Source organism: Variovorax sp. PAMC 28711 (assembly GCF_001577265.1).
Lineage (GTDB): Bacteria > Pseudomonadota > Gammaproteobacteria > Burkholderiales > Burkholderiaceae_C > Variovorax.
This window is the reverse complement of sequence record NZ_CP014517.1, coordinates 1,828,422-2,057,443: the sequence shown is the minus strand read 5'-3', so window position 1 is coordinate 2,057,443 and position 229,022 is coordinate 1,828,422. Positions and strand designations below refer to the sequence as shown.

204 protein-coding genes, 4 pseudogenes and 1 riboswitch (1 of these 209 only partly in view) are annotated in these 229,022 nt (G+C 65.7%); of the genes and pseudogenes, 145 read left to right on the top strand and 63 right to left on the bottom strand.

Annotated features, from left to right (window positions below; genetic code table 11):
- The 3 genes from AX767_RS10160 to AX767_RS10150 all read left to right on the top strand — a co-directional run.
- Positions 1–1,346: the 3' portion of an acetoacetate--CoA ligase gene (locus AX767_RS10160; RefSeq protein WP_068630966.1), read on the top strand. 658 nt of this gene lie to the left of the window's left edge; the window shows 1,346 of its 2,004 coding nt (coding positions 659–2,004); its start codon lies off the left edge, out of view; it ends in the stop codon at positions 1,344–1,346.
- 322 nt (positions 1,347–1,668) lie between these two features.
- Positions 1,669–3,948, top strand: coding sequence for a YadA family autotransporter adhesin (locus AX767_RS10155; protein WP_068630964.1), 2,280 nt, complete (start codon positions 1,669–1,671; stop codon positions 3,946–3,948).
- 22 nt (positions 3,949–3,970) lie between these two features.
- Positions 3,971–4,819: an OmpA family protein gene (locus tag AX767_RS10150; RefSeq protein WP_068630962.1), complete on the top strand. Its 849-nt coding sequence runs from the start codon at positions 3,971–3,973 to the stop codon at positions 4,817–4,819.
- 3 nt (positions 4,820–4,822) lie between these two features.
- Here AX767_RS10150 and AX767_RS10145 read toward each other — a convergent pair whose 3' ends face one another.
- Positions 4,823–5,224 carry a phage holin family protein gene (locus AX767_RS10145; protein WP_068630960.1) on the bottom strand — a complete coding sequence of 134 codons (402 nt, stop codon included), beginning with the start codon at positions 5,222–5,224 and terminating at the stop codon, positions 4,823–4,825.
- Positions 5,225–5,316: 92 nt separating this feature from the next.
- On the opposite strand from AX767_RS10145, the gene AX767_RS10140 reads away from it, so the two are divergent.
- A complete protein-coding gene (locus tag AX767_RS10140; RefSeq protein ID WP_068630958.1) occupies positions 5,317–6,147 on the top strand; it encodes an aldolase/citrate lyase family protein in 831 nt (276 codons plus the stop codon).
- Between the two features lie 17 nt (positions 6,148–6,164).
- Entirely contained in the window at positions 6,165–7,754 is a 1,590-nt protein-coding gene (garD, locus tag AX767_RS10135) for a galactarate dehydratase (protein ID WP_068630956.1), read from the top strand.
- Positions 7,755–7,757: 3 nt separating this feature from the next.
- On the opposite strand, the gene AX767_RS10130 is transcribed toward garD, so the two are convergent.
- Positions 7,758–9,653: a DUF3857 domain-containing transglutaminase family protein gene (locus AX767_RS10130; RefSeq protein WP_082754975.1), complete on the bottom strand. Its 1,896-nt coding sequence runs from the start codon at positions 9,651–9,653 to the stop codon at positions 7,758–7,760.
- A 66-nt stretch (positions 9,654–9,719) separates the two neighbouring features.
- Positions 9,720–10,661, bottom strand: coding sequence for a LysR substrate-binding domain-containing protein (locus AX767_RS10125; protein ID WP_068630953.1), 942 nt, complete (start codon positions 10,659–10,661; stop codon positions 9,720–9,722).
- A gap of 115 nt (positions 10,662–10,776) precedes the next feature.
- On the opposite strand from AX767_RS10125, the gene AX767_RS10120 reads away from it, so the two are divergent.
- Genes AX767_RS10120 through treF form a run of 3 tightly spaced genes read left to right on the top strand, consistent with a single transcriptional unit; the run spans position 10,777 to position 14,842 of the window.
- Positions 10,777–11,976 (top strand): acyl-CoA dehydrogenase, encoded by a 1,200-nt coding sequence (locus AX767_RS10120; protein ID WP_068630951.1) that lies wholly within the window; start codon positions 10,777–10,779, stop codon positions 11,974–11,976.
- 2 nt (positions 11,977–11,978) lie between these two features.
- Positions 11,979–13,211, top strand: a complete 1,233-nt coding sequence (locus AX767_RS10115; protein WP_068630949.1) for a CaiB/BaiF CoA transferase family protein — start codon at positions 11,979–11,981, stop codon at positions 13,209–13,211.
- Positions 13,212–13,258: 47 nt separating this feature from the next.
- Entirely contained in the window at positions 13,259–14,842 is a 1,584-nt protein-coding gene (treF, locus tag AX767_RS10110; RefSeq protein ID WP_156481023.1) for an alpha,alpha-trehalase TreF, read from the top strand.
- 16 nt (positions 14,843–14,858) lie between these two features.
- On the opposite strand, the gene AX767_RS10105 is transcribed toward treF, so the two are convergent.
- Both AX767_RS10105 and AX767_RS10100 read right to left on the bottom strand, forming a co-directional pair.
- Entirely contained in the window at positions 14,859–15,614 is a 756-nt protein-coding gene (locus AX767_RS10105; RefSeq protein ID WP_068630947.1) for an alpha/beta fold hydrolase, read from the bottom strand.
- Complete coding sequence (locus tag AX767_RS10100) at positions 15,611–16,636, bottom strand: M14 family zinc carboxypeptidase (protein ID WP_068630945.1); 1,026 nt, start codon at positions 16,634–16,636, stop codon at positions 15,611–15,613. The genes AX767_RS10105 and AX767_RS10100 overlap by 4 nt, the downstream gene beginning before the upstream one ends.
- A 106-nt stretch (positions 16,637–16,742) precedes the next feature.
- Here AX767_RS10100 and AX767_RS22070 point away from each other — a divergent pair, with 106 nt between their 5' ends.
- A complete protein-coding gene (locus tag AX767_RS22070; RefSeq protein ID WP_257721719.1) occupies positions 16,743–16,868 on the top strand; it encodes a hypothetical protein in 126 nt (41 codons plus the stop codon).
- Here AX767_RS22070 and AX767_RS10095 read toward each other — a convergent pair.
- Positions 16,842–18,311 carry an aminotransferase-like domain-containing protein gene (locus tag AX767_RS10095; RefSeq protein WP_068630943.1) on the bottom strand — a complete coding sequence of 490 codons (1,470 nt, stop codon included), beginning with the start codon at positions 18,309–18,311 and terminating at the stop codon, positions 16,842–16,844. The genes AX767_RS22070 and AX767_RS10095 overlap by 27 nt on opposite strands.
- A gap of 170 nt (positions 18,312–18,481) precedes the next feature.
- On the opposite strand from AX767_RS10095, the gene AX767_RS10090 reads away from it, so the two are divergent.
- Together AX767_RS10090 and AX767_RS10085 are read left to right on the top strand one after the other, a co-directional pair.
- On the top strand, positions 18,482–18,808 hold the full coding sequence (locus AX767_RS10090) for a hypothetical protein (protein WP_068630941.1): 327 nt from the start codon (positions 18,482–18,484) through the stop codon (positions 18,806–18,808).
- 29 nt (positions 18,809–18,837) lie between these two features.
- Positions 18,838–19,281, top strand: coding sequence for a YXWGXW repeat-containing protein (locus AX767_RS10085; protein ID WP_068630939.1), 444 nt, complete (start codon positions 18,838–18,840; stop codon positions 19,279–19,281).
- Between the two features lie 12 nt (positions 19,282–19,293).
- Here AX767_RS10085 and AX767_RS10080 read toward each other — a convergent pair whose 3' ends face one another.
- Positions 19,294–19,803, bottom strand: a complete 510-nt coding sequence (locus tag AX767_RS10080; RefSeq protein WP_068630937.1) for a hypothetical protein — start codon at positions 19,801–19,803, stop codon at positions 19,294–19,296.
- A gap of 41 nt (positions 19,804–19,844) precedes the next feature.
- On the opposite strand from AX767_RS10080, the gene AX767_RS10075 reads away from it, so the two are divergent.
- Positions 19,845–20,399 carry a DUF427 domain-containing protein gene (locus AX767_RS10075; protein ID WP_082754973.1) on the top strand — a complete coding sequence of 185 codons (555 nt, stop codon included), beginning with the start codon at positions 19,845–19,847 and terminating at the stop codon, positions 20,397–20,399.
- An 18-nt stretch (positions 20,400–20,417) separates the two neighbouring features.
- Here the strand turns inward: AX767_RS10075 and AX767_RS10070 are convergent, their stop codons facing one another.
- From AX767_RS10070 to AX767_RS10055, 4 genes are all read right to left on the bottom strand, one after another.
- The gene (locus tag AX767_RS10070; RefSeq protein ID WP_068633561.1) at positions 20,418–21,344 is read right to left on the bottom strand and encodes a glutaminase; all 927 of its coding nucleotides are present in this window, start codon (positions 21,342–21,344) and stop codon (positions 20,418–20,420) included.
- A gap of 10 nt (positions 21,345–21,354) precedes the next feature.
- A complete protein-coding gene (locus AX767_RS10065; RefSeq protein WP_068630934.1) occupies positions 21,355–22,248 on the bottom strand; it encodes a DMT family transporter in 894 nt (297 codons plus the stop codon).
- Positions 22,249–22,319: 71 nt separating this feature from the next.
- On the bottom strand, positions 22,320–22,763 hold the full coding sequence (locus AX767_RS10060) for a flavin reductase family protein (RefSeq protein ID WP_443082779.1): 444 nt from the start codon (positions 22,761–22,763) through the stop codon (positions 22,320–22,322).
- A gap of 148 nt (positions 22,764–22,911) precedes the next feature.
- The gene (locus AX767_RS10055; protein WP_068630932.1) at positions 22,912–24,141 is read right to left on the bottom strand and encodes a nucleoside recognition domain-containing protein; all 1,230 of its coding nucleotides are present in this window, start codon (positions 24,139–24,141) and stop codon (positions 22,912–22,914) included.
- A gap of 50 nt (positions 24,142–24,191) precedes the next feature.
- Here AX767_RS10055 and AX767_RS10050 point away from each other — a divergent pair, with 50 nt between their 5' ends.
- The 8 genes from AX767_RS10050 (at position 24,192) to AX767_RS10010 (ending at position 34,550) form a co-directional block, all read left to right on the top strand.
- Complete coding sequence (locus AX767_RS10050) at positions 24,192–25,781, top strand: phospholipase D-like domain-containing protein (protein ID WP_068630930.1); 1,590 nt, start codon at positions 24,192–24,194, stop codon at positions 25,779–25,781.
- Positions 25,778–27,343 carry a phospholipase D family protein gene (locus AX767_RS10045; RefSeq protein WP_068630928.1) on the top strand — a complete coding sequence of 522 codons (1,566 nt, stop codon included), beginning with the start codon at positions 25,778–25,780 and terminating at the stop codon, positions 27,341–27,343. The genes AX767_RS10050 and AX767_RS10045 overlap by 4 nt, the downstream gene beginning before the upstream one ends.
- A 96-nt stretch (positions 27,344–27,439) precedes the next feature.
- Positions 27,440–28,876 carry a thioredoxin family protein gene (locus AX767_RS10040; protein ID WP_068630926.1) on the top strand — a complete coding sequence of 479 codons (1,437 nt, stop codon included), beginning with the start codon at positions 27,440–27,442 and terminating at the stop codon, positions 28,874–28,876.
- Positions 28,873–29,397, top strand: coding sequence for a UGSC family (seleno)protein (locus AX767_RS22165; RefSeq protein ID WP_335338852.1), 525 nt, complete (start codon positions 28,873–28,875; stop codon positions 29,395–29,397). The genes AX767_RS10040 and AX767_RS22165 overlap by 4 nt, the downstream gene beginning before the upstream one ends.
- Before the next feature lie 18 nt (positions 29,398–29,415).
- Complete coding sequence (gene selB / locus AX767_RS10025) at positions 29,416–31,311, top strand: selenocysteine-specific translation elongation factor (protein WP_068630920.1); 1,896 nt, start codon at positions 29,416–29,418, stop codon at positions 31,309–31,311.
- 35 nt (positions 31,312–31,346) lie between these two features.
- The gene (locus tag AX767_RS10020) at positions 31,347–32,252 is read left to right on the top strand and encodes a YihY/virulence factor BrkB family protein (protein ID WP_068630918.1); all 906 of its coding nucleotides are present in this window, start codon (positions 31,347–31,349) and stop codon (positions 32,250–32,252) included.
- An 11-nt stretch (positions 32,253–32,263) separates the two neighbouring features.
- The gene (locus AX767_RS10015; RefSeq protein WP_237288608.1) at positions 32,264–33,832 is read left to right on the top strand and encodes an alkaline phosphatase D family protein; all 1,569 of its coding nucleotides are present in this window, start codon (positions 32,264–32,266) and stop codon (positions 33,830–33,832) included.
- Between the two features lie 91 nt (positions 33,833–33,923).
- Complete coding sequence (locus tag AX767_RS10010; protein ID WP_068630914.1) at positions 33,924–34,550, top strand: TetR/AcrR family transcriptional regulator; 627 nt, start codon at positions 33,924–33,926, stop codon at positions 34,548–34,550.
- Here AX767_RS10010 and AX767_RS10005 read toward each other — a convergent pair.
- A complete protein-coding gene (locus AX767_RS10005; protein ID WP_068630912.1) occupies positions 34,519–35,343 on the bottom strand; it encodes a metallophosphoesterase in 825 nt (274 codons plus the stop codon). The two genes, AX767_RS10010 and AX767_RS10005, sit on opposite strands and share 32 nt — an antisense overlap.
- Positions 35,344–35,463: 120 nt before the next feature.
- On the opposite strand from AX767_RS10005, the gene AX767_RS21585 reads away from it, so the two are divergent.
- Positions 35,464–35,637, top strand: a complete 174-nt coding sequence (locus tag AX767_RS21585) for a hypothetical protein (RefSeq protein ID WP_168164819.1) — start codon at positions 35,464–35,466, stop codon at positions 35,635–35,637.
- 10 nt (positions 35,638–35,647) lie between these two features.
- Here the strand turns inward: AX767_RS21585 and AX767_RS10000 are convergent, their stop codons facing one another.
- Positions 35,648–36,631, bottom strand: a complete 984-nt coding sequence (locus AX767_RS10000; RefSeq protein ID WP_068630910.1) for a LysR family transcriptional regulator — start codon at positions 36,629–36,631, stop codon at positions 35,648–35,650.
- A gap of 107 nt (positions 36,632–36,738) precedes the next feature.
- Here AX767_RS10000 and AX767_RS09995 point away from each other — a divergent pair, with 107 nt between their 5' ends.
- Positions 36,739–37,263, top strand: coding sequence for a hypothetical protein (locus tag AX767_RS09995; protein ID WP_068630908.1), 525 nt, complete (start codon positions 36,739–36,741; stop codon positions 37,261–37,263).
- A gap of 72 nt (positions 37,264–37,335) precedes the next feature.
- Here AX767_RS09995 and AX767_RS09990 read toward each other — a convergent pair whose 3' ends face one another.
- From AX767_RS09990 to AX767_RS09985, 3 genes are all read right to left on the bottom strand, one after another.
- Entirely contained in the window at positions 37,336–39,207 is a 1,872-nt protein-coding gene (locus AX767_RS09990; RefSeq protein ID WP_068630906.1) for a phosphoenolpyruvate carboxykinase (GTP), read from the bottom strand.
- Between the two features lie 145 nt (positions 39,208–39,352).
- The gene (locus AX767_RS21580) at positions 39,353–39,505 is read right to left on the bottom strand and encodes a hypothetical protein (RefSeq protein WP_168164818.1); all 153 of its coding nucleotides are present in this window, start codon (positions 39,503–39,505) and stop codon (positions 39,353–39,355) included.
- A gap of 101 nt (positions 39,506–39,606) precedes the next feature.
- Complete coding sequence (locus AX767_RS09985; protein WP_210392600.1) at positions 39,607–40,806, bottom strand: threonine ammonia-lyase; 1,200 nt, start codon at positions 40,804–40,806, stop codon at positions 39,607–39,609.
- A 148-nt stretch (positions 40,807–40,954) separates the two neighbouring features.
- On the opposite strand from AX767_RS09985, the gene AX767_RS09980 reads away from it, so the two are divergent.
- Positions 40,955–43,279, top strand: a complete 2,325-nt coding sequence (locus AX767_RS09980) for an ATP-binding protein (protein WP_068630902.1) — start codon at positions 40,955–40,957, stop codon at positions 43,277–43,279.
- Positions 43,280–43,287: 8 nt separating this feature from the next.
- On the opposite strand, the gene recQ is transcribed toward AX767_RS09980, so the two are convergent.
- Positions 43,288–45,225, bottom strand: a complete 1,938-nt coding sequence (gene recQ / locus AX767_RS09975) for a DNA helicase RecQ (protein WP_443082771.1) — start codon at positions 45,223–45,225, stop codon at positions 43,288–43,290.
- 203 nt (positions 45,226–45,428) lie between these two features.
- Between recQ and AX767_RS09970 the strand changes: the two genes are divergently transcribed.
- From AX767_RS09970 to hutG, 10 genes are read left to right on the top strand one after another with little or no spacing between them, the layout of a single operon-like run.
- Entirely contained in the window at positions 45,429–46,388 is a 960-nt protein-coding gene (locus tag AX767_RS09970) for an ABC transporter substrate-binding protein (protein WP_068630900.1), read from the top strand.
- Complete coding sequence (locus AX767_RS09965) at positions 46,385–47,176, top strand: ABC transporter permease (RefSeq protein ID WP_335338851.1); 792 nt, start codon at positions 46,385–46,387, stop codon at positions 47,174–47,176. Before AX767_RS09970 ends, AX767_RS09965 begins: the two co-directional genes overlap by 4 nt.
- Before the next feature lie 2 nt (positions 47,177–47,178).
- Positions 47,179–47,958, top strand: coding sequence for an ABC transporter ATP-binding protein (locus AX767_RS09960; RefSeq protein ID WP_068633555.1), 780 nt, complete (start codon positions 47,179–47,181; stop codon positions 47,956–47,958).
- Between the two features lie 7 nt (positions 47,959–47,965).
- Positions 47,966–48,700 carry a histidine utilization repressor gene (gene hutC / locus AX767_RS09955; RefSeq protein ID WP_068630897.1) on the top strand — a complete coding sequence of 245 codons (735 nt, stop codon included), beginning with the start codon at positions 47,966–47,968 and terminating at the stop codon, positions 48,698–48,700.
- A 12-nt stretch (positions 48,701–48,712) separates the two neighbouring features.
- Positions 48,713–50,257 carry a histidine ammonia-lyase gene (gene hutH / locus AX767_RS09950; protein WP_068630895.1) on the top strand — a complete coding sequence of 515 codons (1,545 nt, stop codon included), beginning with the start codon at positions 48,713–48,715 and terminating at the stop codon, positions 50,255–50,257.
- Positions 50,254–51,978, top strand: coding sequence for a urocanate hydratase (gene hutU / locus AX767_RS09945; protein WP_068630893.1), 1,725 nt, complete (start codon positions 50,254–50,256; stop codon positions 51,976–51,978). The genes hutH and hutU overlap by 4 nt, the downstream gene beginning before the upstream one ends.
- Before the next feature lie 51 nt (positions 51,979–52,029).
- Positions 52,030–52,617: a HutD/Ves family protein gene (locus AX767_RS09940; protein WP_068630891.1), complete on the top strand. Its 588-nt coding sequence runs from the start codon at positions 52,030–52,032 to the stop codon at positions 52,615–52,617.
- Complete coding sequence (gene hutI / locus AX767_RS09935) at positions 52,614–53,834, top strand: imidazolonepropionase (RefSeq protein WP_068630889.1); 1,221 nt, start codon at positions 52,614–52,616, stop codon at positions 53,832–53,834. Before AX767_RS09940 ends, hutI begins: the two co-directional genes overlap by 4 nt.
- On the top strand, positions 53,831–55,219 hold the full coding sequence (locus AX767_RS09930) for a formimidoylglutamate deiminase (protein ID WP_068630887.1): 1,389 nt from the start codon (positions 53,831–53,833) through the stop codon (positions 55,217–55,219). Before hutI ends, AX767_RS09930 begins: the two co-directional genes overlap by 4 nt.
- Positions 55,216–56,094: an N-formylglutamate deformylase gene (gene hutG / locus AX767_RS09925; RefSeq protein ID WP_082754969.1), complete on the top strand. Its 879-nt coding sequence runs from the start codon at positions 55,216–55,218 to the stop codon at positions 56,092–56,094. The genes AX767_RS09930 and hutG overlap by 4 nt, the downstream gene beginning before the upstream one ends.
- A 254-nt stretch (positions 56,095–56,348) precedes the next feature.
- Here the strand turns inward: hutG and AX767_RS21370 are convergent, their stop codons facing one another.
- Together AX767_RS21370 and AX767_RS09920 are read right to left on the bottom strand one after the other, a co-directional pair.
- Positions 56,349–57,101: a hypothetical protein gene (locus tag AX767_RS21370; protein WP_156481020.1), complete on the bottom strand. Its 753-nt coding sequence runs from the start codon at positions 57,099–57,101 to the stop codon at positions 56,349–56,351.
- Complete coding sequence (locus AX767_RS09920) at positions 57,098–59,455, bottom strand: M23 family metallopeptidase (RefSeq protein ID WP_068630885.1); 2,358 nt, start codon at positions 59,453–59,455, stop codon at positions 57,098–57,100. The genes AX767_RS21370 and AX767_RS09920 overlap by 4 nt, the downstream gene beginning before the upstream one ends.
- Before the next feature lie 185 nt (positions 59,456–59,640).
- Between AX767_RS09920 and AX767_RS09915 the strand changes: the two genes are divergently transcribed.
- Complete coding sequence (locus AX767_RS09915; protein WP_068630883.1) at positions 59,641–60,690, top strand: homocysteine S-methyltransferase family protein; 1,050 nt, start codon at positions 59,641–59,643, stop codon at positions 60,688–60,690.
- Here the strand turns inward: AX767_RS09915 and AX767_RS09910 are convergent.
- Positions 60,666–61,595: a LysR family transcriptional regulator gene (locus AX767_RS09910; protein WP_068630882.1), complete on the bottom strand. Its 930-nt coding sequence runs from the start codon at positions 61,593–61,595 to the stop codon at positions 60,666–60,668. The two genes, AX767_RS09915 and AX767_RS09910, sit on opposite strands and share 25 nt — an antisense overlap.
- A gap of 100 nt (positions 61,596–61,695) precedes the next feature.
- On the opposite strand from AX767_RS09910, the gene AX767_RS09905 reads away from it, so the two are divergent.
- The 6 genes from AX767_RS09905 (at position 61,696) to AX767_RS09880 (ending at position 70,808) form a co-directional block, all read left to right on the top strand.
- Positions 61,696–62,142 carry a PACE efflux transporter gene (locus AX767_RS09905; protein WP_068630879.1) on the top strand — a complete coding sequence of 149 codons (447 nt, stop codon included), beginning with the start codon at positions 61,696–61,698 and terminating at the stop codon, positions 62,140–62,142.
- A 47-nt stretch (positions 62,143–62,189) separates the two neighbouring features.
- On the top strand, positions 62,190–64,427 hold the full coding sequence (gene dinG / locus AX767_RS09900; RefSeq protein WP_082754967.1) for an ATP-dependent DNA helicase DinG: 2,238 nt from the start codon (positions 62,190–62,192) through the stop codon (positions 64,425–64,427).
- Between the two features lie 358 nt (positions 64,428–64,785).
- A riboswitch (S-adenosyl-L-homocysteine riboswitch) is annotated at positions 64,786–64,861 on the top strand.
- Positions 64,862–64,926: 65 nt separating this feature from the next.
- Entirely contained in the window at positions 64,927–67,641 is a 2,715-nt protein-coding gene (gene metH, locus AX767_RS09895) for a methionine synthase (protein WP_082754965.1), read from the top strand.
- Between the two features lie 70 nt (positions 67,642–67,711).
- A complete protein-coding gene (locus tag AX767_RS09890) occupies positions 67,712–69,451 on the top strand; it encodes an ArnT family glycosyltransferase (protein WP_237288606.1) in 1,740 nt (579 codons plus the stop codon).
- Positions 69,448–70,413 (top strand): glycosyltransferase family 2 protein, encoded by a 966-nt coding sequence (locus AX767_RS09885; protein ID WP_068630876.1) that lies wholly within the window; start codon positions 69,448–69,450, stop codon positions 70,411–70,413. The genes AX767_RS09890 and AX767_RS09885 overlap by 4 nt, the downstream gene beginning before the upstream one ends.
- Complete coding sequence (locus AX767_RS09880; RefSeq protein ID WP_068630874.1) at positions 70,410–70,808, top strand: GtrA family protein; 399 nt, start codon at positions 70,410–70,412, stop codon at positions 70,806–70,808. Before AX767_RS09885 ends, AX767_RS09880 begins: the two co-directional genes overlap by 4 nt.
- A 3-nt stretch (positions 70,809–70,811) precedes the next feature.
- On the opposite strand, the gene AX767_RS21365 is transcribed toward AX767_RS09880, so the two are convergent.
- Positions 70,812–71,288 carry a hypothetical protein gene (locus AX767_RS21365; RefSeq protein WP_156481019.1) on the bottom strand — a complete coding sequence of 159 codons (477 nt, stop codon included), beginning with the start codon at positions 71,286–71,288 and terminating at the stop codon, positions 70,812–70,814.
- Between the two features lie 24 nt (positions 71,289–71,312).
- Positions 71,313–71,690 carry an ArsR/SmtB family transcription factor gene (locus AX767_RS09875; protein ID WP_156481018.1) on the bottom strand — a complete coding sequence of 126 codons (378 nt, stop codon included), beginning with the start codon at positions 71,688–71,690 and terminating at the stop codon, positions 71,313–71,315.
- A gap of 300 nt (positions 71,691–71,990) precedes the next feature.
- On the opposite strand from AX767_RS09875, the gene AX767_RS09870 reads away from it, so the two are divergent.
- The 14 genes from AX767_RS09870 to AX767_RS09805 all read left to right on the top strand — a co-directional run bounded on the left by AX767_RS09870 (position 71,991) and on the right by AX767_RS09805 (position 83,717).
- The gene (locus tag AX767_RS09870) at positions 71,991–72,740 is read left to right on the top strand and encodes a lytic transglycosylase domain-containing protein (protein WP_210392598.1); all 750 of its coding nucleotides are present in this window, start codon (positions 71,991–71,993) and stop codon (positions 72,738–72,740) included.
- Positions 72,737–73,171: a hypothetical protein gene (locus AX767_RS09865; protein ID WP_068630867.1), complete on the top strand. Its 435-nt coding sequence runs from the start codon at positions 72,737–72,739 to the stop codon at positions 73,169–73,171. Before AX767_RS09870 ends, AX767_RS09865 begins: the two co-directional genes overlap by 4 nt.
- A 77-nt stretch (positions 73,172–73,248) precedes the next feature.
- On the top strand, positions 73,249–73,500 hold the full coding sequence (locus AX767_RS21575; RefSeq protein ID WP_068630866.1) for a Flp family type IVb pilin: 252 nt from the start codon (positions 73,249–73,251) through the stop codon (positions 73,498–73,500).
- A gap of 22 nt (positions 73,501–73,522) precedes the next feature.
- On the top strand, positions 73,523–74,869 hold the full coding sequence (locus tag AX767_RS09855; protein ID WP_068630864.1) for a pilus assembly protein TadG-related protein: 1,347 nt from the start codon (positions 73,523–73,525) through the stop codon (positions 74,867–74,869).
- A 77-nt stretch (positions 74,870–74,946) separates the two neighbouring features.
- Complete coding sequence (locus AX767_RS09850; protein ID WP_068630862.1) at positions 74,947–75,771, top strand: hypothetical protein; 825 nt, start codon at positions 74,947–74,949, stop codon at positions 75,769–75,771.
- Complete coding sequence (locus AX767_RS09845; RefSeq protein WP_068630860.1) at positions 75,768–76,517, top strand: hypothetical protein; 750 nt, start codon at positions 75,768–75,770, stop codon at positions 76,515–76,517. Before AX767_RS09850 ends, AX767_RS09845 begins: the two co-directional genes overlap by 4 nt.
- Before the next feature lie 37 nt (positions 76,518–76,554).
- Positions 76,555–76,782, top strand: coding sequence for a hypothetical protein (locus AX767_RS09840; RefSeq protein WP_068630858.1), 228 nt, complete (start codon positions 76,555–76,557; stop codon positions 76,780–76,782).
- Between the two features lie 33 nt (positions 76,783–76,815).
- Positions 76,816–77,754 carry a Flp pilus assembly protein CpaB gene (gene cpaB / locus AX767_RS09835; protein WP_068630856.1) on the top strand — a complete coding sequence of 313 codons (939 nt, stop codon included), beginning with the start codon at positions 76,816–76,818 and terminating at the stop codon, positions 77,752–77,754.
- 125 nt (positions 77,755–77,879) lie between these two features.
- Positions 77,880–79,169 (top strand): type II and III secretion system protein family protein, encoded by a 1,290-nt coding sequence (locus AX767_RS09830; protein ID WP_168164817.1) that lies wholly within the window; start codon positions 77,880–77,882, stop codon positions 79,167–79,169.
- Positions 79,166–80,962: an ATPase, T2SS/T4P/T4SS family gene (locus AX767_RS09825; protein ID WP_237288605.1), complete on the top strand. Its 1,797-nt coding sequence runs from the start codon at positions 79,166–79,168 to the stop codon at positions 80,960–80,962. Before AX767_RS09830 ends, AX767_RS09825 begins: the two co-directional genes overlap by 4 nt.
- Positions 80,955–81,788, top strand: a complete 834-nt coding sequence (locus AX767_RS09820) for a type II secretion system F family protein (protein ID WP_068630853.1) — start codon at positions 80,955–80,957, stop codon at positions 81,786–81,788. Before AX767_RS09825 ends, AX767_RS09820 begins: the two co-directional genes overlap by 8 nt.
- A complete protein-coding gene (locus AX767_RS09815; RefSeq protein ID WP_068630851.1) occupies positions 81,785–82,657 on the top strand; it encodes a type II secretion system F family protein in 873 nt (290 codons plus the stop codon). The genes AX767_RS09820 and AX767_RS09815 overlap by 4 nt, the downstream gene beginning before the upstream one ends.
- Positions 82,657–83,058 carry a DUF192 domain-containing protein gene (locus AX767_RS09810; RefSeq protein WP_068630849.1) on the top strand — a complete coding sequence of 134 codons (402 nt, stop codon included), beginning with the start codon at positions 82,657–82,659 and terminating at the stop codon, positions 83,056–83,058. The genes AX767_RS09815 and AX767_RS09810 overlap by 1 nt, the downstream gene beginning before the upstream one ends.
- Entirely contained in the window at positions 83,055–83,717 is a 663-nt protein-coding gene (locus AX767_RS09805; RefSeq protein WP_068630847.1) for a TadE/TadG family type IV pilus assembly protein, read from the top strand. The genes AX767_RS09810 and AX767_RS09805 overlap by 4 nt, the downstream gene beginning before the upstream one ends.
- A 44-nt stretch (positions 83,718–83,761) precedes the next feature.
- Here the strand turns inward: AX767_RS09805 and AX767_RS09800 are convergent, their stop codons facing one another.
- From AX767_RS09800 to AX767_RS09790, 3 genes are read right to left on the bottom strand one after another with little or no spacing between them, the layout of a single operon-like run.
- Positions 83,762–84,958 carry an amidohydrolase family protein gene (locus AX767_RS09800; protein WP_068630845.1) on the bottom strand — a complete coding sequence of 399 codons (1,197 nt, stop codon included), beginning with the start codon at positions 84,956–84,958 and terminating at the stop codon, positions 83,762–83,764.
- A 33-nt stretch (positions 84,959–84,991) separates the two neighbouring features.
- A complete protein-coding gene (locus tag AX767_RS09795; RefSeq protein WP_068630843.1) occupies positions 84,992–85,675 on the bottom strand; it encodes a TetR family transcriptional regulator in 684 nt (227 codons plus the stop codon).
- Between the two features lie 3 nt (positions 85,676–85,678).
- Positions 85,679–86,452 carry a ferredoxin--NADP reductase gene (locus AX767_RS09790; protein ID WP_068630841.1) on the bottom strand — a complete coding sequence of 258 codons (774 nt, stop codon included), beginning with the start codon at positions 86,450–86,452 and terminating at the stop codon, positions 85,679–85,681.
- A 189-nt stretch (positions 86,453–86,641) separates the two neighbouring features.
- On the opposite strand from AX767_RS09790, the gene AX767_RS09785 reads away from it, so the two are divergent.
- The 12 genes from AX767_RS09785 to AX767_RS09730 all read left to right on the top strand — a co-directional run bounded on the left by AX767_RS09785 (position 86,642) and on the right by AX767_RS09730 (position 101,334).
- Complete coding sequence (locus AX767_RS09785; RefSeq protein ID WP_068630839.1) at positions 86,642–88,258, top strand: 6-hydroxynicotinate reductase; 1,617 nt, start codon at positions 86,642–86,644, stop codon at positions 88,256–88,258.
- A 4-nt stretch (positions 88,259–88,262) separates the two neighbouring features.
- Entirely contained in the window at positions 88,263–89,171 is a 909-nt protein-coding gene (locus AX767_RS09780; RefSeq protein WP_068630837.1) for a UPF0280 family protein, read from the top strand.
- Positions 89,172–89,181: 10 nt separating this feature from the next.
- Complete coding sequence (locus AX767_RS09775; protein WP_068630834.1) at positions 89,182–89,823, top strand: amino acid synthesis family protein; 642 nt, start codon at positions 89,182–89,184, stop codon at positions 89,821–89,823.
- Positions 89,824–89,851: 28 nt separating this feature from the next.
- Positions 89,852–90,436, top strand: a complete 585-nt coding sequence (locus tag AX767_RS09770) for an amino acid synthesis family protein (RefSeq protein ID WP_068630832.1) — start codon at positions 89,852–89,854, stop codon at positions 90,434–90,436.
- Between the two features lie 56 nt (positions 90,437–90,492).
- A complete protein-coding gene (locus AX767_RS09765; protein ID WP_068630830.1) occupies positions 90,493–91,689 on the top strand; it encodes an ABC transporter substrate-binding protein in 1,197 nt (398 codons plus the stop codon).
- A gap of 27 nt (positions 91,690–91,716) precedes the next feature.
- Positions 91,717–93,612, top strand: a complete 1,896-nt coding sequence (locus tag AX767_RS09760) for an ABC transporter permease (RefSeq protein WP_068630828.1) — start codon at positions 91,717–91,719, stop codon at positions 93,610–93,612.
- Positions 93,609–94,421: an ABC transporter ATP-binding protein gene (locus tag AX767_RS09755; RefSeq protein WP_068630825.1), complete on the top strand. Its 813-nt coding sequence runs from the start codon at positions 93,609–93,611 to the stop codon at positions 94,419–94,421. Before AX767_RS09760 ends, AX767_RS09755 begins: the two co-directional genes overlap by 4 nt.
- A complete protein-coding gene (locus tag AX767_RS09750) occupies positions 94,418–95,152 on the top strand; it encodes an ABC transporter ATP-binding protein (RefSeq protein ID WP_068630824.1) in 735 nt (244 codons plus the stop codon). Before AX767_RS09755 ends, AX767_RS09750 begins: the two co-directional genes overlap by 4 nt.
- Positions 95,153–95,279: 127 nt before the next feature.
- Positions 95,280–95,993: a bifunctional nicotinamidase/pyrazinamidase gene (gene pncA, locus AX767_RS09745; RefSeq protein WP_068630822.1), complete on the top strand. Its 714-nt coding sequence runs from the start codon at positions 95,280–95,282 to the stop codon at positions 95,991–95,993.
- Between the two features lie 6 nt (positions 95,994–95,999).
- Complete coding sequence (locus tag AX767_RS09740) at positions 96,000–96,473, top strand: (2Fe-2S)-binding protein (protein WP_068630820.1); 474 nt, start codon at positions 96,000–96,002, stop codon at positions 96,471–96,473.
- Complete coding sequence (locus AX767_RS09735) at positions 96,470–100,108, top strand: molybdopterin cofactor-binding domain-containing protein (RefSeq protein WP_068630818.1); 3,639 nt, start codon at positions 96,470–96,472, stop codon at positions 100,106–100,108. Before AX767_RS09740 ends, AX767_RS09735 begins: the two co-directional genes overlap by 4 nt.
- 38 nt (positions 100,109–100,146) lie before the next feature.
- Positions 100,147–101,334, top strand: coding sequence for a fumarylacetoacetate hydrolase family protein (locus AX767_RS09730; RefSeq protein WP_068630816.1), 1,188 nt, complete (start codon positions 100,147–100,149; stop codon positions 101,332–101,334).
- Between the two features lie 18 nt (positions 101,335–101,352).
- Here the strand turns inward: AX767_RS09730 and AX767_RS09725 are convergent, their stop codons facing one another.
- Positions 101,353–101,976: a hypothetical protein gene (locus AX767_RS09725; RefSeq protein WP_068630814.1), complete on the bottom strand. Its 624-nt coding sequence runs from the start codon at positions 101,974–101,976 to the stop codon at positions 101,353–101,355.
- Between the two features lie 490 nt (positions 101,977–102,466).
- Between AX767_RS09725 and AX767_RS09720 the strand changes: the two genes are divergently transcribed.
- From AX767_RS09720 to AX767_RS09680, 9 genes are all read left to right on the top strand, one after another.
- Positions 102,467–102,826 (top strand): hypothetical protein, encoded by a 360-nt coding sequence (locus AX767_RS09720; RefSeq protein ID WP_068630812.1) that lies wholly within the window; start codon positions 102,467–102,469, stop codon positions 102,824–102,826.
- An 89-nt stretch (positions 102,827–102,915) separates the two neighbouring features.
- Positions 102,916–106,422, top strand: a complete 3,507-nt coding sequence (locus tag AX767_RS09715) for a beta strand repeat-containing protein (protein ID WP_068630811.1) — start codon at positions 102,916–102,918, stop codon at positions 106,420–106,422.
- A gap of 13 nt (positions 106,423–106,435) precedes the next feature.
- Positions 106,436–106,870: a hypothetical protein gene (locus tag AX767_RS09710; protein WP_068630809.1), complete on the top strand. Its 435-nt coding sequence runs from the start codon at positions 106,436–106,438 to the stop codon at positions 106,868–106,870.
- Positions 106,871–106,935: 65 nt separating this feature from the next.
- Complete coding sequence (locus AX767_RS09705) at positions 106,936–108,111, top strand: hypothetical protein (RefSeq protein WP_068630807.1); 1,176 nt, start codon at positions 106,936–106,938, stop codon at positions 108,109–108,111.
- A gap of 5 nt (positions 108,112–108,116) precedes the next feature.
- Positions 108,117–108,986 (top strand): sel1 repeat family protein, encoded by an 870-nt coding sequence (locus AX767_RS09700; RefSeq protein WP_237288604.1) that lies wholly within the window; start codon positions 108,117–108,119, stop codon positions 108,984–108,986.
- Positions 108,987–108,998: 12 nt separating this feature from the next.
- Positions 108,999–109,361 (top strand): hypothetical protein, encoded by a 363-nt coding sequence (locus AX767_RS09695; protein WP_156481015.1) that lies wholly within the window; start codon positions 108,999–109,001, stop codon positions 109,359–109,361.
- Positions 109,358–109,948: a hypothetical protein gene (locus AX767_RS09690; RefSeq protein WP_068630803.1), complete on the top strand. Its 591-nt coding sequence runs from the start codon at positions 109,358–109,360 to the stop codon at positions 109,946–109,948. The genes AX767_RS09695 and AX767_RS09690 overlap by 4 nt, the downstream gene beginning before the upstream one ends.
- On the top strand, positions 109,945–110,673 hold the full coding sequence (locus tag AX767_RS09685; protein WP_237288603.1) for an OmpA family protein: 729 nt from the start codon (positions 109,945–109,947) through the stop codon (positions 110,671–110,673). Before AX767_RS09690 ends, AX767_RS09685 begins: the two co-directional genes overlap by 4 nt.
- 12 nt (positions 110,674–110,685) lie before the next feature.
- Entirely contained in the window at positions 110,686–110,934 is a 249-nt protein-coding gene (locus AX767_RS09680; RefSeq protein ID WP_068630801.1) for a hypothetical protein, read from the top strand.
- Here AX767_RS09680 and AX767_RS09675 read toward each other — a convergent pair.
- The 5 genes from AX767_RS09675 to AX767_RS21345 all read right to left on the bottom strand — a co-directional run bounded on the left by AX767_RS09675 (position 110,912) and on the right by AX767_RS21345 (position 118,392).
- On the bottom strand, positions 110,912–112,267 hold the full coding sequence (locus AX767_RS09675) for a YifB family Mg chelatase-like AAA ATPase (protein ID WP_082754961.1): 1,356 nt from the start codon (positions 112,265–112,267) through the stop codon (positions 110,912–110,914). The two genes, AX767_RS09680 and AX767_RS09675, sit on opposite strands and share 23 nt — an antisense overlap.
- Positions 112,268–112,447: 180 nt before the next feature.
- Positions 112,448–113,614: a site-specific integrase gene (locus AX767_RS21360; RefSeq protein ID WP_156481014.1), complete on the bottom strand. Its 1,167-nt coding sequence runs from the start codon at positions 113,612–113,614 to the stop codon at positions 112,448–112,450.
- A 1-nt stretch (position 113,615) separates the two neighbouring features.
- A complete protein-coding gene (locus tag AX767_RS21355) occupies positions 113,616–114,215 on the bottom strand; it encodes a hypothetical protein (RefSeq protein ID WP_156481013.1) in 600 nt (199 codons plus the stop codon).
- On the bottom strand, positions 114,212–116,452 hold the full coding sequence (locus AX767_RS21350; RefSeq protein ID WP_156481012.1) for a hypothetical protein: 2,241 nt from the start codon (positions 116,450–116,452) through the stop codon (positions 114,212–114,214). The genes AX767_RS21355 and AX767_RS21350 overlap by 4 nt, the downstream gene beginning before the upstream one ends.
- Positions 116,449–118,392 (bottom strand): hypothetical protein, encoded by a 1,944-nt coding sequence (locus tag AX767_RS21345; RefSeq protein WP_156481011.1) that lies wholly within the window; start codon positions 118,390–118,392, stop codon positions 116,449–116,451. The genes AX767_RS21350 and AX767_RS21345 overlap by 4 nt, the downstream gene beginning before the upstream one ends.
- A gap of 764 nt (positions 118,393–119,156) precedes the next feature.
- Between AX767_RS21345 and AX767_RS09655 the strand changes: the two are divergent.
- Together AX767_RS09655 and flgB are read left to right on the top strand one after the other, a co-directional pair.
- Positions 119,157–119,875 (top strand): annotated as a pseudogene (locus AX767_RS09655) (outer membrane protein assembly factor BamB family protein).
- A gap of 262 nt (positions 119,876–120,137) precedes the next feature.
- The gene (flgB, locus tag AX767_RS21010) at positions 120,138–120,599 is read left to right on the top strand and encodes a flagellar basal body rod protein FlgB (RefSeq protein WP_168164816.1); all 462 of its coding nucleotides are present in this window, start codon (positions 120,138–120,140) and stop codon (positions 120,597–120,599) included.
- Positions 120,600–120,667: 68 nt separating this feature from the next.
- On the opposite strand, the gene AX767_RS09645 is transcribed toward flgB, so the two are convergent.
- Together AX767_RS09645 and cadR are read right to left on the bottom strand one after the other, a co-directional pair.
- The gene (locus AX767_RS09645) at positions 120,668–121,129 is read right to left on the bottom strand and encodes an MgtC/SapB family protein (RefSeq protein ID WP_068630791.1); all 462 of its coding nucleotides are present in this window, start codon (positions 121,127–121,129) and stop codon (positions 120,668–120,670) included.
- Positions 121,130–121,164: 35 nt separating this feature from the next.
- Positions 121,165–121,611: a Cd(II)/Pb(II)-responsive transcriptional regulator gene (gene cadR / locus AX767_RS09640; RefSeq protein WP_068630789.1), complete on the bottom strand. Its 447-nt coding sequence runs from the start codon at positions 121,609–121,611 to the stop codon at positions 121,165–121,167.
- Between the two features lie 61 nt (positions 121,612–121,672).
- Between cadR and AX767_RS09635 the strand changes: the two genes are divergently transcribed.
- The 6 genes from AX767_RS09635 to AX767_RS21340 all read left to right on the top strand — a co-directional run bounded on the left by AX767_RS09635 (position 121,673) and on the right by AX767_RS21340 (position 132,276).
- A complete protein-coding gene (locus AX767_RS09635) occupies positions 121,673–123,934 on the top strand; it encodes a heavy metal translocating P-type ATPase (protein WP_068630787.1) in 2,262 nt (753 codons plus the stop codon).
- 650 nt (positions 123,935–124,584) lie between these two features.
- Entirely contained in the window at positions 124,585–125,883 is a 1,299-nt protein-coding gene (locus tag AX767_RS09630) for a TolC family protein (protein ID WP_068630785.1), read from the top strand.
- Positions 125,884–125,892: 9 nt separating this feature from the next.
- Positions 125,893–127,446 (top strand): efflux RND transporter periplasmic adaptor subunit, encoded by a 1,554-nt coding sequence (locus AX767_RS09625; protein ID WP_068630783.1) that lies wholly within the window; start codon positions 125,893–125,895, stop codon positions 127,444–127,446.
- 15 nt (positions 127,447–127,461) lie between these two features.
- A complete protein-coding gene (locus AX767_RS09620) occupies positions 127,462–130,680 on the top strand; it encodes a CusA/CzcA family heavy metal efflux RND transporter (protein WP_068630781.1) in 3,219 nt (1,072 codons plus the stop codon).
- 65 nt (positions 130,681–130,745) lie between these two features.
- A complete protein-coding gene (locus AX767_RS09615; RefSeq protein ID WP_068630778.1) occupies positions 130,746–131,162 on the top strand; it encodes a hypothetical protein in 417 nt (138 codons plus the stop codon).
- Between the two features lie 751 nt (positions 131,163–131,913).
- The gene (locus AX767_RS21340; RefSeq protein WP_156481010.1) at positions 131,914–132,276 is read left to right on the top strand and encodes a DUF4148 domain-containing protein; all 363 of its coding nucleotides are present in this window, start codon (positions 131,914–131,916) and stop codon (positions 132,274–132,276) included.
- Between the two features lie 81 nt (positions 132,277–132,357).
- Here the strand turns inward: AX767_RS21340 and AX767_RS09610 are convergent, their stop codons facing one another.
- Complete coding sequence (locus tag AX767_RS09610; protein WP_082754957.1) at positions 132,358–133,683, bottom strand: heavy metal sensor histidine kinase; 1,326 nt, start codon at positions 133,681–133,683, stop codon at positions 132,358–132,360.
- Positions 133,684–133,685: 2 nt separating this feature from the next.
- Positions 133,686–134,363: a heavy metal response regulator transcription factor gene (locus tag AX767_RS09605; protein ID WP_068630774.1), complete on the bottom strand. Its 678-nt coding sequence runs from the start codon at positions 134,361–134,363 to the stop codon at positions 133,686–133,688.
- Between the two features lie 237 nt (positions 134,364–134,600).
- Here AX767_RS09605 and AX767_RS09600 point away from each other — a divergent pair, with 237 nt between their 5' ends.
- The 6 genes from AX767_RS09600 (at position 134,601) to AX767_RS09580 (ending at position 142,581) form a co-directional block, all read left to right on the top strand.
- On the top strand, positions 134,601–136,310 hold the full coding sequence (locus tag AX767_RS09600) for a phosphoethanolamine transferase (protein WP_082754955.1): 1,710 nt from the start codon (positions 134,601–134,603) through the stop codon (positions 136,308–136,310).
- Positions 136,311–136,362: 52 nt separating this feature from the next.
- A complete protein-coding gene (locus AX767_RS22270; protein ID WP_082754953.1) occupies positions 136,363–136,656 on the top strand; it encodes a zinc ribbon domain-containing protein in 294 nt (97 codons plus the stop codon).
- 188 nt (positions 136,657–136,844) lie between these two features.
- Positions 136,845–138,368: an IS21 family transposase gene (gene istA, locus AX767_RS09595; protein WP_068633399.1), complete on the top strand. Its 1,524-nt coding sequence runs from the start codon at positions 136,845–136,847 to the stop codon at positions 138,366–138,368.
- Complete coding sequence (gene istB, locus AX767_RS09590; protein WP_068629574.1) at positions 138,361–139,152, top strand: IS21-like element helper ATPase IstB; 792 nt, start codon at positions 138,361–138,363, stop codon at positions 139,150–139,152. The genes istA (AX767_RS09595) and istB (AX767_RS09590) overlap by 8 nt, the downstream gene beginning before the upstream one ends.
- A gap of 573 nt (positions 139,153–139,725) precedes the next feature.
- Complete coding sequence (locus AX767_RS09585) at positions 139,726–140,637, top strand: cation diffusion facilitator family transporter (protein WP_068630770.1); 912 nt, start codon at positions 139,726–139,728, stop codon at positions 140,635–140,637.
- Between the two features lie 354 nt (positions 140,638–140,991).
- The gene (locus AX767_RS09580; RefSeq protein ID WP_068630768.1) at positions 140,992–142,581 is read left to right on the top strand and encodes a phospholipase D family protein; all 1,590 of its coding nucleotides are present in this window, start codon (positions 140,992–140,994) and stop codon (positions 142,579–142,581) included.
- Positions 142,582–142,705: 124 nt separating this feature from the next.
- Here the strand turns inward: AX767_RS09580 and AX767_RS09575 are convergent, their stop codons facing one another.
- The gene (locus AX767_RS09575; protein ID WP_237288602.1) at positions 142,706–143,644 is read right to left on the bottom strand and encodes a GlxA family transcriptional regulator; all 939 of its coding nucleotides are present in this window, start codon (positions 143,642–143,644) and stop codon (positions 142,706–142,708) included.
- Between AX767_RS09575 and istA (AX767_RS09570) the strand changes: the two are divergent.
- The 3 genes and pseudogenes from istA (AX767_RS09570) to AX767_RS21335 form a co-directional block, all read left to right on the top strand.
- A pseudogene (istA, locus tag AX767_RS09570) lies at positions 143,633–144,682 on the top strand (IS21 family transposase); the annotation flags it as partial. The gene AX767_RS09575 and the pseudogene istA (AX767_RS09570) sit on opposite strands and share 12 nt — an antisense overlap.
- The gene (gene istB, locus AX767_RS09565) at positions 144,672–145,478 is read left to right on the top strand and encodes an IS21-like element helper ATPase IstB (RefSeq protein ID WP_068630764.1); all 807 of its coding nucleotides are present in this window, start codon (positions 144,672–144,674) and stop codon (positions 145,476–145,478) included. The pseudogene istA (AX767_RS09570) and the gene istB (AX767_RS09565), both read left to right, overlap by 11 nt.
- Positions 145,475–146,023, top strand: a complete 549-nt coding sequence (locus AX767_RS21335) for a glycerol-3-phosphate dehydrogenase C-terminal domain-containing protein (RefSeq protein WP_156481009.1) — start codon at positions 145,475–145,477, stop codon at positions 146,021–146,023. Before istB (AX767_RS09565) ends, AX767_RS21335 begins: the two co-directional genes overlap by 4 nt.
- 616 nt (positions 146,024–146,639) lie before the next feature.
- On the opposite strand, the gene AX767_RS09555 is transcribed toward AX767_RS21335, so the two are convergent.
- From AX767_RS09555 to AX767_RS21330, 3 genes are all read right to left on the bottom strand, one after another.
- A complete protein-coding gene (locus AX767_RS09555) occupies positions 146,640–146,960 on the bottom strand; it encodes a hypothetical protein (protein WP_068630760.1) in 321 nt (106 codons plus the stop codon).
- A 25-nt stretch (positions 146,961–146,985) separates the two neighbouring features.
- The gene (locus tag AX767_RS09550; RefSeq protein WP_068630758.1) at positions 146,986–147,387 is read right to left on the bottom strand and encodes a hypothetical protein; all 402 of its coding nucleotides are present in this window, start codon (positions 147,385–147,387) and stop codon (positions 146,986–146,988) included.
- A gap of 64 nt (positions 147,388–147,451) precedes the next feature.
- Positions 147,452–147,727: a BPSL0761 family protein gene (locus AX767_RS21330; protein ID WP_156481008.1), complete on the bottom strand. Its 276-nt coding sequence runs from the start codon at positions 147,725–147,727 to the stop codon at positions 147,452–147,454.
- 576 nt (positions 147,728–148,303) lie between these two features.
- Here AX767_RS21330 and AX767_RS20995 point away from each other — a divergent pair.
- Positions 148,304–148,606: a helix-turn-helix domain-containing protein gene (locus AX767_RS20995; RefSeq protein WP_168164815.1), complete on the top strand. Its 303-nt coding sequence runs from the start codon at positions 148,304–148,306 to the stop codon at positions 148,604–148,606.
- Between the two features lie 356 nt (positions 148,607–148,962).
- Here AX767_RS20995 and AX767_RS09540 read toward each other — a convergent pair.
- A pseudogene (locus tag AX767_RS09540) lies at positions 148,963–149,160 on the bottom strand (magnesium chelatase domain-containing protein); the annotation flags it as partial.
- A gap of 219 nt (positions 149,161–149,379) precedes the next feature.
- Here AX767_RS09540 and AX767_RS09535 point away from each other — a divergent pair.
- From AX767_RS09535 to AX767_RS09500, 8 genes are all read left to right on the top strand, one after another.
- A complete protein-coding gene (locus tag AX767_RS09535; protein ID WP_443082778.1) occupies positions 149,380–150,279 on the top strand; it encodes a TorF family putative porin in 900 nt (299 codons plus the stop codon).
- 68 nt (positions 150,280–150,347) lie between these two features.
- On the top strand, positions 150,348–150,686 hold the full coding sequence (gene glnK / locus AX767_RS09530; protein WP_068630752.1) for a P-II family nitrogen regulator: 339 nt from the start codon (positions 150,348–150,350) through the stop codon (positions 150,684–150,686).
- Positions 150,687–150,714: 28 nt separating this feature from the next.
- A complete protein-coding gene (locus AX767_RS09525; RefSeq protein WP_269465560.1) occupies positions 150,715–152,232 on the top strand; it encodes an ammonium transporter in 1,518 nt (505 codons plus the stop codon).
- Between the two features lie 73 nt (positions 152,233–152,305).
- A complete protein-coding gene (locus AX767_RS09520) occupies positions 152,306–153,226 on the top strand; it encodes an SMP-30/gluconolactonase/LRE family protein (protein ID WP_068630751.1) in 921 nt (306 codons plus the stop codon).
- A gap of 32 nt (positions 153,227–153,258) precedes the next feature.
- Positions 153,259–154,401 (top strand): glycolate oxidase subunit GlcE, encoded by a 1,143-nt coding sequence (glcE, locus tag AX767_RS09515; protein WP_068630748.1) that lies wholly within the window; start codon positions 153,259–153,261, stop codon positions 154,399–154,401.
- A gap of 6 nt (positions 154,402–154,407) precedes the next feature.
- Complete coding sequence (gene glcF, locus AX767_RS09510; RefSeq protein WP_068630746.1) at positions 154,408–155,661, top strand: glycolate oxidase subunit GlcF; 1,254 nt, start codon at positions 154,408–154,410, stop codon at positions 155,659–155,661.
- Positions 155,658–156,065, top strand: a complete 408-nt coding sequence (locus AX767_RS09505) for a carboxypeptidase regulatory-like domain-containing protein (protein WP_068630745.1) — start codon at positions 155,658–155,660, stop codon at positions 156,063–156,065. Before glcF ends, AX767_RS09505 begins: the two co-directional genes overlap by 4 nt.
- Before the next feature lie 114 nt (positions 156,066–156,179).
- A complete protein-coding gene (locus AX767_RS09500; RefSeq protein WP_068630743.1) occupies positions 156,180–156,587 on the top strand; it encodes an outer membrane protein assembly factor BamE in 408 nt (135 codons plus the stop codon).
- Here AX767_RS09500 and AX767_RS09495 read toward each other — a convergent pair.
- Together AX767_RS09495 and AX767_RS09490 are read right to left on the bottom strand one after the other, a co-directional pair.
- Positions 156,530–158,980 carry a CHASE2 domain-containing protein gene (locus tag AX767_RS09495; protein WP_068630740.1) on the bottom strand — a complete coding sequence of 817 codons (2,451 nt, stop codon included), beginning with the start codon at positions 158,978–158,980 and terminating at the stop codon, positions 156,530–156,532. The two genes, AX767_RS09500 and AX767_RS09495, sit on opposite strands and share 58 nt — an antisense overlap.
- Entirely contained in the window at positions 158,970–159,737 is a 768-nt protein-coding gene (locus AX767_RS09490; protein WP_068630739.1) for a response regulator transcription factor, read from the bottom strand. Before AX767_RS09490 ends, AX767_RS09495 begins: the two co-directional genes overlap by 11 nt.
- A 289-nt stretch (positions 159,738–160,026) precedes the next feature.
- On the opposite strand from AX767_RS09490, the gene AX767_RS09485 reads away from it, so the two are divergent.
- The 7 genes and pseudogenes from AX767_RS09485 to AX767_RS09455 all read left to right on the top strand — a co-directional run bounded on the left by AX767_RS09485 (position 160,027) and on the right by AX767_RS09455 (position 171,538).
- Complete coding sequence (locus AX767_RS09485; protein WP_068630737.1) at positions 160,027–163,548, top strand: ESPR-type extended signal peptide-containing protein; 3,522 nt, start codon at positions 160,027–160,029, stop codon at positions 163,546–163,548.
- A 23-nt stretch (positions 163,549–163,571) separates the two neighbouring features.
- Entirely contained in the window at positions 163,572–164,426 is an 855-nt protein-coding gene (locus tag AX767_RS09480; protein WP_068630735.1) for an OmpA family protein, read from the top strand.
- The gene (locus AX767_RS09475; protein WP_156481007.1) at positions 164,366–165,196 is read left to right on the top strand and encodes a Crp/Fnr family transcriptional regulator; all 831 of its coding nucleotides are present in this window, start codon (positions 164,366–164,368) and stop codon (positions 165,194–165,196) included. Before AX767_RS09480 ends, AX767_RS09475 begins: the two co-directional genes overlap by 61 nt.
- 259 nt (positions 165,197–165,455) lie before the next feature.
- A pseudogene (locus AX767_RS22265) lies at positions 165,456–165,749 on the top strand (ESPR domain-containing protein); the annotation flags it as partial.
- 447 nt (positions 165,750–166,196) lie between these two features.
- Positions 166,197–169,739 carry a beta strand repeat-containing protein gene (locus tag AX767_RS09465; protein WP_068630728.1) on the top strand — a complete coding sequence of 1,181 codons (3,543 nt, stop codon included), beginning with the start codon at positions 166,197–166,199 and terminating at the stop codon, positions 169,737–169,739.
- Positions 169,740–169,765: 26 nt separating this feature from the next.
- Positions 169,766–170,656: an OmpA family protein gene (locus AX767_RS09460; RefSeq protein ID WP_068633539.1), complete on the top strand. Its 891-nt coding sequence runs from the start codon at positions 169,766–169,768 to the stop codon at positions 170,654–170,656.
- Between the two features lie 36 nt (positions 170,657–170,692).
- Positions 170,693–171,538 carry a DUF1266 domain-containing protein gene (locus tag AX767_RS09455; protein ID WP_068630726.1) on the top strand — a complete coding sequence of 282 codons (846 nt, stop codon included), beginning with the start codon at positions 170,693–170,695 and terminating at the stop codon, positions 171,536–171,538.
- On the opposite strand, the gene AX767_RS09450 is transcribed toward AX767_RS09455, so the two are convergent.
- Both AX767_RS09450 and lplT read right to left on the bottom strand, forming a co-directional pair.
- Positions 171,475–171,960: a glutathione peroxidase gene (locus AX767_RS09450; RefSeq protein ID WP_068630724.1), complete on the bottom strand. Its 486-nt coding sequence runs from the start codon at positions 171,958–171,960 to the stop codon at positions 171,475–171,477. The two genes, AX767_RS09455 and AX767_RS09450, sit on opposite strands and share 64 nt — an antisense overlap.
- A 25-nt stretch (positions 171,961–171,985) precedes the next feature.
- On the bottom strand, positions 171,986–173,290 hold the full coding sequence (gene lplT, locus AX767_RS09445) for a lysophospholipid transporter LplT (protein WP_068630721.1): 1,305 nt from the start codon (positions 173,288–173,290) through the stop codon (positions 171,986–171,988).
- A gap of 159 nt (positions 173,291–173,449) precedes the next feature.
- On the opposite strand from lplT, the gene alr reads away from it, so the two are divergent.
- Positions 173,450–174,538, top strand: a complete 1,089-nt coding sequence (gene alr, locus AX767_RS09440) for an alanine racemase (protein ID WP_068633537.1) — start codon at positions 173,450–173,452, stop codon at positions 174,536–174,538.
- Here alr and AX767_RS09435 read toward each other — a convergent pair whose 3' ends face one another.
- Entirely contained in the window at positions 174,539–175,522 is a 984-nt protein-coding gene (locus AX767_RS09435) for a 2-dehydropantoate 2-reductase (RefSeq protein ID WP_068630719.1), read from the bottom strand.
- 52 nt (positions 175,523–175,574) lie between these two features.
- The gene (locus tag AX767_RS09430; RefSeq protein ID WP_068630717.1) at positions 175,575–176,564 is read right to left on the bottom strand and encodes a Bug family tripartite tricarboxylate transporter substrate binding protein; all 990 of its coding nucleotides are present in this window, start codon (positions 176,562–176,564) and stop codon (positions 175,575–175,577) included.
- A 138-nt stretch (positions 176,565–176,702) separates the two neighbouring features.
- Between AX767_RS09430 and radA the strand changes: the two genes are divergently transcribed.
- Genes radA through AX767_RS09415 form a run of 3 tightly spaced genes read left to right on the top strand, consistent with a single transcriptional unit; the run spans position 176,703 to position 180,097 of the window.
- A complete protein-coding gene (gene radA / locus AX767_RS09425; RefSeq protein ID WP_068630716.1) occupies positions 176,703–178,097 on the top strand; it encodes a DNA repair protein RadA in 1,395 nt (464 codons plus the stop codon).
- 19 nt (positions 178,098–178,116) lie between these two features.
- The gene (locus tag AX767_RS09420; protein ID WP_068630714.1) at positions 178,117–179,634 is read left to right on the top strand and encodes a BCCT family transporter; all 1,518 of its coding nucleotides are present in this window, start codon (positions 178,117–178,119) and stop codon (positions 179,632–179,634) included.
- A gap of 22 nt (positions 179,635–179,656) precedes the next feature.
- Positions 179,657–180,097 (top strand): glycerate kinase, encoded by a 441-nt coding sequence (locus tag AX767_RS09415; protein WP_068630712.1) that lies wholly within the window; start codon positions 179,657–179,659, stop codon positions 180,095–180,097.
- An 18-nt stretch (positions 180,098–180,115) separates the two neighbouring features.
- Here the strand turns inward: AX767_RS09415 and AX767_RS09410 are convergent, their stop codons facing one another.
- Positions 180,116–181,099 (bottom strand): recombination-associated protein RdgC, encoded by a 984-nt coding sequence (locus AX767_RS09410; RefSeq protein ID WP_068630710.1) that lies wholly within the window; start codon positions 181,097–181,099, stop codon positions 180,116–180,118.
- A gap of 144 nt (positions 181,100–181,243) precedes the next feature.
- On the opposite strand from AX767_RS09410, the gene AX767_RS09405 reads away from it, so the two are divergent.
- The 5 genes from AX767_RS09405 to AX767_RS09385 are packed head-to-tail and all read left to right on the top strand — an operon-like array spanning position 181,244 to position 184,873.
- A complete protein-coding gene (locus AX767_RS09405; protein WP_210392593.1) occupies positions 181,244–182,161 on the top strand; it encodes a glycosyltransferase family 2 protein in 918 nt (305 codons plus the stop codon).
- Positions 182,162–182,221: 60 nt separating this feature from the next.
- Complete coding sequence (locus AX767_RS09400) at positions 182,222–183,169, top strand: branched-chain amino acid transaminase (protein WP_068630708.1); 948 nt, start codon at positions 182,222–182,224, stop codon at positions 183,167–183,169.
- A gap of 5 nt (positions 183,170–183,174) precedes the next feature.
- The gene (locus AX767_RS09395) at positions 183,175–183,387 is read left to right on the top strand and encodes a zinc-finger domain-containing protein (protein ID WP_068630706.1); all 213 of its coding nucleotides are present in this window, start codon (positions 183,175–183,177) and stop codon (positions 183,385–183,387) included.
- Positions 183,388–183,419: 32 nt separating this feature from the next.
- Complete coding sequence (locus AX767_RS09390; protein WP_068630702.1) at positions 183,420–183,980, top strand: transferase; 561 nt, start codon at positions 183,420–183,422, stop codon at positions 183,978–183,980.
- Positions 183,977–184,873: a glycosyltransferase family 2 protein gene (locus tag AX767_RS09385; protein ID WP_068630700.1), complete on the top strand. Its 897-nt coding sequence runs from the start codon at positions 183,977–183,979 to the stop codon at positions 184,871–184,873. Before AX767_RS09390 ends, AX767_RS09385 begins: the two co-directional genes overlap by 4 nt.
- On the opposite strand, the gene AX767_RS09380 is transcribed toward AX767_RS09385, so the two are convergent.
- From AX767_RS09380 to AX767_RS09345, 8 genes are all read right to left on the bottom strand, one after another.
- Positions 184,870–186,105, bottom strand: coding sequence for an O-antigen ligase family protein (locus AX767_RS09380; RefSeq protein ID WP_082754943.1), 1,236 nt, complete (start codon positions 186,103–186,105; stop codon positions 184,870–184,872). The genes AX767_RS09385 and AX767_RS09380 overlap by 4 nt on opposite strands.
- Before the next feature lie 50 nt (positions 186,106–186,155).
- Positions 186,156–187,349, bottom strand: a complete 1,194-nt coding sequence (locus AX767_RS09375) for an ATP-binding protein (RefSeq protein WP_068630699.1) — start codon at positions 187,347–187,349, stop codon at positions 186,156–186,158.
- Between the two features lie 10 nt (positions 187,350–187,359).
- Complete coding sequence (locus AX767_RS09370) at positions 187,360–188,082, bottom strand: response regulator transcription factor (RefSeq protein ID WP_068630697.1); 723 nt, start codon at positions 188,080–188,082, stop codon at positions 187,360–187,362.
- Positions 188,083–188,154: 72 nt separating this feature from the next.
- Complete coding sequence (locus AX767_RS09365; RefSeq protein WP_068630694.1) at positions 188,155–189,786, bottom strand: NAD(P)/FAD-dependent oxidoreductase; 1,632 nt, start codon at positions 189,784–189,786, stop codon at positions 188,155–188,157.
- Between the two features lie 5 nt (positions 189,787–189,791).
- Entirely contained in the window at positions 189,792–190,592 is an 801-nt protein-coding gene (locus tag AX767_RS09360; protein ID WP_068630692.1) for a beta-ketoacyl synthase chain length factor, read from the bottom strand.
- The gene (locus AX767_RS09355) at positions 190,589–191,782 is read right to left on the bottom strand and encodes a beta-ketoacyl-[acyl-carrier-protein] synthase family protein (protein ID WP_210392591.1); all 1,194 of its coding nucleotides are present in this window, start codon (positions 191,780–191,782) and stop codon (positions 190,589–190,591) included. The genes AX767_RS09360 and AX767_RS09355 overlap by 4 nt, the downstream gene beginning before the upstream one ends.
- Before the next feature lie 16 nt (positions 191,783–191,798).
- Complete coding sequence (locus tag AX767_RS09350) at positions 191,799–193,178, bottom strand: AmpG family muropeptide MFS transporter (protein WP_156481006.1); 1,380 nt, start codon at positions 193,176–193,178, stop codon at positions 191,799–191,801.
- Between the two features lie 45 nt (positions 193,179–193,223).
- A complete protein-coding gene (locus tag AX767_RS09345) occupies positions 193,224–194,078 on the bottom strand; it encodes a hypothetical protein (RefSeq protein WP_082754941.1) in 855 nt (284 codons plus the stop codon).
- 140 nt (positions 194,079–194,218) lie between these two features.
- Here AX767_RS09345 and atzF point away from each other — a divergent pair, with 140 nt between their 5' ends.
- The 15 genes from atzF to AX767_RS09270 all read left to right on the top strand — a co-directional run bounded on the left by atzF (position 194,219) and on the right by AX767_RS09270 (position 209,168).
- Complete coding sequence (gene atzF / locus AX767_RS09340) at positions 194,219–195,916, top strand: allophanate hydrolase (RefSeq protein ID WP_068630688.1); 1,698 nt, start codon at positions 194,219–194,221, stop codon at positions 195,914–195,916.
- A 47-nt stretch (positions 195,917–195,963) separates the two neighbouring features.
- Complete coding sequence (locus tag AX767_RS09335; RefSeq protein ID WP_068630686.1) at positions 195,964–196,965, top strand: ABC transporter substrate-binding protein; 1,002 nt, start codon at positions 195,964–195,966, stop codon at positions 196,963–196,965.
- Between the two features lie 5 nt (positions 196,966–196,970).
- On the top strand, positions 196,971–197,810 hold the full coding sequence (locus AX767_RS09330; protein ID WP_068630684.1) for an ABC transporter permease: 840 nt from the start codon (positions 196,971–196,973) through the stop codon (positions 197,808–197,810).
- Positions 197,811–197,815: 5 nt separating this feature from the next.
- Positions 197,816–198,637, top strand: coding sequence for an ABC transporter ATP-binding protein (locus AX767_RS09325; protein WP_068630682.1), 822 nt, complete (start codon positions 197,816–197,818; stop codon positions 198,635–198,637).
- Between the two features lie 5 nt (positions 198,638–198,642).
- Entirely contained in the window at positions 198,643–198,849 is a 207-nt protein-coding gene (locus AX767_RS09320; RefSeq protein WP_156481005.1) for a DUF4089 domain-containing protein, read from the top strand.
- Positions 198,846–200,273 carry an AtzE family amidohydrolase gene (locus AX767_RS09315; RefSeq protein ID WP_068630678.1) on the top strand — a complete coding sequence of 476 codons (1,428 nt, stop codon included), beginning with the start codon at positions 198,846–198,848 and terminating at the stop codon, positions 200,271–200,273. Before AX767_RS09320 ends, AX767_RS09315 begins: the two co-directional genes overlap by 4 nt.
- Positions 200,274–200,475: 202 nt before the next feature.
- Positions 200,476–200,856, top strand: coding sequence for an oxalurate catabolism protein HpxZ (gene hpxZ, locus AX767_RS09310; protein ID WP_068630676.1), 381 nt, complete (start codon positions 200,476–200,478; stop codon positions 200,854–200,856).
- Between the two features lie 62 nt (positions 200,857–200,918).
- Positions 200,919–202,034 (top strand): BMP family ABC transporter substrate-binding protein, encoded by a 1,116-nt coding sequence (locus AX767_RS09305; protein WP_068630673.1) that lies wholly within the window; start codon positions 200,919–200,921, stop codon positions 202,032–202,034.
- A 10-nt stretch (positions 202,035–202,044) separates the two neighbouring features.
- Complete coding sequence (locus AX767_RS09300) at positions 202,045–203,124, top strand: ABC transporter permease (protein WP_068630671.1); 1,080 nt, start codon at positions 202,045–202,047, stop codon at positions 203,122–203,124.
- Positions 203,121–204,041, top strand: a complete 921-nt coding sequence (locus AX767_RS09295) for an ABC transporter permease (RefSeq protein WP_068630669.1) — start codon at positions 203,121–203,123, stop codon at positions 204,039–204,041. Before AX767_RS09300 ends, AX767_RS09295 begins: the two co-directional genes overlap by 4 nt.
- 343 nt (positions 204,042–204,384) lie before the next feature.
- Positions 204,385–205,449, top strand: a complete 1,065-nt coding sequence (locus AX767_RS09290) for a formamidase (RefSeq protein WP_068633527.1) — start codon at positions 204,385–204,387, stop codon at positions 205,447–205,449.
- A 7-nt stretch (positions 205,450–205,456) separates the two neighbouring features.
- On the top strand, positions 205,457–206,155 hold the full coding sequence (biuH, locus tag AX767_RS09285) for a biuret amidohydrolase (RefSeq protein WP_068630667.1): 699 nt from the start codon (positions 205,457–205,459) through the stop codon (positions 206,153–206,155).
- On the top strand, positions 206,152–207,726 hold the full coding sequence (locus tag AX767_RS09280; RefSeq protein WP_068630665.1) for an ABC transporter ATP-binding protein: 1,575 nt from the start codon (positions 206,152–206,154) through the stop codon (positions 207,724–207,726). Before biuH ends, AX767_RS09280 begins: the two co-directional genes overlap by 4 nt.
- Positions 207,723–208,409, top strand: coding sequence for a cysteine hydrolase family protein (locus AX767_RS09275; protein ID WP_068630663.1), 687 nt, complete (start codon positions 207,723–207,725; stop codon positions 208,407–208,409). Before AX767_RS09280 ends, AX767_RS09275 begins: the two co-directional genes overlap by 4 nt.
- Before the next feature lie 39 nt (positions 208,410–208,448).
- The gene (locus AX767_RS09270; RefSeq protein WP_068630661.1) at positions 208,449–209,168 is read left to right on the top strand and encodes a GntR family transcriptional regulator; all 720 of its coding nucleotides are present in this window, start codon (positions 208,449–208,451) and stop codon (positions 209,166–209,168) included.
- 177 nt (positions 209,169–209,345) lie between these two features.
- Here the strand turns inward: AX767_RS09270 and AX767_RS09265 are convergent, their stop codons facing one another.
- The 3 genes from AX767_RS09265 to AX767_RS09255 form a co-directional block, all read right to left on the bottom strand.
- The gene (locus AX767_RS09265; protein WP_068630658.1) at positions 209,346–210,113 is read right to left on the bottom strand and encodes a class II aldolase/adducin family protein; all 768 of its coding nucleotides are present in this window, start codon (positions 210,111–210,113) and stop codon (positions 209,346–209,348) included.
- A gap of 191 nt (positions 210,114–210,304) precedes the next feature.
- Positions 210,305–210,841 carry a pyridoxamine 5'-phosphate oxidase family protein gene (locus AX767_RS09260; RefSeq protein ID WP_068630657.1) on the bottom strand — a complete coding sequence of 179 codons (537 nt, stop codon included), beginning with the start codon at positions 210,839–210,841 and terminating at the stop codon, positions 210,305–210,307.
- A gap of 77 nt (positions 210,842–210,918) precedes the next feature.
- Complete coding sequence (locus AX767_RS09255; protein ID WP_068630654.1) at positions 210,919–211,824, bottom strand: LysR family transcriptional regulator; 906 nt, start codon at positions 211,822–211,824, stop codon at positions 210,919–210,921.
- A 117-nt stretch (positions 211,825–211,941) separates the two neighbouring features.
- On the opposite strand from AX767_RS09255, the gene AX767_RS09250 reads away from it, so the two are divergent.
- Genes AX767_RS09250 through AX767_RS09205 form a run of 10 tightly spaced genes read left to right on the top strand, consistent with a single transcriptional unit; the run spans position 211,942 to position 221,910 of the window.
- A complete protein-coding gene (locus tag AX767_RS09250) occupies positions 211,942–212,799 on the top strand; it encodes a cysteine hydrolase family protein (protein WP_210392589.1) in 858 nt (285 codons plus the stop codon).
- 3 nt (positions 212,800–212,802) lie between these two features.
- Positions 212,803–213,822, top strand: a complete 1,020-nt coding sequence (locus tag AX767_RS09245; protein ID WP_068630651.1) for an ABC transporter substrate-binding protein — start codon at positions 212,803–212,805, stop codon at positions 213,820–213,822.
- A 28-nt stretch (positions 213,823–213,850) separates the two neighbouring features.
- Positions 213,851–214,642, top strand: a complete 792-nt coding sequence (locus tag AX767_RS09240; RefSeq protein ID WP_068630649.1) for an SDR family NAD(P)-dependent oxidoreductase — start codon at positions 213,851–213,853, stop codon at positions 214,640–214,642.
- Positions 214,643–214,661: 19 nt separating this feature from the next.
- Positions 214,662–216,122, top strand: coding sequence for a dihydroorotase (locus AX767_RS09235; RefSeq protein ID WP_068630646.1), 1,461 nt, complete (start codon positions 214,662–214,664; stop codon positions 216,120–216,122).
- Positions 216,119–217,237, top strand: coding sequence for a ring-opening amidohydrolase (locus tag AX767_RS09230; protein WP_269465559.1), 1,119 nt, complete (start codon positions 216,119–216,121; stop codon positions 217,235–217,237). Before AX767_RS09235 ends, AX767_RS09230 begins: the two co-directional genes overlap by 4 nt.
- Positions 217,238–217,245: 8 nt before the next feature.
- Entirely contained in the window at positions 217,246–218,124 is an 879-nt protein-coding gene (locus AX767_RS09225; protein ID WP_068630644.1) for an ABC transporter ATP-binding protein, read from the top strand.
- Positions 218,121–218,903 carry an ABC transporter permease gene (locus AX767_RS09220; protein WP_068630642.1) on the top strand — a complete coding sequence of 261 codons (783 nt, stop codon included), beginning with the start codon at positions 218,121–218,123 and terminating at the stop codon, positions 218,901–218,903. The genes AX767_RS09225 and AX767_RS09220 overlap by 4 nt, the downstream gene beginning before the upstream one ends.
- A gap of 40 nt (positions 218,904–218,943) precedes the next feature.
- Positions 218,944–219,996 carry an ABC transporter substrate-binding protein gene (locus tag AX767_RS09215; protein ID WP_156481004.1) on the top strand — a complete coding sequence of 351 codons (1,053 nt, stop codon included), beginning with the start codon at positions 218,944–218,946 and terminating at the stop codon, positions 219,994–219,996.
- On the top strand, positions 219,993–221,468 hold the full coding sequence (locus AX767_RS09210; protein WP_082754937.1) for an amidohydrolase family protein: 1,476 nt from the start codon (positions 219,993–219,995) through the stop codon (positions 221,466–221,468). The genes AX767_RS09215 and AX767_RS09210 overlap by 4 nt, the downstream gene beginning before the upstream one ends.
- Positions 221,469–221,484: 16 nt before the next feature.
- Complete coding sequence (locus AX767_RS09205; protein WP_068630640.1) at positions 221,485–221,910, top strand: DUF3830 family protein; 426 nt, start codon at positions 221,485–221,487, stop codon at positions 221,908–221,910.
- Positions 221,911–221,941: 31 nt separating this feature from the next.
- Here AX767_RS09205 and AX767_RS09200 read toward each other — a convergent pair whose 3' ends face one another.
- Complete coding sequence (locus AX767_RS09200; protein WP_068633519.1) at positions 221,942–222,337, bottom strand: putative quinol monooxygenase; 396 nt, start codon at positions 222,335–222,337, stop codon at positions 221,942–221,944.
- A gap of 143 nt (positions 222,338–222,480) precedes the next feature.
- Between AX767_RS09200 and AX767_RS09195 the strand changes: the two genes are divergently transcribed.
- Positions 222,481–223,395, top strand: coding sequence for an AraC family transcriptional regulator (locus AX767_RS09195; protein WP_068630638.1), 915 nt, complete (start codon positions 222,481–222,483; stop codon positions 223,393–223,395).
- On the opposite strand, the gene AX767_RS09190 is transcribed toward AX767_RS09195, so the two are convergent.
- On the bottom strand, positions 223,385–224,188 hold the full coding sequence (locus AX767_RS09190) for an exodeoxyribonuclease III (protein ID WP_068630636.1): 804 nt from the start codon (positions 224,186–224,188) through the stop codon (positions 223,385–223,387). The two genes, AX767_RS09195 and AX767_RS09190, sit on opposite strands and share 11 nt — an antisense overlap.
- Positions 224,189–224,198: 10 nt before the next feature.
- Between AX767_RS09190 and pyrE the strand changes: the two genes are divergently transcribed.
- Both pyrE and AX767_RS09180 read left to right on the top strand, forming a co-directional pair.
- Positions 224,199–224,882 carry an orotate phosphoribosyltransferase gene (gene pyrE / locus AX767_RS09185; protein ID WP_068630634.1) on the top strand — a complete coding sequence of 228 codons (684 nt, stop codon included), beginning with the start codon at positions 224,199–224,201 and terminating at the stop codon, positions 224,880–224,882.
- A gap of 18 nt (positions 224,883–224,900) precedes the next feature.
- Positions 224,901–225,557 carry a hypothetical protein gene (locus AX767_RS09180; protein ID WP_068630632.1) on the top strand — a complete coding sequence of 219 codons (657 nt, stop codon included), beginning with the start codon at positions 224,901–224,903 and terminating at the stop codon, positions 225,555–225,557.
- A 22-nt stretch (positions 225,558–225,579) separates the two neighbouring features.
- Here the strand turns inward: AX767_RS09180 and gatB are convergent, their stop codons facing one another.
- Genes gatB through gatC form a run of 3 tightly spaced genes read right to left on the bottom strand, consistent with a single transcriptional unit; the run spans position 225,580 to position 228,858 of the window.
- Complete coding sequence (gene gatB, locus AX767_RS09175) at positions 225,580–227,070, bottom strand: Asp-tRNA(Asn)/Glu-tRNA(Gln) amidotransferase subunit GatB (protein WP_068630630.1); 1,491 nt, start codon at positions 227,068–227,070, stop codon at positions 225,580–225,582.
- Position 227,071: 1 nt separating this feature from the next.
- Positions 227,072–228,562 carry an Asp-tRNA(Asn)/Glu-tRNA(Gln) amidotransferase subunit GatA gene (gene gatA / locus AX767_RS09170; protein WP_068630628.1) on the bottom strand — a complete coding sequence of 497 codons (1,491 nt, stop codon included), beginning with the start codon at positions 228,560–228,562 and terminating at the stop codon, positions 227,072–227,074.
- A complete protein-coding gene (gatC, locus tag AX767_RS09165; protein WP_068630626.1) occupies positions 228,559–228,858 on the bottom strand; it encodes an Asp-tRNA(Asn)/Glu-tRNA(Gln) amidotransferase subunit GatC in 300 nt (99 codons plus the stop codon). The genes gatA and gatC overlap by 4 nt, the downstream gene beginning before the upstream one ends.
- Positions 228,859–229,022: the final 164 nt, after the last annotated feature.

Here is a 229,022-nt window from a genome sequence, read left to right as displayed (position 1 = left end):
TCGAGACGCCGTATGCGCTCGCCCCGGTCGAGGCCGACGCCGATTGGCTCGGCGCCATCGCCCGCGACGACGCCGAGGTCGCCGCCTTCGAGCCCGAGTGGCTGCCCTTCGACCACCCGATCTGGATCGTCTATTCGAGCGGCACCACCGGCCTGCCGAAACCCATCGTGCACGGTCAAGGCGGCATCATCATGACGATGTACGCCTGCGGACTGCACAACGATCCGGGCCCGAGCTACAGCGCCAACAACTTCGGCGAACGCTTCCACTGGTACAGCTCGACCGGCTGGGTCATGTGGAACTGCCAGCTTGCAGGGCTCGCCTTCGGCTCGACCATCGTCATCTACGACGGCCATCCGGCCGGCAGCAAGGACAAGCCCGATTGGGGCGTGCTCTGGCGCTTCGTGGCCAGGCACAAGGTCACCTTCTTCGGCGCGGGCGCGGCGTACTTCACCAACTGCATGAAGGCCGGCGTGCGCACCGCCGACTGCGGCGACCTGTCGCACGTGCGGGCGCTCGGCTCGACCGGCTCGCCCTTGTCCGAAGAAGTGCAGCGCTGGGGCACCGCGCAGTTCCAGGCGGCCGGCTCAAAAGACATCTGGTGGTGCAACATTTCGGGCGGCACCGACTTCTGCGGCGCCTTCGTCGGCGGCAACCGGGAACTGCCCGAAGTGCCGGGCCAGATGCAGTGTCGGCAGCTTGGCCACGCGGTCGAGGCGTGGGACGAGAACGGCGAGCCCGTCATCGGCGAAGTCGGCGAGCTCGTGTGCACCAAGCCCATGCCGTCGATGCCGCTCTACTTTTGGGGCGACGAGGGCAATGCGCGTTATCTGTCGAGCTACTTCGACACCTACCCCGGCGTGTGGCGGCACGGCGACTGGCTGAAGATCGGCGAAGACGGCGGCTGCATCATCTACGGCCGCAGCGACGCGACCATCAACCGGCAGGGTTTGCGCATGGGCACCAGCGAGATCTACAGCGCCGTCGAAGGCTTGCCCGAGGTGCTCGACTCGATGGTCGTCGATCTCGAATACCTGGGCCGCGACAGCTACATGCCGCTCTTCGTCGTGCTGCGCCCCGGCCTGGCGCTGGACGACGCGATGCGCGGCAAGCTGAACGCCGCGATCAAGACCTCGCTCTCGCCGCGCTTCCTGCCCAACGACATCTTCCAGGTCGCCGAGATTCCACGCACGCTGTCCGGCAAGAAGCAGGAGCTGCCCATCAAGAAGCTGCTGCTCGGCCAGCCGATCGAGAAGGTGGTCAACAGGGAGGCGATGGCCAACCCGGTGAGCCTCGACTGGTTCGTGGCGTTCGCGGCCGACCGCGCCGCCGTGGCGGCCGTTTGATTCCGGTGAGTGCAGCGCGCAATCGTCCGCTTTGGGCAGGACACATTTCGGGATGGCCTTCGCCCTCAATTTGGATCCGGTCCTGTCAATTCTGATAGGCGAGATCCCGTAAATTGACAATTGGTTGACATTCTTTGAGCGCTTTTGGCCGCGTTTGCAAGCGAAATACCGTGATGCACATCACATGTAATTGACAAATGTGGCTCCGAAACCTGCCGACGTGAATTTGTACCTTCTCCGTTGATATCCCCGCTCTGACACTCGCGCCCACTGCCTTCCGGGCCCCCGGCGAATTTGGCAGCCAATCAACGAGGAGTTTCAATTGAGCCTGTCAACTACGTCCACGCCGCGCGCTTCGCGTGGCCTCCACAGCCCTCGCCTGACGGCCACCGCGCTCGGCGCGGCCGTCTTTGCGGCAAGCCTGCTCGCGGGCCCCGTCAACGCGCAAGTCAAGGTCGGCGACAACCCGACCACCATCAACCCGGGGTCGATGCTGGAGGTCGAGAGTACGAACCGCGGTGTGTCCATGCCCCGAGTCGCCGTCACCGACCGCGTGACTTGGGGCCTGAACGGCAACGTGCCGGTCGAAGGCATGATGGTCTACAACACCACCGCAACCACTGGCGCGAATGGCCTGCAGGAAGGCATGGCCGTCTGGAAGAACGGGCAGTGGATCAGCGTGGATGAAACGCCTTACTTTCACGTCAACTCGACGGTGGTGGGCAACTCGACGCTTGCCAACTCGGGTGCGACCGGCGTGAATTCTCTGGCTGCCGGTCCCAATGCGGTGGCGGCCACCGACCAGAGCGTGGCGCTCGGTATCAATGCCAACGCCAGCAATGGCGGCCTTGTGGCCATCGGGGCCGGCGCCCAATCGCTGGCACAAAACACCATCGCCATTGGCGGCACCGCCTCGGTGCGTCTGGGCATCGCGATCGGTTTTGCATCCAACTCTGCCGGCAACGGCGCGGTGGCCATCGGCGACGCCACGACGTCCAGCAATTTTTCGACGGTGGCACTCGGCCAGTCCGCGGTCGCGACCGGCAGCATGGCCATCGGCATGGGTCGGTTGGCGAATGCCTCCGGCTACCGGTCACAGGCGCTGGGTGCCAATTCCGTTGCTTCGGGTCTGGGTGCCAATGCCGTGGGCAGCGCGGTGACGGCCTCGGCGAACTACTCGACGGCCACGGGTGGCCGTGTCTACTACGTCGGCGGGGTTCCCTACACCGGCACGGACCCCAATTCCGTGACGCTGAGCGGCACCACCGACTCCGTGGCCTCCGGCGTGCTGTCCAGCGTCTACGGCGCGGGCGCCAAGGCTTCGGCCGAGCGCAGCACTGCGCTGGGTGCGTTGAGCAGTTCGTCCGTGGTGGGCGCCGTTGCGCTGGGTGCCGATTCGGTCTCCGATCGCGCCATCGCCGGCACCACCGGCACCCTCCCGGCCGGCAGCTCGCTCATCAACTACAACACCACCGACAAGGCGCTGCTCGGCGCTGTGTCGGTCGGCAATGCGACCGGGTACCGCCAGATCACCAACGTGGCGGACGGCACGCAAGCGCAGGATGCCGTGACGATCCGTCAGCTTTCCAGCGCGCTGCAATCCTTTGCGGTCACGCCGACGCAGTATTTCCACGCCAACTCGAGCGCGCCTGACTCCCTTGCCATTGGCGCCGAGTCCGTGGCCATCGGACCGCAAACGGTTGTGAATGGCAACAACGGCATCGGCATGGGCAACGGCGCCACCGTGCAGGTTTCTGCGCCGGGCGGCATTGCCATCGGCCAGGCGGCCACCAGCGTGTCGGCGGATTCGATCGCGCTCGGCACGCAGGCCAGTGCACTGGGCGTGCAGGGCGTGGCGATCGGCGCAGGCAGCGTCGTGAACACCGCCGGGGGTGTGGCACTGGGCGCAGGCTCGGTGGCCAGCACGGTGGCCGGTGCAGCGGGCTACGTACCGACCGGCGCGAGCACGGCGCAAACCGCCGCCGTCAACGCGACCACCAGCACCCTGGCGGGCGTCTCGGTGGGCGATGCAGCCACCGGCCAGTTCCGCCAGATCAATGGCGTGGCGGCCGGCACGGTCGACAGCGATGCGGTCAATGTGTCGCAACTCAAGGCGGTGCAGACGGCCGTGGTGAACGTCGATGCGAGTGCGGTGAAGTACGGCACCAACCCGGACGGCTCGGTCAACTACAACAGCGTGGCGCTGGGCAACGGCAACGGCCCGACGACCATCAGCAACGTCGCGCCCGGCGTGGCTGGCACCGACGCGGTGAACGTGAACCAGTTGAACAGCGGCATCGCCGGTGCCAATGCGTACACCAACGCGCGTGTGAACGGTCTGCAGAACCAGATCGACAGCAACACCAAGATGCTCTCCGGCGGCATCGCGGCCTCGGCGGCGATGGCGGTGGTGACACCGGTGGAGCCGGGTCGCTATCACGTGAGCGGCGCGGTCGCTGGCTACAACGGCCAGGCCGGCGTCGGCCTGAACATCCTGAAGCGCGCCGACAACGGCCAGACCACGCTGCACGCCGGCGTGGGCTGGGCGACCGGCGGCAGCAAAGCCATCGTGCGCGTGGGCTTCGGCTTCTCGTTCGACTGATCAACCCGCCACTGGAACCCTCATGAAAACCACCCACACCCTCCCGTTCACCCTGGCGGCCTGCGTTCTCGCTCTGGCCGGCTGCGCATCGACCGGCAGCCATGTCGACACCGTCGATCAAGCCTTCGGCGCTTCGGCGCAAAAACAGTCGATCCGTTTCCCGGACGCAGGCAGCGCCTGGCTCAAGGGCGGCACGTTCATCGATGTCGAGCAGCTGCGCCGCATCGGCCGCGGCATGACCAAGAACCAGGTGCGCGAGCTCATCAGCTACCCGCACTTCGGCGAAGGCCTGTTTGGCCCGAAAGAGTGGGACTACCTGTTCAACTTCCGCACCGGCCGCGGCGACGAGTTCGTGACTTGCCAATACAAGGTCGTCTTCAAGGACGGCGTATCCGACGCGATGTACTGGAAAGACCCCGCCTGTGCCGACTACCTGAAGCCGAAGGTCGTCGAGGCCGCGCGTCCCGCGCCGGTCGTGGCGGCAGTGCCCGAGCGCATCCGGCTGGGCGCCGACGCACTCTTCGCCTTCGACAAGTCCGGCCCCGCCGACATTCTTCCGGCCGGCAAGCGCCAGCTCGAAGACCTGGTGGTGAACCTGAAGTCGAAGTACAAGAAGCTCGATGCGATCACCATCGTCGGCCACACCGACCGGCTGGGCAGCGCGAGCTACAACCAGTCGCTGTCGCTGGCCCGCGCGAACACGGTGCGTGACATGCTGGCGCAAGCGGGCATCGACCGCCATGTGATCCGCACCTCCGGCAGCGGCGAGACGCAGCCGGTGGCAGAGTGCGCCGCGAACCTGCCGCGCGCGGCGCTGGTGAGCTGCCTGCAGCCGAACCGGCGCGTCGACCTCGAAGTGCTGGGGCAGTAAGCCTTAGAGCCAGTTGCCGTTGCTCGGCATCTGGATCGTCGTCTCCGGCGTGCCGCTGTCGACCAGCGAGCCGACGGCGACGCTCAGCAGCGAGATGAAGATGCTCGCGAAGAAGGCGGTCCAGAAACCCGACACCTTGAAGCCACGCACGAGGGCCGACACCAGCAGGATCATCAACGCGTTGATGACCAGCAGGAAGAGCCCGAAGGTCACGAGCGTGAGCGGCAGCGTCAGCACGATCAGGAGCGGCTTCACCAGTGCGTTGGCCAGGCCGAGCAGCAAGGCGGAGCCGACCAATGCGCCGCCGCTGTCGAACTTCAGGCCCTTGAAGATCAGGCTGGCGACCCACAGCGACAGCGCCGTGATGGCCCATTGCACGAGAAAAGGCATGAGGTTTTGCATCATCGATCGATGATACGGCGCGGGTCGAGGGTCAAGCGGAGTGGCAGAGAATGGGCGCTGCGGCGCCGTGCCGCGCTCATCCGGCAGAGGCCCTCATGCAAGCAGTTTCGCAAGCAGTTCCCGTCAACACCTTCAAGCGCGCGCTGATCGCCGGCACGCCGCAGATCGGACTCTGGTCCGTGCTGCCCTCGCCCTACATTTCGGAGCTGGTCGCGGGCTGCGGTTTCGACTGGGTGCTGCTCGACACCGAACACACGCCGACCGATGTGCCGCAGATGCTGCAGCAGCTCCAGGCCGTGGCCGGGGCGATTCCTTTTGAAGGCGGTCAAGCCAGCGCAGCTGTGGTCCGGCCCGCGTGGAACGACCTGGTGCTCATCAAGCGCTACCTCGACATCGGCGCGCAAACGCTGCTCCTGCCTTTCGTGCAGAACGCCGACGAAGCCCGTGCCGCCGTGCGTGCGATCCGCTATGCGCCCGAAGGTGTTCGCGGCATGGGTGGCTCGGTGCGGGCCTCGAACTTCGGGCGCATCAAGGACTACATCCAGACCGCCAACGAGGAGCTCTGCCTGCTGGTGCAGGTCGAGACGCGCGACGCGCTCGAGCAGCTCGACGCGATCGCGAACGTCGACGGCATCGACGGCGTCTTCATCGGACCGGCCGACCTGTCGGCCAGCATGGGTCATCCCGGCAACCCGAACCATCCCGAGGTTCGCGCGGCCATCGACCGGGCGATCGACTGCATCCGCGCCTGCGGCAAGGCGGCGGGCATCCTCGTGGTCGACGAGACCTGGGCGCGCGAGTGCATCGATCGCGGTGCGCTGTTCGTCGCGGTCGGCGTCGACCTGCTGATCCTGGCACGCGGCGCCGAGGCGATGGCGGCGCGCTTCAAGTCGACGGCGGCGGCGTCGGTCACGAGCAACTACTGAGACGCACGAGAACAAACATGTCGACCCTTCTGACGATGGCCCCGCTCTGCATCCGCATGGACGACCGCGACAATGTGGCGATCGTCGCCAACGACGGTGGCCTGCCCGCCGGCACGGTGTTTCCCTCCGGGCTCACGCTGGTCGACAAGGTGCCGCAGGCGCACAAGGTCGCGCTCGTCGGCATCCCGGAAGGCGGCGAGGTGCGTCGCTACAACGTGCCGATCGGCTATGCGCTGAAAGCCATTCCGGCCGGCAGCTGGGTGCACGAACGCCTCTTGAAAATGCCCGCCGCGCGCGAGCTCACCGGCCTGCCGATCGCCACCGTCAAGCCCGAGCCGCAGCCGCCGCTCGAGGGCTACACCTTCGAGGGGTACCGCAACCTCGACGGCTCGGTCGGCACGCGCAACATCCTGGCCATCACGCAGACGGTGCAGTGCGTGGCCGGTGTCACCGATTTCGCCGTGCGGCGCATCAAGGCCGAGCTGCTGCCGAGATTTCCCAATGTCGACGATGTGGTCGCGCTCGAACACACCTACGGCTGCGGCGTCGCGATCGATGCGCCCGACGCGATCATCCCGATCCGTACGTTGCGCAACATCAGCCTGAATCCGAACTTCGGCGGCGAGGTGATGGTGGTGAGCCTCGGCTGCGAGAAGCTGCAACCCGAGCGCCTCTTGCCACCCGGCAGCTTCGCGATCGTCGACGAGCGCAACGTCGCCGACGTGGGCGCGAGCGAAGAGGCGAAGCTCGACGTGGTCTGCCTGCAGGACGACGCGCATGTCGGCTTCATGTCGATGGTCGAGTCGATCCTGCGGCAGGCCGAACTGCATCTGGAGCGCCTGAACGCGCGCCGCCGCGAAACCGTGCCGGCCAGTGAACTCGTGGTCGGCGTGCAGTGCGGCGGCAGCGACGCGTTCTCGGGCGTCACCGCCAATCCGGCGGTCGGCTACTGCACCGACTTGCTGGTGCGCGCCGGCGCCACCGTCATGTTCTCGGAAGTGACCGAGGTGCGCGACGGCATCGACCAACTCACCTCGCGCGCCACCACGCCCGAGGTGGCAGAGGCCATGATCCGCGAGATGGCCTGGTACGACGCGTACCTCGACAAGAGCCGTGTCGACCGCAGCGCCAACACCACGCCGGGCAACAAGAAAGGCGGGCTGTCGAACATCGTCGAGAAGGCGATGGGCTCCATCGTCAAGAGCGGCACCTCGCCGATTTCCGGCGTCGTCGCGCCCGGCGAAAAGGCGCGGCAGAAAGGCCTCCTCTACGCCGCCACGCCAGCCAGCGATTTCATCTGCGGCACCTTGCAGCTGGCGGCCGGCATGAACCTGCACGTGTTCACCACCGGCCGCGGCACGCCCTACGGTCTGGCCGAAGTGCCCGTCATCAAGGTCGCGACGCGCGACGACCTCGCGCGCCGCTGGCACGACCTCATGGACATCAACGCCGGCACCATCGCCACCGGCGAGAAGTCGATTGCCGACGTCGGCTGGGAGATGTTCCATCTCATGCTCGACGTGGCGAGCGGCCGCAAGAAGACCTGGGCCGAGCACTGGAAGCTGCACAACGCGCTGGTGCTGTTCAATCCGGCGCCGGTGACCTGAGCGTTACTCGTAGAGGGTCTGCGCCTTCATGTGTCGCTCGACCTGCTCGACGAAAGTTTGCTGTGCCGCGGCCGGTGCCGAGTTACACACCGCTTGGCTCGCCTCGTTGACGATTTCACGTGCCATCTTCAGCACGCGACCGTCTTGCGCGTGGGTGGCGCGGTAGGTCATCTGGCCGCCGCTTGCCTGCAGAACCCGTGTTTCCTCGCCGGGCGTGCGCAGCAGTTTGACGTTGGCGGGCAAGCGCAACTCGATCTCTTCGCGCACCACGCCGACCGGACAGGGAAACGGGAATTTGCGCAACTGGCGCTGACCAGAAACCACCGGACCGATGCTCGGGAACAGTGCCGGTGGCATCCGGACCGCCCCAGGGCCGGGCAAGTCCATGAAGCCGCGCGTGCTGTAGTCAAAACTGAAATCGGCGTCGCGGGTGTCAGCCTTGGTGTCGGGACGGCGCAGCGTGCCGGTGCCGTTCGCGCCCGCCTGCGCGAGGAGGTTGTTGACCAGCTGGGCATCGGGCATGGCTTGAATGCCTGCAAAGTTTGCCCTGAGCATCGACGCTGCCTCGCCTTCACCGCGCGCGATGGCCTGCACGGTTGCGGAGCCATCGTCGGCCACGTCGATCACCTGGCGGCTCAGCAGGGTGCTGCGCGAAGGCAGCGGCGTACGCGCCCATGTACCGGTCGCGACGTGCAAGACACGCTTGCCGGAATCGCCACCCGGTAACGTGTCGAAGCGGTTGTAGCGGCCGGTCGCATCGAGGTACATGTCGAGCGTCGGCACGTACGTGATCATGTGATTGAACGCTTCCACTGCGCCCGGCTCGGGCGCCCAGTAGCTGTTGCCGGCATTGATGAGGACCGGCGTGCTCTCGAGGCCGACCGCACGCAGCAGCGCGCCGAGCAGCACCGCCGAATCCTTGCAGTCGCCATAGCCGTTGGCCAGGATGGTGTCGAGCGGGCGCGGCACGAAGCCGCCACGCGCCAGTACCACGTTGACGTAGCGAATGTTGAGCCGCACCCAGTCATACAGCGCCTTGGCTTGCGCGCGCCGGTCGGTCTGGCCCTGCGTGATGTCGCGTGCCAGCGCGGCGACATGCTCGGTCGGACGCGTCGGGTCGCCGACCAGCGCGCGGTACGTCGCTGCCAGTTCGGCACCCCCGGCCATGCTGCTGACCACCATGCGCGGGCTGTAGTCGAGCCGTGCCACGCTGCCGGGCTCGGGCGGCACCGCCTCGGCGGTTTCACCGCGAAAGGTGTAGCGCACGCGGCCGTCGTCGAGAACCTCACGCGCATGCGGCAGATCGATCGCTTGCACATGCAGGGGCAGCGCGGCCGGCGCCGTCACGGTGAAGACGAAATCACGCCGCGCCGAATGCGGCGAAATGAACTCGACCGCGCTGAAAGCGCCCGGCAGGATCGGCGTGCGCTGCGTCAAACGCGTCTTCAGGTGGATTCGCACGCCCGGCTTGATCTGCGGCATGACGATCGCCTTGACCTTCTGGTCGCTGAACATCGGTGCGTTCTGCGAGGCGTAGGGCTCCTGTTCGAAGATGGCCGAGGCAGGAACTTCGGCCACCTGGCCGTCAGCCGCGATCACGCGCGCGAACAGCACCTCGGCGGTCTGCAGGCTGGCACTGTAGGGAAGCAGTATCTGCGTGACTTCGCGCACGCCGGCGTCGTTGAGCACCCGCCTCAGGCTCTCGGTGTCCTTGACGTAGCGGCCATCGCTGTCCACCGTGTAGTCCACATGCCTTTTCTCGTAGGCGATTCCGGGCTCGAAACCCTGTACCGCGCGGGCGGGTGCCGGCGGGAGGGAAACCGGAAGCGGCGGCGTCTGCGCCCCCGCCAATGCCTGAATACCGAACCACAAGCCGAGTGCCATCCTGAACCGTCGCATGTGCTGTCTCCCTGAACGCGTTGTCGATGGCTGGGCGGGACGTCCGCCGTGGCTGTGGCGGCTACTCTATCTCCGAACTGGCTGTGTGGAAACTTGAGCAGACCGCGAAGTAGTTGCCACCTGCTTTTCCAGCCAACGCGCGAACGTGTCGAGCAGCGGCCGCGCATCGCCACGCTCCGGCGTCACGAGGTAGTAGTTGCGCTCGCCGATGAGCGGCCGCGCGCACGCCACCACGAGGTCGCCCCGCGCGAGTTCGCCTTCGACCAGCATGGTCGGCATCAGCGCGACGCCGAGGCCTTGCGCGGCGGCTTCGGCGAGCATCGAGAAGAGTTCGTAACGTGGGCCGCCGCGTGCGTTGGGCGCATCGACCTGCTGCGCATCGAACCACTGGCGCCAGCCGTCGGGGCGGGTGCTTTGCTGCAAGAGCGGGAGCTTCGCGATGGCGGCAGCGGGGGCGGCTTTCCCGTGCGGCAACAGCGACGGACTGCACACCGGCACCACGTCTTCGTGCAGCAGCAGAAGCGCGCGCGTGCCGGCCCAGTTCGCAACCTGCGCGGGCGTGCCCGCGTAGAGCGCCGCATCGAACTCGGCGTCGGCGAAGAGAAAAGGGCGGGTGCGCGTTTCGATGTGCACGACCACGTCGGGCTGCAGCGCCGCGAAGGCCGGCAGCCGCGGGATGAGCCAGCGCGTCGCGAAGGTCGGCACCGCGGCGAGCGCGAGCGATCCGCCTTCGCCCTGGTGCGCCATCGCATCGAGCGTGTCGCGCTCCATCGCTTCGAGCCGCTTCGTGATCTGGCGCGCGTAGGCCGCGCCGCTCGCGGTGAGCGCGACGCCGTGCCGCGTGCGGCGGAACAGCGCGACGCCGAGAAAAGCCTCCAGCGTCGCGATCTGGCGCGACACGGCGCTTTGCGTCAAGGCGAGCTCCTGTGCAGCACGCGTGTAGCTCTCGTGGCGCGCGGCGGTGTCGAAGCATACGAGGGTCTGGAGGGGCGGGATCTTGCGGCGCATGGCGGTGTCAGGTATTCATCGAGCGCATATCTGGCTGAGTATTGCTCGTTTGCGCCGTCGTGTCCGCATCGCTAGGATCGACCGATTCACTTTTTACTCATTTCGGAGACGCCACATGGCCACCAAAGCGCACTTTCACTGGGACGACCCGCTGTTGCTCGACCAGCAACTCACCGACGAAGAACGCATGATTCGCGACGCGGCCAACGCCTATTGCCAGGAGCGCCTGCTGCCCCGCGTGGTCGAAGGCTTCCGCTCCGGCGTGACCGATCCGGCGATTTTTCGCGAAATGGGTGAACTGGGCCTCCTCGGCCCGACGATCCCCGAGCAGTACGGCGGCCCCGGCCTCAACTACGTGGCCTACGGCCTGATTGCCCGCGAAGTCGAGCGCGTCGACTCCGGCTACCGCTCGATGGCCAGCGTGCAAAGCTCGTTGGTGATGGTGCCGATTTTCGAGTTCGGCACCGAAGCGCAGAAGCAGAAATTCCTGCCCAAGCTCGCCAGCGGTGAATGGATCGGTTGCTTCGGCCTGACCGAACCCGACCACGGCTCCGACCCGGGCAGCATGGTCACGCGCGCCAAGAAGGTGCCGGGCGGCTACGCGATCAGCGGCGCCAAGATGTGGATCAGCAACTCGCCCATCGCCGACGTGTTCGTGGTGTGGGCCAAGGAAGTCAGCGAGAGCGGCACGGTCGGCCCGATCCGCGGCTTCGTGCTCGAGAAGGGCATGAAGGGCCTCAGCGCCCCGGCGATCCACAGCAAGGTGGGCCTGCGCGCCAGCATCACCGGCGAGATCGTGATGGACGGCGTGTTCTGCCCTGAAGAAAACGCATTCCCCGAAGTGCAGGGCCTGAAGGGTCCGTTCACGTGTCTCAACAGCGCGCGTTACGGCATCTCGTGGGGTGCACTCGGTGCGGCGGAAGACTGCATGCACCGCGCCCGCCAGTACACGATGGACCGCAAGCAATTCGGTCGCCCGCTCGCCGCGAACCAGCTGATCCAGAAGAAGCTCGCCGACATGCAGACCGAAATCGCGCTCGGCCTGCAGGGCAGCCTGCGCTTGGGCCGGATGAAGGACGAAGGCACCGCTTCGGTCGAGATCACCTCGATCATGAAGCGCAACAACTGCGGCAAGAGCCTGGACATCGCCCGCATGGCGCGCGACATGATGGGCGGCAACGGCATCAGCGACGAGTTCGGCGTGGCGCGCCATTTGGTGAACCTCGAAGTGGTGAACACGTACGAAGGCACCCACGACATCCACGCCCTCATCTTGGGCCGCGCGATCACCGGCATTGCGGCCTTCGCGAACTGAGCATGACCGACGCAGCATTGGACGGCATCAAGGTCCTCGATCTGTCCCGCGTGCTCGCGGGCCCGTGGTGCACGCAGATCCTCGCGGACCTCGGCGCCGACGTGGTCAAGATCGAGCGCCCCGGCGTCGGCGACGACACGCGCACCTGGGGCCCGCCGTTCCTGAAGGATGCAAAGGGCGAGGACACGAACCAGTCGACCTACTTCACCGCCTGCAACCGCAACAAGCGCTCGGTCACGCTCGACATGGCGACGTCCGAAGGCCAGGCGCTCCTGAAGCAGATGGCCGCTGCGAGCGACATCGTGGTGGAGAACTTCAAGACCGGCGGGCTCGCGCAATACGGCCTCGACTACGACGCACTTCGCGTCGCCAACCCGCGCCTCATCTACTGCAGCGTGACCGGCTTCGGCCACGACGGTCCGCACGCCGCGCGCGCCGGCTACGACCTCATGATCCAGGCCACCAGCGGGATGATGAGCATTACCGGTCGGCCCGACGACGCGCCCGGCGGCGGCCCGTTGCGCGTGGGCGTGGCGCTCACCGACCTGTTCACCGGTGTCTACGCGAGCACCGCGATCCTCGCCGCGCTCGAGGTGCGACACCGCACCGGCGAGGGCCAGCACATCGACATGGCGCTGCTCGATGTCGGCATGGCGATCCTCGCGAACCAGGCGAGCGCGTTCCTCAACACGGGCGTCGCGCCCGAGCGGCAGGGCAACAGCCACCCAAGCCTCGCGCCCTACCAGGACTTCCAGACGCAGGACGGATCGATGCTGCTGGCCATCGGCAACAACGGCCAGTTCGCGCGCTTCTGCGAAGCGGCCGGCCACGCCGAGTGGGCCGTCGACGAACGCTTTGCGACCAACACCTTGCGCGTGAAACACCGCGAGGCGCTGATCCCTGCCATGCAGGAAGTCACGCGCACGCGCAGCACAGCCGACTGGATCGCGCTGCTCGAAGACAAGGCCGTGCCCTGTGGCCCGATCAACGACATCGCCCAGGCCTTCGACGACGAACAGGTGAAGGCGCGCGGCCTCGCTGTCGCGATGCCGCGCGATGCCGGCGACGGCATCGACACCATCGTTGGCGTGGCCAGCCCGCTGCGCCTGTCGGCCACGCCGCCGGTGTTGCGCCATGCGCCGCCAGCGCTCGGGCAGCACACCGACGAGGTGCTGGCCGAACTGGGCGTCGATGCCGCGCAACGCGCTGCGCTGCGGGCCGCGGGGGTGCTCTGAGCGAAGGTCCTGCACGCGACCCCGAACGCGCGCACGACGCGTCGTCCATGCCGGCGCCCGATGCGCTGACGCCGGGCGACCGTTACCTCGAACTCTTCACAGCGGTGCAGGCCGCGCGCGTCTTTCCCGACAGCAAGACCTTCGTCGACTGCGCGCCACGCGGCGAACCCGATGCGATCCTCGCGGCCTACCGCGCCGCGGTGGGGCAACCGGGGTTCGACCTGCCGGCGTTCGTCGACGCGCACTTCGAGGTGCTGCGACCCACGCCGAGCGACTACGTGTCGGTGCCCGGCCAACCGATGTGCGCCCACATCGACGACCTGTGGCGCGTGCTCACGCGCGAGCCCCTCGATCACCGGCCGCGGGGCTCGCTGCTGCCGGTGCCGCATCCCTACGTCGTGCCGGGCGGCCGCTTCGGTGAGCTGTACTACTGGGATTCGTACTTCACCATGCTGGGCTTGGCGGCCAGCGGCAAAACGACGCTGCTGCACGACATGGTCGGCAATTTTGCGCACCTCATCGACACCTTCGGCCATGTGCCGAACGGCACGCGCACCTACTACCTGAGCCGTTCGCAGCCGCCGCTCTTCGCGTTCATGGTGGAGCTGGCCGGCACGCTTGGGGTGCTCGATCCCGTGCAATCCCTGCCGCAACTGCGACGCGAACACGCTTGGTGGATGCGCGGCAGCGAAGACCTTGCGCCCGGCACGGCGGACCTGCGCGTGGTGCGCCTGCCTGACGGCAGCCTGCTCAACCGCTACTGGGACGAGCGCGACTCGCCTCGCGAGGAGGCCTGGCTCGAAGACGTGCAGACGGCCCGGGCCAGCGGGCGCGACGCGTCGCAGGTGTACCGCCATCTGCGCGCCGCGGCCGAATCGGGCTGGGACTTCAGCACGCGCTGGCTCGCCGAGCCGGTGCCGCGCGATGCCACCTCACTCGCCAGCATCTGCACCACCGACATCGTGCCGGTCGATCTCAACGCCTTCCTCTACAAGCTCGAAACCCTGGTGGCATCACTCTCCACGCGCGCAGGCGATGCGACCACTGCGTGCGCATTCGGTGCGGCGGCCGCGGCGCGCAAGGCGGCCGTGATCGCGCACCTGTGGGATGCCGGGCAGGGCGCGTTCTTCGACCACGACTGGCGGCTGGCGAAGCGCCGCGCCGGACTCACTGGCGCCTGCGTCGCGCCGCTGTTCGCGGGGCTGGCCGAAGCCTCGCACGCCCGCGCGCTTGCGCAGACGGTGTCGGCCCGGCTCCTGGCGCCGGGCGGCTTCTCGACCACCGAGCGCACGAGCGACCAGCAGTGGGACCAGCCCAACGGCTGGGCCGCGCTGCAATGGATGGCGATCCGCGGCTTCCACGACCACGGCGAAGAAGCGCTGGCCCGCACCATCGCGCACCGCTGGCTGGCCACCGTCGCCGCGGTCTACGAGCGAGAGGGCAAGCTGGTCGAGAAATACGCGCTGCGACAGGACGACGAGGCCTCGTCGTCGGGCGGCGGCGGCGGCGAGTACCCGCTGCAGGACGGCTTCGGCTGGACCAACGGCGTCACGCGCGCGTTGCTCGCGGCGCATCCCGAGCACACGGCGCACGGCTGCTTCGCGTACTCGGTGGCGCCGACGCACCGCTGAACGCGCGGGCCGCGAATCAACGTGGTGCGGCCTGCGCCACGACCCACTGCGGATCGTCCAGCGCGAGGTCGTGCCCGGCCGACGGATGGACTGCGATCGGCAGGCGCCATCGCCCGGCCAGGCGGTGTGAGCAGAGGGGATTGACCAGCGCGTCGCCCGCGCCGACCAGCACCTTCAAAGGCACGGCGGGCGGCTGCGCCGGGGCGCGGTAGCGGGCCGCGGCGACGAGCTGCCGCAATGCGTTGACCGTCGACACCGGATGCCGCGCGCGCAACGCCACCCAGTCGTCGATGAGGGCGCGCGACGCACGCGCGTCATGGAGGCGGCTCGTGAGCCGCAGCACCGTGGCCTCGCGCGAATGCGCGTTCCGCCAAGGCCAGAGCACGCCGAGCAGCGCCGCATAGTGGCGCGGTCGCAGCCGCTGATGGAATGCGCTGAAAGGCCGCAAGCTGGTGTTGACCAGCACCGCGCTGCCGATCTCTTCGGGATGTCGGTGCGCCCATTCGACGGCGACCATCGCACCGAGCGACATGGCGAGCAGATGGCAACGCGTCACGCCCAACGCGTGCAGTTGCGCGCGGCAATCCTCCATCGCGGTGCGGATCGACAACGGGCTCTGCAGGGCGTGCCGTGCCCCTGCTCCGGGCAGGTCGATCGTGAGCACGCGCACGCCGGGCAGCCGCTCCGAAAGCAGGGTCGGCAACGCGCCCCAGTGTCCGGCCTCGCGCGTGAGGCCGCGCAGCAGCACCCAGGGCAAAGGGTCAGCGCTCATGCGGCGTACCAGCGCGCCAGTGCCTGCGCGTGATGGCGGCGCCGCGCTTCGTCGTGCGGCACCCATTGCGCATGGCTGCTGGCGGCGCGCGTGATGAAGTCCATCCACCAGAGATGCCGGCGCAACACGCGCTGCTGGCGGTGCGCGATCACTGGGTTGAAGATGCCGTGGCGCGAGAAGAGCTGGCGCGGATTCTTCTTCACCCACAGCCACGATCCCATCTCCAGCGTGAGCGGCAGGAAGAGCGCATCGGGCCGCGCGCAGGCGCTTTGGTAGAGGTGGTCCCATAGGTCGCCGTGCGTCATGTACTGGCGGCTCTGCGGTTCAAGCACATACGGGTGATGCTGCAGGTTCATGTCGATGAGCTCGCCCAGTGCATGCATCTCGGGCAGGTGCGTCATCGGTCGCGGTGTGTGCGCGTAAGGAAACCACAGGCGATCGGTGAGGCCGAAGCCGGAGTGGCAGTCGAGCGCGATGCTGAAGGGGCGGCCGAGCAGTTCTTCTTCGACAAGCGCGCACAGGGCCTGGCTCTCGCTTTCCATCGCCTCGCCCGCCACGCCGCGATACCACGGCAACGTGGCGCTGATGCGCTGGCCGCCGAGCAGCCAGGGCACGCGACCCAGCGCGTCGACCGGCGCGTTGCGCATCAGGTCGACGCCGCGGGGATTGGCGCGTGTGCCGAGCCACAGCCCGCCGGGGTTGACGATCGGCAGGAACACGAGGCGCAGCGTTTCCAACTGGTGCTGCAAGGTCACGTCCCACTGCAGCCGCGTCACGATGCTGCGCAGGTAGGCGATCGTCACCTGCGCGCCGATGCGTTCGAGCCCGTGCACGCCGCCGAAGAAGCCGACCGCGGGCACGTCGCGGCGCGTGCTGCCGAGCAGGAAGGCCTGCACCTCGAAGCGCTCGCCGCCGGCCTCCACGTCGCACAGCACACGGCGTTCCATCGCCGGCCCCGCGAGGTCGACGAGGGCTTGCAGTTCCAGCAGTTCGGGCAGTTCGGCGGGGCTCGTGCGGCGCATGGCGATCGGTGGTTTCGGCCACCAAGGATAGCCAGCGACCTGCCATCAAACCGTCATGTTCGGGGCGTACCGTGGCCGATCCGCTGTCACCCTTCGAGGCCTTCCGATGCGCGCTGTTCTCAATCTGCCGATGACGGGCCACGTGGCCCGCGTGATCGCCGGCGCGATCGTGTGGGGCTGTGCCGAATCGATCGCGCTGGCGCGCTCACGCTGGCGCCGCACGCCGCGCTGAATCGACCAGCTGCCCGAGGCGCTTCAAGCCGGCGTCGATCGCGTCGTCGTACGGCCAGCCGCAGTTGATGCGCAGGTAGTGATCGAAGCGCGGCGAGTTCGAGAACAGGAACCCCGGCGCCACCAGGATGCCGTGGGCCAGCGCCGCATCGAACACGCCGGACGACGAGAGCTTGTCCGGCAATTCGACCCACAGCTGCAGCCCGCCGTTCGGCAGGTTGAGCCGCGTGCCCGCAGGGAAGTAGCGCGCGATGCCTTCGGCCGTTTGCTCCCGCTGCACCCGCAGCGCAGAGCGCAGCCGGCGCAAGTGGCGGTCGTAGGCGCCGGTGCCCATGAAGCCGCCGGCACCGAGTTGCGACAGCACCTCGGTGTTGCGCGTCTGCGCGTACTTCAACATCTCGACGCGCGCCTGCCAGCGGCCCGCCGCTATCCAGCCCAGCCGCATGCCGGGCGCGAGGATCTTGTGCATCGACGCGCAATGGATCACGTTGCCGCTGCGGTCCCACGACTTGATCGCGCGCGGCGTGGTCTCGACATCGAGCAGCTCGGTGTAGGTGTCGTCTTCGATCAGCGCGATCTGCTGCTGCTCGCACAGGCGCACCAGCCGCGCCTTGTGCGCGTCGGGCATCACGCTGCCGAGCGGGTTCTGCAGGTGCGGGATCACCACCACGGCGCGGATGTCGTCGTAGGTCTGGAGGGCGAGTTCGAGGGCCTCGATCGACAGGCCGGTTTGCGGACTGGTGGGGATCTCGAGCGCGCGCAGCCCCAGGCTTTCGAGCACCTGCAGCAAGCCGTAGAAAGTCGGCGACTCGACCGCGATGGTGTCGCCCGGCTTCGCGACCGCGCGCAGCGCGAGGTTGAGCGCCTCGATGCAGCCGTTGGTGATGAGCACTTCTTCGGGCGCCAGCGTCATGCCGCCCGCCAGCGAACGCTTGGCCAGCACCTCGCGAAAGTGCGGATCGCCCTGCAGCGGCGGCACGCCGGCGAGCAGTTCCGGGCGCAGGCGCAGCGCGCGCGTCATGCCCGCGCGCAAGGCCTCGGCCGGGTAGAGCGCCGGCGCGGCGCGGGCGATCGAGAAGTTGAGCTTGATGTCGGCCGCGCGCCGCTGCGACACGAAAGCCGACACGCGCGCGTGGATGCCGACGTACTGCGCCGGATCGGGGCGCTGGCCGGCGGGCGGCTCGTCCATCGGCGCCATGCGCAGGCGCTGCGGCTGGCGCACGAAATAGCCCGAGCGGGCACGCGCCTCGGCCCAGCCGTCGGACTCGAGCGTGCGGCACATCTGCAGCGCGGTGGACAGGCTGATGTCGTGCAGCCGCATCAGGCTGCGCAGCGACGGCATGCGTTCGCCGGGCCGCAGCGAGCCGGCCTCGATCGCGCCACGGTAATGCGTGGCGAGCTGGCGGTACAACGGGGGCGGTGCGGTGGAGCGCGTCATGGGCATGCGGCCGATGCTGGCCCGCTCGCGGGGTTGAAAACAGATGCAGATCGGGCGAAAACGACCATAACAGACGGCGCCGCCAGTGCACTGTTCTGGTCGCAAGCGATGGGCCTGTGCCTGTTGTTCAGGCGCCGGGCCGCCGACGATAAAGGCCTTCTTTCAAGGAGTCTTCCATGACCGCCCGCACCGTCACGACCCTCATCCGCCTCGCGCCCGGCGAAGCGCTTCACCTGCCGCTCGACGCGCGCAGCACGCTGCAGGTCGCCGCCGGCACCGTCGTGCTGCGCGAGCCGTTGCGCTGGCTGGCCGACACGGTGGTGGCGCCGGTCGTTGCGTTGTCCGAAAGCGAATGCCACCGGCTCGCGCACGCGGGCTGGGTCGTGGTCGAGGCCGGGGAGGGCGGCGCCGACGTGCGCAGCCTCCGGCGCCCGGCGGCTGTGCGCAGCCTGTGGAAAGCCCTGTTCGCTGACAGACGGGCGCGCGCGACACTGGCAAGCTGACGCCACTGCCACACCTCAGGGTTTTCACAATGAAAAGCGCTCCGTTCGTCTTCGCCGCTCTGCTTGCGGCTGCCGCCATGCCCTCCGCGGCGCAGGTCTCGGTCAACATCAATGTGCCGGGCCTGGTGCAGATGGCGCCTCCGGCGCCGCGCTACGAGCGCGTGCCCCCGCCGCGCGGCGGTCAGGTGTGGGTGCCCGGCCGCTGGCAATGGACGGGCCGCGACTACGCCTGGCGCGGCGGCCGGTGGATGGCCGCCCGGCCGGATTACGCCTATGCGCCGGGCCAATGGGTGCAGGCCGATGGCGGCTGGCGATGGCGCGACGGCGACTGGCGCCGCGCAGAGCGTCGCCAGGAACGACGCGACCGTCGCGACGACCGCGATGACCGTCACGAGCGTCACGACGACCGCCGCGGCGACCGCCATGGCGGTTACCACTGCCCGCCCGGTCAGGCCAAGAAGGGTAACTGCTGAGCCTGGCGCCGCTCAGCGCGGCCTGGCCGGGTAGCCCGCTTCGATCCAGCTCTCGGCGCTGGTGCCGGTGAGCTTGAAGGTCGGCGCCACGCGCGCTTCGCCGACCTGCACGCCCGCCTCGTCGTGCGCGGTGAGCATCGCGTAGGGGTTGTCTTCGTCGGGCACGATCTGCAGTGACACGCGGATGCGTTCCGATCCGGCGCCGACGTTCACATGCTTGTTGAGCTGCGCGTGCAGCTGCTGCTCGTGGCGGCGCAGCACTTCGGAGGCCGTCTTCACCAGCGTGTGGAACGCGGGCGCATCGAGCGGCTTGGGGTTCTTCTTGTCGCGGCCCATGGTCCACGGGCCGGTGAGGGCGGGCTCGGCCTCGCCCTGGCGCGTCATCGAGACGGCCCAGCCGTCGTCGTCTTCGTTCTTGATGACGCGCGCCGTCCAGAGCGCGTCGCGCCAGAGGCGGGGTTCCTGGACCGTCAGGTCGTCGGGGTCTTCCGGGATGTCTGCAAGGGGCAAGGAATCGGTCATGAGGGCATGATGCACTGCTGTTTTTGTTGCGGAGATTGTCGATGCCCACCGATCCTGCCCGCGTCGCCCGCGCCCGTGCCATGTGGCGCTGGGTCGGCGACGAACGACCGCCCTTCGCCATCGCGCTCCGGGCCGGCCAGGAGTCGGTGTGGGACTATCCCCGGCCGCCGCGCCTGGCGCCCGATCCGCGCGAGGTGGTGGTGCGTTTGGGCGACGTGGAAATCGCCCGCACGCGGCGCGCGCTGCGCGTGCTCGAAACGGCCAGTCCGCCAACCTTCTATCTGCCCGTGAGTGACATCCGCATGGAACACCTCGTACCCGCCGATGGCAGCTCGCACTGCGAGTGGAAGGGCGACGCGGGCTATTGGTCGGTCGTCGCCGACGGCCAGCGACTCGACCGCGTTGCGTGGTCGTACCCGGAGCCGTTCGACGAGTTCGCCGCGCTGCGCGACCACATCGCCTTCTACCCGCAGCCGCTCGACTGCCGGGTCGACGACGTGCACGTGCTGCCGCAACCGGGCCGCTTCTATGCGGGCTGGATCACGCCCGAAGTGATCGGGCCGTTCAAGGGCGAGCCGGGCTCGGGCGGCTGGTGAAGGCGCGCTCCGTGGCGGTCAGAAAACCGAGAGCCTGGTCTTCGCCACGAACAGTTCCAGCGCCTTCATGCCGAGCAGCGAATTGCCGGTCGCGTCGAGCGCGGGCGACCACACGGCCAGCGTGAGCTGGTCGGGCACCACGGCCACGATGCCGCCGCCCACGCCGCTCTTGCACGGCAGGCCGATGTTGAAAGCCACGTCGCCCGCTGCGTCGTAGGTGCCGCAGGTCAGCATGAGCGCATTGATGCGGCGCGTCTGGCGTTCGTTGGTCACGTCCGACCGGCCGCCGAACGGATGCGCACCGTCGCGGCAAAGAAACCCCGCGGCGCGCGCCAGCTGCCGGCAATTCATGCGCACCGCGCACTGGTTGAAGTAGGTGTCGAGCACCGGCGCGACGTCGTTGTCGATCTTGCCGAAGCTCTTCATGAAATTGGCGAGCGCGATGTTGCGGTAGCCGGTGGCGGCTTCGGAGGCGGCGACTTCCGCATCGAAGCCGATCGGCTCGCCAGAGAGGCTCGTCATCAGCGCGAGGATGTCGGCCTTGGCGCCTTCGCCGCTGCCCGCGTGCGTGACCAGCCGGTCGGCCACCGCGATCGCACCGGCATTGATGAACGGATTGCGCGGCTTGCCCTGTTCGTTCTCCAGCTGCACCAGCGAATTGAACGGGTTGCCCGAGGGCTCGCGCCCGATGCGCTCCCACAGCGCGTCGCCCACGCGCTGCATGGCGAGCGTGAGCGTGAAGAGCTTCGAGACGCTCTGGATCGAGAAGGGCGTGGCGCTGTCGCCTGCTGCCGCTTCCTCGCCGCGGCAGGTGTGCAGTGCGATGCCGAGTTGCCGCGGGTCCACGCAGGCCAGCGCGGGGATGTAGCTGGCCACGGTGCCGGCCGCGCCGAGCTCGGGTTGCAGCGTGGCAACGATGTCTTCGAGGATCGTTTGGAAGTTCATCGGGAGCACGTTAACGGGTGCGCCGGCTCACCATCACGATGCCGAGCGCGACGCCCATCAGTGCCAGCACCAGCTGCAGCGTGAGCGGCTCGTGCAACAGCACCACGCCGAACACCAGGGCGAAGACCGGCGTCAGAAACGTGAAGGACGACATCTGCGTGGCCGGGTAGTGGCGCAGCATCCACATCCAGGCGAGGTAGCTCGCGAAGGCGCCGATGAAGGTCTGCACCGCGATCGAGCCCCAGGCCCAGGCCGGGTAGTGCCAGGCCCACGATTCGCCGAGCGCCATCGAGATGAACGGGCAAACGGCCGCAGTCACGGCGACTTGGTAGAAAAGCGTCTTCTCCGGTGTCGCGGTGGCCAGGCGACTCGAGCGGATCGTGAGCGTGGTCAGGCCCCACAGCATGCCGGCCGCCAGGCCGAGTGCATCGCCGTACAGTTGCGACGAGGTGGTGTGGCCGAAGCTCTCGCTGAACGCGACGATGACGCCGCCGAACGCGATCGCCAGCCCCGCCCACTGCAGCCCGCGCAGTCGCTCCGACGGCACCCAGCGCGGCAGGATCAGCGCGACCCAGAACGGCGACGTATAGAGAAACACCGTGAGCCGCGAGGCGCTCGTGTGCTGCAGCCCGATGTAGATGCAGACGAACTCGCCGGCAAACAGCAGGCCCGCGAGCAAGCCGGCGGGCAGCGTGCCGTCGCGCGCGAACAGCGGCACCTTGCGCGCCACGCACCAGGCCCACAGCAGCGCCACCGCGCCCGTCATGCGGATCGACGCCTGCCACAGCGGCGGCACCTCGGCGGCGGTCGCCTTGATCAGGATCTGCTGCAGACCCCAGAACGCGCAGCAGGCGACGAGCAGGGTGATGGCGAGGGCGTCGAGATGGGTCTTGCGCGGGGTCATCGGTCGATCGTAGGGGCGGTCTCCGAGTATCGCGGCGCTCGCGAGCGCCGGACGGCCGTCGCGGCGACGCGTCAGAGCGGCAGCTCGGTGTAGAAACGCCCGCCGTGGTACAGCAAGGGCGAGGCGCCCACGTTGTGCGTGCAGCGCTCCACTTCGCCCACGAAGATGACGTGGTCGCCTTCGTCGTAGCGGCTGCGGTTGAAGCACTCGAAGCTGGCGGCGGCGCCGACCAGCACCGGCGCACCGCCGAGCCCTTCGGTGAAGCCGACGTCGCTCCAGCGGTCGATGTGTTTGGTCGCGAAGCGCTGGGCCAGTGCCTTCTGGTTCGCGGCCAGGATGTTGACCGTGTAGTGCGATCCGGCACTGAGCGCCGGCATCGACCCCGCGCCGCGCGCCAGGCTCCACAGCACCAGCGGGGGACTGAGCGACACCGAGTTGAACGAGTTGGCCGTGAGGCCGACGAACGTGCCGTCGGCCGCGCGCGCAGTGACGATGGTGACGCCGGTGGCGAACATGCCGAGCGCATCGCGGAACTCGTCCGTCGAGAAGGAAGGCGCCTGGGCCTGTGCGGGAGCGGTCACGGAGAAAATGGAAGAAAGCGGAGCGCCATTCTGGCCGATCGCTTCCCGGGCCGCTGTCATCCGTGTTCCTGCGTTGGTCCCTTCACCCGAAGAACCAGTAGCAAACCCCGATCGCCGCGACCACGCCGGCCAGCTCGGCCAGCAGGGCGCAGGGCACCGCGTGGCGGGCGCGCTGGAGGTTGACCGCGCCGAAGTAGACGGCGAGCACGTAGAAAGTGGTTTCGGTGCTGCCCTGGATGGTGGCGGCGGCGAGAGCGGGGAAGCTGTCGACGCCCTGGTTCTTCATCGTCTCGATCAGCATCGCGCGCGCTGCGCTGCCGGAAAAGGGCTTGACCAGCGCGGTCGGCAGCGCATCGACGAAGCGGGTGTCCCAGCCGGTCAGCGCCACCAGCCACCGGATGCCGTTGAGCAAGAGGTCGAGTGCGCCCGATGCGCGCAGCACGCCCACGGCACACAGCATCGCGACGAGGTACGGCAGCAGGTTCTTCGCGATGTCGAAGCCTTCCTTCGCGCCTTCGATGAAGGCCTCGTACACCTTCACCCGCCGGACCGCGCCGGCGATCAGGAAGACCAGGAGGATCCCGAACAACGTCACGTTGCCGAGCAGCGACGACAGCGAGGCGATGGCCGCCGCCGACAGCGTGCCGAGCAGCGCCATGAAGCCGCCGAGCAACAGCGCGCCGGGCAGCAGGTAGGCGAGCACCACCGGATCCCACAGCTTCAGGCGCTGCACCAGCGCGACCGACAGCAACCCGACCAGCGTCGATGCGCTGGTCGCCAGCAGGATTGGCAGGAACACCATCGTCGGGTCGGCCGCGCCCTGCTGCGCGCGGTACATGAAGATGGTCACCGGCAGCAGGGTGAGCGACGAGGCGTTCATCACCAGGAACAGGATCTGCGCGTTGCTCGCGGTGGTGCTGCTCGGGTTCAGCGTCTGCAGTTCGCGCATCGCCTTCAGGCCGATCGGCGTGGCTGCGTTGTCCAGGCCGAGCGCATTGGCCGCGAAGTTCATGGTGATCAAACCGAGCGCAGGGTGACCGGCCGGCACCTCCGGCATCAGCCGCCGGAACAGCGGGCCGAGCAGGCGCGCCAGCCAAGCGACCAGCCCGGCGGCCTCTGCGATCTTGAGGAAGCCGAGCCACAGCGTGAGCGTGCCGAACAGCAGCACCATGACCTCGACCGCGAGGCGCGCCATGGCGAAGAGGCTGTCGACCAGCGCCGCGAAAACGGTCGGGTCGCCGCCGATGAGCCAGCGGCCGAAGGCAGCCAGCGCCGCCACCATGAAAAACCCCAGCCACAAGCCGTTGAGCACGCTTTCCCCTCTTTGATGCCGGCCGATGATAGGTGGGTAGAGTGCGGCCCATGACGTCGCTCCGAAGATTCCTCGCCACCGCTGCCGTGCTGCTGGCGACTGCGCTGATGAGCGGCTGCGCGTCGTTGCCGCCGTCGGTGCCCCAGCCGGCCACGCATGCCATTGCCGATGGCGAAGGAACCTTTCTCGGGAAGGCGGCGGCCATGGGCGCCCCGGCCGCCCTGCCCGGCGCCGCGCCGCTGTCAGGCTTTCGGCTCATGCCCGAGGCGGCCTTCGCGTTCGACGCGCGCATCGCGCTGGCCCGCAACGCCGAAAAGTCGCTCGACGTGCAGTACTACCTGATCGAGAAGGACGATGTCGGCCTGCTGCTGCTGAAAGAGCTGCGCGATGCCGCGCTGCGCGGCGTGCGGGTGCGTCTGCTGGTGGACGACCTCTACAGCGGTGGCGAAGACGAACTCTTCGGCGCGTTCTCGGCCTTCCCGAACGTGGAGGTGCGGCTCTTCAACCCGTTGCCATCGCGCGCGAGTTCGTTGCCCGTGCGGCTTGCCTTGTCGCTGCACGAGTTCAAGCGCATCAACCACCGCATGCACAACAAGCTGATGATCGCGGACAACAGCTTCTCCGTTTCGGGTGGCCGCAACATCGCCAACGACTACTTCATGCGCAGCACGGCGGCGAACTTCATCGACATGGACGTGGTGTCGAGCGGGCCGGTCGTGCACGACTTTTCCAGAGCGTTCGACATGTACTGGAACAGCGAGTTCGTGCGGCCGATCGAGAGCATCGCGCCGATCGGCTTGCCGGCCGCCGCCGCGCAGAAGCGCTTTGACGAGATCGCCCGCGACGCCGTGCCCGACGTGCCGCTGCGTCCGCGCGACGTGCTCGCCAACGCGCCTTTCGGCGAGGAGCTGGTCACCGGCAAGCTGGAGCGCCACTGGGCCACTGCGCGCGTCTACGCCGACCCGCCCGCGAAGATCACGCGCAAGCCCGAAGACGCCTACCGCGGCAGCGTGACCGAGGGCGCATTGGCCGCCATTGGCACGGCCACCCGCAAGGTGGTGATCGCCTCGCCTTACTTCATCCCGGGCCCCATCGGCATGGCGATGATGCGCGAGCAGGTCGAGGAGGGTGTGGCCGTCACGGTGGTCACCAATTCGCTCGGATCGACCGATGAGCCGCTGGCTTACGCGGGCTATGAGCGCTACCGCGCCGACATGCTCAAGGCGGGCGTGACGATCTATGAAATCGCGCCGCAATACAGCGCACGCAGCAAGCGCTTCGGCGAGTTCGGCAAGTCGATCAGCCGGCTGCACGCGAAGCTTGCGATCCTGGACGAACACCGCATCTTCGTGGGCTCGATGAACCTCGATCACCGGTCGGCAGCGGTCAACACCGAGCTCGGCCTGCTCATCGACAACCGGCTTCTCGTGGCCGAGTACAACGACTTCGTGCGCGGCGCCGACGGCGTGGACGACATCGGCTACCGGTTGCGCCTGACGCCCGATGGTCGCCGCACCGAATGGCTCGAATACAACGACCAGGGTGGCGAGATCGTGCATGCCGACGTGCCGGGCGAATTTCTGTGGCTTCGCTTCAAAAGCTGGCTGCTGCTGCCGATCGTTGGGGAAGATCTGCTGTGAGGCGCGAGGTCGTCCGGACCGGTCTGCTCCTGCTGGCCGTGGCGGCGGCTGGCTGCGCCAGCCTTGCGCCGCCCGTCGCGAGCGTGCCGACACGGGCGTTGTCGGATGTGGCGCAGACCCCGCTCGCGCGCATTGCCGCGGCCGGTGCGTCCGAACAGGCACCCGGTGCGTCGGGCTTCCGGCTGCTGCCCGAGGCTTCGTTCGCGTTCGATGCGCGCATCGCCCTGGTGCGCAAGGCCGAGCGCTCGCTCGACGTCCAGTACTACCTGATCCAGAACGACGACGTCGGCCTCCAGCTGCTGCGCGAGCTGCGGGACGCGGCTGCTCGCGGCGTGCGCGTGCGCCTGCTGGTCGACGATTTCTACACCGCCGGCGAAGACGAACTGCTCGCGACCCTCGCTGCGTTCCCGAACGTCGAAGTGCGCCTCTTCAATCCGTTGCCGTGGCGCGCGGGCTCGCTCGAGATGCGCGTTCTGTTCTCGCTCAACGAGTTCAGCCGGATCAACCACCGGATGCACAACAAGCTGCTGGTGGCAGACAACAGCTTTGCCGTTTCGGGTGGCCGCAACATCGCCAACGACTACTTCATGCGCAGCACGTCGGCCAATTTCATCGACGTCGACATCCTGTCGAGTGGTCCGATCGTGCCGCGCATGTCCGAGGGTTTCGACCGCTACTGGAACAGCGCGCAGGTCCGGCCGGTCGGCGGCGTGGTGCAGGGCGCGCCGAAAGGGGAGGCCGCGCAGCGCCGCTTCGACCACCTGGCCGCGCGCGCCGCGCCCGACGTGCCGGTGCGCGAGCGCGATGTGCTGGGGCGCACGCCGCTGACCGCGCAACTGGCCGAGGGCGTGGTCGAGCGCGATTGGGGCCACGCGGAACTCTTCGTCGACGACCCGGCCAAGATCACGCGCGCCGCGGACGAGGCGATCAGGGGCAGCGTGACCGAAGGCGCGCTCACCGCATTGAATTCGGCGCGTGCGGGCGTGCTGATCGTGTCGCCTTATTTCATTCCCAATGAACGCGGGCTGGCGATGATGCAGACCGCCGTCGCGCACGGCGGCCACATCAAAATCGTCACCAATTCGCTGGGCTCGACCGACGAGCCGCTCGCCTATGCCGGCTACGCGCGCTCACGCGCCGCGATGCTGCGCGCCGGCATCGAGCTGCGCGAGCTCGGCGCGGGCCTGGCGAGCTGCAGCGGGCGCTTCGGCGACTTCGGCCAGTCGATCAGCCGGATGCACGCCAAGCTCGCGGTGATCGACGACAAGCGGCTCTTCATCGGCTCCATGAACCTCGACCGGCGCTCGGCCGTCGTCAACACCGAAGCCGCCTTGCTGATCGACAGCCCGACGCTGGTGGCGCGTTTCCTGTCGCTCAGCAGCGGGGACCGGTTCAACGCGGCCTACCGGCTGCGCCTGAACCCGGCGACCGGCGCGGTCGAATGGCTGGAGGATGGCGCCGATGGCCAGGATGTGGTCCACACCGACGAGCCTGGTGGCCAGTACGGGACGCGCCTGAAGAACTGGCTGCTGCTGCCGATCGTCGGCACCGACTTGCTCTAGTTGCCAAGGACCGCCTTCGGGCCTGTCTCGCGCGCGACGGCGCACACCCACGGAGGGTGACAGCATCTGCGCCGGCGAATCACCGCCACTCTTTCCATGACATTCCTCCCCGACGGCCTGATCGTTGTTGCCAAGCGCGAGTGCCCGACCTGCACGCTGGTCGAGCCGTTGCTGGCCGAACTGGCCAGCGGTGCGGAGCCCCTGATCGTGTATGTGCAGGACGACCCGCGCTACGCCGCCGGTCTTGCAGGGCAGGTCTACGACGAGACGCTCGAGCACTCTTTCCGGCTCGGCATTGAGTTCGTGCCGACGCTCATCCGCATGAAGGACGGCCTGGAAGTCGCGCGCACCTACGGCTGGCACCGCGGCGATTGGCAAGACATCAGCGGCCGTCCGGACCTCGGCGAATCGCTGCCGCCGATGCGACCGGGCTGCGGCTCGAAGACGCTGGACCCCGGCATCGCCGAAGAGCTGGTCGTGCGCTTCGGCGACACCGGCCTCGTCGCGCGCCAGGTCGACATCGGCGAGGGCGAGGATTTGATGGAAGCCTGCTTCGATCGTGGCTGGACCGACGGACTGCCGGTCGTGCCGCCGACGCCCGCGCGCGTGCTGCGCATGCTGCAGGGCACGACGCGCCGGCCGGACGAATGCATCGGCGAGGTGCCGCCCGACCTCGCACCCTGCACGGTCGAGAAAGTCGCCATCAACGCCGTCATGGCGGGCTGCAAGCCAGAGTACCTGCCGGTGGTGCTGGCCGCCGTGGAGGCCGCGCTGATCGATGAATTCGGCATGCACGGCGTGCTCTGCACCACGATGTTCGCGGGGCCGATGGTGATCGTGAACGGGCCGGTGGTGGCGAGTGTTGGCCTGAACGCCGGTGTCAATGCGCTGGGCCAGGGCAGCCGCGCGAACGCCACGATCGGGCGCGCGCTGCAGCTGGTCATCCGCAACGTCGGCGGCGGACGTCCCGGCGAGGTCGACCGCGCCACGCTCGGCACGCCGGGCAAGTACACCTTCTGCTTCGCCGAGGCCGAAACGCCCGGCTGGGAATCGCTCGCGGTCGAACGCGGCTTCGCGCCCGATGCCTCTGTCGTGACGCTGTTCGCCGCCGAAGGCGTGCAGGGCATCGTCGACCAGAAATCGCGTGAGCCCGAATCGCTCGCCCGCAGCTTCGCGCTGTGCCTGCGCAGCGTCGACCATCCGAAGCTCGCGATGGCGGGCGACGCAGTGCTCGTCGTGTCGCCCGAGCACGCGCGCGTGTTCATCGACGCGGGCTGGTCGAAGGCGCGCCTGCGCGCCGAGCTCGACGCGCTGCTTCTCTCGCCGGCCGACGACATGCTCGCGGGCGTGGGCGGCATCGCCGAAGGGCTGCCAGCATCTCTTGCCGGCACGATGGTGCCCAAGTTCAGGCCCGGCGGCCTTCTCATCGTTCGCGCCGGCGGCACCGCCGGCCTGTTTTCGGCGGTCATCGCCGGTTGGGCCGCCTCGGGCGCCACCGGTTCCACCCCGGTTTCCAAGGAGATCACTTCATGAATCCCACGCACACGCTGCTGGACCCGACGTCGGAGCGCGCCGCTGCCGGGCGCGCCCTGGCGGCGCGACCGGCCAGCTTCGACGGGCTCACCGTCGGCCTGCTCGACATCTCGAAGTCGCGCGGCGATGTCTTCCTTGACCGGCTGCACGAACTGCTGGACGCGCGCGGCATCGAGGTGAAGCGGTACCGCAAGCCCACCTTCACCCGGCCCGCGCCGACCGCGCTGCGTCATCAGATCGCGGCCGAATGCCAGCTGGTCGTCGAAGGCCTGGCCGATTGAGGGTCCTGCACGTCGTGCTGTATGCATGACATCGTGGACCTTGAATCGCGTGGCATTCCCGGTGTGGGCGTGGCGTCCGGCGAGTTCGTGGAGGCGGCGGCCCTGCAGGCGAAAGCCCTCGGGCTGTCGCCGGCGATGGTGTTCGTCGCGCATCCGATCCAGGACCGGCGCAACGATGAGCTGCGTGCCCTCGCCGACGCTGCGTTGCCGGAAATCCTGCAGCGCCTGCTCGCGCCCTGAGCGCGCGGGCGGTGGCCCGTGATCGTCGCGGCAGCGGGCCATGTCGACCACGGCAAGACGAGCCTGGTCAAGGCGCTCACCGACGTTGACACCGACCGGCTCGAAGAAGAGAAGCGCCGCGGCATGTCGATCGACATCGGCTTCGCGTATGCCGATTTCGGCCTTGCGTCGCCCGTCGGCTTCGTCGACGTGCCGGGTCACGAGCGCTTCATCCGCAACATGCTGGCCGGGGTGGCGTGTGTCGACCTCGCGCTGCTGGTCGTCGCCGCCGACGACGGGCCGATGCCGCAGACGCTCGAACACCTGGGCATCCTGCAACTGCTCGGCGTGCCGCGCTGCGTGGTGGCGCTCACCAAGATTGACCGTGTTTCCGCGGCACGCGTGGCAGCAGCGGAACGCGAGATCGCGGCGCTGCTGCACGACGGGCCATTTCAGGGCGCGCCGGTGTTCCGGCTTGCCGCGACCACCGGCGCCGGCGTGCCGGCGCTGCGCCAGCACCTGGCCGAGTTGGCGCAGTCGTGGGCCGCGCGTGCGCCCACCGGCCATTTCCGCATGGCGGTCGACCGCAGCTTCACGCTCACCGGCGCCGGCCGCGTCGTGACCGGCGCGGTGCTCTCGGGCACCGTGCGCGTGGGCGATCTGGTGACCGTGTCGCCGCGCGGCACGCCGGCCCGCGTGCGCGCCCTCCACGCGCAGGACCGCCCCGCGGCCGAGGCCGTCGCAGGCCAGCGCGCATCGCTGAACCTGGCGGGCAGCGATCTCAAGGATGCCGCGCCGGTGCGCGGCGACTGGGTCGTCGCGGCACCCGTGCACGCGCCGACCGATCGGCTCGACGTGCAGCTCGACGTTCTCGGCGGGCCGATTCCCGCACTGCTCCCCGCCGCGCTGCAACGCACGGTGCTGCAGCTGCACATCGGCGCGGCCGCCCTCAACGCGCGGCTCGTGGTGCTCGATGCGCCGGTGCCGACCCGCGGGCCGGTTGTCGCGCAGCTGGTGCTCGACCGACCGATCGCCGCGTTGCACGGCGACCGTTTCATCTTGCGGGAACCCGCGGCGAACCGCACGGTGGCGGGCGGACGCGTCATCGATCCGTTCGCGCCGGCGCGTGGCCGCGCGACGCCGGCCCGTCGCAGCGCACTGGCTGCGCTGGCGCGCCCCGATGCTCCCGCTGCGCTGGCGGCGTTGCTCGACGGCGAGCCGCACGGCATCGACCTGGATCGCTTCCTGCTGGCACGCAACCTGACGGGGCTCGATACCGCGTCCCTCCAAGGCCTGCATGCCGTGGCGTGCGACGGCAAACGCATCGCGCTGTCGCCTGCGCACTGGCGGGCCCTGCGCGATGGCGTGTGCGCGGCACTGGGCCGAAGCCATCTCGCGCAGCCCGACAGCGTCGGCTGCACCGCATCGGAGTTGGCCCAGGCGCTGGGCCTGCGCCGCGCGCCGCATCTGCTGCAGGCCGCGCTGGCCGCCGCGGTGCACGACGGCTCCGTGGCGCGCGAAGGTCTGCGCCACCGGCTGCCCGATCACCGCGCCACGCTGTCCGACGTCGACAGCGCGCTCCTTGCACGCACGTCCGCGTTGTTGCAGCCGGCGGGCTTGCGCCCGCCCATCGTCGGCGAGTTGGCTGCCGCATTGGCGTTGCCGCAGCCCGAACTGCTCGATTTTCTGTTGCGGGCCCATCGCCTCGGCGTGCTCGTGCGCGTGGCGCCGAATCGCTTCTACCTGCCAGAGACGGTGGCAGGGCTCATCGTGCATGCACAGGCGCTGTCTGCGGAATCGGCGTCGGGCTTCGTTGCGGCGGCCTACCGCGATCGCACCGGCATCGGCCGCAACCTGACGGTACAGGTGCTCGAATTCCTCGACCGCGAAGGCGTCACCCGCTTCGACGGCATCGGGCGCCTCGCCGACCGCTGAACGTTCGGCCGTCGTGCTAGGGTGCGCGCCAAATCATGAAGCAACTCCTCGAACGCTGGCATCGCGTGCAACGCGCGGCCTTGAACGCACCGGGCCTCGGCGTGCTGCTGCTGGCCGTCCGCAACTACGTGATGCACCAGAGCGCCAACCAAGCCGGCAGCCTGGCGTTCTCGTCGGTGCTCGCCATGTTTCCGTTGCTGATCCTGATGTCGGCAGCCGCCGCCTACATCGGGCAGCCCGGCGATGCCGCGGCGCTGGCCGGCCGGGTCATGGGGTATGCGCCGCCGGTGGTGCGCGAGGCGATGCAGCCGGTCATCGACCAGGTGCTGGCGCAGCGCAACCAGGCGCTGCTGGCCATCGGCCTGGTCGTGACCTTGTGGACCGCGTCGTCGGGCATGCAGGCGGTGCGCGGTGCGCTGAACCGCTCTTACGGCATCGAGCGCGGCCTGCCGTTCTGGAAAGCGCGCATCAAGGTCACGCTGTTCACGGTGATCGTGGGCGGCGGCGTACTGGTGGCGTTCAGCTCGGTGATCGTGATGCCTTACCTCTGGGGGCTGCTTGAGAGCAATGTCGGCGCCGGCCGCGAGACGCTCTGGCTCAACAACAGCGTGCGGTACGGCCTCGCTTTCATCGTGCTCACCACGCTGTACGCGCTGCTCTACGGCTGGTTGCCGGACGTCCGCCAGCGGCTCGCCACCGTGATGCCGGGTGCCCTGATCGGAGCCGCGATGTGGGTCGGGACCGCCGCCACGCTGTCGTACACGCTGCGCACCGCCGGCAAACTCGCGCTGGTGTACGGCAGCTTCGCCGGCGCCGTCGCGACGCTGGTATTTCTGTACATCAGCGCGACCACCCTGATTTTGGGCGCCGAAGTCAACGGCGTGCTGCACAGCAAGCTGGTGCCGCCGGTCGACGGGCCGGACGCGCAACGCACGAAATGAGGACCGGTCCCTTGCCGCCAACGCCCGGCCTGCGCCGCCGCGACCTGAACCGCACCGCCCTCTGGCTGGCGCTCGGCGCCTGGAGCGGCGCGCCGCTGGCTCGGGCCGATGGCGCACCGCGCTGGCAGCGCAATCCTTTCACGCTCGGCGTGGCGAGCGGGCAGCCGCGGCCCGACAGCGTCGTGCTGTGGACGCGCCTGGCGCCCGATGCGGCGGCCGAGCCGGGCTGGAACGCCGATGCCGGATGCCCCGTGCGCTACGAGCTCTTCGGCGACGAAGCACTGCGCCGACCGGTGCGCAACGGCGATCTCATGGCCTGGCCATCGCTCGGGCACAGCGTGCGCGTGAAAGTCGAGGGCCTGGCGCCGGGCCGGCCGTACTGGTACCGCTTCAGCTGCGGCGGCGCGGTCAGCACGACGGGCCGCACGCGCACCGCGCCGGCGGCCGGCGCCGAGGTCGCGCGCTTGCGCATCGCGCTCGCGTCCTGCCAGCATTGGGAGCAGGGCTTCTTCGCGGCGCACCGGGAGATCGCGCAGCGCGATGTCGACGTCGTGCTCTTCGTCGGCGACTACATCTACGAAGGCAGCAGCCCCGCGTACACCGCGCAGACCGGCCGCACCCACGGCAGTTCAACGCCGCACACGCTCGCGCAGTACCGTGCTCGCCATGCGCTCTACAAGAGCGACGCCGACCTGCAGGCCGCGCATGCGGCGCACCCGTGGATCGTCACGCTGGACGACCACGAGGTGGTGAACGACTACGCCGACGACCGCGATCCGGCCTGGACCGATCCCGCGCGTTTCCTGCAGCGCCGTGCCGCGGCCTACCGCGCGTATTTCGAGCACCTGCCGCTGGCGGTGCCACCGCAGGGCCCGACGATGCGCATCCACGACCGCTTCGCCTGGGGCCGGCTCGCCGACCTGTGGACGCTGGACACGCGCCAGCATCGCAGCCACCACGCGTGCCCCGACCCGCAGCGCGACGTCGGCCGCAGCGTGGCGGCGTGCGCCGAACTGCAGGACGCGTCGCGCACGATGCTCGGCGCCGAACAGGAACAGTGGCTGGCGCAAGGCCTGAAGGGCGCGACCGGGCGCTGGAAGCTGCTGGGCAACCCGACGCAGGTGAGCGCGACCGGCATCGACACGCCCGACGGCCGCCAGACCTGGACCGACGGCTGGGACGGCTATCCGGCCGCGCGCCGGCGCCTGTTGCAGGGCGTCGCGGACGCCGGTATCGCGAACGTCGTGTCGCTTGGCGGTGATGTGCACCGGCACGCCGCCGCCAACCTGCGCATGGTGCCGAACGATGTGGCATCGCCCATCGTCGCGAGCGAGCTGGTCGGCGGCTCGCTCACCTCGCGCGGCGCGAGCCAGGGCGCGATGGCGCGCATGCGGCGCGACAACCCGGACGTGCTGCACGCGCGCGGTGACGAACGCGGCTGGGCGCTGCTCGACATCACCGCCGACGCGCTGCGTTGCGAGATGCGCACGACCCCGCATCCGGTGGCCGCGAACGCGGTGTTCGGGACGCAGGCGACATTCGCGGTCCAGGCTGGCCGCGCGGGAATCGAGTCGGCCTGAGCAAGGGCAACTCGTTCGTTTCGGTCGCGACTGATCGGTATCTCCGCAGGCGATCCGTCTTTTCGGTGACGGTGCTGGCTAGAATCGGTGCATGAACACCGTTGCCACGCCGCCCGCCATCAAGCTGTCTTTCAAGGAGCAGATGCTCGTCGCCCGCGAGGAGGCGATCGTCTCGACGGTGAACCGCCTGCTGGCCGAAAAAGGCTTCGAAGCCATGACGGTCGACGAAGTGGCGGCCTCGGTCGGCATCGCCAAGGCCAGCCTCTACAAGCACTTTCCCAGCAAGGAAGACCTGGCCGCCGCCGCGATGGTGCGCATCCTGCAGCGTGCGCTGGATTTTATGAAGGCATTGCCGGTAGAAACGCCGCCGGTCGACAAGCTCCGTGCGGTCGCCCGCTGGACCATGGAAGTGCAGCTGGCCGGTGAGATGCCGTCGCTGCCGCACCAGAGTTCGTCGCTGCGCGCCACGCTCATGAAGAACCGCGCCTACATCGACCTGCTCGTCACGGTCAGCGACAAGCTGGGCGGCTGGATCCAGGCGGCGCAAAAAGACGGCAGCGTCAGCTCGCGCCTGCCGGCCATCGCGATCCTCTACACGCTGTTCGCGCGGGCCTGCGACCCGGTGCTCGAATTCCTGAAGGGCAGCGAAAAGTACACCGACGAGCAAATCGTCGAAATGGTGCTCGCTACCTGCTTCGACGGGCTGGCGGCACGCTGACCAGCATGTCGGGCCGGAAAGCGTCCTGCTCGCCCTTGGCGCGGTAGCCGAGCGGGTTCGCGACGACGCGGCAGCCGTCCTTCACATAGTCGAATGCGCAATGCAGATGACCGTGCAGCCAGAGGTCGGCCCGGGGCAACAGGTCGTCGAGCGAATTGCAGAAGCCGGCGGTTCCGGGCGACAACCCGTAGCGCGGATCGGCGCTCGCCAGGCTCGGCGCGAAGTGAGTGACGACCACGGTGGGGCCGTCGAACGGCGGCGCCAAAGCGTTTCTCAACCATGCTTCACACGTGAGTGAGTGCTCCCGTTGGGTTTCGGCGAGGAAGGGTTGGCCCGCTCGCAGCGTGCCCATTTTCTGCAGGTAGAAGTTGGCCGCGCGCATCGCCTTGCCGCGCTTCTTGAGCGCTTCCCCGAGGGTATCGGACGGCGCGACCAGCGCGTCGAAATCGGCCCAAAGCGTGGTGCCGACGAAGCGCACGCCATCGACCACCAGCGTCTCGCGTTCCAGCCAGACGATGTCCAGCGCCTCGCACACCGAACGCAGGCGGGCGTGCGTGGCGTCGAAGTCGGCGTTGTCGTATTCGTGGTTGCCGGGAACGAAAAGCACCGGCGTCGGCCAGCCGTGGCGCGGCGAAAAACGGGTGAGTCCGAAGTCGGGTTCGGTCAGGCGGGAGCCGGCCTGGTAGGAGCCGATGTCGCCGGCCAGCACCAGCCAGTCGGCACCGGGCGCGGGTGCGATCTGAAGGCGCGGATGGGATTCGATGTGCAAATCCGACAGCAACTGGAGCTTCATGGACCCAGTCTAGAGGAATGCCCTCATGCAAACGGCGCATGAAAGAGAGATTGAACTATCAGGGATAACCCTTAATCTACTTCCCATCACCAACCCGGCGCGACCTGATCGCGCAATGTCATGTCCAAGTTGTTTTCTCTCGTGGCCCGCTATTTCAATTCGCCGGCCGAAGCCACCCCCATCAGCCCGGCACTCGCGCTGATGGAAACCGCCGACTCCCGCGCCGGTGTAGACGCTCACCATGCGCAGGAGCTGCGCATTGCCGCCAGCGCCTTCCTGAACGTCGTTCGCTGAGCGCCTTGGCTCAGGCGTCCGGCAACGCCTGATCCAGCAAAGAGCCGGCGAACGCGGCTCCGGCGGACCGCAGCAACGCCTCGCGCAACCACTCGTGCGCATGCCCGTGCTGGGCGCGTCGATGCCAGACGGCATCCACATGCACCAGCGGCTGGTCGAACGGCAAGTCGCGCATCACCAGGCGCTCGTTGACACCGGTCACGTTCACGAAATGGCGTGGCAGCACGGTGAGCAAATCCGAATTGGCCACCACGCGGCCCGCGGTAAAAAACTGGTTCACCGTGACGGCGATGCGCCGCTCGCGCCCCAGCGCGCCCAGCGTCTGGTCGATGAAGCCGTAAGGCCGCCCCGAAAAACTCACCAGCAGATGCCGCGCTGCGCAGTACGCGTCGAGCGTGAGCGGGGCGTTCGCCAGCGGATGGTCGCGCCGCATCACGCAGACGTACTGCCCGACGTAGAGACGCTGCGTCTCGAACGGAAAGCCCACGCCTGACTGGCTGCGTGCCGCGAGGCTGGCGATCACGGCGGGAAAGTAGCCGATCGCCATGTCGGCTTCTTCGTGCTCCAGCATGCGGCGCGGGTCGCGCGTGGTCAGCGGCAGCACGCGCAGCGAAATGCCCGGCGCCTCCAGTTCGGCGATCTTGACCAGGCCCGGCATCAGCTCGGCGGCCGTGGCGTCGGCCATGGCGAGCAAGAAGGTGGTGTCGGCCGTCGCACCGTCGAAGCCGCTGGGCGCCAGCGTGTGCTGAAGCTGGCGCAGTGCGTCGCGCACCGTCGGCCACAGGGCGAGTGCGCGAGGCGTGGGCTCGACGCCGGCGCCGGCGCGGCGCACCAGCTCATCGCCGAGCACTTCGCGCAGCCGCCGCAGCGCATTGCTCACCGCGGGCTGGGTGATCGACAGGTTGCGCGCGGCGCGCGTGAGGTTGCGCTCCGCCATCACCTCGTCGAAGACGCGGAGCAAATTGAGATCAAGCGTGCGAAAGTTAACGTCCATTAGTGGCGTGAATGATAAACATCAGCAAGATAAATTGGCAAAACACTAGGGCAAACCCTAATATCGGTGCATCGGCTTCGGCCATTCATCCCTTGGAGGGATACACCATGACCTCATTTGTCCATATCGACCAGCCCGCTGAGCACCTCGGCGTCACCCGCGCCAGCGCGGCCATCGAGCGCATTCGCGCCTCCAACGACAACGTCGGCACCGCCGGCCTGACCGTTCGCATCGTCATCGCCGCCGGCGCTGTGCTGCTGGCCATCGCCAACCAACTCACCACCCGCGAAGTCGACGGCGGCTGGATGGTGGCATGGATCGCGGTCTGCGCCATCCTCTTCGGCGCCCTCGCGCTGAGCGCCCACAAGCTGACGCCTTTTCTGGCGCGCCTGTCGGAACGCCGCGCTGTTGCCCGTGCAGACGCGCAGTTCTACGAGTACGCCAAGTACGACCCGCGCATCCTGCAGGAACTGCAAGCGGCCGTGACGCGTCAGCAAACTGACGGCATCAGCACCCCGGTGGCCACCGCCAAGGTCGAAGCCTTGACGCTGATGAAGCAGCGTTCGGAACAGGTCCGCATGCCGACGCTGTACGAAGCCATGACGCGCCTCAACAATTCACGGTATTACTGACCGCTGTGCGCCTCGCGTGGCGCAGCATAGAAAAAGCCGCCCGAGGGCGGCTTTTTCTATGGGTGGTCGCGCTCAGGCGGCGAGGCGCTGCTCGATCGCGGCCTTGGTGGCCGGCAGTTCCTCGGGCAGATGGTGTTCGAGCTGCTTGAAGAGCTCGTCGTGCAGCTTGAGCTCCGCGACCCAGGCCGCCTTGTCGATGCTGGTCACGGTGTCGAACTGTTCGGCGCTGAATTTCAGGCCGGTCCAGTTGAGGTCCTGGTAGCGCGGGCTCACGCCGGTCACGTGCTCGATGCCTTCGCCGGCCTTGCCTTCGATGCGGTCGATCATCCACTTCAAGACGCGCATGTTTTCGCCGTAGCCCGGCCAGACGAACTTGCCGTCGGCGCCCTTGCGGAACCAGTTGGTCGTGTAGATCTTGGGCAGCGTGGCCCCCGAGGCCTCGAGTTTCTTGCCCAGGTCGATCCAGTGCTGGAAGTAATCGCTCATGTTGTAGCCGATGAACGGCAGCATCGCGAACGGGTCGCGGCGCACCACGCCGGCCTGGCCGGTGGCCGCGGCGGTGGTTTCCGAGCCCATCGTGGCCGCCATGTAGACGCCTTCGGTCCAGTTGCGCGCTTCGGTCACCAGCGGCACGGTGGTCGAGCGGCGGCCGCCGAAGATGAAGGCGTCGATCTTCACGCCCTTCGGGTCGTCCCATGCTTCATCGAGCGCCGGATTGTTGGTCGCAGCCACGGTGAAGCGGGCGTTCGGATGTGCCGCCTTGGCGCCGGTTTCCTTCGCGATCGCAGGCGTCCAGTCCTTGCCTTGCCAGTCGATGAGGTGTGCGGGCAGCGCCTTGCCTTCGGCGTCTTGCTCCATGCCTTCCCACCACACGTCGCCGTCGTCGGTCAGCGCGACGTTGGTGAAGATCACGCTGTCGTCCAGGCTGCGCATGCAGTTCGGGTTGGTCGTGTAGTTGGTGCCGGGCGCCACGCCGAAGTAGCCCGCCTCGGGGTTGATGGCGCGCAGCGAGCCGTCGGCTTGCGGCTTGATCCAGGCGATGTCGTCGCCGATGGTCGTGACCTTCCAGCCCTCGAAGCCGGCCGGCGGCACGAGCATCGAGAAGTTGGTCTTGCCGCAAGCGCTCGGAAAGGCGGCGGCCACGTGGTACTTCTTGCCCTCGGGATTCGTCACGCCCAGGATCAGCATGTGTTCGGCCAGCCAGCCTTCGTCGCGGCCCATCGTCGACGCGATGCGCAGCGCGAAGCACTTCTTGCCCAGCAGCGCATTGCCGCCATAGCCCGAGCCATAGCTCCAGATCTCGCGGGTTTCCGGGTAATGGACGATGTACTTGGTCGTGTTGCACGGCCAAGCCACGTCCTTCTGGCCTTCGGCCAGTGGCGCGCCCACCGTGTGCACGCAGGGCACGAACTCGCCGTCGGCGCCGAGCACGTCGTACACCGCCTTGCCCATGCGGGTCATGATCTTCATGTTGACCGCCACGTAGGGCGAGTCGGACAGCTCGATGCCGATGTGCGCGATCGGCGAGCCCAGCGGGCCCATCGAGAACGGCACCACATACATCGTGCGGCCCTTCATGCAACCGTCGAACAGCGGCTGCAGCGTGGTGCGCATCTCGGCCGGCGCCATCCAGTTGTTGGTCGGGCCGGCGTCTTCCTTGGTGGCCGAGCAGATGTAGGTGCGGTCTTCGACCCGCGCCACGTCGACGGGGTCGGAGTTGGCCAGGAAGGAATTGGGGCGCTTGGCCGGATTCAGCTTCTTGAAGGTGCCGGCTTCGACCAGTTGCTGGCAGAGGCGGTCGTATTCTTCGGTGCTGCCGTCGCACCAGTGGATGGCCTTCGGCTTGCACAAGGTGGCCATGTCGGCCACCCAGGCGACCAGCTTCGCGTTTTGGACGTACGAGGGTGCCTGGATGTTCAGGCCCTGCAGGACGGGTGCGTTCATCGGATGTCTCCTAAGTTGAAATTCGTCTTTTCGAACGGGGCGCCACGCCGTCGGGCGCGGAAGTCCGTTTGAGAAAACGCCTTCTTCTTGGGGAGCTTGCGTCGATGCGGGCCGCACAGCCCGCGGACAAGGGCGCGCGGCCTTGTCAGGCCATGTAGACGGCGATGGAAGCCAGCAGCAGCATCAGCACGCCGCCGACCAGCGGCAGCACGATGGGCATCATGGGGACGATCGACTCGACGGCGTCTTTTTCGACGATGGCGTCGTGGCCGGGTTCGACGGGCGTGGGGGTGGACATCGGATTCCTTGTGTTCTCGAAACTGCCGGCATTTTACCGGCCGCCCTTTGCCTTCCCGTCTAGGGGGTTGCCAGAGCGCCTCGCCCCGGTGGACGGTGGGCTCAGAGTTGCTCGATCGCCTCGAAGCCGGCGGCGTGCAGCGCCTCCAGCACGGCTGCCAGGTGCGGCCGTCCGCGCGTCTGCAACACCAGCTCGACGTCCACATTCTGAGCCGCCAGCATGGTGAAGGCGCGCTGGTGATGCACCTCGTCGATGTTGGCGCCCGCTTCGGCCACAGTCGCCGTGATACGGGCGAGCGAGCCGGGCACATCGCGAGCGCTCACCCGCACCCTGGCCAGGCGACCGGCCCGCACCATGCCGCGCTCGATGATGGCGGCGAGCAGCAGCGGATCGATGTTGCCGCCGCACAGCACCAGCCCGACCTTCTTGCCGCGAAAGCGTTCGGGGTGCCGCAGGAGCGCCGCCAGCCCGACGGCGCCCGCGCCCTCGACCACGGTTTTCTCGATCTCGAGCAGCATCAGCACGGCCTGCTCGATGTCGCCCTCGTCGACCAGCAGCAGATCGTCGACCAGCGCCTTGATGATTCCCTGGGTGATCACGCCGGGCGTGCCGACCGCGATGCCCTCGGCGATCGTGCTGTTGCCCTGCGCGTGGTGCGTGCCTTTCACCGCATTGACCATGGCCGGGAAGCGCGAGGTCTGCACGCCGACGATCTCGATGCCCGGCTTGAGCGCGCGCGCCGCCACCGCCATGCCCGAAATGAGTCCGCCGCCGCCGACCGCGACCACGAGGGTGTCGAGGTCCGGCACCGTTTCGAGCATTTCGAGCGCGACCGTTCCCTGGCCCGCGACGATCGTCTCGTCGTCGTAGGGATGCACGAAGGCCAGCCCTTCGCGCTCGGCCAATTCGAAGGCGTGGGTGCGCGCGGCTTCCAGCGTGTCGCCGTGCAGCACCACCTCCGCGCCGAAGCCGCGGGTGCGCTCGACCTTCACGCTCGGCGTCAGCCGCGGCATGACGATCAGCGCGCGCATGCCGAGGCGCTGCGCGTGGTAGGCCACGCCCTGGGCGTGGTTCCCGGCCGACATGGCAATCACGCCGCGCACGCCGCTCTCCGACAGATCGACGAGTTTGTTGCAGGCGCCACGCTCCTTGAAGGACGCGGTGAACTGCAAATTCTCGAATTTGAGGAACACCTGCGCGCCCACGATGTCCGACAACGTGCGCGATTCGACACAGGGCGTGTCGAGCAGCTGGCCCTGAAGGCGTGCCGCAGCACGCCGGATGTCTTCGATTTCAACCATGGGGTTCATTGTGTCGACAACTTTCGATGAAGGCCGCGATGCCGGGCGTGGGCGATGCCTTAGGGTTTTTACCGTTCCCAAGTCTTCCAGAACCCAAAACTCTGCGTTATGGTGGCTTCCAGATTGATTCCCTGGTTGGAGTTGTTCGATGGTCAAACGTGTCGGTGTCGATGTCGTGGCTGCTGCGGTCCGCGGGCAGGCATTGCCTTCGCCCGGGCTCAAGAACGCACCGGTGCTCGAGCTCATGTGCTCGCACTTCGTGCTCACGCTGGCCGCCAAGCAGGGCCCCAAGTTCAACGTGCGGCGCGACCTGAACGGGTTGCTCTCGCTCACCGGCCGACACCTTGTGTGGCCGGCACCGGTCCTGCTGCGCCTGCGCGAATTTCTCGGGCGGCGCTGCGCCGGCAACGAGGTCTGGAAAGGCGTCGACGCGCTCGACGCCCGCACGCTGCTCGAACGCTACGGCACCTGGCGCGGTCCGTATGAAGAGGGCACGCTTTTCTTCTACCTCGACGAATACGCCAAGGACCAGCCGAAAGACCTGCTCTCCGTGCTGTCGGCCACGCGCGACTGGCTGACGCATGCGCTGCGCAAGCAATCCACGCTGGTCGAAAAGAACATCGATGCGCTCGCCGGCCTGCTGCAGCTGAACAAGGCCGAGCGTGCGCTGCTGCTCTACGGCACGCTGGCGCGCTACCAGCGCGACCTGCGCTCGCTGCTGGTCGAGTTCAAGGTCAACAACGCGCCGGAGGCGTATGCCGCGATCGCCGACATCGCGGGCGTGAGCGCGACCGATGTGGGGGAGGCGCTGCGTGCCGGCTCGCGGCTCGAGCGCATCGGGCTGGTCGAGAACCTCATCTCCGAGCACAACATCACCGACCTGGCCGACCTCATGAAGGTCAGTGAGAAGCTGCCGCCCGTGCTGATGCGCGAGTATCGCGACCAAAACGAGCTCATGGCGGTGTTCACGCGGCCGTCGGCCAAGAGCGCGCTCACGGCGGACGATTTTTCCTTCGTGGCCGACGACGCGCAGATGCTCGTCACGCTGCTTCAGGCGGCGGTCGCGCGGAAGGAGCCGGGCGTGAACATCCTGCTCTACGGCCCGCCCGGCACCGGCAAGACCGAATTGGCCAAGGTGGTGGCGCAGGCCGCGGGGCTCGAGCTTTTCGAAGTCGAATACGCCGACCGCGACGGCAACTCGCTGAGCGGTCGCGACCGTTATCGCTCGCTGCAGATCGCGCAGGTTTTCCTGAAAGGCAGCGCCCAGGCCGCGCTGCTGTTCGACGAGGTCGAAGACGTGTTCCCGCCGATCAGCACCGAAGCGGCGCAGTTCATGTCGCGCGCCGAGCAGATGCCGTCGCCCACCAGCGGCAGCGTGAGCGGCAAGGCCTGGGTCAACCAGATCCTCGAATCGAATCCGGTGCCGACGCTGTGGGTCACCAACCGCATCGAGCAGATCGACCCGGCGTTCCGACGACGCTTCGCGTACCACCTCGAACTCAAATCACCGCCGCCCGGCGCGCGCGAACAGCTGGTGAAAAAGACGCTCGAAGGCGTCACCGTGTCCGACGCGTTCACCGCCAAGCTGGCCGAGCGCAAGGGCCTGACGCCCGCGCAGATCCGGACGGCCGTGCGTTTCGCAGGTCTCGCCAAGACCGACGACGCGTCGGTCGAAGTGCTGATCGAGCGCCAGCTGCGCAACGCCGACCTGGCGCTCGGCACGCTCGACGACGGCCGCGGCGAGCGCCGTGCCGTCACCACCTACGACCTGGACATGCTGAACGTCGAGACGCGCTTCGACATTCCGCGCATCGTCGAGGCGATCAAGGCACGCGGCCATGGCACGCTGTGCTTCTACGGCGCGCCCGGCACCGGCAAGACCGCGCTCGCCGAGCATTTGGCCAAGGCCATCGGTCGCCCGCTCATCATCAAGCAGGCGAGCGACCTCATGAGCAAGTACGTCGGCGAAACCGAGCAGAACATGGCCGCCATGTTCAAGGAAGCCGAGGCCGAAAAGGCGGTGCTCCTGCTCGACGAGGCCGATTCTTTCTTGCAGGACCGGCGCGGCGCCCAGCGCACCTATGAAGTCACCGAGGTCAACGAGATGCTGCAGAGCATGGAGCGCTTCAACGGCGTGTTCGTCTGCACCACCAACCTGCTCGACCGCCTCGACCAGGCGGCGCTGCGTCGCTTCACGTTCAAGATCAAGTTCATGCCGCTGACCGCGCCGCAACGCGCGCGCATGTTTGTCACCGAGGCGTTGGCCGGCGACGCGGCTTTGATGACGGGCGAACTGCGTGCGCGCCTCGCGAAGCTCGACCAACTCTGCCCAGGCGATTTCGCGGCGGTCCAGCGCCAGGTCGACATCCTCGCGACCGAGTTTTCAGCCGTGGAATTTCTCGATCAGCTGGAAGCCGAGCACCGCATCAAGCCCGAGGTCCGCGAGAACCGCGGCATGGGTTTTGTGCAGTAGCTGCTTGCTCAAAAGCTGCTGCACACCCGCAGCACGTCCGCCCCGTACGCTTCCAGCTTCTTGGTGCCGATGCCGCTGATGCCTTGCAGGTCTTCCAGCGTGGCGGGCGAGCGCTCGGCGATCGACGCGAGCGTGGCGTCGTGAAAGATCACGTAGGCCGGCAGGTTGTGCTCCTTCGCGACTTCGGCGCGCCATGCCTTGAGCGCGTCGAAGCGCGCCTGGCCTGCGGCGTCGAGCGTCGCGGCGGCCGGCGAGGGCGCGCCGCGTGCGGTCTTGTCGCGGCGCGTCTTGCCCCCCGAGCGTGATGCTGGCGACGACACCGATTCGCGCAGCGCGACGTTCGCTTCGCCCTTCAACACCGCGCGCGAGCCCTCGGTGAGCTTGAGCGTGTTGAAGGCTTCGGTGTCGACCGCCAGTGCACCGGTCGCGATCAACTGCCGCAGCACGCCGCGCAGTTGCACTTCGCTGAACTCCGCGCCCAGCCCGAAGGTGCTAATGCGCTCGTGGCCGAACTGTTTGGTCTTGTCGGTCACCTTGCCGCGCAGGATGTCCATGACGTGGCCCGCACCGAAGCTGATGCCGCTCTGCTGCTGCACGCGATAGATCGTGCTGAGCAGCTTGCGCGCGGCGTCCGTGCCGTCCCACACCTGCGGCGGCGTGATGCAGTTGTCGCAATTGCCGCACGGCGTCGAGGCTTCGCCGAAGTAACCGAGCAGCCGCACGCGGCGGCAGTCGCTCGCTTCGGCCAGCGACAGCAGCGCATCGAGCTTGCCGCGCATGACCTCCTTGAATGGCTCGCCGGCGGGGCTCTCGTCGATCATGCGGCGCTGGTTCACCACGTCCTGCAGGCCGTAGGTCATCCAGGCATCGGCCGGCGCGCCGTCGCGGCCCGCGCGACCGGTTTCCTGGTAGTAGCCCTCGATGTTCTTGGGCATGTCGAGGTGGCCGACGAAGCGCACATCGGGCTTGTCGATGCCCATGCCGAACGCGATGGTCGCGACCATCACGATGCCTTCTTCGCGCAGGAACCGATCCTGGTGTTTTTGCCGCACGGCCGCGTCGAGGCCCGCGTGGTACGGCAGCGCGTTGATGCCTGCGTTCTGCAGGGTGATCGCCACGTCCTCAACCCGCTTGCGCGACTGGCAATAGACGACGCCGGCATCGCCTTCGTGCTCGCTCTCGATGAAGCGCAGCAACTGCGTGGTCGCCTCCTTCTTCTCGACGATCGTGTAGCGGATGTTCGGGCGGTCGAAGCTGCTGACGAACTGGCGCGCTTCTTCGAGCTGCAGGCGCTCGACGATGTCGGCCCGCGTCAGGTCGTCGGCGGTGGCGGTGAGCGCGATGCGCGGCACGCCCGGGTACCGCTCGTGCAGCACGGTGAGCGCGCGGTACTCGGGGCGAAAATCGTGGCCCCACTGGCTCACGCAATGCGCCTCGTCGATCGCGAAAAGCGACAGCTTGCCGCGCTGCTTCAGCGAGTCGAGCTGCTGCAGGAAGCGCGGCGTGTTCACCCGCTCGGGCGCCGCGTAGAGCAGCGTGATCTCGCCGCTCAGCATGCGTCGCTCGACGTCCTGCGTCTGCTCCCAGTCGAGCGTCGAATTGAGGAAAGCCGCGTTCACGCCGGCCTCGTGCAGCGCACCGACCTGGTCGTGCATCAGCGCGATCAGCGGCGACACCACGATGCTCACGCCGCGCCCCATGCGCTGCCGCGCGATGGCCGGAATCTGGTAGCACAGCGACTTGCCACCGCCCGTGGGCATCAGCACCAGCGCGTCGCCGCCCGCGACCACGTGGTCGACGATCTCGGCCTGCGCGCCACGGAACTGCGCGTAGCCAAAAACCTCGTGAAGGATCGCGGCGGGCGCGGCGTCGCCGTCGATGGCGATGGGGGAACGGGGGAGGGTGGCGGACGACACGGATTGCGACGAAAGGGATCGATTGTCCATGATCGACGTCGCCCCGCCGGTCAACTGGCACGGCGTTTGCGGTGTTCCAGCGTTCGGGGCGCCGCTACTTGTATAGACAGCGTTCTGGTGCACTTTCACCAGAGAAACGCACCGCATTCGCGCACAGGGTTCACCCTGTATAGACAAGTTGGGGCGCACGACCACAATCCGCTCATCCACCCAGTCAGTTCTCAGGAGTTCCCATGGTCAAAACGGTCGTCTTCAAAGTTGCCACTCTTTTTGCCGCGGGCCTGTGCGCCGCTGGTGCCGCCCAGGCGCAGGACACCAAGATCGTGCTCGGCATGTCCGGCTGGACCGGGTTCGCGCCGCTGTCGCTGGCCGACAAGGCCGGCATCTTCAAGAAGAACGGCCTGGACGTCGAGCTCAAGATGATTCCGCAAAAAGACCGTCACCTCGCGCTCGCCGCCGAAGCGATCCATTGCGCGGCCACCACGGTCGAGACGCACGTCGCATGGAACGCCAACGGCGTGCCGATCGTCCAGATCTTCCAGATGGACAAGTCCTACGGCGCCGACGGCCTCGCCGTGCGCAACGACATCAAGAGCTTTGCCGACCTCAAGGGCAAGAGCATCGGCGTCAGCGCGCCGGGCACCGCGCCGTACTTCGGCCTGGCCTGGATGCTCAACAAGAACGGCATGACGCTCAAGGACGTGAAGCTGGTCTCGCTGGAGCCGCAACCCGCCGCCACCGCCTTCGTCGCCGGCCAGAACGACGCCGCCATGACCTACGAGCCTTATCTCTCGACCGTGCGCGCCAACCCGGCCGCCGGCAAGATCCTCGCGACCACGCTCGACTACCCGATGGTGATGGACACCGTCGGCTGCGCGCCGACCTGGCTCAAGGCCAACGCGAAGGCCGCACAGGCGCTGACCAACTCGTACTTCGAGGCGCTGGAAATGATCAAGAACGACCCGACCAAGGCCAACGAACTCATGGGTTCGGCCGTCAAGCAGAGCGGCGAGCAGTTCGCCAAGTCGTCGGCCTACCTGCGCTGGCAGGACAAGGCCGCCAACCAGAAATTCTTCGCCGGCGAGATCACCGCTTTCATGAAGGACGCTGAAAAGATCCTCCTGGAAGCCGGCGTGATCCGCAAGGCGCCGGAGAACCTGGCCGCGACCTTCGACGCGTCGTACATCAAGTGATCCGGCGCCGCCCGATCGCCCCGCTGGAGCCGGTGGGGAGCCAGGCCCGCTGGATGCTGGGCGTCGGCTTCTTCGTGCTGTTCGTGGCGGTGTGGTCGTTCTTCACGCTGGGCGGCTTCGTGTCGCCCACCTTCCTGGCCAGCCCGGTCACGATGGTGAAGGAGGGCTGGCTGCTCTTCACCGAGTTCGACTTCCTCCACGACATCGGCATGACGGTGTGGCGCGTGTTCGGCGGCTTCGTGCTGGCCACGATCGTGGCGGTGCCGCTGGGCATCGCAATGGGCGCGTGGAAGCCGGTCGAAGCTTTCTTCGAGCCCTTCGTTTCCTTCTGCCGCTACCTGCCGGCGTCGGCCTTCATTCCGCTGCTCATCCTGTGGGCGGGCATCGGCGAGACGCAGAAGCTGCTGGTGATCTTCATCGGTTCGGTGTTCCAGATCATCCTCATGGTCGCGGTCATCGTGGGCGGTGCGCGCAAGGACCTCGTGGAGGCGGCGTACACGCTGGGCGCGAACAGCAAGGGCATCGTCAAACGCGTGCTGATTCCGGGCGCTGCACCCGGCATCGCCGAAACGCTGCGTCTCGTGCTCGGCTGGGCCTGGACCTACGTGATCGTGGCCGAACTGATCGGCTCGTCGTCGGGCATCGGCCACATGATCACCGACAGCCAGGCGCTGTTGAACACCGGCCAGATCATCTTCGGGATCATCGTGATCGGCATCATCGGACTCGTGTCGGACTTTGCGTTCAAGGCATTGAACAAGCGCTTATTTGGATGGGCCTCGCTGTGAGCATGAACCAACTCTCCATCCAGGGCGTCTCGCGCGTCTTCGAGGGCACCAAGGGCCAGCGCACGCAGGCGTTGCAGCCGATCGATTTCGAGGTGAAGGAAAACGATTTCGTCACGATCCTCGGCCCGTCGGGTTGCGGCAAGTCGACGCTGCTGCGCATCGTCGCGGGGCTCGACTTCCCGACCACCGGCCAGGTGCTGCTCGACGGCCAGCACATCGATGGTCCCGGCGCGGACCGCGGCGTGGTGTTCCAGAGCTACACGCTGTTCCCGTGGCTCACCATCGCGCAGAACATCCGCTTCGGCTTGCGTGAACGCGGCATGAGCGAAGCCGCGCAGAAAGAGCGCAGCGATTTCTTTATCGCGAAGGTCGGCCTGCGCGGTTTCGAGAACCACTTTCCCAAGCAGCTCTCGGGCGGCATGCAGCAGCGCACGGCCATCGCCCGCGCCCTCGCCAACGACCCCAAGATGCTGCTGCTCGACGAGCCCTTCGGCGCGCTCGACAACCAGACCCGCGTGCTGATGCAGGAGCTGCTGCTCGGCATCTGGGAGTCGGCGCAGAAGACGGTGCTCTTCGTCACGCACGACATCGACGAGGCGATCTTCATGGCGAACCGCGTGGCGGTGTTCAGCGCGCGGCCGGGCCGCATCAAGACCGAGATCGCGGTCGACTTCCCGCATCCGCGCCACTACACGATCAAGACCTCGCCCGAGTTCATGGAAATCAAGGCGCGCCTGACGGAAGAGATCCGCGCCGAGTCGATGGCGTCGGCCGATCACTGAGCTCGCCATGAAACGCGACCTGCCTTCGCTCGCGCTCTACGCGCAAATCAAGGAGCACATCTCCCGCAAGATCCAGGACGGCACCTGGCCGGCGGGGCACCGGCTGCCTTCGGAGCACGAGCTGGTCGCGCAGTTCGGCATTTCGCGCATGACGGTGAACCGCGCGCTGCGCGAGCTGGTGGAGCAGGGCCGCATCACGCGCGTGGCCGGTGTCGGCAGCTTCGTGGCCGAGAACAAGCCGCAGTCGACCTTGCTGCAGATCGCCAACATCGCGAGCGAGATTCGCCAGCGCGGCCACGACTACCGCTGCCGCATGCTGACGGTCGAGCGCCTCACCGCCTCGCCCGACGTGGCGGCGTGGCTCGACCTGCGCGCCGGCGCCTCGGTGTTCCACAGCGCCTGCCTGCACCTGGAGAACGCCACGCCGGTGCAGCTCGAAGAGCGCTACGTCAATCCGCAGGTCGTGCCCGACTTTCTGGAGCAGGATTTCGAAGCCGTGCCGCCGAGCGAGTACCTGGTGCGCAACGTGCCCTTCGACCAGATCGAACACCTCGTCGACGCGGTGCTGCCGACCGCCGAACAGGCCGCGATGCTGGCGATGGAAGCGAGCGAGCCCTGTCTTTTGCTCACGCGCCGCACCTGGACGCGCAACGTGCCGGTGACCTGGGTGCGCTGCCTGCATCCGGCGTCGCGCTACCGGCTCGGCAGTCGGTTCCGCGCGGACGGCAACCCGACGTCCTGAGAAAAGAAAAAGATGACAACCACCCTCACGCCCGGCCAGGTCCACCTCGCACTGCTGCGCCGCATTTACGCGGGCGGCGTCTCGCTGGCGCTCGACCCGGCGACCGCTGGCGGCATGGAAGCGGCACGCGCCGCGGTGCAGCACATCGTCGACAACGACGAGGTGGTCTACGGCATCAACACCGGCTTCGGCAAGCTCGCGAGCACGCGCATCGGCAACGACCACCTGGCCACGCTGCAGCGCAACCTCGTGCTCTCGCACAGCGTGGGCACCGGCGAGCCGCTCGATGCGGCCGTGGTGCGTCTCGTGCTCGCGACCAAGGCAGTGAGCCTCGCGCGCGGGCACTCGGGGGTGCGGCCTGCGCTGGTCGAGGCGCTGCTCGCGCTCTTCAACGCGGGCGTCACGCCGCGCATTCCGTGCAAGGGGTCGGTCGGCGCCTCGGGCGACCTCGCGCCGCTCGCGCACATGGCCTGCGTGCTGATCGGCGAAGGCGAAGCGATCACCGCAGACGGCCAGACAGTGAGCGGTGCCGAAGCGATGCGCAGCATCGGCCTCGCGCCCTTCGTGCTCGGCCCGAAAGAAGGGCTCGCACTGCTCAACGGCACGCAGGTGTCGACCGCGCTCGCGCTCGCCGGCCTGTTCGGCGCGGAGAACGTGTTCGCCTCCGCGCTGATGTCGGGCGCGCTGTCGCTCGAAGCGATCCAGGGCTCGATCAAGCCCTTCGATGCGCGCATCCACGCAGCGCGCGGCCAGCCGGGCCAGATGGCGGTGGCGGGCGCGGTGCGCACGCTGCTCGACGGCAGCGAGATCGTGCCGTCGCATGCCGACTGCGGCCGCGTGCAAGACCCGTACTCGGTGCGCTGCATCCCGCAGGTGATGGGCGCGTGCCTCGACAACCTGACGCACGCGGCGCGCGTGCTGGTGATCGAAGCCAACGCGGCGTCGGACAACCCGCTCGTCTTTACCGACACCGGTGAGGTGATCTCCGGTGGCAACTTCCACGCCGAACCCGTCGCCTTCGCCGCCGACATCCTCGCGCTCGCGATCGCCGAGATTGGCGCGATCGCCGAGCGCCGCATCGCGCTGCTGCTCGACACCGGCCTCTCGGGCCTGCCGCCGTTCCTCGTGCACGACGGCGGACTCAACTCCGGTTTCATGATCGCGCAGGTCACCGCTGCCGCGCTCGCCTCGGAGAACAAGTCGCTCGCGCATCCGGCCAGCGTGGACAGCCTGCCGACATCGGCCAACCAGGAAGACCATGTGTCGATGGCCACCTTCGCGGCACGCCGGCTCGGCGACATGGTGAACAACACCGCGGTCGTGGTCGGCATCGAGGCGATGTGCGCCGCACAAGGCATCGAACTCAAGCGGGGCCTGAAAAGCTCGCCGCTTGTCGAGGCCGAATTCACGACGATCCGCGCGCAGGTCGCCTACCTCGAACGTGACCGCTACCTCGCGCCCGACATCGAAGCCATGCGCCGCTGGGCGCTCGCGGCTGCGCTGCCCGGCGCCTTGCTGAACATCCTCCCCAGCCACCTCCCAGGAGACACGCCATGAACGCCCCCGAAAAGTTTCTGAACGCCACGCTGGCCGATCCGCGTCACGACCCGAGCCGCGTGGTGCGCTCGCCGCGCGGCACCGAACTGAGCTGCAAGAGCTGGCTCACCGAAGCGCCGTTCCGCATGCTGCAGAACAACCTCGACCCCGAAGTGGCCGAGCGTCCGCAAGACCTCGTGGTGTACGGCGGCATCGGCCGGGCGGCGCGCAACTGGGAATGCTTCGACCAAATCCTCGAATCGCTCAAGGTGCTGGAAGACGACGAGTCGCTGCTCATCCAGTCGGGCAAGCCGGTCGGCGTGTTCAAGACGCACGCGAATGCGCCGCGCGTGCTCATCGCCAACTCCAACCTCGTGCCCAAGTGGGCGACGTGGGACAAGTTCAACGAGCTCGACCGTGCCGGGCTCTTCATGTACGGCCAGATGACGGCCGGCAGCTGGATCTACATCGGCGCGCAGGGCATCGTGCAGGGCACCTTCGAGACCTTCGTCGAAGCCGGCCGCCAGCACTACGACAACGATCTCGCCGGCAAGTGGATCCTCACCGCCGGGCTCGGCGGCATGGGCGGCGCGCAGCCGCTGGCGGGCGTGCTGGCCGGCGCCTGCGTGCTGGCCATCGAGTGCCAGCAGTCGAGCATCGACTTCCGCTTGCGCACGCGCTACGTCGACAAGCAGGCCAAAGACCTGGACGATGCGCTTGCACTCATCGCGCACCACACGGCGATGAAGGAAGCCGTGTCGATCGCGCTGCTCGGCAACGCGGCCGAGATCGTGCCCGAGCTGGTCAAGCGCGCGAAGGCCGGCACCGCGATCCGGCCCGACCTCGTGACCGACCAGACCTCCGCGCACGACCTGATCAACGGCTACCTGCCAAGCGGCTGGACCGTGCCGCAATGGCAGGCCGCGATGAAAGACCCGGCGCAGCACGCGGCGCTCACCGACGCGGCCGCGAAGTCGTGCGTGAAGCATGTGCAGGCGATGCTCGACTTCCAGGCCATGGGCATCCCGACGGTCGACTACGGCAACAACATCCGCCAGGTCGCGTTCGACGAAGGCCTGGCCAACGCCTTCGACTTCCCCGGCTTCGTGCCGGCCTACATCCGCCCGCTGTTCTGCGAAGGCAAGGGCCCGTTCCGCTGGGTCGCGCTGTCCGGTGACCCCGAAGACATCTACAAGACCGATGCGAAGATCAAGGAGCTGTTTCCCGACAACACCCACACGCACCGCTGGCTCGACATGGCGCGCGAGCGCATCGCCTTTCAGGGCCTTCCCGCGCGCATCTGCTGGCTCGGCCTCGGCGAGCGCGACAAGGCCGGCCTCGCCTTCAACGAGATGGTGAAGTCGGGCGAGCTGAAGGGGCCGATCGTGATCGGCCGCGACCACCTGGACACCGGCTCGGTCGCGAGCCCCAACCGCGAGACCGAATCGATGAAGGACGGCACCGATGCCGTTTCCGACTGGCCGCTGCTCAACGCGCTTCTCAACACCGCGGGCGGCGCGACCTGGGTGAGTCTTCACCACGGCGGCGGTGTCGGCATGGGCTACTCGCAGCACGCGGGCATGGTGATCGTCGCGGACGGCACCGATGCCGCCGCGGCGCGCCTGGCGCGGGTGCTGGTCAACGATTGCGGCTCCGGCGTGATGCGCCACGCCGACGCCGGCTACGAGGAAGCCTTCGCGACCGCGAAGAAGCACAAGCTGAACCTGCCGATGGTGAAGTAGGCTGGCGCTTCGCGCGGCCGATGGGCGGCGCACGACACCAGGAGTCCTGCCATGACAGTTCAACGATTCAGCCAGGAAAGCGCAACGGCCACCGCCTGGAAGAATGGCGGCGGCAGCACACGCGAGATCGGGAGCTGGCCGCCCGGTTCCGGGCTCGACGATTTCGATTGGCGCGTCAGCATCGCGACCATCGAGGCCAGCGGCCCGTTCTCGGTTTTCACAGGGGTCGACCGCACGATCATGCTGCTCGCAGGCGACGGCGTGCAGTTAAGGGGTGAGGGCGTGAAACATCTGCTCGACACGCTGCACGAGCCTTTCGCTTTCAGCGGCGATGTCGCGATCCAGTGCACGCTGCTCGGCGGTGAGTCGACCGATTTCAACGTGATGAGCCGTCGCGGCCGTTGCCGTGCCGAAGTGCGGATCGTGGAAGACCGGCCGGCGCTGCTGCAACGCTCGCGCCGCGGCCTCCTCATGAGCATCGACGGCCACTGGCGTGTCAGCGGCTCGCAGCTGACGCAAGGGCAGGGCATCTGGTGGGCCGACGAGGCGCAGGAATGGGATCTGGAGCCGGCCAGCCGCGGCGCGCGCCTGGTGGTCGTGGACATCCACGACGCCGACGAGATCGAGTCGAGTCCGTGACGCCCTTCGCATCGCACCCCTCGGCCGACGGTCTCTGGACCCGGCTGCGCGCCATCGACGGCACCGACACGGCCCTCGTCGTCGAGGCCGGCGTGATCCGCTGGACCGGCAAGCGCGCGAGCCTGCCCGCGCGGTTCGCGTCGATGCGGGTGCACGACGGCGGCGGCGCGCTCGTCACGCCGGGCCTCGTCGATTGCCACACGCACCTCGTCTACGGCGGCCAGCGTGCCAACGAGTTCGCGATGCGGCTGGCGGGCGCCAGCTACGAAGAGGTGGCGAAGGCGGGCGGCGGCATCGTCTCCAGCGTGCGTGCCACGCGCGAGGCGAGCGAAGACCAACTCTTCGAGAGCGCCTCGTCACGCCTTCGCAACCTGCTGGCCGAAGGCGTGTGTGCGATCGAGATCAAGTCGGGCTACGGTCTCGCGCTCGAACACGAGCGCAAGCAGTTGCGCGTGGCGCGCCGGCTGGGCGAGGCGCACGGCGTGACGGTGCGCACCACCTTCCTCGGCGCGCATGCGCTGCCGCCCGAATACGCCGGTCGCAGCAGCGACTACATCGATCTCGTCTGCACGCAGATGCTGCCCGCGCTCGCCGCCGAAGGGCTGGTCGACGCGGTCGACGTGTTCTGCGAGCGCATCGCGTTTTCTCTGGAAGAAACGGAGCGTGTGTTCCAGGCGGCGCAGGCGCTCGGCCTGCCCGTCAAGCTGCACGCCGAACAGCTGTCCGACATGGGTGGCGCGGCGCTGGCCGCGCGTTACGGGGCGCTGTCGTGCGACCACATCGAGCACTTGTCGGCTGCCGGCATCGCCGCCATGCGCGAAGCCGGTACCGTGGCCGTCTTGCTGCCCGGCGCGTACTACACGCTGCGTGACACGCAACTGCCGCCCATCGCCGCATTGCGCAAGGCCGGCGTGCCGATGGCCGTATCGACCGACCACAACCCCGGCACTTCGCCCGCGCTCAGCCTGCTGCTCATGGTGAACATGGCCTGCACGCTGTTCAGGCTGACCGTGCCCGAGGCGATCGACGCGGTCACCACGCACGCAGCGCGCGCGCTCGGCTTGCAGGCGACGCACGGCGCCATCGCCGCCGGCATGCCGGCCAACTTCGTGTTGTGGAACCTGCAGGAAGCGGCCGAGCTGGCCTACTGGTTCGGCCAGCGGCCCGTGCGCACGGTGGTGCGGCAGGGGCGCATCGCGGAAGGCCTGGGCGCATGACGTTGCGGTCGTTGTTTGCGGCCGATGCGCTGCTGCCGAACGGCTGGGCGAAGAACGTCGCGCTGGCGTGGGATGGAGCGGGGCGACTCGTGCAGCTCGAGGTTGGTGCAGCGCCCGCAGCTGGCGCCCCCACCGCCGCCGGCCCGCTGATTCCCGGTATGCCCAACCTTCATTCGCACGCCTTTCAGCGCGCCATCGCGGGCCTGACCGAGTACCGCGGCGAGGCGCAGGACAGCTTCTGGAGCTGGCGCACGCTGATGTACCGCTTCGCGTCGCGGCTCGGCCCCGAACAGCTCGAAGCGATCGCGCTCGGCCTCTATGTCGAAATGCTCGAAGCGGGCTACACGTCGGTCTGCGAATTCCACTACGTGCACCACGACGCGGACGGCCGCCCCTACGCCGACGACGCGACCCTCGCGCTGGCGCTGATGCGCGCGGCGCGGCACGCCGGCATCGGCCTCACCTTGTTGCCGGTGCTCTACCAGACCAGCGGCTTCGGCGGCCTGCCGCCCAACGACGGGCAGCGCCGTTTCATTCGCTCGACCGATTCGATGCTGCGCTTGCTCGAGCGCCTGAAACCGCTGTGCGATGCCCAGGGCGCACGCCTCGGGCTCGCCCCGCATTCGCTGCGCGCCGTGCCGCCGGACGGTTTGCGCGAGGCGCTGGCCGGCCTGCACGCGATGGACCCCACGGCGCCGGTGCACGTCCACATCGCCGAGCAAACGAAAGAGGTCGACGACTGCGTCGCGTGGAGCGGGCAGCGGCCCGTGGCGTGGCTGCTCGACCACGCGCCGGTCGATGCGCGCTGGTGCCTCGTGCACGCCACGCACCTGGACGCCGGCGAATACCGCCGCGCGGCCGCGAGCGGTGCGGTCGCGGGCCTGTGCCCGACCACCGAGGCGAACCTCGGCGACGGCATCTTCGACCTGCCGGCGTGGCGCGTGGCCGGCGGTGCCTGGGGCATCGGCTCCGACAGCCACGTCTGCGTCAACGCGGCCGAAGAGTTGCTGATGCTCGAATACAGCCAGCGCCTCGGCACGCGCCAGCGCAATGTCGCGGCCGATGCCGACCGTCCGCACGTCGCGACGGCGATGACGCTCGCGGCCGTGCAGGGCGGCGCGCAGGCAGCGGGCCGCGCCATCGGGGGACTCGCCGTCGGGCAGCAAGCCGATTTCGTCGTGCTCGACGCGACGCACACCGCGCTCGCCGGCCTGCCCGCGCACGACATGCTGTCGTCGCACGTCTTCGCCAGCCACCGCACCAGCGCGATCGACGCGGTGTGGGTGGCCGGCCAGCCGCGCACGGCAGCCGGGCGCCATCTTTTTCACGACAGCGCCGCGGCCGGCTTCGTCGCGGCGCGCCGCCAACTGCTGGACACCCCATGAGCTTCACCACGACCGAGCCGCCGTTCCGTTTTCGCCAGGGCAAGCGCCCTCTGCTGATCTCGATGCCGCACGTCGGCACGCATGTACCGCCTGCCATTGCCGCGCGCTTCAGCGACGAAGCGCGGCATGTGCCCGACACCGATTGGCACCTCGAGCGCTTGTACGACTTCGCGGATGAACTCGGCGCCTCGGTATTGGTCGCCACACACTCGCGTTATGTGGTCGACCTGAACCGGCCGCCCGACAACCAGAACCTGTACCCGGGCCAGGACACGACCGGCCTCTGCCCGGTCGACACCTTCGACAAGACGCCGATCTATGCCGCCGGCGACGTGCCGGACGACGTCGAGATCGCCGCGCGCCGCGACGCGATCTGGCGTCCCTACCACGCGCAGTTGAAGACCGAGCTCGGCCGCCTGCACGCACGCCACGGCACCGTCGCGTTGTGGGACGCGCATTCGATCCGCTCGCACGTGCCGCGCTTCTTCGATGGCACGCTGCCCGACCTGAACCTGGGCACCGCCAACGGCACGAGCTGCGATCCGGCGCTGGCCGACACACTGCTTCACATCGCCACCACGGCGCCGGGCTACACCGGCGTGCTGAACGGCCGCTTCAAGGGCGGCTACATCACGCGGCAGTACGGCAACCCGGCCGGCGGCGTGCATGCGGTGCAGCTGGAGCAGACGCAGTCGAGCTACATGCAGGAGGCGCTGCCCTTCGACTATTTGCCCGAGGTCGCGGCCGGTGTGCAGCCGCCTGTGCGGCGGATGCTGGAGGCGGTGTTGGCCTTCGTGGAGGGTTCAGCCGAACGAGGATCGTTCTGTTCTGGTCCCGGTACGCGCACTCCGCGAGCTCGGATTAGCGCGTACTGAGTTCGGGCGTTGCCCGTGCGCCGTTGACGAACTCGATGCTGGTGAGATCCTTCAACACTGCGGTAGAAATATCGCCGCTTCCGGGGAGTTAAAGGCTGGCTGATTAAATTTGAATCCCTGTCGTTCCATTGACTGGCCGCGCAATCCCAATTTTGCTTTAAGGCCCAAGGTCTCGCGTTCGTCCCGTGGATAGAAGCATGGTCCGCATGAGACATTTCTCGCGGGCTACTCCGAGGCGAAGTGAGTTATCGATCCTATCTAGGTCTAATGCTGTGATCGGGAGCGGGCGGCTGCGATGCTGAATTGACGAATTCAATGCTCGAAAAAATCTTTAGCACCTTGTCTAGGACGTCGTGTTTGGGGTTCATCAGGTAACGCACATGTGTGTACCCGCACAGCGCTGAGGTCGAGGTTTCTTCTTTAAGGCAATAACTGAACTTGCGTTGTCTGAACTGAGGCTTCCCACTGGTCTCGTCCAACAGCACGCCGACACCTATCCAGTTTTTTCCTTTGAAATTAATGATTTTGAAATGCTCCTCGGGATAAAAACACGGAGAACTTCTATTAACTTTACTTCTTTCATCGCGGCCAAATCGATGTGGATCGCATGATTGCTCTCTTCCATCGGCCGGAACCCATTTACCATCTCTTCGAGTGACACCAAGGGCAATATTAATTTCGTTTAAATTCGATTCCTCAGGATGCAAATTTGATTTGCAATTTAACGGAATGTTGACAACCTGCGCCCAATTTTTTGAAAAGTTATTAAAGTAAATCGCTACGGCATCCGGGCTTTCTTGATTGGGGCCTTCGATATAACCACCTTGCAGATCACCAACAACCAGCTTGCAACTCCCGTGCACTGTCGCGATGACTGTCGGCATAGTCGACTGCGAAGCAGGCGGCGCGGGAACGACAACACTCACTTTTTGCGCAGAGACTTCTGCACCGCCGCACATCGCCAATACGAGCAAGAGGCTAAATATTTCGGCGCGAGGAGTTTTCATAGGACTCTCCTGATCCACCCGTCGGGCAAACATTTCATTTGTCCTTGAGCATCCGCAAACTGTTCACAGTCCGTCAGCACCAACACGGCGGAAACGTAGGCTTGGAACCGCGCTTGCACCCCATATATCGATCCGAAGTTGCTCGACGGATGCCCAACATTCACAGTCGCCGCCACGTTCCCGAAACTGCTGTGTGTGTAGTAGACAACAGCGCCGCTCGACGTAATTACGGGGACTCTCTTGAACGCTGCGGCCGGGTCGGCGCTTGAGTTTGCTTCGCTCCACGCCCAATAGGCCCCCGCGCTATCGCTCGGCGTATGTCGTTGCGATCTAGAGTCCGCGAGAGAATTTCGAAGGGCGACCAGGTCGAGCGGTAGTCGTCCTTCCAGCGCTTGCAAGGTCGCATTGTTGCGCGACGTGTCAGCAGTCTTTTGCGCGGCCCCAAGCTGCGATTCCAACAGCGGACTGAAGTTCATCCCTCTGAACCTTGCATACCTTAAGTAATTTGCGGGCCAGGTAAGTTGCAAGAATCCCCTTCCGTACCACGGGGCATAGCGCGTGCTCGGCCCGCCACCTTCAGCCAACAATGCGAACCACTGAGTTTCTTGCATCGCGTTTCCATAAAACGCACTTAATCGCTGCGATGTCGTGATGCAATATTTGCGGGCGGCTCTGTTCAGCGGCATCAGGTTGTCTTCGAGATTTCGCCGCCCAAAACTCACCGTCTCGTTCGCCCAAGTGGTAGCGCCGGTCTTTCGAAGCGCCGACCGAGGGAACATTTGAATGGCCTCGTTCACGCTCAACCACAAGCACCGTCGCATCATTCCAATGAACTCCCGCGGATGCACCCGCCAGTCCGCGTCCTTGAACCCCTGCGGCAGGTTGTCGAAGCTAAGCGCCTCCAAGTGTTTCTGCAGGTTGGGCCAAGCTTCCGGCGCCTTCTTGAAACCCTCGAAGTCCTGCACGAACCCATAGCGCGCCTTGACACTCGCCCGGTCCCACTCGCTCGGGAACTTGCAGATCGCGCGCCGGAGTTTTTGCTTCACGGCTTCGTCGCCGATTCGCCTTGCCAGTTCGCTGGTCTCCATGCGCCGGGTGTTCGTTGCATCCGGATCGCGGATCAGGTTCTTGAGGTTGGCTGAATCGCAGCGCTGATCGTTCGGGCTGGTGTCGTCCTGGATGCAGTTCCAGCCCATGGCCGGCAGGAAGTCGGCATCGCTGAACTTGAAGCTGCCGCTGGCGTTCAAATCGGCCCACACCTTCTGGCCATTGGCATCGGCGATGCGGCGCCAGTGCGCTGCGTTGGAAGGCAGAGGGTCCTTGTCTGTCGCCGCCGGGCCGCGGCCCAGGTTACGGCCGAACCGGAGCAGTTCGTACCAACCGCTGGGACTGCTGCTTGCCGGTGCACCGGCTGCAGGCGCCGTCAAGCTGTCGTGGCGGGCGTTGGCGAGTTTGTAGAGCTCGTATTCGACGTCGGGCTCTGTCGGCATGGCACTCACCTTGCGGCCCCGCTCATCGAAGGTCTCGAAGGTGCATCCGCCCAGTTCGTAGGTCATGCGGACCCAGAGCGCGGTGCCCAGCGTGGTGCCGCCGGTGCGGCGCAGGTGGTTCTTCGGCAAGCTGGTGCCGGTATCCGTCGGGGTACTTGCCGGCAAATAGAAGTACAGGCTGCCGAAGACGCTGTCGATGCGGCCGTCTGCGGTCGGTGCAGGCAAGGCGGCGGGCGCTATGGCGGGTTCGACCCAGTCCGGGACACGACCGATGAGCTTTTGCAGGTTGGCCGCGTCCAGGCAGATCTCGAAGTGGATCTGGCCTTTGTGGCCGTAGATCTGCCCGGCGGTGCCGATCTCGTCCTTGCGCCAGATCGCATCGCCTTTATGCAGGGGTCGTTTGGACTTGCCGGGGGCAACTGCAATTTTGGCGACGCTCGACAGGTGCATGTACAGGCTGTAGTACACGAGCTCGGTGGGCGTGGTGCCATTGGCACCGATTTCGGTCTTGTGCTGGAGGATGACGCAGCCGTTGTCGGTCCAGGCGGCGGTCTTGACGTTGGGTGGATCGAAGGGGTTGTAGTTCTGGGCGTGATCGACACTGGGGTCTAGGGCAGTCGGTTCGCTGGCGAAGACGACTTCGCCATCGGCGATGGCGCGCACCGGCAGGCTGGCGCCGCTCGCCTGGGGTGCCTGCAGGTGGATGCCGTTGTGCAAGGCGAGGTTGTAGCTGAGGGGGAAGGAGCCTTCGAGGGCTTCGGTGCGGGGAAGGCGCGAGTTGGGTTGCGCCATGGCCTGGTCGAGCCAGGTGTCGTCTGTCGAGCCGGTGACGCGAAGCGGAAGGAAGGGTGGGCTGAGGATCATGGGCGCGCCTCGAGTTCATGCCCAAGGCGCAGCAAACCGACGACGCAACGGATCGTCCGTATATTCATTGTTCAACTCCCTGACGGCCACTCGGAAAGCGAATGGACCGCCAAGATCGTAGCGTACAGAGTGAGGGCTTTCGAGCGCTGCGGAAGCCTTGGTACCCGCGTTTCTACAATCGCCCCATGAAGCCCCTCGTCTACACCCGCGGCCAGGCATTGCCCGGCATCCTCTCGCAGCGCATCGCCATCCTCGACGGCGCGATGGGCACGATGATCCAGCGCTTCAAGCTCACCGAAGAACAGTACCGTGGCGAGCGCTTCAAGGATTTCGAGCGCGACGTGAAGGGCAACAACGAACTGCTCTCGCTCACGCGCCCCGACGTGATCCGCGACATCCACGAGGCTTATCTCGCGGCCGGCGCCGACATGGTCGAGACCAACACCTTCGGCGCGACGACCATCGCGCAGGAGGACTACAAGATGGCGCATCTGGCGCGCGAGATGAACGTCGAGTCGGCCAAGCTCGCCCGCGCGGCGTGCGACAAATACAGCACGCACGACAAGCCGCGCTTCGTCGCCGGCGCGCTCGGCCCGACGCCCAAGACCGCGAGCATCAGCCCCGACGTGAACGATCCGGGCGCCCGCAACATCGACTTCGAATCGCTGCGCGCGGCCTACTACGCGCAGACCGAAGCGCTGGTCGAAGGCGGCGCCGACCTGATCCTGGTCGAGACGATCTTCGACACGCTCAATGCCAAGGCCGCGCTCTTCGCGGTCGAGGAGTATTTCGACAACACCGGCCAGCGCCTGCCGCTCATCATCAGCGGCACCGTGACCGACGCGTCGGGCCGCATCCTCTCGGGCCAGACCGTGACGGCCTTCTGGCACAGCGTGCGCCATGCGCAGCCGCTGGCCGTCGGCCTGAACTGCGCGCTCGGCGCGGCGCTGATGCGTCCGTACATCCAGGAGCTGGCCAAGGTGGCCGGCGACACCTTCATCAGCTGCTATCCGAACGCCGGGTTGCCCAACCCGATGAGCGACACGGGCTTCGACGAAACGCCCGACGTCACCTCGCGCCTTCTGCACGAGTTCGCGGCCGAAGGGCTGGTGAACATCGTGGGCGGCTGCTGCGGCACCACGCCGGACCACATTGCCGCGATCGGTCAGGCCGTGGCGCCGGTGCCGGGTCGCGTCGTGCGCAACGCGTTCTACCGCGAAGCCGAAGAAGCCTGAGCGTCGGCGGCCTCGGCCGCGTTCTTAGTGCGCGCAATCAACGCGACGAAGCGCTGCGCGCCCAGGCCGAGCGGCCGTTCGCGCGACCACACCACGTCGACCCACAGGTCGAGCCCGTTCGTGAGGTTGTCGAACGGGATCTCGACCAGCGCACCCGTCGCCACGTGCGGGCGCGCGAAGGTGCGCGGCAGCCAGCCCCAGCCGAGGCCGGCGGTGATCAGGCTCAGCGCGGCGAGCGCGTTGTCGGTGCGCCAGACGTGCCGCGAGAACACGAAGCGCGGATCGCTGATGGCGAGGTCGCGGCCGGCCACGACGATCTGGCGCGTCGAGGTCAGATGCGCTTCGCGGAAGCTGCCGCCGGCTGCCGTGAGCGCCGGATGGTCGGGCGCCATCACCGCCACCATGAGATCGCTCGCCACTTCCTGAAACGCTTCGCGGCCGTCGAGGCTGGGCCGCTCGAACACCAGCGCCAGCTGGGCGCGGCCGCTGTGCAGCATGGCGAGCGCGTCGCCCTGCGGCGCGGCCAGCACTTCGACTTCGAGCAGCGGATGTTCGAGCGCCAGCGTCGCCAGCGATGCGCTCCACGGCGCGGCCAGCAGCTCGGGCGCGATCGCCAGCGTGAGGCGGCTCTCCAGGCCCTGCGTGAGCGCCAGCGCGTGCACCTGCAACAGCTTCAGCTGCGCGGCCATGAGGCGCGCCTGCGGTTCCAGCGAGCGGGCCGCGGCGGTCGGTCGGGGTTCGCGCCCGGTGCGATCGAACAGCGGCAGGTCGAGCTCGGCCTCGAGGTGGGCGATGGCCATGCTGACGGCCGATGGCACCCGGCGCAGCGCCCGGGCGGCAGCCGAAAAGGAGCCATGGTCCAGCACGGCCAGGAACACGTCGACGTTGTCGCTGGAGAAACTCATGGCCCTCAATCTATCAGTAGAACTGAAAGAAGATGACTTTTGTTATCAGCCAGTCACACATAAAGTGGCCGGAACCACTCAGTTTTGAAAGAACAAGGTCATGCAGGGCATCAAGCGTCGGGTCGTCTACATCTCGCTCTACGAAGGCATCGCCATCGTGGCGGCGAGCATCGGGCTGGCCCTGATGTCGGGCGAAGGGCTCGGTCATTCGGGCGTGCTGGCGGTCATCGCGTCGGTCATTGCCGTGCTCTGGAACCTGACGTTCAACGCGCTGTTCGAGCGCTGGGAATCGCGCCAGGCCGTGCGCGGCCGCAGCCTGCGCCGGCGCATCGCGCACGCCGTGGGCTTCGAGGGCGGCCTGGTCGCATTCCTGGTGCCGGTGTTCGCCTGGTTCCTGGGCGTGAGCCTGTGGCAGGCGCTGATGATGGACCTCGGCCTGGTGGTGTTCTTCCTGATCTACACCTTCGTCTTCAACTGGGGATTCGATCGCGTGTTTGGTCTGCCGGCATCGGCTGCCGGGACGGAGGCCGCGCCGCAGCCTGCCTGACCCTCGTGGGGCGCGGGGCGCCCGCGCGGCCGTGCAACACTCGCCGCATGTCATCTTTGGAATGGGCCGCGTCCGCCCTGCAGGCGTTCGATGGGGTGGTCCAGGCCAGTCAGGGTTTCCGCAGCCGAGCGGGCCAGCGGCGCATGGCGGAGCAGGTCGCCAGAACGCTCGCTTCGGCAACGCTCGGCAAGGCGCGAAGCGAGGATGAAAGCGAGGACGATGGCCCGGCCGATCCGCCGGTGCGTGCCATCGCGGTCATCCAGGCCGGCACCGGCGTCGGCAAGTCGCTCGCCTACTGCGCGCCCGCCATCGCGCTCGCACTGGCGCGCAACACGCGCGTCGTCATCTCGACCGCCACGGTCGCGCTGCAGGAGCAGCTGGTCCACAAGGATCTGCCGGCGCTGGCCAAGTTGCTGCCCACGCCTTTTCGCTTCGCGCTGGCGAAAGGCCGGGGGCGTTATGTGTGCGTGCAAAAGCTGGAACGTCTGACCGGCGTGGCCGTGGAAGTCGTCGACGCCGAGCCGGGCGACGACAGCTACGGCGACCTGTTCGCCAACGACGACGCCCACGACGCCCCCGAGTCGGCGAGCCGCCCGGCCCGACCCGCGCACGAGGTCGAGGCGCGGCTGCAGTTCTACACCGGCGTCGCCAAAACGCTGGCCAGCGGCGCCTGGGACGGCGATCGCGACTCGCTCGACACCCCGCTCGTCGCCGAGGCCTGGCTGCCGATGGCCGCCGAGGCGGCGTCGTGCACCGGCAAGCATTGCCCGTCGTTCAACGAGTGCGTCTACTACGAGCGCCGCAAGACGCTGGTCGGCGCCCAGGTGATCGTGGTCAACCACGACCTGCTGCTGGCCACGCTCGGCAACCGGCAGCTGCCCGAGCTCGACAACTGCCTGCTGGTGCTGGACGAAGCGCATCACCTGCCGGCCACGGCGCTCGCGCAGTTCGCCTGCCGCATGGACCTGGGTCGCCACGGTTGGGTCGAGCGGCTGGCGCAACGGGCCGTGCGCGTGGGCGTGCGCTTCGAGGTGACGGAGGTGGCCGACATTCCGGCGCATGCCTCGCAGATGCGCCAGGCGCTGCAGGAAACCGAGCGGCTGGTGCTCGACCTGTACGGCGACGCGCTGCAGGCCGACCCGAACGCTGCGCCGGGCCGGGGTCCGGCGCGCGTGCGGCTCCCGCTCGGGGCGCTGCCCGAAGCGTTGCAGGGGCCGCTGGGCCGTGTCGCGCACCACGCCGAAGGTTTCCTGGAGGCGCTGCGCGTCATCGCCACGGCCTTGCGTGCCGAGTTGCGCGACCAACCCGCCATGGCGCGCAAGTTGTCGGCCGTGTATGCGCAGCTCGGCGCCCTGGCGCCCCGGCTGGAACAGACGCTCGACACCGCCCGGCTGCTGCTGCGCGACGCCCCGCCCGACGGCGTGCCGACCGCCAAATGGTTCACGCTGGACGTCGACGGCGACCAGCCCACGCTGCAGGCGCACGCCAGCCCGCTGTTGCCCGGCGCCACCTTGCGGCACCAGCTCTGGAGCAAGGTGCGCGGTGCCGTGCTCACGTCGGCCACGCTCACCAGCTGCGGCAGCTTCGACTTCTTCCTGCGCGAATCGGGTCTGCAGGGCGACGCTGCCGCCACCACGCTCGAAGTGCCGAGCCCGTTCGACTACGCCGCGCAGGGTCGCCTGATCGCGATCGAAACCCGTGCCGACCCGCGCGATGCCGATTACGTCGCGCAGATGGTGCAGTTGCTGATGGGCGACCTGGCGGACGTGCGGCACGGTGCCCTGGTGCTCTTCACCTCGCGGGAGCAACTGCGCCTGGCGCTCGAGGCGCTGCCGCCCGAGCTGAAGCCGCGCGTGCTGGCCCAGACCGCGATGCCGCGCCAGCAGCTCATGGCCACGCACCGCCACCGTGTGGCCGAAGGCCAGCCGTCGATCATCTTCGGCATGCAGTCCTTCGGCGAAGGGCTCGACCTGCCGGGCACGCTGTGCGAAGCGGTTTTCATCGCCAAGCTCCCGTTCGCGCCACCCGACGATCCGGTCGGTGAGGCGCGCGCCGAATGGCTGCGCACGGTGGGCCGCGATCCTTTCAGCGAACTCGTCGTGCCGGCCACGGCGATTCGATTGGCGCAGTGGGTGGGACGCGCGATTCGCAGCGAGGAGGATCGCGCGTCTGTGTATTGCTACGACAGGCGGTTGGTGCGGACGTCGTATGGGCAGCGGTTGTTGAAAGGGTTGCCGCCGTTTGCTTTTTCGACGGTGCGGGTGAGGGGTGGGGTCGCCGCATAGAGCGCCCGGCAGGCGGTGCGGGCCGGGCGACCCCGGTGCGCCGGCCGCTTCGCGGCTCCCCTGCGGTGCTCGGGCCATCGGCTGCGTCGCAGAACTCGCTGCGTTCACTTCGTTCTCTTCACTCAGACAACTGCGGCGAGTCAGTGGTTGAAGTGCGCTGCGCGCGCAGCCGATGGCCCTGCGCTCCTCAGCGGCGCACAGGGGATCGCCCGGCCCGCACCGCCTGCCGGGCTTGGGGGGACGCAATCGTTGCGCTCGCCGCAGAGAGATCACAAAGGCATACCGCCCGCCGACGCCCCACACCACACACAACCGCTCCGACAACCAGCACCCCGGCAAAGACAACTAAAATCGACGGCCCCGAGGAGCGTTGCAGCGGCCAGCCACAGAGCCCCGCCAGGCTCGGGTGTTCTCCGCAACGACGCTCACCTGACCCTCCGCGAATCCAGGTGAGCCCATGTCCGAATCTTCTTCCTCTGCCGTCACGCCCGTCCCCCCCATGAAGCTGTCCGGCCTGGAGCCGGTGCAGATCGGCGAAGGGTCGCTGTTCGTCAACATCGGCGAGCGCACCAACGTCACCGGCTCGAAGGCCTTCGCGCGAATGATCCTGAACGGCGAGTTCGACCAGGCCCTGTCGGTCGCGCGCCAGCAGGTGGAAAACGGCGCCCAGGTGATCGACATCAACATGGACGAGGCCATGCTCGACAGCAAGGCGGCGATGGTGCGCTTCCTGAACCTGATCGCGAGCGAGCCCGACATCGCGCGCACGCCGATCATGGTCGACAGTTCGAAGTGGGAGGTCATCGAAGCGGGCTTGCGCTGCATCCAGGGCAAGGGCATCGTCAACTCGATTTCCATGAAGGAAGGCGTCGACAAGTTCAAGCACGAGGCGCGGCTGGTGCGGCGCTACGGCGCGGCGGCGGTGGTGATGGCCTTCGATGAAAAGGGCCAGGCCGACACCTACGAACGCAAGATTGAAATCTGCGAACGCGCCTACCGCATCCTGGTGGACGAGCTCGACTTTCCGCCCGAAGACATCATCTTCGACCCCAACATCTTCGCGGTCGCGACGGGCATCGAAGAGCACAACAACTACGCCGTCGACTTCATCAACGCGACGCGCTGGATCAAGGACAACCTGCCCGGCGCCAAGGTGTCGGGCGGCGTGAGCAACGTGAGCTTCAGCTTCCGCGGCAACGACGCGGTGCGGGAAGCCATCCACACGGTTTTCTTGTACCACGCGATCAAGGCGGGCATGGACATGGGCATCGTCAACGCCGGCATGGTCGGCGTGTACGACGACCTGGAGCCGGTGCTGCGCGAACGCGTGGAAGACGTTGTGCTCAACCGCCGGCCCGATGCCGGCGAGCGCCTGGTCGACGTGGCCGAGACCGCCAAGAGCGGTGCGAAGGACGAGAGCAAGCGGCTCGAATGGCGTGGCACGCCCGAGCAACCGGTGCACGTGAATCAGCGCCTTTCGCACGCGATGGTGCACGGCATCACCGACTTCATCGTCGAAGACACCGAAGAGGCGTGGCAGCAAATTCTCGCGACCGGCGGGCGTCCGCTGCACGTGATCGAAGGGCCGCTCATGGCCGGCATGAACGTGGTGGGCGACCTGTTCGGCGCCGGCAAGATGTTCCTGCCGCAGGTGGTCAAGTCGGCGCGCGTCATGAAGTCGGCGGTGGCGCACCTGCTGCCCTACATCGAGGAGGAGAAGCTGCGCGACGAGGCCGCCGGCCGCGACGTGCGCACCAAGGGCAAGATCATCATCGCCACCGTGAAGGGCGACGTGCACGACATCGGCAAGAACATCGTCACCGTCGTGCTCCAGTGCAACAACTTCGAAGTGGTGAACATGGGCGTGATGGTGCCGTGCCACGAAATTTTGGCGCGCGCCAAGGTCGAGGGGGCCGACATCGTGGGCCTCTCGGGCCTCATCACGCCGAGCCTCGAAGAAATGCAGTACGTGGCCGGCGAGATGCAGCGCGATGACCATTTCCGCATCAGGAAGATCCCGCTCATGATCGGCGGCGCCACCACCAGCCGCGTGCACACGGCCGTGAAGATCGCGCCGCACTACGAAGGCCCCGTGGTCTACGTGCCCGATGCATCGCGCAGCGTGAGCGTCGCGCAGAGTCTGCTGAGCGACCAGGCCACCGCGTACATCGACGAGATCAACGCCGACTACGACAAGGTGCGCCACCAGCACGCCAACAAGAAGCAGGTGCCGATGTGGCCGCTCGCGAAGGCGCGCGCCAACAAGACGCCGATCGACTGGTCCGGTTACACGCCGCCGGTGCCGAAATTCATCGGCCGCCGCGTGTTCAAGAACTTCGACCTCACCGAGCTCGCCAAGTACATCGACTGGGGTCCGTTCTTCCAGACCTGGGACCTGGCCGGTCCGTTCCCTGCGATCCTGAAAGACGAGGTGGTCGGCACCGAGGCCGTGCGCGTGTATGCGGACGGTCAGCGGATGCTCAAGCGCCTCATCGAAGGGCGTTGGCTCAGCGCGAGCGGCATCGTCGGTTTCTGGCCGGCCAACACGGTGAACGACGACGACATCGAGATCTACACCGACGAGACGCGCAGCGAAGTCGCGATGACCTGGTACGGCATGCGCCAGCAAACCGAGAAACAGATGATCGACGGCGTGATGCGCCCGAGCCGTTGCCTGGCCGACTTCGTGGCGCCCAAAGACAGCGGCCTGAAGGATTACGTCGGCATGTTCGCGGTCACGGCCGGCCTGGGCGTCGAGAAGAAGGAGAAGTACTTCATCGACGACCTCGACGACTACTCGGCCATCATGCTGAAGGCCCTGGCCGACCGGCTCGCCGAAGCCTTTGCCGAAGCACTGCACCACCGCGCCCGCACCGACTTCTGGGGCTATGCCGCCGCAGAAGGCCTGAGCAACGAAGAAATGATCGCCGAGAAGTACAAGGGCATCCGGCCCGCGCCCGGCTATCCGGCCTGCCCCGACCACAGCGTGAAGCGCCCGATGTTCGACGTGATGAACTGCGCCGACATCGGCATGACGCTGACCGAAAGCCTCGCGATGACGCCGGCCGCCAGCGTGAGCGGCTTCTACCTGAGCCATCCGGAGTCGACCTACTTCAACGTGGGCAAGATCAGCCACGACCAGTTGCAGGACCAGGCCGCGCGGCGCCACGAAAGCGAAGCCGACCTCGGGCGCCTGCTCGCGCCGAATCTTTGACAGCCGCCGGAGACCCGTCATTCAGAAGTTGATATTTGCTGCCGCGCATTACGCGGCGCTCGCGGTCTTCGTGGCCAGTTGCTGGGGTTTCGGACGGGCGGTGCTGACGCGCATCGGGCCGCCGGTGCGGCGCGACGGCGGGCTCGAAGCCGCGATGGCCGTCGCGCTCGGCATCGGACTCTTCATCTGCGCATTCCAGGCGCTCGCGATCGGCGGCGTGTTCGGGCTCGCCGGCGTGCTGGTGATCGTCGCCCTCGGTGTCGCGCTGGCGCTGGTGCAGGCGCCGGGCTGCCTGCGTGAACTGCGCACTGCAAAGGACACGCGCCCGCTGCCGTGGGTGGAGCGCGGCGCCCTCGCGGTGCTGGCGCTGGTCGCGCTGCCTGCGCTGGTCGCACCGCTCGCGCCGCCCGCGGCCTTCGACGAACTGATGTACCACCTGCCGTACGCGCGCACGGTGGCGCAGACGGGTTCGCTGGGCATTCACGACTGGCTGCGCTACCCCTGGTTCCCGTACAACTTCAATCTGCTCTACGCCGGCGGCCTGCTGGTCGACGACGACGTGCTGCCACACCTGCTGAACGGCCTCGGCGGCGCGGTGTCGGTCTGGATGGTCTACCGGCTCGGGCTGCAGCACACCAGCCGCGTGATCGCCTGCGGCGGCGCGGCGATCTGGCTCGGCCTCGGCGACTACTCGAACGCGTTGATCGACATGGGCGTCGCGCTCTTCGTGCTGTCGGCCTGCGTGGCGCTGTGGTGGTGGCGCGAGGCGGCGGCCGACCGTGCGACCGCCGGGGCGCCCGCCACGCGCTGGCTCTGCGTCGCGGCCTTTTTCCTCGGCCTGGCGGCGGGCTCCAAATACCAGGCGTTGACGTTCATGCCGTTGATGGGTCTCTTCGTGCTGTGGCACGAACGGCGCCCGAAAGTGCTGGCGCTCGCGCTGCTGTGCTTCCTGATCCCGTGCATTTACTGGTACGCGCGCAACGCGATCACCACGGGCGATCCGTTCAACCCGATCGGCGCGCGCCTCTTCGGCTTCACCAACTGGAACGCGGCCGACTACAAGAACCAGTTCGACGACGTGCAGGCGCACGCCGCCTGGCCCAACGCGATGATCTGGCCGGTGCTGCTGGCGCCGTTCAGCCCGTGGTTCAGGCGCTCGGCGGCCGTGCGCGCAGCGGTGGTGTTCTGCGCGTACTCGCTGGTGGTGTGGTTCGCCACGTCGCGCTATCCGCGCTACATGACGGCGTCGTACCCGCTCATCGCGTGGATGGCGGCGGTCGGCTGGACCGTGCTGCTCGGCGCATTGCTGGCCGCTGTTCGCAAGGGTCTGCCTGCACTCGCTTCGCACGGCGCAGCGTCGCGTGCAGGCGCCTGGGTCGGCGGCGTGCTGCTCGCGGCGCTGGCGGTGGCATCGGTCTACCAAACCGCGCAGAAGATCGCGATGGTGTCGCCCACGCCCGAATTGCGCGAGGCATTCCTGCGCAAGAACGTGCCCGGCTACGCCGCGATGCATTACCTGCGCACGCACCCGCAGGGCCGGGTGTACCAGGTCGCGCTGAGCGAGGCGATCTACTACGGCCCCGACGCGGTGTGGGGCGACACGCTCGGCCCGTGGCGCTACATGGATTTCCTGGCTGCCGCGCCGGATGACATGGCGCGCAAGTTCGCGTCACTTGGCTTCGGTGCAATGGTGGTGGCTGCGCCCTATGTGGCGGTGCTCGAAGCCAAGCCGGGCTTCGCCAGACATTTCGTACTCCTCTACGAAAAGGACGGTGCCAAGGCCTACCGTATCCTTGCGGACGCGCCATGAACCCACCCCTTTCCGCTCCCCGTCCCTTGCGCATCGCCGCCGTCATCCCGTGCTTCAACGAGGCGCTGGCCATCGCGCAGGTCATCGCCGAGTTCCAGGTCGCGCTGCCCGACGCGCAGATCCATGTGTTCGACAACAACTCGACCGACGACACCGCGGCCGTGGCGCGCGCGCAGGGCGCGACTGTCACGCACGTGGCGCTGCGCGGCAAGGGCAACGTGGCGCGCCGCATGTTCGCGGACGTCGAGGCCGACGTGTACGTGATGGTCGACGGCGACGCCACCTACGACCTGAGCGCCGTGCGTTCGCACATCGACCGGCTGGTGCGCGACAACCTCGACATGATGGTCGGTTCGCGCGTCGACGATGGCGTGGATGCGCAGACGTATCGTGCCGGTCACCGTCTCGGCAACCGCATGCTCACCGGCGCCGTGGCGGCACTGTTCGGCGGCCGGCTGACCGACATGCTGTCGGGCTATCGCATCTTTTCGCGGCGCTACGCGAAGTCGTTCCCGGCGGTGTCGGCCGGCTTCGAGATCGAGACCGAGTTGACGGTCCATGCGCTCGAGCTGCGCATGCCGTTCGCCGAAATGCCCGTGGCCTACCGCTCGCGGCCCGAAGGCTCCGAGAGCAAGCTCTCCACCTACCGCGACGGCTGGCGCATCCTCAAGACCATCTGCAAGCTCTTCGTGAGCGAGCGGCCGTTGCAGTTCTTCTCCACCATCGCCACCGTGCTGGCCGTCGGATCGATCCTGGCCGGCGTGCCGCTCGCGATGACGTACCTGCACACCGGGCTCGTGCCACGCCTGCCCACGGCCGTCTTCATCACCGGCACCATGCTCACCGCGATGCTCGCCTTCGTCTGCGGCATCGTGCTGCACACGGTGACCATCGGCCGGCAGGAAGCCAAGCGACTGCGCTACCTTGCCATCCCCGGCGTGCGCAACATCGCCGAACCATGAAGCTCGGCCGGGAGTTCCTGGCGTTCGGGCTGGTGGGCGTGGCGGGCTTCGTCGTCGATGTGAGCGTGCTGTACCTCGCGGCACCGTGGCTCGGCTGGTATGCGGCGCGCGTGCTGTCTTTCGTGGCCGCAGCCACCGCGACGTGGGCACTGAACCGTCGCTATACCTTCACCACGCGTCACGCCGACACCTCACTCGGTCGCGAGTACCTGCGCTATCTCGTGACCATGCTCGGCGGCGCCGCGGTGAACTACGCGGTGTATGTCGCCACGCTGCACTGGGTCGGCGGCCCGTGGGCGCCGGCACTTGGTGTGGCACTCGGAAGTTGTACGGGGCTGGTGGTGAACTTCCTGAGTGCGCGCTACTTTGTGTTCAGGGCCCGGCGGGGACCCTGAAATTCAGGGCGGGACGCCGGCCGCATCGAATTGCTTCATCACCAGCTTGAATTGCGCTTCGGTCATTCCAGCGTCTTCCGGATCGGAAGAATCGCCAGCCGGCGCGCAACTCTCCTTGTCGTTTGCAATGGCGGAGCAACTCGCCTGAATAGCGGGATTGTTGCCGTCCATTTGCCACCATGCCTCCAGACGCCGAAGGTAGGTCGCCGACTGCTCGCGTTGCAATGCCGACGCCCTGCCGTCAGCGACGACCTTCTGATGACATTGGCGAAGCTGCTTCATGGCTTGCCCGCAATCGTTGACGCTTGGGGCCTTCGCTGCCGGTGCAGGGGTGACCGGCGTTGTCGCCGTTGTCGCCGTACTCGTCGATGCGACGGTCTGATTGGCGTCGTTGCAGCCGGTCAAAGCAATGGAGGCTGCAGCGAAAGCCACCCAAAGCGAATTGCGGGCTTGTGGAATTAAAAAATAATTGAACTTCATAGGAATATTGTTGGGATCGATCGATCACGATCGAGGTAAAACCCGGTATTTCATCATTTCGACGAAAAAGGATTCCATGATCTCCGAATCAATGGAATAGATGATATTTCGCCCGGAAGTCTTTTTCTGCAGAATGCCCGCCGCCGCGAGTTCCTTCAAATGAAAGGAAATGAGGTTCGGTGGAATATCCAAGGATGCGGCAATTACGCCCGCAGGAAGGCCCAGTGAATCCTCTTGCTGCAGCAATTCGATAATTCTCAATCGGGTTTCCTGGGCAATGGCTTTCAGCAGGCGCACGGCGGTGAGCGTCCCGGACGCCATAGGCAATCCCGCACGAGATGCCTCCTCCTGCGAACGGGTCCCCGGCGATTGATCTCGTTCCGGCTGGTAATTGGAAATCACACGTCTACAACCCGAAAAAGGGCGATCTTAGCGGCGCGCAATGACATTTGACAACCGTTTATCAGATGTCAATCGAATCCCGGGGCAAGGTACCTAAACCCATAGCCGCTCAATATGTCAGCGCTGTGACACGCGGGCGGACGGCGACCAAATTCATGAGCGAAACGATCAATGTTCATTGATCAATGGAATCGATTTTTGCGCGGATGCGGAAAAACGCAACAGATAATCCGGCCGACTCAGAAAATTCTCCGATCGGTCCAATTAAAAATGCGGTGCGGTAACTTTAAAGCGTGGCAATTGGCCGCCGCAATTCCTTTGTTCTGCATGCATGCGGCGCAGGCCGATGTGTTCCGCGCCAGTGCCTCAGGGCGGCTGGTGCCAGCCGGCAGTGATTCGTTCCAGCGGATCGGTGGCGGGTTGCTCCTCGACGTTTCGGGCGGGCAGGGACGCCGGGTCACGCGCACCCACGACGCAGGCGTTCAGCTCACCGCCGTCCCCGGTCGCTCGCAGGTCGACGCCGTCGCGGTCTCCGCGGCGCAGAGCGTCGGCATCGATCCGCATCTGGTCCGGGCGGTGGCGTGGGCCGAATCGGGTTTTCGCGCCGACGCCGTGTCGCCCAAGGGTGCCATGGGCGTCATGCAACTGATGCCCGCCACGGCGCGCCAGTACGGCGTCGACGATCCGTTCGATGCCGCCAAGAGTCTCGAAGGCGGCTCGCGGTTGCTGAGGGATCTGCTGTTGCGCTACGACGGTGACGTGCCGCTTGCACTGGCGGCCTACAACGCGGGCCCCGGTGCGGTCGAACGCGCGGGTCGCAACGTTCCCGACTATCGGGAAACCCGCGCGTATGTCGGGCGGGTGATGGGGGCCTACGAACAGCTTCGCAGCCCTTCTGCCGCCGGCCCGGCGTTCGTGGGCGCACCGACGACACGCGTCGCGCGCACCGCGTCTTCGGATGCGCGTCATTTCGGCAATGCCTGGGTGTTCGAAGTCCCCGCGGTGCCGCGCAGGAACCCGGAGGCCGCTGTGACGGCCATGTCGCTGTGACGAGCCGGTTCCTTCAGGGCGGCTGGCTGCTGGCGCTTGCATTGACGGCAGTCTGCTCGTTGGCGCAAGTCAAACAGCCCACGACGCCGCGTAGCTGGGCCGATGCCTTGATGACGGCGCGTGATCAGGGCGACGCGAACACGGTTTCTGCCCTGCTGTCCGAGGGAAAGCCTGCCGGCGATCGGTGGTCGATCGACATGGTCCTCGATCAGTTCAAGGTGCTGGCGCGGTCGGCCGGAAAAGTCGAAGCGCGCCGATTCGTGGAAGAAAAGACACAAGCCGCCGGTGGCTCCGTGCTGATCTACGAGACGACGTTCTCGCGGTCCGGGCGCTACGAGGAGCAAGTCGTCGTTCAGAGGCGTGATGGCCACATCGTGATCGATGGACCGATCAGCCTGCCGTGCAACCTGGTTGCCTGTTTCAAGAAATAGGACAGGCCGGTGTCGCGACCTGCCGTCATGTCGGCGGCGGGTTTTGTTTCATCCAACTTCAAACCCAAGGAAATCTCATGAACCGTATCCGTCAATCTCTTCAGCAAACTCGTCAACGCGGCCAGGGCATGGTCGAGTACATCATCATCGTGGCCGTGCTCGCACTCGGCTCTATCGCGGTGTATGCGGCTTTCGGCGACATGCTGCGCGCCCAGGTGTCGAACGCGACCTCGGTCCTCGGCGGTGAAGCCAAGCAGTCCACCGGCGACATGTCGACCGCCAAGGACAACGCCAAGGCCAACACCAAGAAGACGCTGCAGAACTACTGATCTGGCAGCCCCGGAACGCACCATGAACAAACTGCGGCTTCAGTGGCGTTGCCGGATCTCACGCGAGAAAGGTCAGGCGACCTTTCTCGCGCTTGCCTCCCTGATTTTTCTCACGGTGATGACGCTGGCGGTGTTCAACACCCAGCAGGCCAGCCACGCCAAGCAAAAAACGATGAACGCCGCCGACGGCGCGGCTTACGCGGCAGCGGCCACGCTCGCACGCGACATGAATTACATGGCCTATTCCAACCGTGCCATGGTGGCCAACCATGTGGCGGTGGGACAGGTCGTCAGCCTGATTTCACTCACCCAGTCGGTCGGCTCACTGGCCAGCAACTCGGGCACCGTGCTGCGCGTGGTCGGACTGATTCCGGGTCTTCAGGCATTGCAGACGCTGGCCACCGCGCTCAAGCGCGTCGATGGCCTGATCGACAAGCTGCCCCCCCTGATGAAGCCTTTCATCGTGTTCGAGGAAAGCATCATCCGGGTCCTGGCCACGTCCCAGACCATCGTGCGCGGGGTCACCGTGCTGGATGCCCAGGCCAACCTGCGCGATGTCGTCAAGGCCAACGACCCGCGCGCCAGCTGGGACACGAGCGTCGGCGGGGCGCTCGCCACGGCCGCGAGCCTCGATGCGTTCATCGGCTACTCGGGCCTGCAAAGTGGATCGACCTCGCTCAACCGTTTTCGCGAAGTCGTGACCGATTCGCGTGACCCCTTCACCAAGGAACGCAAATGGCTGTTGGGCGGCCTGTTCAAGGGGGGGACGAACATGCGCGACAACAACAAGACCTGGACCGGGCTCGACGGGCTGGAGGTGCCCATTCCGATACCTTTCGCCAGGCCGCTCGGCGTGGCCTGGGGCGGGGCAGAGACCGGCACGCGCACTTCGAATCGCGGCTCCCAGACTTACGGCGGCCTGGCCCGCCGCACCGCCGATCGTGCTTTCGGTGCGCGCCAGAACCTGGGGAGCACCTACAGCGGCCTGCGCCCCTATTTCGATCTGAAGAACCGGGCCCGGAACGACGACGCCGGTCAGTCCGGCGCCATCGTGGTGGCGGTGCGGAAACCGCTGAACGACAGCGGGGACCTGAAATCGCAGTTGAGCGACCGCGCCCTTCAGACCGGGCAGGCCGACAGCAGCTTCCGGCTGCCCACGGTGCGTGACCATGTGGTGTCGGTGGCGGCGAGTCAGGTCTACTTCAAGCGCCCCAACCGCAGGGACGAGCCCGTCAACGACGCCACGCATTTGCGCAGCGCCTACTACAGCGCCAACGGGGAATACGCCAGCCTCTTCAGCCCCTACTGGCAGGCACGCCTGACCGCGCTGCCGCCGTCCGCGCTTCTCGCGCTCGAGGCGTTCGATTGAACCCGTCACGCCGCCTTCGTCGAGTTGCGGGCCAGGGTTCCCGTCACAGTGGCTGGTCGCTTCAGCAGGGTCAGGCCATGGTCGAGATCGTGCTGGCCCTGCTGCTGGTGCTGATCCCCGTGTTCGTCTTCGGCTGGGCCCTTAACGGCTACGGCACGGCACGCAACCTCGCCCTGTCGGGCGCGCGCTATGCGGCGTGGGAACGCACGGTCTGGTTTGCGCAAGCGCCCACCGACTCGCCGCTGACCGGCAACCTGCGGGTGCAGAAGGCACCGGACCAGATCCAGCGCGAGATGATCGATCGGGTGTTCGCCACCAATGCGGCGCCGGCGATCCAGTCGCGCACGCTCGCCCAGGCACCTGCCCTTCGCAATGCAGACGTCGCGCGCAGCACGATGGGCTACAACCGGAAGAACCTTCTGGAGCTGGAGCGCACTGCCGCCACGAACGAGCAGGGCGCGCGGCCGACGCTGCGCCTGTACGACGCCGGCACCACCACCTCGACTGGTGTCGCGCGGGTTCTGGAATCGCTGAGCGCGGTGACATCGGCGATCAGCAGCAGTCCACGCATCGACCTCGAAGACCGTGGCATCTGGCGCGCCGATGTCGTGGTGCGCCCCAACGCGTTGAACATCTCCGCGGTGTCCGACGGCCAGCAGACCTACCTGCCGTTCGTGAGCTTCAGCGAGACGGCCGCCGCGATGGGCGACCCCTGGAACGTCGGCGGCAACAAGCACGAGGTGCGCCGCGTCGAGCCGCTGGTGCCCACCAATATCTTCGACAACAGTCTGCTCGACACCATCCGCAACGTGATCGGCTTGATCGTCACGCCGCTCAAGTCGAGCAACCTGAAACCGGGCTTCGTCGATGCAGACCGGCTGCCCGCGGATCGGCGCAAGTGAGCCGCATGCAAGGCCGCGAACGACCGACAGGCCAGGCAGCGGTGCGCGTGGCCTTCGCTCTCGCCGTCGCTTGCGGAGCGGCCGTGTGTGGCCTTGGGCCAGCGCTTGCGCAATCGGCTGCGCCGAAGCGCGACGCGTCTCTGGCCGCGTTGCCGATGCCCATCGGCGCCAAGGTCGAGATCATCGCGCCCTACATGCGATTCAACGACAGTCCCATGCAGATCTCGCGGATCGAAACGGACGACCTTGCTGCGGTCGAGAAGTTCTACCGTGACTACTTTGCCGCCAAGGGCGAAGACGGTGTGGTGTCCGACGTGACCCATGAGGGGCGAAGGCTGCTCTCGGCCATCGTCGACAAGCGCCTGATCACCGTGGAAATGCTGCCTGAGCGCAGCGGCCATTCGGTCCTCGTGTCGTCGCTCATGCCGATGCGCCTGCAGGCGCCCGAGAAGCTGGCCAAAGACATGCCGCGGCTGCCTGGAACGGTGGTGCTTCAGGTCCTTGAAAGTGTGGAGGCGGTCGGAAGCAACGTGACCACCAGCATGCGCAACAGCTACTCGGTGGAGACCAATGCGTACTACCTGCGGGCGCAGATGCTGTTGCGCGGCTGGCGGCGCGTGCGCGACGACACGATCGACGCCGGCAAGCAGCGACAGATCGTTTTCGGCAAGGCGGGGCGCCAGATGCTCATGGACATCCAGCGCATCGACGACGCCACCCTGATCGTTGCGAACGACACGAACTGACGGTTTCGTCATCGTCCTGCCATCCGGAGATTCAAGAATGAAAAGCAAGTTCGGAAGCCGCACGCCCTGCGCTGCAAAAGTCCGGCGACTGCAGCAGGGTCAGGCCTCGGTCGAGTACGCGATTGCGGCCGTCTTCGTGTGCCTCGTCCTGTTCACCGGCAACCCCTCGCTGCTGGAGTTGATGCTGTCGGCCCTGCGCGACAGCCACTCCGCAAGTGCCTATGCCATTGGAAGTCCCACTGTCGGTTCGGCGATCAAGAAATAAGACCAGCGCTCGCCTGGTTCATCGGAATTCTCAATGAGTGTCAACGTCTCGAACGCCAAGTCGCGCATCCTCATGCTGCTGGGCGCCATCGCCCTGGCCGCGCTGGCTGCATTCCTCGTTCATTTCTATCTGGACGACATGTCGCGCAGGTTGCGCGCCGAGTTCGCCAACAAGGGCGAACTTGTCGAGGTCGTGGTGCCTCGTGCCGACCTGCGACTGGGCGACGTCGTGGACATCGACGCGTTCGCGCAACGGCAGGTGCCGGCCGATCTGGTCCCACCCGACCGGGTCGCTCCCGAGGACATCGAACGCGCTGTCGGGCAGACGCTCAAGATCGCCGTGCCGAGGGGGCGCCCGCTGCAGTGGGGCTACCTTTCGAGCGGTGCCCAGCCCTCGTTCTCCGACACGATCCAGACGAAGATGCGCGCACTGACGATTGCGGTCGACGAGCTCAATTCGATCTCCGGAATGATCCGGCCGAACGACCGCATCGATCTGTTCTACGTGACCGATTCCCTGGCGGGGCAGGTGTCCGGCAAGGCCGTGATCCCGCTCCTGCAGAACATTGCCGTCAAGGCGACCGGCAACATCACGCGCCGGGAAGTTCCCCCCGGTGGCGGCGCAGAGGTGGAGCGGACGTATTCGACCCTCACGCTCGACATCGCGCCCGCCGACACGGGACGCGTGCTGCTGGCGCAGGAACAGGGTGCCTTGCGCGCCGTGCTCAAGCACGCCTCGGACCAACAGAATTCCACCTACCCCATGACCACGCAGGCCGACCTCATGGGCGCTGCGGGCGCCAACCGGACGCAGGGTGACCTCGTGGCGCATTACGTCGGGGGTCAGCCGGGCGTTCTGTTGCCCCGGTACCTGCTGTCGAGCCCGCTGCCCGGGACGCAGGCGATCGGCGCTGGCATGGCTGGCAACCCCGGCGAACGCGTCGGGCCGGAGGTGCTCTCAGCGGGCCGCTGAGCGCAGCGCCTCTGTCGCCAGTGCGTCGTCGGATGGGCCCGTGCCGGCCAGCCAGCGGCTGCTTTTATCGAACATTTTCCTTGTCTCCACTCATGATCCGGTTCAACCTTTTCTCCGCGGCTGTCATGGCCGCATTCATCGCAGCGTGCCCCCTTCCGGCGCTGTCCCAGGCCGCCCCGGCGGACGCCACGCTCAGGATGTACGTGGGCGAAACCCAGACGATCCGGATGCCTTCGGAAGTGATGCGAATCGCCATCGGCAACGGCAAGGTGATGTCGGCCTCCACCCTGAATGCGAGGGAAGTGCTGCTGGTCGCCAACGACGCCGGCGAATCACGCCTGACCATCTGGCTCAAGGACAAGACGCAGCGCACCCAGACCGTTTACGTCACGCTCAGCAACATGGCTCGCATCAGCAGCGAGGTGCACCAGCTTTTCTTCAACGACCCCAACGTCTCTGTACGGACGGTGGGCGAGCGGATCTTTCTCGAGGCATCCGATCTTTCCGCACTGCAGGCCAAGAAAGTCAGTGCGCTGGAGAAGGCGTACCCGCAACAGTTCGTCGCCATCATCGGAGGCGAGGGCAACCTTCAGGAGCGCACGATCTACATGAACGCGGAGATCGTTGAAATCCGCAAGAGCGCGCTGGAGAACCTCGGCATCCAGTGGCAACAGGCGATCAACGGGCCGGCCGCGGACGTCGCGGCCAGTGCCGAGATTCGCGGCGGCAGGGCACGAACGGTCAATCCGTTCCTCTGGACCATCGGGCTGGCATCGGCCATCACCTCGCGCATCAACCTGCTGGAGCAGCGCGGCGATGCCTACGTCATCGCCACCCCGCAGCTCACGTCACGCTGCGGCGGAACCGCGGATTTCACGGCAGGCGGTGAACTGCCCATCCCGATCGCCAGCGGTCCGGGTCAGATCGCCGTCGAGTTCAAGCCCTACGGCATCCGCCTGCAGATCGAACCGCGCTGCGACACGCAAGGCAACATCCGCGCCAAGCTCGGCATCGAGCTCAGCCAGATCGATCGCTCCGTGACGGTGCTGGGCGTGCCGGGCCTTCTGACGCGCAAGGCCATCACCGAGCTCGATCTGGTCGATGGCCGCTCGATGCTGGTCTCGGGCCTGACGTCGCTGCGTGTCAACGACGAGATCGATCAGGTGCCGGGCGTCGGCGACGTGCCGCTGCTGGGAAACCTGTTCAGGAACAAGAACCTGGGCGGTGAGCGGACCGAACTGGTGCTGCTCATCACCCCTGCGGTCGTCACGAACGAGAGCCCCCAGATCACGCGGTCGCTCGAGCGCGGCAGAAACCTCCAGACCGAGGCGATCGATCGCCTGCGGTCGCGCATCAAGGAGCAGGCGCCGCAGGGCACGCCCGGCGCACTGCCAGCGGACGGGGGCATCCGGTGACCGATCTGCAACCGGCGGCTGCGTCCGCGGCGTCGCCGCGCATCGTGATTCGCACGCCGCAAGGCGGCATCGAGGAACATGTTTTCCACACCAGCCCGGTTCGCATCGGCAAGGACGATGCAAGCGACATCGTGATCAAGGGTTGGGCGGTCGGCAAGCAGCATGCCGAGATCTTCTTTCGGGACGACGGTGCCCACGTCATGTCGAACAACCAGGTGGTCGGGGTCAACATCAACGGGCGCCGCATCAAGTCCTATGGGCCGCTCGAATCCCGCGACGAGATCCAGATCGGCGGTTACTCGATCTATGTGGTGAGAGGTGCCGCCGCCGCTGCCGCCGAGGCGATCCCGTCGCCGCCGTCGATGCCCCGGTCAGCCGATGATTCGCCCGCCGGGACTGCGGCGAAACCCGCCGAAGCAACGCCCGCACGCGCCCCCGTGGCCGCCGTTGCCGCCCGCCCTGTGGACGCGAGCCCACGCGTCCCTGAACCGCCCACGCCTGCGCAGCGCATGGCCGACCGGTACCAGCCATGGCGCAATCAGGTCCACGATGCCGTGATCGCGCTGATGGACGTGCGCCGCACCGACATCACCACCATGAGCGACGACGAGCTGCGCAAGGCCACGCGGTCGATGGTGCTGCTCACGCTGGCCGACCTCTCGTTGCCGGCGGACATCGATCCGGACGAGCTCGCTACGCAGGTGGTGGCCGAAGCCGTGGGCCTGGGCCCGCTCGAACCGTTGCTGAAGAACGAAGCCGTGACCGAAATCATGGTCAACGCCTACAACGAAATCTTCGTCGAGCGCGCGGGCCAGATCACGCGCAGCGAAGTGACCTTTTCTTCGCCCAAGGCGGTGCTCTCGGCCATCGAGCGCATCGTGGCCCCACTGGGGCGAAAGATCGACGAGAGCTCCCCCATGGTCGATGCACGTCTGAAAGACGGCTCGCGCGTGAACGCGGTGATCCCGCCCCTCGCGCTCAAGGGCCCGTGCATTTCGATCCGGAAGTTTCCGTCGCGCAGGCTGTACGGCGAAGATCTGCTCAAGTTCGGATCGCTCAATCCGGCCATGCTGGAGTTCCTGTCGTTCGCGGTGGCGCAGGCGCAGAACATGATCATTTCGGGCGGCACGGGCTCGGGCAAGACGACGCTGCTGAATGTGCTGTCGAACTTCATCCCCGAGACCGAACGCATCGTCACCATCGAAGACGCCGCCGAACTGCGGCTGCACCAGCCGAACCTGGTGTCGCTGGAGGCCCGGCCGTCCAACAGCGAGGGCAAGGGCGGCGTCTCGATTCGCGAGCTGGTGCGCAATTCGTTGCGCATGCGGCCCGACCGCATCGTGGTGGGCGAATGCCGCGGCGGCGAGGCGCTGGACATGCTGCAGGCTATGAACACGGGCCACGATGGCTCGTTGACCACCGCGCACGCCAACTCGGCGCGCGACATGCTCAGCCGGATCGAAACGATGGTCCTGATGGCCGGCATGGATTTGCCTGTGACGGCCATCCGCGAGCAGATTGCCTCGGCGGTCAACATGATCGTGCAGCAGACCCGCTTCAAGTGCGGCACGCGAAAGATCACCGCGATCACCGAACTGACCGGCGTCGAGAGCGGCAAGATCCAGATGCAGGATATCTTCGTGTTCCGGCAGAGCGGCTTCAACGAGGACGGACGCGTCCGTGGCGAGTTCGTGCCCACCGGCGCGGTGCCGGAATTCATCGAGGCCTTGCGCGCGGCGGGCATCCAGACGCCCGCGCTGTCCATTTTCGAGGCGGGCATTCCGGGTGCTTGACCTGCTCATCATCCTGGTGGTGGCGATGAGCGTCGGCACGCTGGCCTACCTCGGCGCCAGCCAGTGGGTGGCCGGGCGGAACGCTCCCGACCCTGGCAATGAACGGGGCCAGAGTGCACTGTTCGCCGGCATGTTCAAGAACCGGTGGCTGGTGCAGGGCCTGATCGCGATCGCCGTCGTGGCCGGCGCCTGGGTCTTTCTGGGCAGTCTGCTGTGGTGCTTCCTGCTCGCCGTCGCAGGCCTGGTGCTCCCGGGCAAGTACTACGCGCGACAACGCAACCGCCTGCAAGCGCTGATCGACAGCCAGATCCCTGATGTGCTGGCCATGATGGCCGGTGCCATCCGTGCCGGCGGCAGCCTGATGGGCGCCATGGATTCAGTGGGGCGCGACGGGCCCTTGCCCCTGCGCCGCGAGATCGAACTGACCCTGCGCGAGATTCGCGTCGGCATCGACATGGACCTGGCACTCGATCACCTCGCGCACCGCGTGAAGACGGCCGAGATGGAAATGGTGGTGGCGGCCATCAAGATCGCGCGCGAAAGCGGTGGCAACCTTTCGGAGTCGCTCGATGGGCTCGCGCGTTCGGTGCGCGAGCGTCAGAACATGGAAAAGAAGGTGCTGGCCTTGACCGCGCAAGGGCGCATGCAGGCGCTGGTGATGGCGGGCCTGCCGTTCTTCATGCTCTACATGCTGCACCAGCTCGACCCCGCGGCCATGGGGCCGATGTTCAGCACGCTGCTGGGCTGGGGTGTGTTTCTCGCGGTGTGCGTCTGGGTCTTCATCGGCTTTCGCGTCATCAAGAAAATCATGAGCATCGACATATGATCCCCGCGCTGATTCTCGGAACCGTCGGATTGGCCGTGGCGCTTTTCATCGTGCTGCTGTACCTCGAGTTCACGAGCGTTCCCAAGGAGCAGCGCGACTACATGGATCCGCTGCCCTCGTCGCTGCGCCGAATCTGGCCGCTGGTCGGTTGGGCCGCGGCACGCACGGCGCACCTTTTTCCGCAGGCGTATCGCGTCAGCCTGCAGCGCCGGCTGGTGCTCAGCGGCTTGCACTATCTCTTCACGGTCGAGCAATTCATGGGGCTCAAGGTGATCGCCGGCCTGCTCGCGTCGATGGCCCTCGGGCTGGCGCTCGGGATGCTCGGACGCATCGATCCGGTGTTCCTGTTGATCGCCGGCGCGCTGGGGTTCTTTCTGCCCGATCTCCGGCTCAACGAAATCCGCAAGGCCCGCAGCCGTCGCCTGGTGCGCGAGCTGCCCAACTTTCTGGACTTTCTCGTCCTCGGCATCGAGTCGGGACAAAACCTGACCGGTGCCATTCGCCTGACGCTGGCCAAGGGACCGCCCGGCGCGCTCAGGCAGGAATTCACGCGCGTGCTGCGCGACGTGTCGGCCGGCGTGCCCCGTGCCGACGCGCTCTACCAGATGCAGGATCGCGTCGGCATTCGCGAGTTGACCAACATGGTCAGCGCCATGATCCAGGCGGAGCGTGTGGGTTCTTCGCTGGCGCCGGTTCTGCGCGAACAGGCCATCCAGCGTCGCGCCGAGCGCTTCCTGCTCGCGGAGAAGAAGGCCTTCGAAGCACCGGTGCTGATGCTCGGGCCGCTGGTGATCTTCATCTTTCCCTGCACCTTCGCGTTTCTCGGCTATTTTCTGTACCAGAAGATCACCATGTCGGGAGGCTTCTGATGGCGTCCTCCGGGCCCGACCCGCTCCTGCATTTGCCCATGGTCGCGCTGTCGCGCGACGGGGTGGCGCTGCCTTTGAAGGTGCGCATCGCGAACACCTTTCTGTCCCGGCTGCGGGGTCTGCTGGGCGTGCGTCTTTCACCCGATGCCGGCCTGTACATCGTGCCCTGCAGCAGCATCCACATGTGGGGCATGCGCGTGACGCTCGATGTGATCTTCGTCGACCGCGCCGGCGAGATCCTGCGCGTCTGCGAAGTCAGACCCTGGCAGCTCAAGAGCGTTTCGCGTGCCCACGCGGTGCTCGAGTGCGCCACGGGCACTGCAAAGCGGCTGGGCCTTGCGCCGGGCCAACGTCTGCTGCCGGTGCCAACGGCAGCGCCACTCTTCGGGGAGCACGCATGAGCCACCGTTCAACCTTCGGCGCCCGCATTCGCCGCTCGCCGCCGGCCCGCGCGATGCGAGGCGCCACGCTCGTGGAAATGGCCATCACGATGGTGATCTTCCTGATGGTGATCTTTGCCATTGCAGAGATGGCGCTGATGTACAAGGCCAAGGCCGTGGTCGACATGGCCGCGCTGGCCGCGGCGCGCGCGGGCGCGGTGGACAACGCCCGCTCCGGACTCACCAGCCAGATGCGGCTGGCTGGCAAGAGCGCTCTGGCGCCGCTCTACATGAAGCGTGCAGCCGGCCGGGGCGAGCTGGCAGGGGCGATCGTTCGCGCCAATGTCGATGTGTCGGGCATGTTCATCGATGTGCTGAATCCATCGCCCGCGAGCTTTGCCGATCATGGCGTCACCGCGAACGGCCGGCGCTTCATCCCCAACGACAACCTCATGTACCGCAGCACGCAGGTCAAGGGCGGCTCCAGGCAAAACATCCAGGACGCCAACCTGCTCAAGATTCGCCTCACCTATTGCTACAAGCCGGTGATGCCGCTGAACGAAGAGTTCCTGTCCCTCGTGCTGGCATGGTTCAACCTCGGCGATGTCTGCCGGGCGCAGGGTCGCGTGCCGATTCGCTCCGAAGCCGTCGTGCGCATGCAGTCGGAGGCGGTGGGTTGATCGACGGCGCGCAGCGGCCGCCGGCTGCACCGCCCGCAGCCGTGTCAGTGGCCTGAAACGACCACCGGCACTTCTGTCGCCGGCGGCGTGTTGCGGCTGCGCCCCGCGCGCACGATGCCGTCGATCATCACCATGCCGACGCCCGGAATGTCGCCGAGCTGCACGCTTTCGAGCAGGCCCGCGGCGGGCGAGTGTTGGGCGCGGTCCATGAAGACGAAATCGGCGTCGCGGCCCACTTCGACGAGGCCGCAGTTCAGGTTGCGGATGCGTGCGGTGTTGCCGGTCGCGAAGCAGAACACCTGCTCCGGCGGAATGCTCGCGAAGGCCGAGATGAAAGCCACCATGCGCAGGATGCCGAGCGGCTGCACGCCCGAGCCGGCGGGCCCGTCGGTGCCGAGGATCACGCGATGCGGACACTTGAGTTCGATGGCCGCGCGCGCCGCGGCGATGGCGGTCTTCTCGTTGCCGTTGTGCACGATCTCGATGGCGCGCGTGCTCTTTTCGCAAAGTTCGCACACGTGGGCTTCGGGCAAGGACGTGTGGCCGCCGTTGATGTGGCCGATGATGTCGGCATCGGCTTCGAGGACCACGTCCTTGTCGATGAGGCCGGAGCCGGGAATCGACGGGCCGCCCGTGTGGATGGTGCTCTGGATGCCGTACTTGCGCGCCCACGCGACCATCTCCTTGGCCTCGTAGCCCGCCTTCACCGTGCCGAGACCGACTTCGCCCAGCAGGCTCACGCCCGCTTCGGCGAGCTCCTTGAAGTCGCTCTCGACCATGCCCTTTTCGATGATGGGCGCACCGGCCAGCACCTTCACGCCGCTCGGCCGAAAGTTGTCGTAGGCGCGCTGCGCCGTGATAGCCAGCGCCTTCAGGCCGACGATGTCTTTCGGGCGGCCGGGCAGGTGCACTTCGCCGGCGGAAATCATCGTGGTCACGCCGCCGTTCATGGTCGAATCGATCCAGCCGAGCTGGCTCTGGCGCGGCGTCCAGTCGCCGAACACCGGGTGCACGTGGCTGTCGATCAAGCCGGGCGCGACGCAGGTCTTCTTGCAGTCGATGACGGTCTTCGCGCCTTCGAGGTCACAGTCTTTTTCCTTGCCGACCGCCACGATCAACCCATCGTTCACGACGATCGTGTCGGCGTCGAGGATGGGTCGGTCGATGTCGCCCGAAAGGAGCAAACCGATGTTCCTGATGACGACTTTGCCGGACTTCGCGCCCGCAACTGCTTCTGCCATGGATGACTCCTCGTGGGTGGAGATGGATATCTTTTAATGAACGGCCGGCGTGGCGCCGACGGCGCGCAGCACGGTGTCGATCGCGAAGGTTTCCCAACGCGCCACTGCCTCGGCGGTTTCGAGCGGCTCGCCCAGGAAGGCGGTGAGCGTGTGGCGGTTCGACATGTAGAAGTAGCCGGTCGAGGCGATCAGGAGGTACACCTCGCGCGCGGCCACGTCCTTGCGGAACAGGCCCTTGGCGATGCCGCTCGCGAGCACTTCGCGGATCACGTTGATCGCGTGCGACGAATACTCGCCCGCGCGCAACGACTTCGAGATGTGCCGGCCCTTGTGCAGGTTCTCGGTGTTCAGCAGCGTGACGAACTCGGGGTTCTTGCGGTAGTAGCCGTGCACGAAACGGATCACCGCGGTGAGCGTTTCGACGGGCTGGTCGGCGTCGAGTGCGATGGCGTTCTCGGCCACGTCCATCGCGCGGTACATCTCTTCGAGCACCGCGATGAACAGGCCTTCCTTGCTGCCGAAGTAGTAATAGATCATGCGGTCGTACGACTTGGCGGCCTTCGAGATCTTCTCGACGCTGCCGCCGTCGTAGCCGTACTTCGCGAACACCTTGGTGGCCGCCTTCAGAATCGCCTTGCGCGTGGCCTGCGCCGCCGCATCGCGCACGCCGGTGCCGCGACGCACACCGTTGGCTGTCGAAACCTTGGCAACGGCCATCGATTACTTTTCGGCGAACGCGCGCTCGACCACGAAGTCGCCAGGGGTCGAGGTGTTCCCCTCTTTGAAGCCCTTGGCTTCGAGCATGTGCTTCAGGTCGACCAGCATGCCGGGGCTGCCGCACAGCATCACGCGGTCTTCGGCGGCGTTGAGCGGCGGCAGGCCGAGATCGTCGGTCAGCTTGTTGCTTTCCATCAGCTCGGTGATGCGGCCCATGTTGCGGAAATCTTCGCGCGTCACGGTCGGGTAATAGAGCAGCTGGTTCTGGATGAGCTCGCCCAGGAACTCATGCTTGGGCAGGTGGTCGAGCACGAGGTCGTGATAGGCCAGCTCGTCGACCTGGCGCACGCCGTGCACGAGGATGACCTTCTCGAACCTCTCGTACGTTTCCGGGTCGCGGATCACGCTCATGAAGGGTGCGAGGCCGGTGCCGGTGCCCAGGAGATAGAGGCGCTTGCCGGGCAGCGTGTAGTCGATGAGCAGCGTGCCGGTCGGCTTGCGGCCCACGATGATCTTGTCGCCGACCTGGATGTGCTGCAGGCGCGAAGTGAGCGGGCCGTCGTCGACCTTGATGCTCAGGAACTCGAGGTATTCCTCGTAGTTGGCGCTCGCGATGCTGTAGGCGCGCAAGAGCGGCTTGTCGTTCACGCGCAGACCGATCATCGTGAAATGCCCGTTCGAGAAACGCAGCGCGGGGTCGCGCGTCGTGGTGAAGGTGAACAGGCGGTCGGTCCAGTGGTGGACGCTGAGGACGGTTTCTTCGCTGAAGGCACTCATGGCTTGAGATTTTTCGGTGGTTCGATGGTTCGGTGAAAACGCCGTTGCGCGTTGGCATTGCATTTGCTACATTGATTTTGAATGTAGCGTTCACAACATCAAAGTGGAGTGAATGCTACACAAAGAGCAAATCGATCACAAGCACCTTCTGAGCCAGCCGGTGCTTGGCGATCTCAAGGATTTTCCACGATGACAGAACACACCAAGACAGACGGGTTACCGGGCATGGACGTGATGCCCATGGACGCCGTCGCCACTCGCGCGCCCCTGCGCAACGACAAGGTCAGCGTGCCCAAGGTCGAGTGCAACGCCTGCCCGGTGCTGTGCCAGATTTCCGAAGGCCGCACCGGCGCCTGCGACCGCTACGCCAACCGCGCCGGCACGCTGGTGCGGGTCGATCCGGTCGTGCTGCTGCGTCGCGCCGTCGAAAGCAATGCCACCGCATTGGTGCCTTTTGCACGTCCCGGTGCCGAAACGACCGCCAATGGTGCGCCGCCGGCCGCGCCCGATTGGGACGGCGACCTCCTGCTGGCCGACGAGGTCTTCGTGACTGGCGTCGGCTCGTCGACCACCTATCCCGACTACAAGCCTGCGCCGTTCATCGTCGGCTCGAAGGTGCGGGGCGTCGACATGGTGACGGTGGTGACCGAAGGCATCTTCAGTTACTGCAGCCTCAAGATCAAGATCGACACCGACCGTTTCCTTGGCGCGGAGCAGGCCAACGTCCGCTACAAGGGCGAGGTCGTCGGCCACGTCACGACGGCCGAATACGGCTCGCAGATGCTCTCGCTCGGTGGTGTGCACCACCTCACCGGCGGCAGCAAGAAGGAAGGGCGCCTGACGCTCGAACTGATGCAGCTGCTCGGCAACAAGAAGCCGGCCGAATGCCTCATCGACGGCGGGGCCGGCATCGTCATCCAGGCGGGCAAGGCGCCGATCGTCAACGGCGTCGAAGAGCAGCGCATGCGCGTGGGCTGCGGCTCGGCGGCGGTTGGCATCTTCGCGCGGCAGTTCGCCGGCGTGGCCGACGAAGTGGTGGTGGTCGACGACCACATCACCGGCGTGCTCACGCAGCACCAGGCCGGCCGCTGCCTCGACATGGCGCCCTCCGGCATCGAGATGCGCGGACGCAAGTCCACGCCAGGCCGGTACTTCCAGGTCGCGAACCCCGGCAACGGCTGGGGCGGCACCGACATCGACGATCCGCTCTCGATCATCGAAGGCTGGGAAGCCGGTGTCGCCAGGCCCGGCCTGCGGCTCCTCATGACCTCGACCACCGGCGAACATGCGCAGTGGTACGTGCTCGACAACGCCTTGCAGGCTATCGAGCAACCGATGCCCGAAGAAGTGCGCCGCATCGTCGAGCGCATCGGCGAGAACTGCGAGCCCTCGCTCTGCACCGTGTTGTTCCTCGGCGGCGCGGGCGGCAGCCTGCGCGCCGGCGTGAGCGAGAACCCGGTGCTGCTCACGCGCGCCATCAAGAACGCGCTGGTCAACGTCACCTGCGGCGGCGCACCGGCCTATGTGTGGCCCGGCGGCGGCATCACCGTGATGGTCGACGTGATGCGCATGCCCGACAACAGCTTCGGCACCGTGCCCACGCCGGCGATCGTCGCGCCCATCGAGTTCAGCATGCGGCTGGACGACTACGCAGCCCTCGGTGGCCACACGGCCAGCGTGTTCCCGCTGGAGCAGGCGCTCTCGCGCGGTGCCTGGCAGGACGACGGCGCGCCGATTGCGCGCCAGTGGCAGACGATCGACGCGGCCAATCCCTGGCCGCTCGCGCAACCCCCGATGCTCGGCTGAGGCGATGACCGCACAGCGCACCGCGCTCGACGCACATCGGTGGCATTGGAACCACGGGCCGATCGACATCGTGGCCGAAGCCCATGGCGATGTGCAGGCCGTGGCGGCCGCGCACGTTGAAGCGTGGCAGCGCTTTCAAGGCTTGCTCGGAGAACTGGTGCTCGAACTGCCGCTGCTGCGCCAGCCGGTCGGCGCCGAGTGCTTGTTGCGCAGCGGGGTCGCGCGGCGCATGTGGCGCGCCTGTGCGCCGTTCCGGCCCGCGTACATCACGTCGATGGCAGCGGTGGCTGGCAGCGTGGCCGAGGAACTCATCGCTTTCTACGACCGACCCGGCATCGATCGCGCGTGGCTCAACAACGGCGGCGACATCGCGCTGCACCTCGCGCCCGGGCACTCGGTGCGCGTCGGCCTGTTCCCGGAACTCGCGCGCTTCGACCTGCGGGACGCCGACCGCATCGCGATCGACGGGAAATTCGATGTCACGAGCGACCTGCCGGTGCGCGGTGTCGCGACCAGCGGCTGGCGTGGCCGCAGCTTTTCGCTCGGCATCGCCGACAGCGTGACCGTGCTTGCCGCCACGGCGTCGATGGCCGACGCGGCCGCGACCGTGATCGCCAACGCCGTCGACATCGACGACGCCGGCATCCACCGCAAACCGGCAAGCGACTGCAAGGACGACAGCGACCTCGGCGACCGCCTGGTGACGGTCGCGGTCGACCGGCTGGCATCCGCGCAGGTGCGTCGCGCACTGGATGCGGGCGCGGCGCGCGCCCTGCTGCTGCAGAACGCCGGACTGATCGTTTCAGCCGTGCTGGTTTGCCAGGGGCAGCACCGCACGGTCGAGCCCTTATGCTCCAACGCCGGGTCGTCGACAGCGGTGTCAGCGGCCTCTGTTGGTTCAGTATTTGCTTAACGAAAACCCCATGATCGAAATCCGCCGCGTCTTCACGCATGTCGAACACATCCACCACGAGTTCGGACCCCGCGCCGCCACGCCGTTGGTGCGCGGTGCGGTCGGTGCCGTGCTGACCAACCCGTTCGCGGGACGCTACGAACCCGACATCCTGCCGATGATGAGCCTGCTCGACCCGGTGGGCGTCGACATGGCGCACCAGCTGCTCGCCGCGATGGCGGTGCCGGTCGAAGACATCGCGACCTACGGCAAAGGCGCCATCGTCGGTGCCGCGGGCGAACTCGAACACGGCGCGCTCTGGCATGTGCCGGGCGGCTACGCGATGCGCGAGTTGCTTGGCTGGAAGGGCGACCGTAACGCCTACCGCGCCGGCCAGGCCGAAGAAAAAACCGGCCAGCCCGCGAATGCGCTGTCGATCGTGCCGTCGACCAAGAAGGTCGGCGCGCCCGGCACCACGCTCGACGTGCCGCTCACCAACATCAATGCCGCGTACGTGCGCGGCCAGTTCGACGCGATCGAAGTGCGCGTGCCCGGTGCGCCGGCCGCCGACGAGATCGTCTTCATCCTCGCGATGACGACGGGCTACCGCATCCACGACCGCGTCGGCGGGCTGCGCGCAGAAAACATCGCCAAGTGGGACGGCCTGCGCTGATCCCGTCAGAGACAAGGAACACCCCACCATGCCAGCCAACATCCGCAAACTCATCGTGCAGGTCGACGAAACGCGTGTCGAAATGGGCCAGACCATCGACCCGCCGACGCGTCGCGCCGTCGCCATCGCCGTCATCGAGAACCCGTACGCGGGCCGCTACAGCGAGAACCTCGACGACCTCATCGCCATCGGCGAAGAGCTGGGCGCACTGCTCGGCCAGAAGGCCGTCGCCGCGCTCGGCATCGCGCCGGGCGACGCGCAAAGCTACGGCAAGGCCGCCATCGTCGGCGAAGCCGGCGAACTGGAGCACGCTGCGGCGATCCTGCATCCCAAGCTCGGCGCACCGTTGCGTGTCGCCGTCGAAAAGGGTGCTGCGCTCGTGCCGTCGAGCAAGAAGCGCGGCACGCTCGGCACCGCCATCGACGTGCCGCTCGGCCACAAAGACGCCGCCTTCGTGCGCAGCCACTTCGATGCGATCGAAGCGCGCGTGTCGGACGCCCCGCGCGCCAACGAAATCGTCGTGGCCGTCGCGGTCACCGACAGCGGTCGTCCGCTGCCGCGCATCGGCGGGCTGAAGCATTCCGAAATCAAGGGCGAAGACGGTCTCCGTTGACCCGCCCTCCGAACGTTGCCGAGTTTCATTTTCTGTTCGTCCTCAAGGAGTTACCCATGAACGCACTGCGTCACGTCTTCAGCGCTGCGGCGCTCGCCACCGCTCTCGTTCCCGCGCACGCGCAGGGCGTGATCAAGATCGGCGAAGTCAACAGCTACAAGGCGCAGCCCGCCTTCCTCGAGCCCTACAAGAAGGGCATGGAGCTGGCCGTCGACGAGATCAACGCCAAGGGCGGCATCAACGGCAGGAAGGTCGAGCTCATCACGCGCGACGACAACGCCAACCCCGGCGATGCCGTGCGCGTGGCCGAAGAGCTGGTGGCCCGCGAAAAGATCGATGTGCTGACCGGCACCTTCCTGTCGAACACCGGCCTGGCCGTGGCCGACTTCGCCAAGCAGAAGAAGGTGTTCTTCCTGGCCGGCGAGCCGCTGACCGACAAGATGACCTGGCAGGGCGGCAACCAGTACACCTTCCGCCTGCGCCCCGGCACCTACATGCAGGCCGCGATGCTCGTGCCCGAAGCGGTCAAGCTGAACAAGAAGCGCTGGGCGGTCGTGTACCCCAACTACGAGTACGGCCAGTCGGCCGTCGCCGCCTTCAAGACGCTGCTGAAGGCCGCGCAGCCCGACGTCGAGTTCGTCGCCGAACAGGCGCCGCCGCTGGGCAAGGTCGACGCGGGCGCGGTTGCGCAGGCGCTGGCCGATGCCAAGCCGGACGCGATCTTCAACGTGCTCTTCGGTGCCGACCTCTCGAAGTTCGTGCGCGAAGGCAACACGCGCGGCCTCTTCAAGGACCGCGCGGTGGTGAGCGTGCTGACCGGCGAGCCCGAGTACCTCGACCCGCTCAAGGACGAGACGCCCAACGGCTGGATCGTGACCGGCTACCCGTGGTACGGCGTGCAGACGCCCGAGCACAAGGCCTTCTTCCTGGCGTACCACGACAAGTACAAGGACTATCCGCGCCTGGGTTCGGTGGTCGGCTACAGCATGATCAAGTCGGTCGCGGCCGGCATCGTCAAGGCCAAGAGCACGGAGACGCCGAAGCTCGTCGCCGCGTTCAAGGGCCTCCAGGTCGACACGCCGTTCGGCAAGATCGCCTACCGCGCGGAAGACCACCAGTCGACCATGGGCGCGTTCGTCGGCAAGACCAAGAACGACAACGGCAAGGGCGTGATGGTCGATTACACCTACTTCGACGGCGCCAAGTTCCAGCCGAGCGCCGCCGACGTCAAGAAGTCGCGTAGCGCCGACTGACCTTTCTTACTCGGAACGCTTGCACCCATGAGTCTCTCGTCCTTGCTGCTGCAGTTCCTCACCGGGCTGTCGTCGGCTTCTTCGCTGTTCCTCGTGGGGGCGGGCCTGTCGCTGATCTTCGGCGTCACGCGCATCGTCAACTTTGCGCACGGCTCCTTCTTCATGGTCGGCATTTATCTCGCCTACACGCTGGTCGACAAGCTCGGCACCGGTCTCGGGTTCTGGCCTGCGCTGGTGATCGCGGCGCTGTCGGTCGGCGTGCTCGGCGCGCTGATCGAGATGGTGCTGCTGCGCCGCATCTACAAATCGCCGGAGCTCTTCCAGCTCCTGGCGACCTTCGCACTGGTCCTCGTTATCAAGGACGCGGTGCTCTATGTCTGGGGCCCCGACGAACTGCTCGGCCCCCGCGCGCCGGGCCTGTCGGGCGCGGTCGAAATTCTCGGCCGGCAGTTCCCGACCTACGACCTGTTCCTCATCGTCGTCGGCCCGGTCGTGCTCGGCCTGATGTGGCTGCTGCTCACGCGCACGCGCTTCGGCACGCTGGTGCGCGCCGCCACGCAAGACCGCGAGATGGTCAGCGCGCTGGGCGTGAACCAGGCCTGGCTCTTCACGGCGGTGTTCGCGCTCGGCGCGATGCTCGCCGGCCTCGGCGGTGCCTTGCAGTTGCCGCGCGAACCCGCCACGCTGGCGCTCGACCTCAACACCATCGGCGCCGCGTTCGTGGTGGTGGTGGTCGGCGGCATGGGGTCGATCCCCGGGGCCTACGTGGCGGCGCTGCTGCTGTCGCAGATCAAGGCGATCTGCATCTGGCTGGGCGTGGTCGACATACTGGGCTACAGCGTGTCGTTCTCCAAGCTCACGCTGGTCACCGACTTCGTCGTGATGGCGATCGTGCTGGTGTGGCGGCCGTGGGGCCTGTTCGGTCGTCCGCAGGCGCCGAGCCGCTACGTCGGCATGGCCGAAGAGCCGCTGCGCCGCGCGAGCAAGGGCTACCTGTGGCTCGTGGGGGCGCTCGGCCTCGTGCTGATGGCAATGCCGTGGCTCACGGCCAGCTCGCCCTACACGACGGTGCTGATGATCGACCTGCTGATCGCCGCGCTGTTCGCCGCCAGCCTGCACTTCATCATGGGGCCGGCCGGCATGCACTCGTTCGGCCATGCGGCGTACTTCGGCCTGGGTGCGTATGGCGCCGCGCTGCTGGTGCGCTCGAGCGGCCTGCCGATGGAAGTCGCGCTGATCCTGGCGCCACTGGTCGCCGCCCTCGGCGCGCTGGTCTACGGCTGGTTCGCGGTGCGGCTCTCTGGTGTGTACCTCGCGATGCTCACCCTGGCCTTCGCGCAGATCACCTGGGCCGTCGTGTACCAGTGGGATTCGTTCACCGGCGGCAGCAACGGCCTCACCGGCGTCTGGCCCTCGGAATGGCTGTCGGACAAGCGCATGTACTACTGGCTCACGCTGGTGCTCGTCGCGGCCGGCATCCTGCTCTTGCGCCGCGTGCTGTTCTCGCCCTTCGGCTACGCGCTGCGCGCGGGCCGCGATTCGGTGCTGCGCGCCGATGCGATCGGCATCGACGTCAAGCGCATGCAGTGGACGGCCTTCGTCATCGCCGGTGCGGCGGCCGGCCTCGCGGGTTCGCTCTACGCATTCTCGAAAGGCAGCATCTCGCCTGAAAGCCTGAGCGTCGACAAGTCGGTCGATGGCCTGGTGATGGTGCTGCTCGGCGGCATCCAGACGCTGGCCGGCCCGGTGGTCGGCGCGGTCACCTTCAGCTGGCTGCACGACACGGTCGCGCGCAACACCGACTACTGGCGCGCGATGCTCGGCGCGATCATCCTGCTGCTGGTGCTGCTGTTTCCGCAGGGCATTGCCGGCTTCGCCAAGCAGCTGTTCGACAAACTCAAACGCAAGGAGGCCAAGGCATGAGCGCAGCCCCATTGCTCAAGGTCGACAACCTCGGCAAATCGTTCGGCGGCGTGAAAGCCGTCGACGGCATCAGCTTCGAGCTCAAGGCGGGTGAACTGCTCGCATTGATCGGCCCCAACGGCGCGGGCAAGTCGACCACCTTCAACATGGTCAACGGCCAGCTCAAGGCCGACCAGGGCTCGATCCTGTTCGGCGGCCACGAGCTCGTCGGCCAGAAACCGCGATCGATCTGGCGCCTGGGTGTCGGTCGCACCTTCCAGATCGCCGAGACCTTCGCATCGCTCACCGTGGTGGAGAACGTGCAGATGGCGATGCTGTCGCACGATGGCAAGCTGTTCTCGATGTGGCGCCGTGCGGCCGACCACCAACGCGACGAAGCGATCGCATTGCTCGACCAGGTCGGCATGAAGGCGCAGGCCGACCGGCCTTGCAGCGAGCTCGCGTACGGCGACGTCAAGCGCGTCGAACTCGCGATCGCGATGGCCAACGCGCCCAAGCTGCTGCTGATGGACGAGCCGACCGCCGGCATGGCGCCGAAGGAGCGCAACTCGCTCATGGCACTCACCAAGGACCTGGTGATCAGCCGCGGCCTCGCGGTGCTCTTCACCGAGCACAGCATGGACGTGGTCTTCGCCTATGCCGACCGCATGATCGTGCTGGCCCGTGGGCGACTCATCGCGCAAGGAAAGCCGCTCGAGATTCGCGACCATCCGAAAGTGCAGGAGGTGTACTTCGGCAGCGGCAAGACCTTCGAGAAGATCGCAGAGAAGGCCGCCGAAGTGAACGCGGCGGTGGGAGCAGGCACATGAGCACACACGAGACATTGCTGACCGCCAAGTCGCTGTGCGCCTGGTACGGCGCCGCGCAGATCCTGTATGACGTCGACCTCGAAGTGCGCCGCGGCGAGGTCGTGGCGCTGATGGGCCGCAACGGCGCCGGCAAGTCGACCACGCTCAAGGCGCTGATCGGCATGCTGACCAAGCGCAAGGGCACTGTGAGCTTTCTCGGTCACGACATTTCGAAAAGCGAGCCGCACGTGGCCGCGCGTCTGGGCCTCGGCTTCGTGCCCGAAGACCGACGCGTGTTCACCGACTTGACGGTGATGGAGAACCTGGAAGTCGGCAAGCAGGCCGCGCGCCAGTGGACCGACGGCACGGCCGCACCCGTTTGGACGCCCGACAAGCTCTTCAAGCTCTTCCCCAACCTCGGCGAGATGCCGCAGCGACCCGGTGGCCGCATGAGCGGCGGCGAGCAGCAGATGCTCACCGTCGCGCGCACGCTGATGGGCAACCCCTACCTGGTGCTGCTCGACGAGCCTTCGGAAGGCGTCGCGCCGGTCATCGTCGAGCAGATGGCCCACATGATTCTCGAACTCAAGGCGCAGGGCGTGAGCATCCTGCTCTCCGAGCAGAACATGCACTTCGCGGAGCTGGTGTCCGATCGCGCCTATGTGCTCGAGAAGGGCCAGATCCGTTACCAGGCGTCGATGGAAGAACTTGCTGCCAACGACGAAGTGCGCCGCGCCTACTTATCGGTATGACCCCCAGTCTTCGCGCACTTCGTGTCGCTACGCCAACCCCCTTCCAGGGGGCAACGCCGGCGGCCCGGCAAAGCCGGTTCCGCGGCATTCCTGGAATAGTCCACTGTCACCACCAAGGAGCTTCATCATGAAACGCAGAACCATCCTTCAAGCTGGCACCGTCTTCGGCCTCTTCGCCATGGCGCCCCAGCTCTTTGCGGCCGGCAAGATCAAGCCCGGCGCCAAGGCCGCGCTGATCGTGGTCGATGTGCAGAACTGCTTTCTCGACGGCGGCACGCTGGCGGTGAAGGACGGCAATGCGGTGATCCCGGTCATCAACCAGCTGGCGCCGATGTTCGAGAACGTGGTGGTCACGCAGGACTGGCACACCGCAGGCCACGCGTCGTTCGCCACCACCTACACCGGCAAGAAGCCTTTCGAGACGACGAAGCTCAAGTACGGCACGCAGGTGCTCTGGCCCGACCACTGCGTGCAGGGCACCGAAGACGCCGAGCTCGGCAAGGCGCTCAAGGTGCCGACCGCGCAGCTCATCATCCGCAAGGGTTTCCACAAGGACATGGACAGCTACTCGGCCTTCGAGGAAGCCGACCACAAGACCGCGACCGGCCTGGCCGGCTACCTGAAGGCGCGCGGCATCAAGACGGTGTTCGTCACCGGCCTGGCCACCGACTTCTGCGTGGCCTGGACCGCGATGGACGCGCGCAAGGCCGGCTTCGAGGCTTACGTGATCGAAGACGCGACGCGCGGCATCGACCTGAACGGCTCCGTCGCCAAGGCCTGGAAAGACATGGCGGCCAAGGGCGTCAAGCGCATCCAGTCGTCCGACATCGCCTCGGCTTGATCCGCGTTGCCGCAGTTCAGGGTCAACGGCCACACGCATGAACTCGCGCCTTCGCGCGAGGCGTCGCTGCTGCACCTGCTGCGCAACGAACTCGGATTGAACGGCCCCAAATACGGCTGCGGACTCGGCCAGTGCGGGGCCTGTACGGTGATGGTCGACGGCGTCGCGGCGCGTTCCTGCGCGATCCCGGCGCTTGGCGTTTCGGGCCGCGAGATCACCACGCTCGAAGGCCTCGGCTCGCGCGGTGCGTGGCATCCGGTGCAGGCGGCTTTCGAAGCCGCGCAGGCCGCGCAGTGCGGCTATTGCCTCAATGGCATGGTGATGCAGGCGGCTGCCTTGCTGGCGCGCGAACCGCATCCGAGCGAGCAGCGCATTCGTGAAGAACTTTCGGGCAACCTGTGCCGCTGCGGCACCCACGTCGAGATCGTTCGCGCGGTGCAGGGCGCGGCACTGCGCATGGCCGGAGGCGCACCGTCGTGACGCCGCGCGGTGCCCATCCGCCGCTGTCGCGCGCCGGCTTCCTGAATGCCGGCGGCGTGCTCCTCGTGGTGCGTCCGACGCCACCGGCGCCACCGCCCGCCAAGGGTCAGCCCGCGCTGGTGTCGGGCAATCCGGCCGAAGGCGACGAGGTGCTGCTCGCGGTATGGGACGACGGCAGCGTCACCGCGCTGCATGGCCATGTCGACCTGGGCACCGGCATCCGCACCGCGCTGGGCCAGGTCGTGGCCGAAGAGCTCGACCTCGCGCTCGACCGCGTGACCGTCGTGCTCGGCGACACCGCGCGTGCGCCGAACCAGGGCGCCACCATCGCGAGCGCGTCGCTCCAGATCCACGCGCAGCCGCTGCGCCTGGCGGCCGCGCAGGCCGCCGCGTGGTTGCGCGAGCATGGCGGCGTGGAGGCGCTCCGGCAACAGCGCGTGCGGCTGCCGCTCGATGCGCGGACCTCCGTCAAACATCCCGACGACTACCGCGTCGTCGGCACCTCGCAGCCGCGCGTCGACATCCCGGCCAAGCTCGCCGGCGAGCTCGTCTTCGTGCACGACATGCGCGTGCCCGGCATGCTGCACGGCCGCGTGGTGCGGCCACCGTACGCGGGCGCGGACCACGGCGACTTCATCGGCAACACGCTCGATTCGGTCGACGCGTCGTCGATCGCGCACATCCCCGGCATCCGCAAAGTGGTGGTGATCCGCGACTTCGTCGGCATCGTGGCCGAGCGCGAGGAGCATGCCGAGCAGGCGCTGCGCGACCTGCGCGTCATCTGGAAAAGCTGGCCGGGCATGCCGGACGTGTCGAACGTGGCCCAGGCCATTCGCAACCACCCGTCGACGCAGCGCCTGCTGGTCGACGAGGGCGACGCCGACGCCGCCATCGCCGGCGCGTCGCAGGCGATGCGGCGCACGTACGTGTGGCCCTACCAGATGCACGCGTCGATCGGGCCGTCGTGTGCGCTGGCCGACTGGCAACCGCAGGACGGCACTGCGATGCAGTTGCGCGTGTGGGCCGGCACGCAGAACCCGCACGTGCTGCGCGCCGATCTGGCCAGGCTCATGGCGATCGACGACATCGCGGTCGACGTGGTGCGCATGGAAGCGGCTGGTTGCTACGGCCGCAACGGCGCCGACGACGTGGCGGCCGATGCGGCGCTGCTCGCGCGTGCCGTCGGTGCGCCGGTGCGCGTGCAGCTCACGCGCGAACAGGAGAACGCGTGGGACCCGAAGGGCGCCGCGCAGCTGATGGAGGTGAACGGCGGCCTCGATGCGAACGGCGCCATCGCGGCCTACGACTTCGAAACGTCGTACCCGTCGAATGGCGCGCCGACGCTCGCCTTGCTGCTCACCGGCACCGTCGACGCCGTGCCGCACGCCTACGAGATGGGCGACCGCACGGCGCGCCCGCCCTACGCGGTCGACAACCTGCGCGTGAAGGTCAACGACATGGCGCCGATCGTGCGCGCCTCGTGGCTGCGCGGCGTGTCGGCGTTGCCGAGCTCGTTCGCGCACGAGTCGTACATCGACGAGCTCGCGACCGCCGCCGGCATCGACCCGGTGCAGTTCCGGCTGCGCTACCTGAACGATCCGCGCGCCATCGACCTCGTGCAGGCGACGGCGCAGAAGGCCGGCTGGCGCCTGCGCACCGGCCCGCAGGAAAACGCGGACGGCGGACTCGGGCAGGGCGGCGACATCCTCTTCGGCCAGGGCTTCGCCTACGCACGCTACGTGCACAGCAAGTGGCCCGGCTACGGCGCGGCGTGGTCGGCGTGGGTGGCCGACGTGGAGGTGAACCGCACCACCGGCGAAGTGCATGTGCGCCGCGTGGTCGTCGGCCACGACGCGGGCCTCACGGTGAACCCGGCAGGCGTCGAGCATCAGGTCCACGGCAACGTGATCCAGACCACCAGCCGCGCGCTCATGGAAGAAGTGCGCTTCGCGCGACAGCAGCCCGAGGCGCCGCAGGCTGGCGAACGGTTGCCGGGCCTGCGCCCCTCGGGCGTGGTCGCGAGCGCCGAATGGGGCGGCTACCCGATCCTCCAATTCCGTGACGTGCCGGTGATCGAGGTGGTGCAGATGGCGCGCCCCGGCGAGCCGCCGCTCGGGGCCGGCGAATCGTCGTCGGTGCCCGGCACGGCGGCGATCGCGAATGCGATCTTCGATGCGACGGGCGTGCGTTTTCGGGAGCCGCCGTTCACGCCGGAGAAGGTTTTCGCTGCGTTGAACCCGGACTTTCTCCCTCCCCCCCCGGGGGAGGGCAGGGGTGGGGGCGAGCGGCGGTTGAACAGTGACGCCATCGTGCCCCCATCCCCACCTTCCCCCGGGAGGGGAAGGCGCAAGACAGTGTGGGCAACGAGCGCAGCCCTCGTCGTCGGCGGCATCGGCGTCGTGCTCGGCCTCTTCGGCTGGCGTGCATCGATCGCCCCCGTGGCGCTCAGCGCGCCCGTCTACAGCGCCTCCACCATCGAACGCGGTCGCGTGCTTGCATCGCTCGGCGATTGCGCCGTGTGCCACACCGCGCCGGGCGGCACGCCGAACGCCGGTGGCCGCGCGATGGACACACCCTTCGGCACGCTCTACACGACCAACCTCACGCCCGATACAGCCACCGGCCTCGGCGCCTGGTCGTTCAGCGCCTTCCAACGCGCGATGCGCGAAGGCGTCTCGCGCGACGGCCATCACCTGTATCCGGCCTTCCCGTACACCGCGTTCGCGAAGACCAGCGACGACGACCTCCAGGCGCTCTACGCCTACCTGCAATCGCTGCCGGCAGTGCGCGCGGAAACGCCGAAGTCCGCGCTCGCCTTTCCGTTCAGCGTGCGTCCGCTCATGGCTGGCTGGAACGCGCTGTTCCACGACCCTGCGCCGTACCAGCCGGTCGCGACGCAAACGGCCGAATGGAATCGCGGCGCCTACCTCGTGAACGGCCTCGGCCACTGCGGCGCCTGCCACACGCCGCGCAATGCGCTCGGCGCGGAGCAGGGCGGCAGCGCGTTCCTCGCCGGTGCCATCGCCGGTGGGTGGGAAGCGCCCGCGCTCACCGCGTTGTCGACGGCCGCCGTGCCGTGGGACGCCGACGCGCTCTACCGGTATCTGCGCAACGGTCACTCGCCGCGCCACGGCATCGCGGGCGGGCCGATGGCCGAGGTGGTGCGCGAACTGCAGCAGGTGCCCGACGACGACATCCGCGCCATGTCGACCTACCTCGCGTCGTTCACCCCGGCGCCGAAAGACGCGCCGGCCATCGCGCAACTCGCCGTGCAGACCGCCGCGGCCGGCAAGGGCCGGCTGCTCGGCCCCTCGCAGCGCATGTTCGACAGCGCGTGCGCCGCCTGTCACCACGACGGCGCCGGCCCGACGCTGCTCGGCGTGAACACGCCGCTCGCGCTGAACGGCAACCTGACGAGCGACCGGCCCGACAACCTGCTGCGCACCATCCTCGACGGCATCCGCGAGCCGGCCACGAAAGACATCGGCTTCATGCCCGCGTTCCGCGAGTCGCTCGACGACGCGCAGGTCGCCGAACTCGCCGGCTACATGCGCGCGCGCTTCGCGCCGCAAGCCGCGCCGTGGGCCGACCTGCCCGCGCAGGTCGCGCGCGTGCGGGCGCTCAAGCCGCACTGAGCGTTCGTCTTTACCATCGGGCCAGGAGACAACACACCATGGCCCTTGAACTCACCCCCGCGTCCAGCCTGCCCCGCGACCCCGAACGCGCCACCCTGATCGGCCGCCTCTGGCAGCCCGATGTGGGGCCGACGCTCGTCGCCGTGCACGAAGGCGGCCTCTACGATCTGTCGACGCTCGCGCCGACCGCGAGCGACCTGCTCGAAGCCGAAGGGTCTCCGTCGGCCGCCGTCCACCATGCGCTGCAATCGGGCGAGCTCCCTCGCATCGCCGACCTGGCCGCCATGCTCGCCAATGGCGACGAATCCGCACGCGACACCGCGCTGCCCTGGCTGCTCGCACCCTGCGACTTGCAAGCCGTGAAAGCCAGCGGCGTGACCTTCATCGCCAGCCTGCTGGAACGCGTGATCGAAGAGCAGGCGCGTGGCGACGCGTCGCGCGCCGACGCGATCCGCGCCGGCTTGACCGAGGTGCTCGGCGACAACCTCGCCGGCATCGTGCCGGGCTCGCCCGAGGCCGCGAAGGTGAAGGAACTGCTGATCGCGCAAGGCGCCTGGTCCCAGTACCTCGAGGTCGGCATCGGGCCCGACGCGGAGATCTTCACCAAGGCGCCGGTGCTGGCGGCGGTCGGCACCGGCGCCGATGTCGGCATCCATTCGGGCTCGGTCTGGAACAACCCCGAACCCGAAGTCGTGCTGGCCGTGAACAGCCGCGGTCAGACGCTCGGCGCCGCGCTCGGCAACGACGTGAACCTGCGCGACTTCGAAGGCCGCAGCGCGCTCCTGCTCGGCAAGGCGAAGGACAACAACGCGTCCTGCGCGATCGGGCCGTTCATCCGGCTGTTCGACGACGGCTTCGGCATCGACGACGTCCGGCGCATCACCGTCGGCCTGCGCGTCGAGGGGCCGGAAGGCTTCACGTTGGAGGGGTCCAGCTCGCTGTCGAAGATCAGCCGCGACCCGCTCGACCTCGTGGCGCAGGCGATCGGCCCGCACCATGCCTATCCCGACGGACTGATGCTGTTCCTCGGCACGATGTTTGCGCCGACGCAAGACCGGCACGGCCCCGGCCAGGGCTTCACGCACGTGGTGAACGACCGCGTGACGATCTTCGCGCCCGAGCTCGGCGCGCTGGTCAATCGCGTGGTGCACGCCGACCAGGCACCGCGCTGGAGCTTCGGCATCTCGGCGCTCATGCGCAACCTGGCGAAGCGCGGTCTTCTCTAGCGCGCTACGGCGGCGGATTCAGAGCGGCAAGCAGCGCAACTGGACCTGCGGTGATTGCAGCTTGTCGGCGTACCAGCCGTCGCGCGCCGGGGAGATAAGGGCGCCAAGGCTGTCCATCAGCGCAACACTGTCGTTGGCCTTCGCGTCGCGGTAGCACTTGCCCAGGTTGTCGATCGTGGCGCGCAACGCGACGGCTTGCTGCGGCTGCGTCTTTTCCAGGGCAGCGGCGCTGTCGGCAAGCCACTTCTCGTAGGCCGCGAGCGTTTGTTCGGGCAGTTTGGCCGCCTCTTCCTTGGGAATCATGGTGGCGTAGAGCTTCTGCAGGCTGTCCGCGCCGCCCTGGCCCATGCGCAGGCTCACGTCGTACAGCGTCTCGAAAGCGCCCTGCCGATAGATCACTTTTCGCACCTTGTAGTCGAGCTGGCCCTTCTCGCCGCCCAGCAACTGCACCAGCTCGCGCGCTTTGGCACTGTTCGGGTCCTGCGCGAAATTGGCCTGCAGCGCACTGGCGATGTCGGCGTCGGCCGGGAAGGTCACGCCGTTGCGGGTGACGGCGGCGCTGTCAGAGTCGCGGTGGCAAGCCGTCAGGCTGCAGGCAACAACGACGATGACGAGTGGAAAAACGCGGGAAAAGTTCAGCATGGGCACGCTTGGCGAGTGAAAGGGCCCCCAGTTTGCGCGAGTGCGCGCTCGCATCCTGTGCGACTGGTCTGACAGGATCGGCCCGATATGCCACTCCTTTGTGAGGTCATGTTTCGAAATGGCCACCCGGCGGTCGAGAAGCAACGTGCACCCGCTGCCTTACGGGTTGACAGGCGTCCGAACTGACGCGTTGGGTCATTTTCTAGGGTTTTCCCTTAGGAAAAGCCGGCCTTTGTCACTCTGACCTAAACCTTTTGCGCTCATTGGCTGCCAAAGGCACACCTGGCCCTGCCAACGGCACCCCGCTCATGAGCGTGAAAACTTCACAAATTTGCAGGGTTTCCGGTTCAATTTGTAAGCAATTGCCGTTTGAACAGCAATTTACAACTATGACCCAAGGTGTCACATCGCCTCGGTAGATTGCTCCTCGTGGCCTTCGAGAAGGGCCGCGCATTCACCCCTTCAACCTCAATCTGTTCAGGAGTTACACATGAAGAAATTCGCTGCAGCCGGCATCGTCACCCTCGCTTTCTTTTCCGCCAGCGCCTTCGCACAAAGCGGCGGCATCAGTATTCCGGGCGTGGGCAAGGCCAATGGCTCGACCGGCTCCGAAGTGACCAACAGCAAGATCACCGTCAGCAACAACTCGGCGAAGAACGTTCTGGCCGGCGGCGGCTCGGCTGGCATCAAGATCGCCACCGTCGAAATGAGCGGCATGGCCAACGTGAACAGCGTGAACATCACCGGTTCGAAGGTGAAGAACAGCGAAATCATGGTCACCGGGAACTCCGCAGAAGACATCAAGGCCATCGGCGGCACCGCCAATGTGAACTCCGTCAATATCAACTGATATTGAGTCGAGAGCCGTTGCGTCGTCGGCACGGAGCCTTCGTTCGCACCACCCGGCCCGCCTGAACGGGCCCTCCATTGGAGCTTGCTGTGCGAATTGCCCGTCCCCCTTCGAACCGGAAAACTGCCATTGCCCTGACGCTGCTCGGCGCCGGACTGCTGGCGTCGCAGGGCGTGCTCGCACAGGAAGCCATCTTGAACGGCCTCGGCTGGCTAACCGCCCGCCCCGGCAGCGAGCTGGATGGGCGTACCAGCGCCTTGGTCACGAACAATCGCTCGCCGGCCGAGGTCACAGCGGCCGGCGGCAAGGCCAGCGCCGGGCTCGGCATCGGCGGATCGCTCGAACTTATCGCCACTGCGCAGGCCAACGCCCTGGGCCTTTCGTCGCTCAAGGCCAGCAATTCGCAGGTGAGCGTGTTGCAAAACCAGGTGCAAGGCTTCGTCAGCGCCGTGGGCGGTGCGGCCACGGCCAATACCGCGCTCCTCTCGGGCGGCACCAGTCGCCGGCCCCTGACGGACAGCCGTGTGCTCGTGAGCGGCAACCGCGCCGCCGACGTGGAATCGGTCGGCGCCAAGGGCTCGAGTGGGCTCGGCGTCATCGGGTCGCTGCAATTGCCGGGCCGCTCCGCGGCGAACAGCGTGCTCACCGACGAATCGGACCTGCGCCGCGTGCAGGTTTCGGTGACGAACAACCAGGCGCAGGGCGTTCAGTCGGTCGGCGGCGCCGCGCTGGCCAATGCATCGACGCTGGCACGCAGCACCGCTGAAGACCTCAACATCACCCAGGCCAACAACACGGCCCGCGACATTCGCGCCGGCGGCGGCACCGGGAGCGTGGGCGGCGGCTTCGTCGCAGCGGCCGACCTCACCGGCGTCGCGGCGGCCAACAGCTTCGCCGCGGCCGGCAGCCAGGTGAAGGGCGCCCGCGTCACGCAGCAGTCGAACGAGGTGAACGGCATGTGGGCGATGGGCGGCAGCGCGCTCGCCAATTCGGTGAACCTGGCCGACTACACGGGCAGCGACTTGCGGCAATACCAGTCGCTGCAAACCGGCAACCGCGCCACGAAGATCGAAGCCGGCGGTGGCAGCGGGTCGCTCGCCAAGGGCGCGCTGGCCGAGGTCAAGGCGTCCGCCTCGGCGTTGGCCAACAGCATCTCGATCCAGAAGGGCGACGTGCAGGGCGCGACGCAGCACACGGTCACGGGCAACACGGCCAACGGCGTGCAGGCCATCGGCGGCGCTGCGGCGGCCAACAGCGTCTGGCTGCAGGACTCCACCGCGCGTCGCAGCAACGTCACCGTCACTGGCAACACGGCGAACGACATCAACACGGCGGGTGGCCGCGCGACGCTCGGCGGCGGCGTGGTGGGTGACTTCGAACGCAGCGGCCGCGCGATGGCCAACAGCCTGGCGCTGGACAACCGTTCGACGCTGGACAACGTGCCGGTCACGATCACGAACAACACGGCGCGCGGCGTGCAGGGTTCCGGCGGTCTCGCCTCGGCGAACAGCGCGATGCTGAGTGACGGCCGCGTGCAGAACAGCGCGCTCGGCGTGACCGGCAACACCGCGACCAACGTGCGGGCCAACGGCTTCAGCAACAGCGTCGGTGGCGGGTTGGTCTATTCGAACAAGCAGAGCGCCATCGCGCTGGCCAACAGCCTGGGCGTGTTTGGTTCCGATGTGGACGCTGCGTCGGTAGCGATCACCAACAACACGGCGCGCGATCTGTCCGCGCAAGGTGGCCTGCTCGTCGCCAACAGCGTCAGCGTGGAGAAGGGCGAAGGCGCGCGCTCCCGCCTGTCGGCGCCGGTCACGCTGAGCGGCAACTCCGCGACGTCGATTTCCACCGGCGCGAGTTCGATGTCCGGACCGCTCAACAGCTTTGGCAGTGCGAGCGTCGCGCGTGCCGCGGCGAACGCGGTGGTGTTGCACGACAACGCGCAGGTCGATGCGGGCTCGACGCTCTCATTGACCGGCAACCGCGCCACCCAGATCGGTGCGGTCGGCGGCACCGCGCTGGTCAACGCGCTCGGTGCTTACCGCGGTGCGCGCATCGATGGCAGCCCGATCACGCTGACCGACAACACGGCGAACAACGTCTCGACGGGCGGCGGGTACAACCAAGTGGCCGGCATCGGCGATGCGCGCAACGGCATCCTGGTGGCGAACGGTCTCTACATGGAAGGCAACGGCGCCGTGCGCCTCTCGGGCTCGCCGTTGAGCATTCGCGGCAACACCGCGCGATCGCTCGACGCCAACGGCGGGCGCATCAACGCCAACGCGGTGGCGATCAACGCGGACGGCAACGTCCAGGGCAGTGCCGCCACGATCGCCAACAACCGCGCCGAGAGCGTGAAAAGCGAAGGCAAGGAAGGCACCGTCTTCAACGTGGCGGTGATCGATCGCGGCGTCGGGTATGCGAGCGCGAACGCGCTGCAGGTGATGGGTGCACTGCGCGCGAGCAGCACGCAGCTCGTCGACAACTTCGCCTCGCGCGTGACGGCCGAGAAAGGCGTGGTGCTGGCCAACAGCGTGATGGTCGACAACGGCGCCATCACCGAGGGCACCACGACCACGGTCACGGGCAACACCGCGACCGACGTCAGCGTGCGAGACGGCAAGACGGCAGTCGCCAACAGTGTCTACAACGAAGGCCGCATCGCGGGCTCGTCGCTCACCATCACCGGCAACCGCGGCAGCGCGCAAGGCGACGACGACGTGAGCGCGAACAGCGTACGCAACCGCAGCGGCGCCAGCATGGCCGGCAGCACCATCGCCATCACCGGCAACCAGGGCAGCGTCGGCCGCAAGGGCAGCATCAACAGCGTCGAGAACGGCGGCACGCTCGGCGCGAGCAACGTGACCATCGCGGGCAACCGCGGCAGCGTGCAGAACGGCGGCATCGCCAACAGCGTCATCAACAACGGCGGCGGCACCATCGCCGGCGGTCAGATCCACATCCTCGGCAACCAGGGCACGACGCAGGACGGCGGCACCGTGAACTCGGTGACCAACCAGGGCCGTATCGGCGGCAGCCAGATCGTGATCTCGGGCAACACCGGCTCGGCGCGCGGTGGCGGCCTGGTCAACAGCGTGAACAATCGCGGCAACGGCAACATCGCCGGCAGCAACATTTCGATCATTGGCAACCGGGGCTCGGCCAACGGCGGCGGCACGGTGAACAGCGTGGACAACCAGGGCGTGATGTCGGGTCGCATCGCGATCATCGGCAACCAGGGTTCGTCCACGCAAGGCGGTGTCGTGAACTCGGTGGTGAACCGCGGCGTGCTGGCGGGCAACGTTGTCATCGCAGGCAATCGCGGATCGGCCATCGCCGGCGGTACCTCCAACTCGGTCATCAACCGCGGTGTCATCACCGGGTCGGTCTCGATCATCGGCAACCAGTCGACCGCCGGCGTCGGCATGACGACCGGAAGCGTCCGGACCACAGGCGGCGTGTTGGCCGGCAGCGCGGGTGTCACCGGCAACGTACCGTGGGCTGCCAATGTCGGAATGACGGTGGTGAAACCCTCCACCGGTGTGGTCAATCGCACCGTGACGGTGGGTCCTGCGGTCACCGTCCTGAGCATGTGACAGGAGAAAAATCATGACGTTTCAACGATTCAGTGTTCTCTCGATTCCCGTCGCGGTGTTGTGCCTGGCGACCGCCGGGCCCGCCGCGGCGCAGTTGGTCAATTACAGCGAGGCGCTCGGTGCCTACAAGGACTCGCGGGAAGCCGGCATCAAGCTGGTCGACGGCGTGACGCCGGGTGTGACCGCGAAGGCCCGCGTGGCCCGCGCGCTGGAGCAGAACCGAGTGGTCGACCAGCAGGCGCTGGTGCAACCCGACGGGACGTTGCTGCTGCCCAGCAACCAGACCAACCTGGTCATCCGCACCAACTACAACAATGTGCAGCAGGGCGCCGACGGCCAGGTGCGCATCGCGAGTCCAACCATTCAAGGCAACGTGAGTGGCAATGTGACGCTGTTCGTCGATGGCAAGGGGGTGGAGAACATCACGGTCCTGAACAACGGCCGCTGAGGTGCGCTGCGCGAAAGCGTCCGGCGAACGAGCCATGAACAAAAACAATTTATTCCGTAGTACGCATGATCTCGCTGACCCCTATCCGTTTCCGTTTCGGCCTGATGGCCTTGGGCATCGCCTTGTTGTCGGGCTGTGCCACCACCCAGAACACGCTGACCGACACCGACAAGCTGCTCGCTGACCGCGAAGCCGCCAAGCAGCTGCCCACCGCCAACCTGAGCAGTTACGCCACGTCGCTCGGGCGCTTCGGGCGAATGCTCGATGTGTACAAGGACGGCGATCCGGTCGTCTACATGCAAACGCGCAGCATCCTCGATGCGACGAACCTCTCGAACCCGCTGGTCGGCTCCGAGATCCCGGGCGACATCACCGAGATGGTCCGCACGGCGGTCAATCGAATCGGCGCACGCGTCGTCTATGTGCCATACCACCCCGACTACCTGATCTCGCAGGCGCAACTCGGTGCCAAGTTTGGCGTGACGATGCCCGACTTTCTGATCACTGGCGCGCTCACCGAATTCGACCGTGCGCTCTCTGGCACGGGCCGATCCAACTCCGCCAGCCTCGAGTTCGGCAAGGGCAAGGGCGAAACCGCTCTGGGTGCCGACGTGAAGCGCACCGCCATCCTGTCGGCGCTCGCGCTCGACTTGAACCTGGTGAGCTTCAGCACGCAGCAGATGGTGCCGCGCATCCAGGCATCGAACGTGATCAAGGTGCTTAACTTCACGTCCGAAGACAACGCGAGCCTCGGCTTCTACGGCGACTCGTTCGGCTTCAAGCTGGAAGGCCGCTACCTCCAGGGCCGGCATTCCGCGATTCGCACGCTGGTCGACCTGAGCGTCCTTGAACTGATGGGCAAGGCGACCAACACGCCGTACTGGCGCTGCATCCCGAACGGCGTGCCTGACCCGGTAGTGGTCGAGAACATGAAGGCCTCGTTCGAGGGCCTGACGCCGCAACTCAAGATGGGGCTGGTGCAAGTCATGCTGCGCAAATACGGCGAGAACGTGAGAGTCAACCAGCAGCTCGACGATGCGACGCGCCAGGCGCTGCAAAAGGTCTATTCGACACGCTATCCGCAGATGGGCGACACCGTCGACGTGCTCACCTGGCAGGGGTTTGAGCCGCTGTTCTTCGGCGTGCCGATGCCTTGGGATGCGCAGGCCGCGACGCAAGCCGTCGCGCCGTCGGCCACGCCGGCCGCGACCGGTGCGCCGCCAGCCAGGGTGGGCGGATGAGGTACGTGTTTCGCCCTGTCTTGCTGGCCGCTGCGTTCGCGCTGGGCTCAGCGGGCAACGCGCAGGCCCAGGCGGCTGCAACCACCAGCGGCGGTGCCGTCAACAGCAATGCGGCACGCGCGAGCGTGACGACGGGCACCGGGGCCGCCGGCGCTTCCACGGCCGGGACGGCGGTCACGCCAGCACAGGCCGGCGTCATCACCAACTCGTCCGGCGGCACCGGCGCGCGTTACGTGGAGTCTTGCCAGCAGGCGATCGAGCGCGGCATCGTCAGTCCGGGTTGCCAGGGGCCGCTGTACGCCAGCGAGATCGCGCGACTCAAGGAAGACGCGCTGCGAAGCAACAATCCGAACCTGCTCACGCTGCTCGGGGATGCGTACCAGAGCAACCGCAGCGGCATCTCGGACATCGGCCAGGCCTATCGCTGGTATTTGCTCGGCGCGGTGCGCGGTGATCCGCGTGCGATGCAGCGCATGAGCGAGCTCTATCGCACTGGCAGCGGCGCGCCGCGCGACAACATCAAGGCGCTTGGCTACGCGCGCCTGGCCCAGCGCCTCGCGCCGCCGGGCAGCACCAGCGCGAAGCAGGCCACCGAGGCCGTCAGCTCGCTCGGCAACGAAATGGCCGCCGAAGAGGTGGTGCTGGCCGACAGGTTCGCGAGTGAACTCGAGAGCACGATCCGGCGGCAAGGCCCGACAGCCGCGGGCGAGCCGGCGGCCGCCGCACCCGCTGCCGAACCCAAGACCGCGCGGACGCTGTCCAACCTGCCCGGCATGGGCGCCGCGCAAGCCGACAGCACGGCGCCCGCGTCACCGGCGGCGGGCGGCACGCTGCCGGGCCGCGAGAGCCTGTCGGCCCCGGGCCGCCAACCCTGAGGAACACGAACGATGCGAACACCTTTCCACGCCTTGCTTCAAACGCTTTTGTGCTGCTCGGCCGGCGCGCTGGCCGTCGTGCCGCCCGCTCTGGCCGGCACCACCGTGATCCAGAATCCGGGCGGCGGCACCAATCACATCGAGGTCACCGGCAACAGCGCGAAGAACGTCGAAGTGACGTGCGCGCCTGGCTTGAACCGGCGCACCCCCAACGAGCCGCCGGCCAGCGTGAACAGCGTGAATGTCGATCGCCGGTCGCTGCAGGGCAAGACCGTCATCGTGACCGGCCGCAACACGCAGGACGTGCGCGTCGAAGGCGACTGTCAGAACGGCGTGCGCCCGAACGCCAACGTGAACAGCGTCAACATCCGATGAGCCGATCGATGCGCAAGACCGCGGCCGGCTGCCTGGCACTGGCCCTCACCGTGGCGCTCGCCGCATGCTCGGAGAAGTCGACGCCTGCGCCGACGCCCGTGGCCCAAGCGCCGGCACCTTCATCGGCGCCGGCACCGTCACCGGTCGCAACGGCCCCTGCGCCCGCGGTGGCCAGCACGATCGCATCCGCACCCACTGCGTCGCGCCAGGTGCCCGTCAACATCCAAGGCGTCGCGAACGCGGGCCTCACGGTGCGCGTCAAGAACGTGGAGCTGGGCGAAGACGCGACGGTGCTGACCGTGAGCGTCTCCTTCGGCAACCGCAGCACCAACTTCACCAACCTCGCCGAGACCGCCACGTTTCTCGTCGACGCCGCCGGCAACCGTCTGATGCTGCGTCCACCGGAAGACAACCGGTATGTGCGCATCAACGCGGGCGACACGATGGAAGGCAAGTGGGTCTTTCTCGGCGCCGTGCCGCCATCGACCACGCAGGTCCGGCTCGTCATCAACGAAGGCAACGCGGGTGACAACACCGACGGCCCCGGCCTGACCCTCACGCTGCCGTTGCAGCAAGGCGGTTCGTGAGGCCCGCGCCCCGCGCCGTCGCTGCGGGTCGTCCGCTGGTGCTTCTGCTTCTGCTGCTGCTCGGGGCGTCGCTTTCGGCTTCGGCATATACGGTGCGCCGCGTCGCGGGCAGCCTGAAAGACATGCCGAGCACCTTCGCGCCCGCCGCGAACGCGCCGCGTTCCGAATGGCGACTGGCCGGCGCGCCCGGCGCGCTCGAGAGCGGCGGCCCGTCGTCGCAACTCGCGCCGGCCAACGTGCCATCGACCGTGTTCCGTGTGGCCGAGGTGCCGGCGGCGCGTGTGGCGGTCACGCAGGCGTTGCTCACCTCGCTCAAGGCGCAACAGACCGACCAGCAAGCCATCGTCATCGCCTTGCCGGCCGACGTGCTGTTCGATTTCGACAAGGCCGACCTGCGGGCCGACGCACGCGCCTCGCTCGAGGAGACCGCTGAACTTTTGAAGAGCTACCCCGCCGCACCGGTCGAAGTGCACGGCCACACCGACGGCAAGGGAACCGATGGCTACAACGATGCGCTGTCGACCCGTCGCGCCGAAGCGGTGGCCGCGCGGCTCCAGCCTGCAGTCGAGGGCGGCCGTCGCCTTGCGATCGCCGGCCACGGCAAGCGCCAACCGGTGGCGCCGAATGCCCATGCCGACGGCAGCGACGATGCCGAAGGCCGGCAGCGCAACCGGCGCGTCGAGATCATCATCCAGCCGCCCCCGGTGGGCGCCCGAAAATCCTGAAGAGGCAAAACCATGGCACTCGTTGTGTGTTCCGAATGCGGCAAGCAGGTCTCGACCCTGGCCGCGAGCTGTCCGTCCTGCGGTGCGCCGGTGGCCGGCGCTGCCGCCAGCGATCGTCAGGCGCCGCTCGTCAATGCAGGCGTGCTCGGCAAGGCCGTGGTGGCGATCGGCGCCTGGCTGGTGGTGCCGTGGGTGGTGCGGCTGCTGGCGTTCCTGGCCGGCATTGCGATGCTGATCGTCATGTTCCGGAGCGCCCGCTGAGCACGCGCCGGTACTGCACGGCCTCGGCCACGTGCGCCACCTGAACCTGCTCCGCCTCTGCAAGATCGGCGATGGTGCGCGCCACCTTCAGCGCCCGGTGCGTCGACCGTGCGCTCCAGCCCAGCTTGGCTGCTGCGCTGTGCATGAACGCGAGCGCGGACGCTTCGAGCCCGGCGTGCCGGTCGATCTCGCTGCCCTGCAACGCCTGGTTCGGTTTGCCTTGGCGCGTCATCGCGCGCTCGCGGGCCGCAGCGGCGCGGGCGCGGATGCTGTCGGTCGCTTCGCCGGCCGGCGCGTCGAGCAGCTCTTTGGCCGACACCGACGGCACTTCGATGTGCAGGTCGATGCGGTCGAGCAGCGGGCCGCTCAGCTTGCCCTGGTAGCGTGACACCTGGTCGGGCGTGCAGCGGCAGGCTTTCAGGGTCGAGCCGAGGTAGCCGCACGGGCACGGATTCATTGCGGCGATGAGCTGGAAGCGCGCCGGAAATTCGGAGCGCCGGGCAGCGCGCGCGATTGTGATGGTCCCGGTCTCCAGGGGCTCGCGCAGCGCTTCGAGCGCGGAGCGGGCGAACTCCGGGAACTCATCGAGAAACAGCACACCGTGGTGCGCCAGAGAAATCTCACCGGGGCGCGGCGGCGAGCCGCCACCGACCAGCGCGACCGCACTGGACGTGTGGTGCGGTGACCCGGTCGGGCGCTGGGCCCAGCGCTCGACCGCAAAGCGGCCGGCGAGGCTCATCACCGCCGCGCTTTCTAGCGCTTCGTCGACGGTCATGGCCGGCAGCAACCCGGCGAAGCGCTGCGCGAGCATCGACTTGCCCGAGCCCGGGGGTCCGACCATCAACAGCGAATGGTTGCCCGCGGCGGCGATCTCCAGGGCGCGCTTGGCGCCGGTGTGGCCCTTGACGTCGCCCAGGTCGGCGTAGCGCGCCGCCGGTCCGCTGGCGCGCGCCGCCACCCTGGCCCAACCGTCGCCCGGTGGCTGGGCGGCGGCGGCGGCGGCGGCGTCTGCGGGCAGGAACTGCCGAACCACATCGAGCAGGTGCGTCGCGCCATACACCTCGGCGCCCGGAACCAGCGCCGCCTCTTGTGCGCTGTCCATCGGCAGAACGAGTCGGGTGGCGATGCCCCGGGTGTGCAGCGCCAGGGCCATGGCGAGCGCGCCGCGCACCGGCCGAAGATGCCCGGAGAGTGAGAGCTCACCTGCAAACTCATGCCCCGCCAGCCGGGCGGTGTCAATCTGCCCGCTGGCGGCCAGGATGCCGAGCGCGATGGGCAAGTCCAGACGCCCGGAATCCTTCGGCAAATCCGCCGGCGCGAGATTCACCACCATCGACGAAGCCGCTTTGCACTCATGAGCAAGGTAGTCACTACGAGAGGAGCATCGCGAATGAACTACTCTGCTCGCGAAGGGTAGTGCGCTTTATGACTAGCAGTGGAAAATTAATGAGACGGTTGAGCCGTATTGACACTCTGTCAAGAGACCGCTTCTGCTAAATCTCACTCAAAAGATTCAAGCGCGCTTCGTTCGGGTGTAATACGAATCTAGGTACGGCTTGATTGAGGCGGGATTTGCATGACCTAAACGCCGTGAAACTGCAGCGCAAACGTCAGCGTCTGAGGTGAATAACCCTTCCCGGCGCCGAAAAGCCATTTCGCGGTCCAGCTCATCCTGAGTGAAGCGATGTCGCCAGATGTGCAAAGCAGCACCGAGCGGGCCTCCGGCCGCTTTCATAACCTTAGAAAAAATTGCCGTCATGGAGCTTGGCGTTAACGGAAGACCGTTTCTAAAAGACAGAAATAGTTCTTCTGCTTTGCTTCCTTTACTCTCCGCAAATGGATCCCTTAGATTTTCAATAAAAGAGCAAACTTCATAAGCCAAATCAATAGGGACGTCAAACGAATCCTCATAGCCATTTTTTTGACGGGGTGGCGTAACGTCGATGCTATGCTTGGCAGCTTCAAGACGAGCGCGCTTAAAGGATTCGGCAACTAAGCTTGCAATTGAGTCTCTTCTGAGCCCGACCCGTTCAGCAAGTCGCTGTATTAGAGAATTACGTACACAGACGTACTCGGAATTGGAAGAGGTGGACAAATGGTCAAGGGCTGCCTCTTTGATCTCGTCATTGGGAACAAAATTCATTGGCTTGCTACGAGCACCGCGTCCTGCGCGCGGCAGAAGTAACGGCTTGAACCATTGGGTCGGTTTTTTTGGATTGCGGAATGCCTGAATTGCAGCGGGGAAGACTCCTATGGTTTGATCGGGAACTCGTCCGGTGTCTTGCAGCCATAGGACCCAATCGTATACAGCACTTAAGCAAGCGTTGATAGTCCCGACGAACGCGCGCTTTCTCTTGCGCTTCGCGCGTTTGGGAGCGTCGATCTCAAGCACACTACGAAATTCTTTCAGAGTCTCATCGCTCAGATTCTCATACTCGAGTTCTTTTTCAGTCGCGAAAGACCTGGATCGTAGAAACTTTCTGAATCTCGCAACACTGTAGATGCGATTGACTACAGTGGATCTTGCAAGAAGTATGTCGCGGGTAAGATGCAATCCAAATTCTGTAAATTCGTCATGCACACGAACAACTGGGCCGGAAAGATCATAGACAATAAAATTATTGCGATTTGTGTTTCCGCTGATCGAAATGTAAACGTCGCCCTTAAAACTTCCTGCCATCTTAAACTTTACGAAACTTGGAAATGTCTCGCAATTGCCGAGTGAGCTCAGCTACTTTGCTGCGTTCTTCTTCAAGCTCGTCTGCTCGCAAATTCATTTCTTTGTTGCTTTTCTCGACCAGCTGTCGGACCTTAATACGTTCCCTCTTGAGCGCGATTTGAAGCCCGTTTATTTTTTCATGAGCATTACTCAACGCAGCTTCTGCTGCTGCGCGAAGGTTTTCTAAAAATGAGAGTCGCGCCTCCAGATTCGCAGCTCTCTTTCCTCCAAGCCGGCGGCCATTTGTGGCCGTACCAATAACTGCAAGAACCGCGCTTGTACGATCTACAAGCACTTGGTTAGCGACCAACGTTTGACGAGCATTGCGCGTCAAATCAACGATCGGGATGGCGCTATCATCAGGACCGTTAAAGAGCGAGCCGCGTTTTGCCTCCCAAAGATTGAATTGGCGCAGGGAGCGGGGAAGCAATGAGAGCGCTTTCAATGAACTAGGGGACAGTCTCAACACCGACTCTATTGCATGGATTTTCGCTTCGATGTTGCTACGTGCCGATGCCTTGTTCAACGCTGCTACAACGGGAGCTCCGCGCTTGCCATTCATACGACGCAGTCTTCTTCCAAACGTTGTCGATGCAACGCAATGACCTCTTCAAGGTCGTTCATACGTGATTGATGCGCCCTGGCTCGAACATTTTGACGCTGCTCAATCGGCTCGTTCGCGGCTTTCGCCTTAAGGCTGGCAAAAAGAGTTTCAAGGTTGACGACGTGGCCCTTGACAGTGTTTGAGTAGAGGCACCCGCTACACAATCTGGGCGACGCCCGTTCCTTCTGCGCAGTTCCTGACTGACGGCTAAAACATTTTGCATTTACCCTTCCTGCACTTCCGGCCATGCAGTCTGCGTGGGGGAATGGCTCGAGGTCATAGCCCTTGCGCTTCAATTCTGACGCGAGCTTTTGCGCGCGGAGTTCTTCGCGCAGGGGCGCGTAGTCTGCGCGAGCAGAAAGCTTCGAAGCGAGCCGAAGCACCAACGCGCCGAACTTGCCGCTTGTCGCAGAACCATCAAGGATCTCGTTGATCTTCGAGACAAACTTTTCATGGCGAACGTCGGCCATTTCTGGAAAATCCGCCAAGTATTCATCGCGGATTCGGGCTTTTTCAGCGCTGAGTGCAATTGGGAGCCTAAATCCACCAAGGTTGGCGAGCGCTTCCGAGATGTATACCCGCGCGGCTTCAAGATCCTTGTGATCGAGTTGAAAAGCCAACGCCTGCAATGTTGCATCCTCGTAGCGGTAATAGAAAATCAGTGCGTAGAACCGTCGACAGGTGTGCGGTTGAAGGCGAGGAATCCCGGTAAGCAATGGAGCCGCCAACTTGATGAAGTCGACCATTTGCGGTTTGTCACCGCCAAAAGTAAGCCAAGTTTGGCGACCGTTGAAGCCGAAGCGGCCAACGGCAAGCCGCCAAAAAAGCGAACCTTTGTACTTTGACGCTGGCTTCGATTCCAAAAAGACTGTCTGAAGTTCTTTGAGCATCGACCAAGCGTCGAACGTTTCTTGATTGACGAAAAAGGGCAGCCAGTCACGTGAACCCTTCGCGCAGTAGAAGAGCGCTTGGTATAAATGCATCTCTGCAGAGACTACAAAGATGTTTGAAGCCTGCAGACCAAATCGACGGCTTGAAACCTCATCCTTCCGTCGAGCGTTGAAGGTGGCGATGTGAAGAAAGCAGGCAAGATAAAACATCGCAAAGCACCGATTGAGACGATCAATGCCTTGAAGCTTCGATGGCAATTCGCCCCACTCGGTGATTACTTTGAACGGGCCATTTACCAAAAAGTTCGCGAATGCCTTCGCGCGCTGACGTTTGTCGCCCGACGAAGTCCTTTCAAAGTGAACAATCTTTCGCGCCACTTCTATCAAAGCGACGCCTCGATCAATCCAAGTTGCGGCTTGAGTGAGCAACTGCCCTGCAAAACTTACATCCAGACTTTTCGTTCTTTGTGTTGGCCTTCCCAGGGTTTCCGCCATGCCTTTTGCATTCTCGAATGGAAGCCGGGGCGATGCGAAGGCTTCAGGTATCGCATGTAGTTCGTTTAGGCAATTAAGCCACTGAAGCATCATGCTCACGGAGGAACGCGCTCTTGCGCGCCTGTCCACCTTGCAGCCTAGGCGCCGAGCTGTGAGTCGACGCGCGCCGTAAAGCTCAGGGCCACTTGCATTTGTGCGACACACCGCACGAAACTCTGCGGTCAAAGAGAGTTCGCGACCGTTGTCCGTTCGATACCACGAATCGTCAATGCCACTCTTCGCATACAGAGCCTTCGTCCTTGTCCGAAGGGCAAGGCACGGTGCCCAACCGCCAAAAGCAAGTCGCTTAGCGAGCGCTTGAAAATGCTCTGGACGCAGGTCTTTTAGAGTGTAAATGTCGCGAAGCCAGAGGTACTCCCAGAGTTTGCAAAGCGTTGCGACGACAAACGCGATCACTCTATGTTGGCCGATTGCTTCACCGGTCGCAAAATTCATAACCCGATCAGCTACTAAGACGACGGAGCCGATAACTTCCGGCTCATCGGCAAAGGTGCGAGGGCGAAGATCGAGGGATGAGGTAGGTAACGGGTTCTCGCCCAGACGCACCAAGTGCCACTGCGAGTCCTCAGTTGTCGCATCGTTTCGCTTGACGAGAAGGTCACCTTCAGACGTTAGTTCGAGAGCATCCGATTTCATCAGTCTGCGAATTGCCTCGAATTTGCCTTCGCGCTCTTGGTCTCTGGGCGCGTCATTTGCAGACGTGTCTGCAGCAGTTTTAAGCCGTGCTGAGCCTCCCGCGGAAGTTGTCATGATTTCTTCTGGGTCAACTCTCGACGCAGCCTCGTCACAACATGACCCAAAGTGCTTTCAGAGGTCATGTGCAAAAACCCCTTCACAAAAATGATTCTTGGCACGTCGTACTCAAGGAAGGCAGATGGATTTTGCTCACACAACGCTTGCCAATTTGTTTCGTAGACGCGCTCGGTCAAGAGGGCTTCCGCGATGCGTTGTTGATTAATCCTCAATACTCGACTTTCACAGCCACCATGTCCATGACAGCGATCGCCCGGACATTCCTTTTCTGGAATGTCGGCCCAAGGGTGAGACGCTGGATCTATACAACTTGCGCCATCGCCGATTGGTCGCAAGAGCCGAAGTTCAGAATGTTGGACCTCCTTTCTTTGAAGCGCTTTAAGTTCGGCCGCGAACTGCCGTTGAAACTGCAAATTTTGAGAGCTGTGAAGTCGCTTTGCAACCAATTGTCGTATGTAATTGCCCGTGGTGGAGATGGACGTATGGCCGGCGTCGCGCTGGGCTTTGGAGAGGCTCCCTAAACTTGTGGCAAATAAACTCTCGTTTCTAAGTTGCTCCGGCGAAAACTTTGGCAACGCGTGCCGTTCAATAAATTGTCTTTGAAGATGCTGAACAGTTAAAGTACCAGGTTGATCCGACAGTGCAAACGCAGAATTTATCAAGCGCGTGTCACATTCTTTCTGATAGTTGTTTGCGACCAATTGCTTATGGTTCCAAATCAGCAATGTCAAGGCCTTGCATGCCTCCGGTTGACTGGCGTTGGTGAAGTCACAAGCTTTATCCGGTGTTTCGTCATCTTTGCTTAATTTGACTGGCGGAGTGTGGGTGTCAGTTTTACTTTTAAATGATTGAATGACGTAACCGCCTTTGACCAGAAGAATGTCTTCGAGCCGAATGTCTAGTACGGAAGATACGTTCCACGAAGAAACAATTTGAAGGATGACCACGCATGAGTGGATCTCTTGCAATGTTGCGAATGACCGGATTCGCCAAGCCCTTGTTAAACGAACCTTCCACCCAATCGCATTCAGTAGAAATTGATCTACCTTTTTGCCGTAGAGGATGCCCGGAGCGGAACCCTTCCGTGACCACTGTTCGTTGTCATGCGCGTGGACCAATGCTCCGATGTATTGCTCAGGAGCGCTGTACGGAACAAGGTCGTAGCTCGACTTTGAGTATTGCTGCGTACGCGTTACCAAGCAAACCGCATTGATGAATTGTGTATCAGTGACTTTCTCTTTTAGAACGTCAAGAAGAGCTCGAAGCTGGGCGCCCTTCTCCAGATCATCAACTGCCGCCTTCTTGGTGATCTGCAAAACGCGCTCGGACGCATCGAGCATCTTTCTTTTTAGCTCACGTGGATTTTCATAAGGCATTGCTCCTTGCGGCGCATTTCCCGGTGTGTACTGATCGCTAATCAGCGAACGAGGCTGTGGATTAGCATGGAAACTTGTTTTAAACTTAACGCCCTCAAGTTGAAGGTCCGACCTTAGTTGCGGAATAAGCAATCGGCACAGCTTTCTGAATTGAAGGCTGCCGTGGTAACGCAACGACTCTGACAGCTGAACGTTGGCCTTGAGACGGGATTCAATTTCTGAAAACAAGGTGTTTAGATCATCTTTTGTCAGGTCGCTGAGATGGCGATTCCAAACTACGTCCAAGTGAGGTTCAGCACAGGCTGCAGCCAGCGCATGCGTGATGCGCCCAACAGTCGTTTCTGCCCGCTCTATCCGAGAGCTTTGATCGGCGAGCGCTTGGACAAGTAAAGCGATCCAAGGGTCAGGGAATCCCGGGGTGCTTGCCGGAACACTGAGGGTAACTATTCCAATAGACCTGCGCTTGTACCTTTCATGAAATACATGAATCGCGATTTGTCGAATCTGCTGCGGTCGAACGTCGGAACCAATCGACTTCGGAACTGCGTTCTCCTTGATCATGACGCTGAGTTAGATGCAAATCTAGGCAGGGAAGAGTCTTTACCTTGATGCAGAATTTTTACTTTGGTCGAGTCACTTTTCATGATCCAACCATCTTGTCATCAAATTTGAGGTTTGACTTTTTGACCGCTGACGTCTGTAACAGCCGATTGAGAAGAGCTGAAAATCTCTACTGTCCAGGTCGTGGAACAATCCAAGACGAGAAGATAATGATGCATGAAAATCGAATGCAAATGTGCAATAATCGCATCTAGTTCTGTTGACTCGATAGAAGCCACCGGAAATGAGTGTTTCGTCAGGGCGGGTTCGCAACTACACCCCTTTTAACGCCGGCCATTTTTAAAGGGCTAACCAATAATCTCGCTTTGATTTAGCACTTGGGCTTTAAAATTCAATCGCCAAGACCGACAGGTATCATGTGTTACGGGTTCTTACATAATTTCAGTGAGTGCCTTGCTTCGTAGCGGATGGAGTGCCCCAAAGCGTGAGATCAGCATCCTGAGGGGGTATCGCCGACGCGTGCATAACGTCTTGTAGGCGCCTGTGAACTGCGTCTGCTGCTGCATCGCATTGCTTGGCTACCTGGATTCACCCAGAAACCTGTCGATCGTCCGCTTTGCAGCGTTTGCAGTCGTTAGGACCGACTAGGCCGATGACGGCTCCAGTCCAGAAACCTGACACTCTGAAAGAGCGCATGGCCTTTGAACCTACTCGCACCGCTCATCAAACCATGTGGGAGCACTGCAGAACAGAAAGGTCAGCCGATGGCATCAATCGCGCGCAGCGACTGGCCTCACTATGGCAACGACCAGGGCGGCACACGATTCAGTCCGCTGACGCAGATCACGGCAGCCAACGTCGATAAACTCGAAGTCGCGTGGGAAGCAGACGTCGGGCCTTTCACTGGCGTGCGTGGCACGCTGCAGGTGACGCCGATCAACATTGGCGATTCGCTGTACGTGTGCAACGGCCACAACGTGGTGATGGCGCTCGATGCCGAGACAGGACAGGAGCGCTGGCGTTACGACATGAGCGGCAGCAGCGCGCCCACGGGCAAGCCTTGCAGGGGCGTCGCCTACTACCGTGTGCCCGAAGCCACGGGCTCGTGTGCGGAGCGCATCCTGGCAACCAGCCAACTGCCGGAATTGTTCGCACTCGATGCACGCACAGGACGCCCCTGCACCGGCTTCGGCACAGACGGACGCGTGCCATTGCTCGAAGGCTTGGGCGAGGTTCCGCCCGGCTACCACTACGTCAGTTCTGCGCCCCAGGTCATCCGGGGAAAGTAGTGTTTGGCGGCGCGATCATGGACGGGCAGTATTGGGGCGAGCCATCGGGCGTCATCCGCGCCTTCGACGCAACAACAGGTCGCCTCGCCTGGGCCTTCGATGCAGGCAGACCGCAAGACCACGGCGCCCCGGCGGTGGGCGAGAGCTATACGGCTGCAACGCCGAACAGCTGGGCCCCGATTAGCGCGCTCTGAGCGAGCTACGTCAACATCTTGCGCCGTTCTACAGCCACACCGGCCGGCCTTCGGTCGATCCCGAGTTCATGATTTAAAGCGAGCTGCGTCAGAGCTGACAGAGCTGACAGCGCTGATCGAAACTAACGTCTAAATGACGGGAACATTACAAATCATGGCATCCACGTGATCGAGATTGGCAGTATCGGTCCAAGACTGCATGCTTGGCGGAACTCCTCTTTGCTGCGGAACGATGTGGTCCCCCGGACGCGGCCAAATCTTTATGCTTTCACTTGCTCTCCAACCCTCTTCAACGAGTCACGCCAAGGCCGATGTAGAAGACTTTGCAGCCGAAGCTCTGCTGTTTCGCGCTAGGAGGCAAGCACTGCTTGCCTCAAACGTTGCCAATGCGGACACGCCAAATTTCAAAGCTCGCGATGCAGACTTTGCCGAAAGTCTGAAGGAGGCTACGACCGCAGCATTACCCTCAGGCGTTCGCTCGGTATCCATGACCACAACTGCCGGCAGACACATCGCTAGTCCGGTGACAAAAGTTCAGAGCACCCTCGAGTTCGGTCGCATCAGAATGTCGGAGCAAACGGCGGCCGACGGGAACACCGTGGACATGGACATTGAGCGCGGCGAAATCGCAAAGAACACGATCCTCTACCAGTTGGCATTGATGGGTGTCAAAGACGAAGCCGAAGAATTCAAGGCGGCGACGTCCGACCCCGGACGACGTTGAATCCCAGAGTGCGGTCGGTCGGTCGGCGATGCATCAAAATCAGCAATGGCTGCGATCGAGTCAGATTTTTATCTCTCTGATGACTCATCTGACTTCGGCGGGTCCGCTTTCAGCTTTCCCAGTCCCATGAGGACTACAAAGTTCGCCATGGCAAGTACAAATCCGATGTCGTAGTAACCGAATCCTACGGCAGCCCCGACAACACCCGTGTTCAGAATACTGGCGGCCGTTGCCGTGCCATGTGTCGACGCTCCGGACTTCAAGATCGCTCCGCCGCCGATGAAGCCGATGCCAGTGATCACACCTTCTAGTATTCGAGCTTGACCGACAGAGCGCTCTCCAAGAACCTCGATCGCCAGCAGGACAAAGCCGCAGCTTGCCATCGCAACAATAGGAAACGTTCGAAGTCCTGCACTTCTCGAACCATGCTCCCGGTTCCAAGCAATAGGCAAGGTAAACAAAAACGCGAGGCCCATTCGGACGAGGTGGTTGGTCACGTCACCCCACACGCCCCAGAATGAACTTTCCATCGGTCAGATCTTTTATATTGCGAGTGGGTAATGGGCTAGTGCGTGCCGTGCACGTGCCGCCCGCCGGAACGCTTGAGGGCCTGCAGATTTGCATCGCTCGAAAGCTCTTTTAGGATGCCGCAGGCGCCGGCCGAATCCGAGGTCGCGCACTGCGCCCGCAGGATTTTCAACTGGTTTTCAAGCGAGCGCAGATCCCGAATGCGGAGCATCACGTGGTCAATGTGCGCATCGAGGAGCTCGTTCACTTCGGCGCAGTTTGATTCCGGCGCATCCTTGTATATAAGCAGCGCCCTGATCTCATCCAACGTCATGTCCAACAACCGGCAATGACGAATGAAAGTCAGGCGCTCAAGCTGACCCTGCCCATAGATCCGGTAGTTACCTTCGGACCGGTGTGGCAAGGGCATCAAGCCCTCTTTCTCGTAGAAGCGAATGGTTTCAACGGGTGTAGATGTGGCCACAGCCAGTTCGCCAATCTTCATCAAAATTTCCTTGAGATCAGGCCTTGACTCTAAACCCGCTTCAGGGTGCTCAATAGAGCCAATGACAAAAACCACACTTCCTGATACCACAGCCAAGCCGGCTGGCGCTTGCGCTGGCGACGCCTGCTGCGCCCCGGCTACAGCACTCGAACCCGCAGCTGCAACCTCAAAGGTCACGGGCGCGAGCGTTTTCCGGATTCCTTCCATGGATTGCGCCGTAGAACAGAGTGACATCCGGCGGGTGCTGGACAAGATTGACGGCATCAGGGGCCTCAATTTCCAGCTGGGCGCAAGAACTGTTGCGATCACCGCCCCCGACGATGTGATTCCCGCTGCTGTCGCCGCGATACGTGCGGCAGGCTACGAACCTACGCCGGTCACTGCAAGTTTGGAATCGGGCGCACCCGAACATTCCGATCACGATGGACACGACCACGACCAGAGCACCGGCATTGGCCGGCTTGCCCTTGCATTGGCGTTTGCGATAGGCGCGGAAGCCCTCGATTTTTTTGTGAGCGACGTGCCTGCAATGAAGTATCTCGGGCTGGCGATCGCGGCAATCGCGATCTGGCTTTCTGGTGTGGAGACATACACCAAGGGCATCAAAGCACTGGGTCGAGGAAAACTCAACATCAACGCCTTGATGAGCGTCGCCGTCACAGGTGCGTTCTTCATTGGACAATGGCCTGAGGCTGCGATGGTCATGGCGCTCTACGCCATCGCGGAATTGATCGAAGCCCGCGCCGCCGACCGTGCCCGCAACTCGATCAAGGGCCTGCTGGCGCTCGCGCCTGAGGAGGCTGACGTGCAGCAGGCGGATCGAACCTGGAAATCGGTGCCGTCCGGCGATGTGCTACTCGACGCCATTGTCCGAATTCGTCCTGGCGAACGTGTGCCACTGGACGGGGTGATTACCGAAGGCCGCAGTGCGGTCAACCAGGCGCCGGTAACTGGCGAAAGCCTGCCCGTAGATCGCGCTGCCGGTGACCCCATTTTTGCAGGGACGATCAACGAAACTGCCGAACTCCAATTTCGTGTGACCGGCGTCGCGTCCAATACAACTCTGTCGCGAATCATCCATGCGGTTGAAGAGGCGCAAGGCACGCGTGCGCCCACGCAACGCTTCGTCGATCGTTTCGCCGCCATCTACACGCCCTCCGTTTTTGTCCTGGCGCTTGGCGTGGCTCTTTTCACACCTTGGCTGATGGACTTGACCTGGCTGGAAGCCATCTACAAGGCTTTGGTCCTTCTCGTGGTCGCCTGCCCTTGCGCGCTTGTGATTTCGACGCCGGTGACGGTGGTCAGCGCACTTGCCGCAGGTGCACGCCGCGGCATTCTGATCAAGGGCGGCACCTATCTTGAAGAGGCACGCAACCTTAGAGCCATCGCGCTGGACAAGACCGGCACGATCACCGAAGGCAAGCCGAAGCTCGTTGACTGGGAGGTCCTTCGGTCCGAAGGCGACAAGGACACCATCGGCCGTGCTGCCATGAGCTTGGCCGAGCGGTCCGACCATCCGGTTTCCAAGGCGATCGCACAGGGCCTCAAACTGCCGGTTGGCGACGTCGATGGCTTTGCTGCCCTTGCAGGCCGAGGCACGCAGGGATCGACCGGAGGCCGGGCCTACGTGCTAGGAAATCATCGCCTGATCAAAGAGCGCAACCAGGGAAGCACCGAGCTGACCACAAAGCTGTATTCGCATGAGCAGCGCGGCCGCACAGTGACATTGCTCGCCGACGACGACGGAGTTGTAGCGATCTTTGCTGTGGCGGACACCATCAAGGAGTCGTCGCGACAAGCTGTCGCTGAACTGAAAGCGCTTGGCATCACACCTGTGATGTTGACGGGGGACAACGTCGCGACTGCCAAGACAATCGCGGCCGAGGCCGGAATCGACGAGTCGCAGGGCAATCTGCTGCCCGAAGACAAGCTGACAGAGATCAAGGCGCTGCAGAAACGCCACGGTGCCACGGCCATGACCGGTGACGGCATAAACGACGCACCGGCGCTGGCGCAGGCCGACATAGGATTTGCGATGGGCGGGATGGGCACTGACATTGCCATGGAGGCTGCCGACGTGGTGGTCATGAACGATGACCTGCGCAGGATTCCCGAGACGATCCGTTTGTCGCGCCGAACGCACACCGTGCTGATGCAAAACATTTCGCTCGCTTTGGGCATCAAGGCGATCTTCATGATTCTCGCGATTCTTGGCATGGCCACGATGTGGATGGCAGTCTTCGCGGACATGGGTGCCACCTTGCTGGTGGTCGCCAACGGTCTTAGATTGATGAAGGTGCCCGCTGACAAGGTGCCCTCGTAACGGGCTCGCAGCAACAGTGAACATTACAGATTTGTAATCTTTCGGTTTGGCAATGCAGAAGCTCAATTCATACGATCGTTACAGCAAGCAAGCACAGCAGGTTGCATGTTTGAGCGCCGCCACGATGTGTGCCGTCCTCTACTGAAGTCCCGATACGCCGTTTTTCTCTCCAGCTTGAACTCCACCCATGTTTCGTTGGCTCGTCCTCGTCCTTTTGTTCGCGCTTCCAGCCCAGTTCGCACTGGCTGCTGTGGCTGGCTATTGCGAGCACGAGGAGGCATCTGCCTCGCCTCACATCGGGCATCACTCTCACCAGCACCAACATCGGAGCGCAGGTGAACAGGCCGATGCGACCGAAGGTCAATCAGCTCACTTGCCCGGCCAGTTGCACCAAGACTGCAGCTCCTGTCATGTGCATGTTGCGCAAATCGCCGTCACAGCTTGCGAGGTTTTTGGCGCTGCAGAGTCGACTCCGATGGTGAGCGCGCCGATCAAGCTTCTCGCATCGTGGGTACATCAAACCATCGATCGTCCAAATTGGGCACATGCCGGTTGACCCCGGCGCGTGTTCGTCCTTCTTGCTTGTCCAAAACTATGCACTGACAACCGCGCCGGATTCCCTTGTCTCTTTCCTATGACTGGAGAATTCGATGTTTCGAACATTCGTCCCGATCGCATTGGCGATCGCGGTAATCGCGGGCAGCAATGCGCTCGCTCAACAACCGGGCGGGCTGTCCTCAGCTGCCAATTCACAGCCGGCCGTTTCTCAATCCGGGCTGCAGTCTGTCACGCTGGCCGGCGCGATTCAGCTCGCGCTTGACAACAGTCCCGAACTCTCGGCGGCACGCCGCGAGATCGAAGCAACGGAGGGGGCGCGGATCCAGGCAGGCGTCTTCCAGAACCCGACTTTGAATTTCGACGTGGAAGACCAGCGAGTTCAGACGCGGACGACCACATTCACCGTCAGTCAACCGCTTGAACTTGGCGGGAAGCGAAGCGCACGAATCGCGGCAGCGGAGCGTGGCATCGAGGTTGCGCGCGTTCAACTGGAAGCCAAGGAATCGGACATCCGCGCCAACGTCACTGCCGCATTCTTCGCAACACTCATCTCCCAGGAACGTGTACGACTCGCCCAGGCTTCGCTTGACTTGGCCAGCACCGGAAGCCAAGCAGCCGGCAAGCGGGTCATTGCGGGCAAGGTATCCCCGGTAGAGGAAACGAAGGCCAAAGTTGCAGAGGCCAATGTCCGGCTCGAGCTGGTGCAGGCACGCGGTGAGCTGCAGACCAACCTGGAGCTGCTGCGGTCCCTGACAACGCGCACGACCGGTATCGATGCTGTGGACGGAAATGCACTTGCGATTCCACAGCCACCACCGGTCGAAGCCTTCGAAGAGCGAATCGCGAACTCGCCGACTATCCGGCAGGCTCGACTCGAAGTACGCCGCTTCGGCGCATTGTCGGATCTGGAGCAGGCCAAGCGTCTGCCAGACATCACTCTGACTGCTGGCGCCCAACGCAACCAAGAGTTGGGGCGCAACCAGTTGGTCGTCGGGATCTCGGTTCCACTGCCAATTTTCGACACCAACCGCGGAAACATCGTCGCAGCGCTGCGCAGGCAGGACAAGGCGGAGGACGACGCCAGGACTACGGAGTTGCGACTTCGCTCGGACGTCCTGGCGGCTCGTCAGCGCTACCTGGTTGCCGCCAACGAAGTGACTGCCCTCCTGAAAGAGATCCTTCCGGGGGCGCAGAGCGCATTCGACGCGGCAACCAAGGGGTTCGAACTCGGAAAGTTCGGCTACCTCGATGCGCTCGACGCACAGCGCACCCTCTTGCAGGCGCGCTCCCAATACCTTCGCTCCCTCGCCGACGCTCACCGCTCGGTCACCGACATCGACCGCTTGCTCGGCGGCCCCGCCGCCACCGGCACAACCGTCTTTACCCCTTAAGGATCAACCATGGCCACCCCATCGCAGTGGGTGTCCGGCAAGCCCGGACGCAAGCAAATTGTCATCATCATTTTCATTGTCCTGCTCGGCGTCGCTGCAGGTGCATTCATTCTTCGCAGCGGCGCAAACAGTCCAAAAACCGCAGAAGGGCAGAAGCAAGGCGAGTCAGCGGACGACGGTCACGGGCACGGTAAAGAGGAAGCCGGTGGCCACGAAGAGGAAGCGCCAAAGGGCCCCAATGGCGGGCAGCGATTCAGCGAAGGCGACTTTGGGCTTGAACTGAAGCTAGCAGAAGAAGGCGGTGAGCCGAAGTTCAAGGCGTGGGTGACGGACAAGGACAAGCCAGTGCCACCGGCGGGCACGCAAGTCACGGTCAGTTTGACGCGTCCAGGCGGCGAGCAACAGGAAATCAAGCTCACACCCCAAGCTGGGTTCCTGACGAGCGACCAGGCAGTGCCTGAACCGCACGTTTTCGAAGCCACTGTGGCGGTCGTGACTCCCAAGGAGCCACACCTGTTCACCTTCAGCCAGCAAGAAGGCAAGGTCAACATGACCGATGCACAGATCAAGGCGGCAAGCATCACGCTCGACTCGAGTGGCCCCGCAACCATTCGCAGCGCGTTGCAGTTCCCCGGCGAAGTTCGATTCAACGAAGACCGCACCGCACACGTTGTCCCACGTGTAGCGGGTGTTGTCGAGAGCGTCAGCGCGAACCTCGGGGAGCTGGTCAAGAAGGGGCAGGTCCTTGCTGTGATCTCGAGCTCAACCGTGTCGGAAACTCGAGCCGAATTGCAAGGCGCGCAACGCCGTCGGGAACTCGCGCAGACCACGTACGAGCGTGAAAAGACGCTTTGGGAACAGAAGATTTCGCCCGAGCAGGACGTCCTTCAAGCCAGACAAGCGTTGCGGGAAGCCGAAATTGCTACGGCAAACGCCACTCAGAAACTGCTTACGCTGGGTGCATCGCCGAGCAGCACGTCGCTGGGCCGATTCGAGCTTCGCGCACCCTTCGATGGCATGGTGGTTGAGAAGCACATCGCCCTCGGTGAGTCTGTCAAGGAAGACGCGAATGTCTTCACGATCTCGGATCTGACGAGTGTCTGGGTCGAGATGAATGTTGCCGCACGTGACCTGCAACAGGTGCGTGTCGGTGAGAAGGTCGTCGTTCGTGCAGGTGCCTTCGATGCATCGGCGAATGGGACCGTCTCATACGTCGGCTCGCTGATCGGCGAACAGACCCGGACCGCGCGGGCGCGCGTTGTTTTGGCAAACCCCCAGGGTGCATGGCGGCCCGGATTGTTCGTAAACGTTGAAGCTGTCGCCAACGAAGTCAACTCGGCCGTTACCGTGGCTTCTGCCGCACTTCAGACCATCGATGAAAAGCCCGTTGTGTTCCTCAAGGTTCCGGGTGGCTTCATTCCCCAACCGGTCGAGATCGGCCGAACGGATGGCAAGCGCGTGGAGATCAAAGCTGGACTCAAGCCGGGAGCAACTTACGCCGCTGCCGGATCATTTGTCGTCAAGTCGGAGCAGGGCAAGAGCTCCGCGACGCACACGCACTGAGGCAGACCAAGCGCCATGTTTGAACGCATCATCCGTTTCGCCATCGAACAACGATGGCTGGTCCTACTCGCCGTGCTTGGCATGGCTGGTCTTGGGGTCTACAACTACCAGAAACTCCCGATCGACGCCGTTCCTGACATCACCAATGTTCAGGTCCAGATCAATACCGGAGCGCCAGGCTATTCGCCACTGGAGACCGAGCAGCGCGTCACTTTCCCAATCGAAACCGTCATGGCTGGCCTGCCCGGGTTGATGCAGACGCGCTCGCTCTCCCGCTACGGGTTGTCGCAGGTCACGGTGGTCTTCAAGGACGGGACCGACGTTTACTTCGCCCGGCAGTTGGTCAACGAGCGCCTGCAGTCGGCGACCGGGCAGATGCCGGAAGGCATCCACCCGATGGTTGGTCCGATCTCGACCGGCCTTGGCGAAATTTACCTTTGGACCGTCGAGGCCAAGGACGGTGCCAAGAAGCCCGATGGAACGCCCTACACATCTACCGATCTTCGGGAGATCCAGGACTGGGTGATCAAGCCGCAGCTGCGTAATGTGGCGGGCGTGACTGAAATCAACTCCATCGGAGGTTTCGAGAAGCAGTACCAGATCGCGCCCAATCCGGAGAAACTTTCTGCCTATGGTCTTTCGATGGCGGACGTGGTGAAGGCGCTGGAACGCAACAACACCAACGTCGGAGCTGGCTACATCGAGCGCCGCGGTGAGCAGTACCTCATCCGCGCGCCAGGTCAGGCACGCAGCATGGAGGATCTCCGCAACGTCATCCTGTCGTCCAGCGGCAGCACGCCAATTCGCGTGCGCGACGTCGCTGAAGTCGGCATTGGCAAGGAACTGCGCACCGGCGCCGCGACCGACAACGGCCGTGAAGTCGTTCTGGGCACGGTGTTCATGCTCATCGGCGAGAACAGCCGCATCGTGTCGCAAGCTGTTGGGAAAAAGATGGAAGAGATCAATCGCTCGCTCCCGCCAGGGGTCGAGGCGATCACGGTTTACGACCGCACAGTGCTTGTCGACAAGGCCATCAACACCGTGAAAAAGAACCTCTTCGAAGGCGCAGTTTTGGTGATCGTGGTTCTCTTCCTCTTTCTCGGAAACCTGCGTGCCGCGCTGATCACGGCACTGGTGATTCCGCTTTCGATGCTGTTCACATTTACCGGCATGGTGAATCAAAAGGTCAGCGCGAACCTGATGAGTCTCGGGGCCCTCGACTTCGGCATCATCGTGGACGGGGCAGTGGTGATCGTGGAGAACTGCGTCAGGCGGCTATCCCATGCGCAGGCGAAGTTCGGGCGTCCATTGACCCGAAAGGAGCGCTACCACGAAGTTTTCGCCGCATCGCAGGAAGCACGGCGCGCATTGCTCTTCGGGCAAGTGATCATCATGATCGTGTACCTGCCGATCTTCGCGCTTACGGGCGTCGAGGGAAAGATGTTCCATCCGATGGCGCTCACGGTCGTGATCGCCTTGCTCGGCGCGATGATCCTGTCGGTCACCTTCATTCCCGCGGCTGTTGCGCTCTTCATCGGCAACAAGGTCTCCGAAAAGGAAAACCGCCTGATGCTTTGGGCCAAGAAGGTCTACGAGCCGCTTCTGGACCGTGCGCTCGCGGCCAAGGCCATCGTGTTGACGATTGCGGGGGTTGCGGTGGTGCTCTCGGCCCTGCTCGCCACGCGGCTGGGCAGTGAATTCATTCCAAGCCTTAACGAAGGCGACTTCGCGGTTCAAGCTCTTCGCATCCCCGGCACAAGCCTGACTCAATCACTGGAGATGCAGCAACAACTTGAGCGCACGCTCAAGGCGAAGTTTCCAGAGATCAAACGGATCTTCGCGCGGACCGGGACGGCGGAAATTGCCTCCGACCCGATGCCGCCGAACATTTCGGATGCCTACGTCATGCTCAAGCCGGTCGACGAGTGGCCTGAGCCGAAGCGCACGCGTCAGGAAATCGTCGAAGCCGTGCAGGCAGAAGTGGCAAAGCTGCCAGGCAACAATTATGAGTTCTCACAGCCGATTCAGTTGCGCTTCAACGAGTTGGTGTCCGGCGTGCGGGCCGACGTCGCCGTGAAGGTGTTCGGAGATGACATGGAGGTTCTGAACAAGTCGGCGCGCGAGATCGAAGAGGTGTTGAAGTCCATCCCTGGTGCCGCCGAAGTCAACGTGGAACAGACCAGTGGTCTGCCGATGCTCACGGTCAACATTGACCGGGAGAAGGCGACGCGGTACGGCTTGAACATCGCCGATGTGCAGGACACAATCTCGACCGCCGTGGGCGGGCGAACCGCCGGTACGCTTTTCGAGGGCGATCGTCGCTTCGACATCGTGGTGCGGCTTCCAGACCTGCTGCGCGGAGACCTCGAAGCCATCCGCCGCCTGCCCATCCCGCTTCCAGCCAACTCGGCCGCAGCAACCGCCAGCACCCGGGTTAGCTTTATCCCGTTGGGCGAGGTTGCCTCGCTCGAACTCGCGCCAGGCCCCAACCAGGTCAGCCGTGAAGACGGGAAGCGACGCGTCGTGGTGAGTGCCAACGTGCGAGGGCGAGACCTGGGGTCGTTCGTCACGGAAGCGACGGCAGCCCTGGATCAACGATTGAAGGTCCCCACGGGGTACTGGACGTCTTGGGGCGGACAGTTTGAGAACCTGCAATCCGCTACGCAGCGCCTCCAGATCGTGGTCCCCGTTGCGCTGCTATTGGTGCTCACGCTGCTGTTTGCCATGTTCGGCAATCTTAAGGATGGCCTGATCGTGTTCACCGGCATTCCGTTCGCGTTGACCGGCGGCATTCTGGCGTTGTGGCTTCGTGACATTCCATTGTCGATCACGGCGGCGGTGGGATTCATCGCTTTGTCGGGCGTCGCGGTGCTGAATGGCCTGGTAATGATTTCGTTCATTCGGAATCTGCGCGATGCCGGCGCGTCGCTCGACCAGGCGATCCACGAAGGGGCGCTCACCCGTTTGCGACCGGTCCTGATGACCGCGCTCGTGGCGTCACTGGGTTTTGTGCCTATGGCCATCGCCACCGGCACAGGCGCGGAGGTGCAACGTCCGCTCGCCACTGTCGTCATCGGCGGGATCCTATCGTCGACCGCGCTCACGTTGTTGGTGCTGCCCGTGCTCTACCGACTGCTGCACGGCCGGGACGAGGAAGAGGAAGTTTTCGGCGAGTCCAAGGCGGTCGCAGAGCGGACCCCCCATGACCGGCCTCCGCCCCACGCCAGCGCCTAGTTTCATCCGTGACCGCCCCCGCACGGCTGGCAACCGGGGGCTTTAACTTGATTTCGAGGATCCCCATGAAATTTTCATCACTCATCGCCATCGCGACGATCGGCTTGTCCTTCAACGCTCATGCCGCGGACGACCACAAAGGACACGAGCATGAGAGCAAAGGCAGCGCCCATGCGCACGAGGCCAAGCCCCAGCACGGCGGTGTTGTCGCGGTGGTCAAGGACGTCAACTACGAACTTGTGGCTCGTCCGGACACGTTGACGTTGCATGTAACTGACCACGGGAAGCCGGCGAACCTTTCTGGCGCAAGCGCGAAGGTGACATTGTTGTCTGGCGGCAAGAAAGAAGAGGCAACATTGGTCCCCGCCGGCGAAACGCTGGAAGCAAAGGGCACTTATTCCGTGGGCCCTGGAACCAAGGTGGTCGCTCAGGTATCGCTGAAAGGCCAACCCGCTCAGTCAGCACGCTTCGCGCTCAAATGAAGACCTGATGACTAAGCTGTAATGCGACCGTTCGGAATCTGAGGGACTGGTTTTTTAAAGTTGTCACACGCCGCGCAGCAAGCGGTGCCGATTACCAACCAACCTCAAGGACCAAAAATGCAAAAGTCTTCGCTCCGCCTGTCGCTGGCTTCGATCGCTCTCTCCGCCGCAATGGCTCCGGCATTCGCTGGAAATTACGCTGAAGGCGATCCGCGGCCAGTGGCGCTGACGTCAAGTACTTCGCGTACCGCCGTCGAGGCCGCAACTCGCGCGTGGATGCCGACTGCACCGTCGGCCGGCTACACGCAGGGTGACCCGCGCCCGGTTGCGCGATCCAGTCAGCTATCTCGCGCTGTCGTTCAAGCCGAGACCATGGACTGGGTCAAGTCCGGTTTGGCCGCGATGAGTTATGGGGATCGCAGCGTTGACCCCTCCAGTCCAGCGTACGTCCGAGCAGCGCGCAAGTTTGCCAGTTCGCGCAACGCGAGCCAGGACGCCCAGACTTCCCAAGCACCTGCCACTTCGGCCACCACGGTACGCTGATTCAAACTCGCGATTGAGAACTTCGGTCGGCATGGTCCGACAGCTGTCCCGAACACCGCTACTCGGTTTCAGAGAGCGGTGTTTTTTTGTTTATGACAGCCAGATGACCCGGTTGTAATTGATGTGGTGGCGACTCGTCGGCTTGGACTTCTAGAGTCGATGTTGCGCCTCGATCGGTCGATCAGGCGACTAACCACCAGGAGCCAACATGTCTGTTCTCAACCTCCGTTCTCTTGCCATCGCCGGCGCGCTGTCGGCCGTGCTTGTGCCAACCAGTTTTGCAGCAGGGGCGTATCACTCGACGACGTCAGAAATCGGTGCGACCTATCACCCCGATCACATCAATCAAGCAACGCGCGCTCAGGTTGCATCCGATCTTGACAAGGCGCAGAAAAACCCGCGCTGGAGCAGCACCTACAGTCGTGGGGCGCCATGGCCCGCCGCGGGGTCCGGTGAACCGAAGACGCGGGCGCAGGTGAATGCAGAACTGCAGGCGGCAATGAAGCACCCAGCTTGGAATTCGGTAAGCCGAGGGGCACCATGGCCTCCGGTGCTGACGACAGGGAAATAATCGTTTCGATCAGCACGGTGATCACACATCGCCTTGCGGTTGCCTCGAACTCTGCAGCGGGCGCTGACCAAAAAACTCACTTCATTCTTCTGCTTCCAACCGCACTAAAGTGAAACCGATACGCGTCACGCCCCTTGCTGACTCGGCGAAAGGCTTCCCGCCGTGCATGCGTGCGATGGCGGCCACGATAGCAAGCCCGAGTCCATGGTGGCTGGACGAGCCGCTGCGTGAAATGTCCGCTCGGTAGAAGCGTTCGAAGAGCCTCGGCAGCGCCGCTGGATCAATCTTGTCGCCTCTGTTGACGACAGAAAGCCTCACCATCATGTCTTGGTGTTCGATCTCGACGCAGATGAGGCTGTTCGTTTTGGCATAGCGAATTGCATTACTCAGCAGATTTGACACGGCCCGACGAAGCAGCCCAACGTCGACCTGGACCACGGCGTCGCCGTCAATGCGAAGTGAGAGTGCAGCCGCCTCCAGCTCGGCCTCATGGAACTCTCCGACGGCCGCCACCTGCTCTGCGATGCTCAAAAGTCTCCCGCGTCGAGCTCGGGCACCGCGGTCAGCCTTGGACAGAAAAAGCATGTCCGTGACGATGGCCGACAACCTTTGCGCTTCCTCAAGCTGTGAGCTCATTGCTTCGCGCAAGGCGCCGACCGGGCGAACTTGGCTGAGTTCGATCTCAACCTGGGCAATCATGTTGGCTAATGGCGTCCGCAGTTCGTGCGCGACGTCGGCATTGAAGGCTTCAAGCTGTGCGTAAGCTCCTTCCGCCCTCTCGAGCAGCGCGTTGAACTGCTCGATCCAGGGGTGAAGCTCGCTGGCGTAAGACGTGGCATCGATACGGGCCCCAGGCCTTGTCGGACCGGCTGCGGCTGTCTGCGCGGTCAACTGTTTGAGCGGCCTGAGACCACGCCTCACAATCAAAAATCCGGTCCAGGCAACGCCAAGCGATCCCAAGGTCGCTGCCGCGACCAACGTCCAGGCAAGTCGCTCGAGCAACAGATCGTCGCTGCTCGAATCTAACGTGAGTTCGAGCCGAACCGGTGCCTCCTCGAACTTCAGTCCGTCAAGACTGAGAGTTTTGAAGACGGAGTGGCCTTGTGGAACCGGGCGCTGCGAGCGGTAGATCTGCTGTTCACCAGCGAGAAGTACCACCTGAATGTCCGGATGGGTCTGAAAGTAGTCGTCCAGTTTGTGGCGAAGTGCATTCAAGTTCGGCGGCGTTCGCGTTTCGGCGATTGCGTGACGCACCAGATCACTGTGGCGATCAAATTCTTCAGCCTGCTTGAGCTGAAAGCTCCAGCGCGTGATGCCATAGACGACAACGCACACGATGCTCAGGCCGATCAGCGCCTGCAAGGCAAACCAACGCGATAACGAACGTTGGATCGAGACGGCCTTCACGTTCAACCGTCGTCGCGCTGTTCAAGAACGTAACCCATGCCGCGCACTGTATGGAGCAACTTATCTTCGAAGGGATCGTCGATCTTCGCGCGCAGCCGGCGCACCGCAACCTCCACAACGTTTGTCTCGCTGTCGAAGTTCATGCCCCAAACCTGATCTGCAAGGACGGCGCGCGACAGCACCTGACCCTGGCGACGAAGAAGCAATGAGAGCAAGAAGAACTCCTTGGCTGTCAAGTCGAGCCGTTTGCCGCCTCGGCTTGCTCGCCGCGTCGTTAGATCGAGTTGGAGGTCGGCGAGCGCGAATCGCGTCGACTCCTGCAGTGAACCACGTCTCAGTAATGCGCGGACTCGTGCCAGCAACTCGGTAAAGGCGAAGGGCTTCGCTAGGTAGTCGTCCGCACCAGCCTCAAGCCCCTTGACTCGGTCAGCGACATCGTCGCGCGCCGTCAGCATCAAGACCGGCGTCGCGGATGACTTGCGCACGACATCTAGGATCTTAAAGCCATCCACGCCGGGGAGCATCACGTCGAGGACGATCGCATCGTAGTTACCGGTGAGGGCCATTCCAAGGCCTTCCGTGCCGTCGCGCGAAAGATCCACATTGAAGCCACTTTCGATCAAACCCTTTCGCAGGTAATCGCCAAGCTTCATTTCGTCTTCGATCACCAGGAGATGCATCTTCTAATCCTAACGTCGGTGGACATTCGGGCGGATTACATTTCCGTCATCTACGCCGAGTGCGAACCGCGGGGCTGAGTGTCGCGCCCGATCCGCGCTGTGCCTTTGCAGCACATTACCGTCTTGTAATGTCTGCGTGGGGTGGCTGTCGGCCGCGGTTTCTAGAGTCGTCGAACGTGCCAGAGAAGGCATCGCCACAGCCAGCCGCTCAAGCGTTGGCCAAGACAACTCCAAGTCATGCCGCACCCCCAGGCCCACGCGCGATCGCTCAATGAGTACGGCCGAACAGCCTCTCAGAAATCACTTCACTTCGAAGGCATCTCGCCGCTATTGGGTTGCCTTGCCACGGTTGCGTGGATTCTCGCATTCGACAACTTCGCATTCTGGAAAACCATCGCCAGCGCGCAGGGTGGCATGTCATGGGAGGCTGGTGGAGCAATGGCTGGACTTGCCCTGGTACTGCTTTTCATGTTCTCGGCGGTGCTGCGCCCGCTCGCGGGCGGCCGACTTGGCTGCTTAATGCTGGGAGCAGTGCTACTTGCCTCTGCCAGCATCTCGCACTACGTCGACGCCTGGGGATTGCTGTTTGACAAAGGGCTCGTGCGAAACATGGTGGAAACCGACGCGCGGGAAGTTCGCGAGTTGTTGTCTTGGCCTGCGTTGATCGATTTGTTCTGGCGCGGTTTGTTTCCGGCGGCGCTGCTGCACTTTGTCGGTGTTCGACGCAGCACCGCGTCTCGAGCCATTCGACAGACCATCATGCTGACGAGTGTTGGGTTGGCGACGGCGGCAGCGGTCGCGATGATCTTCTACGGCACTCTGGCCTCGACCTTTCGGAATCACCGAGAGCTGCGCTTTCAACTGGTGCCGTCGAACTTCATCAATGCGACGTACGGCTACCTCAAGGCCGATCGCACCTCCACCGCTCCATTGATTCCAGTGGCTCTTGATGCCACACGGAAAGTCGGGGCCAACGCCAAGCCACTTGTACTGGTTTTCATCGTTGGTGAGACCGCGAGAGCCGCCAATTTTTCGCTTGGTGGCTACGCCCGCGATACCAACGTCGCACTCGCAGATTCAAATGCGGTCTATTTCAGCGGCGTGGTTGCATGCGGGACCGACACAGCTACGTCGTTGCCCTGCATGTTTTCCGATCTCGGCGTAGCAGGTTTTACCAACGCCAAGGCGCAATCGCGTGAAAACGCCTTGGACGTTCTGCAGCGAACTGGCGTGAGCGTCGAATGGATCGACAACAACTCGGGTTGCAAAGGAGTGTGCAGCCGTGTGCCGAACCGCCAACTGCCGACGATAGATGATGGAATTTTTTGTGATGGCACTGCGTGCCTCGACGGTGTGCTGGTCGATGCTCTTCGTGCAAGCTTGGCTGAAGTTAAAGGAGACAGCGCCATCGTGCTGCATCAAATGGGAAGCCACGGGCCGTCCTATTTCAAACGCTACCCTGCGCCGGGGCCGTTCCAGCCAACTTGCGACACAAACCGCATTCAGGCTTGCGACGTAAGCACCTTGGTAAACACGTACGACAACTCCATCGACTACACCAGTCAGACCATTGCACAGGCCATCAGTGTTGCCAACGCGCAGGCGGCAAACATGGACGTGGCCGTGATCTACCTCTCTGATCATGGTGAAAGCTTAGGGGAGCGGAACATCTATCTTCACGGTCTTCCCACTTTGCTCGCACCGAAGGAGCAGACACGGGTTCCGATGATTGTGTGGATGTCGGAAGGTGTGCAACGCCGCCTTCGAACGCCAAAGTCGTGCTTGACGTCAATCTCGGGCCAACCGCTTTCGCACGACAACGTGTTCTCTACTTTGCTCGGGTTCTTCAGCATCAATACGAAAGCGTACCAGCCGAGTTTGGACGTCTGGTCAGTTGCTCGAAGCAGCTCGAATTGCACCGACACCGAACGCTTGACTCTGAAGTGACTTCAGGGTTTCCAATCTCCTTTTCTATCGATACGAATTACCAAGGAATTGCATGAATTTGCTCTCAAAAGTGCTTCGCAACCTCTCTAGTGATCACGACGGGCGACGGTCCCACGGTTCGTCTCGCCGATCCGACGACCACGGCGGACACGGCAGCGCACGTCAACAGACTGTCTACAGCGGTAGTGCCGGCGACTGTGCTTCGTGCCGGACGCCTCTGGCTCCAGGTGCCAAGTTCTGCGCGGAATGCGGAGCTTTGGCGGCATCGAGCATCTGCAGGTCGTGCTCCGCACCACTAGCGAAATCGGCACGCTTCTGCGCTGGATGTGGCACCTCTGTGAGCTGACATGCGTGAGCAATCGCCGAACCACCGTGCTCTAGAAGCGCTGGGTTCAGTGCTGCTCGGCACCATCGGATGTTGGCGCCGGCCGAAAATTGACCCACCTGTGAGGGTTGTGCCGCTTCAAATTTGACCCGGGTGTTCAGCCTACCCTGCTGCTTTTTTAAGCGGCGGGGGTATGAGGAGTGATCACCATGGCCATGATTGGCAAGGTCCTGCGGATGCACCACCGCGAGAAGAAGTCGGTGCGCGAGATCGTGAGGGCGACGAGCCTGTCGCGCAACACGGTGAGGAAGTACCTGCGAACGCCGGTGGCGCAGCCACCGAAGTACCGTCGCCGCCCGGCGGCGACGAAGCTGGCGCCGTTCATCGAAACGATCAAGATGGCGCTGCTGGCCGATGCGCGCCGCCCAAGGAAGGAACGGCGAACTGCCAAGGCACTGCTTCAGCAGATCGCCGCGGCGGGCTACGAAGGCGGCTACACGCAACTGACGGACTTCATTCGTACATGGCGCGCCAGCCAGGGCGGCGTTGCAATCGGCAAGGCATTCGTGCCGTTGACCTTCGAGCTGGGCGAGGCGTTCCAGTTCGACTGGAGCGACGAGTCGCTGGTCATCGGGGGCCTGTACCGCAAGCTGCAGGTGTCGCACATGAAGCTGTGCGCGAGCCGCGCGTTCTGGCTGGTGGCGTACCCGAGCCAGGGCCACGAGATGCTGTTCGATGCGCACACGCGCTCCTTCGCGGCGCTCGGCGGTGTGGCGCGTCGCGGCATCTACGACAACATGAAGACCGCCGTGGACAAGGTGCACAAGGGCAAGGGCCGCACCGTCAACGCGCGCTTCGCGGTGATGTGCGCGCATTACCTGTACGACCCGGACTTCTGCAACGTCGCTTCGGGCTGGGAGAAGGGTGTGGTGGAGAAGAACGTCCAGGACAGCCGCCGGCGCATCTGGATCGACGCGCGTGAGCGGCGCTTCGCCAGCTTCGACGAGCTCAACGCCTGGCTGGGGGAACGCTGCCGGGCGCTGTGGGAAGAAGTCCGGCATCCCGAGCACAAGCAGTTCAGCGTTGCCGAAATGCTCGAGCACGAGCGGGTGCAGTTGATGCCGATGCCGGCCGCGTTCGATGGCTACGTCGAGGAGGTGGCCCGGGTGAGCAGCACCTGCTTGGTGTCGGTAGCGCGCAACCGCTACTCGGTGCCATGCGAGTTGGCCGGGCAGATGGTCAGCACGCACCTGTACCCGACGCGCGTGACGGTGGTCGCTGGCGACGGTGTCGTGGCCGAGCATGAGCGTCTGACGGACAAGAGCAAGACGCGCTACGACTGGCAGCACTATGTGCCGCTGGTGCAGAGGAAGCCAGGCGCGTTGCGCAATGGCGCACCGTTCACCGATCTGCCCGAATCATTGCAGCGGTTGCGTCGTGCACTCTTGCGCGAGAGCGGAGGCGACCGGCTGATGGCCCGGGTGCTGGCCTTGGTGCCGACGGCCGGACTGGAGGCGGTGCTGGTGGCCGTAGAGCTGGCGCTGGACGGTGCACCGCCCTCCGGGCGTGTGAGCGTCGAACACGTCATCAACGTACTCGCGCGTTTGAACTCGGCGCCGCGGCCAGAGAACGTCGAGACGTCGCTGCAGGTGCTGACGCCGCCGATCGCCGACACGGCTCGCTACGACCGGCTGCGCGACTTGAACAAGATAAGGGAGGCCGGTCATGCGTGACGTCATCGCCGAACTCAAGACGCTGCGCCTGCACGGCATGGCGGGAACCTGGGCCGATCTGATGGAGCAGGACAACACCGAGCTGGAGCGTTCGCGCTGGCTGGTCGAGCAGATGCTGCGTGCCGAGACGACCGAGCGCGCCACGCGCTCGGTGACCCACCAGATGAACGCGGCGAAGTTCCCTGTGCACCGGGACCTTGCAGGATTCGACTTCGAGGTCTCGGCGGTCGACCGCAAGCTCGTGCTGCAACTGGCCGAAATGGCCTTCACCGACGAGGCGCACAACGTCGTGTTGGTGGGTGGCCCCGGCACGGGCAAGAGCCATCTGGCGACCGCCATCGGCGTGGCGGGCATCACGCAGCATGGCAAGCGTGTGCGCTTCTACTCGACCGTCGACTTGGTGAACGCACTCGAGCAGGAGAAGGCCCAGGGCAAAGCGGGGCGCATTGCGGCGAGCCTGCTGCGCCTGGACGCGGTGGTGCTCGACGAGATGGGATACCTGCCCTTCAGCCAGGCCGGCGGGGCATTGCTGTTCCACCTGCTCTCAAAGCTGTACGAGCACACCAGCGTCGTGGTGACGACCAACCTGGACTTCGCTGAATGGAGCAGTGTGTTCGTGGATCCAAAGATGACGACAGCATTGCTGGACCGGCTCACGCACCACTGCCACATCGTGGAGACGGGCAATGACAGTTACCGGATCACGCACGCCACTGCCAACTCGAAGAAGCGCATCAAAGCTCGTGAGCAGGAGCGAAAGGCGTCGGCTGGAAACGCCGGTTGAGCAACACCGCAGAAGGGGACAAGGCGCTGCGGGCTTCGCCCTTCGCGCCTTCTTCGTGCAAGCGATCAGTCATCAGAAAGGAAACCGGGAAAGGACGAAGACGGTAGAGTTATGCACAGCCGGCATCCACGATGCCGGCTTCCATCCCCGGGTCAAAGTTCAAACGGCAGGGTGGGTCAAAGTTGAACCGGCGCCGACACACCATCGGATTTACCGCGCTCGTCGCTTGCACATCTTTCCGACATGAGGTCGCAGAGTTTCAAGCTGGGTGGCGGATTGCAACAGTCACTGAGGTAGGCAGGGCTGACGACCTTAAGTCCAGCGGACTTACGGATTGCAGAAAAGGCGCAACCAACGAACAAGTTGCAAACGCGCGGTTTGCGGTGCTTTCGTACCGAACGGTGGGTGCTCGGCAGCATTTACACATAGTCATCCTTGACGAACGAACGCAAGTCGCTGTCGGCGACACCGTCTATGCAAATGTCGAAGAATGCGGCGCTCCTCTTCAAGTTCGAAATGCGCCAACAGACTGGCCCACCGGTTTGCCCAAAAACTTAAACAACAGGCATTGAGATGACATCTGGACACTCCCACACCCCAACGCCCGGCCAGGCCGGTGCAAGCCACGAAAAATCCTTGTGGATTGCTTTGATCCTTACCACTTCGTTCATGGTGGCTGAAGTCATAGGCGGGATCGTGACTGGAAGTTTGGCACTGATCTCTGACGCGGCGCACATGTTTACAGATGCAGCAGCGCTCGCCATTTCGTTGTCCGCCATACAGATCTCCAAGCGAGCCGCAGATGCCAAGCGAACGTTCGGCTACCACCGGTTCGAGATCTTGGCAGCCGCCTTCAATGCTCTTTTGCTCTTCGCGGTCGCCATCTACATCCTTTACGAAGCATGGCAGCGGTTCAACACGCCGCAAACAGTGCAATCGATTCCGATGTTGGTGATTGCCTCCCTCGGGCTGGTGGTGAACCTGATCAGCATGCGGCTCCTGATGGGTGGCAAAGAGGGCAGCCTGAACATCAAGGGCGCCTACCTAGAGGTCTGGAGCGACATGCTCGGCTCATTGGGCGTGATCGTCGGCGCCGTTGTGATTTGGTTCACGGGATGGACCTGGGTGGATTCGATCATCGCAGTGGCCATCGGACTTTGGGTTCTCCCGCGAACTTGGACTCTGCTAAGGGACAGCATGAACATCTTGCTCGAGGGCGTACCCGACGGGATCGACATCGCTTTGGTCGAGAAGTCTTTCCTGAAACTGCCTGGCGTCGAGTCGATTCATGACTTGCACGTTTGGGCGATAACTACCGGTAAGACAAGCCTCAGTGTCCACGTTGTAAGCACTACTGGCGATTTCGATCGCTTGGCCATTGACGCGGCAGAGATGTTGGAGAAGGAATTCAACATTCACCACTGCACAGTTCAGATGGAGCGCAACCCGTGCATACAGGCCACAGGCATCCATAAATTCGGTTAATTGAACTCGTTGGCCACATTCCATGCAACGCCGGGTTCCTGACGCGTCAACTTCGTTGACCGTTCTAATGCTCTACATCGGCATCCTTTGTGTTGGTGCTGTTGCAGTTGCGGTGGTTCGTTGGTGGTTACGTGTTCGTGGCCCACAAGGACTTCGCAACAGGTCGTATTCTGAAAGTTTGGCGGTCCGTTTCAACGATCAGCGCAAGCGCACGAATGTGCAAGTCAAGAAAAAGAGCGGGCGGCGCCGGCATTGACTCGGAATTCGTTCGTCACCGACAAGTGAAGCGAAACCACTGAAAGCCACTCTTTTAGGCTTGCCGGCTCCGGCGTTAGATACGTCGAAACTCTTCAAATGTTGATGTTTATCTTGAAAGTACTCCAGCGTATTTTGGGATGGATCGCTGCAGTCACGGCTGTGGTGATGTTGACTGGTTGCGCCAGCCTTCCGGCAGGTAGTCAGCAAGCGATCTCGATGGCGGTGACCAATGGCGCCGCAACAACCCTGGGACGCCTTGCAGTGAATTCGAGGCCGATTGGTTCCGAGAACGAGTCCGGCTTTCGACTTTTGCCCGAGGCCGCGTTTGCATTCGATGCAAGGGTTGCGCTCATACGGAACGCGGAGAGCAGCGTCGACATGCAGTACTACCTGATCCGCAATGACGATGTGGGTCTGTTGCTGCTTCGAGAGCTTCGCAATGCGGCGTTGAGAGGCGTTCGAGTCCGGCTGTTGGTCGACGACCTCTACATGGGCGGCGATGAAGAGGTCTTCTCCATGTTGGCCACCTTTAACAATGTCGAAGTGCGGCTTTTCAATCCCTTGCCGTCTCGCGCGAAGTCTCTACCGATTCGTCTCGCAGCTTCGTTATTTGACCTCCTTCGCATCAACCACCGCATGCACAACAAGTTGCTTGTCGCCGACAACACTTTTGCGATAACTGGAGGTCGCAACATCGGGAACGAGTACTTCATGCGCAACGCCGACGCGAATTTCATCGACGTTGATCTGCTCTCAGCAGGACCTGTTGTCCATGAAATGTCGAGATCGTTCGATGCGTTTTGGAACAGCATGCAAGTCAGGCCGATCCTGGATCTCGTAACAAATGCGGCGTCCGGCTTCGAAGCCGAAGATAGGTTTTCGGAGATCGTTCGTCTCGCAGTGGCAGATGTGGCATTGAGACCCCGCGACATGTTCGACCGACCGCCTGTTAGTGAGCAATTTGAGATCAAAGAGCTACAGCTCCATTGGGCCGCGGCGCGCTTTTTCTCAGACCCTCCGGACAAGCTTAATCTTGCACATGAGATGGCCTACCGAGGTAGTGTTTCGGAAGGCGCGCTGGGAGAAATTGCGGCATCACGCCGAGAGGTCAAGATTCTTTCTCCGTATTTCATTCCAGGCCCCCAGGGAATGGCAGTGCTAGAGAAGCTCGTCGCTGCCGGTGGCCGCGCCGTGGTTGTCACCAACTCTTTAGGTTCAACCGATGAACCGTTGGCATACGCCGGTTACGAGCGATACCGCGCGGACATGCTTAAAGCTGGCATTTCGGTTTACGAGATTTCACCTGAAGGAACAGCCCAAAGCAAGCGGTTCGGCAATTTCGGTAGATCCATCAGCAGATTGCACGCGAAGGTCGCGACGATGGACAGTGAACGCATCTTCATCGGATCGATGAACCTTGACCATCGCTCGGCGGCCATCAACACCGAGCTTGGCTTGGTCATTGAAAGCAGGTCGCTTGTCGAAGAACTTCACAGTTTGCTGGTCGCTGAGCATGTAGAGATCGGATACCGGTTGCAGTTGTCCTCAGACGGCCGTCGCACGCAATGGGTCGCGCATTCAGAAAACGGCGAAGAAATCGTTCACGAGGACGTACCTGGTGAGTTTCTTTGGCTGCGGATAAAAAATTGGTTTCTGTTGCCAGTGTTGGGAGAAGAGCTTCTTTGATCCCATAGGTATCGATCGAATTTGTGCTTTGCTGATTTCAACCTTCGTCGCCCACTCTTCATCAACGAGAAGACGAAGTTGACGTACGCCTCCATGCCTTCGAGCCAAAGTCGCCTCACTTTACTCAGCTCTTCTTGCGATCACGAAAAGCCCGTCTGTAGGAAGACGGTGACGTGTGCACCTGGTTTGCGAAGTGCTGGCGTAACGACAGCGATGTACCGAAGCCTGCCTCTGCGGCGACCCGCTCGATGGGCATGTCGGTCGTTTCCAGCAATTGCTGCGCCTTGCCGATGCGTTCGGTCGTGAGCCACTTGCTCACCGTCACACCGGTTGCTTCTCGAAAGCGTCGGGTGAAAGTTCGCCGGCTCATCCTCGCCGCTTCCGCCAGCACATCGAGCGACAGCGGCTCCGACAGATGCGCGCGCGCCCATTCCAGGACTCCCGGCAGGCGTGCCTCGCTCGGCAGTGCGGGGACGGGTTGTTCGATGTACTGCGCCTGGCCGCCCTGGCGGTGCGGCGGGGTCACCAGCAAGCGCGCCACGCGATTGGCGACATCGGCACCGTGGCGCAGGCGCAGGATGTGCAGGCAACAGTCGATAGCGGCGACGGTTCCGGCCGAGGTGACGACATTGCCGTCATCGACATACAGCACATCCGGAAGAAAGTGCGTCTTCGGAAAGCGCCGGGCGAAGAGATCGCGGGAGGCCCAATGCGTGGTGGCACGCCGTTCATCGAGCAAGCCCGCATCGCCCAGCACGAAAGCACCCAGGCAAAGCCCGACGACCTGAGCACCGCGCGCGTGCGCCTCGCGCAGTGCGTCCGTCAGCGCGACAGGCGCGGTGACCTCGGGGTGGTTCCACGCGGGCACCACCACGATGTCGGCTCCGACCATCGCATCGAGCCCGCCGGGCACTTCCACTTCAATGCCCTGATCGCAGCGCACGCGGCCGGGTGTGGATGCGCAATACGCCACCTCGTACGAAGGCAAGCCGCCGGGTGGTGGCTGAACGCCGAACACGATGCCGGGCACCGAAAGATGAAACAGGACCCGCTGCAGACCCACGAGATGCTGTTCGACGCGCACAACCGCGCGTTCGAGGTCTTGGGCGGCGTGCCGCGCCGCGGCATCTACGACAACATGAAGACGGCCGTCGATCGCGTGCGCCGGGGCAAGGAGCGCGACGTCAACGCGCGCTTTAGCGCCATGGTGAGCCACTACCTGTTCGAGGCCGAGTTCTGCAACCCCGCCTCGGGCTGGGAGAAGGGCCAGGTGGAGAAGAACGTGCGCGATGCGCGCCACCGGCTGTGGCAGCCCGTGCCGGCGTTCGCGACGCTGGCGATGCTCAACGAATGGCTGGAGAACCGCTGCAAGGCGCTGTGGGGCGAGATCGTTCACGGCAAGCAACCTGGCACCGTGGCGGACGTATGGGCGCAGGAGCGGCCACTGCTGATGCCTGTGCCTCGTGCCTTCGACGGCTTCGTCGAGCACACCAAGCGCGTCTCACCTACCTGCCTGGTGCACTTCGAGCGCAACCGCTACAGCGTGCCGGCGTCCTACGCGAACCGCCCGGTCAGCCTGCGGGTCTACGCCGATCGCCTGGTCGTGGCGGCCGAGGGGCAGCTCCTGTGCGAGCACACGCGCATCATCGACCGGCGTCACGACACGGCCGGCCAGACCATCTACGACTGGCGCCACTACCTGGCGGTGCTCCAGCGCAAGCCCGGGGCGCTCAGGAACGGCGCGCCCTTCAGTGAACTGCCGCAGGGCTTCCGAAGATTGCAAAGCGTCCTGCTAAAGCAGCCCGGCGGCGACCGGGAGATGGTGGAGATCCTCGCGCTCGTGCTGCACCACGATGAACAGGCTGTGCTGACTGCGGTCGAGCTGGCACTGGAAGCGGGTGTGGCGAGCAAGACGCATGTGCTGAACGTCCTGCATCGGCTGCTCGACGGCAAGCCGGTGGCGCCAGCGCCGGTGACGGCGCCTCAGGCGTTGCGCCTGGCAAACGAACCCCAGGCCAATGTGCTGCGCTACGACTCCCTCAGAGGACGTGTGACTGCAGCGGATCCGATCATCATCCAGGAGGTGCGCCATGCGCCATGACCCCGCCAGCGCAGCCATCGTGATCATGCTGCGCGAACTCAAGATGCACGGCATGGCACACGCCGTGGCCGAACTCGCCGCGCAGGGCGCTCCAGCCTTCGAGGCCGCGCAGCCGATGCTCGCGCAGTTGCTCAAGGCCGAGACGGCCGAGCGTGAGGTGCGCTCTGTGGCCTACCAGTTGAAGCTGGCACGCTTCCCGGCCTACCGGGACCTCACAGGCTTCGACTTCACGCACAGCGAGGTCAACGAAGCCTTGGTGCGGCAGTTGCACCGGTGCGAGTTCATGGAGGACGCCCAGAACGTGGTGCTCGTCGGTGGTCCTGGCACGGGCAAGACCCACATCGCCACGGCGCTGGGTGTGCAGGCCATCGAGCATCACCATCGACGTGTGAGATTCTTCTCCACGGTCGAACTGGTCAATGCGCTCGAGCAGGAGAAGGCCAGCGGCAACCCGGGTCACATCGCGCACCGGCTGATGTACGCCGACATGGTGATCCTGGACGAGCTTGGCTACCTGCCGTTCAGCGCCTCGGGCGGAGCGTTGCTGTTCCATTTGCTCTCGAAGCTCTACGAGCGCACGAGCGTGGTGATCACGACGAACCTGAGCTTCAGTGAATGGGCAAGCGTGTTCGGCGATGCGAAGATGACGACGGCGCTGCTGGACCGGCTCACGCATCATTGCCACATCCTGGAGACTGGCAACGACAGCTTCCGCTTCAGGCACAGCTCGGCTCAACCCGTTCGCACAGACCCAATTAAAAAGAAGGAGAAGACCAAGAACCTATCCACACCGTGAGCCGCCAGGCTCGCAAAAAGGGTGGGTCAAGATTAGATGGAAATACCGGGTCAGGATTGCATGGAACTCAACAGCACGACATAGATGTGAGCGCGAGCGGCCTCGTTACGGTGACGGGCGGCAAGTGGACAACTTATCGAGCCATCGCAGAAGAGGTTGTTGACGAATGCATCGCGAACGGAGCGCTTGAAAAGTTGGCACCTTGCCGAACCTTGACACTTGCGCTCGTGGCAGCTGGTGAAGCTTCTATGCCGAGTCTGGTTCAGTACGGGCGCGATTCCACGCTGGTTGAACAGATGCCCGGGGCCGACGCTTCGATCTGCGGATCACTTACTGAAGGGATGGTTCGTTTCTCAATTCGGTACGAGTTTGCGCGCAATGTCGAGGACATCCTTGCCCGCAGAACACGCATCCTGTTTTTAGATGCGCGTTCGGCGACAGCTTGCTCCTCGCGGGTGGCTCAAATCATTCGCGATGAGCTTGATGTAGATCCCGGGCTGAAACTCTTTCAAGATCTTGCTGCTCAGTATGCAGGAGTGACTTGATCAAGATCCTTCGATGGGACATGCTTGGCTTCCCGAGCCTAGTCCTTGCTGGAGTGACCTGTGAGTATTGACGCGTGGAGCGAACCTGCTCAGATTCGAGGCTTGACTGAGAAGTTCAAGTACATGTTCCCGCTCACGGGTACAGAACGTAGAAGAGCGTACGTGTTTTTTAGAGGTTGGATGCCCACGTTCGCGCTGATGTGCAAGCAGATCGACACCATCCTCAGCGAGGACAAACGGGGTTTCGAATGGATACGAATACGAGAGAAATTTGGCGCGCCAAGTCTCTTCTACGAGATGCGCGGTCGTGCCCGGCACGTGATCCACGCGCATCGGCCTGATGCAGTGACACGGGTAGTGTGCGAGCCCGTCGATTCGTTTGAGCGGTCCGCGGTCGAAATCCATGAGGTTGTGCTCCGTGGGGAGTTGGCGCTTCGAGAGTCGTGTATTGTGTGCGGGTCACCTTCGATCATCACGAACGCAGCCGGGCCATGGGCATCTCTCTGCCACGAGCACAGCACTGGCGCATTCCTAGAAAATAGTTTCCGTGGATCTGTGTGGACAGCCGCGGAGATCCGCGATGACTGCACGAGCTAGGCATCGTCATGCGCATGGTTCACAGCATGCTCAGCCTCACAGTCACTTGCTCCTCACGTTCCAATCCGTACCTACGCTGTCGAACGATACGGGCGCTAAATCGAGCACTTGCTATTTCGACGATCACAGACGCCGACGGGTGCACAAATGGGCCCAATTCATCCTCGTGGGCAACTACCCCGTAGTCGTTGTGAATCACGAGATCGCCAATCGCAACGCTGTCAAAGTCCTGAGCCGAGATCGTCAGGGTTCTGCTTTCGCAGTCGTAGCATTCGGTAAAACTGAAGTCAGGCACCGCGCTGCCGGTGTGCTTGTAGCGACGTTGTCTTTGCTCGGCCATCAGTCACGTCGGTTCTACAGCTTGTCTACGTGCGCGGGTTCGTCGGCCGCTCTAAGATTTTTGCGCGGCGTTCGACGGCATGCGCATCGCAAAGGCACAGAAACCATCCACCGTACTTTTCAATGACGGCCGGGCTTCCACAACACATGCATGCGGTTTCGGTCGCCTGCTCCGCTTGGTCTAGCGCGATCTGAATTCGCTCCAATGCTTCGTTATCAACAGAACCAGCGTCGAAGTAGTAACGTGCGCTCCCGTATTTTTCTTTGAGCTGAGAGAAGTGAAAGCCTTGCTTGTGTTCTCCTAGGATCGCGTCAATCTCCGCGCACGCCTGCGCAAGGATCGGCGTCCACCCTTCGTACATGTCCAAGCCAATGTTGGGTCCTTCGAACATGTATCGATACTTCGACTTGAGTTCTTCCGACGTCATCGTCTTTCTTCACTGCTGAGTTTTGCCGAGTTTGAAGCGGCGGTCGTTAATGAGGAGGAGGTTGTCATCCACGGTGAGAATCACGATCGCTCTCGGTGGGCTTCTCGCGATCGCCGGGCTCGCCTGCGATCCACCCGCTCACTGGCACATCGTCCATGCCAGTCGCCGCGTCAATTTGCTCCGGTGTTGGGTAATGCCGAAGAATCTGCGTTGCAAGCTGCCGTAGCTTTTCAGGAACGGCAGCCCCCCACAGCGTTGCGTCCTTGGTTTCGGACCGCATGTCACGCAGAGCTTGTCCTGCCCATTCAATAGCCCTTCGGCGTTCGTAGGGCACTGTCATTTCTTGACTTGTTGAACTTGGGTGCCACCGGTCTGCAGTTGCGGCGCGCTCCACAGCGGTATGAAGGCTGCCGAACTTGGGAGGCGGGATGTCCAGCTGTCAAACAACTCAATGTCGTCACCGAATGCCAAGTCGCCGGGCTCGCATCCATCGGCAATGCAGTGCGCAACCGTAAGGGCGGTTCGCATGGACCAACCGACTTCACTCGATCGGGTGAGCACCTGGATTCCTACGAGCTGAGGAACATCTTCAGCTAGCAAGAACCTGTGGAGTTCTTCCTTGGTGCAAAGAAATCCTCCGTAGCCTGCTTCCTCTCCCTGTTCCGTGGCGTCGCGGTACCAAGTGCAAAGAAACATTGGGTCCACTGCTCTCAAGTGTGCGATTGAGAACTGCAGTTGGCCCTCTGACCAGTCGGCGGGCGCGACTCTGGATGCTGGTGTTGTGAACATGGATCAAATGCGCACTGTGCGTGGAAGCGAGCGGCATCGGTGTACCGCTAACAGCAATAGACGAGTCAACCCTCTGATAGGTGACGCAAAGGCCGTAGATGTATCGCCATCATAACGGAAAGATTGCATGGTGGCACCACCACTGCAAGGCCCTCTTAAGTCAACTCCTTTGCATTCGCTTCGCGATGTGCTCGCTTACAACGTCCGCGCGTACCGGGTGCAGAGAGGGCTTTCTCAAGAGAAACTTGGGTTCGCAGCCGAGCTAGATCGGACATTCATCAGTCAGGTAGAGCGCGCTCGGGTAAACGTCTCGGTCGACAACATCGAAAAGCTAGCTCGAAGCTTGGAAGTCGATCCCTCCTCCTTGCTAGCCCGGCCTGAAAAGGCCAAAAAGAGGAAGTCAGCAACGGAAGGGAAGATTGCGAAGTAGGCATTCCGGTCAAAGTCCTTTCGACCGTTGAGAAGACGCCTCTGTCGTTGAGCTAGTTGCCCAGCAGCCTCTGAGACCTTACAAAACCCGGTGGGCTTGGCGGCTGAAGGCGTCAATGCCCTCAATGTGGAAAATTGCTTGCAGGTAGCCAGCCCACGATAACTGCGCCCTCGAGCAGTTGATCACAAGCTATACAGAGTTATTCACAGGTTTTCCCCGCCCCCCGCGCCCCCCGAAGTCCGCAGACTGACGCGCCCCTTTGGGGCTTGCCTTTCCTATCCTTTTTGGGAGAAACCAGATTCGAACCGGGGCGTTGCACCCCACTACGTGTCTCAAAAAGCTGCTTGGCTACTTCGGATCTTCTTGTTGTTGGGGAATTCGAGCCCGGCGTTCTGGATGGCCGAGCGGACGCGTTCGCGCGCTTCCTTGACTTCGACATCGGCCAGGCCGACCAGCGTGAAGCTGGGCAGGCCATTGGCCAGATGCACCTCGACGGTCACGCTGGCCGCTTCCAGACCCAGCAATGCACGGCTTTGCACCAAAGACAAACTCATTCCACTCCCTTTCACCAAGATGGTGCATTCCGCAATCGCCGGTCCACCGTGCCGGGCTTCCAAAGTTCCGCGGCAGCTTGAAACAGTCAGGTAACTATTTAAAGGGCGCGCCGCGCCGCGGGTCATTTTGGCGACACGCCGCTTGTGGACTTTGGCACGCTCCCTGCTTTGAACAGGATTCAAACCCCATTTTCAACCCCCTCGAGGAGTTTCCCGATGATGCATCGTTCCGCCGCCAAGACCCTGGTTGCATTGGCCACAGCTTTGACCGCGTCGGGAGCCGTTCTGGCCCAGACCGCTGTTGCGCCCGCCGCCGAGCCGGCGCCGGTCGTCTCTCCTCTGACCGCCAACATTTCGCTCACGAGCAACTACAAGTTCCGTGGCCAGGACCAGGATCAGATCGGGAACAACGGCTTTTACAAGAAGCGCGGTATCAAGCCGGCGATTCAAGGTGGCTTCGACTACGCGCATGAAAGCGGCTTCTATGTCGGCAACTGGAACTCCAGCGTGAACTGGCTCTCGGGCAACAGCATCGAAAGCGACATTTACGGCGGCTACAAGTTCAAGGGCGGCCCGATCGACTGGGACGTGGGCGTGCTGACGTATATCTACCCGGGCAACAAGAACGGCAACACGACCGAGGTCTACGGCGCTGGCACCTACAGCGACGAAGCCTTGGGCGCACTGACGCTGAAGTACTCGCACACCGTCTCCAAGGACTACTTCGGCTACGCCGGCGCCAACACCTACAACCCGTACCTCAACCCGTTCGGTTCGCGTCCGTCGGGCCGCGGCACGGGCTACCTGAACCTGTCGTACGCCAAGGAAGTGATCCCGCACCTGACGCTGAAGGCGGCCGTCGGCTACACCCGCATGTCCAGCGACATCCGCGAAATTGGCTACAAGAGCTACGTCGACTACAGCCTGGGCGGCACCTGGGACTTCGGTGGTGGCCTGGCGCTCACCGGCGCCGTGCAAGGCGCGAACAAGAAGGACTCGTACCTTCTGTCGACCGGCACGGGTGTCGACGTCTACGGCGACGGCTCCTTCATCTACGGCGCGACCTCGCAGTCGATCAACAAGCCGCGCCTGATCGTCACGCTCACCAAGACCTTCTAAGCCAACACAGAAGGCGGACGCGGACCATGCCGCCGCGTCCGATCGACTCATCTCAAGGAGAAAAAATCATGAAGCTGGTCACAGCCATCATCAAACCATTCAAGCTGGACGAAGTGCGCGAAGCGCTGTCGGCCATCGGCGTGCAGGGCATCACCGTGACGGAGGTCAAGGGCTTCGGTCGCCAGAAGGGCCACACCGAGCTGTACCGCGGCGCGGAATACGTCGTCGACTTTCTGCCCAAGGTCAAGATCGAAGCGGCCATTTCCGACGATCTGGTCGAGCGCGTGATCGAGGCGGTCGAAGGCGCTGCACGCACCGGCAAGATCGGCGACGGCAAGGTTTTTGTCTACAACCTCGAGCAGGTTGTTCGCATCCGCACCGGCGAAACGGGCCGCGAAGCCCTCTGATCATTCACGGCACGAAAGAACAACCGAAATGAAAAAACTGCTCGTCTCCCTCGCGCTCGGCCTGAGCGTGCTCACTGCCGGCGTGTCTGGCTTCGCCCAGACGCCCGCGCCTGCCGCCGAGGCCTCGGCCCCGGCTGCCGCTGCCGCGCCGGCCGTGGCACCCGCCGCCGCGGCTGCCACGGCACCTGCTGCCGATGCCGCAGCCGCTGCACCCGCGATCAAGTTCGACAAGGGCGACACCAGCTGGATGATGCTGTCGACGCTGCTGGTCATCATGATGACCATCCCCGGCCTCGCGCTGTTCTACGGCGGCCTGGTCCGCAGCAAGAACATGCTGTCGGTCCTGATGCAGGTGATGGTCACGTTCTCGCTGATCGTCGTGTTGTGGCTGGTCTACGGCTACAGCCTCGCGTTCACCGAGGGCAATGCCTTCATCGGCGGCTTCGACCGGCTCTTCATGAAGGGGATCTTCGATCCGGCCACCGGCGTGTTCGCACCCGGCGCGACCTTCAGCAAGGGCGTCTACATCCCCGAACTGCTGTTCGCCGCGTTCCAGGCCACCTTCGCCGGCATCACCTGCTGCCTGATCGTCGGTGCCTTCGCAGAGCGCGCCAAGTTCGGCGGCATCCTGCTGTTCATGGTGCTGTGGTTCACCTTCAGCTACGCGCCGATCGCGCACATGGTCTGGTACTGGATGGGCCCGGATGCCTACGCCAGCAAGGACGTGGTCGACGCGATGAACGCCAAGGCCGGCTACATCTGGCAGATGGGCGCCCTGGACTTCGCAGGCGGCACGGTGGTGCACATCAACGCGGCCGTCGCCGGTCTGGTCGGTGCTTTCGTGATCGGCAAGCGCGTGGGCTACGGCAAGGAAGCCTTCACGCCGCATTCACTGACGCTGACGATGGTCGGTGCCTCGCTGCTGTGGGTGGGCTGGTTCGGCTTCAACGCCGGTTCGGCCCTCGAAGCCGGCACCAGCGCCGTGCTCGCCTTCATGAACACCTTCTCGGCCACCGCCGCCGCCGTGCTCGCATGGTGCATCGGCGAAGCGCTGATTCGCGGCAAGGCGTCGATGCTCGGTGCCGCTTCGGGCGCCGTCGCCGGCCTCGTGGCGATCACCCCGGCCGCCGGCAACGTCGGCCTGATGGGCGCGATCGTGATCGGCTTCGTCGCCGGCTTCGCCTGCCTCTGGGGCGTCAATGGTCTCAAGAAGCTGCTCGGCGCGGACGACTCGCTCGACGTGTTCGGCGTGCACGGTGTCGGCGGTATCGTCGGCGCCCTGCTCACCGGCGTGTTCAACACGCAGTCGCTCGGCGGCCCCGGCATCGTCGGCGACTGGGTCACGGCTGCCGTCGTGACCACCGAGATCGGACCGCAGGTCTGGATCCAGCTGAAGGCTGTGCTCCTCACCATCGTGTGGTCGGGTGTGGTTTCCTTCGTCGCCTTCAAGATCGCCGACCTGACGATCGGTCTTCGCGTGACGGAAGAAGAAGAGCGCGAAGGCCTCGACATCTCGTCGCACGGCGAGACCGCGTACAACCGCTAATTCTCGGTTTTCGCGATCAGCAAAAGGCCCGTCTCTGACGGGCCTTTTGCATTGAGCGCGCACAATTCGCTCGATGTGGACCACCCTTCAAGACAGCCAGTGCGAGCTTGGCGAATCCCCTTTCTGGCATCCGCAGGAGCGCTCGCTGTACTGGGTGGACATTCCCGGTCGCGCCGTGCTGCGCACCCGCGGCGAGATCGGCATGGCGACGGTCGAGCGATGGCTGCTGCCCAGCGAACCCGGCTGCATGGCGCCCGCACGCAGTGGCGGTCTGGTGATCGCGCTGCGCGACGGCATCTACCGGGCGCGCGAATGGGGCGGTGAACTCACGCTGCTGGCCGGCGTCGACTACGACACCCGCACGATGCGCTTCAACGACGGCAAGTGCGATGCGCTCGGCCGCTTCTGGGCCGGCACGTTGAACGAGGCCAAGGACCGGCCGAACGCCACGCTCTTTTGTCTCGACGCGCGGGACGGCAAGGCGCCGTCGGTCACCGCGATGGCGGGCGATGCGACCACCGCCAACGGCCTCGCGTTTTCGGCGGACCGGCGCACGGTTTACTGGTCGGACACCGCAGCGCATGCGATCCGCGCGTGGGACTGGGACAGCGAGCCGAACACGCTCACGAACCCGCGCGTGTTCCAGCAGTTCGCGCCGAAGCCTTCGGGCTGGACGCCGTCGTCGCCGGTGCGCTACCAGGGCCGGCCCGACGGCGCCACGCTCGACGCCGAAGGGTGCTACTGGGCCGCGATGTTCGAAGGCGGGCAGTTGCTTCGGTTCAACGCTGCGGGCGAGCAGGTCGCGGCCATTGCCACGCCGGTGCAATGCCCGACCATGCCGTGTTTTGGCGGAGACGACCTGAAAACACTGTTCGTGACGAGCGCCCGCCGCGGCCGCCCGGCCGAAGAGATCGAGCAGCGGCCCGCTTCCGGCTGCGTGGTGTCGATGCACGTCGCGACGCCCGGCATGTCGGTGAGCTTCTTCGAAGACTGAAGCCCGCGGCCGCCAGCGGTACGATCGCCCTCATGGATCCAGCCCTTCGCCAGATCGCCGATCGCATCCGCGCGGCCGCCACCGACGCCACCCCGCTCGACATCCGCGGCGGCGGCACCAAATACTTCTACGGCGAGGCCCCGCAAGGCGAGCCGCTGGTCACCAGCGAGCTGCACGGCATCACCAGCTACGAACCCAGCGAACTCGTGGTCACCGTGCGCGCCGGCACGCCGCTGGCCGAACTCGAGGCGCTGCTGGCCGAACACGGGCAGTGCCTGCCTTTCGAGGCGCCGCGCTTCGCCCATCCTGCCAACCCCGGCGTGCGCGGCGGCACCGTCGGCGGCATGGTCGCGGCGGGCCTGAGCGGTCCGTCCCGCGCGAGCGTCGGCGCGGTGCGCGACTACGTGCTCGGTGCGACGTTGGTCAACGGACGCGGCGAGGTGCTCAGCTTCGGCGGCACCGTCATGAAGAACGTCGCGGGCTACGACGTCTCGCGCGTGCTGGCCGGTTCGCTCGGCGTGTTGGGCCTCATCGCGGAAGTGAGCCTGAAGGTGCTGCCGGTGGCGCCGGCCGAGGCCACGCTGAGTTTCGACTGCAGCCAGGCCGATGCGTTGCGCCTGCTCAACGAATGGGGCGGCCGGCCGCTGCCGCTGAACGCGAGCGCCTGGCACGAGGCCGATGGCGTCGGCCGGCTCGCGCTGCGTCTGCGCGGGGCGGTGGCTGCGGTCGAAGCGGCATGCGGGCATCTGGGCGGCGAGAGGCAGGATGCGCAGCAGGCAGCGGCCTTCTGGCAGTCGCTGCGCGACCAGCAGCATCCCTGGTTCGCCGCACGCCTTGTCGACGATGGCGCTGCCGACCTGTGGCGGCTGTCGGTGCCGCAAACCGCGCCGGTGCTGGCGCTCGACGGCATGCCGTTGATCGAATGGCACGGCGGGCAGCGTTGGTACTGTGCCGCGCGCGGGCAGGCTGAGGCGCTGCGAGACGCGGCGCGGGCGGCGGGCGGCAGTGCGACGCTGTTCGCTGCCGCATCGCCCGACTCGCTTGGCGCTGCGACCGACTCCGTTCCAAAGTTCGACGCGTTGAGCCCGCCGCTGGCGCGCATCCATCGCGCGCTCAAGCACGAATTCGATCCGCACCGCATCTTCAATCGCGGCCGCTTTTATCGGGACCTTTGACCTTCCATGCAAACCGAACTCGCTCCCGAATTTCGCGACACCGCCGACGGCCAGGAAGCCGAGGCGATCCTGCGCAAATGCGTGCACTGCGGCTTCTGCACCGCGACCTGCCCGACCTACCAGCTGCTCGGCGACGAGCTCGACGGCCCGCGCGGACGCATCTACCTCATCAAGCAGGTGCTCGAAGGCAAGACGCCGACGCGCAGCACGCAGCTGCATCTGGACCGTTGCCTCACCTGCCGCAACTGTGAGACCACCTGCCCGAGCGGCGTGCAGTACGGCCACCTGGTCGACATCGGCCGCAAGATCGTCGATGCGAAGGTGCCGCGCCCCGCGGTGGAATCGGCCACGCGCTGGCTCTTGAAGGAAGCGCTGCCGTCGCCGCTGTTCGGCCCGGCCATGAAGCTGGGCCAGTCGGTGCGCGGGCTGCTGCCCGAGGCGCTCAAGGCCAAGGTGCCCGCCAGACAGGACGCCGGCACCTGGCCGACCGCCACGCACGCGCGCAAGGTGCTCATGCTGGCCGGTTGCGTGCAGCCGTCGATGATGCCCAACATCAACAGCGCGACCGCCCGGGTGCTCGATGCGGCGGGCATCCAGACCGTGATCGCGCGCGCAGCCGGTTGCTGCGGCGGCGTCAAGTTCCACCTGAACGACCAGGACGGCGCCAAGGCGCAGATGCGCGCCAACATCGATGCGTGGTGGCCGCAAGTCGAGCGCGACGAAGTCGAGGCGATCGTCATGAACGCATCGGGTTGCGGTGTCACGGTGCGCGAGTACGGCCACATCCTGCGCGACGATCCGGCCTATGCGCTCAAAGCGCGGCGCGTCAGCGAACTCACGCGCGACCTGAGCGAGCTGCTGCCCGACCTGGTGCCGGTGCTCAAGGGCCGCGTGAAGGCGCCCACCGGCGTGGTCGGCTATCACCCGCCCTGCACCTTGCAGCATGGCCAGAAGTTGCGCGGCGGCGTCGAAGTGAATCTGCGCGCGCTCGGTTTCGACGTGCAGGTCGCGCGAAGCGAGTCGCACCTGTGTTGCGGATCGGCCGGCACCTATTCGGTGCTTCAACCGGAAATCGCCTACACGTTGCGTGACCGCAAGCTGGGACACTTGAACCAGTTGCAACCGACGACCATTGTCTCGGCCAATATCGGATGCATCACCCATCTGCAAAGCGGCAGCACCGTGGCCGTGAAGCACTGGATCGAGGTGCTCGATGCGGCCTTGACGGAGGCGTCTTCGCCCAAGGAGCCCTCCGCATGAAGAACCGAATCCCGTTGATCGCCGCCGCGTTGTGCATGGCCGGCGCGCTGCAGGCGCAGGCGCAAACGCCACCCGCGATGCCCGCCATGAAAGGCGAGGGCGCCTTTCGCTGGATTTGCGGCGGCATCGGCTCCGATGAATCGACCGCTTTCCGCGCCGCGATGAAGTCCCATCCGTTGTCGTTGCTGTTCGCACGCCAGGACGGCGCCTATGTGGCCGATGTCGACGTCGCGATCCAGCGCGAAGGCGGCGCACCCGGGTTCACCCTGCGCGCCACGGGTCCGGTCTGCCTCGTCGACGTACCGGCGGGTCGCTACACCGTCCAGGCCACCGCGCAAGGCACCACGCAGAAGCAGCCGGTGACGGTCGGCGACACGCCCAAGACGGCAGACTTCCGCTTCTGACCTGCAGGTATCCGCGCAGAGTGCGCAGGAAGTAACGACCCGCGGGCCGGCGTTCGCCCCGGGTTCGCGTCGCTCCCTGTTCGCGCGGCATCATGGCCGCTCAGGGAGTCACGAATGAAAATCTGGCGGATCGGCGCGCTCGGCGCCTGCACACTGTTTGCACTGCACGGCTGCGTTACCAACAACCCCAGCCGGGGCATCGCCGATGACGGCACAAGCGCGCAGCGCATCGTCTTTCCGGCCATTTCGCACGATCCGGCGCTGCGCAAGCCGGGCCGTGCGGTGGTGCGCGAAAAGCTCGGGCTGATCCGCACCGGCATGCACAAGGACCAGGTCGTTGCGCTGCTCGGAACGCCCCAGTTCGACGAAGGCATCGCCGGCGTGCGCGAGTGGGATTACCGGCTCGACTTCAAGAGCGGCGGCGGCCTCACCACCTGCCAGTACAAGCTGCTGTTCGATGCCGACTACAGGGTCGGCAGCATGCGCTGGTTGCCGGCCGATTGCGGCGTGTTCCTCGAATAGTCGGCTTCCTCCATCGACAGCGCCTGCAAAGGCAGGCCCAGCAAAAACGTGCTGCCGACGCCCGGTGCGCTGTGCGCGTCCAGCCAGCCGCGATGCCGCTCGATCACGGCGTGCACCACCGACATCCCGATGCCCCAGCCCTGGACGTCGTGCGCATGCGCCGGCTGTCCCGGCGCTCTTTCACGCGCATCGGTTTTCAGGATGCGGGCCAGCTTCTCCGCGGACATGCCTTCGCCTTCGTCGCGCACCGACAACACCGCCTCCCCGACCGCGCCGCCGTGCAGGGCGGACTGGCTCTGGCTCATGCACACATGCACCGTGCGGCCCGGTGCGCTGTGACGGATCGCGTTGGTCAGCAGATTGAGGATCGCGCGGGTCAACAGCGGGCGATCGGCGCGCACGATGCAGTCGTCATCGCCGAGCATCGGCGCCAGCAACACCCCGCGGCTTTGCGCGTAGTGCCAGCTCGCGTCGATGGCGTCCATCGCCGCGTCCCCCATCGGAATGGCCGACAGGTCCTGGCGACTGGCGGCGGTCTCGATCATGCTCATCACGTTCTCGGTGAGTGCGAGCGTGCGATGCGCTTGGCGCTCGACCCCCTGCACCAGTTGCGCGGTGTCGATGCGGCCGCTTTCCTGGTCGGCGTGCAGTGCGAGCAGGCTCAGAATCGACACCTGCGGGCTGCGCAAATCGTGTGAAAGAAACGCGAACCAGCGCTCGCGTTCGCCCTGCACCCGTCGTTCGGTCGTCAGGTCGCGCAGCACCACGACCCGGTGCGTGCCGGGCGCATCGCCGAGGCCGGCGAGCTGCACCGCATGCACGCGCAGCACATCGTGGCCCGCGGTGGTGTATTCGCCGTCCATCGCCTGCGCCCAGCGGTCGGCGGCGTCGGCTTGCAGCCCGTCTGAAATCGTCTTTCGCTGCATGCGAGAGAGTATGTCGAGGAGGTTTCGCCCCTCGAGCGGATCGCCGGCGCCGGCAGGGCCGGCAATGGCAGGTTGCCCCGTCAACAGCTGGCGCGCGACGGCGTTGCTCTGCGCGATCACGCCGTCGGCGCGGCACACCGCGACCGCCACCGGCATCATCTGCAGGCTCTCGTTCAGCATCGCCTGCAGGCCCACCAATCGCTGGATGGCCCGGTCGAGGCTGTGCGCGCGTTCTTCGACCGCATCGAGCGCGACTGCACGCGGCGTGGTCGGCGGTTCGAAGGCGCCCGATGGCACGGCATTCAGCGCATCGATGCGTTGCCGCAAGAACAGCAGCATCGCGCTGAAACGCCGGCCGCTCCACAGCAGGTAGCTCAGTGCGATGCCGGCCATCGAGGTGGCGATCGGCGGCATGTAATGCGCCTGCGACACGGCGATCAGCGCGAGCAACGCGCAGCCGGTGACCAGCAGCATGGCGCTGGCCAGCGCATGCCGCGCACTCAGCAGGAACAGCGCGAGCGCGATCCAGATCGGCACGACCTTCCACAATGTGCCGGCGACCGGCGTCGGGAACTCGAGGGTGCGACCTTGGCGCAAGGCATCGAAAGCATTGGCATGGATCTCGACGCCCGGCATGCTGCTGCGCGCGCCCACGCCGACCACGGCCAGCTGGTCGTTCACCCGCGAGTCCGCCAGCGCACCGACCATCAGGTACTTGCCGCGAAGGCTGTCCGCAGACACCGCCCCGCGCAGCACGTCGATGAAGGATTCCGTCCGGTAGGTGCCGGCCGGTCCCGCGAACCGGAAGCCGAAGCGCGACAGCTTGCTCCAGTCGCCGCGAGGCGCGAACACGGGGTTGGCCGGCGACGCGTCTTGCGCGCCGGTGGCCATGAGCAGGCCGACGTAGGGCACCAGCCGCTCGGCGGTGCCTTCGTAGCGAAAGATGGTGCGCACCCGGTCGTCGGCATCCGGCGCGACGTTGGCGTGGCCGATTCCCTCCGCATGCTGCGCGAGCATGGCGAGCGGGTCGGTGAAGCCGGTGCGAACGCCCGGCGCTGCGGCCGATGGATGGGTGTAGTCCAGCGGCAGGTAGACGGGCAGCGCGCCGATGGCGCGGGCCAGGCGCTGGTCGTCCTCGGGTCGCGCGCTGCCGGCATCGAAAAACACGTTGAACAGCACCGAGCGGGGTGCCGCCGGCGCAAGGCGTTCGAGCAACTCGGCGTGCACCGAACGCGGCCAGGGCAGCGGGCCGATGGCGTCGATGCTGCGCTTGTCGATGCCGATGATCACGACATCGCCGGAGGCGGTGGCCGGCAGCGTCTGCAGCAGGCGGTCGTAGACCATGCGATTGGCTTCCGGCAAGCCGGTTCGGCCGTCGAGCCACAGCAGCAACAGCGGCAGCAGCAGCGCGATCAGCAGCGAGTCGGTGAGCAGCCGCCGTCGCATGAAGCGGCCGTCAGCCCGCATGCGCCAACGGCTCGCGGTCGGCCGATTCGTCTGCCCATTCGAGCCGGTAGCCTTGTCCGTACACCGTCTGCAATCGCACGCCGTTGCCGGCGTGCAGGCCGAGCTTGTTGCGCAGGCGGTAGATGTGGCTGTCGAGTGCGCGCGACGACACCGCGTCGCCGCGATGGCCCGAACTCTCCAGCAGGTACGTGCGCGAGACCGGCCGACCGAGATGACGGAACAGGGCGAGCACCAGCTTGAACTCGCGATCGGTCAGCACGAAGGTCTGCGCCGTGGTGTCGATGGTCACGCTCAGCGTCGAGCGATCGAACACCCAGGGGCCGAAGCGCTCGGTGCTGATGATCGGCGCGGCCGACGCGCTGCCGGCCGGGCCGGCGAGGCGTCGGGTCAGGAGGCGCCGCACGCGTGCGCACAGTTCGATGGCACGAAACGGCTTCGCGACGTAGTCGTCGGCACCCAGGCCGAGTGCCTCGGCCACGTCGCGCTCGGCACCGCGCGAGGTGAGCATGAGCACCGGCACGTCGTCCTGCTTGATCCACCGCAGCCAGCGCAACAGGTCGATGCCGTCGAGGTCGGGCACGCCCCAATCGAGGATCAGCGCGTCGAAGGTTTCGGTGCGAAGCGCGCGGCGCAAGGCCTCGCCGCTTTCGAAGGGAATGGTGGAGATCTCCTCATCGGCGATCGCGAGATGGCGGTCGAGCGCCTGCACGGCGTGCGTCAGTTGATGAGGGTCGTCTTCGAGGACTGCGATGCGCATGACGAGGGTGGATGTGTGACAGGGCCTTAGTGGAACCCAATGTCACGGCCTCGTAGCGTTCGGCTGCTGCCGGAGGGCTGGCGCGCGCCGCCGAAATGTGAACTAGCACCGCTTTTGCCCAATCCTTTCAGCTCAATTCTGACGAAGTCTCGCAGCGCTCCTGTTCGCCCCGGGGCGCTCGACAACCATCGGCGCCTGCCCTGGATTCAGGGAAGGACGGCGCCGGAATCTCCCGGTGAATTCGTAGACACGCGGCGTCGGTGCCGTAACGCAACAGGGATTAAAAATCATGAACAAGTCATATCGGTCAATCTGGAATGAGGCGCTCGGCGCCTGGGTCGCGGCTTCGGAAGCCGTCAAGTCACAGGGCAAGCGCAGCGGCTCGATCGCGCTGATCGCCACCACGCTGGCCATGGGCAGCTCGCTTGCGATGGCGGGTGATGTGGTGCAGACGACGGGGGGCACGTTGGGTGCAACGGCGACCGGTACTTCCGCCATTGCGCTGGGCAACAACGCCCAGGCGGCCGGAACCAGCATGACCGCGATCGGCGGTTCGGCAGGCACGGGCACCACGGGGCAGGACATCGTGGTGATCGGCAACGGCGCTGGTCAGAACATGAACGGCGCGTACATCACTGTCATCGGCAACGGCGCTGGTACCAAGATGCAAGGGCAGTACAACTCTGTCCTCGGATACCTTTCGGGCCAGGATGTCACCGGCGATTCCAATACGCTGCTGGGCGGCTACGCCGCAGGCAACGGCACCAAGGGCAGCCTGAACACCAGCCTCGGCAGCTTCAGCGGCCAGGGCGTTGTCGGCGATCGCAACACCAATGTCGGCACCCGTGCGGGTCAAAACTGGGCCGGCGCAGCCGGCGGCAACGACAACACGGCGGTGGGCTACCGGGCCGGCCAGAACGCCTCGTCGAGCGGCAACACCGCACTCGGCGATGCCGCCGGCAACTATGTGACGGGTGGCGGCAAGGCGTACCAGCTCACTACGGCTGAAGGCTGGACCATGAATGGCGTCTTCAACAACGCATTCGGCGCGGGCGCGGGCCAGTTCGTCAGCGGTGCCGACAACTCGGCCATGGGCACGAACGCCGGTGTCGGCGTGACCGGCAGCGGCAACGTGGCGGTCGGCAAGAACGCCGGCAGCGCCACCATCACGCCGGGCGGCACAGTGGTGTGCGTGCCTTTGGTCGATGGTTGCAATCAGGCCGGCACAAAGGTCGGCACGCTGGCCATCAACGACACCGTCGCCTTCGGCACCAACGCCCTGGCCAACTCGGACAAGGCTGTCGCCATCGGCGCGAACTCATCGGCCACCGGCGTGGGCAACATCGCCCTGGGCTCCAACTCGATCGCCAACGGCGCCACGCTCGGCACCGCCGCCTTCGTGCCCACCGGCAGCCTGATCACCGCCATCAAGGCCCCCACAGCCACCAGCGAAATTTCGATCGGCACGGCCGGCGCGGAACGCCGCATCACCAACGTCGCCGCTGGCGGCGCGGACACCGACGGCGTCAACGTGAGCCAGCTGAAGGCGCTCGACGACCGCACGGTGAAGTACGACGGCTCGCTCGGCGACCCGAAGAACACCGTCACGTTGGCCGGCGCCACTTCGGCGGACGGCGGCCTGACCGGCGGCACCAAGATCACCAACCTGAGCCAGGGCGCCGTGAACGCGACCAGCACCGACGCGATCAACGGCGCGCAGCTGTTCCAGATCACCGGCCCGGTCGACAACACCTACATCACCAACAACGGCAAGGGCGTGCGTTATGTGCGCACCAACGACACCGGCTTGGCACTCGATGACGCACACGCACAAGCGGTGGGCTCCAGCGCCCTCGGCTACAACGCCACCGCCTCGGCTGCCAACGCAGTGGCCATCGGCCGCGGCGCCACCGCCAGCATCGCCGACAGCGTCGCGCTGGGCAGCAACGCAACGACGACCGCCGCAGTGAACACCGCCAGCGCCACCATCGGCGGCACGCCGTACAACTTCGCCGGCGGCACGTCGGTCGGCGTGGTGTCGGTGGGTGCGCTGGGCAGCACGCGCCAGATCCAGAACGTCTCGGCCGGCCAACTGAGCATGACCTCGACTGACGCGGTAAACGGCTCGCAACTCAACGCCACGAACCTGGCTGTCAACAACCTCTTCAACGGCGGCACCAAGTACTTCCACGCCAACTCGGTGCTGGCAGACAGCCAGGCCATCGGTGCGGAAAGCGTGGCGGCCGGCCCGCGCGCTGTCGCCTCGGGCAAGAACAGCGTGGCGATCGGTTCGAACGCCAACGTCACGGGTGACAACAGCATCGCCCTCGGCAACGACTCGGTGGCCACCGGCGCCACGATCGCCAAGACCGGCTGGCAGCCGCTGAGCGCGACCGGCGTCGCCCTGCCGATCGTCGGTACGACCGCCATCGGCGAAGTGTCGGTCGGCTCGGCCGGCAAGGAGCGCCGCATCACCAACCTGGCCGCAGGCGCCGACGACACCGATGCCGTCAACCTGAGCCAGCTCAAGGCGGTGGACGGCAAGATCGTCAACATCTCCAACGGCGCGGCCGGCATGTTCCAGGTCAGCCAGGACTACAACTCGCCGCCACCGCTGCCCACCGGCACCAAGTCGGTGGCGGGCGGTGCGAATGCGAAGGCCTCCGGCAACAGCGCGATGGCGCTGGGCAACGACAGCACCGCATCTTCAACCGGCAGCACGGCCGTGGGCAACGGCGCCACGTCATCGGGTGCCGGTTCGGTCGCCCTCGGCCAAGGCGCGAACGACGGCGGCCGCGGCGCAGAAAGCTACACCGGCAAGTACTCGAACGCGGTGAACAACACGGTCGGCACGGTGTCGGTCGGCAACGCGGCGACCGGCGAGACCCGCACCATCAGCAACGTGGCCGACGGCAAGCTGGCCACCGACGCGGTCAACCTGCGCCAGCTCGACGGCGCGGTGAAGGAAGCCAACACCTACACCGACGGCCGGATCACCGAAATTGCCGGTGACATCACCAACATCAACAACGGTGCCAAGGGCATGTTCCAGGTCAGCCAGGACACGAACACCCCGCCGCCGTCGCCGACCGGCCTCAACTCCGCAGCGGGCGGCGCAGGCTCGGTGGCGTCGGGCAACAACAGCACCGCGGTCGGCAACAGCTCGACGGCCTCCGGTGTCAACAGCACGGCGCTGGGCAACGGCGCGTCGGCCACGGCCGCCAACTCGGTGGCCCTGGGCATGGGCTCGGTGGCAGACCGCGCCAACTCGGTGTCGGTCGGCTCGGTCGGCAACGAACGGCAGATCACCAACGTGAAGGCCGGCGTGGCCGACACCGACGGCGTCAACGTCTCGCAGTTGAAGGGCACGGTCAAGTACGACACCAACGTCGATGGCAGCACCAACTACAACGGCGTGACCCTCGGCAACAACACCGGGCCCGTCTCGGTCCACAACGTGGCACCCGGCGTGGCCGGCACCGATGCGGTCAACGTCAACCAGTTGAACGCGGGCGTCGCCAGTGCCAATGCGTACACCAACCAGCAGGTCGCTGCGGTGCAGGGCCAGATCGACGGCGTGGCGAAGAAGGCTTACGCCGGTGCCGCCGCCGCCATGGCGATGGAAAGCGCGCCTTACGTGGCCGGCAAGCTGACCTACTCGGCAGGCCTCGGCTACTACCAGCAGCAGACGGCTGCAGCGGTGACGCTGCGCCGCACCGCCGACAACGGTCGCTGGAGCATCACCGGCGGCGTGTCGGTCTCCAGCGGCGGTGTGGGTGCGCGTGTCGGTATCTCCGGCGTCTTCAACTGATCTCAATTCAACGGTTATTCATCATGTCCAAATCCAGCTTCAAGTGGCAACCTGCCACGGCCTACGCCGCCACCATCGGTGGCATGGCACTCGCGCTCGTCGTCTGCCTCGCCGCACCGGCGTACGCGGCCGACCCGGCACAGGTCACGTTCCCGTCGCTCGACAGTTCGTACCTGCACACCGGCGATTTCGTCGGCCCCGACCACACGCGCCGTGTGCGCCCCGGTCTCAACAAGGACCAGGTGCGTCTGCAACTGGGCAACCCGCACTTCAGCGAAGGCATCTTCAGCGTGCGTGAGTGGGACTACGCGTTCAACTTCTACACGGGCCAGGGCGACAAGTACGTCACCTGCCAGTTCAAGACGCGCTTCGACGAGAAGGACGTCGTGGTCAGCACGCACTGGGCCGACCCGGCGTGCGAACAGATCGCCAATCCGCCCGCACTGGTGGCCGCAGCGCCTGTGCCTGCCACCGCCACCGCGGGCCAGCGCGTGACGCTGGCCGCCGACGGCCTCTTCGTGTTTGGCCGTTCGGCCTTGGCCGACCTGCTGCCGGGCGGCCGCGAAAAGCTGACCGCCATGGCCGCCGGCATCCGTGCCGGCAAGGTCCAGCCGACGGCCGTGGTCGTGACCGGCCACACCGATCGCATCGGATCGAACGAAGAGAACCTCGCCCTGTCGCGAGCGCGCGCCGCCACCGTGCGCGATTACATGACGCAGAACGGCGTTGCGCCGGAGCTGATCCGCTCGTCGGATGTCGGCGAATCGCAGCCGGTGAAGGACTGCACGGGCGAGCGCATCACGCCGGCCCTGATCCAGTGCCTGCAGCCGAACCGCCGCGTCGAGATCGAAGTGACCGGGCGAGACGCTGCGCGCTGACCGCAGTCGATGTCCGCGAACCGCAACGCGATACGGAGCAACCCATGAGCAGCGAGCCGCGTCCTGCAGATTTAATGGCGTTGATCCGTAACGCGCTGTCGGCATCCCGACTTTTTTCCCGCGCTTCTGCCGAGTGGATAGAGCGGCTCGCGAAGGGGAGCAGTCTTCGGCAGTACCGGCGCGGCGACGCGGTCTCGACGTGCATCGGCACAGCCGATCACGTGCTGCTCGCCGTCTCCGGATTGCTGGAAATCAGCCTCGTCGCGGCCAATGGCCGGCGCTTCGTCATGGGCATCGCAGGGCCCGGCGAGGTCATTGGCCTGGTTCGGCTGTTCGCGGAGACGCCCGTCAAATACGGCTACGTCGCGCGTGAGAATGCATCTGTCGTGCACATGCCCTGCAGCGAATTGCACACCTTGTTCGATTCGGAGCCGATGCGATGGCGGGACGTGTGCGAATTCGCCATCGACCGCAAGGCGCAACTCATCGGCACCGTGCTCGACCAGGTGGTGATCGGCGGTGCCGACCACCGCATTGCAGCCACCTTGCGGCGGCTGTCGAAACTCTTCGGCGTGCAGCGCCAGGCGGGAACGCTGCTCAAGCTGCGTCTCTCGCAGGACGATCTTGCCGACATGCTCTGCGTGTCGCGCCAGACGGTGAACAAGGAACTGCATCGACTGGAAACAGCCGGCGTGATCGGGTGTGCCTACAACACCATCACCATCCTGCAACCCGACGTACTTTCGAAGATTGCAGACCAAAGCGTTTGACGAATTGCCGCCGTGGGGTTCTCCCTCCCATGGAACGGAGCAATTAACAGTTATTGACAATTACCTTCACATTCACCCAGCCATTGCCGGGAGTGGGGCTGATTTTTTTGCGCAATTTGTCACGCATTGTTATTTTTGAGCGTCGCAGGCGTTCCACATTGTTTGTTTTTGACTTTTTAGACGCTGACGTCACTTTGATACTCACTTTCGGCTGACAGGAATTTGTTTCTGTTGGAAACAAAACCAACGAGGAGTGTCAATGAACCGGTCTTACAAATCCATCTGGAATGCATCGCTCGGCGCCTGGGTCGCCGCTTCCGAACTGACGCGGTCTTGCGGAAAACGCTCGTCGGGCGCAGTGGTGGCAGTGTCTGCGGCCTTGATGATGGCCGGACTGATGCCGACCGACGCGGCTGCGCAGGATGCGGTTTGTGTGAATCCGGTCGGTGGTGCGCCGGTGGGCACGACCAGCGGTTCCGGCTTCGAAGTGGCTTGCGGCAATGCGGCCGTCGCTTCTGGCGCGAACGCGGTCGCTGTCGGCAACACTGCGACAGCGGCGGGCAATGGTTCGGTCGCCATCGGGAAAGACACATCGACCGTCGGCATCGACACCGTTGTGATGGGGCGAGGCGCCAAATTCACAGACAACACGCCCACAGGTGCCGGAGGTGTCGTGATCGGCGCCGGGGCCACCAGCGGCGGCGGGTTTGGAAGCATTCCGAACAACACCTCAGGCTTTGCGACCGTCGTCATCGGTGCCAAGGCAGAAGGCACCGGTTCAGGCGCTGTTGCAATTGGCGACTCTTCGCGCGCCAACAATGGCTCTGTGGCGATTGGCCCAACCGCCGTCGCCGGCCCAACGCCGGCAGCCGGCGCTGGCGTTAATTCAAGCCAAATCGCAATTGGCTCGGGTGCGCGTGCCGGCGCCGACATGGTCAGTGCGCTTGGAGTAACAGGTGCCATCGCAATCGGTACAAATGCGCAAGCGAGCCCCGGAACCGTGCGAATCGCCAACACCATGGCGTTGGGCAACAACACCGTGGCGACCGCTGTGGGTGGCGTGGCATTGGGCAATGCGTCAGCCGCGAGCACCGCAGCAGGGATTCTCGGCTACATGCCGTCGAATGCAGACGCCGCACAGATTGCAGCCATCACGGCAACGAAAGGTACGCAGGGCGCGCTGTCCGTCGGCAATGCGGCCGGCGGCATCTTCCGCCAGATCAATGCGGTCGCGGCGGGCACCGCAGACAGCGACGCGGTCAACGTTTCGCAGTTGAAAGCCGCCGAAGCCGTGGCTGCCGCGAACAAGACCAAGTACTACAGCGTCAATTCGACCGGTGGAACCAACGAGGACAACCTCGGCGCTGCGGGTGCCGACGCGATCGCCTCAGGCAAGAATGCGTCGGTGGCGGCCAGCAGTAAAAACGCGATCGCCATGGGCGTGGGTGCCAAGGTGCTGACCAATTCGGCAAGCAGCGTCGCCATCGGCGACACTGCGACCGCGACGGGCTCGGGTTCGGTCGCCTTGGGCCTGAACGCGCAGGCACTGGGGTCAACTGCCATCGTCAACACTTATGCGGACGGCACGGTCGCGATCGGCAACGGCGCGACTGCCAACGACTCGCTGACGGTGGCGGTCGGCACGCGCAGCAAGGCGACAGCCACCAGTGCGTCTGCACTGGGCGTTGGCAGCATAGCGAGCGGCGTGCAGTCGACCGCGATCGGCTATGAAAGCAAAGCGTTGAACTCAGATGCCACCGCGTTGGGCACCGGCAGCACCGCGTCTGGCAGTACCAGCACGGCCCTTGGCGCTGGCAGCACGGCTTCAGGCAGCGGCGCGGTCGCGGTCGGCAATGGCGCGACCGCCAGCAACACCACCGCCATCGCGATCGGCGCGGCGGCGGGCGCGTCGAGCAGCGGGGCGGTGGGCATCGGCTTTCTGAGCAAAGCCAACGTGTCCGACTCGGTGGCGCTGGGTTCCAATTCTGTTGCCAGCATCGCCGGCGGTGCGGCAGGGTATGTGCCAACCAATGCCGATACTGCGCAGACCGCGGCGATCGCTGCGACCGCCAGCAAAACCTATGGTGCCATCTCGGTCGGTAACGCGACCACGAAGCAGTACCGCCAGATCACCAACGTCGCGGCCGGCACGTTGAACACCGATGCGGTGAATGTGTCGCAGCTGAAGGCGGTGGAGGGCACGGTTGCCGCCAACAAGACCAAGTACTACAGCGTGAACGGCACAGCGACCGGCGTGGGAAGCAATGTCAACAACGACGGCGCGACCGGTCTGCAATCGATGGCCGCCGGCGAGCTTTCGAGCGCGGCAGGCAACCTCAGTGTTGCGATGGGCGCGGTGAGTGAGGCGTCGGGCCCAGGTGGCACAGCACTCGGTGCCAATTCGACTGCGGCCAGTGAGGGCGCCACAGCGGTGGGCTATGCGGCCTATGTCGGCGGGAAAGACGGCACCGCCATCGGGCATGGCGCGGCCGCTTCTTTTGCGGAAACCGTGGCCATCGGGCACGACACGCAAGACAGTGCAATCAATTCGGTGTTGGTCGGCGCACGTGCCAACGGTGCTGCCAACTCCACCGCGCTGGGCTACCAGGCCAAAGCGGTGGCCAACGTCGGCGACGTGGCGCTCGGCGCCAACTCGGTCACGGCGGCCGTGGTGAACACCGCGGGCACGACCATCCGCGGCACCCCGTACGTCTTCGCCGGGACCGACGCGACCAGCACGGTCAGCGTGGGCACGGGCGCGGCAGTGAACGGCGTGCGCACCGTCACCAATGTCGCTGCTGGCCGGATCAGCGGAACCAGCACCGATGCCATCAATGGCTCGCAGCTGTACGCGACGAACGACGCGATCAACAACCTGTCGACCACGGTGGCGGCCAACAAGACCAAGTACTACAGCGTGCAAGGCGTGAGCTCCGGGGTAGGGAGCAACGCCGACAACGACGGCGCGACGGGGCTACAGGCCATGGCCGCCGGTGAAAAGGCATCCGCAGGGGGCGACTTCGCGGTCGCGATGGGGACGGAAGCCAAGGCTTCGGCCGCTGGCGGTGTAGCGATTGGCTCTAACGCGTCGGCGGTCGGCACTGGCGGCGCTACAGCCGTCGGCTACGGCAGCTGGGCCGGCGATTTCGGCAGCACGGCGTTGGGCTACGGCGCCATGGCCCAGTTTGCGGACACTGTGGCGATCGGCCATGACACGCAAGACAGCGCAGCCAATTCGGTCCTCGTCGGTGCACGCGCAGGCGGCGCCGCCAATTCCACCGCATTGGGTTACGAGGCCAAGGCCAACGTTCTCAATTCGGTCGCCTTGGGGGCAGGCTCCGTTTCCGACCGCGCCATCGCCGGCACCAGCGGCCAGATCACCTCGAGCACCGCGCTCATCCCCTACAACACCACGGACCGGACGCTGCTCGGCGCGGTCTCCGTGGGCAACGCCACGAGCTACCGTCAGATCACGAACGTGGCGGACGGTACCGAGGCGCAAGACGCCGTCACGCTGCGCCAGCTGACCGGCGCACTGGGTTCCTTTGCTGTCACGCCGACGAAGTACTTCCATGCCAACTCCAGCGCGCCGGACTCGCTGGCGGTTGGCATGGAGTCCGTTGCGGTCGGACCGCAAACGGTGGTCAACGGCAACAACGGCGTGGGCATCGGCAACGGCGCCACGGTGCAAGCCTCGGCCCCGGGCGGCATCGCCATCGGCCAGGCGGCGCGCAGCGTGTCGGCGGACTCGATCGCGCTGGGCACCCAGGCCAGCGCGCTGGGCGTGCAGGGCGTGGCGATCGGCGCGGGCAGCGTGGTCAACACCGCGGGTGGCGTGGCGCTGGGTGCAGGCTCGGTCGCCAGCACGGTGCCCGGTGCCGCCGGCTACGTGCCGAACGGTGCCAGCACGGCGCAGACCGCCGCCATCAACGCGACGACCAGCACGCTGGCCGGCGTGTCGGTCGGCAACGCGGCGGCAGGCCAGTTCCGCCAGATCAACGGTGTGGCCGCGGGCACGGTCGACAGCGATGCGGTCAATGTGTCGCAACTCAAGGCGGTGCAGACCACGGTGCAGAACATCGACAACACGGCGGTGAAGTACGACACCAACGCCAACGGCACGACCAACTACAACAGCGTGTCGCTGGGCGGCAGCAACACGACGGGACCGGTCTCGGTGCACAACGTGGCACCCGGCGTGGCGGGCACCGACGCGGTCAACGTGAACCAGTTGAACAGCGGCGTGGCATCCGCCAACGCGTACACGAACACCCGGGCCGCGCAGCTCGACAACCGCATCGACAGCGTCTCGAAAAACGCCTACGCCGGTGTCGCCGCCGCCATGGCGGTGCAGATGCCGGCCAGCTACGTGCCGGGCAAGACGGTCATGCGCATCGGATACGGCGTCTTCAAGGGCGAAAGCGCTGTCGGCGTGAGCATGCGCCGCACGGCGGACAACAACGGATGGAGCCTGACGGGCGGCGTGGGCCTGAGCCGCGCCGGCGTGGCGGCCACCGTGGGCGCCGAATGGGTCTTCAATTGAACAACAAGAACGAGGGAGCTTTCACCATGAACACATCGACCCCATCACTTGCACCACGCGCCGCCAGGGCGTTCTCTTTCACGCTCGCCGCCTGTGCGGTCGCGCTGCTCGCAGGCTGTGCCAGCCCGAGCCACACGATCACACCCGAAGGCCAGGCGCGGGCCGCGGCCGACAACCCGGCGCCGCCGACGGACAAGGATTTCCCGGCGCTCGAATCGGCCAAGTGGAAACAGGGCACGTTCCCGAGCCTCGAGGCGTTGCGCGCGATGCGCACCGGCATGGGCAAGGACCAGGTGCGCGACCTGCTCAACTGGCCGCACTTCAGCGAAGGCATCTTCGGCGTGCGCGAGTGGAACTACATCTTTCACTTTCGCACCGGCAAGGGCCCGGAGTTCATCACCTGCCAATACATGGTTCGCTTCAACAGCGACGTGTTGACCCACGGCATGTACTGGAAGAATCCGGCCTGCGCCGCGTTGCTCAACCCGGTGGAAGTGAAGCCGGTCGCCGTGGTCGTGCCACCGGCTGCGCCGCGCAAGATCACGCTGGCGGCCGACGGTTTGTTCCGCTTCGATCGCAGCGCGCTGGCCGACCTGCTGCCCGAGGGCAAGCGCCGCGTCGAAGCACTGGGCGCCGAGCTGCAGCGCAGCGGCAGCAAGCTCAACGGCGTGGTCGTGACCGGGCACACCGATCGCCTGGGCTCTGACAGCTACAACGATGCGCTTTCGCTCTCGCGTGCCAACACCGTGCGCGACCTGCTGGTGGCGCAAGGCCTCGACGGCAAGCGGATCCGCACGGTGGGCGAGGGCAAGCGTCGCCCGGTCGCGACCTGCGACGGCGCCAGGGCAACCCCTGCGCTGGTGAGCTGCCTGCAGCCGAACCGCCGCGTCGACATCGAGGTGTCCGCGGAGCAGTGAGATCCGGGGCTCGTGCTTTGATGCTCTGAACCGCACATGCACGGCCCCCTCATGCTGTTCCTCCCCTCCGCATTGCTGGTCGCGCTCGGCGGCGTTGTCGCGCTGGCGCTGTTTCGCCTGCGCTATGGCTGGTCGTGCAAACGATGGCTGCGTGCGATCCGGTTCGCGCCGGCCGAGGAGATGAGCGCCGCGCAGTTGTTCGGTTGCCTGCTGAGCGCGAACATGGCCCTGCTGGAGCACGACAACTTCAACCAGCTCGAGAGCGCGCTGCCGGCCAAGCGCATCCGGGCCATCCTGGCCGCGCACTGGGACATCGACTCTGCCGAAAGCTGCAGCCGCACCCTCTTCGGCAGGTTGCGAAACCTGGGTTGCGCGACGCTGGAAGAGCAGGCGGCCTTTTCGGCCTGGGCGGCCGGCAGCTCGATCGATTCGCGTGCCTTCGCCTCATTGCATGGCGTGTGCCGTTTCCTGTCGACGGACGCGCAGGTGGTGCCGCCGCACCGATTGCTCGGCCATCGTTTCAGCATGATGGCCTGGGACATTCAGCAGGTGGCCTACATGACCCGGTTGGGCGTCACGGCCGGCTTCGTTTCACGGCACAGTGCCGAGCACGTGTTCGACGAGCTGCAGCGGCACGCGCGTCGGGCCTGCCACTCGTGGAACGACTACTCGCTCTCAATGCTGGTCGGCATGGGCGTGCGCAGCCCGGTAGACGAATTCGATGTCGGTGGCTGGTTCGAATTTGCCCGCAGCCACACCGTGCTGGAAGGCAGCCGCGACACGCTGCTGCGGCATGCCACGCCGTGGGACCCGGCGGTTCAGCCAGCCAGCGCGGCCTCGACGTCGCGCGTCATCGAAGCAGGCGTGTCGAGCGGCGCATAGCGCTTGAGCACGGACCCGTCGCGCGCGACCAGGAACTTGGTGAAGTTCCACTTGATGGCCGTGCTGCCCAGGAGGCCGGGCTTTTCTTTGGTGAGCCACTGGTAGAGCGGCGTCGCGCCGCTGCCGTTCACCTCGATCTTTTCCATCATCGGAAAACTCACGCCGTAGTTCTTGAGACAGAACGCGCCGATCTCTTCATTGCTGCCCGGGTCTTGCGACGCGAACTGATTTGATGGAAAGCCCAAGACCACCAAGCCCTGTTCCGCATACTTTTCGTAGAGCGTCTCCAGCCCCTCGAACTGCGGCGTGAACCCGCACTTGCTGGCGGTGTTCACGATCAGCAGCACCTTGCCGCGGTAGTCGGACAGCTTCACGGTCTTGCCGTCGATCTGCTGGGCTTCGAAATCGAAAACCGTGGTCATGGCGTGTCCTTGTGTCCGTGGAAGATCAGTGGTGCTTGTCGCTGCGCGCGATCGCGAGGAGATGTTCGACCTCTTCCGGGTACTTGCGCAGGTTGTTTTGATGCCAGGCTCGGATGATCCACATGAAGCCCGCCACCAGCCCGCCGAACACGGTGATGGCCGCATACGCCGACAGGCCCAGCCCGGTGCAGGCGCTGTAGACGCCGCCAAGCAGAAGAATGCACGCCTGCTCGTTGAAGTTCTGCACCGCGATCGACCGGCCCGCACCCATGAGGTTGTGGCCCCGGTGCTGCAGCAGCGCGTTCATCGGCACCACCAGGAAGCCGCCGAACCCGCCCAGCAGAATCAGGAACGGCACGGCCAGCCACACGTTGTGGATGAAGATCATCGCCATCACAAGGAGACCCATGCCGATGCCCAGTGGAATCACGCGGGTCGCCATGTCCAGGCGCATGCGCATCGATGCCACCACCGCGCCGACCGCCATGCCGATGGTGACGACACCCGTCAGCGCCGACGCTTGCGTGGTGTTGTAGCCGAGGGCGAGCGACGCCCAGGCCAGCACGATGTACTTGAGGTTGCCGCCTGCGCCCCAGAAGAGCGTGGTGGTGGCCAGCGAGATCTGGCCCAGCTTGTCGCGCCAGAGGCGCGCATTGCAATGCCAGAAGTCGGGCAGCAGCGCGGCCAGGTTGCGCGCCACACCGTGGTTCGGGTTGCTGCGCAGCGGCCGCATCTCGACACCGGTGTGCGGGATGCGCGTGTTGAACCAGGCCGCGATCATGTAGACGAAGATCAGCACCGAGATCGCCGCCTCGGACGGCGTGTCGACGCCGGTGTCGATGAATGGAAAGTCGAACGCCAGCAGGTGGCTCGACACCATGTGGCCGACCAGCGTGCCGCCCAGCACGATGCCCAGCAGGATCGACGCAATCGTCAGGCCTTCGATCCAGCCGTTCGCCTTGACCAGCTGCGATGCCGGCAGCAATTCGGTCAGGATGCCGTACTTGGCCGGCGAGTAGGCCGCAGCGCCGAGGCCGATGATCGCGTAGGCCATCAAGGGATGCGTGCCGAACAGCATCAGCAGGCAGCCGACCACCTTGATCGCGTTGCTGATGAACATGACCTTGCCCTTGGGCAAGGCGTCGGCGAAGGCGCCGACCAGCGGGGCCAGCACCACGTAGAAGATCGCGAAAATCGGCACCAGCGCGGCACGCTGCCATTCGGCAGCGCCCACGCTTCGCATGAATTCCACCGCAACCACGAAAATCGCGTTGTCGGCCAGCGACGAAAAGAACTGGGCCGACATGATGGTGTAAAAACCGCGCTTCATCGAGGGGGCTGGCTGGCCAGAGAGTGGGCTGCTGGCAATAGTGGAAAAGGGTGACCCGCCATGGCGAATGCGCGGTTATAGCATGGGGGTGCAGTGCCAAAATGAGCGCTTCCACCCGTGCGTTTGTGGGTGTTTGTCCACCCTGAAGAGTTCCCCGCCGTGCCCCGTCCCATCCTCGCCACCATTCACGCCGCCGCGCTCCGCCACAACCTCGAACGGGTGCGCCGCGATGCGCTCGAATCCCGCGTGTGGGCGGTGGTCAAGGCGAATGCCTACGGGCACGGGATCGAGCGCGTGTTCGACAGTTTTCGCGCCGCCGACGGCTTTGCGCTGTTGGACCTGGCCGAAGCCGAACGCGTGCGCGCGCTCGGCTGGCGCGGCCCGATCCTGCTGCTCGAAGGCGTGTTCGATGCGCGCGACCTCGAACTCTGCTCGCGCCTCGACCTCTGGCACACAGTGCACTGCGACGAGCAGATCGACATGCTGGCAGCGCACAAGACCCAGACGCCGCAGCGCATTTTCCTGAAGCTGAATTCCGGCATGAACCGGCTCGGCTTCGCGCCGGCGCGTTACCGGTCGGCGTGGACCCGGCTCAACGCGTTGCCGCAGGTCGACGAGATCACGCTCATGACCCACTTCAGCGACGCCGACGGCACCCGCGGCATCGCGCACCAGCTCGAGGTGTTCGAGCGCACGACGCTCGACCTGCCCGGCGAGCGGTCGATCGCCAACAGCGCAGCCACCTTGCGGCACGCCTGCGAAGCGCGCGGCGACTGGGTGCGCCCCGGCATCGTGCTGTATGGCAGCGCACCGGATTTTCCGGTCGGCAGTGCGGCGCACTGGCACCTGCAGCCGGGCATGACGCTCGCGACGCGGCTCATCTCGGTGCAAACGCTGAAGGCCGGCGACACCGTCGGCTATGGCTCCAGCTTCACGGCCGAGGGGCCGCTGCGCATCGGCGTGGCCGCAGTCGGTTACGCCGATGGCTATCCGCGGCACTGCACCACCGGAACGCCGGTGCTGGTGAACGGCGTGCGCACGCGCCTGGTCGGGCGCGTGAGCATGGACATGATCACGGTCGACCTCACGCCGGTGCCCGAGGCCGGCTTCGGCAGCGAAGTCACGTTGTGGGGCAACGCGTCGGGCGGCGCGGTGTTGCCGATCGACGAGGTCGCGCAGGCGGCCGGCACGGTGGGCTACGAGCTCATGTGCGCGCTGGCCCCGCGCGTGCCGGTCGTCGTGGCCTGATCAGCCGGGGTACAGGCCCAGCTGCCGCGTCCGCAAGCGCGCGAGGCCGAGCAGCGCATCGGTGAACGGCGTTGCGGTGTGCGTGAGCTGCCCGAGTTCGCGCACGACGGTCACCAGCGCGTCGAGTTCCACGGCGCGACCGGCTTCCACGTCCTGCAGCATCGACGTCTTGAACGCGCCGAGCTTGCGCGTGACCGCGTGGCGGTCTTGCGGGCTGTCGGTGATCTCGATGCCGATGCGCGCGCCGATTGCCTTGGCCTCGAGCATCACGGAAGAGATAAAGCCGATCACCAACTCGTCCGACATGATCTTGTCGGTGGTGGCGCCGGTGAGCGCGCTGATCGGATTCACCGTCATGTTGCCCCACAGCTTGAACCAGATGTCCTTCTGGATCTGCGGCGACACGCTGGTCTCGATGCCGGCGCGCGTCAACCGCGCTGCGAGTTCGGTGACCCGCGCCGCGGTGCCGCCGGCGGGCTCGCCGATGATGAGTTTGTTGCCGAAATGGTGGCGCACCACGCCGGGCGCATCCAGCGAACAGCTCGCATGCACCACGCCGCCGACCACGTGAGGGGTCGGGATGGCGGCGGCAATCGCACCGTCGGGGTCGACGGCCTGAAGCCGCGTTCCGGCCAGCGCACCGCCGAAACCGCCTTCGAGGAACCACCACGGCACGCCGTTCATGGCCGTCAGCACGAGGGTGTCGGGGCCGATCAGCGGCGCGATGCGCGCGGCCACGGCCGCCAGGGCCGGCGCCTTGACCGCGATGACCACCACGTCTTGCACGCCCAGCACCGCCGGGTCCTCGACCGCGTGCACGGCGGTGGTCGTGCGTTCGTCGCCACGCATTAGCACGAGGCCGTCACGCTGCAAGGCGTCGAGCGTGGCGCCGCGCGCCACCACGTTGAGTGGTTCACCGGCTTGCGCGAAGGCAGCACCGATCCATCCGCCGATCGCGCCGGCGCCGTAGATGCAGATGTTCATGGGTGCGATGGTGCCAGAAGGCTGATCGCCATCGCACTGCGCGCGGCGGCGATCAGCCTTCGGCCGTGAAACCGACTTCCTTGACGATCGGGCCCCACTTGGCCGTGTCTTTCCTGATGAGGTCGGCCAGTTCCGTCGGCGTCGAGGACATCGCTTCCAGCCCGAAGGTGCCGAGGCCGTCGATCACGTCCTTGGACGCCAGGGCGTTCTTCATGGCCGTGTTCAGGCGCGCCACCAGTTCGGGCGACGCCTTGGCCGGCAGGAAGAAGGCGAACCATTCGCTGTGCGCCATGTTGGCGATGCCCTGCTCGCCGAAGGTCGGCACATCGGGGGCGAAGCGGCTGCGCTTGGCGCCCGAGACGCCCAGGATGCGCACCTTGCCGCTGGGCAGGTGCTGCGTGAGGTCGCCGACCGGGCCCGACACCGCCGAGATGTTGCCGCCCAGCAGGTCGAGCATCGCGGGCTGCGTGCCGCGGTAGGCGGCGTGCTTGAGTTCCACGCCGGCGCCCTTGCCGAGCAGCGCGCCGATGAAGTGCGGCGTCGAGCCGGCGGCCGGCGAACCGAAGTTGGCACCGGCCGGGTTGGCCTTGGCCCAGGCCAGGAACTCGGGCACTGTCTTGACGCTCGCCGGCACGGCGGGCCCGACTGCGAAGCCGAAGTCGAACGCGCAACCCAGCGACACCGGCGTCAGGTCGGTCTGCGGGTCGTACGGCAGCTTCTTGTAGATGTGCGGGTAGATGGTGAGCATCGACGTCGGTGTCTGCAGGATGGCCGAGCCGTCGGCCGGCCGGCCCTTGACGTAGCCGATGGCGATCTGGCCGCCGGCGCCGGTGCGGTTTTCGACCACGGCCACCTTGGAGAACTCCGGGCTGATCTTCTGTGCCAGGCGGCGGCAGATGGTGTCGGACGTGCCGCCGGCCGCGAAGCCGGTGACGATGGTGGCGGTTTCGAGCTGGGCCTGGGCGAAGGCTTGGTGGCCGATGGCGGCGAGCAGCGCCGAGGCGCCCGTGGTTTGCAGCAGGTGGCGGCGGGTGATGGTCATGAGGGCTTCTCCGATGGATGAATCGTTCGACGCGCGGCAATCTCCTGCGCGCACGACCCTGTATTTTTCCAGCGGGACGTGCGTCGGCGTCCCCGCGTTTACACCCCCTTCGGACGCCGCGCTCCCTACACTCGGCCGATGGCCAAGGAAAAAACCAACTACGTTTGCACCGAGTGCGGAGGCGCGAGTGCGAAATGGCTCGGAAAATGCCCGAGCTGCGGGGCCTGGAACACACTGATCGAGCAGGTCGCCGGCCCCGCGCCCGGCAGCGCGAACAACCGCTTCGGTGCGCCGGTGTTCGCATCGCTCGCGGGCTCGTCCGATCTCGCAACGCTGTCGGACATCGAGGCCACCGACACCGACCGCACGCCGACGGGGCTCGACGAACTCGACCGCGTGCTGGGCGGCGGCATCGTGCCGGGCGGCGTCACGCTGATCGGCGGCGACCCGGGCATCGGCAAATCGACGCTGCTGCTGCAGGCGGTCGACGCGCTGCAGCGCGCCGGCCAGAACGCGATCTATGTCACCGGCGAAGAGAGCGGCGCGCAGGTGGCGCTGCGCTCACGTCGGCTGGGGCTCGATCATTCCCAGGTGCAAGTGCTGGCCGAAATCCAGCTGGAGAAAATTCTCGCCACGCTGGATGCGACGCGGCCAGCGATCGCGGTCATCGATTCGATCCAGACGGTGTATTCGGACCAGCTCACGTCCGCGCCCGGCTCGGTCGCGCAGGTGCGCGAGTGCGCGGCCCACCTCACGCGCTTCGCCAAGGCCAGCGGTACGGCGATCGTGCTGGTCGGCCACGTCACAAAAGAAGGCGCGCTGGCCGGTCCGCGCGTGCTCGAGCACATGGTCGACACGGTGTTGTATTTCGAGGGCGACACGCACTCCAGCTTTCGCCTCGTGCGTGCCATCAAGAACCGCTTCGGCGCGGTGAACGAGATCGGCGTCTTTGCGATGACGGAGCGCGGGTTGAAAGGCGTCGCCAATCCGAGCGCGATCTTCCTGAGCCAGCACGCCGAGCCCGTGCCGGGCAGCGTCGTGCTGGTCACGCTCGAAGGCACGCGCCCGATGCTGGTCGAAATCCAGGCGCTGGTCGACAACGGCGGCCCGAGCCCGCGGCGCCTGTCGGTCGGCCTCGACCGCGACCGTCTCGCGATGCTGCTGGCGGTGCTGCACCGGCATGCCGGCGTGGCGTGCATGGACCAGGATGTGTTCGTCAACGCAGTGGGCGGCGTGCGCATCAGCGAACCGGCGGCCGACCTGGCGGTCATGCTCGCCATCACCTCCAGCCTGCGCGGCAAGCCGCTTCCCAAGGGCTTCATCGCTTTCGGCGAGGTCGGCCTGGCCGGCGAGGTGCGTCCGGCGCCGCGCGGGCAGGAGCGGCTGCGTGAGGCCGCCAAGCTCGGTTTCAGCGTGGCGGTGGTGCCCAAGGCCAACGCGCCGAAAAAGGGTTCGAAGGAGATCGAGGGGCTCACCATCCACGCGGTCGAGCGCATCGAAGAAGCAATGGACGTCGTACGGCGTCTGGACTGACCCAAGGAAAGATCGGCTTATGCAACTCATCGCGTCCGCAGGGATCATCGTCGCGGTCGTGCTCTGGGGCTTGATCTCTCCACGCACGCTCGACAGCGTCTTCAGCACGCTGCTGTCCGACATCACGCGCACTTTCGGCTGGCTGTATCTCTGGGTCGTGCTCGGCCTCGTGGTGTTGGCCTTCGTTCTGGCCGTCAGCCGCTATGGCGACCTCAAGCTCGGCGACGAGGACGACGAGCCCGAGTTCTCGGTGGGCGCCTGGTTCGCCATGCTGTTCGCCGCCGGCATGGGCATCGGACTGGTGTTCTGGGGCGTGGCCGAACCGGTCTCGCACTATGTGAAGCCGCCCCCCGGCATCGAGGCCGGAACGCCCGAGGCGGCCGGTGCGGCCATGCGCTACGCCTTTTTCCACTGGGGCTTTCACCCCTGGGCGATCTACGGCATCGTGGGGCTGGCCATCAGCTTCTTCACCTTTCGGCGCAAGGCCCTGCCGCTGGTGAGCTCGGCCACCGAAGCGCTTCCCTGGCGCATCGTGCAACGCATGTCGCCCGTCTTCAACGTGCTGGCGGTGGTGGCCACGGCCTTCGGCGTCGCGGCCTCGCTCGGCATGGGCGCCGCGCAGATCAACAGCGGTCTGAATGCCGCCTTCGGCGTGCCGATCGGCACCCTGGCGCAGTCGCTCATCATCGTCGGCACCACCGCCTTGTTCATCACCTCGGCTGTCACCGGGGTGGAGCGCGGCGTGAAATGGCTGTCGATCGGCAACCTGTTCCTGGCCGGCGCGCTGGCGCTCTTTGTGTTTTGCGTGGGGCCCACGGTGGCCATCATCGACACGCTGACCAGCACGCTGGGCTCGTACATCAGCGAGTTCGTTCGCATGAGCTTGCGCCTGACACCGTTCCGCGACAACGCATGGATCGGCGACTGGACCATTTTCTATTGGGCATGGTGGCTTGCGTGGTCGCCGTTCGTGGGCCTGTTTATCGCGCGCGTCTCGCGCGGCCGCACGGTCCGGCAGTTCCTCGTCGGCACCGTACTGGCGCCGAGCCTGGTCGGTTTCGTCTGGTTTTCCATCTTCGGCGGGACGGCGCTCCACCTCGAGATTTTCCGTGGCGTTCCGTTGGCCGAGGCGGTGACGACCGACGTTTCGACCACGATGTTCGTGATGTTCGACGCCCTGCCCCTGGGTGCGGTGTTGTCGGCGGTGGCGACCGTGCTGGTCTTCGTGTTCTTCGTGACCTCGGGCGACTCCGCCACCCTGGTGCTGGGCACCATGAGCACTGGCGGCAACCCGAACCCGCCGAACCGGGTGAAGATCGTTTGGGGCATCCTGGTGGCGGCCATTGCGCTGAGCCTGCTGCTCGCAGGCGGACTGGGCGCAGTGCAGACGGCGACCATCGTTTTCGCGTTGCCCTTTTCGGTGGTGCTGGTGCTGATGGCGATCTCGGTCACGCTGGCGATCCGCGACGATTGGAACGAGGAGCAAAAGCGCGATCGTGCGCTGCGCCGCAAGATGCGGGACATGGTTCGCGAGTAGCGCTGCCGTGCGCGCAGCGACAATGCGGGCCATGAATTTTCAGAAAGTTTTTGTGCCGCTGACCGGCCTGCTGTTGATCGGCCTGGCCTACCGCAGCTTCGGCTGGCCCGGCGTCGCCGTGGCGGCTGGCGGCATCGTCATGTTTCTGCTGCTGCACTTCACGCGGACGATGCAAGTGCTCAAGCGCGCCACCGACCGCCCGATCGGCAGCGTCGCCAGCGCCGTGATGCTCAACGCCAAGCTCAAGCCCCGGGTGACGCTGCTGCACGTGGTCGCCATGACGCGATCGCTCGGCGAACTCAGGACCCCTCCGGACCAGCAGCCGGAAACGTACCGCTGGACCGACGGCGGCCAGTCGCATGTGGACGCCGTTTTCCTGAACGGCAAGTTGCAGAGCTGGGGGCTGACGCGGCCGCCGACGGAGGACGACGCCACAGCGGCCGAGCCGCCGCCGGGCGCCTGAGGGCAGCGCCCGCTTCCATCAGAACGGGGCGTCTTCAGCCTCTGTGTCGGTTGGCGCCGCTGCGGTCGCCGCGCCGTCGGGCGCGCGCTCGGTGGGGGCTGCGGCAAAGGCCGCTTCGCCGCCCAGCGCCTCCAGCAGCGCCGGCACCAGCTGGCCGAGTTCGCCGGTGGCAATGGCTGCATCGGCGTCGAAGTTGTCTTCCTTCTTGCCGTCCTGCGCGCCGTCGGTGCCTTCGATGAACACGATCTTTCTAATCTGCATCGATTCGGTGAGCTCGAACGACACGCGGTCTTCCCAGGTCATGGCCAGGCGCGTGGGCCGCTTGCCGTCGGCGATGTGCTGGCGCACTTCTTCGATGTCGAGCGCATGTTTGGCGTAGCGCACCACGGACTTCGATTCGTCGGTCGCGCGCAATTCGCACTCGCGGTCGATCGTGAAGCCGGCCGGCGGTTCCTGTGTCGCGAGCCAGTTCGACATCGCCGCGGCAGGCTCCATCTGCGTCTGCAGCATTGCGACCGAAAAGCCTTCGAGGGCGCTCACCAGGTTCGTCACGATCTCGTCCGCGCGCGCCGCGTTGCTGGCGTTCACGACCAGCCGGCGTTCGACCGGATCGATCCATACCGCAATGCGCGCATGCCGGGTGAAGGCCATCGGCAGCAGTTCGTGGGTGATGTCTTCCTTCAGGTCGCGCTTTTCCTTCTTGCCGGGCTTCCGGCCGGTGGTGGCTTCGATCTGCGCGCAACGCTCCTCGACCTTGCGGCGCACGACGGAGGCCGGCAGTGCCTTGCTTTCGATCATGAATTCGAGCAGCCACTGGCCCCCGACCGATTCGACCAGCGGGCCATTGTCTTCACCGCGTGGCTCGCTCCAGCCGACCGACTTCTCCTGCGACGGCGAGCAGGGCGCGAAGCGGAAGGCGCCCAGGGCGTCTTCGGCCTGGACCAGAGTTTGCGACCACGAGGGTTCGATGCGGAAGACGATGACGTTCTTGAAGACAGACACTGAATGACTCTTTCGGGGCGGTTGGCCGCAACGTGGCAAAGTCGGCCATTGTCGGGGCGGCGGTTGCCGGTGCCCTCCTAAAATCGAAAGCTTTTGCGACATTCGTCCGCGCCCCAAGGCATGCGGCGTCGCCGGGCCCCTAACATGCTTGCCATCCTCCTCATGAAGCCAAGCATCACTGCAGTCATCCTGACGTTCAACGAGGAACTGCATCTGCGCAGATGCCTCGAGAATGCCCGCCAGGTCGCGAGCGCGATTTTCATCGTCGACTCGTTCTCCACCGATGCCACGCTGGCGATCGCCCGCGAGTGCGGCGCGGTCGTCTACCAGAACAAATGGGAAAACAACCACGCGCGCCAGTTCAACTGGGCGCTGGACAACCTGCCCATCGAAACCGAATGGGTGCTGCGTCTCGATGCCGACGAGTACCTGCTGCCCGCGCTGGTCGACGAGATCAACGCGCGCGTGCCGCAGGTCGACGCGTCGGTGTCCGGCATCATTTTTCGGCGGCGCTGCGTCTTCCTGAACAAGTGGATCAAGCGCGGCATCGGCAAGATGGAGATGCTGCGGCTCTTTCGCTACCAGGACGGCTTCAGCGAAACGCGCTGGATGGACGAGCACATCAAGCTGCGCAAGGGCACGTCGATGCTGTTCGAACACGAGTTCGTCGACCACAACCTCAACACCATCGGCTGGTGGACGCAAAAGCACAACGGCTATTCGATCCGCGAGGCCATCGAGCTGCTGAACATCGAATACGGCCTGATCGCCGAAGTCGGGCCGGACGGGCAAATGGGCAGTGGGGCCGCGGGCAAGCGTGGCAAGAAGCTCCGATATGCGAAGCTGCCGCTCTTCTTCCGGTCGGCGGCCTACTTTTTCTACCGCTATGTTTTTCTGCTCGGTTTTACAGGCGGCAAGGAGGGATTCCTCTGGCATTTCCTGCAAGGCTGGTGGTATCGCACGCTGGTCGACGCCAAGGTCTTTGAAATCCGCAAAGCGTGTGGATCGGACCCGGTCCTCATGAAGCGCTACATCAAAGTCCAGTACGGCATCGAGCTCTAGGCGGCCATCGTAAAATCGGGGGTTTCCGAGACTTTCCCTGCCCCCGATAAGGACCACACCATGAGCGCCCTCGTACCGCCTGCTCCCTCGCTCGACGACAAGGACGGCAAGATCTGGATGGACGGCGAGCTCGTCGACTGGCGCGACGCCAAGATCCACGTGCTCAGCCACACCCTGCACTACGGCTGCGGCGCCTTCGAGGGCGTGCGCGCCTACAAGACGGTCGACGGCACCGCCATCTTCCGCATGGAAGAGCACACCGAACGCCTGTTCAACAGCGCCAAGATCCTGCGCATGACCATCCCGTTCTCGAAGGAACAGGTCAACGAGGCGCAAAAGCAGGTCGTGCGCGAGAACCAGCTCGAAAGCTGCTACCTGCGTCCGCTGATCTGGATCGGCTCCGAGAAGCTCGGCGTCAGCCCGCGCGGCAACAAGATCCACGCGATGGTCGCGGCCTGGTCGTGGGGCGCCTACCTCGGCGACGAAGGCATGAAGCGCGGCATCCGCGTGAAGACCTCCAGCTACACGCGCCATCACGTCAACATCACCATGACGCAGGCCAAGGCGGTGAGCAACTACACCAACTCGATCCTGGCCAACATGGAAGCGCTCGACGACGGCTACGACGAAGCGCTGCTGCTCGACGCGAGCGGCTTCGTCAGCGAAGGCGCGGGCGAGAACGTGTTCGTGGTGAAGGGCGGCGTGGTCTACACGCCCGACCTGTCGGCCGGCGCGCTCAACGGCATCACGCGCAACACCATCCTGCACATCTGCAAGGACTTGGGGCTGGAACTCGTGCAAAAGCGCATCACGCGCGACGAGGTCTACATCTCGGACGAAGCCTTCTTCACCGGCACCGCCGCCGAAGTCACGCCGATCCGCGAACTCGACCGCATCGAAATCGGGGCGGGCTCGCGCGGTCCGGTCACGGAGAAGATCCAGTCCGCGTTCTTCGACATCGTGAACGGCAAGAATCCGAAGTACGCCCACTGGCTCACGAAAGTCTGAACACCATGAGTGCCAACACCGCGGTTGTCGAACTGCTCGGCAAGGAACTGAACGACCAGGGTGGCGTGTTCTGCCCCAGCCCCAAGGCCGACATGAAGATCTGGAACACCCATCCCAAGGTGTACCTCGACGTCGGCCACACCGGCCAGGCCAAATGCCCGTACTGCGGAACCGTCTATCGGCTCAAGGCCGGCGAGACGGCAGCGCGCCGGCATTGACGCTCCGGAGCCGAAGCGAAACGCCGCCCACGATGAGCGAGCCCACGATCGATCTCTCCGAGTACGAAAGCAAGTTCTCGTTGAATAACAAGATGGCACGTGCCGCGTGGAACCTTTGTCGCGTGGTGTTGTTCCGACCGTTCGTGTTCAATTTTTTCAACCCCTGGCGGCTTTTCGTGCTGCGACTGTTCGGCGCCAAGATCGCCTCGAACGCCATGGTCTACGCCAGTGCCCGAATCTGGGCGCCCTGGAACCTGACCATGGGCGAGCATGCATGCCTCGGCCCGGAGGCGGATTGCTACAACCAGGGCCACATCACCATCGGGGCGCACACCACGGTCTCGCAGAAGAGCTACCTGTGCGCCTCCAGCCACGACATCCGCGATCCGAAGCACCGGCTGCTTCTGAAGCCGATCGTCATCGCCGATCAGGCGTGGGTCGCGGCCGATGCGTTCATCGGCCCGGGCGTCTCAATCGGCCAGGGTGCCGTGGTGGCTGCCCGGTCTGCCGTCTTCGACAACGTGGCGCCCTGGACCATCGTTCGCGGCAACCCCGCAATCTGTGTGGGCCGCCGGGAAATGCGGGCGTCATGAAGCCGGGCATCAGCGCCATCATCCTGACGTTCAACGAGGAAATTCATCTTCGTCGGTGCATCGAGAACGTTTGCCAGGTGGCGAGCCAGGTTTTCATTGTCGATTCCTTTTCGACGGATGCCACGGTGGCCATCGCCCGCGAGTGCGGCGCCGTCGTCTACCAGAACAAATGGGAAAACAACCACGCGCGCCAGTTCAACTGGGGGCTGGACAACCTGCCCATCGAAACCGAATGGGTGTTGCGCCTCGATGCGGACGAGTACCTGACGCCCGAACTGGTCGACGAGGTGAACACGCGTTTGCCGCAGGTCGATGCGGGCGTGTCGGGCATTATTTTTCCGCTCAGGCGCCTGTTTCTCAACAAGTGGATCAAGCGAGGCATCGGCAAGATGGAAATGCTGCGGTTGTTTCGCTACCAGGACGGCTTCAGCGAAACGCGCTGGATGGACGAGCACATCAAGCTGCGCAAGGGCACGTCGATGCTGTTCGAACACGAGTTCGTCGACCATAACCTCAACACCATCGGCTGGTGGACGCAAAAGCACAACGGCTATTCGATCCGCGAGGCGATCGACCTGCTGGACATCGAATACGGCCTGATGCCATCGGGCCCCGACGGCGCCATGAACAGCGCGGCCGCCGGCAAGCGCAGGAACAAGCACACGTACGCGAAGCTGCCGCTCTTTTACCGCTCGACGTTTTACTTTTTCTACCGCTACATCTTCCTGCTCGGATTCACCGGCGGCAAGGAAGCCTTTCTCTGGCACTTTTTGCAGGGCTGGTGGTACCGAACGCTGGTCGACGCCAAGATCTACGAGATCAAGAAAGCCTGCGGCACCGACCCCGCCAGGATGAAGGCCTACGTCAAGGCCCACTACGGCATCGAGCTCTAGGCGGCAGCCGATCGCGGCGCCGGCAGCACAGGCGGCGCCGGCTGCGCCAGGCGCAGATACACCATCGCCACCCATAGCAGGCTCAGCCCGATCTGCGCGTCGCGCATCGCCGAGTTGACGCTGGTCGCGACCAGCATGACCAGCATCGCGGCGAAGCCGTAACGTCCGATCAGGTCGTCGCGTCGCCAGCACTGCCACAGGCCGATCAGCAGGATGGAAAGCAGCAGCAGCGCGCCCGGCAAGCCGGCCTGTGCGCCCATCCACAGGAAGTCGTTGTGCGGCATGTTGTAGTCGGCCAGCAGCTTCGGGCCGCGCAGATGCCACTGTTCGGTCCAGCCGCCGATGCCCCAGCCTGCGAGCGGCTGGTCGACGATCATGCGGGCCGTGTCGCGGTACATGTAGAAGCGCACCACCCAGCTGCCTTCCGACACCGCGCCGGCCTGCGCCGCTTCGATCTCCTGCAGGCCGAGCTCGAACTTCTGCTGCACCGAAGGCGCCTGCCACACCAGCGCGGCGACGAGGACGCCGGCCACCACCAGCACGCCGGCCAGCACCTTCAGTTGCTTGCGCCACTGGTGCACGCAGGCGGCGACAACGGCCACGAGCAAGGCCAGCAGCGACGTGCGCGACGGCAGCCACTGCGTGACGATGACCGCGACGAGGCCGGTGAGCGCAAACGCCAACAGCGCCTTCCAGGCGATCTGCCCCTGCGCGTTGCGCAGGTGCGCGAGCCCCCACACTGCCGCGCTCGCGCCCAGCACGGTGAACAGCAACGCGTTGTTGATCGACTTGTTGCCCACGAGCACCAGCGTGGCGCGCCACAGTTCGGTCATGGGAAAACCGACGCTGCGGTACAGCAGCACCATGACGACGCTGGCGCCTGCGATGACGAGAAAACCACGCAGCGCCCACCTCGCTTCTTCGCGCGTGAGCGCCATCGCCATGAGCATGGTGAAGCCGATGCGAAAGCCATGCCACAGGTTGGACGCGGTCTGCGGGTAGTGCGGCCGGAACGCCAGCACCACCAGAGTCCAGACCAGGTAGGCCACCACGGGCCACCACAACGGATTGGCGCGCAGTCGCGCGTAGCGCTCGCGCCAGTCGCCGGCGATGCCGACGATCAGAAGACACGCCAGCAGCAGGAACGCCGCGAGGTAGTTGACGCCGACGGGCGCAAACACCGCCAGCCCCCAGAACATGGCCGCGGGCCGCACGATGAACGATCTCTGCATGGGCGCGAATTCTAGGCGGCGCTTGCTGGAGCCCGCCTGACTTCGGCTGCTCAAGTCGTGTGCGGCAGATGGATCACGAAACTCGCGCCGCCGCCCGGGCGTTCTTCGCAGCGCACGCTGCCGCCATGCCGCTCAGCGATCGATTTCACCAGCGCCAGGCCGAGGCCGACGCCCCCGTTGCGCTCGCTGGCGCCGGGCAAACGATAGAACGGCTCGAAGATGCGGTCGCGCAACGCGGGCGGCACGCCCGGGCCGCGGTCGTTCACGCGCACGATCGCGAAGCCGGCGTTCGTGCCGAGTTCGACCGTGGTCTCGCCGGCGCCGTAGCGGCGCGCGTTCTCCAGCAGGTTGCGGATCGCGCGGCGCAGCAGCCGCGACACGCCGGGCACCGTGAGCGCGTTGCTGTCCGCGCCTTCGGCCAGGTCGAGTTCGGCGCCGACCTGTGCGCATTCTTCTGCGGCCAGGCCCATGAGATCAATCGCCTCGATGGTGCCCATGTCGGCTTCGCTCGCGTCGAGGCGGCTGGCCAGCAGGATCTCGTCGATCAGCTGGTCGAGCTCGCCGATGTTGCGGGCGATTTCCTGCTGCGCGGTGGCGTTGGGCGTGTCGCCCATGAGCTGCAACGCCATGCGGATGCGCGCCAGCGGCGAACGCAGCTCGTGCGAGGCATTGGCCAGCAACGACTTGTGCGAACTCACCAGCTGCTCGATGCGCACCGCGGCGGCGTTGAAGCGCTTGGCCAGGTCGGCGACCTCGTCCTGCCCTTCCTCGACCATGCGCACGGACAGGTCACCTTCGCCCCACCGCTGCACGCTGCGCTGCAGCGACTCGAGACGCTTGGTGAGGCGTCGCACGATCGGGTAGACGCCCAGCGCCACCGTCAAGCCCACGGCGACGATCAACCAGGAAAAATCGAACGGGGTGCGCCACGACGGCGGCGTTCGGCTGCCCGACCCTGCATTCGGCTCGCGCCGCGTGATTTGCAGCGACAGCGCGCGGCCGTCGCTCAGCGTGAGCTCGAACTCGGTGCCCTGGCCCCGCACGCGCGTCGCCTGGCCGGTCCCGATCACCTGGTCATTGGCGTCGCGCACGACCACCTCGCGCGACAGCGAGTTGAGGCGGTCGCGCTCGCTCTCGGCCGACACGCGCACCAGCCAGCCGGCGGCCAGCATGAGCACGATCACGCCCGCCACCACCGCCAGCCAGATGCGGACGTAGAGGTGGCGGGAGTACAGGCTCAGCATCAGGGCCCGGCTAGTCTTGCTGCTTGGCGAACACGTAGCCGACGCCGCGCACCGTGAGGATGCGTTTCGGGTTCTTCGCGTCGACCTCGATGGCCGCGCGGATGCGCCCCATGTGCACGTCGATCGAGCGGTCGAAGGCTTCGAGCTCGCGGCCGCGCACGGCTTCCATGATCTGGTCGCGCGTCAGCACGCGCCCAGCGCGCTCGGCCATCGCGACCAACAGGTCGAACTGGTAGGAGGTGAGGTCGGCCAGCGCGCCGCCGACCGTCACGGTGCGCGCGTTGCGGTCGATCTCCAGCGTGCCGAAGCGAATCAGGGTGGCGGCCGAGGCTTCGCTGGTGGTTTCGCCGCGCCGGCGCAGCACGGCGCGGATGCGGGCCAGCAGTTCGCGCGGTTCGAAGGGCTTGGGCAGGTAATCGTCGGCGCCGATCTCCAGGCCGATGATGCGGTCCATCGGATCTCCCTTGGCGGTGAGCATCAGCACCGACACCTTGGCGAGGCCACCCGGCAGCGCGCGGATGCGTCGGCAGACCTCGAGGCCGTCGGTGTCGGGCAGCATCAGGTCGAGGATGACGAGGTCGGGCGCGTGCTCCTGCAGTTGCGCCATGCCGCTCGCCCCATCGGCCGCGTGGTGGAACACGAAGCCCGATTGCGTCAGGTATTCGCCCACCATCTTCGCCAGGCGGGTGTCGTCTTCGATCATCAGGAGTTGCGGGGTGCTCATGGCTTTCATGGTCGTGCACCGGCGCCAAGCCGGCTTGAACGCTCCGTAAAGTTGGGGTAAACGCCGCGCCCGACCGAACGGTCAGGCGGCTGCGAAAAGCATGGCGTCTTGCGCGCTGTCCACGGGCGCCGCCGTCATCGTCTCATCCAGCAGTGCGCGCAGGGCGCCGGCCTCGATGCCGGGGTGCGCGGCGTGCGCCCGCGACAGGATTTCGCCGGCCAGCTGGCGCAACTGCTCGGCCGACGCGCGGATGCGCGCGCGGAATGCGGCATCGTCGAGCCGGTCGTTCAGGCTCTTGTTCAATTCGGCGAACCAGGGCAGCGCAGCCTGGTCGAGCATCACCGCCGGGTTGTGCTTGTCGGTCACGGCGGACCATTCGCGCATGAAGTCCTGCACCGCGATGTTCAGCTTCTGGCAGTGCTGGAGTTCTTCGCGCAGCGCGCCGAGCGAGGCCACGTCGGTGAGTCGGTCATGGAAGAAGATTTGCGACAACACGCCCCAGTAGTAGGTGTAGTCCCAGATCACCTTCACCGGCAGCACCTCGGGGTCGCCGAACAGGGGGTACTGGTCCTGGTAGAGGGCCAGCGTGCTTTCGTAGAACGAGTGGTAGATCTGGTCGTAGAGCTGCGCGCGCGCGGCCAGTGCGTGGCCCTCGCGGTCGTGCGCGATCAGGTCGGTGATGTAGGTGTTGCCCATTGCGATGAAATCGCTGCCGGGCGAATAGAACGGGTCGAGGAAGAGGCCCGCCTCGCCGGTCAGCGCCCAGCGCTGGCCGGAGAAGACCTGCTTGCAGCCGTACGAGAAGTTCTTGAAGAACGCGAAGTCCTGCAGCAAGTGGCGCTTGCCGTCGAGCTCGTCGAACAGGCGCGGCTGGAACTCGTGGAACCAGTCCATCGCCTTGTCGAAGGTGTCCATCGTGTGGAGCGGATGGAGGCGCGGATCGGCCACGATGCCGACCGAATGCGAGCCCGACGCGAGCGGGATCAGCCACACCCAGTAGCCCGCGCCCACCAGGTGGTTGGTCGACAGCCAGCGCGCCTGAGGCTCGCAGCGTTCACGCCATTCGGTGTTGTCGCTCCACTCGTCGATCGTGATGCGGTCGCTGATGCGAAACCACACCGCGTGGCAATCGTGCGCGTTGGGCTGCGCGAGCCCCAGCTTGCGCTTGAGCAGGCCGGCCCGGCCGCAGGCGTCGACGACCCAGCGGGCGCGGGCGGTGCACACGCGCTCGCCCTCGGTCCAGCTCAGCAGGTGCGGCGTCTTCGCGTCTTCGGAAAGATCGATGTGCCGGACCATCGCGTTGTCGACGAACTGCACGCCGCGCCGTGCCGCTTCTTCGGCGAGGTAGTTCTCGAAGATGCCGCGGTCGATCTGGTAGCTGGGCACCGACAGGAAGCGGCTGGCACCGATCTCGGTGACCTGGTCGATGTCGCGTCGTCCTTCACTGAAGAAGAAGCGGAAGCCGAATTTGCGCAGCTGCTCGCCCTGCAGGTGCGGTTTGAGGCCCAGCACCGTGTCGAAATAGTGCGCGCCGATTTCCACCGACGACTCGCCCACCTTGTGCGCCGCGTGCGGCACCGGGTGCATGCGGCGCTCCAGCACCAGCACGTCGATGTCGCCGAAGCGTTGTTTCAGCTGGAGCGCGAGCGTGAGGCCGGCCAGGCCACCGCCCATGACGACGACGTCGTGCGTGCGGGGAGCGGATGTGTCCATGGTGTTCAGGGCGGGTTGAGGCGCATTTGCAAGGCCAGGTTGGACGACAGCGGCATCGCCAGCGTGGCAGCGCCGCCCAGCGCGAGCTGCTCGAACAGCGGCAGCGCATCGGCCATGGCGTTGAGGGTGAGTGTCTCCGAAACGCCGGTCTTCAGGGGGGGCGCCGAGGTCGGGCCGCTTTCGAGCGACCAGTCGAACGCGGCGACCGTGCGCTCGCTGCGTTCCGGCGAAATCACCATGCCCACCGCCAGCATGGTGCGGCTGGTCGTCACCGACGCGAGGGCGCCCACCGCCGCCGTGTCGTAGCCGACGATCAGCACCGGCGACTGGTCTGCTGCGCATTGCGACGCGGCTTCCAGCAGTCCCGCCGCGAAACTGTGCTCGTAGGCCGACACCGAGTTGCTGGCCTGCATGCAGCCGGTGCCGATGGTCCAGTAGCCCACGGCCGCGTTGTGCACCGAGTTGTGGAACTTGGTCGGCGACAGCACCGACGGATCGCTCGCGAGCACGCTGCACATGTAGTCGTTGATGCCGAGGTCGCCATGCGCGGAGACGAAGACGCACGGCAGGTCGACCGCATTGCGGCCGGCGCTCGCGATGGCCGCCGCTGCCACTTCGAGCGCGAGCGCTACCGTGTCGGGTGCGCGGCGGCGCTCGGCCGGCGCCAGCACCAGCGGTGCGGGGCGCTTGGCCGGCGGCTCGACCGGTGCGCCTTCGCCGCGGAACGCCGCGAAGGCGATGTCCCAACCCGGCAGGTTGGGCGACCAGAAGGCCGGGCCTTCGATGTAGAGACGGGGCGCGCTCATGCCGCAGGGCCCTTGCCGAAGATCAGCGCACAGTTGTTGCCGCCGAAGCCGAAGGAATTGCTGAGCACGTGCTGCACGTCGGCGTGCTCGGGCGCGAGTCGGATCTGGGGGCCGAAGCTGCTGTCGATCTCGACCGTGTTGACCGTGCCCGGCTTCAGGCCGCGCTCGATCGCCAGCAGGCTGATCACCGCCTCGACGATGCCGGCGGCGCCCAGCGTGTGGCCGGTGAAGCCCTTGGTCGAGCTGGCGTGCGTCGAGGCCGGGAAACGCCGTGCCACCAGCGCGCCCTCGACCTCGTCGTTCTTCATGCTCGCCGTGCCGTGCATGTTGATGTAGTCGATCGCATCGGCGGTGAGGCCGGCGCGGGCCAGCGCGTCGTCGAGCGCGCGCTCGGCGCCGGCGCCTTCGGGGTGCGGCGTCGACATGTGGTGCGCGTCGCTCGCCTCGCCGTAGCCGAGCAGTTCGAGCGGACCCGGCCCGCGCTCCAGCAGCGCGAAGCCGGCCGCCTCACCGAGGCTGATGCCGCCGCGCGTGGCGTCGAACGGCCGGCACGGTTCCGGCGACACCAGTTCAAGCGAGTTGAAGCCGAACAGCACGCTGCCGCACAGCGTGTCGACACCGCCGACCACGGCCGCATCGACCAGCCCGAGCCGGATCAGCCGCTCGGCCGAGGCGAACACCTTGGCGCTCGACGAGCAGGCAGTGGAAATGGTTTCGTTCGGGCCTTCGAGCCCGAGCGCTTCGGCCACGAACAGGGTGAGCGAATGCGGCGTGTGCACTTCCGGTCGGTGCTGGCCCGCCGGAAAGCTGCCGCGCTCGTCGAGCTGCGTGTAGGCGAACTCGGTTTCGCCGATGCTCGACGTCGAGGTGCCGAGGATCAGCGCGACGCGCGACGCGCCGTACTGCTGGCGCGCCGCCGCGACCGCTTGCGTGAACCCGTCCGACTGAAGGCCGAGCCAGGCCAGCCGGTTGTTGCGGCAGTCCCAGCGGGCGAGGGCGTCGGGTAACTGCAATGCTTCGAGGCCTTGCACGCGGCCGATCCAGGTGGGCAGCGGCGCGTCGCCAAAGTCATTGACGCGCAGGCCGCTGCGCGATTGCGCGAGCGCCTCGGCCAGCGGCGCCTTGCCGTTGCCGACGGCCGAGGTGGCCGTGTAGGCGCTGATGCGGAGGGGGGGGATTTTCGATGGCACCGCGAAAGCCTACCAGCTAGCCTGCCGCGCCCTCGTCGGTCAGCGCCGACAGTCGCGGGCTTGCGCCTGCAGCCTTTTTGGCCTGCCAGGAAGCCAGCGCCACCAGCACCAGCACCGGGGCGCCCAGCAGGGCGGTCGCGGTGAAGAACGTGGCGTAGCCATAGGCGTCGACGAACACGCCCGAGTAGCCCGCGATGAACTTCGGCAGCAGCAGCATCAGCGAGCTGAACAGCGCGTACTGCGTGGCCGAATAGCTCACGTTGGTCAGGCTCGACAGGTAGGCGATGAAGGCGGCCGAAGCGATGCCGCCGGCCAGGTTGTCGGCCGACACCACGGCGATCAGCGCCGTGAGGTCGTGGCCGCGCCCGGCCAGCCAGGCGAAGAGCAGGTTGCTGGCGGCGCTCAGCACCGCGCCGAGCATCAGCACGCGCATCACGCCCAGGCGCATCGACAGCACGCCGCCGACGAAGGCGCCGACCAGCGTCATCACCACGCCGTAGATCTTGCTGACGGTGGCGACCTCGTCCTTGGTGAACCCCATGTCGACGTAGAACGGATTGGCCATGATGCCCATCACCACGTCGCTGATGCGGTACACGGCGATGAGCGCGAGGATGAGCGCAGCCTGCCATTGGTAGCGGCGGATGAAGTCGGCGAAGGGTTCGATCAGCACGCTCTGAAGCCATTCGGCGGTGTTCTTCGGTTGGGGCATGGCGCGACGCGCCGGCTCGGGCGACAGCAGCACGGTGAGCACGCCGACGACCATCGAGCCGGCCATCACGAGGTAGGCGGTTTTCCAGGCCGCGTTCTGGTAGCCCGCGGTGCCGCTCGTCTCGGCCCAGGCCGCGACCCACAGCACGCCGGCGCCGGCCCAGATCATTGCGAGGCGGTAGCCGGTCTGGTAGGCCGCGGCCAACGCGGCTTGCTTGCGCGTCTCGGCAGATTCGATGCGGAAGGCGTCGAGCGCGATGTCCTGCGTGGCCGAGCCGAAAGCCACCAGCAACGCACACCAGATCAACGGCGGCAACCCGGCGCGCGGGTCGGTCAGCGCCATGCCGACGAGGCCCGCCACCACCGTCAGTTGTGCCATCAGCAGCCAGCCGCGCCGCCGTCCGAGCAGCGTGGTGAAAGGCGGCACCGGCAAGCGGTCGACCAGCGGCGCCCACACCCACTTGAAGCCGTAGGCCAGGCCGACCCAGCTCAGGTAGCCGATGGTGGTGCGGTCGATGCCGGCCTCGCGCAGCCGGAAGCTCAGCGTGCCGAGCACCAGCAGCAGCGGCAACCCCGCCGAAAAGCCCAGGGCGAGCATGCGGAGCGTGGCGGGCTCGAGATAGACCTTGAGCGTGTCGCGCCAAGGAACGGCAGGGGAGGCTGGGAGGGCCGGGGGTGCAGACATGGAGGCGGTCGAGTGAGGGCCGCCCATTATTCCCCGGGGCCGAGGTCAATAGGCGGGTGGGTCGGGCACGAAGCCGGCTTGCGGGGATTGCGGAAACGGGCGCGGGCGCGGCGACGAAGGCGAGGCCGCGGGAATGACGCCCTGGGCGATCAGGTTCGCACGGCTGTCGTAGCGCAGCGCCATCACCTCGTCGGGGCGGCTGCTCGCGCGCTCGAAGGCGGTCCGGCCGACGACGGAAGTCTCGCGCTGGCCGTGGCCGGTACCCAGCTTCTGTTCGGCCGTTGCGCGCTCGCGGCGTGCGCTGGACGAAGGCGCAGGCGACGGCGCCGCCCTGGCCGTGTCCTGCGCCACGTTGCCGGCGGCGCTGGATTCGGATTGCACCATCGGCGGCGCCGGCAGCGGTTCGGGCTGACGCTCCCGAAAGACCGCCACGCCGATCACGCCGACATCGAGCGAGCGACCCGTGCGCACAGCGTATGAATCCGATGGCGCCGTGAACTCGAACGCCGCGATCTCCCGGTCGTTCTTGCGCCAGCCGGCGATCTGTCCGCTCTCCAGCGGGCCGAGCACGTAGCCGTCCTGCCCGGTGCCGGCGGTCTGGCCGGTCAGCACGTTCACGCCGTCGACCGACATCACCACCAGCACCCGCTCGCGCCGCAGATTGCGCAGCGTCACGCCGTAGCGCGCGCCCGGCCGGCCCGCCACGTACCACTGGCCGTTCGCGCTGTAGACGGGGAGCGTGGCGCCACTGTCGCGGTCCTGCACCTCGATCTGCAGCCAGCGGCTCGATGAGGCGCGCGCGCCCGCGCAGGCCGGCAGCGCAGCGGCGGCGATCAAACCGGCCGAGAGGCCGAGCAACGTGCGGCGCTGCAGGCGGCCGGGGGCGGGGAGTGAAATCATGGCGTTCTCCGAAAGGAAGTGAAGCGGCCGGAATGGACCGTGCTTTCTTGTACGGAGCCGCCATGCCAACGGGGTTAAACGCACTGAACGCCGTTGGCACACTGCTTGCATCAGATCTTGTACACAAGACAGGATGCTTGATGATGGTGCAAAAACTCAACGACACGGCCGGCGCGGCATGGATCACCAAGCTGGCGCAGCCGATCGCCGGTGCCACCGAAGGCCCGCTGGCCGGCCTGCGCTTCGCCGCCAAGGACAACATCGATGCAGCCGGCGTGCCGACCACGGCGGGCTGCGCGTTCTTCTCGCGCACGCCCGACGCCAACGCCCAGGTGGTGCAGCGCCTGCTCGATGCCGGTGCGACGCTGGTCGGCAAGACCAACCTCGACCAGTTCGCCTGCGGCCTCAACGGCACGCGGTCGCCCTACGGCGCCGTGCCCAACGCCTTCGACGCGCGCTACGTGTCGGGCGGATCGAGCTCCGGCTCGGCCTACGTGGTGGCGACCGGCCAGGTGGATTTTTCGCTCGGCACCGACACCGCGGGCTCCGGCCGCGTGCCGGCCGGCCTCAACAACATCGTCGGCCTCAAGCCCTCGCGCGGCCTGCTCAGCGCGCGCGGCGTGGTGCCGGCTGCCCAGAGCGTCGATTGCGTGTCGATCTTCGCGCGCACGGTGGCCACGGCCTTGCAGGTGTTGAAGGCCGCCGCGGCCTTCGACCCGCTCGACCCCTACGGCCGCGAACTCCCGCTGCTGCAAACGCCGTACCCGGCGCGCTTTCGTTTCGGCGTGCCATCCGCACTGGCCTTCTTCGGCGACAGCGCGGCCGAGTCCGCCTTCGCCGACGCCATCGCGCGGCTCGAGGCGATGGGCGGCACCGCGGTCGCGATCGACTACGCGCCACTCGCCGACGCCGCCGCGTTGCTCTACGACAGTGCGCTCGTCGCCGAGCGCTACGCCGCGGTGCGCGAATTCTTCGACGGCCATGAAGACCAGGTCATCGAGCCGGTGCGCAGCATCCTCGCCAAGGGCCGCACCTACAGCGCGGCCGACCTCGTGGATGCGCAAGTCAGGCTGCGCACGCTTGCACAAAAGGTTGCACCGATGTGGGCCGACATCGACCTCCTGCTGGTGCCGACCGCGCCCACGCACTACACGATCGAGGCGATGCAGGCCGACCCGGTGGCGCTCAACCGCAACCTCGGCGCGTACACCAATTTCGTCAACCTGCTCGATTACGCCGCGCTCTCGGTGCCGAGCAGCCTGCGCGACGACGGGCTGCCTTTCGGCATCACGCTGGTCGGCGTTTGCGGCAGCGACCTGCAACTGGCCGAGCTCGGCCAGCGTTACCACCATGCGAGCGGCCTCACGATGGGCGTCACGGGCGAGCCGTTGCCTGCGCAGGCGCCCGTGTTCGGCGCCGCGCCCTCATTGGAGATCGTGCGCGTGGCCGTCGTCGGCGCCCATTTGTCGGGGATGCCGCTCAACGGCCAGCTCGTCGAGCGCGGTGCCACGCTGCTGCGCGAAACCACAACGGCACCGCTGTACCGCCTCTATGCCTTGCCCGGCACGGTGCCCCCCAAGCCCGGGATGGTGCGCGTGCCCGCCGGCGAGGGCGCCGCGCTGATCGTCGAGGTATGGGAGATGCCCGCCACCGCCTACGGCTCCTTCGTTGCGCTCATTCCGGCGCCGCTCGGCATCGGCACCTTGACGCTGGCCGACGGCAGCAGCGTGCAGGGCTTCGTCTGCGAGTCGATCGCGCTCGCCGGCGCGCAAGACATCACGCGCCACGGCGGCTGGCGCCACTACATCGCCTCGAGACAAAAAGCGCCTGCGGCCTGAAGGCACGCAAGTTACCCATCTCCATTCTTTTCAAGCAGGACGACCCCATGACAAACAAGCCTCTCTCCACCGGCCCATCGCGCCGCAAGTTGCTGCAAGCCGGTGCCGCCGGTTTCGGCGTGCTGGCCGCACCGGCGATCGTGCGTGCGCAAGGCGGTCCCGCGATTCGAGTCGGCTACTGGCCGATCGCGGCCGGGCTGCCGTTCTACGCGGCCGTCGAGCTCGGCTACTTCAAGGAGGCGGGCCTCAACGTCGAGGTCCAGCGCTACGCGGGCGCCCAGCAGATCATGGAAGGCATGCTGTCCGGACGCTGCGACGGCAGCGCCAACGGCACCGGTTCGGCCAACATCGCCATCGGCGAAATCGCCCAACCCGGCAGCTTCAAGATCTTCTGCTCGAACCCCAGCAACGAAAAAAATGTGCTCGACGAAGTGCTGGTGCCCATCGCCAGCACGGCCAAGACCATCGCCGACCTCAAGGGCAAGCGAGTGGCTTCGGGTCCCGGCATCCAGAACGTGACGCTGGCCAAGACGGTGCTCGAACGCGGCGGCGCGACCGGCGCCACCGTCATCGAATTGCCGATCGGCCAGCACGTGGCCGCCCTGGCGGCCGGTCAGGTCGACGGCTGCTACACGCTCGAGCCCACGGGCACCATCGGCCGTCTGTCCAAGACGACGCGCACGCTCGAAACAGGCGTGATCTCCCGCTACATCCTCGGCGATGCGATGGCCCCCTGGTTCGGCGGATCGGCTTCGCTCACAGGCGCCTTCATCAAGGCGAACCCGGCCGAGTCGAAGAAGTTCATCGCGGCCTACGCCAAGGGCGTGGCCTATGTGCGCAGCAAGCCCAACGAGGCCCGCCAGTACCTGAAGGGCTACACCGCCATCGAAGGCGCCCTCACGAGCGAAGTGCCGCTCGCGGCCTACACGATGTACAACGAGTTCACGCCGGCGGACGTGGCGTACTTCCAGAAGTTCTTCGACCTGTTCTCCGACAAGGGCATCTTCTCGTCGCGCCTGATGGTCGATTCGATGCTCTACAAGGGCTGAGCGCCATGGCCGAAGCCACCTCCGTCGGCCCCGATGCGGGCACACCCTGGAAGGCGCCTGCCCACGGCGCCACGGCAGCCGCCCCCAAGCCGTCGCCCTGGCTCAAGGCCTTGCCGTTCATCGGCCCCGTCGTGCTGTTCATCGTCTGGGACCTGGTGGTGCGGCTGGGCTTCATCAAGGCCATCCTGCTGCCGCTGCCGGGCGACACGGTGGTCTCGCTGCTCACCGGGCTGGCCGGCGGAACGCTGCTCACCGACTTCGCCGTGACCGTGTGGCGCACGCTGCAGGCTTTCCTGATCGCTGCCGTGGTCGGCATGCCGCTGGGGGTGCTGCTCGGCAGCAACGAGAAGGCCTACCGCAGCGTCGAGTTCCTGATCGACTTTTTCCGCTCGACACCGTCGTCCGCGTTGATCCCGTTGTTTCTGATGATCTTCGGCGTGTCTGACGTCAACAAGATCGCCATCGCCGCCTTCGGGGCCTTCCTGATCGTGGTGTTCAACAGCGCCTACGGCGTCATCAATGCGCGCAAGCAACGCGTGATGGCGGCACGCGTGATGGGCGCCTCGCGCTGGCAGATCTTCAAGGACGTGCTGATCTGGGAGAGCCTGCAGCCCTCGTTCGTGGGGCTTCGCTCTGCCGTGTCGATGGCGCTGGTGATCGTGATCGTCGCCGAGATGTTCATCGGCTCGGACGCCGGCTTGGGTCATCGCATCATCAACTCGCAGCAGGTGATGAACGTCAAGGACATGTACGCCTCGATCCTGGCCGCTGGCGCGCTCGGCTATGTGCTCAACATCCTGTTCCTCGTTGCCGAACGCAAGATCGTTCACTGGTCTGGAAGGTAATCGCCATGTCTGCAGTCCTCAACGGCCCGGTGTACGCCGACGTGCCCGCCCCCATGTTCCAGCCCGGCCCGGCCGGCACGCACATCACCATCCGCGGCCTCACCAAGTACTTCGCGGGCTGGCCGCTGTACGAGAACTTCGACCTCGACATCCCGAAGCACAAGATCGTCTCGGTGTTCGGGCCGAACGGTTGCGGCAAGTCGACGCTGATCAACATGATCGCGGGGCTGGTGCCGATCGATTCGGGGGAGATTCTGTTCGACGGCAAGTCGCTCAAGGACACCAAGATCGGCTACGTGTTCCAGAACTACCGCGAGGCGATGTTCCCGTGGATGCGCACCATCGACAACATCGCCTACCCGCTCAAGCTGGAAGGCCGGTCGAAAGCCGAGGTCGACCGTCGCATGGCCGAGCTGGTCGCGTCGTTCGATGTCAAGTTCGACCTGAATCGCTTCCCCTACGAGCTCTCGGGCGGCCAGCAGCAGACGGCATCGATCATGCGGGCGCTGGCGCCGAACCCCGAGGTGCTTTTTCTCGACGAACCGTTTTCCGCGCTCGACTTCGAGATGACCCTCTTCATCCGCGAGAAGCTGCAGGAGGTGTTCATGCAGACCGGCACCACGATGCTGCTGGTGTCGCACGACCTCGAAGAAGCCGTCTACCTGGCCGACGAGGTGCTGCTGCTGACCAAGCGGCCGACCAAGGTGGCCGAGATCCTTCGCTACGGTGAAGCCCGACCGCGGACTCTCGAAACGTTGAGCGCGCCGAGCTTCGTCGCGATGAAGAAACGCAGTCTGGAAATCTTCCAGCGGGAAGTGCGGAGGTGAACGCCATGACCCCTGTCCAGGTCGAAACCTACGTCGACGCAGCCGCCGCCGCGCTCGGGCTGCGCATCTGGCCGGCGCACCGTGCCGGCGTGCTGGGCTACTTCACGCTCGCAGCCCACTTCGCTGCAACGATCGATGCCGTGCCGCTCGCGCCACACGATGAATGCGCCGTGACCTTCGTCCCCGTCAGCCCGTCGGAGAAGGAAGCATGACGCCGGCCGATCTGCTCGGCGGCGACGCGGCCGGCATGGCCGTCGCGGTGCGCTCGAACGCGGTGAGTGCGGTGTCGCTGGTGCAGGCCAGCCTCGACCGCATCGGTGCCACCAACGACCGCGTCAACGCCTTCACCGACGTCGTGACCGCGCGGGCTCTGCGCCGCGCCGCGCAGGTCGATGCATCGCTTGCCTCGGTCAACGCCGAGCGCACCCGTGCATTGCCCTTGCTTGGCGTGCCGTTCGCTGTCAAGAACCTGTTCGACATCGCTGGCCTGCAAACGCTGGCCGGCTCGAAGATCGAACGCGACGGCGCGCCCGCGCGCAGCGATGCCGCGCTGGTGCGGCGCCTCGAGAGCGCAGGCGCCGTCCTGGTCGGCGCACTCAACATGGATGAATACGCCTACGGCTTCACCACGGAAAACAGCCACGTCGGCGCCGCGCACAACCCGCACGACCTGACGCGCCTGGCCGGAGGATCGTCGGGCGGTTCGGCGGCGGCAGTGGCCGCAGGGCAGGTGCCGCTCACGCTCGGCTCCGACACCAACGGATCGATCCGCGTGCCCGCATCGCTGTGCGGCGTGTTCGGCCTCAAGCCGACCTTCGGCCGCCTGCCGCGCACCGGCAGCTATCCCTTCGTGTCGAGCCTCGACCACCTCGGCCCGTTCGCACGTTCGGCGCGCGACCTCGCCCTGGCCTACGACGCGATGCAGGGGCCGGAAGGCACGATGGGTCTGCGCGATCCAGGTTGCGCACAACGTTCCGCCGAGTTGGTGACGCCACTGCTCGGACGCGGCACGCAGGGCCTTCGCATCGGCGTGCTCGGTGGCTACTTCCGCGCGCATGCGCAACCCGAGGCGCTGGCCGCCGTCGACCGGGTGGCCGACGCGCTCGGTGCGAGCGCGACGGTCGAACTGCCGATGGTCGAGGCCGGCCGCGCAGCCGCCTTCCTCATCACCAATTCGGAAGGCGCCGCGCTGCACCTGCACGACCTCCGCCGTCGCCCGCACGACTTCGAGCCGTTGTCGCGCGATCGCTTTCTCGCCGGTGCGCTCCTGCCCGCCGCGTGGATCGCGCGCGCCCAACGTGTGCGGCTGGCCTACGCACAGGCCGTAGCCCGCGTGTTCGACCGCTACGACATCCTGCTGGCCGCCGCCACGCCTTCGGCCGCCACGCCCATCGGCGCCGAGTGGTTCGAACTCAATGGGCAGCGCCTGCCGGTACGACCCAACATGGGGCTGCTCACGCAACCCATTTCGTGCATCGGCCTGCCGGTGTGCGCCGTCCCGGTGTGGGGCGCGCATGCGAAGTTGCCGATCGGCGTGCAGGTCATCGCAGCGCCTTGGCGTGAAGACCTGGTGCTGCGCGTCGCGGCGGCGCTCGAAGCAGCAAACGTGGTTCATTCGCCGGTGGCTGCGCTGTGACTTGCGCGCGGTTCGAGGGCGGCGGTCCGGGGCGGGCTCACGCCGACGGCGTACTCCCCTCCGCGAATGTCCCCCGGCCTGCGGCCTCCTCCTTTATTTCGCTGCGGGGAGCACGCCATCGAGGTGAGCCGGCAGCGCAGTGGTTCATCGGTGCATACCGCACGACGTCACGCACCCAGAACGTCCATCCAGTCCAAAAAACATGACCCCAGAAATCAACATCCCCACTGTCCTCGCCGAAGTCGAAGACGCCTTCGCCCGCTACGAAGACGCGCTGGTCCACAACAAGGTCGACGTGCTCGACGAACTGTTCTGGAACAGCCCGCACACCCTGCGCTACGGCGCGACGGAAAACCTCTACGGCGCCGAAGCGATCCAGGCGTTCCGGGCGAGCCGCCCGTCTCAGGGCCTCCAGCGCAGGTTGCTGCGCGTCGTGCTCACCACCTATGGCGAGGACTTCGCCACCGCCAACTGCGAATTCCTGCGCGAAGGCGGCGATCGGACCGGCCGCCAGAGCCAGACCTGGATGCGCACGCCCGAAGGCTGGCGAGTGGTGTCTGCGCACGTGAGCCTGCTGGCCTGATTTGTGCATTCCATCTTGTATCCAAGATTTTCCAACCTGTTTTTACGAACCCGGAGAGAGCCATGAAGAGTCAAGTCAACCGTCGCGATTCCCTCAAATCCATCGCCGCCCTCGGTGCCGCCGGCACGCTGGGCAGCTGGAGCGCATTGGCCAGCGCACAGGCCAAGCCGCTGACCGTCGGCGTCATCTACGTCGGCCCACGCGACGACTACGGCTACAACCAGGCGCAGGCGCAGGCCGCCGCCGAGATCAAGAAGATGCCTGGGGTCAAGGTGGTCGAGGAAGAGAACGTGCCCGAGACCGCAGCCGTGCAGAAGACCATGACCGGCATGATCGCGCAGGACGGCGTCAGGCTGCTGTTCCCCACGTCCTACGGCTACTTCGATCCGCACATCCTGGCCGTCGCGCCGAAGCACCCGGACGTGCGCTTCTCGCACTGCGGCGGCCTCTGGACCGAAAGCATGCCCAAGAACGTCGGCAGCTACTTCGGCTACATCGACGAGTGCCAGTACTTGAACGGCGTGATCGCCGCCCACATGACGAAGAGCAACAAGATCGCCTTTGTCGCGGCCAAGCCGATCCCGCAGGTACTGCGCAACATCAACGCCTTCACGCTCGGCGCGCGCTCGGTCAAGCCCGGCATCACCTGCAGCGTGATCTTCACGGGCGAGTGGTCGATGCCCGTGAAGGAAGCCGAGGCCACCAACAGCCTGGCCGACCAGGGCTGCGACGTGTTCACGATGCACGTCGACGGACCCAAGGTCGTGGTCGAGACGGCCGCCAAGCGCGGCAAGATGGTCTGCGGCTACCACGCGAGCCAGGCCAAGCTGGCGCCGCAGGCCTACCTGACGGGCGCCGAATGGAACTGGCTCACCGCGTACAAGACGGCGATCGAAGCCGCCCAGGCCGGCAAGCCACACCCCAACTTCCTGCGCGGCGGCCTCAAGGAAGGCTACGTGAAGATGTCGGCCTACGGCCCGGCCGTGACCGATGCCGCGAAGAAGCAGGCCGATGGCATCAAGGCCCAGATGGTCGCGGGCAGCTTCGACATCTTCAAGGGTCCGCTCAAGGACAACAAGGGCAAGGACGTCGTCGCCTCGGGCAAGGCCTTCAAGCAGACGGACATCGAGCTCGAGAAGATGAACTACCTGGTCGAAGGCGTCAACGGCAGCATCTGATCGCACGACCATGCGCAGCGCGCTGAAGGAAATCGCCTTGCCGGCCTTCGCCATCGCGGCGGCACTGCTGGTGTTCGGGGTGCTCGTCTGGTTCGCCGGGGTGAGCCCGGTGGACGTGTGGGTCACGCTCTTCAAGGGCGCCTTCGGCGACTGGTTCTCGTGGCAGAACACGCTGCAGCGCGCGGCGCCGCTCATGCTCACGGCGCTGTGCGTGGCCATTCCGGCGCGCGCCGGCCTGGTGATCATCGGCGGCGAGGGTGCCGTGGTGCTCGGCGGGCTGGCCGCAGCGGCGCTGCCCTATGCATTGCCGCTGCCGGCCAACGTGGCGGGCACGGTCGCGATCTGCCTCGCAGGTGCGATCGCCGGCGGCCTCTGGATCATGCTGGCCGGCTGGCTGCGCCAGTACCGCGGCATCAACGAGACCATCAGCAGCCTGCTGCTCGCCTACATCGCCATCGGCATCTTCAAGCACTTGGTCGAAGGCCCGTTGCGCGACCCGGCCAGCCTCAACAAGCCGTCGACCTATTCGCTGCCCGAGGGACTGCTGATCCACGGCATCGCCGGCTCGGACATTCACTGGGGCCTGGCCATCGGGGTCGTGGCCTGCGTGGGCCTGGGCCTCTGGCTGCGCGTGACGGCTTCCGGCTTCTCGGTGCGCGTGGTGGGCGGCAACCCCCGCACCGCGCAGCTGGTCGGCCTGCCGGCCACGCGACTCATTCTCGCGGCCTGCGGTGTGGGCGGTGCCTGCGCCGGCGTGGCCGGCGCGGTCGAGGTGGCGGCGGTGCACACCAACGCCAACGCCTCGATCATCGCGGGCTATGGCTACGCGGGCATCCTGGTGTCCTTCATCGCGCGGCACAACCCCATCGCGATCATTCCCGTTGCCATTCTGTTCGGCGGTTTCGGCGCGGCCGGCAGCCTGCTGCAGCGGCGGCTCGGCCTGCCTGACGCATCGGTGCTGGTGCTGCAGGGCATCGCCTTCGTGCTGATCCTCGCGAGCGAGGGCCTGCGCATGGTCGACTGGAAGACGCTGCTCAGGAACCGCATGCCCAAGGCCGCGCAACCCAAGCTGGTGAAGGAGCGCGCATGACCGCCGATCAGTGGATCGCACTGGTGGCGGGCATCGTCGGCGGCGCCTTGCGCGTGGGTGCACCGTTCCTCTTCGTGAGCCTGGGCGAATGCCTCACCGAGAAGTCGGGCCGCATCAACCTCGGCCTCGAAGGCGTGCTGGTGCTGTCGGCCATGGCGGCCTTCGGCGGCGCCTACCTCACCGACTCGGCCTGGCTCGGCGTGCTGATCGGCGCGACCGCCGGCGCCGCGCTCGCGCTGCTGCACGGCCTGCTGTGCTCGCTGGACCGGGTGAACGACGTGGCCACCGGCATCGCGCTGATGCTGTTCGGAACCGGCCTGGCCTTCTACCTGGGCAAGCCGCTGATCCAGCCGCAGGCGCCGCAGATCCCGGCGATTGCGCTGGGCTTCTGGAGCGACAACCCGGTGGTGCGCTCGGCGCTGCAGCTCAATGCGCTGGTGCCCCTCGGCCTGGTGCTCGCCGTGCTGCTGTACTGGGGCTTCGCACACACACGCGCCGGACTGCTGGTGCGCATGGCGGGCGATTCGGCCAACGCGACGCGGGCGCTCGGCTACTCGGTGTCGGGCATCCGCATCGCGGCCACGACGGCGGGCGGCTTCATCGCGGGGCTGGGCGGCGCATCGCTCACGCTGTTCTATCCGGGCAGCTGGAACGAGGGCATCTCCAGCGGCCAGGGCCTGATCGCGGTGGCGCTGGTGATCTTCGCGCGCTGGAGCCCGCTGCGCTGCGTGGGCGCGGCCTTCCTGTTCGGCGGCGCCGGCGCGTTGGGCCCGGCGCTGCAGTCGATCGGCGTCGGCTGGGGCTATCACCTGTTCAACACGGTGCCCTACGTGCTCACGCTGGTCATTCTGGTGTTCACCTGCAAGCCGGGCAGTGTCGCCATCGGCAGCCCGGGCGAGCTTTCATCCACGAGGTGATACCGCACATGTCGATTCCTGTTGCACCTCCGGGGCGGGATCACGCCGACGGCGTACTTCCCTCCGCGAATGTCCCCCGCCTGGCCTATGGCCGGAGCTCCTCCTTTATTTCGCTGCGGGAAGCACACCATCGACGTGATCCAGACCTGCCGTGGCTGATCCGCTCGCACGGCGTGGCGGATCCCGTGCCGAGGGCATCGGGTGTTCCCCGCAGCGAAATCAAGGAGGAGGCCGCCGGCCGGGGGACATTCGCGGAGGGGAATACCCGGTGGCCTCGGCACGCCCCCCGATCGATTTTCCGGCGCCGCGCGCCGACACATACGAACTGCAAGGAGATAAGCGAATGAGTGGATTCGGTGGACTGAACAAATCGGAAAACGGCGTCGTCATCGGCCTTGTGCAATGCCAGTTGCCGGTGGTGCGCACATCCGAAGAACTGGCGGCGCAGACGGCGCGCATCGTCGAACTCGTCGCCAAGGCGCGGCGCAACCAGGGCACGATGGACCTCGTCGTGTTCCCGGAGTATTCGCTGCACGGCCTGTCGATGGACACCTCGCCCGAGATCATGTGCACGCTCGACGGGCCCGAGGTCGCGGCCTTCCGCAAGGCCTGCATCGACAACACCATCTGGGGCTGCTTCTCGATCATGGAAGCCAACCCTGATGGCAACCCGTACAACAGCGGATTGATCATCGACGACATGGGCGCCATCCGCCTGTACTACCGCAAGATGCATCCGTGGGTGCCGGTCGAGCCGTGGGAGCCGGGCAACCTCGGCGTGCCGGTGTGCGACGGGCCCAACGGCAGCAAGCTCGCGCTGATCATCTGTCACGACGGCATGCTGCCCGAGATGGCGCGCGAGGCGGCGTACAAGGGCGCCGAGATCATCCTCCGCACAGCGGGATACACCGCACCCATCCGCCACGCCTGGAAGATCACCAACCAGGCCAACGCCTTCTGCAACCTGGCCTACACCGCGAGCGTGTGCATGTGCGGCAGCGACGGCACCTTCGACTCGATGGGCGAGGGCATGTTCTGCAGCTTCGACGGCACCGTGATGGTCGAAGGCGGCGGCCGGGTCGACGAGATCATCACCTGCGAGCTGCTGCCCGACCTCGTGCGCGAAGCGCGCACCGGCTGGGGCGTGGAGAACAACATCTACCAGCTCTACCACCGCGGGTACGTGGCGGTGAAGGGCGGGGCGCAGGACTTTCCGTACACCTACATGCAGGACATGGCGTCGGGCACCTACAAGCTCCCGTGGAGCGACCAGGTGAAGGTGACCGACGGCACCAGCTGCGGCTTCGGTGCGCCCGTGCGCGCCTACAAGGGCCCCGAGTCGCATCCGCTGGTGCCGAAGATTCCGGCCATGGCCCCGCCCGAGCCCGACGAACTGACGGCCCCGTGACGACCGCATGACCACCGTCAACGCCCAACCCTATGCGTGGCCGTACAACCGCGACCTGCGCCCCGAGAACACCGCGCTCATCGTCATCGACATGCAGACCGACTTCTGCGGCCAGGGCGGCTATGTCGACGTGATGGGCTACGACCTGTCGCTGGTGCAGGCGCCGATCGCGCCGATCCAGCGCACGCTCGCGGCGCTGCGGCCTCTGGGCTTCCACATCATTCACACGCGCGAAGGCCACCGGCCTGATCTGGCCGACCTGCCGCCCAACAAGCGCTGGCGCTCGCGCCAGATCGGCGCCAACGGCGTGGGCATCGGCGACGACGGGCCGTGCGGCCGCATCCTCATCCGCGGCGAGCCGGGCTGGGAGCTGATCTCCGAACTGGCGCCACTCGACGGTGAAGTCGTCATCGACAAGCCGGGCAAGGGCTCGTTCTACGCGACCGACCTCGAACTCATCCTTCGCACGCGCGGCATCGAGAACCTGATCCTCACCGGCATCACCACCGACGTGTGCGTGCACACCACCATGCGCGACGCCAACGACCGTGGCTTCGAATGCCTGCTGCTCTCGGACTGCACGGCCGCGACCGACCACGGCAACCACCTCGCCGCGCTGAAGATGATCACGATGCAGGGCGGCGTGTTCGGCGCGCATGCCGAATCGAGCGCGCTGCTCGATGCCGTTGGAGCCAGCACACCATGAACACCCCCATCGGCGCCTTGCCCGCCGGCACCGGCGCCCTCGCGCTCGACACCTACCAGCTGACCAAGCGTTTCGGCGCCTTCACCGCGATGGACAACGTGACGATGCATGTCGAGCCCGGCACCGTGCACGCGCTGCTCGGCGAGAACGGCGCGGGCAAGAGCACGCTGGTGAAGTGCGTGGCCGGCTTCCAGCGCGCGGAGGAGGGCAGCATCCTGATCGACGGGCGCGAGCAGGACATCGCCAATCCGATCGTCGCGCGCGCGCTCGGGATCGGCATGGTCTACCAGCACTTCACGCTGGCGCCGGGCATGACGGTGGCCGAGAACCTGCTGCTGGCCGGCGGCAAGACGCCCGCGCTGATCGATTGGAAAGTGAAACGCGCCGAGCTCGAAGCCTTCCTTGCGACCACGCCCTTCAGTCTCGACCTCGACGTGACGCCCGCGTCGCTCGCGGCCGGCGAGAAGCAGAAGCTCGAACTGCTCAAGCAGCTGTACCTGAAGCCGCGGCTGCTGATCCTCGACGAACCGACCTCGGTGCTCACGCCGCAGGAAGCCGACGAGGTGCTGGGCCACGTGCGCAAGTTCGCCCGCAGCGGCCGGTGCACCGTGCTCATCATCACGCACAAGTTCCGCGAGGTGATGGCGTACGCCGACAGCGTGACGGTGCTGCGGCGCGGCAAGGCAGTGCACCACTGCCGCGTCGACGAGACCACGCCGGCGCAGCTGGCCGCCGCGATGATGGGCGAGAGCGCATCGGCTGAACCTGCCGCAGCGAAGGCCGGCACCGGGCGGCCCATGCACAAGGCCGTCGCAGCCGATGCGCAGGTCTCGCTTGACGTCGATCGCCTGCAGGCGATGGGCGACCGCGGCACGCTGGCCGTGCACGACCTCAGCCTCGCGGTGCGCGCCGGCGAAATTCTCGGCGTCGCCGGCGTGTCGGGCAACGGCCAGCGTGAGCTGGTCGAAGCACTGGTCGGCCAGCGCCCGCGCTTGTCCGGCAAGGTCACGGTGCGCGGGTCGCCCTACGACGCCACGCGCGAACAGAACCGCCGGCTCAAGGTGCGCAGCCTGCCCGAAGAGCCGCTGCGCAACGCGTGCGTCGGCGACCTCAGCGTGGCCGAGAACATGGCGCTGCGCGACTTCGACGAGCCGCCGCTGGCGCGTGCGGGCTTCCTCAACTTTTCTGCGTGGCGATCGCGCGCACGCGAATGGATCGCCGAGTACGGCGTCAAGACGCAAGGCGAGGGCGCGCCCATCCGCAGCCTCTCGGGCGGCAACGTGCAGCGCGCGGTGCTGGCGCGCGAACTGGCCGGCGACATCGATGTGTTGATCGCCGCCAACCCGGTGTTCGGGCTCGACTTCGCGGCGGTCGCGGAAATCCATTCGCGCATCCTGCAGGTGCGCGACAAGGGCGGTGCGGTGCTGCTCATCAGCGAAGACCTCGACGAACTGCTCGAACTCGCCGACCGCATGGTGGTGATGAGCGAAGGGCGCGTCGTGTTCGAAACACCCGCCGCCACGGCCGAGCGCCACGTGCTCGGCGCGCACATGGGCGGAGGCCACCATTGACCACGACACTTCACATCGATGCGAATCCGTTCGCCTACGACTTCGCGCTCGCGAAGACCGCGCTCGTCCTCATCGACATGCAGCGCGACTTCATCGAGCCCGGCGGCTTCGGTGAAACGCTGGGCAACGACGTTGCGCTGCTCGAAGCCATCGTGCCGGCGACGAAGGCCGTGCTCGAAGCGTGGCGCGCTGCGGGCGGCCTGGTCGTGCACACGCGCGAGGCGCACAAGGCGGATTTGTCGGACTGCCCGCCCGCCAAGCTGAACCGCGGCAACCCCACTTTGCGCATCGGCGACGCAGGCCCGATGGGCCGCATCCTCGTGAGGGGGGAGCCCGGCAACCAGATCATCGATGCGCTCGCACCCATGGACGGCGAGCTTGTCATCGACAAGCCCGGCAAGGGCATGTTCTACGCGACCGGGCTGCACGAAACATTGCAGGCGCGCGGCATCACGCACCTGCTGTTCGGGGGCGTCACCACCGAGGTGTGCGTGCAGACCTCGATGCGCGAAGCCAACGACCGCGGCTACGACGGCCTGCTGCTCGAGGACTGCACCGAGAGCTACTTCCCGGCCTTCAAGGCGGCGGCCATCGACATGATCCGCGCGCAGGGCGCCATCGTCGGCTGGACGGCACCGAGCCGCTTGCTGCTCGCGGCCTTGCCACGCGGCATCAACGACTAACATCCGCCGGTGTCTACCGTTCGCTCCCGCTCCGCACCTGTGACCGCTGCTGTCGCCACGCCCGTCGCCACCGTCGACCCCGCCCTCTTTCGCACGCTGGCCGACGAGGTCTATGCGCAGCTCAAGCGCGACGTCGCCGAGTTCCGCCTCGTGCCCGGCGACCGGTTCACCGAAGGCGAGATCAGCGAGCGCCTCGGCGTCTCGCGCACCCCGGTGCGGCAAGCCTTGTTCAAGCTGCAGCAGGAAGGCTTCGTCGAAGTGCTGTTTCGCAGCGGATGGCGCGTGCTGCCCTTCGACTTCGAGCGCTTCGAGCAGCTCTACGACCTGCGCATGGTGCTGGAGACCACCGCCGCACACCGCCTCTGCGAGACCGACCGCCACATCGACCGCGCAATACTCGAGACGCTGGTGAACATCTGGCTGGTGCCGAACGCACAACGCAGCACCGACGCCCCGCAGGTCGCGCAGCGGGACGAAGAATTCCACTGCTCACTCGTGGCCGCCGCCGGCAACGCCGAGATGGCCCGCGTGCACCGCGACGTGACCGACCGCATCCGCATCATCCGACGGCTCGACTTCACCAAGCAGCCGCGTATCGACGCGACCTACGACGAACACGCCAAGATCCTCAAGGCCATCCGCGCCCACCGCGGCGACCAGGCCGCGATGCTGCTGCGCGCGCACATCGAGACGAGCCAGGCGGAGGTGCGGAAGATCACGCTGCACCAGGTGCATCTGGCGCGGCACGCGGCGGGGTGAGCGGGAACGAGGCTCTTGAAGCCGCCATCGGAAACCTGCGATCCTTGATGTCCCGCGCCACGAGGCCGCGGTCATCGGCCGGTGCGTCGAGCATCATCTTGACCGAGAGCGACTTCCGGTCGTCCAGGCAGCCGCTCAGGAACTCGAAGCTATCGGCAAACGGTCAGCACTGCACCTTCATTCCGCATACCCCGGCAAGTCACGGTCGACCACGCGCATCATCGCCTCGAAGAACAGACGTTCGCGCTCTCCACGTGGATGCCGGTCGTCTGCGCCCGGTGTCAGGACACGGTCGATGACTTCTTCGCTCAGGATGTTCAGGGGCTGCCCGGTCGACATCGCCAGGACCTGGGTTCGGCAGGCACGTTCCAGCTTGTAGAGGCGTCGGTAGGCCTCCCCGATGGTGCGTCCGACAGTCACGACACCGTGATTCTTCATGAAGAGAATGGTCTTGTTGCCCATCACCGCAGCCAGGCGTTCGCCTTCCTGCACAGTCGCCGCCAGGCCCGTGTAGGTGTCGTCGTAGGCGATCTGCCCATGGAAGAACGCGGCGGTCTGCGTCGCGGGCAAGAGTCGATTGTCCTTGAGCATGTTGAGCGCCAGCGACCACGTCTGGTGGGTGTGAAGCACAACGCGCGCGCCGGTGATGCGGTGCAGCGGTGCGTGGATGCACTGCGCAGATAGCTCGACCACCCCGTGCCCTTCCAGGGTGCGCCCGCTCTCGTCGAAGACCATCAGATCGCTGGCACGCGCCTCGGACCAGTGCAGGCCGAAAGGCAAGATCAGGTACTGGCCGGAGCGCCCGGGTACCTCGACCGTGAAATGGTTGTCGATGCCCTCGTCGAGTTCGTGCAGCACCGCCATGCGGAGCGCGGCAGCAAGATGGATGCGCGCTTGCGCGTTCGGCTCGGTGTGGGTGGTGCTGTGCAGGGGATGGATGGTCATGACGAATATCCTGTAAACCGCGATTCTTGCGCATCGCGGCCGTGGACGTCTGTCCCATTGCACATCCTCGCCGTTTCAAGGGATTCCAGGGCCGGGAGCGACAAGGTCTGGAACCGCATTGAAGAAAACGCCTTTGCGGACGACGTCAAACATCGCTGCGAGGGTATCTGGCATGCAGGATATTCTGCCGCTCAGGGCTTCAATTGCCCCTCGATCGAATCGTCCAGCGTCTTGCCGATGGCGGCCCCGATGACCATCTTGGTGGCGGCGACCAGACCGCCGTGCTTGTTGTCCCAGTAGTAGCCGCCGGTCGGCGTCACGCAGATCACGGTGATGCGGGCATCGTGCTTGCCGTCGGTGAACCACGTCTTCATGATCGGGTTCCAGAGTTCTTCGATGCGCGCCGGATCACGGCTGATCGTCGCCTCGCCGTTGAGCATCAGAAAACCGGCATGCTTGGAGCCCTGCAGAAACAGCTTGACCCGCGGGTCGGCCTCGATCTCCTGGTTCTTGTGGCTGTCCGATGCGCTCAGGAACCACAGCCGGCCCGCGTCGTCGGCTTTCTGCACGCTCATGGGCCGCACGCCTTGCGTTTCGCCCGCCCGTTCGGCGGTGCAAAAGAAGCAACTCTCGGCGTCCTCCGACATCTCCTGGATGCGCCGGGCCGCGTCGTTGCCGCTGAGGTTGTGGTGCGTGTCTTCGGGCTGGTTGCGATTGATCGAGTCCATGTCTGTTCCTTGTGAGTGGGACGCCGATGATTCGCAGCGAAAGGCGCTTTGCATGTAGGAGGGCGCAGCGCAAAGGGCTACGGCTTTTGAGCAAGCTCCCCAAGGCGTTCACGCAAGAACTCCGCGAAGGCATAGGCAATCACCGGCAGCTGCCGCCCCCGCAAGCTCGCCAGCACCATCTCCCCTTTCGGAAACCCCCGGTCTTCGATCTCGCGCGCGACGATGTCGCCGCCGTCGGCCGGCGCGCCGATCGCCATCTGGAACGAGATGGATTGCTTGTCATCGAGGCAGCCGCGCAAGAACTCGAAGCTGTTGCTCTCGACCATCGCGTGCATCCTGGTGGAGCTGCGCGCCAGAAAGCGTTCGAGCAGTTGCCGCCCGCCGGTGTCGCGGTTGGGCAGCACGACCGGGTAATCGGCGCAGTCGCGCATGCGCAGGGCCGCACCGCTGCGCGCGAGCGGGTGCCTGGCATGCATGATGGCCATCAGCTGCTGTTCGACGACGCTGGTGCGCTCGATGTCGGCTTCGGGCGCGAGGTTGAAGACCAGCGCCAGGTCGGTCTCGAAGCTGCGCAGCGCGCTCGCGGCCTGCACGTGGTCGCCGATGCGCACCTCGAAGCCGACCAGCGGATGCGTCTCCCGAAACGCCTGGATCACGCCGGGTAAAAAGCGCGGCGCCAGTGCCTGGCTGGCGACCAGCCGCACGCTGCCGCGGCGCAGGCCCTGCAGTTCTTCGATCTCCGAGCGCACGCGGTCGAGGTCGGCGGCGCGGCCGCGGATGTAGCGCACGAAGAGTTCGCCCGCGGCGGTGAGGCGCATGCCGCGCGGCAGGCGCTCGAAGATCGGCGTGCCGAGTTCGTCCTCGATGTCCTGGATGCGGCGGTTCACCGCTGAGGGCGCGACGTGCAGCCGTTCGGCGGCCTGGCGGATCGATCCGACACGCGCCACCTCATCGACGTAGCGCAGCAGGCGAAGGTGGTTCATGCGGCGGGTAACGCAACGATCGTGCCGCGTGCACCGTTGCCGTTTCGGCAACGCGGGTAGCGCGATAAGGCGGCAAAGAGAAGCGCGCTTTGGCACGGTGGGTGCGTAGGTTGGAGCATGAAAGCCCCATCGCGCGTTTCCCGCCCCAAGTCGGCGCCTGTCATGCCCGAATCGGTGGCATTCGGCCCCGCCGCGCACAACGCCTGGCAGCTGCAGGGGGACAAGGTGAGCTTCGTGCGCAGGTCGCCCAAGCCGCGGCCGGTGCTGATCGCCGACGCCGCGCCGCAGGCGGTCGAGATCGACCTGGCGCGCAGCGCGCTGATCGTGGTCGACATGCAGAACGACTTCTGCCACCCCGAAGGCTGGTTCGCGCAGAAAGGCCTGGGCACCCAGGCCGCGCGCAAGCCGATCCCTGTGTTGCAGGCGCTGTTGCCCGCGTGGCGCCAGGCCGGCGGCGCGGTGGTGTGGCTCAACTGGGGCATCCGCGCCGACAAGCGCAACCTGGCGCCGACGGTGCAGTTCAAGGGCAAGCGCACCGCCGAGGGCGTGGGCTATGCCGACCATTCGCCGATCGACCACGGGCCGTCGCTGGTGCAGGGCTCCTGGGGCGCGAAGGTGATCGACGCGCTCGCGGTGTCGACCGCCGACATCACGGTGCACAAGCACCGTCTCAGCGGCTTCTGGGACAACGAGCTCGACACGCTGCTGCGCCAGCAAGGCATCACCACGCTGCTGTTCGCCGGCATCAACACCGACCGCTGCGTGTTCTCCACGCTGCAGGACGCCAACTTTCTCGGCTACGACTGCGTGCTGCTGCAAGACGCTTGCAGCACGCCGTCGCCGGCCTACGTCACCCAGGGCGTGCTCTACATCGTCGAGCTGCTGCACGGTTTCGTGGGCAGTGCGGCGTCGCTGATGCGCGCGTTGCCTGCTTCGCCACGTTCTTCTTCTTCATCCAAACCCCGGGAGTCCTGATCCATGAAAGCCTTTCTCACCGCCTGCGGCCTCGCGCTCGCCTTCATCGCCGCGCCCGCCGCCGCGCAGACGCCCATCAAGCTGGTACTCAACTGGAAGTACGAAGGCGCGCAGTCGTGGTTCTTCCTTGCGCAGGACAAGGGCTACTTCAAGGAAGAAGGCCTTGACGTGACCATTGACCAGGGCGAGGGCTCTGCGGCGTCCATCCCCAAGGTGGCGGCCGGTGCCTACCAGGCCGGCTTCGGCGACATCAACGCGCTGATCGATCTCGCCTCCAAGCGGCCGGCCGATGCACCGGTGGGCGTCTACATGCTCTACAACACGCCGCCTTTCACGCTGGTGGTGAAGAGCGACAGCCCGATCAAGACGCCGAAGGACCTCGAAGGCAAGACCATCGGCGGCCCGGCCAACGACGGCGCGCTGAAGCTGTTCCCGGCCTTCGCCAAGATCGCCAAGATCGACGCGAGCAAGGTGACCATCACCAACATGGCGCCCAACCTGCGGGAGCAAATGCTGTCGCGCGGCCAGATCGACGCGGGCTTCGGCTACGTCACCACGGTGAGCTTCAGCGCCAAGGGCATGGGCCTCGACCCGGCGAAGGACCTGCGTTTCATTCGCTACGGCGACTACGGCATGGACCTGTATTCCAACACCGTGTTCTTCGCCAAGAGCTTCGTCAAGGAGAACCCGAAAGCCGTCGCCGGTTTCGTGAAAGCCCTCAACCGCGCGGTGAAGGAAGTCATCGCCAACCCGGACGCCGGCGTCGACTACGCCATCAAGCGCGAGCCGCTGTTGAAGCGCGATGTCGAGAAAGAAAAGCTCATCGCCACGCTCAAGAACGACATGAGCCACCCCGAGATCGCGCGCATCGGCCTCGGTGACGTGGACGACGCACGGCTCACGAAAGACATCGCGATCGTGGTCGAGGCGAACGGCCTGCCGCGCACGCCGACCGCGGGCGAGATCTTCGATCGCAGCTTCCTGCCGGCCCGCGCCGACCGCCCCTCCAAGACCTCCAACTGATCACTGCCACGAACGAGAGACCCACGCCATGGACCTGCAACTCAAAGACAAGGTGACGCTCATCACCGGCCCGGCCAAGGGCATGGGCGCCGCCATCACGCTGGCCTTCGCACGCGAAGGCGCGAAGCTGGTGCTGGCCGGCCGCGACACCGCCGCCATCGAACCCGTGGCCGCCGAAGCGCGCGCGCTCGGCGTCGATGTGATCGTGGTGCCCTGCGACCTGACCGCGCCGGCGCAGACCGAGGCGCTGGCAGTGAAGGCACTCGAAGCCTTCGGCCGCATCGACGTGCTGGTGAACGTGGCCGGCGGCTCGGGACCGATCGGCAAGACGGGGTGGGAAACCACCGCCGAAGAATTCAACGAGATCGTGCAGCTCAACATGACGGGCTGCTTCAACACGATCCACGCGGTGCTGCCGTCGATGATCGAACGCAAGAGCGGAAAAATCGTCAACGTGGGCGGCACCTTCGGCCTGCGCGGGCGCGCGGGTCGCATGGCGTACTCCGCGTCGAAGTGGGGCCTGCGCGGCATCACCAAGAGCTTCGCGCTCGAAGCCGGCCCCTACAACATCAACGTGAACAACGTCGCGCCCGGCATGGTCGACGGCCCGCGCTTTCGCGAGAAGGTGTGCGCCAACATGACCGAGAAGCTGGGCATCACGCTCGAAGAAGCGATGACGCGCCACGCCGCCGACTACGCACTCAAGCGCGTGTCGACCGATGCCGACATTGCCAACGCCTGCCTCTTCATGGCGAGCGAAGTGTCCAGACAGATCACCGGCGTCGACCTCCCCGTCGACGGCGGCTGGGCTGCACTCTGAACCCGCCAGGAGCAACCGCATGAGCAAAGAAGTCGACCTCGTCATCCGTGGCGCCCACGTGGTGTCGCCGGACCAGATCATCGAAGCCTCCGTGGCGATTTCCGGCGAGCACATCGTCGCGGTCGGCCACGACGACACGATGCCGGCCGCGCGCGAAGAGATGCGCGCCGACGGCCTCTACCTGCTGCCCGGCGCGATCGACAGCCACGTGCACTTTCGCGACCCCGGCTATCCGAACAAGGAAACCTGGAAGACCGGTTCGGCCGCGGCCGCGCTCGGTGGCGTGACGACGGTGTTCGAGATGCCCAACACCAACCCGCCGACCGGCACCGTCGAGGCGCTGAAAATCAAGCTGAAGGCGGCCGAGTCGTCGTACTGCGACTTCGGCATCCACGGCCTGCTCGGCGACGACAGCATCGACCAGCTCGAGGCGATGCTCGACGCGGGCGTGACCAGCTTCAAGGCCTTCGTCGGCAACACCTTCGGCAACCTGCCGGCGCCGAGCGACGGCGCGCTGCTCGAGGGCTTCGAGATCCTGGCGCCGCTGGGCATCCGCACGGTGGTGCATGCCGAGAACTCGTCGATCCTGTTCCGCCGCCAGAAGCACCTGCAGGAGTCCGGCCGCATCGACGCGATGGCGCACCTGGCCGCGCGGCCCGCGGTGGCCGAGATCGAGGCGATCAATCGGGTGCTCACGCTGGCCGAATGGACCGGCGCGCGGGTGCACATCGCGCACCACAGCGCGGCCGATTCGCTCTACCTGCTGCGCGAGTTCAAGCGCCGCGGCGTCGACGTGACGGCCGAGACCTGCCCGCAATATTTGCTGCTCAACACCGACCACATGTTGAAGCTCGGCGGCGTGATGCGTGTGAACCCGCCCATCCGCGAGGCCCGCCACAACCAGCCGCTGTGGGACGCGCTGATGGACGGCACGCTCGACATGATCGCGACCGACCACGCGCCGCACGCGCCCGAGGAAAAGACGCGCGCCAACATCTGGGAGTGCGACTGCGGCTTCCCCGGCGTCGAGACGCAGATGCCGCTGATGCTCACCGAAGTGAACCGCGGCCGCGCTTCGTTGATGGACTACGTCAAGTGGAGTTCCGTCGCGCCGGCCAAGGCCTGGGGCCTGTACGGCACCAAGGGCGTGATCGCACCCGGTGCGCACGCCGACATCGCCTTCGTGGACATGGCGCGTGCCGGCACGCTGTCGCAGAACAAGCTGCAAAGCATCAGCAAGATATCGCCGTGGAACGGCCGCGCGGTGCAGGGCTACCCGCTGCACACGCTGCTGCGCGGCCGCTTCATGATGCGCGATGGCAAGCTCGTGACCGATGCAGTCGGCTGGGGCCGCTCGGTCAAGGGCATCCAGAAGATGCCGACGGCCAAGCCGCGCAACATGGAGCACTACATGAGCGCGATCGGCGAGGCGCCGGAAGGCATTCCGCCGAACGCGGTGCCGCTGGTGGACGCGCTGTGACGGCGGTGCAGAAGGTCGACGTGTTCCGCGTGGCCTGCAGCGGACCGTCCGACCTGTCGGGCGTGCAGGCGCTGATTGACGGTAAGAAGCTCGACCCCGCACAGATCGTGGCGGTCATGGGCAAGACCGAAGGCAACGGCTGCGTCAACGACTTCACGCGCGACTTCGCGGCCACGGCCTGGTGCCACTTCCTGGCGCCGCATCTCGGCTGCACGGCCGATGCGGTGCACGACCGCGTCGCGCTCGTGATGTCGGGCGGCACCGAGGGCGTGCTGTCGCCGCACTTCACCGTGTTCACGCGCGGCAGCGTCGAAGCGTCGGACACCGCGGGCGAGAAGCGCCTCGTGATCGGGACCGCGCACACGCGCGCTTTCGCACCGGAAGAGATCGGCCGCATGGCCCAGGTCGAGGCCACCGCCGACGCGGTGCGCGCCGCGATGCGCGATGCCGGCATCGACGACGTGGCCGACGTGCACTTCGTGCAGATCAAGTGCCCGCTGCTCACCTCGGCCAAGGTGCTCGCGGCGCAGCAGCGCGGCGCCGCCACCGTGACGCGCGACACCTACGAATCGATGGGCTGGTCGCGCGGCGCTTCGTCGCTCGGCGTCGGGCTCGCGCTCGGCGAATTCGATGCAATCGACGAGGCGACGATCCTGCACGATCCCACGCTGTACTCGGCACGCGCCTCGGCCTCGGCCGGCATCGAGCTCGAAGGCAACGTGGTCATCGTGCTCGGCGAATCGGCCCGCAGTGCGTCGCGCTTTCGCATCGCGCACACGGTGATGCAGGACGCGATCGACGCCGCGAGCGTGCGCCGCATGCTGCGCGACGCGTTCGGGCTCGACCCCGAGCGCGATGCCGATGCCATCGCTGCGCGTCTTGTGAACCTGCTGGCCAAGGCCGAGGCCAGCCCGAGCGGCCAGGTGCGCGACGCGCGCCACACCATGCTGAACGACTCCGACATCAATTCGACGCGGCATGCCCGCGCGGCGGTCGGCGGCGTGCTGGCCTCGGTGGTCGGTCGCACCGCGCTGTACGTGTCCGGCGGCGCCGAGCACCAGGGCCCGCCCGGCGGCGGCCCGGTCGCCGCCATCTTCGCCATCGCTGCCCACTGAAAGCCTCCATGCGCAACGCCTTCATCCAACTGTCCGACGTGATGCTGCGCTACGGCGCGGGCACGGTCGCGCTCGACCACACGACGCTAGGCATCGACGAGGGCGACTTCGTCGCGCTGGTCGGGCCGAGCGGCTGCGGCAAGTCGACCATCCTGAAGCTGGTCGCCGGCCTGTTGCGGCCGAGCGCGGGCGTGGTGATCGCCGGCGGGCGCGAGGTGGGCGCGGTCGGCACGCAGCCGTCGGGCGTGCATGCGTCGGCCTCGCCGCGGTTGCGCGTCGGCCTGGCGTTCCAGAACCCGACGATGCTGCCCTGGCTCACGATCCGCGACAACGTGATGATCCCGCTCAAGATCGTCGAGCCGTTCCGCCAGGATTTCCGCAAGAAGAAGAAGGGCGAGTACACCGACCGCGTCGAAGCGCTGCTCGCGCAGGTCGGCCTCAAGGGCTTCGGCGAGAAGCGGCCCTGGCAACTGTCGGGCGGTATGTTGCAGCGCGCATCGCTGTGCCGCGCGCTGATCCACGACCCCGAGTTGCTGCTTCTCGACGAGCCCTTCGGCGCGCTCGACCAGTTCACGCGAGAGGAGCTCTGGGACATCATGCAGAAGCTCTGGATGGACCGGCGCCCGACGGTGCTGCTGGTGACGCACGACCTGCGCGAGTCGGCCTACCTCGCCAACCGCATCTGCGTGATGAGCTCGCGGCCCGGCCGCATCCTGGAGACGCGCGACGTCGGGTTCGCGCGGCCGCGCACGCTCGAGAGCAGCTACGCGCCCGAGTTCGCGCTCTTGGTGCAGCAACTGCGCATGCGCATCGCCGATGCGCGGCGCGATGGCGATGCGACGCCGCCTGCGGCCGTGGCTTCCAAAGTCGAAGAGGTGGCGGCATGAACGCGCTCTCGCCGCTCGTGCGCCAGCGCCTGCTGTCCGTCGGCGCCTTCGTCGGCTTCTTCCTGCTGTGGGAAGTCGTCTGCTTGGCGTTCAATGTGTCCGACCTCATCCTCCCTCGCCCGAGCCAGATCGCGAAGGTGCTGATCGAGAAGATGCCGCTCCTGTGGCCGCACGCGCTTCAAACGCTCTACACCACCTTCGTCGGCTTCGCGTTCGGCGTGCTGGCGGGCATCGTGATCGGTGTCGGCATCGGCTCGTCGAAGCTGGCCTACGACGTGACCTATCCGCTGCTGGTCGGCTTCTCCAGCATCCCGAAGGTGGCGGTGGTGCCGCTCTTCGTCGTGTGGTTCGGCGCGGGCACGGTGCCGGCCATCCTCACCTCGATGGTGATCAGCATTTTCCCGGTGGTGGTGAACGTGGCGACCGGCCTCGCCAGCACCGAGCCCGAGCTGGAAGACGTGCTCAAGGTGCTCGGCGCAAGGAAGCGCGACATCCTCTGGAACGTCGGCCTGCCGCGCGCGCTGCCCTACCTGTTCGCATCGCTCAAGATCGCGATCACGCTGTCCTTCGTGGGCACCGTGCTGGCCGAGACGGTGGCGTCGAACAAGGGCATCGGCACGGTGATGATGATCGCCAGCGGCAACTTCGACGTGCCGATGGTGTTCGCCGGCCTCTTCCTGCTGGCGGCGATGGGCATCGTGCTCTATGCGCTGTCGTCGCTGGTCGAGCAGCGCATGACCGGCTGGTCGCAGCGCAAGACCGACATGGCGATGGGCTGAGCCCGTCGCCCCCTCCGCCACCCATTCACAGAAAGATTCCATGGACCGTCCTGTCTCCCGTCGCAGCGTCACGCTCGCCGTCGCCGCACTGGCCGCCTCTGCGGCCTTCATGCCCTCGCAACCGGCACAGGCGCAAGCCGTCACGCCGATCAAGTTCGTGCTCGACTGGAAGCTGCAAGGCATCCACGCGTGGTACTACCTGGCCGAAGACCGCGGCTACTTCGCCCAGGAAAAACTGGCCGTGACCATCGACCAGGGCGACGGCTCGGCCGCCACGGTCACCAAGATCATGGCGGGCGCCTACCAGGCCGGCTTCGGCGACGTGAACGCCGTCATCCAGAACGCATCGGCCAAGCCTGGCGCGGCGCCGGTGATGGTCTACATGGTCTACAACCGCGCGCCGTTCGCGCTCATCGTGAAGGCCGACAGCCCGATCAAGACCCTGCGCGATTTCGAGGGCCGCACCATCGGCACGCCCGCGGGCGGCGCCGCAGCGCGTATGTTCCCGGTGATGGCCGCCAAGAGCGGCGTCGACGCCTCGAAGGTGAAGTGGACCAACGTCGCGCCCAACCTGCAGGAGCAGTTGATGCTCAAGAGCCATGTCGACGGCTCTGCGGTGTTCTCGGTGACCAGCTACATGAACCTGGTCGCGCAGGGGCTCGACCCCGACAAGGACATCCGCTGGTTCCACTACGCCGACCACGGCGTGGAGCTCTACGGCAACGGCGTGATGGTGTCGCCGCAGCTCATCAAGGACAAGCCGCAGGCCGTGGCCGGCCTGGTGCGCGCGATCCACAAGGGCGTGCGCGACGCCGCCGCCGACCCGGACGCCGCCATCGCCGCGCTGATGAAGCGCGAGCCGCTGCTCAACAAGGACCTGGAAAAACGCCGGCTGCTGTACACGCTCAAGACCATCATGCTCACGCCCGAGGTGGCGGCCAACGGCTTCGGCGATGTGAGCGATGCACGCTTTGCACGGTCCTTCATCCAGCTGAAGGAGGCGTTCGACCTGCAACGCGTGCCGACCGCTGCGGAGGTGTTCGACCGCCGCTTCCTGCCCCCGGCGGCAGAACGCAAAATCGCCATGAAATGACGACGACTTCCACGACCCCCACGACCGATTCCAGCTTCGACTGCGCCTGGGTGCTGGCCGATCCGGGGTCGGCACCGGTACAACGCGATGTGCGCATCGGCATCGCCGACGGGCGTGTCGCCGCCATCGAATCGTTGCCGGCGGCCGTTCCCGGTCGTCGCCAGCTGGCGCTGCCGGCACTGGCCAATGCGCACGACCATGCACGCACCTTTCGCAGCGCGACGCTCGGCGCGTTCGGCCAGCCGCTGGAAACCTGGTTGCCCTTTCTCGGCGTGGTGCCGGGCATGGACCCGTACCTGTGCGCGGCCACGTCGTTCGCACGCTCGGTGCGCAACGGCGTCGCCGACCTGATGGTTCACTACACCCGCGTGCAGGGCGGCATGCCTTACGTCGACGAAGCCCGCGCGGTCGCGCGCGCCGCCAGGGATGTCGGCGTGCGCATCGGCTTCGCGATCGCGATGCGCGACCGCAACGGCATCGCGTACTGCGACGACGCCACCGCGCTGGGCGCACTGCGGCCCGGCATCCGCGAGGCAGTGGCTGCACGGCTGTCGGTGAAGCCGGTGGCGCCCGCGCAGCAGCTCGCGCTGGTCGACGAAGTCGCGGCCATGGTGGAAGCGGGCGGTGATGGCGAGCACGTCTCCGTGCAGTACGGCCCCGCTGCCGTGCAGTGGTGCAGCACGCCGCTGCTCGAAGCCATCGCTCAGGCTTCGGCCAACACCGGTCGCCCGGTGCACATGCACCTGCTCGAAACGCAATACCAGCGCCGTTGGGCCGACGAGGCGCACCCCGGCGGCATCGTGAAGTTCCTCGACAGCATCGGCCTGTTGACGCCTCGGCTCACGCTCGCGCACTGCACCTGGGCGCGCCCCGATGAACTCGCGCTGATCGCCGAGCGCGGCGCGACCATCGCGGTCAACACCAGCTCGAACCTCGGCCTGAAGTCGGGCATCGCGCCGCTGCCGGAAATGCTGAAGCAAGGCTGTCGCGTGGCGATGGGCCTCGACGGCATGGCCTTCGACGAAGACGACGACGCGCTGCGCGAAGCGCGGCTCGCTTATTCGCTGCACCGCGGCTGGGGCTACGACACGACCATGACGCCGGCGCAGCTCTGGCGTTTCGCGTCGCGCGGGCGCATTGCGGTCGGTGCGCCGGCCGACCTCGTGCTGCTCGACTGGGATGCGCTCGACGACGACGCGCTGTTCCCCGACACCGACCCGCTCGACCTGCTGCTCGCCCGCGCGAACGGCCGGCACATCGCGAAGGTGCTGATCGGCGGCCGCACGGTGGTCGATGCGGGCCGCGTGACCGGCATCGACGAGCCCGCGTTGCGTGCCGAACTCCTGGCGCGCACGCGGGCGGCGCTGGCGGCCGATGGCGCGCATGCACACTGGCGCACCGTCGTCGGCGAACTGGCCGAAGACCTCGCCCCTTTTTATCGGCACACCGGCTTCGGTGGCTGCTGCAACTGACCCGAAAGACCCTTCCATGACCCGTCTCAACATCACCGCCGGCGGCCTCAAGTTCATCGCCGAAACCCATCCCGACGCGCCGCTCACCGTGGCGGCGTTCTCGAAGCTGCTGCCGTACCGGCAAAAGCTCATCCATGTGCGCTGGAGCGGCGAAGGCTGCTGGGTGCCACTCGGCGAATTCAAGCTCGAGAACGACGGCGTGCCTGTCGGCTTCGAGAACCACACCAGCCATCCGTCGGTGGGCGACATCCTGTTCTATCCGGGCGGCTACAGCGAGACCGAAATCATCTGGGCCTACGGCGCCTGCAGCTTCGCCAGCAAGATGGGGCAGCTGGCCGGCAATCACTTCCTGACCATCGTCGAAGGCAAGGAGCAGCTTCGCGAACTCGGCACCAAGGTGCTGTGGGAAGGCGCGCAGGACGTGCTGTTCGAACTCGTCTGAGGCCCCCGCGCTGCGGTCGGGCAGGCCGCAGCTATAGATGCGAAAAGCGATCCTTGCTCATCAGAACGTCGACACGGTGAACCTGTGCAGCGCCCTCCAGGATCGCATTCATTCGTTCGACATCGCGAAAGATCTTGCCGCCGCCCCCCTCCACATGGGCCTGGCGCCCCGCCAGATCGGGAAAAGCTTCAAAGATGCCGAAGCGCGTCGTCGAGAACCGCACGGCGAACCAAGGGCCGGTGCCGGGCTCGTTTTCGACACAGGCACGGATGTCGCGCAGCATCTGCACCACCGCGTCTTCCTGGCCGGGCCTCGCCTCGATCTGGATGAAGAAGGCCTTGCGGCCTTCGGCGCCCTGGTCTCCCAGCACCTGCACACCGGGGTGAAGGTGGGGGCGGGTTGCGTGGCCCTCTGCATGGGCCAGCATCGGTCGGTCGGTCATGGGGATCTCCGTTTCAGATGCGCCAATGTAGGCCGCGAGTCGCCTCCCGCCGTGCCGGAACGTCGCGACTCCTTGCCTGATCGTCCGCGCCCGCTTTACGGGACTCGGCCCCGCGACAAGAATGGCGCATGTTCGACGACCTGCGGCAAGCCACCTTGCGCTACACCAGCGCCCATGGCGAAGCCGACGGTGTGGCGACGACGCCGGTTGCCGGTCTGTACCTGGTCCAGCGCACGGCCTGCAGCGAGATCGAACACACGGTCGCCCGGCCGCTGGTGTGCAGGGTGCTGCAAGGGCGCAAGGAGGTGGCCATCGGACGGCATGTGATGTCCTATGGCGCCGGCGACACCATGATCGTCACGGGCAGCGTGCCGACCGCGAGTCGGATCGTGCAGGCGAGCGTGGTCGAGCCCTATCTGTCGATGGCGCTGGACCTCAATCCTGCATTGATCACCGATCTGATCCTGGGCGCGCCCGATGACACCGCGTCGTCGGCTTCGCCGCATGCGGACCGGGACCTCGGCGACGCGCTGCGTCGGCTGGTGCTGCTGCTGGATCGTCCGCATTCGCTGGCGGTGCTCAAGGACGCGTTGATCGGCGAAATCCATCATTGGCTGTTGATGGGGAGACAGGGCGCCGCCATCCGGAACCTTGGCCTGCCCGACAGCCATGCACGGCGAATCGCGCGTGCCGTGGCCCTTTTGCGAGCCGACTGTTGCCAGCCGCTGCCGATCGAGCGCCTTGCCGCTGCGGCCGGCATGAGTCGATCGGCCTTTCATCAGCACTTCCGCGCCATCACCTCGATGTCGCCGCTGCAATTTCAGAAGAGCCTTCGATTGATCGAAGCGCGGCGCCTGGTGCTGTCCGAGGGCCGCTCGTTGAGCCAGGTCGCTTTCGATGTGGGCTACGCAAGCAGCTCGCAGTTCAGCCGCGAGTACGCCCGGATGTATGGGCAGCCGCCGAGCCGGGACAAGCAGGCGGCTGAACGACGACGGAGGGCGGCGGGCGCAGAGCGCGGAACGATGGCGGCGATCACAGGCTGAAGTCGTAGTCCACCGTGATCGGTGCATGGTCACTGAACTTCACCGTCTTGTAGATCGATTCTTCGCGTGCGAGAGCGCCGAGCGCCGGCGTCGCCAGGTGGTAGTCCAGCCGCCAGCCCACATTCTTTGCATACGCCTGCCCGCGGTTGCTCCACCAGGTGTAGGCGTCGCCGGTGGTGTCGGGCTTGAGTTGGCGGTACACGTCGACCAGTCCCGCGCCGTCGGTGCCCGCGTCGAGCAGGCGCGTCATCCAGGCACGCTCTTCGGGCAGGAAGCCGCTGTTCTTCATGTTGCCCTTGAAGTTCTTCAGGTCGATCTCCTGGTGGGCGATGTTGATGTCGCCGCACAGGATGAATTCGCGCTCGCGCTTGAGCGCATTCAGGTGCGGAAAGAAGCCCTTGAGAAAACGGAACTTGGCGGCCTGGCGCTCTTCGCCCGACGAGCCGCTCGGGAAGTAGCAGCTGATGATCGAGAGCTTGCGCGTCGGTGTGTCGAAGCGCAGTTCGAGGTAGCGGCCCTCGGCGTCGAACTCGGCGTCGCCCCAGCCGACGATCACCTCGCTGGGTGCATGCTTCGTGTAGATCGCAGTGCCGGCATAGCCTTTTTTTTCGGCGAAATGGAAGTGGCCCTTGAGGCCGGCCATGTCTTCGAAACGGCCCGCCACATCGCTCGCCTGCACGCGGATCTCCTGCATGCAAATACAATCCGGCGCGAGTTCGGCCACCCAGTCGGCCACGCCTTTGGTAGCGGCCGAACGCAGGCCATTGAGGTTGAGGCTGGTCAGTTTGAACACAAGGAATCCGATGGCTGATGTGAAAGAAAGTGGCGGCGCGCTCGCTCAGGACTTCGTGCAATTTGCGATCGAATCCGGCGTGTTGCGATTTGGCCAGTTCAAGACCAAGGCCGGTCGCATGAGCCCGTATTTCTTCAATGCGGGCCTGTTCGACGATGGCGCGAAGCTCGCGCGGCTGGCCGGATTTTATGCAGAGCGTCTGATTGCGAGCGGCCTCGAATTCGACATGATCTTCGGCCCTGCCTACAAGGGCATTCCGCTCGGCGCCACGGTGGCCGTCGAGCTCGCGCGCCGTGGGCGCAACGTGCCCTTCGCCTACAACCGCAAGGAAGCCAAGGACCATGGTGAGGGCGGCACGCTGGTCGGCGCGCCACTCGCGGGTCGCGTGCTGATCGTCGACGACGTGATGTCGGCCGGCACCGCGGTGCGCGAATCTATCGCGACGATCCAGGCGGCCGGTGCAACGGCGCATGCCGTAGTCATCGCGCTCGACCGCCAGGAAAAGGCCACCGAGAACGGCGCCGATGTGGCGCACAGCGCCGTGCAATATGTCCGCAACCAGCTCGGCATGCAGGTGATCGCTATCGCGGCGCTTGACGACTTGTTACAGTATCTGTCGGGCAGCGCGGATCCTGAGCTGGGCGCCCACCACGAGGGCGTTCTGGCCTACCGGGCGCGATATGGCGCGACTTGATCCGAACATGACAAAGGGATGCTGCCGGTGCACAAGCCAACATTGATCGCTGCGTTGTCGCTGCTGGCCGGCGCTGCGGCGCATGCGCAGCCTGCTGCGGCCCCGTCGTCGATCTACAGCTGCACGGATTCGCGCGGCCGCAACATCACCGCCGATCGCCCGATTGCCGACTGCATCGATCGCGAGCAGCGTGAGCTCAATTCGAGCGGCACGACGCGTCGCAAGATCGAACCCACTTACACCGCGCGCGAACAGGCCGAACGCGACGAACGCGCGCGGCAAGCGCAGATGCTGGCCTCGCGCCAGACCGAAGAGCGGCGCCGCGAGCGCGCGCTGCTCGTTCGCTATCCGAGTGCCATCGCACACGACCGCGAGCGCGCCGAGGCGCTGGTGCAGATCGACGCGGTGATCAAGGCGGCTCGCCAGCGTCTGGGCGAATTGTCCGACGAACGCAAGAAGATCGACGACGAGCTCGAGTTCTACAAGGGCGACGTGAGCAAGGCACCCGGATCGGTGCGCCGCAAGCTCGAAGACAACGCGCAGAGCGTCGCCGTGCAGAACCGCTTCATCGGCGAGCAGGAAGACGAGAAGCGGCGTGTCAACGCACGCTTCGACGAAGAGCGCTCGCGCCTGCGCCAGCTGTGGGCGATCGACGCGGGCGGTGCGCCCCGCTAACGCGCGCCGCCCGTCACGCGATTCAGCCCAGTTTCGATTTCAGCAGGGCGTTCACCTGTGCAGGGTTCGCCTTGCCCTGGCTCGCCTTCATCACCTGACCGACCAGCGCGTTGAAGGCCTTGTCCTTGCCGGCGCGGTATTCGGCGATGTTCTTTTCGTTCTTGGCAAGCACCTCGTCGATGATCTTGTCGAGCGCGCCGGTGTCGTTCATCGGCTTCAGGTCTTTGGCTTCGATGATCGCGTCGACATCGCTGCCCTCGCCGGTCCAGAGCGCGTCGAACACCTGGCGCGCGGCGCTGTTCGGGATCGTGCCGTCGGCAATGCGCGCGATGAGCTGGCCGAGTTGTGCCGCCGAAACCGGCGCCGCGTCGATGCTCAATTCCTGTGCGTTCATGCGGCGCGCGAGTTCGCCGGTGATCCAGTTGCTCGCCAGCTTGGGTGCGCCGCCCGCCGCCACGGCCGCATCGAAATAGCCGGCCAGCGCGGTGCTCTGCGTGAGCTGCGCCGCGTCGTACGCCGACAGGCCGTGCGTCGTCACGTAGCGCTCGGCCATCGCCCGCGGCAGCTCGGGCATCTGCGTCTTCACACGGTCGATCCAGTCCTGCGCGATCACCAGCGGCGGCAAATCCGGGTCGGGAAAGTAACGGTAGTCGGCGGCGTCTTCCTTGGTGCGCATCGCGCGCGTCTCGCCGGTGTCAGGGTCGAACAGCACGGTGGCTTGCTGGACGGCGCGCCCGTCTTCGATCTCCTCGATCTGCCAGCGGATTTCGTAGTCGATCGCCTGCTGCATGAACTTGAAGCTGTTCAGGTTCTTGATCTCGCGGCGGGTGCCCAGCTTGTCGCCGGGCTTGCGCACCGAGACGTTCGCATCGCAGCGGAAGCTGCCTTCCTGCATGTTGCCGTCGCAGATGCCGATCCAGGTGACGATCTTGTGCAGCTCTTTCGCATAGGCCACGGCCTCGGCGGTGGAGCGCATGTCGGGCTCGGTCACGATCTCGAGCAGCGGCGTGCCGGCGCGGTTCAGGTCGATGCCCGACTGGCCGATGAAGTCCTCGTGCAGTGACTTGCCGGCGTCTTCTTCCAGATGCGCACGCACCAGGCGCACGGACTTCTGTTCTTCACCGAGGAAGAACGACACCATGCCGCCTTGCACCACGGGAATTTCGAACTGGCTGATCTGGTAGCCCTTGGGCAGGTCGGGATAGAAGTAGTTTTTGCGCGCGAAGACGCTGCGCGGCGCGATGGTCGAGCCGAGCGCGAGACCGAGCTTGATCGCGCGTTCGACCGCGCCCTTGTTCATCACCGGCAATGTGCCCGGCAGTGCGAGGTCGACGGCGCACGCTTGCGTGTTCGGCTCGGCGCCGAAGGCGGTCGACGCGCGGCTGAAGATCTTGGAGGCGGTCGACAACTGCGCATGCGTCTCGAAGCCGATGATGACTTCGTAGCCGCGCACCAGCGGGCCGGTCGGGCGGCCTTCCTGCTGCGCTTCGAATGTGTTCACGGGTTCGCTCATCTCAAAAGCCCTCCGGCGTGCGCGCGTGCCAGTCGGTGGCTTGCTGGAAGCGGTGCGCTGCATTGAGCAGCTTCGCCTCGCCGAAGTAGTTGCCGATCAGTTGCAGGCCCACGGGCATGCCGGCGTCGAAGCCGGCCGGCACGCTCATGCCGGGCAGGCCGGCGAGCGAGGCGGGCAGCGTGAAGATGTCGGCCAGGTAGTCGGCGACCGGGTCGTCGCCGTGCTCGCCGATCTTCCAGGCGATGGTCGGCGCGACCGGGCCGGCGATCACGTCGCACTGCGCAAAGGCCTGCTGGAAGTCGTCGGCGATCATGCGGCGCACCTTCTGCGCCTGCAGGTAATAGGCGTCGTAGTAGCCGTGGCTGAGCACGTAGGTGCCGATCATGATTCGGCGCTTCACCTCGTCGCCGAAGCCTTCTTCGCGCGTCTTCGCGTACATGTCGGCGAGGTCCTTGTACTGCGTTGCGCGATGGCCGAACTTCACGCCGTCGAAGCGGCTCAGGTTGCTCGACGCTTCGGCCGCCGCGAGGATGTAGTACACGGGGATCGACAGCTCGGTGCGCGGCAGCGTGACGGCCACGCGTTTCGCCCCGAGCTTCTCGTAGGCGGCCAGCGCCGCATCGACCGCGGCGCGCACGCCGGGCGCCACGCCGTCACCGAGAAATTCGCTGGGCACGCCGATGCGCAGGCCCTCGAGCGAGGCGTTCAGGTCACGCGAAAAGTCTTCGGCGGGGCGATCGATCGAGGTCGAGTCGCGGTCGAGGTCGGGTCCGCAGATCGCCGACAGCAGCAGCGCGCAGTCTTCGGCCGAGTGCGCCATCGGCCCGGCCTGGTCGAGGCTCGACGCGAAGGCGACCATGCCGTAGCGCGAGGCGCGGCCATAGGTCGGCTTGATGCCGGTGATGCCGCAGAAGGAGGCGGGCTGGCGGATCGAGCCGCCGGTGTCGGTGCCGGTCGCGGCCGGTGCCAGGCGCGCTGCCACGGCGGCCGCGCTGCCCCCCGACGAACCGCCGGGGATGCGGCGCGTGTCCCACGGATTGCGCACGGGCACGGCCTGGTCGGCGCCGACCGCCGGCACGGCGACGTTCTCGTTGGCCGAGCCCATCGCGAATTCGTCGCAGCTCAGCTTGCCGAGCGACACGGTGCCGGCTTCGGCCAGCTTGCGAACGACTGTCGCGTCAAAAGGCGAGCGGTAGCCGGCCAGCATGCGCGAGCCGGCGGTGGTGGGGAAGTCGGTGGTGACGAAGATGTCCTTGTGCGCGATCGGCACGCCCGTCAGCGCGGGCGCGTTGCCTTTGGCGATCAGCGCGTCGGCGGCGCGGGCCTGGGCCAGCGTGGCGTCGGCGTCGACCGCGACGAAGGCGCCGAGTGCTTCGTGCGTCTTCATGCGCGCGAGGAAATGCTGGGCCGTTTCGACCGCCGACACTTCGCGCGCAGCCAGGACGCGCGCCAGTTCGGCCACGCCCTTGTGGTGCAGATCGGTATTGCTCATTCGATCACCTTCGGCACCAGAAACAGGCCGCGTTCAACGGCTGGCGCACTCTTCTGGTTGGCTTCGCGGTTGTTCGGCTCGCTCACCACGTCGTCGCGCAGCCGCAATGAAATGTCTTCAATCGTGGCCACGGGATGGGCCAGGGGCTCGACGCCGGTCGTATCGACGGCGCGCATGCGCTCCACGAGATCGAAGAAGCCGTTGAGCTGGCCGAGCATTCGCTCGCTTTCGTCGGGCGCCAGTTGCAGGCGCGCCAACGTGGCGATGCGTGCGATATCGGAAGCGGAAAGGGACATCGGAAAAACGGCGTGAAACCGGAGGTAATCGCACTCCGCGAGGGGGTGCAGACACGGGGAACGGGGGGGTTTCGGTTATTATCCCGCCTTTGCCGCAACCCCCGCGAACGCGCCGGCTTTTGCAGCAAAAACGATCAATCCACCCCGTCAAACGACCCAAAAAG

Excerpts from the sequence above, each read along its gene's own strand:
- AX767_RS10150 (WP_068630962.1), top strand. The coding sequence starts at position 3,971 with ATGAAAACCACCCACACCCTCCCGTTCACCCTGGCGGCCTGCGTTCTC.
- AX767_RS10145 (WP_068630960.1), bottom strand. The coding sequence starts at position 5,224 with ATGATGCAAAACCTCATGCCTTTTCTCGTGCAATGGGCCATCACGGCG.
- AX767_RS10140 (WP_068630958.1), top strand. The coding sequence starts at position 5,317 with ATGCAAGCAGTTTCGCAAGCAGTTCCCGTCAACACCTTCAAGCGCGCG.
- garD (WP_068630956.1), top strand. The coding sequence starts at position 6,165 with ATGTCGACCCTTCTGACGATGGCCCCGCTCTGCATCCGCATGGACGAC.
- AX767_RS10130 (WP_082754975.1), bottom strand. The coding sequence starts at position 9,653 with ATGCGACGGTTCAGGATGGCACTCGGCTTGTGGTTCGGTATTCAGGCA.
- AX767_RS10125 (WP_068630953.1), bottom strand. The coding sequence starts at position 10,661 with ATGCGCCGCAAGATCCCGCCCCTCCAGACCCTCGTATGCTTCGACACC.
- AX767_RS10120 (WP_068630951.1), top strand. The coding sequence starts at position 10,777 with ATGGCCACCAAAGCGCACTTTCACTGGGACGACCCGCTGTTGCTCGAC.
- AX767_RS10115 (WP_068630949.1), top strand. The coding sequence starts at position 11,979 with ATGACCGACGCAGCATTGGACGGCATCAAGGTCCTCGATCTGTCCCGC.
- treF (WP_156481023.1), top strand. The coding sequence starts at position 13,259 with ATGCCGGCGCCCGATGCGCTGACGCCGGGCGACCGTTACCTCGAACTC.
- AX767_RS10105 (WP_068630947.1), bottom strand. The coding sequence starts at position 15,614 with ATGAGCGCTGACCCTTTGCCCTGGGTGCTGCTGCGCGGCCTCACGCGC.
- AX767_RS10100 (WP_068630945.1), bottom strand. The coding sequence starts at position 16,636 with ATGCGCCGCACGAGCCCCGCCGAACTGCCCGAACTGCTGGAACTGCAA.
- AX767_RS22070 (WP_257721719.1), top strand. The coding sequence starts at position 16,743 with ATGCGCGCTGTTCTCAATCTGCCGATGACGGGCCACGTGGCCCGCGTG.
- AX767_RS10095 (WP_068630943.1), bottom strand. The coding sequence starts at position 18,311 with ATGCCCATGACGCGCTCCACCGCACCGCCCCCGTTGTACCGCCAGCTC.
- AX767_RS10090 (WP_068630941.1), top strand. The coding sequence starts at position 18,482 with ATGACCGCCCGCACCGTCACGACCCTCATCCGCCTCGCGCCCGGCGAA.
- AX767_RS10085 (WP_068630939.1), top strand. The coding sequence starts at position 18,838 with ATGAAAAGCGCTCCGTTCGTCTTCGCCGCTCTGCTTGCGGCTGCCGCC.
- AX767_RS10080 (WP_068630937.1), bottom strand. The coding sequence starts at position 19,803 with ATGACCGATTCCTTGCCCCTTGCAGACATCCCGGAAGACCCCGACGAC.
- AX767_RS10075 (WP_082754973.1), top strand. The coding sequence starts at position 19,845 with ATGCCCACCGATCCTGCCCGCGTCGCCCGCGCCCGTGCCATGTGGCGC.
- AX767_RS10070 (WP_068633561.1), bottom strand. The coding sequence starts at position 21,344 with ATGAACTTCCAAACGATCCTCGAAGACATCGTTGCCACGCTGCAACCC.
- AX767_RS10065 (WP_068630934.1), bottom strand. The coding sequence starts at position 22,248 with ATGACCCCGCGCAAGACCCATCTCGACGCCCTCGCCATCACCCTGCTC.
- AX767_RS10060 (WP_443082779.1), bottom strand. The coding sequence starts at position 22,763 with ATGTTCGCCACCGGCGTCACCATCGTCACTGCGCGCGCGGCCGACGGC.
- AX767_RS10050 (WP_068630930.1), top strand. The coding sequence starts at position 24,192 with ATGACGTCGCTCCGAAGATTCCTCGCCACCGCTGCCGTGCTGCTGGCG.
- AX767_RS10040 (WP_068630926.1), top strand. The coding sequence starts at position 27,440 with ATGACATTCCTCCCCGACGGCCTGATCGTTGTTGCCAAGCGCGAGTGC.
- AX767_RS10020 (WP_068630918.1), top strand. The coding sequence starts at position 31,347 with ATGAAGCAACTCCTCGAACGCTGGCATCGCGTGCAACGCGCGGCCTTG.
- AX767_RS10010 (WP_068630914.1), top strand. The coding sequence starts at position 33,924 with ATGAACACCGTTGCCACGCCGCCCGCCATCAAGCTGTCTTTCAAGGAG.
- AX767_RS10005 (WP_068630912.1), bottom strand. The coding sequence starts at position 35,343 with ATGAAGCTCCAGTTGCTGTCGGATTTGCACATCGAATCCCATCCGCGC.
- AX767_RS21585 (WP_168164819.1), top strand. The coding sequence starts at position 35,464 with ATGTCCAAGTTGTTTTCTCTCGTGGCCCGCTATTTCAATTCGCCGGCC.
- AX767_RS10000 (WP_068630910.1), bottom strand. The coding sequence starts at position 36,631 with ATGGACGTTAACTTTCGCACGCTTGATCTCAATTTGCTCCGCGTCTTC.
- AX767_RS09995 (WP_068630908.1), top strand. The coding sequence starts at position 36,739 with ATGACCTCATTTGTCCATATCGACCAGCCCGCTGAGCACCTCGGCGTC.
- AX767_RS09990 (WP_068630906.1), bottom strand. The coding sequence starts at position 39,207 with ATGAACGCACCCGTCCTGCAGGGCCTGAACATCCAGGCACCCTCGTAC.
- AX767_RS21580 (WP_168164818.1), bottom strand. The coding sequence starts at position 39,505 with ATGTCCACCCCCACGCCCGTCGAACCCGGCCACGACGCCATCGTCGAA.
- AX767_RS09985 (WP_210392600.1), bottom strand. The coding sequence starts at position 40,806 with ATGGTTGAAATCGAAGACATCCGGCGTGCTGCGGCACGCCTTCAGGGC.
- AX767_RS09980 (WP_068630902.1), top strand. The coding sequence starts at position 40,955 with ATGGTCAAACGTGTCGGTGTCGATGTCGTGGCTGCTGCGGTCCGCGGG.
- recQ (WP_443082771.1), bottom strand. The coding sequence starts at position 45,225 with ATGGACAATCGATCCCTTTCGTCGCAATCCGTGTCGTCCGCCACCCTC.
- AX767_RS09970 (WP_068630900.1), top strand. The coding sequence starts at position 45,429 with ATGGTCAAAACGGTCGTCTTCAAAGTTGCCACTCTTTTTGCCGCGGGC.
- AX767_RS09960 (WP_068633555.1), top strand. The coding sequence starts at position 47,179 with ATGAACCAACTCTCCATCCAGGGCGTCTCGCGCGTCTTCGAGGGCACC.
- hutC (WP_068630897.1), top strand. The coding sequence starts at position 47,966 with ATGAAACGCGACCTGCCTTCGCTCGCGCTCTACGCGCAAATCAAGGAG.
- hutH (WP_068630895.1), top strand. The coding sequence starts at position 48,713 with ATGACAACCACCCTCACGCCCGGCCAGGTCCACCTCGCACTGCTGCGC.
- hutU (WP_068630893.1), top strand. The coding sequence starts at position 50,254 with ATGAACGCCCCCGAAAAGTTTCTGAACGCCACGCTGGCCGATCCGCGT.
- AX767_RS09940 (WP_068630891.1), top strand. The coding sequence starts at position 52,030 with ATGACAGTTCAACGATTCAGCCAGGAAAGCGCAACGGCCACCGCCTGG.
- AX767_RS09930 (WP_068630887.1), top strand. The coding sequence starts at position 53,831 with ATGACGTTGCGGTCGTTGTTTGCGGCCGATGCGCTGCTGCCGAACGGC.
- hutG (WP_082754969.1), top strand. The coding sequence starts at position 55,216 with ATGAGCTTCACCACGACCGAGCCGCCGTTCCGTTTTCGCCAGGGCAAG.
- AX767_RS21370 (WP_156481020.1), bottom strand. The coding sequence starts at position 57,101 with ATGAAAACTCCTCGCGCCGAAATATTTAGCCTCTTGCTCGTATTGGCG.
- AX767_RS09920 (WP_068630885.1), bottom strand. The coding sequence starts at position 59,455 with ATGATCCTCAGCCCACCCTTCCTTCCGCTTCGCGTCACCGGCTCGACA.
- AX767_RS09915 (WP_068630883.1), top strand. The coding sequence starts at position 59,641 with ATGAAGCCCCTCGTCTACACCCGCGGCCAGGCATTGCCCGGCATCCTC.
- AX767_RS09910 (WP_068630882.1), bottom strand. The coding sequence starts at position 61,595 with ATGAGTTTCTCCAGCGACAACGTCGACGTGTTCCTGGCCGTGCTGGAC.
- AX767_RS09905 (WP_068630879.1), top strand. The coding sequence starts at position 61,696 with ATGCAGGGCATCAAGCGTCGGGTCGTCTACATCTCGCTCTACGAAGGC.
- dinG (WP_082754967.1), top strand. The coding sequence starts at position 62,190 with ATGTCATCTTTGGAATGGGCCGCGTCCGCCCTGCAGGCGTTCGATGGG.
- metH (WP_082754965.1), top strand. The coding sequence starts at position 64,927 with ATGAAGCTGTCCGGCCTGGAGCCGGTGCAGATCGGCGAAGGGTCGCTG.
- AX767_RS09885 (WP_068630876.1), top strand. The coding sequence starts at position 69,448 with ATGAACCCACCCCTTTCCGCTCCCCGTCCCTTGCGCATCGCCGCCGTC.
- AX767_RS09880 (WP_068630874.1), top strand. The coding sequence starts at position 70,410 with ATGAAGCTCGGCCGGGAGTTCCTGGCGTTCGGGCTGGTGGGCGTGGCG.
- AX767_RS21365 (WP_156481019.1), bottom strand. The coding sequence starts at position 71,288 with ATGAAGTTCAATTATTTTTTAATTCCACAAGCCCGCAATTCGCTTTGG.
- AX767_RS21575 (WP_068630866.1), top strand. The coding sequence starts at position 73,249 with ATGAACCGTATCCGTCAATCTCTTCAGCAAACTCGTCAACGCGGCCAG.
- AX767_RS09855 (WP_068630864.1), top strand. The coding sequence starts at position 73,523 with ATGAACAAACTGCGGCTTCAGTGGCGTTGCCGGATCTCACGCGAGAAA.
- AX767_RS09850 (WP_068630862.1), top strand. The coding sequence starts at position 74,947 with ATGGTCGAGATCGTGCTGGCCCTGCTGCTGGTGCTGATCCCCGTGTTC.
- AX767_RS09840 (WP_068630858.1), top strand. The coding sequence starts at position 76,555 with ATGAAAAGCAAGTTCGGAAGCCGCACGCCCTGCGCTGCAAAAGTCCGG.
- cpaB (WP_068630856.1), top strand. The coding sequence starts at position 76,816 with ATGAGTGTCAACGTCTCGAACGCCAAGTCGCGCATCCTCATGCTGCTG.
- AX767_RS09830 (WP_168164817.1), top strand. The coding sequence starts at position 77,880 with ATGGCCGCATTCATCGCAGCGTGCCCCCTTCCGGCGCTGTCCCAGGCC.
- AX767_RS09815 (WP_068630851.1), top strand. The coding sequence starts at position 81,785 with ATGATCCCCGCGCTGATTCTCGGAACCGTCGGATTGGCCGTGGCGCTT.
- AX767_RS09810 (WP_068630849.1), top strand. The coding sequence starts at position 82,657 with ATGGCGTCCTCCGGGCCCGACCCGCTCCTGCATTTGCCCATGGTCGCG.
- AX767_RS09805 (WP_068630847.1), top strand. The coding sequence starts at position 83,055 with ATGAGCCACCGTTCAACCTTCGGCGCCCGCATTCGCCGCTCGCCGCCG.
- AX767_RS09800 (WP_068630845.1), bottom strand. The coding sequence starts at position 84,958 with ATGGCAGAAGCAGTTGCGGGCGCGAAGTCCGGCAAAGTCGTCATCAGG.
- AX767_RS09795 (WP_068630843.1), bottom strand. The coding sequence starts at position 85,675 with ATGGCCGTTGCCAAGGTTTCGACAGCCAACGGTGTGCGTCGCGGCACC.
- AX767_RS09790 (WP_068630841.1), bottom strand. The coding sequence starts at position 86,452 with ATGAGTGCCTTCAGCGAAGAAACCGTCCTCAGCGTCCACCACTGGACC.
- AX767_RS09785 (WP_068630839.1), top strand. The coding sequence starts at position 86,642 with ATGACAGAACACACCAAGACAGACGGGTTACCGGGCATGGACGTGATG.
- AX767_RS09780 (WP_068630837.1), top strand. The coding sequence starts at position 88,263 with ATGACCGCACAGCGCACCGCGCTCGACGCACATCGGTGGCATTGGAAC.
- AX767_RS09775 (WP_068630834.1), top strand. The coding sequence starts at position 89,182 with ATGATCGAAATCCGCCGCGTCTTCACGCATGTCGAACACATCCACCAC.
- AX767_RS09770 (WP_068630832.1), top strand. The coding sequence starts at position 89,852 with ATGCCAGCCAACATCCGCAAACTCATCGTGCAGGTCGACGAAACGCGT.
- AX767_RS09765 (WP_068630830.1), top strand. The coding sequence starts at position 90,493 with ATGAACGCACTGCGTCACGTCTTCAGCGCTGCGGCGCTCGCCACCGCT.
- AX767_RS09760 (WP_068630828.1), top strand. The coding sequence starts at position 91,717 with ATGAGTCTCTCGTCCTTGCTGCTGCAGTTCCTCACCGGGCTGTCGTCG.
- AX767_RS09755 (WP_068630825.1), top strand. The coding sequence starts at position 93,609 with ATGAGCGCAGCCCCATTGCTCAAGGTCGACAACCTCGGCAAATCGTTC.
- AX767_RS09750 (WP_068630824.1), top strand. The coding sequence starts at position 94,418 with ATGAGCACACACGAGACATTGCTGACCGCCAAGTCGCTGTGCGCCTGG.
- pncA (WP_068630822.1), top strand. The coding sequence starts at position 95,280 with ATGAAACGCAGAACCATCCTTCAAGCTGGCACCGTCTTCGGCCTCTTC.
- AX767_RS09730 (WP_068630816.1), top strand. The coding sequence starts at position 100,147 with ATGGCCCTTGAACTCACCCCCGCGTCCAGCCTGCCCCGCGACCCCGAA.
- AX767_RS09725 (WP_068630814.1), bottom strand. The coding sequence starts at position 101,976 with ATGCTGAACTTTTCCCGCGTTTTTCCACTCGTCATCGTCGTTGTTGCC.
- AX767_RS09720 (WP_068630812.1), top strand. The coding sequence starts at position 102,467 with ATGAAGAAATTCGCTGCAGCCGGCATCGTCACCCTCGCTTTCTTTTCC.
- AX767_RS09710 (WP_068630809.1), top strand. The coding sequence starts at position 106,436 with ATGACGTTTCAACGATTCAGTGTTCTCTCGATTCCCGTCGCGGTGTTG.
- AX767_RS09705 (WP_068630807.1), top strand. The coding sequence starts at position 106,936 with ATGATCTCGCTGACCCCTATCCGTTTCCGTTTCGGCCTGATGGCCTTG.
- AX767_RS09695 (WP_156481015.1), top strand. The coding sequence starts at position 108,999 with ATGCGAACACCTTTCCACGCCTTGCTTCAAACGCTTTTGTGCTGCTCG.
- AX767_RS09690 (WP_068630803.1), top strand. The coding sequence starts at position 109,358 with ATGAGCCGATCGATGCGCAAGACCGCGGCCGGCTGCCTGGCACTGGCC.
- AX767_RS09680 (WP_068630801.1), top strand. The coding sequence starts at position 110,686 with ATGGCACTCGTTGTGTGTTCCGAATGCGGCAAGCAGGTCTCGACCCTG.
- AX767_RS09675 (WP_082754961.1), bottom strand. The coding sequence starts at position 112,267 with ATGGTGGTGAATCTCGCGCCGGCGGATTTGCCGAAGGATTCCGGGCGT.
- AX767_RS21360 (WP_156481014.1), bottom strand. The coding sequence starts at position 113,614 with ATGGCAGGAAGTTTTAAGGGCGACGTTTACATTTCGATCAGCGGAAAC.
- AX767_RS21355 (WP_156481013.1), bottom strand. The coding sequence starts at position 114,215 with ATGAATGGCAAGCGCGGAGCTCCCGTTGTAGCAGCGTTGAACAAGGCA.
- AX767_RS21350 (WP_156481012.1), bottom strand. The coding sequence starts at position 116,452 with ATGACAACTTCCGCGGGAGGCTCAGCACGGCTTAAAACTGCTGCAGAC.
- AX767_RS21345 (WP_156481011.1), bottom strand. The coding sequence starts at position 118,392 with ATGATCAAGGAGAACGCAGTTCCGAAGTCGATTGGTTCCGACGTTCGA.
- flgB (WP_168164816.1), top strand. The coding sequence starts at position 120,138 with ATGCTTTCACTTGCTCTCCAACCCTCTTCAACGAGTCACGCCAAGGCC.
- AX767_RS09645 (WP_068630791.1), bottom strand. The coding sequence starts at position 121,129 with ATGGAAAGTTCATTCTGGGGCGTGTGGGGTGACGTGACCAACCACCTC.
- cadR (WP_068630789.1), bottom strand. The coding sequence starts at position 121,611 with ATGAAGATTGGCGAACTGGCTGTGGCCACATCTACACCCGTTGAAACC.
- AX767_RS09635 (WP_068630787.1), top strand. The coding sequence starts at position 121,673 with ATGACAAAAACCACACTTCCTGATACCACAGCCAAGCCGGCTGGCGCT.
- AX767_RS09630 (WP_068630785.1), top strand. The coding sequence starts at position 124,585 with ATGTTTCGAACATTCGTCCCGATCGCATTGGCGATCGCGGTAATCGCG.
- AX767_RS09625 (WP_068630783.1), top strand. The coding sequence starts at position 125,893 with ATGGCCACCCCATCGCAGTGGGTGTCCGGCAAGCCCGGACGCAAGCAA.
- AX767_RS09620 (WP_068630781.1), top strand. The coding sequence starts at position 127,462 with ATGTTTGAACGCATCATCCGTTTCGCCATCGAACAACGATGGCTGGTC.
- AX767_RS09615 (WP_068630778.1), top strand. The coding sequence starts at position 130,746 with ATGAAATTTTCATCACTCATCGCCATCGCGACGATCGGCTTGTCCTTC.
- AX767_RS21340 (WP_156481010.1), top strand. The coding sequence starts at position 131,914 with ATGTCTGTTCTCAACCTCCGTTCTCTTGCCATCGCCGGCGCGCTGTCG.
- AX767_RS09605 (WP_068630774.1), bottom strand. The coding sequence starts at position 134,363 with ATGCATCTCCTGGTGATCGAAGACGAAATGAAGCTTGGCGATTACCTG.
- AX767_RS09600 (WP_082754955.1), top strand. The coding sequence starts at position 134,601 with ATGCCGCACCCCCAGGCCCACGCGCGATCGCTCAATGAGTACGGCCGA.
- AX767_RS22270 (WP_082754953.1), top strand. The coding sequence starts at position 136,363 with ATGAATTTGCTCTCAAAAGTGCTTCGCAACCTCTCTAGTGATCACGAC.
- istA (WP_068633399.1), top strand. The coding sequence starts at position 136,845 with ATGGCCATGATTGGCAAGGTCCTGCGGATGCACCACCGCGAGAAGAAG.
- istB (WP_068629574.1), top strand. The coding sequence starts at position 138,361 with ATGCGTGACGTCATCGCCGAACTCAAGACGCTGCGCCTGCACGGCATG.
- AX767_RS09585 (WP_068630770.1), top strand. The coding sequence starts at position 139,726 with ATGACATCTGGACACTCCCACACCCCAACGCCCGGCCAGGCCGGTGCA.
- AX767_RS09580 (WP_068630768.1), top strand. The coding sequence starts at position 140,992 with ATGTTGATGTTTATCTTGAAAGTACTCCAGCGTATTTTGGGATGGATC.
- istB (WP_068630764.1), top strand. The coding sequence starts at position 144,672 with ATGCGCCATGACCCCGCCAGCGCAGCCATCGTGATCATGCTGCGCGAA.
- AX767_RS09555 (WP_068630760.1), bottom strand. The coding sequence starts at position 146,960 with ATGGCCGAGCAAAGACAACGTCGCTACAAGCACACCGGCAGCGCGGTG.
- AX767_RS09550 (WP_068630758.1), bottom strand. The coding sequence starts at position 147,387 with ATGACGTCGGAAGAACTCAAGTCGAAGTATCGATACATGTTCGAAGGA.
- AX767_RS21330 (WP_156481008.1), bottom strand. The coding sequence starts at position 147,727 with ATGACAGTGCCCTACGAACGCCGAAGGGCTATTGAATGGGCAGGACAA.
- AX767_RS20995 (WP_168164815.1), top strand. The coding sequence starts at position 148,304 with ATGGTGGCACCACCACTGCAAGGCCCTCTTAAGTCAACTCCTTTGCAT.
- AX767_RS09535 (WP_443082778.1), top strand. The coding sequence starts at position 149,380 with ATGCATCGTTCCGCCGCCAAGACCCTGGTTGCATTGGCCACAGCTTTG.
- glnK (WP_068630752.1), top strand. The coding sequence starts at position 150,348 with ATGAAGCTGGTCACAGCCATCATCAAACCATTCAAGCTGGACGAAGTG.
- AX767_RS09525 (WP_269465560.1), top strand. The coding sequence starts at position 150,715 with ATGAAAAAACTGCTCGTCTCCCTCGCGCTCGGCCTGAGCGTGCTCACT.
- AX767_RS09520 (WP_068630751.1), top strand. The coding sequence starts at position 152,306 with ATGTGGACCACCCTTCAAGACAGCCAGTGCGAGCTTGGCGAATCCCCT.
- glcE (WP_068630748.1), top strand. The coding sequence starts at position 153,259 with ATGGATCCAGCCCTTCGCCAGATCGCCGATCGCATCCGCGCGGCCGCC.
- glcF (WP_068630746.1), top strand. The coding sequence starts at position 154,408 with ATGCAAACCGAACTCGCTCCCGAATTTCGCGACACCGCCGACGGCCAG.
- AX767_RS09505 (WP_068630745.1), top strand. The coding sequence starts at position 155,658 with ATGAAGAACCGAATCCCGTTGATCGCCGCCGCGTTGTGCATGGCCGGC.
- AX767_RS09500 (WP_068630743.1), top strand. The coding sequence starts at position 156,180 with ATGAAAATCTGGCGGATCGGCGCGCTCGGCGCCTGCACACTGTTTGCA.
- AX767_RS09495 (WP_068630740.1), bottom strand. The coding sequence starts at position 158,980 with ATGCGGGCTGACGGCCGCTTCATGCGACGGCGGCTGCTCACCGACTCG.
- AX767_RS09490 (WP_068630739.1), bottom strand. The coding sequence starts at position 159,737 with ATGCGCATCGCAGTCCTCGAAGACGACCCTCATCAACTGACGCACGCC.
- AX767_RS09485 (WP_068630737.1), top strand. The coding sequence starts at position 160,027 with ATGAACAAGTCATATCGGTCAATCTGGAATGAGGCGCTCGGCGCCTGG.
- AX767_RS09480 (WP_068630735.1), top strand. The coding sequence starts at position 163,572 with ATGTCCAAATCCAGCTTCAAGTGGCAACCTGCCACGGCCTACGCCGCC.
- AX767_RS09460 (WP_068633539.1), top strand. The coding sequence starts at position 169,766 with ATGAACACATCGACCCCATCACTTGCACCACGCGCCGCCAGGGCGTTC.
- AX767_RS09455 (WP_068630726.1), top strand. The coding sequence starts at position 170,693 with ATGCACGGCCCCCTCATGCTGTTCCTCCCCTCCGCATTGCTGGTCGCG.
- AX767_RS09450 (WP_068630724.1), bottom strand. The coding sequence starts at position 171,960 with ATGACCACGGTTTTCGATTTCGAAGCCCAGCAGATCGACGGCAAGACC.
- lplT (WP_068630721.1), bottom strand. The coding sequence starts at position 173,290 with ATGAAGCGCGGTTTTTACACCATCATGTCGGCCCAGTTCTTTTCGTCG.
- AX767_RS09435 (WP_068630719.1), bottom strand. The coding sequence starts at position 175,522 with ATGAACATCTGCATCTACGGCGCCGGCGCGATCGGCGGATGGATCGGT.
- AX767_RS09430 (WP_068630717.1), bottom strand. The coding sequence starts at position 176,564 with ATGACCATCACCCGCCGCCACCTGCTGCAAACCACGGGCGCCTCGGCG.
- radA (WP_068630716.1), top strand. The coding sequence starts at position 176,703 with ATGGCCAAGGAAAAAACCAACTACGTTTGCACCGAGTGCGGAGGCGCG.
- AX767_RS09420 (WP_068630714.1), top strand. The coding sequence starts at position 178,117 with ATGCAACTCATCGCGTCCGCAGGGATCATCGTCGCGGTCGTGCTCTGG.
- AX767_RS09415 (WP_068630712.1), top strand. The coding sequence starts at position 179,657 with ATGCGGGCCATGAATTTTCAGAAAGTTTTTGTGCCGCTGACCGGCCTG.
- AX767_RS09405 (WP_210392593.1), top strand. The coding sequence starts at position 181,244 with ATGCTTGCCATCCTCCTCATGAAGCCAAGCATCACTGCAGTCATCCTG.
- AX767_RS09400 (WP_068630708.1), top strand. The coding sequence starts at position 182,222 with ATGAGCGCCCTCGTACCGCCTGCTCCCTCGCTCGACGACAAGGACGGC.
- AX767_RS09395 (WP_068630706.1), top strand. The coding sequence starts at position 183,175 with ATGAGTGCCAACACCGCGGTTGTCGAACTGCTCGGCAAGGAACTGAAC.
- AX767_RS09390 (WP_068630702.1), top strand. The coding sequence starts at position 183,420 with ATGAGCGAGCCCACGATCGATCTCTCCGAGTACGAAAGCAAGTTCTCG.
- AX767_RS09385 (WP_068630700.1), top strand. The coding sequence starts at position 183,977 with ATGAAGCCGGGCATCAGCGCCATCATCCTGACGTTCAACGAGGAAATT.
- AX767_RS09380 (WP_082754943.1), bottom strand. The coding sequence starts at position 186,105 with ATGCAGAGATCGTTCATCGTGCGGCCCGCGGCCATGTTCTGGGGGCTG.
- AX767_RS09375 (WP_068630699.1), bottom strand. The coding sequence starts at position 187,349 with ATGCTGAGCCTGTACTCCCGCCACCTCTACGTCCGCATCTGGCTGGCG.
- AX767_RS09370 (WP_068630697.1), bottom strand. The coding sequence starts at position 188,082 with ATGAAAGCCATGAGCACCCCGCAACTCCTGATGATCGAAGACGACACC.
- AX767_RS09365 (WP_068630694.1), bottom strand. The coding sequence starts at position 189,786 with ATGGACACATCCGCTCCCCGCACGCACGACGTCGTCGTCATGGGCGGT.
- AX767_RS09360 (WP_068630692.1), bottom strand. The coding sequence starts at position 190,592 with ATGAGCGCGCCCCGTCTCTACATCGAAGGCCCGGCCTTCTGGTCGCCC.
- AX767_RS09350 (WP_156481006.1), bottom strand. The coding sequence starts at position 193,178 with ATGTCTGCACCCCCGGCCCTCCCAGCCTCCCCTGCCGTTCCTTGGCGC.
- AX767_RS09345 (WP_082754941.1), bottom strand. The coding sequence starts at position 194,078 with ATGATTTCACTCCCCGCCCCCGGCCGCCTGCAGCGCCGCACGTTGCTC.
- atzF (WP_068630688.1), top strand. The coding sequence starts at position 194,219 with ATGATGGTGCAAAAACTCAACGACACGGCCGGCGCGGCATGGATCACC.
- AX767_RS09335 (WP_068630686.1), top strand. The coding sequence starts at position 195,964 with ATGACAAACAAGCCTCTCTCCACCGGCCCATCGCGCCGCAAGTTGCTG.
- AX767_RS09330 (WP_068630684.1), top strand. The coding sequence starts at position 196,971 with ATGGCCGAAGCCACCTCCGTCGGCCCCGATGCGGGCACACCCTGGAAG.
- AX767_RS09325 (WP_068630682.1), top strand. The coding sequence starts at position 197,816 with ATGTCTGCAGTCCTCAACGGCCCGGTGTACGCCGACGTGCCCGCCCCC.
- AX767_RS09320 (WP_156481005.1), top strand. The coding sequence starts at position 198,643 with ATGACCCCTGTCCAGGTCGAAACCTACGTCGACGCAGCCGCCGCCGCG.
- AX767_RS09315 (WP_068630678.1), top strand. The coding sequence starts at position 198,846 with ATGACGCCGGCCGATCTGCTCGGCGGCGACGCGGCCGGCATGGCCGTC.
- hpxZ (WP_068630676.1), top strand. The coding sequence starts at position 200,476 with ATGACCCCAGAAATCAACATCCCCACTGTCCTCGCCGAAGTCGAAGAC.
- AX767_RS09305 (WP_068630673.1), top strand. The coding sequence starts at position 200,919 with ATGAAGAGTCAAGTCAACCGTCGCGATTCCCTCAAATCCATCGCCGCC.
- AX767_RS09300 (WP_068630671.1), top strand. The coding sequence starts at position 202,045 with ATGCGCAGCGCGCTGAAGGAAATCGCCTTGCCGGCCTTCGCCATCGCG.
- AX767_RS09295 (WP_068630669.1), top strand. The coding sequence starts at position 203,121 with ATGACCGCCGATCAGTGGATCGCACTGGTGGCGGGCATCGTCGGCGGC.
- AX767_RS09290 (WP_068633527.1), top strand. The coding sequence starts at position 204,385 with ATGAGTGGATTCGGTGGACTGAACAAATCGGAAAACGGCGTCGTCATC.
- biuH (WP_068630667.1), top strand. The coding sequence starts at position 205,457 with ATGACCACCGTCAACGCCCAACCCTATGCGTGGCCGTACAACCGCGAC.
- AX767_RS09280 (WP_068630665.1), top strand. The coding sequence starts at position 206,152 with ATGAACACCCCCATCGGCGCCTTGCCCGCCGGCACCGGCGCCCTCGCG.
- AX767_RS09265 (WP_068630658.1), bottom strand. The coding sequence starts at position 210,113 with ATGACCATCCATCCCCTGCACAGCACCACCCACACCGAGCCGAACGCG.
- AX767_RS09260 (WP_068630657.1), bottom strand. The coding sequence starts at position 210,841 with ATGGACTCGATCAATCGCAACCAGCCCGAAGACACGCACCACAACCTC.
- AX767_RS09255 (WP_068630654.1), bottom strand. The coding sequence starts at position 211,824 with ATGAACCACCTTCGCCTGCTGCGCTACGTCGATGAGGTGGCGCGTGTC.
- AX767_RS09250 (WP_210392589.1), top strand. The coding sequence starts at position 211,942 with ATGAAAGCCCCATCGCGCGTTTCCCGCCCCAAGTCGGCGCCTGTCATG.
- AX767_RS09245 (WP_068630651.1), top strand. The coding sequence starts at position 212,803 with ATGAAAGCCTTTCTCACCGCCTGCGGCCTCGCGCTCGCCTTCATCGCC.
- AX767_RS09240 (WP_068630649.1), top strand. The coding sequence starts at position 213,851 with ATGGACCTGCAACTCAAAGACAAGGTGACGCTCATCACCGGCCCGGCC.
- AX767_RS09235 (WP_068630646.1), top strand. The coding sequence starts at position 214,662 with ATGAGCAAAGAAGTCGACCTCGTCATCCGTGGCGCCCACGTGGTGTCG.
- AX767_RS09225 (WP_068630644.1), top strand. The coding sequence starts at position 217,246 with ATGCGCAACGCCTTCATCCAACTGTCCGACGTGATGCTGCGCTACGGC.
- AX767_RS09220 (WP_068630642.1), top strand. The coding sequence starts at position 218,121 with ATGAACGCGCTCTCGCCGCTCGTGCGCCAGCGCCTGCTGTCCGTCGGC.
- AX767_RS09215 (WP_156481004.1), top strand. The coding sequence starts at position 218,944 with ATGGACCGTCCTGTCTCCCGTCGCAGCGTCACGCTCGCCGTCGCCGCA.
- AX767_RS09210 (WP_082754937.1), top strand. The coding sequence starts at position 219,993 with ATGACGACGACTTCCACGACCCCCACGACCGATTCCAGCTTCGACTGC.
- AX767_RS09205 (WP_068630640.1), top strand. The coding sequence starts at position 221,485 with ATGACCCGTCTCAACATCACCGCCGGCGGCCTCAAGTTCATCGCCGAA.
- AX767_RS09200 (WP_068633519.1), bottom strand. The coding sequence starts at position 222,337 with ATGCTGGCCCATGCAGAGGGCCACGCAACCCGCCCCCACCTTCACCCC.
- AX767_RS09195 (WP_068630638.1), top strand. The coding sequence starts at position 222,481 with ATGTTCGACGACCTGCGGCAAGCCACCTTGCGCTACACCAGCGCCCAT.
- pyrE (WP_068630634.1), top strand. The coding sequence starts at position 224,199 with ATGGCTGATGTGAAAGAAAGTGGCGGCGCGCTCGCTCAGGACTTCGTG.
- AX767_RS09180 (WP_068630632.1), top strand. The coding sequence starts at position 224,901 with ATGCTGCCGGTGCACAAGCCAACATTGATCGCTGCGTTGTCGCTGCTG.
- gatB (WP_068630630.1), bottom strand. The coding sequence starts at position 227,070 with ATGAGCGAACCCGTGAACACATTCGAAGCGCAGCAGGAAGGCCGCCCG.
- gatA (WP_068630628.1), bottom strand. The coding sequence starts at position 228,562 with ATGAGCAATACCGATCTGCACCACAAGGGCGTGGCCGAACTGGCGCGC.
- gatC (WP_068630626.1), bottom strand. The coding sequence starts at position 228,858 with ATGTCCCTTTCCGCTTCCGATATCGCACGCATCGCCACGTTGGCGCGC.